A 230686-nucleotide genomic window follows, 5' to 3' on the forward strand; every position below is an offset into this window, starting at 1 on the left:
TGATCACGGCCAGGGCCATCTCGCATTCCGTGCAGCTGGTGTCGCGCTTCGATGAAGAAATTGCCGCAGGCGCGCAGACCACCCACGCGGCGGCCAGGGCAAGCATGCTGCAACTGTTCAAGCCGGGCATGCTGGGCGTGATCGCCGACGCGGGCTGCATGGTGGTCGTGGTGCTGACGCCGATTCCTCTGATGCACAAGGTCTCCATCATCGGCACGGTGTGGGTGCTGACGATCGCGCTGAGCGCCTGCGTGATGACGCCGGTCCTGCTTTCCTGGGTGCGCTACCCGCGCGGACATGCCCATCGCCTCGACCTCGGGCCCCTGCTCGATCGCATCCTGCGTGTCTGCGTGCGCAGCGCCACCACGCGCTGGCGCTATGGCGTGCTTGCCGGCGCGGTTGCCGTGTTTGGTGTCTCCGCCTGGTATGCCACCCGCATTCAGGTAGGGGACGCGCAACCCGGCTCGCCCATTCTCTGGCAAGACTCTGCATACAACCGCGATGCGGCGGCGATCAACCGGCAGTTCCAGGGCGCCGACCGGCTGTACGCGGTGTTCTCTGGCCACAAGCCCAATGCGGTGAAGGAACCCAATGTGCTCGCGAGCATGATTGGGCTGCAGCGCTACATGGCAGCCCAGCCGGAGATCGGCGGCAGCCTCTCGATCGCCGACGTCATCCCGATGGTCCGGCGCGTCCTGAACGAGAACAATCCGCGCTACCAGGAACTGGGCAGCACGGCACAGGAGAACGGCGAGCTGATGTATATGTTCGTCTCGGGCTCCGATCCGGGCGACATGGCGCGCTTCACCGATGTCCAGGCGCAAGACGCCTCGGTGACGTTCAACTTCCGCGACCACCAGGGCGAAAGCATCCGCACCGCCATGGCGCGGCTCAAGGCCTACGTCGATGCCCACCCGCTCGCCGAAGGCACATACCGCCTGGCGGGCGGCCTGGTTGGCGTGCTGGCGGCGGTCAACGAGGTCATTCTTGCCGGGCAGATCGAGAGCATCGCGCTCGCCTTGCTGGTGCTGGTGATCTGCTGCGCGGTCGCCTACCGCTCGATGACGGCCGGCATCTTCTTCATGGTGCCGGTGATCCTCTCCAACACCATCACCTTCAGCTACATGGCGTGGAAGGGCATCGGCATGAACCTGAGCACGCTGCCGGTGGCGGCGCTGGGCATCGGCCTCGGGGTGGACTACGCCTTCTACATCGTTGACGGCATCAAGGAAAAGCTCGGCGAGGGCAAGGACCTGCCCGCGGCCACCGTTGCGTCGTTGTACGGCGCCGGTCGCGGCGTGGTGGTGACCGCGCTCACGCTGACTGCCAGCGTGGTGCTCTGGTGCGCGTCCTCGCTGCGCTTCCAGGCGGATATGGGCGTGCTGATGGCGATCTGGCTGTTCGTATCGGCACTGAGCGCTCTGTTCATCATGCCGGCCATGGTGCTGGTATTCCGGCCCGCATTCATCGTCAAGACGGAGGAGAGCCAGGCGTCGCAGCACCCCGGCGTAGCCATGGGCACGGCGCACGAAGTCTAGAACCCGTTCTTGCGGGGAAGAGAACAAGAAGTAAAACATCAATGGAGGAGAGAATGAAAGTGAACGCTTGGTATGAACTTGGCATGAAGGCCGGAGCGGCAGGGCTGGCGCTGGCATTCCTGGCACCATCGACAGGTGCCGTCGCGGCGGAGCCGGAGGAGCCGGCCGCGGTCAGCGCGGACCGGCCGGCGGAGCGCGAGGGCGGCTCGGAGGACTACAGCTTCCACCTGGGCGGATACGCCCGCACCTGGGCGTCTTTCAATCTGCAGAATCCGCCGGAGACCAGCCGCAACGACAGATTCTCGCCATCCATGCTGCGTGGTTCGCTGCTGCTGGATGCCGACGCAAAGACCGGTCCGGTCTCCTGGAAAGTCGTCGGGCGGGCCGACGGGGAATACAAGACGCGGTACCTGAAGGACCTGGAACAGCTGAACCGGACCAATTCCCCCGGGGGCCCGGGCAGCCACCTGATGGACCAGTATGACCAGGCCGATCTGCGCGAGTACTACATGGATTTCTCGCCCGTAGACCGCGTGAATCTCCGCATCGGCAAGCAGCAGGTGGTCTGGGGAGAGACCGACTTCTTCCGCGCGCTCGACCTGGTCAACGGCTTCGATTACCGCTGGCGCTCCTTCCTGGAGCGCGAGGGCGATGAACTGCGCAAGCCGCTGTTCCTCCTCAAGGCCAAGGTGAATGTCCCGGAGGCGGATGGCAGCCTGCAGCTGCTGTTCCGCCCTGGCATCGACCGGAACCGCGACGTGGGCAACAGCTACGATCTGTATGGCGGCCGCTGGGCCGGCCAGCCATACAAGGGGGTGGACTTCCTCGCTCCCGGCGCGCTGAACTACAACTATCGCCAGCCGGGCGCCAATGTCAGCGACAAGACCGGTGGCGTCCGCTGGGAAGGCATCGCCGGGCCGGTCAACTACTCGCTGGCCTACCTGAAGACGTTCAGCAACGACCCGGTGGTGAACTCGGCCTTCGCGCCGTCGGGCCAGGCGCCAACCGGTGCGCTCGGCGACTTCATCTTTCCGAAGATCGACCTGTTCGGCGCTACCGTCAGCGGCTACGTCCCGGCCATCGATTCGGTGCTCAGCACGGAACTGGTCTACACGCGCAATGCGCCCTACAACGTAGGCACCAACTTCTTTGGCGGCGCCCTGCCGGGATTTGGCGGCATCATCAAGAAGGATCTGGTCACCGCCATGGTCCGGATGGACAAGAACCTGAACCTGACCAGGCTGCTGGGCACCAGCCGGCCGTCGTTCTTCTCGGTGCAGGTGTTCGACAAGTGGATCCAGAACTACAAGCGCTCGGATGACATCGTCAACATGGTGGGGTACGGCAGGGCGGCGAGCCAGCATTCGACCATCGCCACCGTCATCCTTGGCCTGAACTACAAGAACGACAAGATCAATCCCCAGCTGGCGGCCGGCGCATCGCTGCAGGGCGGCGGCGCCTTCCTGATCCCAAGCGTGGAGTTCGTTTATGGGGACCACTGGAGACTGGTCCTGGAGGCCGATCTCTTTTTCTCGAAGCACAAGCGGCAACCGGGCCAGATCGAAAACTCGACCGGTCTGTTCGGATCGTTTGCCGGCAATGATCAGTTCCTTGTTCGTCTGACACGACAGTTCTAAGTAGGAGACACACCATGAATCGCATCCAGAAGACGCTCGCGCTGTGCATGCTCGCGGCATTCAGCGCCGGCCCGGCGGCAACGCTGGCCGCGGAGCTACCCGCCGGCACCGTGATCGACAAGGCCAACATCGACAAGGTCAAGAGCGACACGTTCGATGGCCACACCATTGCGAGCCTGTTGACCGAGAAGCTCGAGTGGCAGATTCGCAATACCGGCCTGAAGATTCCGCTGGGCCACGCCAAGCCCGTACAGCTGGACCCTAAGTATCTCGAGGCCACCAAGAAGAATGCGGGCAAGGCGCAGTTCGACGAGAAGACGCGCGAGGTCACCGGTTGGGTGGCAGGCGTCCCGTTCCCCGACGTCAGCCAGAACGACCCGCACGCGGGCGACAAGCTGATCTGGAACTTCTACTACGCCTCGCCGGAGGGCGACGTCATCAACAACAAGGCGACCTTCCTGATGATCAACGGCGACAAAGGTTTGGAGTCGACGCAGGACTGGTTGTTCGAGCGGTACTACATGAAGGGCCGGATCAGCGGCGACAAGCCGGTGCTGGGCGATGGCGGCACCCTCAGCAAGACACTGTTCGTGGCGACGGCGCCGGAAGACATCAAGGGGGTGGGCACCTTTACCATCCGCTACGACAGTTCGAAGCTGGAGGACAGCTGGGCCTACATCAAATCGGCGCGGCGCACCCGTCGCTTGTCTGGCGGGGCATGGATGGACCCGGTTGGTGGTCTCGACATGCTGAACGACGATATCTATGTATGGAATGCCCGACCCTCCTGGTATCCGAAGATCAAGGTGGTGGGCCGGCGCTGGATTCTGGCGATTTCGGATGCGAAGCTTGGCTACACGCCGTCAAAGAAGGGCACACCGGAGGAGTGGGCGACGGTGGACCTGAAGAACGCGCCGTACTGGAACCCGGCACAGACCTGGCAGCCGCGTGAGGTCTGGGTCATTGAAGGCACGCCCCCGACGGAACACCCCTACGGCAAGAAGGTGGTCTACATGGACGTGAACTATCCGCGCGTCTATATGGGCGAAGCCTATGACAAGAAGGGCGAGTTCTGGAAGTTCATCAACTTCCATATGACGCCGTCGGTGGGTGAGGACGGCACGAAGTACTCGTCTTCGATCCAGGGGGACATCATCGACTTCAAGGCGCGTCACGCTTCCATCTTCCTGTTCCGCAACTACAAGCTCAACGAGGCGAAGATCAAGGAAAGCGACATGACCTATAGCGCGCTGGAATCGATCGCCAAGTAACACTGGCAAGGTGTCCACCGGCGTGCGCGGGGGGTGGACACCCTTGCACTGCATACGAGGAGCATGCCGCCCATCCTCCAAGGGAATAACGACGCTAACCTGGCAGGGTCTGGTACCTGCAGGATCACGATGATGCTCGGGAAAGCCATTCGCAGAGGTAAGCGCCACGTATTCGAAATCACTGATAGTGATTGCCAGATAGTAGCGTCCTATTTTCACTGTCAAGGGTATTTGCGCGCTAACGTTACATTCATCGACGGTGTGCAGTGATGGATCAAAACAATACTTTTTGGAGGGGCCGAATGAATAGGCGGGAAAGCTCAAACTCGCGTGTATCGCGGCGGGATTTTCTGCGTGCTGGCGGGGCTGGTGTCACGGCTACCACGCTTGGAGTGCTCACGCTGGGCGCTGATATGCGTCGGCTGCTGTTCATTGGGATAGGCAGGCAGACGGCGTCGTGGTCGGCGGTGGGGCCTCGGGAGCGGTAGCGGCACTGACGGCTCATCAAAACGGCAGCCGGGTATTGATGCTTGAGAAGTCACCGGTGTTCGGTGGGACATCCGCGAAATCAGCGGGTATGTTCTGGATCGCCAATAACTTTCATATGCGAGAGAAAGGGTTGGAAGATCCAAAGCCAGACTTCATTGCTTATTGTATATGAACAGATCGACGACGAAATGGCGAGGCGGCGCGCCCGCCGTGGCCCGAGCAGGCGGTCGTGGCACGCCAGCAGGCGCGCTCCCGATAGCCGCCGGCTCACCGCGGGCGGTGCGCCACTTCCGGCCAATCCCGACCGTTGCCGCGTCCGTGCGGCCGCCAGAACGTTCGCTATTGCTTCGATAGTTTTTATTTTTTGTATATATTTGTTTTGTATACATATGATCCAGATCGGATTCGGTTCGCCCCAACAGGGTGACCGGCCGAGATCAACAACAACTGGAGGAAGACACATGCAGCGACTCCGTCAATGGGCCGGGCGCGAAGCGGCCTCGCCCGTTGCAGTGCCCGCCACGCTCGATGGCGAATTCGACATCGTGGTCGTCGGCGCGGGTGGGGGCGGTCTGCCCGCCGCGTTATTCGCGTGCTGGCTCGGAAACTCGGTGGCGCTCGTCGAAAAGGCCGATATCGTCGGCGGTACCGCGCGCAAGGCCGCGTTCTGGTACTGGGTGCCCAACAACCGTCCGATGCGTGAAGCCGGCCTCGTCGACGACAAGGCCGACTGTCTGCGTTATATGGCGCGCCTGGCTCGTCCCGAACGCTATGACGCCGCCGCGCCGTTTCTGGGCCTCGAGCAGTGGGAATACGAAGCGTTCGAAGCCATCTACGACAGCGCATCCCCTGCGGCCGAACTGCTGCAGGAGCGCGGCGCGTTACGCTACCGGCATTGCGCGGACGTGACCGACTACTGGGCGGAGTTGCCGGAAAACCGGGCGCCCCGCGGACGCGTGCTGCTGCCGGCGGACGCCTGTGAATCGATGTCGGATGGCGGCAAGGTCGCTGTCGAATCGATGCATGCGGCGGCGTTGCGCGACGGCGTGACGGTGATGACCGGCACGCGCGTGCAACGCGTGATGCGGAACGACGACGGCGCGGTGGTCGGCATTCAAGGCACGCGCTCAACCGGCGAGACGATCACGCTGGGCGCGCGGAAGGCGGTGATTTTCGCGACCGGCGGCTTCACGCACGACCCCGTACAGCGCGCCAATTTCCTCCACGCACCGTTCGTCGGCGGATGCGCGGCGCGCTCGAACGAAGGCGATTTCATCAGAATCGCCAGCGCGTTGGGGACGCAGTTGCGCAACATGAACTACGCATGGATGTGTCCCGTTGCACTGGAGCACGTGGCGGCCGGCGGCGACGATTTCACCGGCACGTTTTCGGTCGGCGGCGATTCGATGCTATGGGTGAACAAGCACGGACATCGCGTCGTGAACGAAAAGCTGGCTTACAACGAAATCGCGCAGACATTCTTCGAGTGGGATGCGCAGAAGGCGGAGTATCCGAATTTCGTGCAGATCGCGATCTGGGATCAGCGCAGTCAGGATCATTCGGCCAGCAGCGAGTACGGGCGGTTGATTCGTCCGAGCGCCAACGAAGCGTTCGAGCTGCGTGGCGAGACGCTGGACGAGCTTGTCGACGCGATCGATCGCCGCTTGCAGAAATACACGCACCTCACCGGAAACGCCCGGCTGTCCATCGAATTTGGCGCCAATCTGCGCGCGTCGATCGCGCGCTTCAATGCATTCGCGCACGTCGGCAAGGACAGCGACTTCAAGCGCGGCGAGCGCCTCGTCGAGCGCATGTTCAATGGCCCGACCGGTGAGCCGCTGGATAACGGCAACCCGACGATGTACCCGCTCTCGGACACGGGGCCCTACTACGCCGCATTGGTGGCCGGCGGCACGCTGGACACGAAGGGGGGGCCGCTGACCAATGCCAGCGCGCAGGTCCTGAACGATGTCGGCGAGCCGATTCCCGGCCTGTACGGCGTGGGCAACTGCATCGCCTCCGCCTCCGCGCGCGCCTACTGGGCGGGCGGCGGCACGCTGGGACCGATCATCGCGTTCGCGTGGCGCGCGGCCCACGCGGCGCACGACGAAGCCATCAAGCAGACCGCGCCTGCCGAAGCCGCCCTCGGCTGAGCGCGAGCCCGAATGGACACCTTCAAGCCGTTCATATGACCCCGTCGCAGCGGCATTTGCTATCCGTTGCGCGTTTCAAGGAGACAACCATGCAGATCCAGTCGATGACTGATGAGCAACGCAAGGCCGTGGCACTCGAATACTTCAAGCGCATGGATCGCGGCGACGAGATCCTGAGCCTCTTTGACGAGCATGCCCAAGTCTATTTCCCGAAGTGGGGGATCGCCAGCGGCCGCGTCGAGATCGCCAGGCTGTTCGACGACCTGCTCGGCATTCTTGCCGAAATCGGCCATGACATGACGTATGCCAATTTCATCCAGCAGGGCGATCTCGTCGTGGTCGAAGCGACCTCGCACGGCCGGCTCAAAAGCGGCGAAACGTGGCGCGCGGGCACCTCCCACGCGGGACGCTGGTGCGATGTGTTCGAAATCCGCGACTTCAAGATCCAGCGGTGTCACATCTATCTCGACCCGGACTATGCCGGCGCCGATACGGCGCGCTATCCGTGGCTCGCGAGGGACACCGCGCGCCGCTACTGATGCACGCACGGGTTCGGTGTTTTCACTTCACACGAAAAATCATGGACCAAGGGCAGCCTTGGCCTGCACGGCAGGGCTGCAAGCGTTGTTCGCCAGGACGGTGGTGGGGCGGTCGTTCCGTGCCGTTTCCGATGACCGCGAGGTTGCCGAGCTGATGGGGCTGGAGGCCCGGAAGGTGTACGCGCTGGCCACGGCGCTGGCCTTTGTGCTGGTGGCGGTGGCCGGTGTCCTCCAGGCCATGCGCACCACGGTGTCGCCCAGCGATGGCCTGCTGTTGCTGCTGTTTGCGTTCGAGGCGGTGATCATCGGCGGCATGGGCTCGTTCTGGGGCACGCTGCTCGGCGCGCTGTTGGCACGCTGGTGTTCTTCCTACTCAACAAGCTATTCAGCGACTGGGGCACCTGGTATCTGATGGGCCTTGGCCTGCTGGCCATTGTCGTCACGTTGTTCTTCAAGCAAGGGCTGTGGGGTTACGTACAGCAGCGATATGGCTGGGTACTTTTTCCGACGCGGCGCGAGCTGCGCAGTAGTGGACCCGATTGAGGCAACAATGTTCCTTACGCGGATTTCCCTTATCATTGGTCTTCTTTTGATTGGCTGGATCGTACTCATGCCGTGCCTGACATCGAAGGCAGTCTTGCGGCTGCGACACGCGAGTTTGCCTGCTTCACCGTGATCTGCGGCATCTACGCGGTGAGTTTCTGGCTGCGGTCTATCCTGAAAGCAGACGGCGTCACGGACACCATGCAGATCGGCCTGTATTCGATGATCGGCGGCTTCCTCAGCCCGGCCATCACGGCAGCTCGCAGGCAGGCCTGCTGGTGATGGTGGCGCTGCTGGTGGCCGGAGTGGCCGTTCTGGTGGCCAACCGGATGCCTTCGCCCCGAGGCGCGGTCTAGCCGGCCTGAGGCGCGCCATGCAATGCACGGAGAGAACCTTGGCAACACGGATCCTGCTCGCCGGCTTCCAGCACGAAACCAATACCTTTGCGCCGTCAAAGGCCACCTATGCCAGCTTCGAGCGCGGCGAGGGCTTCCCGGCGATGGTGCGCGGGGCCGACGTCCTGTCGCTGGGTGACGTCAACATTCCCGCCGGCGGCTTCATCGCCGCCGCCGAGCGGCGCGGCTGGGCGCTGCTGCCGGTGATCTGGACCGGCGCCAGCCCGTCCGCGCATGTGACCGAGGACGCGTTCGAGCGGATTGCCGGCGAGATCGTGGCAGCCACGCGCGCCGGCGGCTTCGATGCGGTCTACCTTGACCTGCATGGCGCGATGGTGGCCGAGCATACCGACGACGGCGAGGGCACCTTGCTTGCGCGCATCCGTGCCGTGGTGGGGCCGGCGGTGCCGGTGGTCGCGTCGCTGGACCTCCATGCCAATGTCACGCAGGCCATGCTCAATGCCGCCGACGCGCTGGTGGCCTATCGCACCTATCCGCACGTGGACATGGCCGAGACCGGCGAGCGGGCCGCGGCATTGCTGCAGCGCTTGCTGGAGGGCAGGGGACCGCTGCATCACGCGGTCCGCCGGCTGCCCTTCCTGATCCCGATCAACGGCATGTGCACGATGCTGGAGCCTGCCAGCGCCATGTATTCGCTGTTGGCGCAGCGGGAAGGCGGCGCGGTCGTGTCGCTCTCGTTCGCGCCGGGCTTTCCGGCGGCCGACTTCCCGGAGTGCGGGCCGGTGATCTGGGGCTACGGGGAAGATGCCGGCGCGGTCGATGCGGCGGTGCAGGCCTTGTACGACAGGATGCTGGCGGACGAGCCGGCCTGGGAGGTCCCGTTCCTCTCGCCGGACGAAGCCGTGCTTGAGGCCATGCGGCTGGCCGAGGGCGCGACGCGCCCGGTGGTCATTGCCGACACCCAGGACAACCCCGGCGCCGGAGGCGATTCGAATACCACCGGCATGCTGCGCGCATTGCTGCGCCACGGCGCGCGGCACGCGGCCATCGGGCTGATCTGGGACCCCGCCGTGGCGGCGGAGGCGCACCGCGCCGGGGTGGGTGCCACCATCGACGTCGCCCTCGGTGGCGTATCCGGCGTGCCCGGCGACGAGCCGCTGCGGGGGCGCTTTGAGGTGCTGAAGCTGTCCGATGGCGTGTGCCGCTACGGCGGGCCGATGATGAACGGCATGCTGGCCGATGTGGGGCCCGTCGCGCTGCTGCGTATCGACGATGTCCTGGTGGTCGTCAGTGCCGGCAAGGCCCAGATGCTGGATCGCAACCTGTTCCGCGTGGGCGGGGTGGAGCCCGAGGCGATGAAGATCCTCGTCAACAAGAGCTCGGTGCACTTCCGCGCCGATTTCCAGGGCATCGCGCATGCCGTGCTGGTGGCCAAGGCGCCCGGCCCGATGACAGCCGATCCGGCGGACCTGCCCTGGACCAGGCTGGCACCCGGCATCCGTCTCAAGCCGATGGGCAAGCCCTTTCAAGGCTAGTACCGGACCGGCGGCGGTGCGACCCGGCCGGTCCGGGGTGCCGCCGTCAGTTGAAGACGTCCTGCCGGTACCTGCCCGCGCTGACCAGTTCCGCCAGCCAGTCCGACGCCGCCTCCGGGCTCATCCCCCCTTGCTCCGCGCCGATCCGCAGCAGCACTTGCCTGACCGCGGGCGCCATGTGGCGGCCGTCGCCGCAGACGTAGACGATTGCGCTTTCGCCCAGCCGGGCCCAGACATCGGCCCGGCGCTGCCACAGCAGGTCCTGCACGTAGCGCGGCTCGCCATCGACGACGGAACAGGCCAGGTGCACCTGCGCCACGCCCTGTGCGCGCCAGCGCTCCACGTCGTCGCAGTACAGCCAGTCGTGCGAGGGGTGGCGGCATCCGTAGTACAGCTGCACCGGGACCACCGCCTCTCCGGCCGCCTGTTGTGCTGCCCGTTCCTCAAGGAAACCGCGGAACGGTGCAATGCCCGTGCCGGGGCCGATCAGGATCATGGGCGTGGCCGGGTCGGCCGCGGGCGCGAAAGCGGGATTGGGCGTGCGGATGGCGCCCGCCACCATGGCGCCGGGCGCCAGGCCTTGCAGCCAGGTGGAAGCCACGCCGCGGAAGAGCCCACGGCCCGACAGCGCCGGGGACCAGACCGTGCCGACGGTGATGGTCGCCACGTCGGGCGAGACCAGCGGCGACGAGGCAATGGAATAGAACCTGGGCCGCATCGGCACGGTGCAGGCCAGCAGGCCGGCCAGGTCCAGTTCGATGGCGGGGAAGCGGTCCAGCACGTCGGCCAGCCCGAGCCGGCGCGTTGCCACCTGTGTGGCGTACCCGGTCTCGGCCTCGTCTGAGGCCAGTTGCTGCAGCGCCTGCCGCGTCACCGGGCAGCGTGCATGCTGCGACAGCAGGCGCAAGGTCTGCCGCGACACCACGTCCTGCAGCTCAACGAAATGCGTCAGCAGCTGGCGCACGGACAGCGCCTCGCCCAGCGGCAGGCCGCGCGCGGACCCGCCGGGTGTGGACAGCGTGACGATGGCGTCCGGGTCGATGTCGATCCGCTCGCACAGGGTGGTGACGATTTCGGGCTGGTTCTGCGGATAGACAGCCAGGTGGTCGCCCGTGGCGTAGCGCACGCCGTCGGGCAGCTTGAGCCGGATATCGCGCGTGGACGTCCGTGGCGCCTCGCGCGCAAAGTCCCACAGGCCGGCTGGATCGTTCACCAGCTCGGTGTTCGCCAGCACCGTGAAGCCCTGGGTGTTCGCCGGCAGCGTGGACGCGCGGATCTCGGCGACGTCTTTCACCTGCACGCGGACCGACGGCGTGCCGTGGGCCGGACCGCCCGCGCCGTCACCGGCCTGCAACGCCTGCCAGAGCAGGGCCAGCCAGCGTTCCGCGGCCTGGTCGAAGTCGCCGTTGCCATCGGCCTCGCCGCGCGGCAGCAGCGGCGTGGCGCCGGCCTGGGTGAAGAAGGCATAGACCCGGCGCGGGAAGGCCTGGTAGGTCGGCCACTGCGAGTTGCCGCAGCCCAGCACGGCCACGCGCAGGCCTTGCGCGCGGTAGCCACTTGCAGTGCCGCTGTCCAGCAGCGCCTCGAAGCGCCGCGCCGAGTCCGGCGCGCGCCCGTTGTAGGTGGCGGCGATGACGACGGCCAGGCCGGTGGTCGGCAGCGTATCGGCCACCTCGTCGAGGTCGCGCAAGGACGCATCAAAGCCCGCTGCCACTGCGCCGGCATGCACCTGCTCGGCCAGTTCGCGCGCGGTGCCCAGGCTGGATCCGCACAGGACGGCAAGCGGCCTGCCGCCGCCCAGCACCTCGGGGCCCGCTTGCGCTGCCTGCATGGTCGCGGTAGCCGGCGCCGCGGCGATCCGCTCATGGGGCCGCCGCCGGCGGGCGCGCACCGTGAGACCGTCCGGCTTGATCGTCAGCGTCTCCTTGATGCGGAACTGATAGTCGTGCGCGTCGGTGAACTGGAAATTGCGCAGCATCAGCGCCAGGGCCAGCTTGGCCTCGGTCAGCGCAAACTGGCGGCCGATGCATGCGCGCTCCCCGTTGCCGAAAGGCATGTACGCATGGCGCGGCAACTGTGCCTCCCGCTCCGGCAGGAAACGGTCGATGTCAAAGCGTTCCGGGTCGGCCCACACCTTGGGGTCCCGGTGCAGCGCCGTCAGCACCACCGACAGGCGCCGGTCCTTGCGGATCAGGTAGCGGCCGCCCAGCAGCGTATCTTCAAACGGCGCCACGGCAAAGGCTGGCGCCGTGGGCCACAGGCGCAGCGTTTCCTTCAGCACACGGTCCAGTACCGGCAGCCGCGCCAGGTCGGCGTAGACCGGTGCCGCGTCACCGGGCAACACGGCATCCACCTCTGCGTAGGCCTGCGCCATCACGCCCGGGTTGCGCAGCAGTTCATACAGCGCGAAGGTGAGCAGCCCGCTGGTGGTTTCGTGGCCCGCAATCAGAAAGGTGATCACCTGGTTGCGGATGTTCTCGTCGTCCAGCCGCTGGTCGGTGTCCGGATCCCGCGCTTCCAGCATCAGGCCGAGCAGGTCGTTCTTCGTGCCGTGGCCCGGGCCTGCGGCGCCGTCCGCGCGCCGCCGGCGGATCACGTCATCGACCAGGTCGCGCATGAAGCGGGTGTCCTGGTCGAACTTCCGGTGCGCCGCGTGCATGAAGCGGTCCTGCAGGGCAAAGCGCGTCAGCTTGCCCATTGCCTCTTCCAGCGCCCCGACCATGGCTTCGATAAACGGGTGCAGGTCCGCGCTGGCGAACGATTCAAAGTCGTAGCCGAAGCCGGACAGCGCGATGGTATCGAGCGTCAGCCGGGTCATGTCGTCCGCCACGGCAATATCCGCATTCGGGCCCTGCCGGTCCCATTTGTCGACCAGCCGGTTGGCCACGCGCAGCATGACGTCAAAGTAGCCCTTCATCGCGCGCTGGCTGAACGCCGGCATCAGGATGCGGTGCGCCTTGCCCCAGTTGGCTTCGTCGGAGTGCGCGGTGAACAGGCCATCGCCGGCCATGCCGCGCAGGTATGACAGCGGCGGGCCGATGTACTTGCGAAAGCGCGTGGCGTCGCACACCTCACTGGCAAGTGCCACCGACGTCACGAACGGCACGCGCCGCCCGGCAAAATTCAGCTCGAAGATGCCGTCGTGGTGGCGGCTGCGCGCCAGCAGGTGCTGGCCAAGCGCGCCGGGTTTGATCTGCAGCAGGTTGCCCACCAGCGGCAAGCCGGGATCGACCGGGATCGGTTCGCGCGCAGTGCCGGCAGGGGAGGGGGATGGCGTGTCAGCAGCCTGCTCGGCGCTTGACAACTCAATTGGCGGGGGCATGGCGGGGCAGTGTCTCCTGAACGGTTCCCGCACGCGATTTGCCACGTGCGTCCATTTCATTTAACGTAGACATCTGTCTACCGGCGCAAGCGTAGACAACTGTAGACACGGTGTCAACGCAGCGTGTCGGCCAAAAACCGAGCCCCACTACTAGAACCGCAGTCATGGAAGCCATTGCCGACGGCAAACGCCGCCTGATCGACGCCGCGCTGCGGCTGGCCGCGGCCAAGCGCAGCTTCGCCGCGCTCAGCCTGCGCGAGATCGCGCGCGAGGCCGGCCTCAACCCCAACACGTTCTACCGTCATTTCAGCGACATGGAAGACCTGGCCATCACCGCCATGGCCGAGGTAGGCGCCGAGCTGCGGCCGATGCTGCGTGCCATCCGCTGGGCCGCCGCCCGCAACAATCCGGGGGAGGTGGCCAGCCGGGCCTGCGATGCCCTGTTCCGGTATGCCCAGCATCACCGGGATGCTTTCCTGGTCGGCGCGTGCGGCATCACCGGCCCGCAGCCCGCGCTGCGCGTTGCCATCCGCGCGGTGCTGGACGACATCGCCGCCGAGATGGCGGAAGACATCGAGCGGCTGGGGCTGTGTCCCAAGCTGTCACGCCCGGTGGTGGACGACGTCTGCGCGTGCATCGTCTCCTATCTCTTCCAGCAGTGCATCGACTATATCGAGGCCGATGCCGCGGGCCGGCGCAAGCTGATGGCAAGGTCGGTGCAGTTCTGCTGCTGGCTGTTGCAGGGGGCGGCGGGGCCGAATGCGCAAGGGGCAGGCGGTGCGGGCAGGGAGCGCAAGGCATCGGTGGCCGCGTAGCGCTATGTGCCGAGACGCCCAAAATGACGAACCGCAGCCGAAGCTGCGGTTCTTGGTTGCTGCGGCGCATTAACCCGCTCAGGCCTCGTCGTGTGCCCGCAGCGGCAGGCTCTCGGGCCAGTCCTCCGGACGGAGCTTCTCCGTTGCCTGATCCAGCTCCGCTTTCAGCATCGCCAGCAGGCAATAGGCGCCATGGCACGTCTCCGAGCGTTCGCTTTGTAATTCCAGCAGCGACAAGATGCAGCCCATGCCTGCGCTGATGCGCGCAAGCGAATCGATGCAGGCTACGGGAATGGCGGTCAACACGGTGTCTTGTTTCGATGTGGCGCGGTCCTGCATTGCGAACTCCTTTGAAAGGTTGGAAGACCTGCCTGATGCAAGTGAAGGGTGGCGGACCTGGCAGCGGGGGTAGCAATACCGGTCCGCCAAAGGAGTAACCCGGCCAGCCTAGCGGCTGCCCCGTCCGGCCCGCCATTGAGTGAGTGGCGTGCACGCGCGAACTTGGCCGCATGAACGGCCATCCTTGACAGAAGGAACGGGTTGCTACGCCCAATCACCGTTGTTTCGGTGATGGGTCTAGTGTTCCCGTTGCCGTCGCGCCTGACGATCAGAGGATTCGCAATTTTCTTCATCGAATCGCCGTCTGCGAATCCGCCGCTCGTCGTTCTCCACCGAGACATCTGCATGTAAGCGCACAAGAAATCGTTCGATGAGTCCCCCCGCCAGCTATCTCGGCGGACAAAAAAAACGCCAACCCGTCATGGGTTGGCGTTTTGCTTGGGGGGGACTGGTATCAGAACTGGTTCATGGTGTTGTCTTTACCCGCCGCCTTCAGGGCCGCTTCGCCGCTGAAATACTCCTTGTGGTCGTCGCCGATGTCCGAGCCGGACATGTTCTGGTGCTTGACGCAGGCGATGCCCTGACGGATTTCCTTGCGCTGCACGCCAGCCACATAACCCAGCATGCCCTGGTCGCCGAAGTATTCCTTGGCCAGGTTGTCGGTCGACAGTGCGGCGGTGTGGTAGGTCGGCAGCGTAATCAGGTGGTGGAAGATACCGGCTTCGCGCGACGCGTCGGCCTGGAAGGTCCGGATCTTTTCGTCGGCGAGCTTCGCCAGTTCGGTCTGGTCGTATTCAACGCTCATCAGCTGGGCGCGATCGTATGCCGACACATCCTTGCCCGCGGCCTTCATCGCGTCATACGCCTGCTGGCGGAAATTCAGGGTCCAGTTGAACGACGGGCTGTTGTTGTACACCAGCTTGGCGTTCGGAATGACCTTGCGAATCTCGCTGACCATGCCGCCGATCTGGGCGATATGCGGCTTTTCGGTTTCGATCCACAGCAGGTCGGCGCCGTTTTGCAGGGCCGTGACGCAATCCAGCACGCAGCGCGCTTCGCCCGTGCCGGCGCGGAACTGGAACAGGTTGCTGGGCAGGCGCTTGGGACGCAGCAGCTTGCCGTCGCGCTTGATGATGACGTCACCGTTGCCCAGTTGGTCGGCCGACAGTTCCTCGCAATCGAGGAAGGAATTGTACTGGTCGCCCAGGTCGCCCGGCGTGTTGGTCACGGCGATCTGCTTGGTCAGGCCGGCACCCAGCGAGTCAGTACGGGCCACGATGACGCCGTCGTCCACGCCCAGTTCCAGGAAGGCGTAGCGGATGGCGCGGATCTTGGCCAGGAAGTCCTCGTGCGGCACGGTGACCTTGCCGTCCTGGTGGCCGCACTGCTTCTCGTCGGACACCTGGTTTTCGATCTGAATGCAGCACGCGCCCGCTTCAATGAACTGCTTGGCCAGCAGGTAGGTTGCTTCGGCGTTGCCGAAACCCGCGTCGATGTCCGCGATGATGGGCACGACGTGGGTGACGTGGTTGTCGATCTTTGCCTGGATGGCGGCCTTGGCAGGGCCTTGGGCAGCGTCCAGCTCGCGGAACAGGCCGCCCAGTTCACGGGCGTCGGCCTGGCGCAGGAAGGTGTACAGCTCGCGGATCAGCGCGCTGACCGAGGTCTTCTCGTGCATCGACTGGTCCGGCAGCGGGCCGAACTCGGAGCGCAGCGCGGCCACCATCCAGCCGGACAGGTAGAGGTAGCGGCGCTCGGTGCTGTTGAAGTGCTTCTTGATGGAGATCATCTTCTGCTGGCCGATGAAGCCGTGCCAGCAACCCAGCGACTGGGTGTACTTGGACGAGTCGGCATCGTAGGCGGCCATGTCGGCGCGCATGATCTTGGCGGTGTACTTGGCGATGTCCAGGCCCGTTTTGAACTTGTTCTGGGCACGCATGCGAGCGGCGTACTCGGGGTTGATGGCATTCCATGCGCTGCCGTGGTTCTCTTTCAAACCAGCAACTGCCTTGATGTCGTCTTGATACTGGGCCATGGGAATTTCCTAAGAAGAAAGCGCGATTGACGAAATGGTTGCGTGTGCCGCTACGGATGTCGAAGCAAGCAGCGTGGACTCATTGTATGGCCGTTTTGACGCGTCGCGGCCAAGTCTTATATAAGACATAAGAGTTAGCTTATCCTTATTTTTCAATGAGATAGGATGCAAATTTCGCGATGTGGAATGAATTTTTAAGGGGCGAAAACATAGCGCAGGGAAAACTCGGAGTGAATTCCGCAATGTGAAACGCGCTTTCAGCTGTCGGAGGCAAAGGCAAGTTGCAGTGCAGGCTTCTGGCCTGTCAGCCTCCCTTTGGTCCATGGTACGTGACGCGTTTGGTCGGGAGGGGTGGTTTCCATGATGGTCTCCTTTCAGGTGAAGGGAAACCAGTCTGCGCCACTGCAGGTGGTCGCTGATCGACCCGTCTCTGCCGTTCGGCCCGACAATGCTCCAAGGTCGGCGATCGCACGTACCACGGCCATCAAGTCCGCCGACGGGAGATAACACACTGAGTCAGCGGCGTGCCACGAGCGCTAAAGCGCGTGATTCCCCGACCGCCGCGTTGGCTGGCCGGGAAGGCCAGTAAAATGGCAGGCCGCCCTGTCTGACATCGAGGTGACTAATGGACATTGCTCCTCCCGTTACGCTGGAAGAATGGAATGCGGCCGGTGCTGACTATTTGCCTGGTCTTCTTGGCATGTGCTTTGCCAAAGTGGAGCCAGACGAGGTAGTGGCGACGCTTGAAATACGTCGTGCCTTGGGAGCCTGGAATGGCTACTTGCATGCGGGAACGGTAGTCTCGCTCGCGGATACATGCTGCGGCTACGGAACCGTGCGAAGCTTGCCGTCAGGGGCCAGCGGGTTCACCACCGTGGAACTCAAGAGCAACATGCTTGGAACGGCCCGCGATGGCATTGTGATTTGCACCGCGCGACCCATCCACAAAGGACGCACCACTCAGGTCTGGGATGCTGAGGTCCGTCGCGGGGGCGACAATGCCCTGATCGCTAGTTTTCGCAACACGCAATTGATCCTTTGGCCTAGAGAGTAATTGTTGCGGCTTGGCCGTTCAGCATGCAGCGGGAATGACGGGGAGAAGCAGGAATGACGCGTACTCCTCGCCCGTGTGAACGGTGGTCTGACCGGCGAATCGGTCAGGCCTGCGGTCGTCGGGGTGATCATGCAGCAGCACCGACGAGCCGCGCATCGACTTGCCATAGATCTGCGGATAGGGTCCGGGCAGGTCGTGCTCGAAGTCCGAGCTGCCCACGGTCAGCACCAGCCGGTAGCCCTTCGGAAAGACGAAGCACATGGGCCAGATCTCGACCTGCAGCGCGTAGATCTCGTTCGGTTCGAGAAGTTGGATCTCCTGGTGCATGTGCACGGGCTGATACGGCCTGGAGGCTTGAGGATCCAGCTTTCGGTGCGACGCTCTGAGCCAGCCTTGCGCGAGGGGTGCATTGGGTTCGACCGCCCCCAGGATCAGGTGCTCCTTGCCGTCCGGAGCGTAAGCCCGCAGTGTCAGGAACAGATCCGCATCGCGGGCCGTCGTGGAGATCCAGAGCGTGGCAGACAGCGGGCCGGTCACCTCGGTTTCGCGCTCGAGGGGTGCAGTGCTGAAGCTTACCTTGCCTGCCATGCCGTCAAACGAGAAGTGGGAAGCTGTCCCGCTCGGCTCCGATCGCAGGCTCTGTGCGCCGGCGTCCAGATACATGGGCGTCCATGCGGTGCGCGCCAACGGCCATTCATGCTCGTCGCGCTCCACAAAACGATCCACGTGGCGCACCTGCATCTTGATCGGCGGCTGCCGATCCCAGCCGTTGTCCTCGTCCTTGAGGAAGCGGTCGAAAAACCGCTTCTGGAGCGCCACGCCGTAGTCCGTATAGAATTCCGTCCAATGCTCGAGCCCGTGCAACTCGAGCCACTTATGCTTCGAGCCGGCTCCCAGGTAGCCCTGTACATTGCCGCGCAGGTGCAGGCCATGGCCACCCCAGTTGCCGCAGGAAAGCACGGGCACCTCGATCGCCCCCAGATCTGCACGGCGGCCGTCGAAGTAGCTATCAGTGATAAGCTCGGCGCTCAACTGCGTCGCGTTGATGTCGACGCGATTGGCGAGCAGTTCTCCGTCGCTGAGCTCTGCCGGTCCGGAGATCGGCAACCCGTTGTGAGGGTTCACACCCCCGCGCCGCCCCAGGCCGTGCTGCACGTTTTCCACCTGCTTCGGATACCAGGCCACCATGAACGTGTTGAGGATGCCGCCGTGCCGGCAGGCGTCGCGATAGTAGTCGGAGAACCCCTCGAACGGGCAGATCGCGGCCAGATGCGGAGGGCGTTTCGCTGCCACCAGCCATTGCGTGGCGCCGTAATAGGAAACACCGGCCAGGCCGATCTTCCCGTTGCTCCACGGTTGTTTCGCTGCCCATTCAATGCAATCGTGGAAGTCCTGCGCCTCGCGCGGGGAGAAGCAATCGATGACGCCCGGCGATCGGCCAGCGCCGCGCGAGTCCACGCGAATGCAGATGTAACCCAACGGCACCCATCTCTCCGGATCCGCGGTTTCCCAGTTCGCGTACTTGCCGCTGCTGCCCTTCAGAACTTCCGGGTGCTTAGTCGTGAGCGATTGCCATTGTGCGGGGAATCCCACCTGGAACGGCAGTCCCTTGGCGTATGGTCCGTACGACATCAACACGGGGTAGCGTCCTTCCTGTGTCGGACGAAAGACGTCGGCCCGAACCACCAATCCATCGTCCATGGGGATTTCAACATCCCACTCGATTTGCATGGCTGTCTCCTGATCGGTTTATCTTGTAAGCGGCTAAAACTTGTGGCGCATGCCCAGCGCAAAGCTGGTGCCGCTGCCTTTTCCGGTAACCTTGTCGAACATCGTCACAGCGTATACGTCCGTGCGTTTCGACAGGGCATAGTCATAACCACCGGCAAGTCCGTGACGCCGATAGTCCGCCATGACATCGCTACGTACGCGTGACGACACCGCGGAGGCCAGGATCTTTCCACTGCCGACGGGAATGTGTGCACCCACCTGCAGCGTCTCGGTCCTTGTCGCTGCACCGCTGGTGCTTGTATGGGCATACTCGGTCAGCAGCTTGATGGCCTTGAAGTCATAGGACAATCCCCCGACCATCGCTGTCTGCGCCCAGCTTCCCGCAGGAAGTCCGGGACCGAGCCGAGTTCTCTGGATGGCAAAACTCGCCGATAATGGCCCGCGATCATAGAGCAGCATGCCGACAGCATTGTTCTGCGAATTCGTGCCCGGCTGCTCGCCAAGGCTATACAAGCCCCGGAACGAAATCCCCGCGAATTCCGGTGAGTAGTAGCCGATCGCGTTATTCCACGCGGTATCGCCGGCAATGTATCGGCCCTGCTGGGGCGTCCACAGGACGTTCTGGAGAGGCGAAAACTTCGTCGACCCGGAAAACGCATCGAAGAGCGCGGTCGCCAGGAACGTCGGATTTGCTAGCCGCCCGAGACGCACTTCGCCAAAGCCGCTCTCCAGACCGACGTAGGCATTTCGGGAAAAGAGGCCATCCGTGGGAGCGCGCCCATTGGCACCCGTGTCCATTTGGAAGAATCCCTCGAGGCGGTAGTTCGCCTTAAGACCGGCTCCCAGATCTTCGCTTCCTGTCATGCCCCAGAATGACGTCTGCAGACCTCCACTCTCCACGCCCGTTGCAGAACGCTGTCCACTGAGATGGGTAACGCCGACATATGCGTCCGCGAGTCCATATAGCTGTGCGTTGGTCGCGTAGGACGCGCAAGGCAGCGCAAAGAGTGCCAGCGCATACAATTTTGCTATCGACTGCGCCCTCCGTGAGCCGCCCGGCTCGCCACCTGCCTTGTCATAGACGGCACAGCTTGCTTGTCGTTCCTTGTACAAGATTGATCTCCTCCGTTTTATTGACTTCGATCACCTCAAATGAACAGCGTGGTCTTGGCGCATGAGCAGCCTCACTGACGGGGGCGGTCGTCCTTTTCTACGGCATTGCGAGTGCCCGTATTCGCCGGAGGCAGCTGAGCGCGAGGCCCCACTCACCACGGCATCGCAGCCCATCATCGGCGGGGAGCGGCGCGCGCGGCGGGGCACTAGTGGGTTGGAGACCGTCAGGCGGACGCAGGGGCCGGCAGCACGGTCCCATAGTTGACGCCGAAGCCGATCCGCGCATAGTCATCGCGCTCGCACCAGCCACGGAACACGACGGTATCGCCATCCTCAAGGAAGCCGCGTTGTTCGCCGTCGCCGATATCTACCGGTTGCGTCCCGGATACTGTGAGTTCGATCAGCGCACCCGCCTCGCCGGGGGCAGGGCCCGAGATCGTGCCGCTGCCCAGCAGGTCGCCGCACTGTAGGTTGCAACCGCCCATGGTGTGGTGGGCAATCATCTGGCTCAGCGTCCAGTACTGATGTCGGAAGCTGGTATGGGTCAGCGTGCGCGGTTGCCGGCCCTGTGTTAGCTGGCGCGCGCTGAGTATCGAGACCTCCAGTTGGATGTCGAAGGCGCCGGCCGCGGCATTGTCCGCCGAGCGAAGGTAGTCGAGCGGTTGCGGGCGCCCTGGGGCGCGCGTCCAGCCCGTGCGGTAAGGCAGCAGGGCTTCCAGCGTGACGATCCAGGGCGACAATGTGGTGGCGAAGTTCTTGGCCAGGAAAGGTCCTAACGGTTGCATCTCCCAGGCCTGAATGTCGCGCGCGGACCAATCGTTGAGCAGGCACAGGCCGAAGATGTGCTGCTGCGCCTTTGCCAGAGGGATGGACGTACCACGTGCATTGCCGATGCCAATCACCGCGCCCACTTCCAGTTCGTAGTCCAGACGCTGGCAAGATCCATACACAGGTGCGCTGCCCGGATCGGCGCGGTACTGCCCCATCGGCCGGTAGACCTGCTGGCCACTGACGCCGATGGAAGACACCCGGCCGTGATACGCGATCGGCAGCCAGTCAAAGTTGGGGTTCACCTCCAGCCCGAACTGGCGACAGCAATTCACGGCGTGATCGAGCGAAGTATAGAAATCCGTGTAGTCGCCGATGCGTACCGGTACCGCAAACTCGGCCGCCGCCTGCGGCACCAGCGTTTCCCGTACTCGCCTCTCATGCGCACTGCCAGCCTCCAGCAGCGCAAAGATTCCGTGGCGCAATGCCCGCCAGGCGCTCGGACCCAGTTCCAGCAGCGCATTCAGCGTCGGCGCCACGGCAGCCTGCAGGGCCTCGGCGGCCAGGTCTTGCAGGCAGGCCCTGCCATGCAACGCGGCCAGGTCGACGATCTGGTCGCCGATCGCTACGCCGCCACGCCAGGCCTCGGCGCTGCCTTGCCGACGGAATATGCAGAGCGGGAGGTTCTGCAACGGGAAGTCGGAGCCGGGCGCATTGGCCTGTGTCAGCCAACTGCGGCGAGCGACATCATGCGTGTGGTTCAGTTCCATGGCGTTGTCACGCGGCGTTGAGCGCGTCGTCGAAGATGGCCACAGCGCGCGTCCAGCCAGCGGAGGCACCTCGGATCTTGTGCGGGAAGCAGGAGATGTAGAAGCCATCCGGCGGCAGGGCCTCGAGGTTGTGCAGCTTCTCCAGGTGGCAATAGCCAATGTTGCGGCCCGCCTTGTGGCCTTCCCAGATCAAGGAGGCGTCGTGCGTCTGCGCATACCTCTTTGCCGTATGCACGAACGGCGCATCCCAGCTCCATGCGTCGGTGCCGGTCAGGCGTACGCCACGCTCAAGCAAGTACATGGTGGCGTCGAGTCCCATGCCGCAGCCGGAGGCGACGTAGTCAGGCTGGCCGTAGCGCTTGCCCGCTCGCGTGTTGACCACCACGATCTCCAGCGGCTTGAGCGCGTGCCCGATACGGGCGAGTTCCGCCTCGACGTCGTCGGCGGTGACCACATAGCCGTCGTCCAGACCGGTGAAGTCTAGCTTCACGCCCGGCTGGAAGCACCACTCCAGTGGTACCTCGTCAATGGTGATGGCGCGCTCGCGCTGCCCCAAGGTCTCATTCATGGAGCTGTGGAAGTGATAGGGAGCATCTAGGTGGGTGCCATTGTGCGTACTGAGCTGGACGCGCTCGATCGCCCAGCCCTCACTATCTGGCAGGTCGGATGGCTTCAATCCCGGGAAGAATGCCGTGACCTGCTCGGCGGTGGAACGATGCGACAGGTACTCGATCTGGGGGCCATAGCCGGGAGGGTCGGAAACGACATCGTTTTCCAGGTAGATCGAGAGATCGACGAAGCGGCGTGTCATGGTGACAAGTCCTTTGCGCAGATACGTGAAATGGGGGGCGAGCTCAACGGGCATCGAGGGACGGTTCGGCGCCCGGCACCTTGCGCGCGTGGGCGCCGGTGTCCTGCTCGGCAATTTCACGTGGCAGCAGGGCAACCACGATCGCGGATAGCAGGAACAAGCCGCCGCACAGCGCGATACCAGGGGCAAAGCCGAACGCAGTCGCTGCCCAACCCAGCGCCAGCGGAGCAAAGGCGGAGACGCCACGGACCCCGCCCAGGCCGAGGCCTGAGAGGAAGCGCAGGAAGAGGATCTGGCGCCAGTCGGTGGCGCCGGAAACAGCCATCGTGAGCGCGCCGAAAGTCACCAGCGACAGTAGCAGCGCCGTGCGGCGGCCCATGGTATCCGCCAGCCTCCCCATCACCACGCTGCTCAGCCCGATGCCGAGCAGCGTGGCCGTGACCAGCAAGCCGGCCTGCGCCTGTGTGATGTGAAGGGACGTGGTAATGGCCGGCATGGCGAGGGCAAGGATGATGATGTCCACCGCGTCGAACATATAGCTCAGGAAGCAGCCGATAAGCACGCGCCACTTCAGCGAGGCAGGATTGGGGGGCATGATGGGTCTCCTGATTTGGCGCCCCCTGGCCGAAGCAGGTGACGCACCCGTTTTACACTGACTGTACGATCGTTCAGTATGGTACGGGGCGGACTGTACGCTCGTACAGTCAAACGTTGCACTGGGGTAAACGCGGATGCGAATGTGGCAAAGTGAGGTTCGCTACAATGACGCGACTATATGGAGGCAGCATGGAAGGCAGGGCAGCGCGGAAGTCGGCGGTCGGGGCGCGGGGCAGGGCGCGGGAAGACGCGCAGGGGCTGCCGATCCCGGAAGCGAGCAAGCGCGAACGCGTGCTCGAGGCAGCGGAGCGGCTCTTTGCCGAGGGCGGCTTTGACGGTGTGTCGATGCGTGATATCGCGGCGGCCGCGGACGTTGGCTTGCCGCTGATCGTTTATCACTTCGAGACCAAACGAAATCTGTACCGCGCGCTCTTTGAACGGCGCAAGACGCTGTTCGAGGCCCGGCTGGCGGCGCTACACGAACCCCTGATCGCCGGCGAGGATCCGGTGGAGCACATCGTGCGTGCGTTCGTGCAGCCAGTCATGCGGATCCAGGACACGGAGGCCGGCATTGCCTACGCCAAGCTCGTCGCACGCGAGGCATCGGATCCAAGAGAAGCTGAGCGAGGCATCGTTGCGGACTACTTCGACCCCTTTGCCCTTGAATTTGTCAAGGCGATCCGAAAGACCCTGCCAGGCAACGGAGCCAGCTATGCGCACTGGGCCTATCTGTTTGCGGTGGGGGCGCTGGTAATGAGCGTGTTCGACAGCCGCATCGAGCGCGTCTCCGGCGGCAAGGTCAAGGCCGGCGACACGCGACGCAAGTCCGAGTACCTGGTGACCTTCATCGCAGCGGGCATTCGCGCCGGGGCCGACCGGACGTCATCGAGGGGTTCCTGAGAGTCATCCTTATGACGCAATTCGCCTAGAGTACAGGTGGGGGTCCCTTCGGACCTCGAACTAACGTAGCCTTCTGTCGCCGTTATTGGGTCGGGCGCTGCAAATGGCTCCTGTCCTGACGTTCAAGCTGATCATCCTGTACCTCGTTGCGATCTGGCCAAGCGACCGACAAGGCAGGGAACGCCTGAGATGATGGTTACGAGTCAAGTGACGGTTACGAAGCTTCAGGAGGTAATGGATATGACTGCCACAAGGATTGAGATGTGCGACCAAGATGGCGACGGGGTATTGACCATTCGAGATGACGGCGCCGCATTTTCAGGCGTCGCGCTTGAGCTTTCGAATCTTTTCGGTGAAGACGTGGTCGCGGATCTTGACAAGCACCAGTTGCTCAAATGGTGCGAGATGGTCGCGGCCCACCTTCGCAACCAAGGCGTTTTGCCAAGCGAATGCGCTACGGAGCACTACGTCAACAAGACTAGCCAAAGCCGGACGAAAGAGCAGCCGGGCGTCGAGGAACTTTTGCAGTCGGCGGCATCTTGACTCTGACGAATGTGAGACGCTGCTGCTGGCAGCAGGGCGTTTTTTCGTTGGCGCTTTGCTTGACCATCCCCACCAGCCAGCGATTCCCGTCTATCTCCAGGCCTGGCGAGACCGCCAGGTGATTGACATATCCACCGCTATCAGTGCGATGCATGATGGCCTGTCGGCCGACGCATGACCTGAATTTCCGGCCCGGTACGGGATTCGCAGGAACTTGCTACATTGCTGACTGCCGGCGCAAACGGCCCCACGCTGCTGCCCCGCTCACCGCAAACCGACAGGCCTCGGAGACATCGAATGCACACAGGACTTCAACTTCGTTCGCAAATCAAGAGCAGCGGTGAACTCGAGCTGTCGCTAGACAGCATCGACACACCGCACCCTGGCCCGGATGAAGTGCTCATCCGCATTGAAGCCTCTCCCCTCAACCCGTCCGATCTCGGCCTGCTGTTCGGTGCGGCCGACATGAGCACGGCCAGGGCCAGCGGCACGGCCGGGCGCCCCATCGTCACCGCGCGCGTTCCGGAAGGCGCGATGCGCAGCATGGCGGGCCGCCTGGATGCGTCCATGCCGGTTGGCAATGAGGGCGCGGGCGTGGTCGTCGAGGCAGGCTCGTCCCCTGCGGCGCAAGCCTTGATGGGCAAGACCGTGGCTGCCATCGGCGGCGCGATGTACTCGCAGTACCGCTGCATTCCCGCGGACCAGTGCCTGGTCCTGCCCGAAGGCGCCACGCCTGCTGACGGCGCGTCGTCATTCGTCAACCCGCTCACCGCGCTGGGCATGGTCGAGACCATGCGGCGCGAAGGACATAGCGCCCTGGTGCACACCGCCGCGGCCTCCAACCTGGGCCAGATGCTCAATCAAATCTGTCTCAAGGATGGCGTCAAGCTGGTGAACATCGTGCGCAAGCAAGAGCAGGCGGACCTGCTCAAGGCACAAGGCGCGGTCCACGTCTGCAACACCGCGTCGCCCACGTTCATGCAGGACCTCACCGAGGCACTCGTCGCCACTGGCGCAACGATCGCGTTCGACGCCACGGGCGGCGGCAAGCTTGGCGGCCAGATCCTCACCTGCATGGAAGCGGCGTTGAACAGGACGGCCCGCGAATACAGTCGCTATGGCTCGGCCACCCACAAGCAGGTCTACCTCTACGGCGGCCTGGATACAAGCCCGACCGAGTTCAACCGCAACTTCGGCATGGCGTGGGGCATGGGCGGCTGGCTGCTGTTTTCGTTCCTGCAGAAGATCGGGCGCGAGCGGGCCAACGCGCTGAAGCAACGCGTGGTGGCGGAGCTGAAGACCACCTTTGCCAGCCACTACTCGAAAGAGATCTCGCTGGCCGAGGTGCTGGACCTGGACGTGATCGCCGTCTACAACAAGCGCGCGACTGGGGAGAAGTACCTGATCAACCCGAACAAGGGCCTGGCCGGATAAATCACCCCGGGGGCGTGCCGGGGGCTGCGTATCAGGCTGTGCATGCCGCCCGGGTCGTCAGCACGATCTTGCCGATATGGGTGCCCGAATCCATTAGCGCATGCGCGCCGCGCGCATCGTCGAGATCGAAGGTCCGATACATCAAGGGCTTCACCGCACCGCGCCGCATGTGCGGAAACACTGATCGCTCGAGATCCTCGATCAACGCCGCCTTTTCCTCGTGTGTGCGCGAGCGCAGCGTCGAGCCAATGTGCGTGAGGCGCTTCGCCAGCATTGGGACCAGGTCGAGTGACTGCGCCGGTCCCTTGATCACGCCGATCTGGACGATGCGGCCATTCATCGCAGCCGCGGCGTAATTTCGCGCGACGTAATCGCCGGCAATGATGTCGACGACCACATCGACGCCACGCCCGCCCGTCGCGCGCATGACCGCCTCGACGAAATCCTCGTTGCGGTAATCCACTGCGACATCTGCGCCAAGCGCAATGCTCGCGTCACGCTGCGCGTCGGAGCCGACCGTCGTGATGATCTTCGATGCGCCGAACGCCTTTGCGAGCATCGTCGCCGTGGTGCCAATCCCGGATGCGCCGCCGTGGATCAGCACGCTTTCGCCTGCCACGAAATTGCCGCGCTGGAACAGGTTCAGCCATACCGTCAGAAAGGTCTCAGGCATCGCAGCCGCCTCGACCATTGAGAGACCTTCCGGGATCGCAAGTGTGTTGCTCTCATGCGCGACTGCGTACTCCGCATAGCCGCCACCCGGGACCAGCGCGCAGACACGATCGCCGACCGCGAACCGGGTCACGTCACGGCCGACGGACACGATCTCGCCCGCGACTTCGAGCCCGGGGATGTCCGACGCGCCCGGCGGCGGATCGTACAACCCCTTGCGCTGCATGACATCGGGACCATTTACGCCGGCCGCGTGGATGCGGATCAGGACTTCGTCGGCAGCCGGCGCGGGAACAGGCCGCTGCACGGGCGCAAGGACATCGGGGCCGCCCGGCCGCGTGATGCCGATTGCGGTCATCGCCGCGGGAATGGTATGCGTTGTATGTGTCACGACTTCATCCTTTCAACATGCCGGATGCACTGCGGATTCGAGGCATTTGCCAAATCGCCGCATCGGTTGAAGGAAGTGTAGGGGCGCCGCAGGTACTTGACACGCAGCGATTCTCCGACCCTATGATGCAAATTTGCATCATGCGGGAGGCGACATGAACTGGGACGACGCACGCGTCTTCGTTGCACTCTATCGGGAAAGGACCTTGCGGGCCGCCGCACGCGCGCTCGACATCGACCAGGCGACGGTAGGCCGCAGGCTTGCCGTGCTCGAGCACGCGCTCGGCGCGACGCTGTTCTTGCGCACATCGAATGGCTATGAACTCACGCCAGTCGGCAGGATCGCGATCCGCGCGGCCGAGGCGATGGAGCAGTCGGCGCACGATCTGGTGCGCCACACGCAAGGCATGGACAAGCGCCTTGCCGGCGAGGTGAAGCTCTCGACGACTGACGCGCTTGCGCAGGAATACGTGGTGCCGGCGATCGAGCGCCTGCATGCAAAGCACCCGGACGTATCGGTGGTGCTCGACACGACCACCCATGTGCTCAATCTCGCGAAGCGTGAAGCAGACATCGCGATCCGGACCGTCAAGCCGCGAAATCCGGATCTGCTCGCGCGCCGCCTTGCGCGTTGGGAGGTGGGGCTGTTCGCGTCGCCAGACTATATGCGGCACCATGGCGAACCGGTGCCGGGGGAGCGATTCGCAGGACACGATCTCGTCGTCTACCAGCCGTATTTCGCCAAGGCGCGCGCGCCGTCGTTCGTCGGCGAACCGCTGACGGACGGTCGCATCGTCGCACGGCTAAACACGAATCTGACGCTGCGCGCGGCGCTCAAGGCCGGACTCGGGATCAGCGAGATACCCGTGCCGATGGGCGAACGCGACGGGCTCGTGCGGATCTGGCCAGACCGCTCGAACGACGCGTCATATGAGATATGGCTGGTCACGCATCAGGATCTGCGGCACACCGCGCGCATACGCGTGACGATCGACGAGATCGTCTTTGCGTTCGGCCGATAGTTCCTGATGCGCCGCTCTTGGCGATGGCGGTTATAGCGTCTTCCTCCTGAACTGGTGGAAAACGGGCGCCGTGCGATGCGCGTCCAGAGCCAAGCCATGCCATCGCGTTCCAAGGCGTGAGCGTTGTCCGTTAGCGCGGCCAGGCCTGCGAGCCGGCGCCGCGGCAAGTCAGGGACGTCGGCCTTCAGCGAGTGGTCAGGCGTCCGTGTGCCCTTGGCGCCGTAGGACGACATGCGTGGCCTTTTCCGACGCTACGGATTCAACGCATTCGTATCCCAGAGCCCGCAAGTCAACCCCTTCGAACAGCGATTCTCCCCGGCCGAGCAGGACCGGCGCGATAGCAATGTGCAGTTCATCAACGAGGCCAGCGCGAAGATACTGCTGGATTGTGCCCGGCCCGCCGCCGATCCGCACGTCCATTCCGGCAGCGGCCTCGCGCGCACGGTCGAGCGCTTCTCGGATGCCTCCTGTTATGAAGTGGAACGTCGTGCCGCCTTCCATCTCGATGGGGGGGCGAGCATGATGGGTCAAGATGAAGACTGGAACGTGATACGGTGGATTATCTCCCCACCAGCCTTTCCAGTTTGTGTCCGGCCAGTCCCCGCGAATGGGTCCGAACATGTTCCTCCCAAGAATCCAGGCTCCAATATTCTGAAAGCCACGGGCGGCGAAATCATCGTCAACCCCGGTCGTACCGCCGTCCTTGCCGAACAAGGCCCGCTGGAACGTACGTGTCGGGACTAGCCACTGGTGCAGTTCCGCCCCGCCAACGCCGAGCGGATTGTTGATGTCCTGATTCGGACCTGCTCCGTATCCGTCGAGCGAGATGGTGAAGCCCGCAACGCGAACTCGTGTCATCGTTTGCCTCCGTTTAGACGCCTGACAGGTAATCAACGGACGCCGGCGCCCGGACATGCTTATTAGGCAGTATGACTCCCCTGGGGGCAAGAGGGCTGGCCCACCGGCCAGGATCAGTGCAACAATGAGGCCGTCGGCGCACCTTGCGACGCATCCTCGGCCATGGAGGCGGACATGCTGGAAGTCGGGAAATCAAGAACTGTGGCAGCGGTGGGCAGGATTCCTGAGTCCATGCGGGCGCTGTTACGTGCATCGGCGGCCCTCGTGAGCGTCTGGTTCGCAGTGGCTTCGGCGCAGGCGCAGTCTCCGTTATTCGAGACGTTTGCCGTTCCCGCAGGCAGTGCGCCGCACGACGTCGCGCCGGCGCCCGACGGCACCGTGTGGTACACCGCGCAGGCACAGGGCGCGGCCGGAAGATTGGACCCGCGCAGCGGCAAGGCCGCCAGGGTGCAGCTCGGCGCCGGGTCGGCGCCGCACGGCGTGATCGTCGGTCCCGATGGGGCGGCGTGGATCACTGACGGCGGCCAGAATGCGATCGTGCGCGTCGACCCGAAGACACTTGCCGTGACACGCTTCCCGCTACCGAAGGACCGGCCGAACGCCAATCTGAATACAGCGGTCTTCGACAAGCAAGGGCACCTGTGGTTCACGGGGCAAAGCGGCATCTACGGCGAGCTCGACCCGGCGCGCGCCAGCATGCGCGTTTTCGATGCGCCGCGCGGGCCCGGCCCCTACGGCATCTGCGTGAGCCCGGACGGCAGCCTGTACTTCGCGTCGCTGGCCGGCAGCTATCTCGGCCGTATCGATCCCGCCAGCGGCGCGGCGCAGGTCATCGAGCCACCGACGCCAGGTCAGGGTGCGCGACGCGTATGGGCCGATTCGAAAGGGCGCATCTGGGTCAGCGAGTGGACCGCCGGGAAAGTCGGTGTGTTCGACCCGGCAACGCATCAATGGCGCGAATGGCGCCTGCCCGGCCACGACCCGCATGCGTATGCGATATTTGTCGACGACCAGGACATCGTTTGGCTTAGCGAATGGAGCGCCAACGCGCTGGTGCGCTTCGACCCGCGCACCGAGCGATTCGAAGTGCTCACGCTACCGCGCCTGCACGCGAATGTACGCCAGATGATGGGCCGCCCGGGAGAAGTCTGGCTGTCCGAGTCCGGCACCGACCATCTGCTGCGCTACCGGTCTGGCGCGGCCAATGCCAGCCGCAATTGAGCGCACTGCCACCTGGAAGCCCGAATCGTTGGGGGACTGATGCCATGCTTTGGCCAAGCTTCAGGCGACCGCACCTGGCGGCGCATGGCGTGCCAGGAACCGATCCAATTGGCCGGCGAATGCCTTGCTATCCTGTTGGGTGTACGGTGCCGGACCGCCGGTATCGACTCCTGAGCCGCGGAGCTGGTCCATCACCTCACGCATGGTCAGGCGCTCCTGGATATTCTCACGGGTAAACCAGCTTCCTCGTGGGTCGAGCACACAGGCGCCCTTGTCGAGGGCAGCGGCGGCAAGCGGTATGTCCGCCGTAATCACGAGGTCACCATTGCTGACCAGCTCGACGATGCGCTCATCGGCGGCGTCGAAACCCGCCGGCACTTGCAGTGCCTTGATAAAGCGGGAAGGCGGCGTGCGCAAATACTGGTTCGCCACCAGTGTGACGCACACTTCGACACGCTGCGCGGCCCGATACAACATTTCCTTGATGACAACCGGGCAGGCGTCTGCGTCAACCAGTACTTGCATCGCGGTATTCCAAATTAGGGGGAAACGCTCATATTACTGCCTGCACGCGACTTATTGAGGACGCCGACAAGATGGAGGGGCTATTGGAACAGAAAGGCACGGCGCTTGCGGGCACAGTTGACCTCGGTGACCTGACAGTCAATCGAGTGGCGATCATTCCACGGAAGGCGACGAAATTGCCAGTTCGATATTCCCACCAGTCCGTCCAGTCTGAAGCGGACCCTCGCGAGAGCCTCGCCGAGGTCAGCTGCTGGCCGACGGCGACGGCCGTCGCCAGAACCCTCAGGGGCCGTACCCTTGCGGTGCCGGCGGCGGGGAGTAGGGCTTGTAGTTGGCAGGCGGCGTCGCGGGCGGCGCCACAAGCATCTGGCCGTAGGCCGGGACCCGGTGTCCGCTGGCGTACATACACTGAATGTAGGCAGCGTCGTATTGGTACTGCGCGCTGTATTCTGAGTCGCTCAAAGTGCTGGCACCGCCCGCCGAACTGCTCACCGCCGCCGTGTCGGAGGCTTGATGCGGGCTCACGCCGCCAACCCTGCCCAGCGCGAACTGGCGGCAGTTGCGGTCGTCACCGAGAAACTGGTCGAACGTCTTGTTACTGCCCGGGAGCACCATCACACTGGGGCCCGACGGCATTGCAGTACAGGCGCCCACAACGAGCGCGGCCGACATCAGGAGGGGAATGCAACGCGGCTTCATCAGTACCTCTGCATTACGGTGATGGCTGGGCCGGCTCCGTTTGCCAGCCACCCGGGCAGTTCTTGATATACGGGTAGTAGCCGCTGGGCTGGTCGCAGCGGTACCACCACGCGTTCGCCGAGGCATCGACCGACCCATCGCCTTGCTCGATGTATTGCGCCGCGGGCGCGTAGTAACCGGCGTAGGAATCGCGGTATGGCCAGCCGTAGTATGGATATCCCCACCAGCCCGGCCAGCCGCCGCCTACCAGGAATGCCACGTGCGCGCGCCCATGGTGAAAACCATCATGGTGAAAACCGTCATGGTGGAAGCCATCGTGACCGTGAAAGCCGCCGCCGTGAAAGCCGCCGCCGTGGAAGCCGCCGCCGTGCATGCCACCGCCGCCACCATGACCACCGCCACGACCGCCGGCCAGCGTCGGGCCGCCGATGGCCATGGCCGCCCCTGCTACTAATGCCAGGGCGATCTTGCAAAGCCTGCGCCCGTTCATGATGTGTTCCCCGTCTTGATACCAGATTGACGCATCCGGCGCCGGCCATGGAGGCCCGGAAATTTTGGGGCGTGACGGCTCACCGGCAAGGCCCCCGGGCGCGCCTGGCCTGAGCGGACTCTGTGCTGCTATCTTAGTAAACGGCTGACAGGTCGGGTTTATTCCATCGGCTAGTCCCCGACTTCCTGTCAGGCTTTCATGACATATCGGCAGACGATGAAGTATCTCGAAGGAGTCTTCCGCGCTGACCCGCAGTTGAATATTCGGCGCAGGATGTGAGATCGGAAGGCCGGGACGGCGGGGCAAGGGGCATGCGTGGCGCGCGTTCTTTCTATATGTGAAAGGCCCTAGTTCTTTCCCGCGCCCCCTACATTCGGGAAAACATGCTCGGCTTCGGCGAAGCGGCTGCGCAGGTAGGCGATCGTTGAGGGCGGCCGGCAACACGACTCGGCGAGCAAGGTGGCCCCCAGCGTCCAGATTGACAGTGCGTGCACAGTGAAATCCACATCGCCTAAGCGCGAATCGGCGCTCCAGCGCGGATGCAAGTAGTACACGCCGCGCGTCATCCGGGTTTTCCAGGCCAGATCCGTCATTCCCGCTTCATAGGCGGAGGCCACAACGGCTTCAAGTGATGCAATGTAAGCTGGCTTCGGGCCGGCGGGGGTGTCGATGACAAGATCCAGGCCGGCCTGCAATCCCGTGCTCTTCGACGGTACGCTGGCGGCCATGATGTCTCTTGCGAACCGGTCGTGAATGTAGCGGTACGTAGCGTAGAGCAGGTCATTCTTCGATCGGAAGTGGTAGCCCACCAGTGAGGTCGCCACACCGGCTGCTTTCGCCGCGTTCCGGTAAGTCAGTTCTCCGGGCCCGTCGCCCGCCAGTATCCTGGCGCTTGCGGCGAGGATGTCCTGAAGCGCGCGAGGCGCCTTGCCAGTGCCAGACTTCGCGCTTTCTTCCTGCGACTGCTGCAACGCCTGTGCTGCGCAGAGATTGAACCACGCCGGGCAGCGCGGCTGCGCCCGCCCGATCGCTACCTCGAGACCATGCGTCACCAACTCGGCATTCAGGAGCGGGAGTAACGGATTCTGGCGGCAACCCAGCGACGCCAGTTCAATGCCCGTCAAGAATTCAAGCAGGAATCTGGATGCCTTTCTCGGGGCTGGTGTGATGTCCCGCAGCGCACGTGCGAGGAGTGCGCGGCTGCGCGCGGCCCAGGTCCTCGCCGTCCGGCGCCCGCCAGTCGTTCCGCCCCGGCCGATGCCGATCAGAGCCGAGATTCTCGCCAGCGTGCGCTCGCTGTTTGCGCCGCACGCGTCGGCAATGAGCCCCTGGGCGAGACCGAGCGCAGCTTCAACATTTGGCACGCCCGCTTGCCTGACAGCGGCATCCAACTGCGCCAGTCTCGACATGTCTCGCTTGATGGCTTCGTCGTAGATGGCGGCCAGCAGGCACGCTCTGGTTGGAAAGTAGTGCTGCACGGTGGTCGGCGAGACCTCTGCAAGCTGGGCCAGAGACCTCACCGTGATGGCAACCTCGCCGGACGTACCGAGTATCGCGGTTCCTGTCGAAATCAGGTGGGCCAGGTTGTCCTTTTCCAGCAAGTCCGCCAAGTAGTGCTCCTGTTTTGTAGACGCCGCGAACTGGCTGGGCTCGGCCTCGCACCGATGTGCGAGGGCCTGCCTGCGCTGTCCTCAATTTGCCGATCCGAAGTTTATAGCCCTGAACACCGACCAAGTACCGTTGGTGTTGCCCTCAGTGCACAACAAGATACTCAAAATTAATTGGTACAACTGTATATTTTAAGCAATTCGCATGCTCATAAATACATGAAATAAAAGAAAAAAACTCGAAAAAGTGGTGGGGATTCGGCTTGGTACGACTGTAACAACAGCGTCATGATCCCGCGACAGAATACGCGCCAGCCGATGGCAGGCTTCCGGCAGCTCAAGAGAACGAGCCTGCTTTGAAAGCAAGCAGCCGGGGCAACGGTTGTCATTTCAGGTGATCCGTGCTGGCTCGCCTTCCGGGCATCGATCGTCAAACGGGTCGACCCTAATTGTTCAAGGAATACTCTTCATGTCACTGGATCGTCGAACTTTCCTGAAGCTGAGCGGATACTTCACCGTTTCCGCCGCCGGCACCCTCATGGGGGCTTGTGGCGGCGGCGAGGAGCAGCGAGCCGTCTCCGCCATGCCTGCTGGCACCTACAGCTATCCGCAAGGCATTGGTTCTGGTGACCCGCGCGCAGACAGCGTCGTGCTCTGGACGCGCGTGGCCGGCGGGTCTTCCGGTGCTGACGTCTCGGTACGCGTGCAGCTATCGGAGCGCGCGGATTTCGCGCAGCTCCTGATGGATGTGCCGGTTGTCGTCAGCCAGAGTTTTGACTCCACGGTGCGCCACAAAGTCGTGGGCTTGCAACCCTATCGCTACTACTATTACCGGTTCATCGCCGGCAACGATGTCAGCCCGACCGGCCGCACGAAGACGGCGCCGCTGACAGGAACGGACGGTGAGCCGCAGCAAGTCAGGTTTGCCGTTCTCAATTGCCAATCCTGGACCGCGAACCATTGGGAAGCCATGCGGCTGATCACGGAAGAGGACGATCTTGACTTCGTGGTGAACCTTGGTGACTACATCTACGACCTGACCTCCGCCTCGGGGCGGGTAGAAGCGGCGCATCCCCCCCTGAAGCTGCCGGATGGCTTCAGTTTCCCCCTGCCGGGCGCCCCGAATTATCGGCTGACGACCGCAGTCACGTTGGCGGACTATCGATACCTCTACCAGACCTATCGCAGCGATCCTCGGCTGCAGAAGCTGCATGCCCGCTTTCCGATGATCTCGATCTGGGACGATCACGAGTTCGCGGACGACTGCTGGCTCGACCATGAAACCTATACGGGTTCCGAGGAAGCCCAGCCGCAACGACGCCGTGACGCCACGCAAGCCTGGTTCGAGTACATGGCAGTCGATATCAACGACGTGCAGTACGATCCGTCGTCGTCATCGTTCCAGAATATCCGCCTCAATCGTGCTTTTTCGTTTGGCAGCGTGATGGATCTTGTTATTACTGATCAGCGCTTGTTTCGAGAGGATCACCCCGTCCCCGAGGGGGCGGTGCCGCCTCCCACCAATTTCCTGGCGAAGGGCTCGCGGTACCTGATCGACAAAGCAACCCTCGACTACTACGATGCAAAGCTCACAGCGGCGACAGGCAGTCCGCCGAGCATTCTTGGCACTGCGCAAACGGCCTGGCTAAAAGACGCCCTGCTGAACTCCACCGCGACCTGGAAGGTATGGGGCAGTGAAGTCACGTTCCTGAAGCTCAACGTGCAACTGCCCAACACGGGGCCGCAGGGGGGCGAGCGGGAAGTCGTCGTCTACGGCGATAGCTGGGAAGGTTATCCCTTGCATAAGAAGGACATCACGAAGTTCATTCGTGCTAACGGGATTAGCAATGTGGTGTCGGTCTCGGGCGACATTCACGCCTTTATGGCGGGCACCGTGATGGACGACCAGGATGCGCCCGGCCCGTCTCCTGTGATGACCGATTTCGTCAGTGCAGGCATCAGCTCCGCGACGATGTATAGCCTCCTGAAGACAATGTTCGTACAGGCAGAACCAGCGATGGCGCCGCTGGTCCAGCAAAAGCAGGCGGACGGCACCATGAAGAATATCTGGGATGCGACGGCCAGGCAGTACAACCCGGAACTAGCTTATACCGACTTCGACGCAATTGGCTATGTGAGTGTCACGGTGACGAAGGACAAGTGGAGTGCTGTGCTGAACAAGGTGAACCAGGTCACCCAGCCAGGCGTTCTGCCGTCGCCGATCCTCCAGTCACGCACACGCCTCGATCTGCCGGCCGGAAGTTTTGCAATCCAGGTCACTCCGTTGTAAAGGGCGGCGTCCACGCTATGAAGGCGCCAGCAGGCGCCTTCACGGTTTTCGCCAGGCATCTGCCTTCGTCAGGTGAATCTGGAGCATTCGTCCGGAGTACCTGCATGGCACTCGCCACGAACAGGGAATCCCGGACGGGGAGGGCGTTGAATTGTGATCGTGCACAAGCTGACCAGGCTGACGCATCGTCAACTGGTTTCGATGGGAATACCGTCGCTGGTCACAGCTTCGATGTTCGTCCCTTTCTCGTTCCTGATCCAGCCGTTCTACGCTGACACGCTAGGCTTGGGCCTGGTGGCGGTCGGACAGATCATCATGTTCGGCCGCATCTTCGATGTTCTGATCGACCCGCTGGTGGGCTGGATGAGTGACCACACCCGAACGCGGTGGGGGCGCAGGCGACCATGGATGCTTGCAAGCGTGCCGGTGCTTGTGGCGGGGATCTGGCTTCTTTTCTCGCCCGCGCGTCCGGTGACGCCTGTGTACCTGCTGGGCGCCCTCATGGTCTTCTATGTGGGTGTGACCGCATTCCTGATTCCGTACCACGCGTGGGGGGCGGAGATCTCGGCCGATTATCACGAGCGTTCACGCATTGTTGCTGTCAAGATGTGGATGGTCGCAGCGGGCGTACCCCTGACCGCGCTCATTCCCAGCCTGCTCGAACGGGTACTTCACTGGGACATCGCCGGACAACTCCAGGCTCTGAGCCTGCTGTACGTGGTGATGACGCCGCTGACAGTCGCGTGCCTGCTTGCGAACGTTCCCGAGGTCGGCGCCGCTCCGCCACGGAAGCCGCGCGGCCTGGTCGCCGCCCTGAAGCACTATGGATACTGGCTGCGCCAGCCCGACTCCATGCGCTTGGGCGCGTTGAATTCCCTGATTGCCTGTTCGGAAGCGGCCAACACCGGGCTCTACGTCTTCTTCGTGACTTATTCGCTCCGGCTGGATCGGTGGGCCACCAGCTTGCTGCTCGTGCAAACTGCCGTCGGGCTGGTGTCTATTCCCCTGTGGCTTGCGATGACCAGAAAGCAGGGTAAGTCCAAGGCGCTGCGCACCGTGCTGGTCGTCGACACGGTCGTCCCCCTGATGGCGCTGCTGATTCCTGCCGGGCACCTGGCGCCGCTATTGGGCTTCGTGGTGGCGCGGGGACTGACCTGGGGGGCCGAATACATGATTCTGCGCTCCCTGCTGGCCGACCAGATCTATCGCCACGCGATGCAAACGGGGGATGACAGCGCAGGTGCGTCCTATGCGGTGTTTCAACTTACGCAAAAAATCGCGGGAGCCGTGGCGGTCGGCCTGATCTACGGGGGGCTGGCCTGGCTCGGCTTTGATCCTGCGCATGGGCACCTCGACGCAGATGGTCTGGTACGTAGCGCGTTTGCGGTGCTGCCAGCGGCGTTGAGCGGCGTGTCGCTGCTGCTGTCCGCCGGGCTTGAGCCAGGCGTGCAGGCACCGACGACGGCGTCGAGGAAGTAGAGAAGCGCTCTCGGTCAAGCTGAATTCGGCCGACTTCCAGCGCGGCGGCATCAGCGCCGCCGATGATGCGAAGCGGGTGTTCGAGTGCTCAATCCGCTCAACATCGACCTGATCGCAAACAGCTAGTTTGGACCCGTCTTTCTGCTCCAGAGCCTATGACACTGGCTTGGGCTCTCTGAGGAGCTACCCAAGTATCTTGCCCCTTGCCGGCCTCCCCGCGTGGCCCCCATGGCGCCGGCAGCAAACGGCACGCCAACTTGCCAGTTCATGCGCGCGGCGACGGCAGTTGCGTGCTTGCCCTTGCGCGCTCGACAAATTCGAAGACGAGCATGCCGGCGACCATGGCGGCCACGAAGCCGATGGCCTTCGGATAGCCCGCACCCAGGGCCACCAATGCGGGGCCCGGGCAAAAGCCCGCCAGGCCCCAGCCGATGCCGAACGTGGCGCTGCCCAGCACCAGCCGCAGCGTTATGTTCGCGCTTGCCGGCAATTGCATCGGCAAGCCGAGGAGCGAGCGCTTGCGGCGCCTGGCAATGAGGAAGGCGAGCGAGCCCAAGGCAATCGCGCCGCCCATCACGAAAGCCAGGGACGGGTCCCAGGTGCCTGCAAGGTCAAGAAAGCCCAGCACCTTGGCCGGGTTGGCCATGCCGGAGACCATCAGGCCAATGCCGAACAGCAGGCCCGCGAGGAGTGCAGTCATGGCGGTCATCTCAACCTCCAATCAGGTGCCGTTGGACCAGAACTGTCAGGAATCCGGTCGCCATGAACGTCAGCGTGGCGACCAGCGAGCGGATGGAGCCGCGCGAGATGCCGCACACGCCGTGGCCGCTGGTGCAGCCGCTGGCGTAGCGGGTGCCAAGGCCTACCAGGAAACCGGCGGCCAGGATTTCACCCCAGCCCGCCTGGATATCCGCAACGGCGGGCATGCCCAACAGGCCCGCAACAAGAGGGGCGCCGACCAGACCGGCGAGGAAGGCCAGGCGCCAGGCCATGTCGTGGCGCGGCAGGCTCAGCAGGCCGCCGAAGATGCCACTGATGCCGGCGATGCGGCCGTTGAACAGCACCAGGACGGCTGCCGCCGCGCCGATGATGAGACCACCGGCCAGTGACAGGCCGGGCGTGAAGTTGGCGAGGTCAATCAGCATGTCCGGTCCTTGGGGTTGGCGCAGAACTGTTCATAGAGGACCGTCATGACGGCCAGCGCCTGGGGGCTCGCTACCGAATAGAAGATGTTCTTGCCGTCACGGCGCGTCGTCACCAGGCTTTGCTCGCGTAGCACGCCGAGCTGTTGAGACAGCGTTGGCTGGCGGATGCCGAGCTGTTCCTCCAGTTCGCCGACAGACAGCTCGCCTTGGGACAGGCGGCACATCAGCAGCAGGCGGTCCGGATTGGCCAGCACCTTGAGCAGCGCACAGGCGTTTGTCGCAGCGGCTTGCATCGTGGCGAGGTCGATCGTTGCGTGGGCCTGGTCCATGGGTCATCCAGCACTTTGCTTAACTATATTATATAAAACGATATAATGTATGTCAATAGAATGTTTGGCACCCAAGGAGGCAAGCAACCGAAGGAACTGCACGGCGCGAAGGCGGCTGTGCTCGCCCCGGCGGTGCGCAATGCAAAACTGTGCTTCCCTGGCAGGCGCCTGTTTGTACGTACCGGGGGGCACCCGGGAAATCTAATCTGGTGACACCGCAACGATCCGAACCCCGACCCACACGCAGCACGGGCCGGCCGGACTGCCCCCGTCGTTACAGGACACCACGCCAATGAGCTCCCCGAAACCTGAAGCAGGCCACATCGCCCCCTATACCCACCCCGCCGCCGGCTGGGGTGCGTTGAAGTACGTCGCCATCAACCTGATCAAGGAGAAGGTCGCCGGTGGCAAGTACAAGATGCTGTTCAGGCAGAACCAGGCGGATGGCTTTGACTGCCCCGGCTGTGCATGGCCGGACCGGCAGCACGCCTCCACTTTTGAGTTCTGCGAGAACGGCGTCAAGGCCGTGGCCGCAGAGTCCACCAGCATGCGCGTGACGCCCGAATTCTTTGCGCAGCACACGGTCACGTCGCTGATGGCGCAGACGGATTTCGAACTGGAACAGCACGGGCGGCTGACCCACCCCATGGTCTACGACCCACAGACCGACAAGTACCGCGAGATCGCCTGGGACGAGGCCTTTGCGCTGGTCGCGCGCCACCTGCGCGCGCTGCCGGACCCGAACCAGGCCGTGTTCTATACCTCGGGCCGTGCCAGCAACGAGGCCGCGTTCCTGTACCAGCTGTTCGTGCGGGCCTATGGCACCAACAACTTCCCGGACTGCTCGAACATGTGCCACGAGGCCACCAGCCGGGGCTTGCCGCAGACGATCGGCGTGGGCAAGGCCACCGTGGTGCTGGACGACTTCGAGCATGCCGATACCATCCTGCTGTTCGGCCACAATGCGGCCACCAACCATCCGCGCATGCTGGGCGAGCTGCGCGAGTGCGCGCGGCGCGGTGCCACCATTGTGTCGATCAATCCGCTGCGTGAACGCGGGGTCGAGCGCTTTACCAGCCCGCAGCATCCGGTTGAAATGCTGACCGGCTCCAGCACAAAGATTGCCTCGATGTTCGTGCAGCCCAAGCTGGGCGGTGACTTTGCGTTGATCAAGGGCATGGCCAAGCGGCTGGTCGAACTGGACGGCGAGGCCATCCGGCATGGCAGCGAGCGCCTGATCGACGTGGACTTCGTGCGCGAGCACACCACTGGCTTCGACGGCTTTGTCGAGGACCTGCGCGCGCAAAGCTGGGCCGACATCATCGCCGAGTCGGGCGTTTCGCAGGAGGATATCGATGCGCTGACCCAGGTCTATGCCCGTGGCAAGCGTGTGATGGCCTGCTGGGGCATGGGGCTGACGCAGCACAAGCATTCGGTGCCGACGGTGCAGATCCTGTCCAACCTGATGATGATGCGCGGGAACATCGGCCGCCCCGGCGCCGGGCTGCTGCCGGTGCGCGGGCATTCGAACGTGCAGGGCGACCGCACGGTGGGCATCGAGGAAAAACCCGAGCAAGCCTTTCTGGACCGCCTGCAGGCCGCCTTCGGCTTCGAGCCGCCGCGCCAGCATGGGTATGACGTGGTCCACACCATCTCGGCGATGCTCGAGGGCAAGGTCAAGGTCTTTGTCGGCCTGGGCGGCAATTTCTCCACCGCCACGCCGGACACGCCGCGCACGTTCGACGCGCTGCGCCAGTGTGACCTGACCGTGAACATCGCCACCAAGCTCAACCGCAGCCACCTGGTGCACGGCAAGGCGTCGCTGATCCTGCCCACGCTTGGCCGCACCGAGATCGACCGGCAGGACGGCGTGGCGCAGGGCGTGACCGTCGAGGACTCGGTCTGCATGGTCCATATCTCATTTGGCATGAACGCGCCGGCGTCGCCGCACCTGTTGTCGGAGATCGCCATCGTTGCGCGCATGGCGGCTGCAACGCTCGGCTCGGAGAAGATCGACTGGCTCTGGTATGCGCAGGACTATGCCCGCATCCGCGATGCCATCGAGCAGGTGATCGATGGCTTTGAGAGCTACAACGAGCGCGTCGCGGTGCCGGGCGGGTTCCACCTGACGCCCGCGGCATGCAACCGGGTCTGGCATACGCCGTCGGGCAAGGCGCAGTTCCTGGTCAACCGGATCGACAAGGACACCCCCATCAACCGTGCCCGCCAGCAGTATGGCGACAAGCTGATGGTGATGATGACGACGCGCTCGCACGACCAGTACAACACCACCATCTATGGCCTGGACGACCGCTACCGCGGGGTCTTCGGCCTGCGCCGGGTGGTCTTCATCAATCCGGCCGACCTGGCGCGGCTTGGGCTGAAGGCCGGGCAGCACGTGGACATCACCAGTGTCTGGGACGACGGCGTGCAGCGCCATGTCGAGGACTTCGTGCTGGTCGAGTACGACATTCCGCAAGGCTGCCTGGGCGCGTACTACCCCGAGACCAATCCCCTGGTGCCCCTGGAAAGCACCGGCGATGGCTGCGGCACGCCCACGTCGAAGTCGGTGCCCGTATTGTTGAGCCCGTCCCGTCGCCAGCCCGCGGCGGCGTGCTGATCCTGCGCTGCTGCGGCATCTGTTCTTTTGCGAGAGACCCCCATGGAATGCACCGGACTGGTTGAGCACTCAGGCTATGAAGCACGCAGCATCGTGCGGCACAAACACCGCGTGGCGCAGCCGGCCACGGACAATGTGGCGGAAGAAGTCCCGGTGGCGCTGGTGTACAACGGCATCTCGCACGCCGTGATGATGGCCACGCCGCTGGACCTGGAGGCCTTCGCGGTCGGCTTCTCGCTGACCGAGGGCATCGTCGGGCGCAATGCGGAGATCCACGACCTGGAAGTGCGCGTGCACCAGTACGGCGCCGAGGTGCAGATGGAGATCAGCGAGCACGCCTTTGCCGCCATGCGTGCCCGCCGGCGGGCGCTGGCGGGGCGTACTGGCTGTGGCGTCTGCGGCATCGAGAGCATCGAACTGCTCGACCTGCGGCCCGCGCGCATGCCCGAGCCGGCCACCCGGCTGACGCCGTCGCGCGAGATGATCGAGCGCGCCGTGGCGGCGCTGCCGTCGCACCAGCCGCTGATGCAGGCCACCGGGGGTGTCCACGCCGCGGCGTGGTGTGATGCGGGTGGCGAGATCCTGCATGTGTTCGAGGATGTGGGCCGCCACAACGGCCTGGACAAGCTGATCGGCCACCTGGCAATGCAGCGCGTGGCGATGGACGACGGCTTCGTGCTGCTGTCCAGCCGCGCCAGCTATGAACTGGTGCGCAAAGTGGCGCGCATGCATATCCAGATGCTGGCGACGATCTCGGCGCCGACCTCGCTGGCGATCCGCATCGCCGAGCAGGCCGGTCTGCGCCTGCTCAGTTTCTGCCGTCAGGGCGGGTATGTCGATTACACCGGCGGCAACCATGCGCAAGCCGCAGGCGCGATACCGGGAGGCGCAACATGCTGAACTTCGACGAGGCCCAGGCTCGGCCGACGGCGAACTGATCTGCCGTGGCGTCAACATGAGGCCGGGCAACTCCAAATTGTGCCGCTGCCGTACTATGATCTTCATCGTTGGCTTGGCTGACGGAGCCCGGTGAAGGGCTGGCTCAGTGCCCGGCCGGGCGGAAGCGACATGGCGAGCAGGGGGCGCAGCGTGAAACTCTATGAAAAACTGGCTGCGGATATCGAGGCATTGGTGCAACAGGGGGTACTGCTGCCCGGCGAGCGGATTCCGTCGGTGCGGCAGACCAGCCAGCACCACCGCATGAGCATTACCACGGTGATCCGGGCCTACGTCATGCTGGAGAGCCGCGGCATCATCGAAAGCCGGCCGCAGTCCGGCTATTTCGTGCGCGCGCGGCCGGGCGAGCCCGTGTTCGAACTGCGGCCGTCCAGGCCCAGTGCCAAGCCCTCGGCGGTGGATGTCAGCGCCCTGGTGCTTTCCACGCTGCGTTCGATCCGCTCCGATGACGCCGTGCCGCTCGGTTCGCCCTATCCGGACCCTTCGCTGTTTCCGTGGCAACGCATCAACCAGTACGCCAACAATATCGCGCGCCGCTATGCCAGGTGGACCATGCTGGACGACCTGCCGCCCGGCAGCCCCGAGCTGATCCGGCAGATCTCGCGCCGCTACCTGGAAAACGGCTACGCCATCGATCCGAACGAGGTGATCGTCACCATCGGCGCGACCGAGGCCATCAACCTCTGCCTGCAGGCGGTGGCCAAGCCCGGCGACACCATCGCGGTGGAATCACCGACCTACTACGCCATGCTCCATGCCATCGAACGGCTGGGCATGCGCGCCATCGAGGTCGCGACCGATCCGGCGGAGGGCATCGACATCGGCGCGCTGGCGCGGCTGATCGACGAAAAGGGCGTGGCCGCCTGCATGGTGATGCCCAACTTCCAGAACCCGCTCGGCTTCCAGATGCCCGACGAGAAGAAGCGCGCGCTGGTGGCCATGTTGACCGCGAAGGACATCCCCGTCATTGAGAACGACGTCTACGGCGAGCTCTATTACGGCGAGGCCCATCCCAGTTCATTGAAGGCTTATGACAAGGCCGGCATCGTGCTGCATTGCTCGTCCTTCTCCAAGACGCTCACCAATGCCTACCGCATCGGCTGGGCGCTGCCGGGCCGCTACCGCGGAGCGGTGGAGCGGCTCAAGTTCCTCAACACACTGACCACGCCCGCCATCCCGCAACTGGCGATTGCCGAGTTCCTGAAGAACGACGGCTACGACTTCCACCTGCGGCGGGTGCGCAAGGCCTATGCGCAGCAGGCCAGCATCATGGCCGCCGCGGTGCGCAGGTTCTTCCCGGACGGCACCACCACGTCGCGGCCGGCGGGGGGCTATGTGCTGTGGGTGCAGCTGCCAGAGGGCATCGACGCGATGGAGATGTACCACGCCGCGCTGGAGCACCGCATCACCGTTGCGCCGGGGCATATGTTTGCGCCCGGGGCCACTTACCGCCATTGCATCCGGCTGAACTACAGCGGGGAATGGTCGCCCGGCATCGAGTCCGCCGTGCAGACGCTGGGCAAGATCGCGCAGCATCTGCTGGCACGCAGCCGCGCGCCGGGCGAGGAAGAGCACTAGATGGAAAACGCTGATATCGATCCCGCTATCGTCGCGGCGCTCCAGGTCCTGTGGCAGGCTGGGCGAGAGGGTGGCAGCAGCCCCTGGTCGCTCGCCAAGCTGGCGAAGCGGTCGCAACTGCCGATGAGCGTGCTGCGGCGTGTGCTGACGCAGCTGCAGGCCGCCGGTCTGGCCGACGTGGCGATCGACGAGGAAGGCCGCGGTCACGCGAGCCTGACGCCGGCCGGCGCGGAGCTTGCCGCGCAGGCTTTCCCGAATCCTGACTGAGTGGCCGGCAGCCGCGCCCGCGGCTCAGCCCCCAACCAGCGACATGCGCACCGTCGGGTACTGCCGCTTGCGGCTGGCCAGCCGTTCCGCGCGCAACTCTGAGTAGCGGTCGCCGCGGGACTGCCACGCTTGCCGGACCGCATCCGCCACGGCGTCGTCCGGGCGGGCGGCGCCCAGGTGATGGCGCAGGTCGACCGAGCTGGTGGCGAACAGGCACAGGTGGAGCCGGCCATCGACCGAAACGCGCGCGCGGGTGCAATCGCCGCAGAACGGGTGCGACACACTGGAGATAAACCCCAGCTTCAGGCTGCCGTCGGCCAGCAGGTAGTTGCTGGCGGTCTCGCCGTCGCGCCTGGCGAGCGGCAGCAGCGCATGGGCGCGTTCGACCAGGCCGCGGATCTCGTCGGAGGGGACGACGCGCGAGTGTGACCACCCGCTCGGGCCTTCCACATCCATATACTCGATAAAGCGCAGCACCACGCCGCTGCCGCGGAAGTGTTCCACCAGCGGCAGCACCTGCGCGTCGTTGGTGCCGCGCTCGACCACGCAGTTGACCTTGACCGGTGCCAGGCCCGCGGCGCAGGCCGCGTCGATGCCCTCCAGCACGCGGCCGACCGGGAAATCCACATCGTTCATGGCGCGGAAGATGCCGTCATCCAGGCTGTCGAGGCTGACCGTGACCCGGCCCAGGCCCGCGTCGCGCAGCGAGCGCGCCTTGCGGGCCAGCAGGCTGCCGTTGGTGGTCATGGCCACTTCCACCTGGCCGCCGTCAAGGGTGCGCAGCGCGGCAATGCGTTCGACCAGGGACTCGATGCCCTTGCGCAGCAGCGGCTCGCCCCCGGTCAGGCGCACCTTCTCCACGCCCAGGCTGACAAAGGCGCGCACGATGCGCAGCAGTTCGGCATCGGAAAGGCGTTGCCCGGGGGACAGGAACGGATAGTCGCGCCCGAAACGCTCCTTGGGCATGCAATAGGTGCAGCGGAAGTTGCACTGGTCGATCACTGACAGGCGCAGGTCGCGCAGCGGACGGCCCAGCTGGTCGCGGCAGGCGGACGATGCCTGGTCCGGCTCGGGCGTTTCAAAACCGCGGGCGGCGGGCACTTCTTGCACAAGCGCTGCTTGCATGGCGAATCTCCCTGGGGCAATGGGGTCGGGCATGGCGCATCCCATGTCGTCCATGGTAGGGACCGATGGCCGCCCGGCAGGCGCACACATCGGCAGGCGCGCAAGCAGAACAGTTCGGCCAACGTCCTCTCGGCCTCATTCGCGCGGCGCCCGGATGCGGACCGTGGCGGTCTGTCCGGCGATCAGGTGTACCCCGGCCGGCACTTGGTCCAGCGCGACGCGCACCGGTATGCGCTGCGCCAGGCGCACCCAGTTGAAGGTCGGGCTGACGCTGGGGAGCAGGTTCGGCCCGACGGCGCGGTCCTGGTCCTCGATGCCGGGCGCAATGCTCTGCACATGTCCGCGCAAGGGGGTGCGCTGGCCCATGATGTGCACTTCGGCGGCGCTGCCGACGCGGATCGCGGGCAGCTTGGTTTCCTCGAAATAGCCCTCCACGTATTGCGAGCCGCTGGCCACCACCGACAGGCCCGGCTTGCCGCGGGTGGCAAAGTCGCCGGCGCGCGGCAGGCGGTCGCTGACATGGCCGTCGACCGGGCTGGTCACGCGGCAGCGGGCCAGGTTCAGCCTGGCCACGTCCACCGCGGCATCGGCTTCGTCGACGCGCGCCTGCGCCGCGGCCGCGTTCGCCGCCTGGCGCCGGCCCAGTGCCAGCGCGGCGCGCGCCGACGCGGCCTCGGCCTGCGCCTGTTTCAGGGCCAGGCTGAAGCGGTCCTGGTCCACCACAAACAGGACCTGGCCGCGTTGTACCCGGGCGTTGTCGCCGACGAGCACGGCCGTGACCAGGCCGGACACATCCGGCGCGACCCGGATCACTTCCGCGCGCACATGGCCGTCGCGGGTCCAGGGTGCCTCGGTGTAGTACTGCCACAAATGCCAGGCGGTCAGCGCCGCGGCGACCACGGCCGCGAGGGTCACCGCAACGGGGCCGAGCAGCGCAAGCTTGCGAATCATGATGGGGCCTGCCAGACGAGCGCGACGATCGCGCCCAGCACGAGGATATAAAGCGAGAAATTGAACAAGGACCGGTGCCACACGATGCGGTAGAAGCCGATCCGGGCGAGCACGGCGCGCACGCCGGCGGTGACGGCGAACGCCGCCAGCATCCACGCCAAGGTGGCTGGCACGAATACGCCGTACAGGTCGAACTCAGTGGCGTGCATGGGGCCTTCCTTCTGTAGGCGGATACAGGGCCAGCCGCAAGGTGGCCAGCGCCGCCAGCGCGGCGCGCGGGCTGCCGTAAGCCGTTGTTGTCAGCGCCGCGAAGGCCGCGTCGATCTGCGCGGCCAGCGCCGGCGCGGGCGTGCTGGCATGGCCGGCGCGCGCGCACTGGCGGTAGTGGCGCGCCACGCCTGCCAGCACGCGCTCCACCGCACGGCGGCGCGGCGCAGGCAGTCCGGCCGGGGCGCGCCGCAGCGCGAGCGCGGCGGATTCGACCAGGAAGTCGGCAACGGCTCTGTCCGCCTGCCTGCTGCTGGCATTGTTGCGGCGGGTCAGCGGCGGCCACTGGCGCAGCAGCCGGTCCAGCATGCGGCCGCGCAGCCGGGCGCTGTTGACCGGCGCACGCGGGTGCGCGGCCAGCGCGATGGCATCCCAGTTGGCCCTGGCGAGCCGGTACGCCACCAGCTGCTGGCCGAACGGCTGCATCAGGACGGCCCACAAGGCCGCGAAGACCAGCGCAGCCAGGCTCGCCAGGCTGCTGTTGAAGATGTCGGCGAAACTGGCGGCAGTCAGATGCTGCGGGCCCGGGAATGACGCCGCCGTGACCGCCAGCAGGACGCCGAACAGCGCATTGCGCGGCTGCGTCGTCATGGCGCCGATGACCAGGTAGGGGCCGAACATCAGCGCGGCAAGCGAGCCAAAGTCATGCGCCAGCTGCAGCACCACGAACTGGTAGTACCAGGACAGCAGCGCACAGGCGATGCTCCACGCGATCACCCGGCCGGCCATCAGCCGCGGCTCCGCGGTGGTGGCGATAAAGCAGCTGGCAAGCGCGGCCAGGCCGACCGCGCCGGCGCCGTCGAGCCAGCCTGACGCCATCCACAGCAGCCCGGCGACAAAGGTGGCCGAGCCGGCGGTGGCGCCGCGAAACAACAGCTGCGCGTGATCATGGTGCCGGGACTGGCCGGCGGGTTCCACCCGGTAGCGCAGCGCGGCCGGGCCGCTCCCGCCCTGGCGCAGGCTGGCCTGCAGCAGGCGGCAGTCTTGCCAGAGATCGCCGAGTTCATCGAGGTAGGTGCAGGTGGCCGCGATCAGCCGCGCATGCCAGTCCGTGGCTGCGCCCGGCGTGGTGCCTGCCGGGTACCAGGACGGCCTGGGCCGGGACGCACCTGCGTCGCCTGCGATCCACGCCAGCGTGGCACGCAGGCGCTGCGCGACGGCATCGGGCATGCCCTCCGGATGCCGTTGCAAGGCGCTGGCGGCGTCGGCAAGCGCCAGTACCAGCGGCAGCACGGCCGTCATGCGCTGGTGCAGCGCACGCGCGCGCCGCAGGGTCTGCGCGCCGCAGGCTTCATAGCCCAGCTGGGCCAGCTGGGTTTCAATTGCCTGGATATCGGCCGCCAGCAGGCTGAAGCTGTCATGGCGCTGGCCCGCGCTGGCACCGGCGGCCAGCACATCCGCGATCCAGCGCGAGGCGTGGTCCAGCCACGCCGACGCGCGCGCGGCCAGCGCCGGCGTGGTGCGGGCGGGAAAGACCACCGCGCTGACCACGCTGGCGCAGACGATGCCGATGACGATCTCCTCGATGCGGGTGAGCGCCACGTCGAAGACCGTTGCCGGATGGGCGACCGTCGGCAACGCCACGATCGGGAGCGTGTAGGCGGCCAGCAGGCAGATATAGTTGCGCGGCGCCGGTTCCAGCAGGGACAGGTAAAGCAGGGTGCCGGTCCAGCACGCAATCGCGGCCATCAGCAGCACGGGCTCGTCGACCAGCCAGGGCACCAGCGCCACCGCGCACACGGCGCCCAGCAGCGTGCCGATGACGCGATAAGTGCCCTTGGCATGGGTGGCGCCGGCCAGCGGGCTGGACACCAGGTAGACGGTAGCCATGGCCCAGTAGGGCCGCGGCAGGCCCAGCGCCAGCGCCACGTAGAGCGCCAGCATCGCCGCGCCGAACACTTTCAGCGAATGGAGCCACGGCGCAAGATCCGGCGCGCCCGCCCAGGCTGCCGCGAGCGTGTCGGCCACGCTGGCGTTGCGCGCGCGCAGCGCGGGGTGGGGGAGCGGGTTGGAGGACGGCATGGCTTCAGTTGGCAAGGCCCGCTGCGCGCATCAGCAGCTTCATCAGGCTGGCGCAGACGAAGACCGTGCCGACGCCCGCCAGCCACAAAGCCAGCAGCCAGCCCAGGCGGGCCGCCAGCGTTGAATGCAGGATCCTGGACATCAGTGATACCCCTCCCCGCGCTTGACCTTGCCGCGGAACACGTAATAGGACCAGGCCGTGTAGGCCAGGATGATCGGCACGATAAACAGCGTGCCGACCAGCGCGAAGCCCTGGCTTTGCGGCGGCGACGACGCATCGACGATCGAGATCGACGGCGGGATGATGTTGGGCCAGATGCTGATGGCCAGCCCGGTATAGCCCATGAAGATCATCAGCAGCGCGTACAGGAACGGCGACACGTTGGGGTGGTTGCGCAGGGCGCGGTAGATGCCAAAGGCCGAGAGCAGCACCAGCAGCGGCACCGGCAGGAAGAAGAACAGGTTGGGCAGCGCGAACCAGCGTTGCGCGATCTCCGGATGGGTCAGCGGCGTCCACACGCTGACCGCGGCGACCATCGCCAGCATCACGCCGGTCAGCACATTGGTCACGCGCAGCATGGTCCATTGCAGCCGGCCCTCGGTCTTCATGATGAGCCACGTAACCCCGAGGAAGGCGTAGGTGATCACCACGCCCACGCCGCAGAAGACCGGGAACGGCGCCAGCCAGTCGAGCGCGCCGCCGGTGAAGGTGGTGCCTTCCATGGCGATGCCGTCGATATAGGCGCCCAGCGTCACGCCCTGGAAGAAGGCCGCGACCACCGAGCCCCACGTGAACGCGGCGTCCCACCAGGGGCGGCTGCGGTCGCTCGCCTTGAAGCGGAACTCGAAGGCCACGCCGCGGAAGATCAGCCCCATCAGCATGAACATCAGCGGCAGGTAGAACGCAGTGAGCAGCACCGAGTAGGCCAGCGGGAAGGCGCACAGCAGCGCCGCGCCTCCCAGCACCAGCCAGGTTTCGTTGCCGTCCCAGACCGGTGCCACCGTATTCATCATGACGTCGCGGTCATGACGGTCGCCGACGAAGGGGAAGAGAATGCCGATGCCAAGATCGAATCCGTCCATGATGACGTACATCATCACGCCGAAGAAAATCAGGGCGGCCCAGATAACGGGAAGGTTGATACCCATGTCGATCACCTGTTCAGGATTCGCGGCGGCCGTGGCGGGCCATCGCGTGGGGTGCGCAAGCCGCGGCGATGGCGGCGGGAACGACGCTGCCGGGGCCGTACGACGGCTGGTCGTGCGGATGCGCATCAGGGACGGGGCCGGCGCTGGCCAGTTTGAGCATGTAGCGGATGCCCACGCCGAAGCAGACGAAATAGATCACCACGAACAGCGCCAGCGACAGCGCCACCGGGCCAGCCGCATGCGCGGAAACGGCGTCATGGGTACGCAGCAGTCCATAGACCACCCATGGCTGCCGGCCGATCTCGGTGGTCATCCAGCCAGCCAGCAGCGCGATCAGGCCGGCGGGACCCATCAGCACGGCAAGGCGCAGGAATGCCCTGGACCGGTACAGCGCGCCGTTGCGGCGCAGCACCCATCCCAGCAGGCCGAACAGGATCATCGCCACGCCCAGGCCAACCATGACGCGGAAGGTGAAGAACAACACCGTGGCATTGGGGCGGTCCCCCCTGGGGAAGTCCTTCAGGCCGCGGATCTGGCCGTCAAGGCTGTGCGTCAGGATCAGGCTGCCCAGGCGCGGTATCTCGACGGCATAGCGGGTTTCCTCGCGCGCCATGTCGGGGATGCCGAAGACGATCAGCGGGAAGCCGCTTTTGTCATCCCTTGCGGCGGTGTCCCAGTGCCCTTCCATCGCCGCGATCTTGGCGGGCTGGTGCTCCAGCGTGTTCAGGCCGTGGGCGTCGCCCACCATCGCCTGGATGGGCGCCGCGATCAGCACCATCCACAGGGCCATCGACAGCATCTTGCGGGCGGCCGGCACGGCGCGCTCGTGCAGCAGTTGCCAGGCCGAGGAAGCGGCCACAAACAGCGCCGTGGACAGCAGCGCGGCGATGACCATGTGCGCAAGGCGGTAGGGGAACGAAGGGTTGAAGATCACCTCGAGCCAGTCGGTCGGCACCACCTTGCCGGCAACGATGACGTAGCCGGCGGGCGTATGCATCCAGCTGTTGGACGCCAGGATCCAGGTGGAGGAAATCATGGTGCCGAGCGCCACCATCACCGTGGCAAAGAAATGCAGCCCCGGCCCGACGCGGTTCCAGCCGAACAGCATCACGCCAAGGAAGCCCGCTTCGAGGAAAAAGGCGGTCAGCACCTCGTAGGTCAGCAGCGGTCCCGTGATGCCCCCCGCAAACTGCGAGAAGCCGGACCAGTTGGTGCCGAACTCATAGGCCATGACCAGGCCGGAAACGACCCCCATGCCGAAGTTCAGGGCGAAGATCTTGATCCAGAACTGGTACAGGGTCCTGTATATCGTGTCCTGGGTGTAGAGCCAGCGTGCTTCCAGGAACGCCAGGAAACATGCCAGCCCGATCGTGATGGCGGGAAATAGGATGTGGAAGGAAACCGTGAATCCGAACTGGATCCGGGCGAGTTCCAGGGCTGTGAGTCCGTGCATCGATGTGCTCTCCGTGGGGTTGCCGCCGGCACGACGGCGTGTCGCGCGACACTACGGACAAGCGTAAGGATTACAGCCTGCCCGCTAGGGATACAGTTTTTGTGGAACTGTTCAAGCTCAGTTGTTCAGCGGGCAAGTTAGCTGGGCAGATAATGCAATTCAGGTAACGATTCAACCACTACTGTCATTCCCGCGCAGGCGGGAATCCAGCGTCTTCAAGAGTCACTGGGTTCCCGCCTTCGCGGTAACGACGGTGGCTCAACTGATGGGTATTCGCGCCGGCCAGGCACCTTGCGACACCAGCACAGATGGCGCTAACGAGCAGGATCACAGTCATGGTTGGCTCCCGCCGCATCGACGATCCAGGGCTCGCTGCAAGGACGGATCGTGATGCAGCGGGCAGCCGGAGCGGGCGCTCAACTGAACAGCTTCATGGCCTTGCCGAGGGTCGACCAGATGCCCGCGCCCAGCGGGATCAGCACATAGGCCCAGAACGCGAGCAGCAACAGCGACTTGCCGAAAGTTCGGTCGTCTTGCATGGTGGTGTCTCCGGTGTATTGGTATCGGAAGCGGGGGGGGCGCTCTCAGGCTGCTCTGGCCACTTCGCGCAGGTGGTGGCGCTCATGCACCGGCCGGATCAGCAGGTTGCACACGAAGCCCACTACCAGCAGGCCGGCCATGATGTGCAGGGTGTCGACATAGACCTCCGGCCTGGGCACGCCCATGGCCAGCTTGTGCTCGCGGATATAGTTGACCAGCGCCGGCCCGGCAATGCCGGCGGCGGCCCAGGCCGTCAGCAGGCGGCCGTGGATGCCGCCGACATAGGCCGTGCCGAACATGTCGGCCAGGTAGGCGGGAATGGTGCTGAAGCCGCCGCCATACATGGTGAGAATCAGGAAGTAGCAGACCACGAACAAGGCCACGTTGCCGGACGCGCCGACGGCCGGGACGGCCATGTACAGCGCGGCACCGAAGGCGAAGAAGATGGCATAGGTCAGCTTGCGGCCGAAGTAGTCGCTGGCGGAGCTCCACAGGAAGCGCCCCGTCATGTTGCCGATGCTGAGCAGCCCCACGAAGCCCGCGGCGGCCGCCGCCGTGATGCTGCCCTTGAAGATTTCCTGGATCATCACCGCAGCCTGGCCCAGCACGCCGATGCCGGCGGTGATGTTCAGGAACAGGATCAGCCAGAGCAGGTAGAACTGCGGCGTCTTCAGCGCCTGGTCGATATGCACGTGGGCGTGCGTGACCATCTTGCGGGCCTTGGTGGTGGGAACGTAGCCCGGGGGCGCCCAGCCTGGGGCCGGGATGCGGATGGCCAGTGCGCCGATCGACATCGAGATGAAGTAGACCACGCCCATGACCAGGAAGGTCTGTGCCACGCCCGCACTGGTGGCGCTCTTGAAGGCGTTCATCAGCGCGACCGACAGCGGCGCGCCGATCATCGCGCCGCCGCCGAAGCCCATGATCGCCATCCCGGTCGCCATGCCGCGGCGGTCCGGGAACCAGCGGATCAGCGTGGAGACCGGCGACACATAGCCCAGCCCCAGCCCGATTCCGCCCAGCACGCCGTAGCCCAGGTACAGCAGCCAGATCTGGTGCAGCCAGATGCCCAGCGCCGACACCAGGAAGCCGCCGCCGAAGCAGCACGCCGCCGTGAACATGGTGCGGCGCGGCCCGACCTTCTCCAGCCATTTGCCGGCGAAGGCGGCCGAGATGCCAAGGAAGAAGATCGCCAGCGAGAACACCCAGCCCAGCGTGGTCAGTTGCCAGTCGCCCGGCGCCGGCTGCGTGACGCCGAGGATGCGGGTCAGCGGCTCGTTGAAGACCGAGAAGGCATAGGCCTGGCCGATGCACAGGTGCACCGCCAGCGCCGCGGGCGGCACCATCCAGCGGTTGAAGCCCGGGCGGGCGATGATGGCCTCCTTCGAGAAGGGCGACGGGCGCGGCGCTGGCCGGGACGGCGGCGCCTGCCGGGACCGCTGTTGCGTGGATTGCGAGGGCGTCTGCGCTTGCGCGGGGTATGACATGAAGTTGTCTCCTACCTGGAAGTGGCAGCCTCTTTTGCGCGTGGTGCGATGGGCTGGAGCGCCTCGTTCAGCAAGAGCTGTGCCCAGGGCGCCCCCCCTTTGCCCTCAACGGATTGCGCGGCGCGGCCCGCGCACCGGGACGCGGCCTTGGACAAAATGTCCGGGCGGCGGCCCCTTGCCCGGGCCAAAATGTCCATGCGCGGCAGCGCGGCAGCGCGGCTGCGGGCGGCTCGGTTTAACTCCCAATACAGCCGCTGAGCCGACTGTCGCTAGACTCTCCTTCTGCCCCGGCAATAACCAAAGTGATGAGCGAACGACACAGCAACCCGGCCGAAGCCGACAACTGGCAGCGCCGCGCCATCCTGGTGGTGGACGACGAGGCCGGCATGCGCTCGTTCCTGTCCCGCGCGCTGGCAGGCAAGGTCGACAGCGTGGTGACCGCCGACAGCGCCGAAGCCGGCGCGGCGCTGCTGGAGCAACGCCATTTCGACCTGATCCTGCTGGACGTGGCGCTGCCCGGTGCCAGCGGGGTGGAATGGCTCAAGGCTCTGCGCGCGGCAGGCAACCCCGCCGATGTGATCCTGATGACCGCCTTCGCGGACATGGACACGGCCATTGCCGCGCTGCGCTCGGGCGCGGCGGACTTTATCGTCAAGCCGTTCCGCGTCGACCAGATGTTCAATGCCATCCGGCGCTGCTTCGACCGGACGCGGCTGGCGCGCGAGAACTACCTGCTGCGCCGCGAGCTGGACAAGTACACCGTCCAGAAGCACGTCATCGGTGACTCGGATGCGATCAAGAAGGTGATGGCGCTGGTGGCGCGGGTGGCGCCGATGCCGTCGACCGTGCTGGTGACGGGCGAGTCCGGCACCGGCAAGGAAGTGGTGGCGCGCGAGCTGCACCGCCTGAGCGGACGTCAGGGCCAGTTCGTGCCGCTGAACTGCGGCGCGATGGCGCCCGAGATCATCGAAAGCGAACTGTTCGGCCACGCCAGGGGCGCCTTTACCGGCGCGGCCGGGGCGCGGCATGGGCTGTTCCTCTATGCCGACGGCGGCACGCTGTTCCTGGACGAGGTCTCGGAACTGCCGCTGCCGATGCAGGCCAAGCTGTTGCGGGTGATCGAGGACCGGCGCATCCGGCCGCTCGGCACCGAGCGCGAGATCGCCGTCGACGTGCGCATCGTCGCGGCCTGCAACCGCAATCTTGCCAGCGAGGTCGCTGCCGGGCGTTTCCGCCAGGACCTGTACTACCGGCTCGACGTGGTGTCCGTCGCGATCCCGCCCTTGCGCACGCGGCCGGAAGACATCGTGCCGCTGGCCGAGCACTTCTCGGAGCAGTTGTCCGCCCAGCTTGGCCTGCCCCCGGTGCCGCTGTCGCCCTCATTGGTCCGGCTGCTCAAGGGCTACGACTGGCCAGGCAATGCGCGCGAACTGCGCAACCTGGTGGAGCGGGCGCTGATCCTGGGCGAATACCCGGTGGAGTTGCTGGCGCAGCAGGTGGATCCGGCGCAGGCTGGCCTGGCGGAAGAGGCCCGTGAGGACGGGGCCACGCCGGCCGACGACGCCGCGCTGCTGGAGGCGGTGGAGCGGCGGCACATCCTGCAGGTGCTCGCGGCGGAGGGCGGCAACCGGGTGGAAGCAGCGCGCCGGCTGGGCATCTCGCGCCGCACGCTGGACCGGAAATGCCTGCAGTGGGGCCTGCGTCCTTGAGCCCGGCTGCGCTGCTGCGCCGCTATCGCGCCTCGCTGCGTGCCAAGCTTGTGTCCATCGTGGTCGCGCCCCTGCTGGTGGCGCTGGTTGCGCTGCTGCTGATCACGGGGGTGTGGGGCAATCGCGCGTTCCAGGCATTGCTGGCGTACAAGGTCAACAGCGACCTGCTGGTCGCCCACGAGTACTTCGAGCATATGGTGGGCGGCGTGGAAGACCGGGTCCTGCTGGAGGCGAGGTCATATGCGCTGGTGGACGGACTTGGCCGCCGCGGCGCCATGCCCGGCATCCTGGCCGACGCGCGGCGCACGCATGGGCTCGATTTCCTGCAGTTGCTGGATCCGCAAGGGCGGCTTCTTGCCGCCGCGCCGGCCGGCGCGGCAGGGTCGGACCATGCCGCCTGGCGCGTGGTGGCTAGCGCCGCGGCCGGCCGCGCAGACGCCGCCACGGACGCATGGTCCGCCACGCAACTGGCCGCCGTTTCCGGCGAGCTTGCCCGACGCGCACAGGTTGCGCTACGCCCCACCGCCAATGCGGCAGCGACCGACAGGACACAGGAAAGCCGCGGCATGGTGATGCACGCAGCCGCACCGGTGTTCAATGAAGCAGGAACGCTGGTGGCGATCCTGCATGGCGGCACGCTGCTGAACAACAACCTCGGCTTCATCGACACGATCAACGCGCTGGTCTACCAGCCGGAATCCCTGCCTCTTGGCAGCGAGGGCACGGCAACCCTGTTCCTGGACGACACGCGCATTGCCACCAATGTGCGGCTGTTCCATGGCGAGCGGGCGCTGGGCACGCGGGTCTCGCGCGAGGTGCGCGACAAGGTGCTGCTGCGTGGCGAGAAGTGGCTGGACCTGGCGTTCGTGGTCAGCGACTGGTACATGAGCGCGTATGAGCCGATCGCGGACAGCCGCGGCCAGCGTATCGGCATGCTGTATGTTGGCTATCTTGCCAGGCCCATCGGCCAGGTGAAGAACCTGGCTTTTGGGGTGCTGGTGGGCCTGTTCCTGCTGCTGGGCGTGGCGGGGTCGTTGCTGGCCTTGCTCTGGGCCAGACGCGTGTTCACGCCCATGACGCGGATGGTCGGCACCATGCAAGCGCTGAAGGCGGGCGATGCCGATGCGCGCGTGGGCCCGGTGCGCAGCGCTGACGAGCTGGGCCAGCTCGCCAGCCAGTTCGACCAACTGCTGTCGGCGCTGCGGCAGCGCAATGACCAGCTCAGGGAGTGGGCGGACTCGCTCGATCGCAAGGTGGCAGAGCGCACGCGCGAGCTGGAAGACGCAAACGCCGAGCTGCGCGCCACTCGGCAGCAGCTGATTACGTCGGAGAAGCTCGCTGTCGCAGGACATCTTACGGCGGGCGTAGCACATGAGATCAACAATCCGATCGCGGTAATCCAGGGCAACCTGGACGTGGCCCGCGACATCCTTGGCCCGGCTGCCGAGCCCGTCCGGCACGAGCTGAAGCTGATCGACGAGCAGGTGCGGCGTATCCACCTGCTGACCAACCGGCTGCTGCAATTCGTCCGGCCAGAGGCATACGCCGGCAATACGGAGCGCCTGGACGCGGGCGAGGTCGCGGCAGGCTGCGTCGACCTGGTCCAGCACATGCTGCGGGGCGCGGCGATCCGGGTCGAACTGGACTGCCGGGCGACCCGGCAAGTGCAAATCAGCCGCAGCGAGCTGCAGCAGGTCGTGGTCAACCTGCTGACCAATGCCATCCACGCCATGCCGCAAGGCGGTACGCTGACGATTGCCACGCGGGACTGGGATAGGCAGGGCGTGACGCTGCATGTGCGCGACACCGGCCAGGGCATCCGGGAGCAAGACCTGCCCAACCTGTTCAATCCGTTCTTCACCACCAGGAAACAGATGGGAACCGGCCTGGGCCTGTCCATCAGTTATGCGCTGGTGGAACGCTATGGCGGCCGCATCACCGTGGACAGCACGCCGGGGCAGGGTGCGGAGTTTATCGTGTGGCTGCGTGAGGACGGTGGGCCGGGGCAGTCAGCCGGCGCATGAACACATGCGAAGCCATCCGCGGAGGAAGTCAAACGGCTGACAGGTACGAATCAGCCCTTCGTAGAACCGAAAAGCGGACCCGTCAGGCCACGCGCCGCCCAGGCATCAGCCCCCCATATTCCTTCCCCAAAAACTGCGCCGTGTGCTCCAGCAGATAGGCGCGGCAGCTCTCGCTGGCCGGTGACAAACGCTTGCTGGACATGTGCGCGACATGCCAGATGCGCTCGATCGGCGTGCCGGCCACGTCCAGCAGCGCGATCTCGCCGGTGCGCAGCTCCAGCCCCAGCGTGTGCAGCGACAACAGGCTGATGCCCATGCCGGCCATCACGGCCTGCTTGATGGTCTCGTTGCTGCCCAGGGTGATCACCTTGGCCGGCGTGAACAGGTGGTCCCGGAACATATACTCCGCCACGGTTCGGGTGCCGGAACCCGGCTCGCGCAGCAGGACGGTCTCGTGACGCAGTTCCTGCAGGTCGAATCCCTTTGCGTCGTGCAGGGGGTGACGCGGCGAGGCCACCAGCACGTGCGGATGCGCGGCGATCGGTTCGGACACGGCGTCCAGTTCGCGCGGCGGGCGGCCCATCAGCGCGAGGTCGATGGCGTTGTCCTGCAGCAGTTGCAGCAACGTCTCGCGGTTGCCTTCGGCGATGCGCAGGTCCACGCCCGGGTGCAGCGCGGTAAAGCCGGCGAGCAGCTTGGGCGCGAAGTACTTGGCCGTGCTGATCAGCCCGATCGTGATCGAACCTTGCTCGACGTCCTTGACCGCCTGCAAGCCTTCCTCGGCGTCCTTGACCTCGCCGAGGATTCGGGAGGCATGGTGCAGCAGGCGGTCGCCGGGCTCGGTCAGCGTGAGCTGCCCCTTGATCCGTTCGAACAACGCCAGCCCGACCACCGATTCGAGCTGCTTGACCTGCATCGAGACCGCTGGCTGGGTCAGGTGCAGTTCCTCGGCTGCGCGCACGAAGCTGGCGTGCCTGGCCACGGTGACAAAGATCTGCAACTGGCGAAGGGTGAGGGCGCGCAGGAAGGACATGGGCAGTGGGGGCATTGCGTTCGGATAACACATCCACCCCTACCGTCATTCCCGCGCAGGAATCACGGTGGCTTAACTGACCGGCGTTGAGCTGAAGGGGCAGCCTTCGTAATCCCGGCGATGTGCATTTTTGTCCGCACTTAAGGGATTGCTTATACAGGCACTAAGAATATCTGAATTTACCTTATGTGGGTGAGCTTATATCTTTTCATCAACGCAGTTACACGCCGCTCAACCACGCAAGGAGACAAGCATGAACGCACCTGAACCGGTCCAAGCCAAGCCGCGCAAGCGCTATGACGCCGGCGTCATGAAGTACAAGGAAATGGGGTACTGGGACGCGGACTACGAGCCCAAGGACACCGACCTGCTGGCCCTGTTCCGCATCACGCCGCAGGACGGCGTGGATCCGGTCGAGGCCGCCGCCGCGGTGGCCGGTGAATCGTCCACCGCCACCTGGACGGTGGTGTGGACCGACCGCCTGACGGCCTGCGACATGTACCGCGCCAAGGCTTACCGGGTCGATCCGGTGCCCAACAACCCCGAGCAGTTCTTCTGCTACGTGGCCTATGACCTGTCGCTGTTCGAGGAAGGCTCGATCGCCAACCTGACCGCGTCGGTCATCGGCAACGTCTTCAGCTTCAAGCCGATCAAGGCCGCGCGCCTGGAAGACATGCGCTTCCCGGTGGCCTATGTGAAGACCTTCGCTGGCCCGTCCACCGGCATCATCGTCGAGCGCGAGCGCCTGGACAAGTTCGGCCGTCCGCTGCTGGGCGCCACCACCAAGCCCAAGCTGGGCCTGTCGGGCCGCAACTACGGCCGCGTGGTGTACGAGGGCCTGAAGGGCGGGCTGGACTTCATGAAGGATGACGAGAACATCAACTCGCAGCCCTTCATGCACTGGCGCGACCGCTTCCTGTTCGTGATGGACGCCGTCAACAAGGCCTCGGCCGCCACCGGCGAGGTCAAGGGCAGCTACCTCAACGTGACCGCCGGCACCATGGAAGAGATGTACCGGCGCGCCGAGTTCGCCAAGTCGCTGGGCTCGGTCATCATCATGATCGACCTGATCGTCGGCTGGACCTGTATCCAGTCGATGAGCAACTGGTGCCGCCAGAACGACATGATCCTGCACCTGCACCGCGCGGGCCATGGCACCTACACCCGGCAGAAGAACCACGGCGTGTCGTTCCGCGTGATTGCCAAATGGCTGCGCCTGGCCGGCGTCGACCATATGCACACCGGCACCGCGGTGGGCAAGCTGGAAGGCGATCCGCTGACCGTGCAGGGCTACTACAACGTCTGCCGCGACGCCTACACCCATACCGACCTGACCCGCGGCCTGTTCTTTGACCAGGACTGGGCTTCGCTGCGCAAGGTGATGCCGGTGGCCTCGGGCGGCATCCACGCCGGCCAGATGCACCAGCTGATCCACCTCTTTGGCGACGACGTGGTGCTGCAGTTCGGCGGCGGCACCATCGGCCACCCGCAAGGGATCCAGGCGGGTGCCACGGCCAACCGCGTGGCGCTGGAAGCGATGGTGCTGGCGCGCAATGAAGGCCGCGACATCCTCAACGAAGGGCCGGAGATCCTGCGCGAGGCCGCGCGCTGGTGCGGACCGCTGCGGGCCGCGCTCGATACCTGGGGCGACATCAGCTTCAACTACACGCCGACCGACACCTCGGACTTCGTGCCCACCGCGTCGGTGGCCTGAGCCTGACTACGCCACCAAAGCACGTAGAGCGAACCCAAAGAACGAGAGGACATCATGCGTATTACTCAAGGCACTTTCTCCTTCCTGCCCGAACTCACCGACGCGCAGATCACCAGCCAGCTTGAATACTGCCTGAACAAGGGCTGGGCGGTCGGCATCGAGTACACCGACGACCCGCATCCGCGCAATACTTACTGGGAGATGTTCGGCCTGCCGATGTTCGACCTGCGCGATGCCGCCGGCATCCTGCTGGAGATCAACAACGCGCGCGCCACCTTCCCCGACCATTACATCCGCGTCACGGCTTTCGATTCGACGCATACGGTGGAGTCCGTGGTGATGTCGTTCATCGTCAATCGTCCTGCCGACGAGCCCGGCTTCCGCCTGGTGCGCCAGGAAGAACCCGGCCGCACCATGCGCTACTCGATCGAGAGCTACGCCGTGCAGGCACGCCCCGAGGGCAGCCGCTACTGAGCGGCACCGGCTGAACCGCCGCGCGGCGCCGCCGCCGGCAATTTCCTGATCGTGCAATCCCACGGCCGCGCCGCCGCAAGGCTGCGCGCCGGGGGAGTTGCGCCTCGAATCTATCGAGCCGAATGCTCGAATGATCCTCACGGAGCCTGCCATGTCCGCACCTGAAACGACCGCACCGCTGCAGCCGCCAGTTGCTCAGGCCGCATCGCTGGCCGAGTCTCTGGCCAGCTCGGGCATCACCGAGCTGCTGGCCCAGCTTGACCGCGAACTGATCGGGCTCAAGCCGGTGAAAGCGCGCATCCGCGATATCGCCGCCTTGCTGCTGGTGGACAAGCTGCGCGCCGCGCGCGGCTTCAGCGCCGGCGCGCCCAGCCTGCATATGTGCTTCACCGGCAATCCCGGCACCGGCAAGACCACGGTGGCCATGCGCATGGCGCAGATCCTGCACCAGCTCGGCTACGTGCGGCGCGGCCACCTGGTGGCGGTGACGCGCGACGACCTGGTCGGCCAGTATATCGGCCATACCGCGCCCAAGACCAAGGAGATCCTGAAGAAGGCCATGGGCGGGGTGCTCTTCATCGACGAGGCCTACTACCTCTACCGCCCGGAGAACGAGCGCGACTACGGCCAGGAGGCCATCGAGATCCTGCTGCAGGTGATGGAGAACAACCGCGAAGACCTGGTGGTGATCCTGGCCGGCTACAAGGACCGCATGGACCGCTTCTTCGAGTCCAACCCGGGCATGTCCTCGCGCGTTGCCCACCATATCGATTTCCCTGACTACCAGCTCGAGGAGCTGCGCCAGATCGCCGACCTGATGCTGGCCGAGATGCAGTACCGCTTCGACGACCAGAGCCGGGCCGTGTTCGCCGACTACCTGGCCCGGCGCATGGCGCAGCCGCATTTCGCCAATGCCCGCAGCGTGCGCAATGCGCTGGACCGCGCGCGGCTGCGCCATGCCTCGCGGCTGCTGGACGACGCCGGCACGGTGGTCGACGACCATACCCTGACCACGATCACGGCGGGCGACCTGCTTTCCAGCCGCGTGTTTTCGAAGGCTGGACCGGATGCGCCGGCCCCGGCCAAGGAGTAAGCCATGCAAGCCCTGATCTTCGATGTCGACGGCACCCTCGCCGATACCGAAAGCGCCCACCTGCAAGCCTTCAATGCCGCCTTTGCCGAGGTCGGCCTGGACTGGCACTGGGACGCGCCGCTCTACACGCGCCTGCTCAAGGTGGCCGGCGGCAAGGAGCGCCTGATGCACTACTGGCGCATGGTCGACCCGGAAGAGGCCCGCGGCTGCAAGGTGAAGGAAACCATCGACGCCGTGCACGCCATCAAGACCCGCCACTATGCCGAGCGTGTGGGGGCGGGCGGCCTGCCGCTGCGCCCGGGCATTGCCCGCCTGATCGCAGAGGCCGGCGAGGCCGGCCTCCCGCTCGCGATTGCCACCACCACCACGCCGGCCAACCTCGACGCGCTGCTGCAGGCGCCGCTTGGCGCGGACTGGCGCCGGCGCTTTGCCGCCATCGGCGATGCCGGCACCACGGCCATCAAGAAGCCGGCGCCCGATGTCTACCTGGCCGTGCTGGAGCGGCTCGGCCTGCAGGGCGGTGATTGCCTGGCGATCGAGGACTCGGAGAACGGCTTGCGCGCCGCCCGCGCGGCCGGCATCCCCACGGTGGTCACGCCCACCGCGTTCAGTGCGCACGACTCGTTCGAGGGCGCGCTGCTGGTGCTGCCGCATCTTGGCGATCCCGGCGAACCCATGCCCCAGCACGTGCCCGGCGCGGCGCACCGCTGGGCCGATCTTGCCGCACTGCGCGCCTGGCACCACGGCACGCTGATCGAGGCGACCTGACATGCATGCCAAGGAACCCAACACCGGCCACGGCGGCCAGCGCGCCATCCGCCTGGCGCCATCGATCCTGTCGGCCGATTTCGCGCGCCTGGGCGAAGAGGTGTGCGCGATCGAGGCCGGCGGCGCGGACCTGGTGCACTTCGATGTGATGGACAACCACTATGTGCCCAACCTGACCATCGGCCCGCTGGTGTGCGAGGCGATCCGGCCACTGGTCTCCATTCCCATCGACGTGCACCTGATGGTGGAGCCGGTCGACGCGCTGATCCCGCTGTTCGCCAGGGCCGGCGCCAACCTCATCAGCTTCCATCCGGAGGCGAGCCGCCATGTGGACCGCACCATCGGCCTGATCCGCGACCACGGCTGCAAGGCCGGCCTGGTGCTGAACCCGGCCACGCCGCTGAGCTGGCTGGACCACACGCTGGACAAGCTCGACCTGGTGCTGCTGATGAGCGTGAACCCGGGCTTCGGCGGCCAGGCCTTCATTCCGGGCGTGCTGGACAAGGTGCGCCAGGCGCGCGCGCGCATCGACCGGCAGGTGGACGCCGGCGGGCGGCCGGTCTGGCTGGAAATCGACGGCGGCGTCAAGGCCGACAACATCGCCGGGATTGCCCGCGCGGGCGCCGACACCTTCGTGGCCGGCAGCGCCGTGTTCGGCGCGCCGGATGCCGGCGGCGGCTACCGGAGCATCCTGCGCCGCCTGCGCGAGGCCGCCACCATCACGTAGGCCTTCCGCACCGGCACTACACAAGAACACATAGCCAATCCAGAGGAGACCTGTCATGCCTGAAGTCCAAAGGATGACCCTGACGCAGTTCCTGATCGAGGAACGCCGCCGCTATCCGGAAGCCAGCGGCGGCTTCAACGGCCTGATTCTCAACGTCGCCATGGCCTGCAAGGAAATTGCACGCGCGGTGGCCTTCGGCGCGCTGGGGGGCTTGCACGGCAAGGCCAGCGCGCAGGGTGGCGAAGAGGGGGCCGTCAACGTACAAGGCGAAATCCAGCAGAAGCTGGACGTGTTGAGCAATACCACCTTCCTGCGCGTCAACGAGTGGGGCGGATACCTGGCCGGCATGGCGTCGGAGGAGATGGAGGCGCCTTACCAGATCCCGGGACACTACCCGCGCGGCAAGTACCTGCTGGTGTTCGATCCGCTCGACGGCTCGTCCAACATCGACGTCAATGTCTCGGTGGGCAGCATCTTCTCGGTGCTGCGCGCCCCTGACGGCTCCGGCACCGTCACCGAGCAGGACTTCCTGCAGCCTGGCACAGCCCAGGTGGCGGCCGGCTACGCGCTCTACGGTCCTACCACCATGCTGGTGCTGACTGTCGGCAACGGGGTCAATGGCTTTACCCTCGATCCCAATCTGGGGGAATTCTTTCTCACCCACCCCAACCTGCGGGTGCCGGCCGATACCCAGGAATTCGCGATCAATGCCTCGAACAGCCGCTTCTGGGAAGCGCCGGTGCAGCGCTATATCTCCGAGTGCATGGCCGGCAAGAGCGGGCCGCGCGGCAAGGATTTCAACATGCGCTGGATCGCGTCGATGGTGGCCGAGGCGCACCGCATCCTGATGCGCGGCGGCGTCTTCATGTACCCGCGCGACACCAGGGATCCCGCCAGGCCGGGCCGCCTGCGCCTGCTGTACGAGGCCAACCCGATCGCCTTCCTGATGGAGCAGGCCGGCGGGCGCGCCAGCACGGGCCGGCAGACGTTGATGTCGGTGGCGCCGGGCGCGCTGCACCAGCGCATCGGCGTGATCTTCGGCTCGCGCCATGAAGTGGAGCGGATCGAGGGCTACCACACCAACCAGACCGACCCCGACCTTCCGAGTCCCCTGTTCAACGAGCGCAGCCTGTTCCGCGCGTCTGCCTGAGGTGCCTGGCCATGTCAGAACGTTATCCCATTATCGCCATCACCGGGTCCTCGGGCGCCGGTACTACGTCGGTGACCCGTACCTTCGAGAACATCTTCCGCCGCGAGGGTGTGAAGTCGGTGGTGATCGAAGGCGACAGCTTCCACCGCTTCGACCGCGCCGAGATGAAGGTCAAGATGGCCGAGGCCGAGCGCACCGGCAATATGAACTTCAGCCACTTCGGCGCGGAGAACAACCTGTTCGGCGAGCTGGAGAACCTGTTCCGCACCTATGCGGAGTCCGGCACGGGCATGCACCGGCACTACCTGCACAGCCCGGAGGAGGCGGCGCCGTTCGGGCAGGAGCCCGGCACCTTCACTCAGTGGGAGCCGTTGCCCGCCGATACCGATCTGCTGTTCTACGAGGGTTTGCACGGCGGCGTGGTCACGGACGAGGTCAATGTTGCCCAGTACCCCAACCTGCTGATCGGTGTGGTGCCCGTCATCAACCTGGAATGGATCCAGAAGCTGTGGCGCGACAAGAAGCAGCGCGGCTACTCGACCGAGGCCGTGACCGACACCATCCTGCGCCGCATGCCTGACTACGTGAACTACATCTGCCCGCAGTTCTCGCGCACGCATGTGAATTTCCAGCGGGTGCCGTGCGTGGACACGTCCAACCCCTTTATCTCGCGCGAAATCCCCGCGCCCGATGAAAGCATGGTGGTGATCCGTTTTGCCAACCCGAAGGGGATCGACTTCCAGTACCTGCTGAGCATGATCCACGATTCCTTCATGTCGCGCGCGAACACCATCGTGGTGCCCGGCGGCAAGATGGAACTGGCCATGCAGCTGATCTTCACGCCCTTCGTGCTGCGCATGATGGAGCGCCGCAAGCGCGCAGCGCTGTAATGCCCCGTCACCTACTGATGCTTCCGAGAATCACGACGACGCATCTTGCTTGTCGTCCCCGCGCAGGCGGGGACCCAGTGTCTTTAGGACGCTGGATTCGCGCCTGCGCGGGAATGACAGTAGTGGTTTTTGCGCTGTCGCGATTTAAGGAAAGCTCAATAGAACACCGTCTTGTGAGGATCCATTAGATGAACGCCCCCGAACGCATCGATTCCGCGGCGCGCTGCGCCAACGCACTGCGCTTCCTGGCCGCCGACGCGGTGGAGCAGGCCAGGTCCGGCCACCCCGGCGCACCCATGGGCATGGCCGAGATGGCCGAAGCCCTGTGGCGGCGCCACCTGCGCCACAACCCGGCCAACCCGGCCTGGCCCGACCGTGACCGCTTTGTGCTGTCCAACGGCCATGCTTCCATGCTGCAGTACGCGCTGCTGCACCTGACCGGCTACGACCTGCCGATGTCGCAGCTGCGCCAGTTCCGCCAGCTGCACGCGGCCACGCCCGGGCATCCGGAGCTTGGCGTGACGCCGGGCGTGGAGACCACCACCGGGCCGCTGGGGCAGGGCCTGGCCAATGCCGTCGGCATGGCGCTGGCGGAGAAGCTGCTGGCCGCCACCTTCAACCGGCCCGGTTTCGACGTCGTCGACCACCACACCTATGTCTTCCTCGGCGATGGCTGCCTGATGGAAGGGCTCAGCCACGAAGCCTGCTCGCTGGCGGGCACGCTCGGGCTGGGCAAGCTGATCTGCCTGTACGACGACAACGGCATCTCCATCGACGGCAACGTTGCTGGCTGGTTCGGCGACGACACGCCGAAGCGCTTTGCCGCATACGGCTGGCATGTGATCGCCGTTGACGGGCACGATGTGCAGGCCATCGACGCCGCGCTGCACGAGGCCAAAGGCGAGCGCGAGCGGCCTACGCTGATCTGCTGCCGCACCGTGATCGGCAAGGGCGCGCCGGCCAAGGCCGGCGGGCACGATGTGCATGGCGCACCGCTGGGCGCGCCGGAGATCGCCGCCATGCGCGCGGCGCTGGGCTGGGAAGCCGAGCCCTTCACCGTGCCGGCGGATGTGGCTGACGCCTGGGACGCGCGCGCGCAGGGCGCTGCGCGCGAGGCCGAATGGGAAGCGCGCTTCGCTGGCTATTGCGCCGCGCACCCCGAGCTGGCCGAGGAATTCCTGCGCCGTGCCAATGGCTGCTTGCCGGAAGGCTTCGATGCGGAACTGATGGCGTTGCTGGACGCGCCTTCGCCGCTGCAGGGCAAGATCGCCACGCGCAAGGCATCTCAGCTCTGCCTGGAGGCGCTCACGCCCGCCTTGCCCGAGCTGCTGGGCGGCTCGGCCGACCTGACCGGCTCCAACCTGACCAATGTCAAGGCGTCGGTCTGGGTCAATCATGCCGGGCATGGCAACTACGTGAGCTATGGCGTGCGCGAGTTCGGCATGGCCGCCGTCATGAACGGCATTGCGCTGCATGGCGGGCTGATCCCCTACGGCGGCACCTTCATGACCTTCTCGGACTATTCGCGCAATGCCATCCGCATGGCGGCGCTGATGCGCCTGCGCGTGGTGCACGTGCTGACGCATGACTCGATCGGGCTTGGCGAGGACGGTCCCACCCACCAGCCAGTGGAACACGCCGCCAGCCTGCGGCTGATCCCCAACAACCAGGTCTGGCGCCCCTGCGACGGCGCCGAGACCGCGTATGCGTGGCTGGCCGCGCTGCAGCGTGAGCATGGCCCGACCTGCCTGGTGCTGTCGCGGCAGGCGCTGATGCCGTTCGAGCGCGGTGCGGCCCAGCGCGCGGATATCGCGCGTGGCGGCTATGTGCTGCGCGATGTGCCGGCGCCTCGCGTGGTGCTGATCGCCACGGGCTCCGAGGTGGAAATCGCCATGCGCGCGGCGCTGGACCTGGCGGACGGCGGCATCGCCGCGCGCGTGGTGTCCATGCCCTGCGTCGAGTTGTTCTACGCGCAGGACGCGGCGTACCGGGACAGCGTGCTGCCGCCAGGCTTGCCGCGCATCAGCGTGGAGGCCGGCGCCACCTGGTACTGGCGGGGCGTGGTGGGCGAGCAGGGCCTGGCGCTGGGCATCGACACCTTCGGCGAATCCGCGCCGGCCGAGGCGCTGTACCAGCACTTCGGCCTGACCCCGGCGCATGTCGCGGCCGCCGCGCGCGCGCTGCTGGAGGACGCGTGATGGCTACCGTATCCATGCCCTGCACCGCGGTGCTGATCGACCTGGACGGCACGCTGGTCGACAGCGCGCCCGACATTGTCGAGGCCGCCAACCGCATGCTGGCCGACCTCGGCAGCCCGGCACTGCCGTTCGGCACCGTGGCCGGCTTCATCGGCCGTGGCGTGCCCAACCTGGTGCGGCGTGTGCTGGAGACCGCGCAGCTCGCGCCAAGGCTGGACGCCGCCGACGCCGAGGCGATGTTCCACCGCCACTATGCCGAGACCAACGGCCGCCTCGGCTCAGTGTTCCCGGGCGTGGAGGCCGGACTGGCCGCGCTCCAGCGGCAGGGTTACCGGCTTGCCTGCGTCACCAACAAGCCGCGCGCGCTGGCGGTGCCGCTGTTGGCGCTGACCGGGTTGTCGCAATACCTGGAAGTGCTGGTGGCGGGCGACTCGATTGCGCAGATGAAGCCCGACCCCGAACCATTGCGGCATGCCTGCAACCTGCTCGAGGTCGATCCGGCGCACGGCGTGCTGGTGGGGGATTCGGCCGTGGACGTGGCGGCGGCGCGCGCGGCCGGCATCCCGGTCTGCCTGGTGCGCTATGGCTACGCCGGCCCCGGCGGGCCCGCGGCGCTGGGCGCTGACGCGCTGGTCGATTCGCTGGAGGCGCTGCCGGCGCTGCTGACCCTGGCGCGGCTGGCACCAGCCGCCTGATATTGCGCCGGCGCGACCGGCAAGGATACCAAGACAAGTAAAGGAGACAGCATGACTATCAAGGTTGCCATCAACGGCTACGGGCGCATCGGGCGCAATGTGTTGCGCGCCCACTATGAAGGCGGCAAGCGGCACGATATCGAGATCGTCGCCATCAACGACCTCGGCAACGCCGCCACCAACGCCCACCTGACTCAGTACGACACCGTCCACGGCCGCTTCCCGGGCGAGGTCTCGGTGGACGGCGATGCCTTGCGCGTCAACGGGGACCGGATCCGCGTGCTGGCGCAGCGCAACCCGGCCGAGCTGCCGTGGGGGGAACTGGGCGTGGACGTGGTGATGGAGTGCACGGGGCTCTTCACCAGCAAGGAAAAGGCCTCGGCCCACCTGAAGGGCGGTGCGAAGAAGGTGATCATCTCCGCCCCCGGCGGCAAGGACGTGGACGCCACCATCGTCTATGGCGTCAACCATGGCGTGCTGAAGGCGGCCGACACGGTGATCTCCAATGCCTCGTGCACCACCAACTGCCTGGCGCCGCTGGTCAAGCCGCTGCACGAGAAGCTGGGCCTGGTGAACGGCCTGATGACCACGGTGCATTCCTATACCAACGACCAGGTGCTGACCGACGTCTACCACGAGGACCTGCGCCGGGCGCGCTCGGCCACCATGTCGATGATCCCGACCAGGACCGGCGCCGCCGCCGCGGTCGGGCTGGTGATGCCTGAGCTGGACGGCCGGCTGGACGGCTTTGCCGTGCGCGTGCCGACCATCAACGTGTCGCTGGTCGACCTGTCCTTCGTGGCGGCGCGGCCGACCACCGTTGAGGAAGTGAACGGCATCCTCAAGGCAGCCGCCGAAGGCGAGCTCAAGGGCATCCTGGACTACAACACCGCGCCGCTGGTCTCGGTGGACTTCAACCACAACCCGGCTTCGTCCACCTTCGACACCACCCTGACCAAGGTCAACGGCACGCTGGTCAAGGTGTCGGCCTGGTATGACAACGAATGGGGCTTCTCCAACCGCATGCTGGATACCGCGGTGGCGCTGGCCCATGCACGCTAGCAGGTTGCCATGATGAGCCTATCCCATGCTGCGGTCCCGCACACGAATCCCCCGGCGGCGCACACGCTGGCCGCACTGCTCGCCGCTGGCGGGCTGGCCGGCAAGCGTGTCTTTATCCGCGCCGACCTCAACGTCCCGCAGGATGCCGCGGGCGATATCACCGACGACACCCGCATCCGTGCTTCCGTGCCTGCCATCGCGGCCTGCCTGCAGGCGGGCGCTGCGGTGATGGTCACCTCGCACCTGGGCCGGCCGCAGGAGGGGACGCCCGACCCGCGCCACAGCCTGGCCCCGGTGGGCCGCCGCCTGTCGGAACTGCTGGGCCGCCAGGTGCCGCTTTTGTCCGGCTGGACCGAGGGCGGCTTCCAGGTGCCGCCCGGGCAGGTGGTGCTGCTGGAAAACTGCCGCATGAACACGGGCGAGAAGAAGAACAGCGACGAGCTGGCGCAGAAGATGGCTGCGCTGTGCGATATCTACGTGAACGACGCATTCGGCACCGCCCACCGCGCCGAAGCCACCACCCACGGCATTGCCAAATACGCCCCGATCGCCTGCGCCGGCCCGCTGCTGGCCGCCGAGATCGACGCGCTGGGCAAGGCGCTGGGCCAGCCCGCGCGCCCGCTGGTGGCGATCGTGGCCGGCTCCAAGGTCTCGACCAAGCTGACCATCCTGAAGTCGCTGGCCGACAAGGTCGACAACCTGATCGTCGGCGGCGGCATTGCCAATACCTTCATGCTGGCCGCCGGCCTGAAGATCGGCAAGTCGCTGGCTGAAGCCGACCTGGCCGGCGATGCCAAGGCCATCATCGACATCATGGCCGCCCGCGGCGCCTCGGTGCCGATTCCGGTCGACGTGGTGTGCGCGAAGGAATTCAGCGCCAGCGCCGCGGCCACGGTCAAGGACGTCAAGGACGTGGCCGACGACGACATGATCCTGGACCTCGGCCCCAGGACTGCCGCCATGCTGGCCGAGCAGTTGAAAGCCGCCGGCACCACCGTCTGGAACGGCCCGGTGGGCGTGTTCGAGTTCGACCAGTTCGGCAACGGCACCAGGGTGCTGGCCCAGGCCATCGCTGAATCGAAGGCATTCTCGATCGCCGGCGGCGGCGACACGCTGGCCGCGATCGCCAAGTACGGCATTGCCGACCGCGTGGGCTATATCTCCACCGGCGGCGGCGCGTTCCTGGAATTCCTGGAGGGCAAGACGCTGCCCGCGCTGGCCGTGCTGGCGCAGCGCGCCGCCACCTGAACCCGACCTCACCGTTTCTGCATCACGTAAAGGAGCTTCACCATGGCACTCATTTCCTTGCGCCAGATTTTGGACCATGCGGGAGAGTTCGGCTACGGCGTGCCGGCTTTCAACGTCAACAACCTGGAACAGATCCACGCCATCATGGAAGCGGCCGAGGAAACCGACAGCCCGGTCATCCTGCAGGCCTCGGCCGGCGCCCGCAAGTACGCCGGCGAGGCCTACCTGCGGCATATGGTGCTGGCCGCGGCCGAGACCCATCCGGACATCCCCATCGTGCTGCACCAGGACCACGGCTCCAGCCCGGCGATCTGCCAGGCGTCGATCCGCTCCGGCTTCACCAGCGTGATGATGGACGGCTCGCTGCGCGAAGACATGAAGACCCCGTCGGACTACGACTACAACGTCGACGTCACGCGGCGCGTGTGCGAGATGGCGCATGCGATCGGCGTGTCGGTGGAGGGCGAACTGGGCTGCCTGGGCTCGCTCGAAACCGGCCAGGCCGGCGAAGAGGACGGCGTGGGCGCGGCGGGCACGCTGTCGCACGACATGATGCTGACCGACCCGGCTCAGGCGCGCGACTTCGTGGCCCGTACCGGCGTGGATGCGCTGGCCATTGCCATCGGCACCAGCCACGGCGCCTACAAGTTCTCGCGCAAGCCCACCGGCGACATCCTGGCGATGGACCGCATCCGCGAGATCCACGAGCAGATTCCGGACACCCACCTGGTCATGCACGGCTCCAGCTCGGTGCCGCAGGAATGGCTGGAGATCATCCGCCAGTACGGCGGCGACATCAAGGAGACCTACGGCGTGCCGGTCGAGGAGATCCTGCGCGGCATCAGGATGGGGGTGCGCAAGGTGAATATCGACACCGATATCCGCCTGGCCATGACCGGGGCCATCCGCAAGTCCCTGGCTGAAGACCGCAGCGAGTTCGACCCGCGCAAGGCACTGTTGGCGGCCAAGAAGGGGGCGAGGAGCGTGGTGAAGCTGCGCTTCGAGGCCTTCGGCTGCGCCGGACAGGCTTCGCGGATCAAGCCGGTGGCGATGGAGAAGCTGGCCCAGCGCTACCGCTAGTCCATTGAATCATTGAAATGGCAGGCACCGACCAATTTCAGTGATTCAGTGGACTACGTGGCGATGTGCATCGCCCGACCTTGCGGCGCCGGCGCGGCTGAGCCCGCACCAGGATTGGGATTGTCTCGGGCACTCGCGCCCGCACTCGCACCAGAGCCGTGCAGGTCCTCCGGCGCAAGTGCCCCGGAAGACAGGCATACAGTCGTGTCACACCCAGGCATGGGAGTTGCATGGCTGCTTGCCATCAGGTCAATGGCGGCTTGGTGCCGGTCCCAGCCGTCGGTGAAGCGGCGGACCGGGACACGTGGACAACGGCGTCCGCATCCGGGGCAGCAGCATGGGCTGCTGCCCCGGATGCGGACGCTTTTTATTTTGATCTCACCGTTCAAAGGAATGCGCGATGGCCTATTTAGCTCCTGCCGAGTTTGTCGGCAAGATGGTCGATGCTGGTGAATCCAAGCTCTTGATGTCCACCCGGGACACCCTCATCCGGTCCTACATGGCTGGCGCAATCCTGGCGTTGTCTGCCGCGTTCGCGGTCAGCGTCAACGTCAATACCGGCAATCCCCTGATCGGATCATTGCTGTTCCCGGTGGGGTTCTGCATGCTCTACCTGCTGGGATTTGACCTGTTGACCGGTGTCTTCACGCTGGCTCCGCTCGCCGTACTCGACAGGCGTCCAGGGGCCACTTGGGGCGGCGTGATTCGCAACTGGGGGCTCGTCTTCTGCGGCAATTTCGCCGGCGCACTCACCGTGGCAGTATTCATGGCCATCATCTTTACCTTTGGCTTCACCGAGGCCCCGAACGTGATCGGCCAGAAGATAGGCAGCATTGGTGAGAGCCGCACCCTTGGCTACGCCGCCCACGGCGCGGCGGGCATGCTGACCCTCTTCATCCGCGCCGTCATGTGCAACTGGATGGTGTCCACCGGCGTCGTGGCAGCCATGATGTCCACCTCGGTTTCGGGCAAGGTCATTGCCATGTGGATGCCCATCCTGGTGTTCTTCTACATGGGATTCGAACACTCCGTGGTGAACATGTTCCTCTTCCCCTCCGGCCTGATGCTCGGCGGCAAGTTCACGCTGATGGACTACCTGCTCTGGAATGAACTTCCTACCGTGCTCGGCAACATCGTCGGTGGCCTGACGTTCGTCGGCGCGGCGCTGTACTCCACCCACTACAAGACCGCACCGAAACGCGTCCTGGCTTGAAATGAGCATCTTGCGCGTCTCAGTCGGCCAGTGTTCGCAAGCCGGGCGCAAGCGCGTCAACCAGGATTTTCATGGCGCGGCGCTGCCTGCCGAGCCGCGGCTCAGCACCAAGGGCATCGCCGTTGCGCTGGCCGACGGCATCGGCAGTAGCGCGGTCAGCCAGGTGGCCAGTGCCGCCGCCGTGCACGGCTTCCTGGACGACTACTATTGCACCGCCGAAACATGGACCGTGCGGCGGTCGGCACAACGCGTGCTGGCGGCACTCAATTCCTGGCTGCACGCGCAGACCCAGCGCAGCGATGCGCGCTTCGACAAGGACCGCGGCTACATCTGTACCTTCAGCGCCTTGATCTTCAAGGGGCGGGAGGTACACCTGCTTCATATAGGCGACTCGCGCATCTACCGGCTGCATCCGCAGGCCTGGGAACAACTCTCGGAAGACCATCGCATCCGCGTGTCTTCGGTCGAGTCTTACCTGGGCCGGGCGCTCGGTGTTGGGCCCACCGTCGAGATCGACTACCGCAGCTGGCGAGCCGAAGCCGGCGAGGTTTACATCCTTGCCACTGACGGCGCCTATGAATACCTTGACAGCGTCGCCGTGCACCAGGCCCTTGCAGCGCATGCCGATGACCTTGACGCCGCCTCGGCAATGCTGGTGTCTGTCGCGCTGGCGCGGGGCAGCGAGGATAACGTCACTGTCCAGCTGGTGCGCGTGGACGAGTTGCCGGACCTCGACACGCAGGACCTGCATACCGAACGCCGGTGCCTGGCCCTGCCACCTCCGTTGCAGCCGCGCATGCACTTCGATGGCTATCTCATTGTGCGCGAGCTGTATGCGAGTTCACGCAGCCATGTGCACCTGGCAGTGGACCAGCGCAGCGGCCGTCATGTTGCGCTGAAAACGCCATCCGTCGGTTTGCGCGAGGATCCGGACTACCTTGACCGCTTTCTCCTGGAGGAGTGGGTGGCACGCAGGATCGATAACGCACATGTGCTCAAGCCTCATGCAGCCGACCGTCCGCGACAGTATCTGCATGTTGCGATGGAATACATTGACGGACATACGCTGGCGCAATGGATGACAGACTACCCGGCCCCGGATCTGGACACCGTGCGCCGGATCGTGGGACAAGTCGCCAAAGGGCTGCAGGCCTTCCATCACCGGGAAATGCTGCACCAGGACTTGCGGCCGGAGAACGTGATGATAGACCGCGCGGGCACGGTCAGGATCATCGACTTTGCGGCAGTGCATGTGGCGGGCCTGGCCGAAGGCACGCGCACCCCATACGCGCAGGCGCCGGTCGGCGAATTGCAGTATGCCGCTCCGGAGTATTTCCTTGGGCTGGGTGGCAGTCCTGCGTCCGACCTGTTCTCGCTGGCAGTGATCACGTACCAGATGCTGACCGGGCAATTGCCCTATGGCCTGCAGGTAACACGCCTGCGCACTCCCCGTGATCTTCGGAGCCTGCGCTATATCCCTGTGCGCGAGCGGCGGCCAGAATTGCCCCCGTGGATCGACGGTGTGCTGCGCAGAGCCTTGCATCCGTGCGGGCGCAAGCGGCACGAAGCGCTGTCCGAGTTCATTCAAGACCTGCACACCCCCGCACGTCAATACCAAAGCCGCCGTCCGATCCCGCTTCTTGAACGCAATCCAGTGCGCTTCTGGCAGTCACTGACGCTGCTGCTGGCGCTCTCGGTCATGTTGCTGCTGGGCTTGCGGCTCACAGGGCATTGAGCGCGCATTGGCGCCGCAATTCCCGAATGCGGCCTCATCCCGGCAGAGCGAAGGGATTGAACCCGGTGCGTTGATAGCCCTCCGCCGTCACGGCATCGTCCAGGGCCAGGGTGGCCAGGTCGTCGGCCACGGCCTCGGCTTGCGGGTCGCGTTCCAGTGAGATGACCTTCAGATAACCGTGGCATACGCCGCAGCTTTCGGCGCGCACCGTGGCTTCGGCGGTGTCCAAGCTGAGGTAATCAAGGTCAGAGGCCTCGCCGCAATTGGTGCATTTCGCCCGCACCATGTGCCACGCGCTCTCGCAGAGCGCGCAATGCAGATAGCGCATGCCCTGGCGATCGCCGGTCAGGATCAGGCTTGCCACGGGGGCGGTGCCACAGACCGGGCAAGACGCGTGCTCGGCCGGGCCGCTGACGGGCACGGGAGCCGCCCGCGCGGCGCTGGCACATTGCAGCGATAGCGATGCCCACAGGAAGGGCGCGATTGCGGCCGGAACCGCGTCAAAGCGACCTTCGGCCAGCGCCCGGGCGGCGCCAAGGCGCGCATCCGCAGGCAGGTCGCGCAGCGCCGCAAGATGTGGGGCGACCGTCGCCGGAGCATCGTGTGCAAGCCGCTCAAGCATGCGGTCAAGCAGGGGACCCCAATGCCCCGCCTGAGGGATGGCCGTGGCGTCGGTAGCGCCGGACCCACCTGCCGCGGGCAGGAGCGACGCCTGCACCTCGGCCACGCGGGCGGCCAGGCGCAGGTAATCGGCAAGGTCGTGCCCTTCGGCCAGCGCGCGCAAACGCGCGGCGCGGCGGCTGTACAGACCCGCAAGGTCTGGCTGGATCACCGGCATGAAATGGCGGGAGGCCTGGTCCGATTGCGGTGCTCCCGGCGTGGTCGGATGCTGGCTCATGCCTCGTTCCCCTTCGCTTTCGACTCTTTTGCCTTCAGTTCGCCATACCAGCGGTCATGGTGCTGCCTGGCCCAGGCACGCGAGACGTAGCCCGTCACCATGCCCGTGATCGAGCCGCGGACCCAGATCGCCAGGTAGATATGGCCCACGATCAGCAGGATCAAGCCGATCCCCGCGACGGAATGGGCCAGGATCGCCAGGCGGAGCACGGGAATCGGGAAGTATTCGGCGAAATAGGCGCGCCACATGATCAACCCGGACAGCAGCAGGGCCAGTATCGAAGCCATGATGAGCCAGAACAGCACCTTCTGGCCGGCGTTGTACTTGCCGATCTGCAGCGGTTCGCCGACATGCCGGTTCAGGAGCACCTCCCTGGCGCGGCGGAACCAGATCGCGTCGGTGCGCGCGGGCATGTTGTAGCCCACGAAGCGCGCGAACATGTAGCAAAGCCCCGCGAACACCGCGATCCCGAGGAACGGGTGGAGCAGCCGCGCCATCTGCGGCGTGCCAAGGAAGCCGCTCATCCAGCTCACCGTCGGGAAGAACCATGAGATTCCCGACGCCGCCGCGAGAAAGAAGCAGAACACGATCGCCCAGTGACACAGCCGCTCGGCGAATTTCGTGCGCAGGATCATGTCGTTGTTGGTCGCCATTTCCGGTCTCCGCTTATGCCGTGCCGTCAGTCGGGGCGTCGTGATCGTCAGTTTCAGTGGTGTTGGGGCCGACCGCCATGAAATGCGCCGCCATGCCCACGACCGCCGCCGCGCCAACGACGGCGGTGGTGGGTTTCAAGACATCCTTCCAGCCCGAGACGACCGAGCTGATCCCCGGTTCCTTCGGCAAGCCCGCGTAGCGCTTCGGGTCGTCGGCATGTTGCAGCACATACATCACGTGGGTGCCGCCGACCCCCGCCGGGTCATACAGGCCGGCCTTGGCATAGCCACGCTCGTTCAGCTCGGCCACGCGCTCGGCGGCCAGGGACTGCATCTCCGCCTTCGAGCCGAAGGCGATGGCGCCGGTCGGGCAGGTCTTGACGCAGGCAGGCTCCTGCCCGACCGAGACGCGGTCCGAGCACAGCGTGCACTTGTAGGCCTTGTTGTCCTTCTTGGAAATGCGCGGCACGTCGAAGGGGCAGCCCGCGACGCAATAGCCGCAGCCGATGCACAGGTCGGACTGGAAGTCGACGATGCCGTTTGCATACTGCACGATGGCGCCGGGCGCCGGGCAGGCTTTCAGGCAGCCGGGATCCTCGCAATGCATGCAGCCGTCCTTGCGGATCAGCCATTCCAGCTTGCCCGCCTGGTCCTCATGCTCGGTAAAGCGCATCAGGGTCCAGGTGTTGGGCGACAGGTCGCGCGGATTGTCGTAGACGCCGACATTCTCCTGCACGTCGCCGCGCAGGTCGTTCCATTCGTTGCAGGCGACCTGGCACGCCTTGCAGCCGATGCAGGTCGACACGTCGATCAGCTTGGCCACTTCCATCTGATGGTCGCGGATGCGAGGGGCCGGTGTCAGCTCCGACGAGGCCGAGCGGCGGATGATGTTCTGTGAGTTCATGCCTGTGCTCCGGCTACTTTTTCAATGTTCACGAGGAATGCCTTGAATTCCGGCGTTTGCGAATTGGCGTCGCCAACGCCTGGCGCAAGCGTGTTGGCGAGATAGCCCTTGCGGGTCGCCCCCTCGAAGCCCCAATGGCAGGGGATGCCGATCTGCTCGACCGTTTGCCCGGCCACGTGGAGCGTGCGCAGGCGCTTGGTCACCACGGCCTTGGCGGTGATGTAGCCGCGCCTGGTCGTGATCTTCACCGTGTCGCCATGAGCGATGCCCTTGTCCGCGGCCAGCTTCTCGCCGATCTCGACGAATTGCTCGGGCTGGAGCATGGCGTTCAGATGCGAGTGCTTGGTCCAGTGGCGGAACAGTTCCGTGATCGAATAGGTCGTGGCGACATAGGGGAACTCGGTGCGGTGGCCCATGCGCTGCGCATCGTTCTGGAAGATGCGGGCGGTCGGGTTGTGGGTGATCTTTTCGTGCAGCGGGTTTTTCGCGATCGGGCTCTCGACCGGCTCGTAATGCTCGGGGAAGGGGCCGTCGATCATGCCGCCGACCGAGAACAGGCGCCCCACGCCTTCGGGCAGCATGATGAAGGGTCCGACAGGCGTGCCGGGCGCCGCATTGAGCGGAAAGTCGGGTACGTCAGCGCCCACCCATTTCTCGCCGTTCCAGTGCAGGATCTTGCGCTTGGGGTCCCAGGGGTTCCCCATCTCGTCCATCGAGGCGCGGTTGTAGAGGATGCGCCGGTTCGCGGGCCAGGACCAGGCCCAGCCCGGCGTGTTGCCCAGGCCCGTGTCGGTGTTGTCGCGCCTGGCCATCTGGTTGCCCGCCTCGGTCCAGGAGCCGGTGAAGATCCAGCAGTAGCTTGAGGTCGTGCCGTCGTCGCGCAGTTGCGCGAACGAATCCAGCAACTGGCCCTTGCGCAGGATCTTCTTCCCGGTCTCGTCGAACACGTCTGCCAGCGCGTAGCCGTTGGCCTCCTTGGCCATTTCCTCGGGATGGGGGCTGTAGGGATCGTGATAGGTCTCCTCGTCCCAGGTCATGTGCAACACCTGTTCAGGGCAGGCGCCGCCTTCCTTTTCGTAGAGCCGCCGCAGCTCCATCATGATGCCGCCGAGGATGGCCGGATCATGCCGCGCCTCGCCCGGCGGCTGCTGGCCGGCGTAGTGCCATTGCAGCCAGCGGCCCGAATTTACGACCGTGCCGTCTTCCTCGGCAAAGCAGCTCGCCGGCAGCCGGAAGACCTCGGTCATGATCTCTTCGGTCTTGACGTCGTTGAACTTGCCTTCGTTGCGCCAGAAGTTCGAGGTCTCGGTCACCAGCGGGTCGATGACCACGAGGAACTTCAGCTTCGACAGCGCGGCCGAGGACTTGTTCTTGTCAGGCATTGCTGCCAGCGGGTTGAATCCCTGGACGACATAGCCGTTGACCTTGCCTTCGTACATCAGGTCGAAGTACGCCAGCATGTCGTAGCTGCGGTCCCACTTTGGCAGCAGGTCAAAGGCCCAGTTGTTTTCCGCCGTGGCATGCTTGCCAAACAGGTTCTTCTGCAGCGAGACGAAGAACTTGGGCAGGTTCTTCCAGTAGTTCACCTGGTCGGGCAGCACGGATTTGGGCGTGGCATCGGCCAGGTATTGCTTCAGCGTCTGCTGCCTGTCGGTGGGCAGGTCCATGTAGCCCGGCAGCCGCAACGACAGCAGGCCAAGGTCGGTATAGCCCTGGATATTGGAATGTCCGCGCAGCGCATTCACGCCGCCGCCGGACATGCCGACATTGCCCAGCAGCAGCTGGATCATCGCCGCGCCGCGGATGATCTGCGCGCCGCCGGTGTGGTGCGTCCAGCCGAGCGCGTAAAGCCAGGTCAGCGTCTTGTCCTTCGCCGAGCACGAGCCGACGATCTCGGCGATCTGCAGGAAGTCGGCCTGCCTGACGCCGGTGATCTCCTCGACCTTCTCCGGCGTGTAGCGCGAGACGTGCTGCTTCAGCAGGCTCAGCACGCAGCGCGGGTGGCGCATCGAGGGATCGCGTTTCGCGTTGCCCCGCTCGTCGAGTTCATAGTTCCAGGAGGATTTGTCATAGGCGAGTTTCTCGGGATTGAAGCCCGAGAACAGTCCTTCGTCGAATCCGAAATCCTCGCGCACGATCAGCGACGCGTTGGTGTAGGCGCGCACATAGTCATGCTGGATCTTGTCATGCTGCAGAAGCCAGTTAACCATGCCCATCATGAAGGCCGTGTCAGAGCCCGCCCGGATCGGCGAGAAGATATCGGCAACCGAGGCGGTGCGGTTGAAGCGCGGATCGATGACGATGACTTTGGCCTTGTTCCTGATCTTGGCCTCGATCACCCATTTGAAGCCGACCGGATGGGCTTCGGCCGGATTGCCGCCCATGACGATGACGACATTGGCATTCTTGATGTCCACCCAGTGGTTCGTCATCGCGCCGCGGCCGAAGGACGGCCCCAGCGCAGAGACCGTTGGCCCGTGGCACAGGCGCGCCTGGCAGTCCAGCGCCAGCATGCCGAGTGAACGGGCAAACTTGAAGTCGAGAACCCCGGTTTCGTTGGAGGCCGCCGACGAGGCGAGCATGCCCGAGCTCAGCCAGCGGTTCACCAGCTGGCCCTTGTCGTTGCGCGCGATGAAGTTCTTGTCGCGGTCGTCCTTCAGCAGGCGGGCAATGCGCCTGGTCGCATCGTCCCAACTGATGCGCACCCACTCCTTCGACCCCGGCGCGCGGTATTCCGGATACAGCAGCCGGTTTTTCGAATGGACGATGTCCAGCAACCCCGCCCCTTTGGGGCAGAGCGATCCACGGCTGACGGGATGATCGGGATCCCCCTCGATGTGGAAAATGCGGGGCTTCGCGTTCCTGGCGCCGTCACCCAGCGAATACATCAAAAGCCCGCACCCGACCGAGCAATAGGTGCAATTGTTGCGCGTCTCTTTCGCACGCAGCAGCTTGTAGGGGCGCACGCCGGCCGGAGCCTGTGCCCGGGCTGTACCCATGCCCAGGGCCGAAGCCGTAACGGCAACCGACCCCACCCCAAGAATCTTGAGGAACTGGCGACGTCCGATATTGGTGGTGTAGGTCATCGTGGTCTCATCGTCATGTCTTCTTCCGCCCATCCTGGCTAGCAGGGTTGGGGGTCTCCGTTATTTTTTTGAATGTCTGACAAGGTTTGCTGACGCGTGTGCCGAAGCTTCTACGCACGGAGTTCCGCGGTTGAAGTGAGAGCCACCTTGAACTGGCTCGTCCCCCGGGGTCGGCGTATGGATCGCCTCCAGGCGTTGGGAAGCGTCACAGCGGCCCGGAGAATCACCGGCAAGACCAGCACCTTTCGCCCAAAGATATCCGCCTGGCCCCTTAAGGTAAATTCAGCGATTCTTTGCCCGCCCATAAGTCATCCATTAAGTGACGGCTTTCTGGCGAAGGTGAGCAGATTCAGCAGGTGTCGAGGGTCCAGGACGGACAGATTGACCCGCCAGTCGGGCTTGCGCGCGGACATCTTGTCCATCAGGGGCGCGCTTCGCGCGACGACGCAGGCTATCCGGTTGCAGATGGATAGCGTAAAGGCACCGATTGCACTGCTTGGGACCAATCAGCCTGACGGCTTCGATTGTGCGGGGTGTGCGTGGCCGGAGACCCGTCCGCGTTCAGCGGACAACCGGTTTCAACAAGGCCTTCCGGCGCTGGCAGGGTGTGGCGCACGGCACCCTGCGGGCCGGCCAGCGCCGCCGGCCGCGGCTCACGTTGCACCGTGACTGACCGGCGGCGCGTTCTCCCGCCTTCAGAGCAGTTTGCAGGCCTCGTCGAATTCCAGGCGAGGGCTGCGCGGAAACAGCTTGGCAGGGTCGCCATAGCCCAGATTGCACAGGAAGTTCGATTTCACATGGCTGTCCGGGAAATGTTCGAGCTGGAAGGCATTCTCCTTCGGGTCCGCGGGAAAAAATTCGTGATCGACCTTGGCATTGTCGAAGCCGGACATCGGCCCGCAGTCGAGCCCCAGCGAGCGGGCGGCAATCATGAAATACGCGCCCTGCAGGGAACTGTTCCGCCGCGCGGTAGTGAGCGCTAGTTCCGGCGTGTCGGCGAACCATGAGCGTGCGTCCGCATGCGGAAACAGCTTGGGCAGAAGTTCATAGAACTTGACGTCATAGGCGATGATGGCGGTGACCGGCGCGGCCATGGTCTTCTCCGCATTGCCCGGCGCCAGCGCGGGCAACAGGCGCTGCTTGGCCTCGGGAGTACGCAGGAACAGGATGCGCGCGGGAGAGCAGTTGGCGCTGGTCGGCCCCCATTTCATCAAGTCATAGAGCTGGCGCAGGGTCTCGTCGCTCACGGGCTGGTTCAGCCATGCGTTGTGCGTGCGTGCCTCGCGAAAGATCAGATCCATGCCGTCCTCGCTCAAGCGCTTGTTCATGGTTATCTCCTTGTCATGGGATGGGACACGCGGCTGCCCCGCCGGTCGCCGCGTCTGTCTAGCATAGGCAACGCAGGTCGCCGCCGCGCCGCGGGCAGGGTCTCCGGTGTCCGATAAGCCACTCTGGTGAGCCGGGCGCGTGGTTGTCGTGAAGGGTTAAGTTCGAGACATCCAATGTAAAGCGGGAAGTGGTGCGAGGCCAGATGATTCACGCGTTGGGCACCGCCGTGCCGAAGATGGTGCTGCAAACGGGGTTCTAAAGCTTTCTCATCTGGTTCGACATTCCCAATATTCACATTCAACTTGGATATCCATCATCATGAACTTCCTTGACGGCCACCTGTATCCGGAAAACCAGCAGCCTCTGATCATCACAGCCGCTCCCTATGCGCCGGGCTGGATCCCCTCAGACTTCCCGGAAGATATCCCTGTGACGATGGAGGAGCAGATCCAGAAGGCGGTGGATTGCTACGAAGCCGGTGCCACCGTGCTGCATCTGCATGTGCGCGAACCCGACGGCAGGGGCAGCAAGCGCCTGTCCATGTTCAATGAGCTGATCGCCGGGGTGCGTGCCCGCGTGCCGGAAATGGTTATCCAGGTGGGTGGCTCCATCAGCTTCGCGCCGGAAGAAGGCCAGGCCGCCAAATGGCTTAGCGATGACACGCGGCATATGCTGGCCGAACTCGATCCGAAGCCCGACCAGGTGACGGTGACCGTCAACACCACGCAGATGAATGTGACGGAGCATGCTGGCCTGGATGACTTCAAGGGCGTGTCGCGGGGATTCCCGCACCTCTATTCCACCTACAAGGACATGATCGTGCCCTCGAATCCCAGCTGGGTCGAGGAGCACATCCGGCGCCTGACAGCCGCCGGAATCCAGAGTGAGTTCCAGTGCTACAACATCAACAGCTTTGAAACGATCGAGCGGATGATTCGCCGCGGCGTCTACAAGGGGCCACTGGTGATGAACTGGGTGGCGATCAGCGGCGGCATGGATCAGGCCAACATTTACAACCTGGCCAACTTCCTGCGTGCCGCGCCCGATGGCGCGGTGATCACGGTGGAGAGTTCGGTGCTGAATGTGCTGCCCGTGAATATGATCGGCATCGCTCTGGGCCTGCATGTGCGGTGCGGCATCGAGGACGTACTCTGGAACCAGACCCGCACCGGAAAGATGTCCTCCGTCGAGCAGATCAAGCAACTGGTGCGTATCGCCGGCGAATTTGGCCGCCCCATCGCGACGGCGCAACAGGCACGAGAGATCATGCAGATCGGGGTCTTCTACGACACAGCGGACGAGACGCTTCAGAAGAATGGCTTCGCGCCCAATCGTAACGGTGGCAACCAGGGCTTCCTGCGCAAGCCGGTTTAACGCCTTTGGCGGGGGTGCCGATCGGCGCGGCGATGAGGGTCCGCGCTGTCAGGCAACCTTGCCGATGACAGGAATCACACCGAAGGCCACGGTGGCCAGCATCATGACCCCGGCCGCGGACAGCGCCCAGAGCAGCGTATAGCGCTGGTGGTCGCCAAACTCGACCTCGGCCAGGCCAACCAGCAGATACGTCGACGCGACCAGGGGGCTCAGCAGGTGAACCTGCTGCCCGATCAGCGACGCGCGCCCGATCTCCGCCGCCCCGATGCCATACACCGCGGCGGCCTTGGCCAGGATCGGCAGGATGCCGAAGTAGAACGCGTCGTTCGAGACAAAGAACGTGAACGGAATGCTGAGTACCCCGGTCACCATGGCCATGTAAGGGCCCATCCAGTCCGGCACGGCGCTGATGACGCTGTTTGCGATCGCGTCGACCATCCTGGTGCCCGACAGGATGCCGACGAAGATGCCGGCGGCGAAGATCAGCGAGACCACCGGCACGACGTTGGCGGCATGTGCGCTGATCCGCTCCTTCTGTTCGTGCAGGCTCGGGTAGTTGACCATCAGCGCGATCGCGGCTGCGACGATGAACAGGGCAGGCAGCGGGAAGGTGCCGAGAATCAGCAGCACCATCAGCCCGATGGTCAGCAGGAAGTTGAACCACAGCAGCTTCGGCCTGGCGATCTGCGGATCGCCGGCGTGAACTTCCGGCGCGGCATGGCCGTCATGAGCGAACCCGGCCGCCATCATGGCGATGGTGCCCAGCCGGTTGCGTTCGCGGCGGCCAAGCAGGAAGGCCACGAACAGGCCCCACATGCCGGTGACGATCATCGGCAGGATCATCGGCACGAACAGCGCGCCCACGTCCACGCCCAGCGCGCTGGCGGCACGCGCGGTCGGGCCGCCCCAGGGCAGGATATTCATCAGCCCGCCCGCCATCATGATCACGCAGGCCAGCACAAGCCGGCTGATGCCCAGCCGCTTGTAGAGCGGCAGCATCGCGGCGCAGGTGATCATATAGGTGGTCGAGCCGTCGCCGTCGAGCGACACCAGCACGGCCAGCACGAAGGTGCCCATGATGATCTTGACCGGATCGCCGCCCACCACCTTCAGGATCGCGCGCACCACCGGATCGAACAGGCCGGCATCGATCATCACGCCGAAATACAGGATGGCGAACATCAGCATCACGCCGGTCGGCGCCAGCTTCTTGACGCCGTCGAGCATCATCGGGCCGAGTTCCGGGCCGAAACCCCCGACCGCGCCGAACGCAATCGGGACGAGGATCAGCGCCACCATGGCGGAGAGCCGCTTGGTCATGATCAGTGCCATGAACACGATCACCATCGAATAGGCGAGCAGGGTCAACATCTTCTTCTGTATCTCTTTGCCGCCCTGTTGCGTGGAGCGCTTGGGGGCGGGTATGTGTGCGTCCGTCTGGCACACGAGGTCAGGGCCGAGGCCGGTCCCGCCGGCACGTCAGCGCATGCCGGCTATGGAATGACCGCGGAGGAGGGGCCGTCTTGTGCGCTGGCCCGCATGCGGGCCGCGCGGGTGTGGGTCAGCTGGCGGCAGCGATGCGCTTCACTACCGCGTCCGCAAACTGCAGCGTGGAGGCCGTGCCGCGGAGGTCGCCGGTCTTCACCTGGTCCTGGCCGAGGGTCAGCTCGATGGCCGAGCGCAGCCGCGTGGCCAGGTCCTGGCGGCCCACGTGGTCGAGCATCAGGCCGGCGGCCAGCATCAGCGAGATCGGGTTGGCAATGCCCTTGCCGGCGATGTCGGGCGCCGAGCCATGCACCGCCTCGAAGATCGCTGCCTGGTCGCCGATGTTGGCGCCCGGCGCCATGCCAAGCCCGCCGACCAGGCCGGCGATCTGGTCCGACAGGATGTCGCCGAACAGGTTGGTACAGAGCAGCATGTCGAACCGCCACGGGTTGAGCACAAGCTGCATGGCGCAGGCATCGACGATGATGTCGTCCATGTCCACGCGGCCGGCATAGTCCGTGGCAACTTCGCGCGCCGCTTCCAGGAAAATGCCGGTGAGCGCCTTCAGGATATTGGCCTTGTGCACCACCGTAATCTTCTTGCGGCCGTTCCTGACGGCGTACTCGAAGGCAAAGCGGGCAATGCGCCGGCAGGCGTCGCGCGTGTTGGTGCCGGTGGACACCGCCACCGCATGCGGGTCGTCGCCGACCGGAATGTAGTAGTCGTGCGCCACATAGAAGCCGCCCACGTTCTCGCGCACCAGCACCAGGTCGATATCCTCGAAGCGGCCCGGCACCAGGGTGCGGGCCGGGCGCACGTTGGCATAGAGGTTGAACGCCTCGCGCAGGCGCACATTGACCGAGCGGAAGCCGCCGCCCACCGGCGTGGTCAGGGGCCCCTTCAGGGCCAGGCCGGTGCGGCGGATGCTGTCCAGCGTGTCTTCCGGCATGGGGTCGCCGCTGTACTCGACGCCGGCCATCCCCGCGCGCCGGAGATCCCAGGCAAACGGGGCGCCAAGCGCATCCAGCACCCTGACGGTGGCGTCCACCACTTCGGGGCCGATGCCGTCGCCGGGGATCAGCGTGGCCGGGATCTGTTCGCGTGCACCGTTTTCCATTTGCTTTCCTGTCGTGAAGTGAGCGTTTCGCTGGCCGGCCACTGCGCTTCCGGCATTAGTCGCCGATCCGGCTGGCAAGGGGGCAGATTCTAGGGGGGAAGGCTGTCAGCAAACTGTCAATATGCCTGCTGAAGCACTGGGGTTTACACGGAGAAGCGATGAAGTCTTGCCGCTCGCGGCGATTCCGGTGCCGGATGTTTCTGCCCATGCCACTGGCGGCATGTGGGGCCATCCGTTGCTCCGGTTCCCGCCACTTCTTTGGTACGCTGATGGTGTACGTGCCGCTGTCAAAACTGCATGCGTCGTAAGCTTGAGTGACCTTTGCACTCCACCGGCTGGCAGCGGCCAAAGGAGTGATCATGCAAGAGTTGACTTTTCGCGCCCTGCTGTACCGCTACTTTTTCTTCAGCTGGCTGTTCCGGGACACCAGCCGGGGCAACCGTGCCGAACGGGCCCTGGCCTGGCACTTCAACAAGGCGCGCGCGCACTGGCTGCTGACGTACATGCGGCGCTGGCTCTGGTGCGGTGTCTTCTTCTATGGGTTGGGCAGCGTGATGGAGCTGGTGCTGTCCGCGCCTGCGCTGTCCGCGCTCTTCTACGTGCCCGGCGCGCTCTGCGTGCCGGTCAATGTTGTCATCGGGGTGCTCTGGGTCGGTCTGAAGACGCTGCCCGGGCCGCTGTGAGCGGCTTTTCGCCGCATGCGCCACCGGCCACCTGACGTGGGTGGTATCAGCCGGCCGATGCGCGATCTAACCTAGCCACACATGCCTTCCCGGCCAGGGACGGGCAGCACAGACAACCGGCACGACAGCCGGGGCTAAGGAGACACCACCCATGACCACTACAGTGTCCGCGCGCCGGCCCGCGGCGGAATACCGTGCCACCGTTTTCGCCGAGCGCGAGACCCTGGTCGAGCATCGCCCGGACGGCACTCTGGTGCTGCGCAGCGCGGCACCGCAACCTGAACTGGCACAGCGCGGCCTGCCGGATTTCGTGGCGTACTGGGCAGAGCGCCGCCCGGCCGTCGCCGCCTTCTGCGAGCGCGATGGCAATGGGGACTGGCGCGCGATCACCTGGGCGGAACTATGGCGCCAGGTGCAGACGGTGGGGGCCCGCCTGCTGGAACTCGGGCTGGGGCCTGAGCGGCCGCTGATGCTGCTGTCCGGCAATTCGATCGAGCAGGCCGTGCTGCTGCTGGCCGCAGAATACGTGGGCGTGCCGACCGCGCCGGTGTCGCCGGCATATTCGCTGGTCAGCAAGGATTTCATTCGCCTCCGGGGTGTGGCGGAACTGACGCCTCCTGCGGCGCTGTTCGTGCAGGACGGCAAAGCGTTCGCGCCAGCGCTGGCGGCATTGTCCCTGCCGGGGACGCCGGTGATCGCGGCAGGCAACGCCGGCGACGGGCAACTGCCCTGGGCTGCGCTGGCACACGCTGAACCCACCGCGGGCCGCCGCGCGGCGGCCAGGGCGGCGAACCTTGCGGTGCGCGACGCCGACCTCGGGCGGGTGCTGTTCACTTCCGGTTCAACCGGCGTCCCCAAGGGCGTGGCCATTTCCCATGGCAGCCTCCATGCCGTGGCGGCCTACTTCTACGACACCTATCAGGGCCTGCTGCAGCGCCAGCCGGTGTTCCTTGACTGGCTGCCCTGGCACCACGGGCTTGGCGGCATCCTCAACCTGAGCCGCGCCGTCACGCTTGGCGCCACGCACTACATCGACGACGGCCGGCCGCTGCCGGGCCAGTTTGCGCGCACGGTGCGGAACCTGCGTGAGGTGTCGCCGACGATATTCTCCAGCGTGCCCGCCGCCTGGGCCATGCTGGCCACCGAGATCGAACGCGATCCCGAACTGGCGCGCAGCCTGTTTGCCAATGTCGTGAACTTTGCCTACGGCGGCGCCAGCCTGCCGCGCGACGTGTGGGACCGCATCCACCGCGCCGCCGAAGCCACTGTCGGCGAGCGCATCACGTTCTGTTCGGGCCTGGCCTGCACCGAAACCAGCGGCATGGGCATCTACTGCGGCTGGCCCACGGAAGGTACCGGCAACGTTGGCGTGCCGATGCCGGGCGCCGAGGTCAAGCTGGTGCCGCTGGAAGGGGGCGATGGCCGCTACGAAATCCGCATGCGCGGATCGTTCCTGTTCAGCGGCTACATCAATCGTCCCGACCTGACCGCCGCCGCCTTCGACGACGAGGGCTACTTCTGCCTGGGCGATGCCGTGCGCCTCGCCGATCCCGGGGATCCGGCCAGGGGCGTTCGCTTTGCCGGGCGGGTGGTGGAGGACTTCAAGCTGGTCAACGGCACCTGGGTACGGGTCGGCGCGGTCCGGCTGGGGCTGGTCGAACAGTGCGCGCCGCTGCTCAACGATGCCGTGATCTGCGGCCATGACCAGCACTACGTGGCCGCGCTGGCCTGGCCGAACATTGCCGCCTGCCGCGCGCTGCACCCCGAACTGGCCGAGCTGGAGGCACCGGCGCTGGTGTGCCATCCCCGTGTCGTCGATGCCATCCGCGAACGCCTGCGCGCCACCGGCGGCGCGAGCCTCAGCGTCAAGCGCGTGCTGCTGATGGCCGAGCCGCCATCGATCGACGCCAATGAGATTGCCGACAAGGGCTACGTCAACCAGGCCGCGACCCGCGCGCGCCGCGCCGGCCTGGTCGACGAACTATTCCGGGCCGAGCCTGCGGCGCATGTGGCCTGTGCCGGCTAGTCTTACTGTGTCAGTATTGACGTTTCCGAAATTCACGACAACGCTTCTTGCTTGTCGTTCCCGCGCAGGCGGGAACCCAGTGACTTCAAAGACGCTGGATTCCCGCCTGCGCGGGAATGACTGTGGTTGTTTTTGCACTGTCGCGAATTAGGGAAAGCTCATTAGTTTAAGCTCCTGCGCAAAACGGGCATCGATGAAGTCGTTGGGCGATGTAGGCGGCAATGCGCCAGCGCAGAGTAGTAATGGAGTCAGGCACGTGTCGCTGTGTGCGCTGGGGAGCCGCACGGCACGTAAGCCGCGGGTAAGGCAGACTGCCCCTGGCCGAGCTACTGGGCGTCAATCACTATTCACCGTCGCACTATCCAGCCGGACCGAGGTACCACGGCTCGTGACGGTGTTAGGTCTATTGCCGCTCGCCGCGCTCGCCGCAGCGGCCGCGTCGGCGCCACCGGCAGCTCGCGCGTCTGTGGTTGGCGCGACAAATGAAAGCGCCAAAGCAGCTAAGAGCGAAGTGGTTTTCACAGTGACCTCCTATTCAAACGATTTGGACGCAACTCTCAGCGCTTGATGCCTACCGACCAGCCCACTGAGTACAAGCCAAAAAGCTCGATGCTCCCCCGGTCGGTGGAAAGCGTGTTTCCTCCGACTGGCAACCATAGAGAACCTGCTCCCCGAGACAGTGGTCGGCAGATTTCACGATTTATAGTCAATAAATTCAGTGCGTTTGCACACGCTCCCCGACTAAAAGGGACGTGTCTTAGCCGTGTTGCTGGCGCCGTCGAGTTCGTCTGCTGCTGCCCAGATTTGATCCTTGGTGATTGTCATGTCCGTCCCATGTGCGCTCAATTTCGACATCATCTCGCGATATCTGCATGGCACCGGCAAACTTCGCCCACGGCGGCTGTTGGCGTTGTACGCCGCAATCGATATCGGCGCACGCCGAAACCGGCGGGTCACGCGGGTAAAAGGCGATTGCATTACGCTCTTTGATGGGCGTCGATGCGGGCGCACGCAATGCGATACAGTGGTGGACCCCACTGCCGGAGGCCGGATTTCCATCGGCTCGAAGTAAATTTCCGGACTTCCTAAAGCCATGCGAATTTCACCGCTCGTCTGCTATGGTTAACAGGCCTTCCCGGTGCAGGCGCCAGCGTAGTGTCCCGTGCGGCCGAACGACGGTATGCGACACAATGGGAGTCAAGGAGAACCACATGAATCCCGGCAAGCTGATCGTGGCGGCCGCGTTTGCGGCCGCAGCCTGTGCCGTGATGGCGCAGCCCGAAACCCGCGTGGATGTCGTGTCGGGCATGGGCGCGTCCAAGACCACCGGCACGGTCAAGGCCACCGCCACGGTGGTCGCCATCGATGCCGCCACGCGCACCGTTTCGCTCAAGAACAAGCACGGCAAGATCACCGACGTACAGGTCGGCGAGGACGTGCGCAATTTCGAGCAGCTGCGCGTGGGCGACAGGGTCACCGTCGAATACACGCAGGCCTTGTCGGTGAGCCTGACCAGGCAGAGCGGCATGCGCTCCAGCACCGAACGCGAGATCTCGGACCGGGCCGCTCCTGGCGGCAAGCCGGGCGGCATGGTCGGGCGCGAAGTGATGGTCACCGCCGATGTGGTGGCGGTCAACGCCAAGACCGGCATGGTAACGCTCAAGGGGCCAAGGGGCAGGATGGTGGACGTGCATGTCGGGGATCCGAAGCAACTGAAGGCGGTTCGCCCCGGTGAGCAAGTGCAGGCCGTCTACACCGAAGCCCTTGCCGTTTCCGTTACGCCCAGGAAAGCCCGCTGAGCGGTCTGTTCCTACATCACCCGCCCGAACCACCACAGCGACAGCAGCCCCGCACAGGCCGCCAGCAGCGCGCCCAGCGCGGCGAACAGCGCGGTGATCTCGACCTGGCTGCGCTTGTCGAACGCCAGCCTGGCGTTGAGCGCCCGGTACACCTTCTTCAGCCCGGCGGCATCCTCGAGCCGAAAGTATTCGGCCCCGGTTGCCTCGGCGACTTGTTTCAGGACCTTTTCGTCCAGCCTGACGCGCGCCGACCAGCCGTCGGCAGACAGCACCACGCCTTCGGTGGTGCCGACACCCACGGTGTAGATGCGCACGCCGTGCGCGGCGGCAAGTTCCGCCGCCTGGATCGCGGCGGGCCCGGCGTTGCTTTCGCCGTCGGAGAACAAGACGATGGCACCGGAAGCATAGGAGCCGGGCGCCACGGCGTCGTCGTCGGGAGAAGCCAGCCCGCCAGGCGCGTTGCCGGATGGCCGTGATTTCCGGGACGGCGCGGTGTCGTCGTTCATGAGGCGCTCGGCGTCGGCGCTTGCCTGTGGCAGCAGTGTCGTGAGCGCGATGAGCAGGCCGTTGCCCAGGGCGGTGCCGCCTTGCGGCTGCAGACGGTCGATGGCCGTGGCCACGGCTTCCCTGGCGCGGCTGGGGGCCTGCGCCACGGCGGCGGTGCCGGCCACCGCGACCACCCCGACACTGACCCCGGCTGGCTGGGCGTCCAGCAGGACTTTGGCCGCCTGCTGGGCGGCGCGCAGCCGGCTGGGTTTGACGTCCTGCGCCCGCATGCTGCCGGACAGGTCCAGGACCAGGATCACGGTCTCGATGCGCGAGGGCAGCATCATCACCGCCTGGGGACGGGCGATGGCGACGGTCAACGCGCTCAGCGCCAGCAGGGTCAGCGCGGGTGCCACATGGCGGCGCCAGGGCGCGCCGCCACGGATGGCAAGGCCGGCGGTCTTCAGGGCGGGGTAGTGCACGGGCGCGCGCCGGCGGCGCCGGTCCAGCCAGACATAAGCGGCAACCAGTACCAGGACGAAGGCGAACAGCCACAGCATGCCGGGCCACAGGAAGCTGAACACGGGCAACCGGCTCACCGCATCGGTCATGCCGCCCCCTTTACGACGCCCGCCACATTTGGCTCCCTGGGTGCTCCCTGCCGGCGGCGGCGCTCGTGGGCAAAGTGCAGCAGCGCCAGGTCCAGGCGGGCGTAGGTCGACAGCGTCAGGCACTCCACGCCGGCCCGCGCGAAGGCCAGGCGCAGCTCGGCCTCGCGCGCTTGAGCGGCTGCGGCAAAGCGCTTGCGGAAGGCCGGGTCGTGCGTGTCGACAAACATCTGCTCGCCGGATTCGGCATCCTGCAGCACGACCAGTCCCAGGTCGGGCAAGGCCGTCTCCAGGGGATCGACCAGCCGCACGGCGACGACTTCATGGCGCCGGGCCAGCATGCCCAGCGATGCCTGCCAGCCCGGGGCGCTGATGAAGTCCGAGACCACGAACATCACCGAGCGCCGCTTCGCGACAGCCCGCGCGCGTTCCAGCAGGTCGCGCAAGCGTGTGTCGCCGGGGGATGCGGCGGGCGTGGCCTGCATGCGGTGGAGCAGGTGCAGCAGCTGGCGACGCCCCGAGCGCGCCGGCACCACCGACGCCGCCACGTCTGTTGCCCCGCCGTAGAGCACGGCGCCGACGCGGTTGCCGTAGCGCGTCAGCAGCAGGGCCATGACGGTGGTGAAGTCGCTCAGCAGGTCGCGCTTGCGCACGCTGCCGGAGCCGAAGTCGATCGATCCGCTCAGGTCCAGCAGGAACCAGACCGAGATGTCGCGGTCTTCCTGGTACTCACGCACGTGGGGCGTCTGCAGCCGCGCAGTCACGTTCCAGTCGATATGCCGCACGTCGTCGCCAGGGTGGTATTCGCGCAGGTCGGCAAGGTCCAGCCCGAAGCCGCGGAACAGCGTGCGGTAGTCGCCCTGCAGCAGGCCGTCGAGGCGGCGGACCACGGTCCATTCCAGCCGGCGCAGCAAGGCATCGGCCTGGCTTGCGCCGACGCTGGCAGGCGCACCGGCGGGTGCGGCCGCGTCCGGGCCGCGCCCGCGCCTAGTCCGCAGCCGCCCGAACATGGGATTCCAGCGGCCGCTCGGGGGCCGGCAGGGCCTGCGTGATGCGGGTGATGAGCTGGTCGGCGGTCACGCCATCGGACATGGCCTCGTAAGAGAGCGACAGGCGGTGGCGCAAGACATCGGGGACGAGGTCGGTCACGTCTTCGGGCAGGGCATAGTCCCGGCCGCGCAGGAAGGCCAGGGCGCGTGCGCCCTCGATCAGGCCGATGGTGGCGCGCGGGCTGGCGCCGAAGGCTATGTAGCGGTCCAGATCGGCCAGGCCGTGGGCTCCCGGTTTGCGGGTGGCCGCCACCACGCGCACCGCGTACTGCACCAGGCTCGGATCCACGTAGACCTTGCGACATTCCTCCTGCAGGCTGGTCAGGTGTTCGGGCGTGGCGATCGGGCTGACGCTGATGCGCGGGCCGGTGACGCGGTTGACGATGACGACTTCTTCCTCCTCGCTGGGATATCCCACCAGTACCTTCATCATGAAGCGGTCGACCTGCGCCTCGGGCAAGGGGTAAGTGCCTTCGGTTTCGATCGGGTTCTGCGTGGCCATGACCAGGAAGGGCGCGGGCACCCGATGGGTTTCGCCGGCGATGGTGACCTGCTGCTCCTGCATGACTTCCAGCAGGGCGCTCTGCACCTTGGCCGGCGCACGGTTGATCTCGTCGGCCAGCAGCAGGTTGGCGAAAACCGGCCCGCGCACGGTGGAGAACTCGCCCGTGCCCTGGTTGTACATGCGGGTGCCGATCAGGTCGGCCGGCAGCAGGTCCGGCGTGAACTGGATGCGCTTGAAGGAGCCGCTCATGGTCCTGGCCAGCGTGTTGACGGTCAGGGTCTTGGCCAGCCCCGGCACGCCTTCCACCAGCAGGTGGCCGCCGGCAAGGATGGCCACCAGCACCCGTTCGAGAAAGTGGTCCTGCCCCACCACCACGCGCTTCACCTCATACAGCAGGCGTTCCATCAGGTCGGCGCTGTCGGCAGCGCCCCGGGCTTGGTCGTTCATAGGCCCCCGCGTCTAGAAAGGAGAAGATCCGATGGCGATGCCGGCGTTTTCGATCGTGGTGGCAAAGCCAATGCCGATGAAGGTGCCGGCGTTGCCGGGGTTGAGGATGGCGGTGACGATTCCCACCACCTCGCCGTCCAGGTTCACCAGCGGCCCGCCCGAGTTGCCTGGATTGACGGCGGCGTCGAACTGGATGAGCTTGTCCAGGCGCAGCTTGTGGTCTGGCGAGACGAACTCGCGGTCGAGTCCGGATACCACGCCGGCGGACACCGACGGGCCGATCCCGAACGGGAAGCCGACCGCGATGACTTCGGTACCCGGCGCGAGATCCCGGCTGGAACCGAGCGTCGCCGCGGGCAGGTCGTCGGGAATGGACCTGGCCTGGAGGACGGCGAGGTCCTTCTCGGGGATCGCCTGCAGCACCGAGGCCTCGGACGTCTGCCCGTCGTGGAAGGTAAGTTCCAGGCGCCGGGCGCCGGCGATGACGTGGTAGCTGGTGAGGATGACGCCGCGCTCGGTCACGACCACGCCCGATCCGATGTGCAGGGGTTCTGACTTGCCTTCGGGGCGCTCGCCTGAGGCGAGCTCGTCGCGCGGTGTGGATGGGGACGGCGCGGACGATTCAGGTGGCGTGGCAGGGACATCGCGCCTGGCCTGGGGGGAGGAGGCCGCCTCCGACACTTTCCCGGCTGACGGAAAACTCCGAATCTCCACCACCGATTCGCGTACCGCCTCTGCCGCCCTGGCCGTGCGCGATGGCAGGCGCTTGCTCTCCAGCGTGTGCAGCACCGCCGAGTCGATGTCTCGTTGCGTAAGCATGCGCTGCCTGGGCTGCAGCAGCCAGGCGGAACCCACGGCTACCGTGACCATCACTGCGACGGCTGCCGAGACCCATCCGTAGATCGTCGCCCGTTTCATCGCCGCCCCCGAGGTCCCGTCCCGCCTTGGAAAATACAGTACCATCCTCTTACCCACGCGCCAAGGAGCAGGGGATGCAGTTTCTCTGGCCGCAAATGCTCTGGCTGCTGCTGGTGCTCCCGGTGCTGGCAGCCGCCTACCTGTATCTGCTCGCGCGGCGCAAGAAGGGCGCGGTGCTTTATGCAAGCCTTGCATTGCCGCGCGCCGCCCTGGGCCCGCGCCAACGGCTGCGGCGCCACATCCCGCCCTTGCTGTTCCTGCTTGCGCTGGCCGCGGCCCTGCTGGCCTGTGCCCGCCCCAGCGCAACCGTTACCCTGCCGGCCGACACCGTCACGCTGGTGCTGGCCATGGACGTCTCCCGCAGCATGGAGGCCACCGACGTGGCCCCGACCCGCATCAGCGCCGCCCAGCAGGCCGCCCGCGACCTGATCGTGGGGCTGCCGGCCAGCGTGCGGCTGGGCATCGTGTCCTTCGCCGCGACGGCGGCCGTGGTGCTGCCGCCCACCGACAACCGCCAGGACATGCTCGACGCGATCGAGCGCTTCCAGCTCCAGCGCGGCACGGCGACCGGCAGCGGACTGTTCCAGGCACTGGCCGTGCTGTTTCCCGACGCCGGGATCGATCTGGAGGTGATCCTGTTCGGCAGCGCGTCGGACCGCTCCGGTCGTGGCGCATCGCTTGACGAGGCCGCCGCGGCCGACGCCGCCCGCAGAAAACGCGAGCAGGAGCAGCCGGCGGCACAGCCCGGCGCCTACCGGCACGGCGCCGTGATCTTGCTCAGCGATGGCCGGCGCACCACCGGCCCGGACCCCATCGAGGCTGCGCGCATGGCCGCCCAGCGTGGTGTGCGCGTCTATACCGTAGGCTTCGGTTCGCCCCAGGGGGCCGCTGCGATGGAGCCAAGCCTGTCTTTCTTCATGCAGCTTGATGAGCCCGCCTTGCGCGCGGTCGCGACGATCACGGGCGGCGAGTACTTCCAGGCAGGGTCGGCTGCCGACCTGAGCCAGGTGTATCGGCAGCTCAGCGCCCGCTTTGCGCTCGAGCGCAGGGAAACCGAGGTGGGGGCGTTGTTTGCCGCGGCCTCTGTGTTGCTGCTGGCGGTGGCGTGCGGGCTTTCGATGTTGTGGTTCCGGCGGTGAATATGGGGTTGATGCGCGGTCGACGTCACGCAGCTGGCGCGGACATGGTCCAGGTCGGCAAGGGAGGAGTCATGCAAGGAATCCATGACAAGGTATGAGCTGCAATGCTTGACGGCATCGTCAGCAATAAGGCCGTGTATCTGGCATTGGAAATCCAGGCAGACGGCCAACGCGATGTGCTGGATCTGTGGGGCGAGCAGACCGAAGACGTCAAGTTCTGGCTCAAGGTCTTCAATGAACTCAAAAATCGAGGCTGCCAGGACATCCTGATCGCGGTAGTCGACGATCGTGAACGGTACTAGTGGTTTCCCTGCCTTGCAATAGTCATTGCAGGCACCTACCATTTTGCAAATGGTAGCGGTACCATTTAGCTAGCTGATGCAAATGAGAAGTTTTGAGCATGCCCACTTGCGCTTGCCGTTGAGGCCCTCCGGGAACCCGAGGCGAGGCATCTGTCGACGCATTGCTCGGGACAGTAAGGTCTGAGATGCAGTCTTTCCAATGTGTACTACCTGCCAATGCGGCATTGGGCGAATGCCCTCGCTGGGACGAGCGGCGCGGATTGCTATGGTGGGTCGATATCCTCGCTCCCGCCCTGCACTGTTTCGATCCCGACTCCGGGGAGGATCGCGCAATGGTGATGCCCGAGCATATCGGCTGCTTCGCGCTAACCGACGATGGGGGGTTCGTGGCCGGCATGCGGAGTGGCATCTGGCTTCTCGACGCCGACGGTCGCCCTTTGAAAAAGCTTTGCGCCAATCCCGAAAATGCTCGCACCAGCCGGTTTAACGATGGTCGTTGTGATGGGGCGGGGCGCTTCTGGGCGGGCACTATTGATGAACCCCGAGCGGATGGGAATGCCGCACTCTATCGCTTCGACAATCACACACTGACGTCGGTTGACCAGGGCTTTCTGACGTCGAACGGCCTGGCGTTCAGCCCCGACCAGCGCTGGCTCTATCACTCCGATACACCGCGCTTTACCGTCTATCGGCGCGCGTTTGATGTTAGGACCGGTAAAGTCGGCCCCCGTGAGGAATGGCTGAGCCTGTCGCCGTCTGCAGAGGACCGCGGCCGCCCCGACGGCGCGGCAGTGGATGCCGAGGGGCATTATTGGAGCGCCCTGTACGAGGGAGGGCGTGTCATCCGCGTCGCACCCGACGGACGGATCGTTGCGGAGTTCCCACTGCCGGCGCGTTGTCCGACCATGTGCGCGTTCGGCGGTCCAGGGTTGCGCACTTTGTATGTGACCACCGCCCGACACGGCCGACCGGCTACCGAACTCGAGGCACTGCCGGAGTCCGGTGGTCTCTTTGCCTTGCGCGTGCCGGTGCCTGGCCTGCCCGAGCCCCGCAGCTTGCTGCGAACCGCCCTCTGAAACCCGGCGCCAAGACACCGACCACACCCGACTGGAAATTGATCCTTATGCTTGAACTTGAAGACCCCGACCTGCTGCGCCAGCAAGCCTATATCGATGGCGTGTGGTGCGACGCCGACAGTGGCGCAACCCTTGACGTGACAGATCCGGCTACTGGCGAGCGGGTCAGCACCGTGCCTGCCATGGGCGCCGCTGAAACACGGCGTGCTATTGCCGCTGCCGAGAAGGCCTTCCTGGCTTGGCGCGCTACCACCGCAAAGCACCGTGCACAGGTGCTGCGCAAATGGCATGACCTGATGCTGGAGCACCAGGAGGACTTGGCTCGGATTATGACCGCTGAGCAAGGCAAGCCGCTCGCCGAAGCACGAGGCGAGATTGCCTTTGCGGCGAGCTTTGTCGAATGGTTCGCCGAACAGGCCCGGCGCATCGACGGCGATGTGATCGTGCCGCCTGCGCAGGACCGACGCCTGCTGGTCATTAAGCAGCCGGTCGGTGTGTGTGCCGCCATTACGCCGTGGAACTTTCCTGCCGCCATGATCACGCGCAAGGCCGCGCCGGCTCTTGCCGCTGGCTGCACAATGGTGCTCAAGCCTGCAGCGCAGACGCCTTTTACCGCGCTTGCGCTGGCCGTGCTGGCTGAGCGTGCCGGCTTGCCGGCAGGCTGCCTGGCGGTGGTGACCGGGGCGGCGGAATTGATCGCGGGCGAGATGTCGGACAATCCGTCGGTGCGAAAGCTGACTTTCACCGGCTCCACGGCGATTGGCGCAAAGCTGATGGCCGCCGGCGCCAAGAACATCCAGAAGCTGTCTCTCGAACTGGGCGGCAACGCGCCGTTCATCGTCTTTGAGGACGCCGACCTGGACGCCGCGGTCGAGGGCGCGCTGATCTCAAAGTACCGCAACGCCGGCCAGACCTGTGTCTGCGCTAACCGGCTCTACGTGCAGGCGTCCGTGCATGATGCTTTCGTCGAGAAGCTGTGTGCCCGCGTGGCGCAGCTTAAGGTTGGCCGTGGCACCGATACCGGCGTGCAGATTGGCCCGCTGATCGATGCCCGTGCGCTCGCCAAAACCGAAGCGCTGTTCGAAGACGCAGTCGCTCATGGCGCGCAGGTGAAACTCGGCGGTGGTCGAGTTGCTATGCCGGGGATGGCCGACCAATTCTTCGCGCCCGCGGTACTTACCGAGATTTCCCCCGAGATGCGAGTCGTGCGGGAGGAGATCTTTGGCCCCATTGCTCCAGTGATCCGCTTTGACAGTGAGGCAGACGTGATTCGCCTCGCCAACGATACGGAGTTCGGGCTCGCAAGCTATTTCTACAGTCGCGACCTGGCCCGCGTGTGGCGCGTGGCCGAGGCACTGGAATTCGGCATGGTGGGCATCAATACTGGGCTGATCTCGACTGCGGAAGCCCCGTTCGGCGGGGTCAAGCAGTCCGGCCTGGGGCGCGAGGGCTCGAAGTACGGCATCGACGAGTACCTCGAGATCAAGTACCTGTGCATGGGCTTGTACTGAGCCTGCAACGCCTGCCCGGCGGCTTCCAGCCGCCGGCTGCGGCCCGCCCAAGCGGAGTGCCGCGGTATCAATGACCCAAAAATTCAAGTAGAGATATGGAGACGGATCTTTTTACACTCGGCAGCTTCGTGTTCTTTACGGCGCTGGTGGGGGTCGTGTCCTGGCGCATCACGCGCCATGCCAAAGACGTTGGTGCGCACGGCTATTTCATGGCTAGCGGCGGACTCTCGGGGTGGTTCATCGCCGGATCGATGATGCTGACGAACTTGTCCGTCGAACAGCTCGTCGGGCTCAACGGGGACGCTTACAAGCACAATCTCTCAGCCATGGCTTGGGAATGCACGGCTGCCGTGTCGACCGTGGCGCTTGCATTGTTCTTCCTTCCTCGTTACCTGCGCGGGGGCTTCACTACATTGCCGCAGTTCTTGGAGGAGCGCTATGACGCCAGTACGCGCCGAATCGTCAGTGCGTTGTTCATCATCGGCTATACGCTCGTAGTGAACCCATCGGGCCTGTACCTCGGTGCAATCACGTTCAATCAAATTTTTGGTGTTCAACAACTGCTGGGGATTTCCTATCCCGCTGCGATTTCCGTCCTTGTGATGGCCAGCGGTGTAATCGGCGCGCTGTACGCGGTGTTCGGTGGGCTGCGCGGCGTGGCTGTGTCGGACACGATCAACGGCATTGGTCTGCTGGTGGCTGGGCTGATGATCCCTTTGTTGGGCTTGCTCGCCCTCGGTCACGGCAGCATGCAAGCCGGGCTCGAGCATGTGCTGACAAATTCACCGGAGAAACTCGACGCTATCGGCGGAGCTCATGACAGCGTACCGTTTGGCACGATCTTCACCGGCATGATTTTCGCAAACTTGTTCTATTGGTGCACTAACCAGTCTATCGTACAGCGCACAATGGCGGCGAGTAGCCTCGCGGAAGGTCAGAAGGGTGTTTTATTGTCTGGCCTGCTCAAGCTGTTGGTGCCGCTGATTATGCTGGTGCCGGGTGTGATTGCCTACCATCTCTATAGCGCTGATCCTCTGTCGCGACCGGACCTGGCCTATCCGAGGCTGGTCTCCGACCTCCTGCCGTTCTGGGCCAAGGGCTTCTTCGTCGCGGTGCTTTTCGGCACGGTGATGAGCCACTTCAACGCTGTGGTCAACAGCGCTGCGACGCTAGTGGCGTTTGACTTCTATAAGCCAATGCGCCCACAAGCGGATGACGCTGCGCTGATCCGCGTGGGCAAGCGTGTGAGTGTGGCAATTGCGCTGATTTCGCTGCTGATTGCGCCGCTGTTGATCTACGCTCCGGACGGCATCTATGCCGTAATGCGGCGCTTCACCGGATTCTTCAATATCCCGATCATCGCTGTCGTGTTGGTGGGATTCTTTACGCGCGATATCAATGCCCGTCCGGCCAAGATAGTGTTGATCTCGCATGTGCTGATCTACACGCTGCTGGTCTTCGTGCTCAACGTGGACAAGCAATACGGTATCCACTTTATTCACCTGATGGGTACATTGTTCGTCATGGAAGTGGCGTTGATGCTCGTATTGCGCAAGCGCTGCGCGCGCACCACGCCATACGCTGCCGCGCTGCGCGAACATGCCGACATCACCCCGTGGCCCTATGCACGCAGCATGAGTGTGCTGTTGGTGGCGTTGCTCGTCAGTGTCTACCTCACCTTTTCGCGCTTTGGCATCGCCGGAGGGCAGGGTCCGTCCTCCGGGTATCCAGTCGCTATGGCGATGGTATGGGCAGCCGCGCTGTTCTTGGCCTGGCGTCTGACATCTCATAAGACCCGTGCGCAGCGGTCAATGGCCGCTGGCGTCCCGAGGCTCTAAACACGCCGGCCAATCAATCAATCTCACCGAGACCACGATGGAATTCGTCACCGACCAACATTCCTGGGCGCTACGCCATGCCGGCCGCATCATCATCGAGCACAGCCATGCCAATCCTTGTTGCTATGTCGGACATGGCACTGGCTCCGTGGAGATGTATCGCGGCAACTTCGACATTTCGGACTATGTCGAAGAACGTGTGCCGCTGCGGTTCGCCTCGGTGCGGGCGGAGGGGGGTACGGCCCGCATCGCGCTATCGCGGACTGAGGGGGACAAGCCGGAACTCGTGCTGAATGTAAGCGCCGACGACGACGGTGCGCAAATTGCCTTCGCGCAAGCTGCGCCCACGATCAATCGCGTGTGGTGGCGCGTCGCCGCGCAATCGGACGAGTATATCTGGGGCTGTGGCGAGCAGATGTCATACTTCGACTTGCGGGGGCGCGCTTTCCCCTTGTGGACGTCAGAACCCGGCGTGGGGCGCGACAAATCCACCTACCTGACGTGGCAGGCGGACGTGAGTGGAAAGTCTGGTGGCGACTACTACAACACTAACTATCCGCAACCGACCTTTATTTCCTCGGCGCGCTATTGCTTGCACGCGGAGACTACCGCCTACGCAAATTTCGACTTCCGCCACGAGACCTTTCACGAACTCCAGTTCTGGGCGGTTCCCGACCGCATCGAGTTGCTAGCTAGCGACAGTCTGCAGGAGCTCGTCGGGCGCATCTCCGCGCGGTTCGGTCGACAACCGATGTTACCGGACTGGGTATTCAACGGTGTGATCCTCGGCCTTAAGAATGGTCGTGAGCACGCACAACGCATTCTCGACCTGAGTCGCGAGCGCGGCGTGCAAGTGTCGGCACTATGGTGCGAGGACTGGGTGGGGCTGCGACAGACGTCCTTCGGCAAGCGACTGTTCTGGGACTGGCGTTGGAACGAGACGCGCTATCCGCAGGCCCGCGACTGGGTCAGGTCTCTCAATGCCGATGGCGTGCGCTTCCTTGGCTATGTCAACCCCTACCTGTGTAACGACGGCACGCTTTACCAAGAGGCACTTGCAGCTGGCTATCTGGCGACCGATATGCAAGGCGCAGAGTACCTGGTCGACTTCGGCGAGTTCTGGTGTGGCGTGGTCGACTTCACCAACCCGGAAGCAGCGCGGTGGTTTGCAGAACGCGTCATCCGTCGCGAGATGTTGGAGGCCGGCCTGGATGGCTGGATGGCCGATTTCGGCGAATACCTCCCGACCGACGTGACTTTGTCGAACGGTGTGGACGCCATGCTGATGCACAACGCCTGGCCAACACTGTGGGCCAAGGTAAATGCGGATGCCATTGCCGGCGCGGGCCGGCGAGACGATGCGTTGTTCTTCATGCGCGCAGGCTTTACGGGCGTGCAGGCCCACTGTCCCTTACTGTGGGCAGGCGACCAATCGGTCGACTTCTCTCGCCACGACGGCTTGCAGACAGTGATCTGTGGCGCGTTGTCGTCGGGACTGCTCGGTAACGCCTATCATCACAGCGATATCGGCGGCTATACCAGTCTGTTCGGCAATTGCCGTACGCCAGAGCTATTCCAGCGTTGGGCCGAGATGGCTGCGTTCACACCGGTCATGCGCACACATGAGGGCAATCGTCCGGACGAGAACTTCCAGTTCTGGCAGGACGATGGCGTCCTGGCCCATTTTGCCCGCATGACGCGCATCTATGTTGCGCTGGCTCCCTATGTGCGAGGGCTGTGCCAGCAGGCGGCTGAGCGAGGGCTGCCGTTGCAGCGCCCGTTGTTCCTCCACTTCGAAGCGGATCGCCAGACCTACGCTATCCAGGACCAGTACCTGTATGGGGAGGATTTGCTGGTCGCTCCGGTGCATGAGGCCGGACGCGATAGCTGGACCCCTTACTTACCTGCCGGCGCGCGCTGGATCCATTTGTGGAGCGATCAAAGTTACGAGGGAGGAGCGCGCGTGACGGTGGCCGCACCGTTGGGCCAGCCGCCCGTATTCGTGCGTGAGGGATCGCCGGCACAGGCACAGTTGCTCGCGCTTGCGCAATGCTGAGGTCGGAATGAGCGTCTGGCAACATGGCCTGTTTCTCTTGTGCGTTGGCCTGGCCACGTTCACGCAGAACCTGACTGGCTTTGCATTTGGTCTGGTGCTGCTTGGGCTCGTTGCGCAGTTTCATCTGGTTCCGCTGACGGTTGCGGCCAACGTAGTGACGGTGATGGTGCTCGTCAATGCTGCGATGGTGGTGCGCCGTTGGCCGCGCTTACCATCGCCGTTGCCGATTGCGATCCTCCTCAGCAGTCTGGTTGGTGTGGCGACCGGCGTCTGGCTGCTGTCCTTGCTGAGCGACCACGCTATGAACGAGCTACGGGTGGGGCTTGGTCTGGCCATCTTGGTGTGCAGCTCGTTGCTGATACTAAAGGAGCATAGGCGGGAGCGCATCTCGACCTCTGCATCCTTTGCGTTGTTTGGCTGGCTGTCGGGAGTGATGGGTGGCCTATTCGCAAGTGCGGGGCCGCCAATGGTCTTCCATATGTACCGACAGCCGCTCAAGCGTGAGGTAATTCAGGAGACGCTTGTCTTGCTGTTTGCGGTCAATGCAGTTTTGCGCTTGCTGCTGGTAGCGGCGCACGACAGCTTCGACATGCCTTCGGCTCGGCTAAGCCTCGAAGCATTGCCCGTCGTCCTGGGACTCACCTGGATGGCCCGGCGATACCCTCCACGATGGTCGCCGGCCAGTGTGCGCCGCGTTGTGTTTGTACTGTTACTGGTTGCTGGCGGCTGCCTGGTGGTGCCAACGCTGATGACGCTGGTGCGTTCATTGCAAGGAGTTTTCGCGTGAAGAGCACGCACCGTTACGTTATGGCGCTGGATCAGGGCACGACGAGTTCGCGCGCTATCCTCTTCGACCGGCAAGGCACGCCGGTCGCTTCGGCGCAGAAGGAATTCCAGCAGTACTATCCGCAGCCTGGCTGGGTAGAGCATGATCCCTGGGAGCTGTGGCAATCGCAGCTGGCGGTTGCGCACGAGGTCATGCGCCGCGCGGACGTTAGCGCCACGCAGATTGCGACGATTGGCATTGCCAACCAGCGCGAGACGACCGTGTTGTGGGAGCGGGCCACCGGCGCGCCACTAGCGCCCGCGATCGTCTGGCAGGACCGACGCACCGCCGCGCAATGCGAGCGGCTCGCGGCGCAGGGGGCCAGCACGATGCTCCAGCGCCGCACCGGCTTACGCCTGGACCCTTATTTCTCCGCAACAAAGCTGGCGTGGCTACTTGACAGCATACCGGGTGCACGCAATAGAGCGGCACGCGGCGAACTTGCCTTCGGCACGATCGACACCTGGCTGGTCTGGCACCTCAGCGGTGGCAGGCGGCACGTGAGCGATGTCTCCAACGCCGCACGCACCGCACTCCTCAATCTCGACACCTTGTGCTGGGATGACGAGTTGCTGGAACTATTCGGCATTCCTCGCAGCGTGCTGCCGGAACTGGTGCCTTCCAGCGCGGCAGTGGCCGAGACGGAAGCCTCGCTGTTCGGCACGGCGGTGGCAGTCACGGGCATCGCCGGGGATCAACAGGCTGCCACGTTCGGCCAGGCCTGCCTCGCGCCCGGTTTGGCGAAGAACACATACGGCACAGGCTTGTTTCTGCTGATGAATACTGGCAGTTCGCCCGTAACGTCCCGCCATCGACTTCTCACCACGCTCGGCTGGCAGTTCGGCGCGAAGCCGACCTATGCGCTCGAGGGGTCGGTCTTCATGGGGGGAGCGACGCTGCAATGGCTGCGCGACGGCCTTGGCATTGTGCAGACGGTGTCCGAGGTCGAGGCGCTTGCCGCGCAGTGTCCGAGTAGCGACGGCGTAACGCTGGTCCCCGCCTTTGCGGGCCTGGGTGCGCCGTACTGGGACCCTCACGCGCGCGGCACATTGCTGGGCATGACACGTGGCACTGGGCGTGTGCACATCGCCCGTGCAGCGCTTGATGCGATCGCGCTGCAGACCGTTGATGTGCTTGGAGCAATGGAAGCGGATGCTGGCATATCTGTGCGCGAGCTACGCGTCGATGGTGGAGCTTCCCGCTGCGACTTACTGATGCAGATCCAGGCAGATGTACTAGGTAAGCCTGTTGTGCGCCCGCACGTAACCGAGACGACCGCACTAGGTGCGGCCTACCTGGCCGGGCTGCAGGTAGGTTTCTGGTCCGGTTTGGACGAAATCGCCCAGCAGTGGCGCGCCGAGCGTCGCTTCGAGCCATCGATTTCCGACGGCGAACGCACCTCGCGCGTGGACAACTGGCGGCGGGCCGTTGAGCGCGCGCGCGCTTGGGACCTGTCGGACACAACCCCAACCAACGTGGAATAACATGTCAGGCAGGAATCCCCCGGAACGGGCCGATATCTTTCGTGAAATTGAGCACACCCCGCTGTGGGACATGGTGGTTATCGGCGGTGGTGCGACCGGCCTCGGCACCGCGGTCGACGCGGCCGCCCGCGGCTATCGCACCTTGCTAGTCGAGGCCCGCGACTTCGCGAAGGGAACCTCGAGCAAAGCGACCAAGCTGGTGCACGGTGGCGTGCGTTATCTGGCGCAGGGCAACCTGCCGCTCGTGCGCGAAGCGCTGCGCGAGCGCGGCCTGCTTGCCCGCAACGCGCCGCACGTCGTTAGTACGTTGGGGTTCGTCGTGCCGGCCTATCGCTGGAGCGACAAGCCATTTTACGGCGCAGGCCTGAAGCTCTATGACTGGCTCGCCGGTTCACTGAACCTGGCCGGCAGCCGCAGTCTGAGCGCGGCTGAGACGCGCGCCGAGGTGCCAACCCTGGTAGACCGTATAGAAGGCCGCCCGTTGCGCGGCGGCACGCTTTATTTTGATGGTCAGTTTGACGACGCACGCCTCGCAATCAGCCTGATGCGCACCGTGTTCGACCTTGGCGGGTTGGCGCTGAACTATGCCGAGGTCAAGGGCATTACTACGGACCCACAAGGCGGACCGGCGTGGGTGACGGTGGAGGACAGGGAGAGTGGCAACCAACTGCCGGTCCGGGCACGGTGCGTAATCAATGCCACAGGAGTATGGGTTGATGCCATCCGTGCAATGGCCGAGCCAGATACAAAGCCGATCGTCGCCCCTAGCCAGGGCGTGCACCTCACGTTGCCGGGGCACTTCCTGCCCAGTCGGCATGCCGTTCTAGTGCCGAAGACTGTTGACGGCCGCGTCCTGTTCATGGTGCCGTGGCACGGACAAACCATTGTTGGCACCACCGATACGCCCCGCAGCGACTTGCCGACGGAGCCACGTGCCAGCGAGGAGGAAATCGACTTTATTCTGAGCACGGCCGCGCGCTATCTGGACCGGCCGGTGACCAGGGCCGATGTGAAGAGCGTCTGGGCGGGCCTGCGTCCATTGGTCAAGGCCGACCGCGGCGCGCATACGGCCACGCTGTCGCGTGAGCACACCATCGAATGCCACCCGGGTCGAGTGATTACCGTGACCGGCGGCAAATGGACCACCTACCGGCGCATGGCTGAGGAAGTCGTGGATGTGGCTATCGCGCGAGATATGTTGCCATCGGCGCCATGCCGGACCTATCACATGCGGCTGCACGGTGCAGCACCTGTCGCAGTGTCGAGGGAGATGCAAGGCGTCGTTGCGTGCCCCGGATACTATGGCACGGATGGGGCGATTGTCGGGCGCTTGCCTGGCGCCAGGCGGGAACTGGACAATGCCAGCGGTCTGACGGAGGCGCAAGTGCGGTTCGCAGCGCGCGCCGAGTTGGCGCGTGGGGTGGAGGATGTGCTGGCGCGTCGCAACCGTGCGCTCTTCCTCAATGCGGAGGCGGCAAGCCGCGCTGCGCCGGAAGTAGCGCGGATCCTGGCAGAGGAGTTGGGGCGCGACGAGGCGTGGGCCACGCGCGAAGCGGAAACCTTCGCTCGCTATGCGCGGGACTGGCAATTAGCCTGATCAGGTGCTTTCGCGTTCAATCAGCTCGTAGGGCAGTACGTTGTCGCGCTGCACTGTATCCGCCGGGATCTCGCCATCCTCGGCGCGCAGTAGTTCAAGCACGCGCTGAGCGGCAACGCAGCCAATGTCATAGCGCGGTGGGCGGATCGTCGTCAGGCTGGGAACCAGCTTGTCGGCGATCGACAAGTCACCAAAGCCCATCACCGCACATTCCCGGGGTATCTCAATCTTCTCACGCAAGCAGTACAGAAGCGCTCCGGCGGCCAGGTTGTCATTGGCGAAAATAATTGCCTCGGCCGGCCAGCGGCCACGTAGCAGCGACTGGAACGCCAACTTGCCGGCTTCGAGCGGCGCGAGTGGAGGAGACTTGAACGTCGTCGGGGTCAAGCCTAACTCGCTCATCGCGATGTCGTAGCCATTGGCGCGCTCGATAGCGCGAAAATCCTCCAGTTGCCCGGTGTGCACGAAGGCAATGCGCCGATAACCGCGCTCATACAGGTAACGTGTGGAGTCCTTGCCCACATCAATGTGAGAAAACCCTACCTGAATGTGCTCGGACGATGGTTTGTGGTCCCACGTTTGCACTACCGGGATACCGGACTTGGCAAGCAGTTGGTTGGTGCCGCGGGTGTGCCGGTGACCGGTGAGGATGAGCGCGGCCGGCGACCAGCCGATGAAGGCCCGCACGGCCTCTTCTTCTTCGTCCCCTGAGTAGTTGCTCGACGCCAGCAGTAACTGGTAGCCATGCGGGCGGAGTGTATCGGTGACGCCCTGCACGGTCTCGGCAAACACCCCACCAGAGATGTTTGGGATCACCATGCCAACGGACTTCCCGCGGGCTGAAGCCAATCCGCCGGCGAAAACATTGGCCACATACCCGGTCTGCTCGATGGCGGCAGCAATGCGCATTTGCGCCTCCTGGGCCACCAGGTCACGCTGACTAAAGTAACGGGAAACTGTCATTGGTGAGACGCCAGCAAGTTCGGCGACCTCGCGCAGTTTGACGCGGCCTGAGCCGCGGCGTTTGCGAGTGGGCTGGGTCATAAGATCAGGGTAATCCTTAGGCGAGCGAGGTTGACTCGATGAGAGCGGTAACACATACTAAATCATGGTAGCGGTAACATGTAATGGCCGTAGCACCTGCCGGCGCCGCTTGTCGGCAGCGCTGCGGCTCAGCACCTCGAATGCAGGCATCAAGTGGATAAACAACGCAAACGACTAGAAGAACTGCGCAGCCAGCGCTGGCTCGCTCCCGATGACATGCGCTCATTCGCACATCGGCAGCGCCTACAGCAGATGGGTTTGCGGCGGGACGAATTCATGTCGCGGCCGGTGATTGCGATCATCAACACCTGGAGCGATCTTTCACCATGCCACGCGCACCTGCGCGAGCGCGCGGAGGCAGTCAAGCGCGGCATTCTGTTCGCGGGAGGGATGCCGTTTGAACTGCCCGCGATGTCGCTGGGCGAGGTGATGGTCAAGCCCACGACGATGCTTTACCGAAACTTCCTCGCGATGGAAGTTGAGGAATTGCTGCGCTCGCTGCCGATCGACGGCGCGGTGTTGATGGGGGGCTGCGACAAGACCACGCCGGGCTTGCTGATGGGCGCGCTGAGCGCAGACCTGCCGTGCATCTTCGTGCCGGCCGGTCCAATGCTCAATGACCGTCATCGTGGCACGGCGGTAGGTGCGGGTACACATACCAAGAAGTTCTGGGACGAGTACCAAGCCGGCAATATCGACCAGGCCGAGTGGATCGGGCTTGAAGCACGCATGACACGTGCCCCCGGCACTTGCAACACGATGGGCACTGCTAGCACCATGACTTCAATCGCTGAGGCGATGGGCTTCATGCTGCCGGGCGCGTCGAGCATTCCGGCGATGGACTCCGCGCATACGCGGATGGCGTCGGCCAGCGGCGAGCGCATCGTGCAGATGGTATGGGAGGACTTCCGCCCGAGCACCTTCTTCAATGCCGCCGCGGTGCGCAACGGCATCGTCACATATATGGCGTTAGGCGGGTCCACCAATGCAGCTATCCACCTGATCGCCATTGCCGGCCGCGGCGGCGTTTCGCTGAAGCTTGATGACATCGGCCGCCAGGGTGCAGGTGTGCCGGTGTTGGCCAATGTTTTTCCATCCGGCAACCGCCTGATGGAGGACTTCTACTATGCCGGCGGGGTGCCCGCGCTGTTGCGGCAAATAGAAGGGCATTTGGCGCTGGATTGCCGCACCGTCAACGGGCGGACATTGGGCGAGAACCTGCGCGATGCGCAGTGCACGGATACAGAAACTGTCCGCTCGCCAGACAACCCGGTTACCGAGGGCCGAGCGCTGGCGGTGCTGCACGGCAATCTGGCGCCGTCAGGTGCGGTCATCAAGCCGAGTGCCGCGAGTGCGAAGTTCCTCAAGCACACAGGACCGGCCTTGGTGTTCGATTCTATCGTCGAAATGAACGCGCGCATCCATGATCCCGCCCTTGAGGTCGACGAGAACACCGTGCTTGTGCTGCGCAACGGGGGACCGATAGGCGCGCCAGGCATGCCGGAGTGGGGCAATCTGCCAATCCCGAGAAAGTTGCTTGAAGCCGGCGTGCGCGACATGGTGCGCATCTCGGATGCGCGCATGAGCGGTACCCATTATGGTACATGCGTACTGCACGTTGCGCCCGAGGCCGCGGCGGGCGGGCCACTCGCACTGATCCGCACCGGAGACCTGGTCGAGCTGGACGTGGAGGCGGGACGGATCGCCATGCTGGTGACCGAGGAGGAGATTGCCAGGCGACGCGCCGCCTGGCAGCCGACGCCGGCTACGCGCAAGCGCGGTTACACAAAGATCTTTCTGGAGCACGTCCGGCAAGCGGACGAAGGCTGCGATTTCGATTTCCTGATGGGACGGGAGACGCCCGTCGAACCCTCGATCTATTAAGGGGAGAACAGACAAATGCAAAACAATGATCCGGCAGCTAACGCATTCAGGGCCAGACTGGCGACGGGCCAAGTTCCAATCGGCACGTGGTTGATGTCGGGGGCCTCCAGCACTGCCGAGGCTCTGGGGTATGCGGGCTTCGACTGGCTGGTGATCGATATGGAGCACGTTCCGGTCGAGTTTCGCGATACCTTGCAGCTGCTGCAAGCGGTCGATTGTAGTGGGGCGATTCCGGTGGTGCGGTTGGCTGCGAATGATCCGGTTCTAGCTAAACGGGCACTCGATATGGGCGCGCGCACGCTGATGTTCCCGTTCGTGCAGGACGCTGAAGAAGCGCGTCGTGCGGTGTCGTCGGTCAAATACCCCCCACAGGGCATGCGCGGCTATGCGGCCATGCATCGGGGGAGCCGGTATGGAACTTGGTCCCGGTACGGCACGCAGGCAAACGATGCCACCGTCTGCATTGTGCAACTGGAAACACCCGAGGCAGTTTCACGGCTGGAGGAAATTGCTGCGGTGCCTGGCGTTGACGCGCTGTTTATTGGCCCGGGCGACCTCTCGGCTGCGCTCGGAAACATTGGGAATATCGGGCACGCGGAGGTTCAAAAAATGATTCGGGACGCGGCCCGGCGCGCACGTGCCGCAGGGGTGCCCATCGGCATCGTCGGCCCTACGCCTGAAATGGTCTCCACGTTCATCGACGCCGGCTATCACTTCGTCGCCGTCGCCTCGGACATGGGCATGATGATGCGGCAGGCCAGCGCGTTCCTTGCCGCATTCAACCGACAGTCGTCAGGACCCGCAAACGCCGGACCGTACTGAGCGGCCACGCTGCCAAGAATTAGCGACCCGTTTCGCGTGAAGTGGGCAAGGAGACAAGAATGGCCACGGTAACCTTCGACAAGGTGGTTAAGGCGTATGACAACGGGGTGACAGTCCTGCACGACATTAACCTCGATGTCAAGAATGGTGAGTTTGTCGTGTTTGTTGGGCCGTCTGGCTGCGGCAAGTCAACGCTAATGCGCATGCTGGCGGGCCTGGAGACTGTCACGCGGGGGCAGATCGCAATTGACGGGCAGCGCGTGGATGACTTGGCGCCCCGTGAGCGAGAAATCGCCATGGTGTTCCAAGACTACGCACTGTATCCGCACAAGACAGTGTTCGAGAATATGGCGTTCGGCCTGCGGCTGCGCAAGACGCCCAAGGCCGAAATCGAGAAACGCGTGAATCAGGCGGCGGAGATTCTCCAGATCGGGCACCTGCTTGACCGGAAGCCTCGCAACCTGTCTGGCGGACAGCGCCAGCGTGTGGCTATGGGGCGAGCCATCGTGCGCAACGCCAAGGTATTTCTGTTCGACGAGCCGCTTTCCAACCTGGACGCCAAGCTGCGCAATGAGATGCGGGTGGAGATCAAGAAGTTGCACCGTCGCTTAGGCGCGACCATGATCTACGTCACCCATGACCAGGTAGAGGCCATGACGCTTGCCGATCGCATCGCGGTGTTGTCAGGCGGTTATGTGGTCCAGTATGGCACACCCGACGACATCTACAACGCGCCGCGCACCACTTTCGTTGCGGGCTTCACCGGCTCACCCCCGATGAATCTGCTGCAGCTACGGGTGGACGGTAAGCGCGCGCGCGCGGAGGGCATCGAGGTACCCGTGCCCGACGAAGTGCTCAGTCGCCTTGATGCGGCCGCGGGGCAGCAGATTACCTTCGGCGTGCGTCCTGAGTGCGTGTTTCATGGGGACCAGGGCGAATCTCTCCCAGGCGAAACGTGCACGTTGAAGGCGCGCGTGGTCGTGACCGAGCCGCTCGGAGCGGAAACGCTCTGCACCTTTGACGTCGGCGGGCAGTCGGTGGTTGCCAGACTGGCCGCGGATGCCCGGTTCGAACCCGGCGCGGCGGCGACGCTCCGTATCTCGCTGGCGAAGTCGCACTGGTTTGACGCTAGCACCGGCAACGCACTGCAACAGCGCCGGGCAGCGTAAGACCGTCGCTCGACGGGACAAGAACACACGAAATCAAGAAACAAGGAGACCGGAATGCACAAGAACATTGCCATGGCGGCGATCGCCATCGCCTGCGTGCTGGCTGCGGCAGGCGCACAGGCCGATACCACACTGCGCGTGTTTGCCGGTGGCTCCGGCCAGCGCCCGGACCTGGTGCGCAAGGCGCTCGATGCGTTCGAACAGAGCAATCCAGGCGTGAAAGTAGCGATGGAAACTGGCGGAGCCACCTCGGAACAGCAACGCCAGTACCTCTCGACGCTGCTTAACGCGAAGGACCAGTCGCTGGACGTGTTCATGATCGATATCGTCAATCCGGCACAGTACTTGAACGCCGGATGGATTGCACCGCTGGACGCTTATGTCGGTCCGGCTGCGGATGCGATGAAGGCCTACTTGCCAGTCTACGCCAAGGCTAACGTTGTCGGCGGAAAGGTGGCTGCGCTGCCGGGCTTTGCCGACGGCATGTTCATGTACTACCGCAAGGATCTGCTGGAGAAATATAAGCTGCCCGAGCCGAAGACCTGGGATGAACTGGCCAAGTCTGCGCGCCTGGTGATGGACAAGGAGCGGAATCCTTCGCTGCAGGGCCTGTCGATTCAGGGTGCGCCGGCAGAGGGCGCGGTGTGTACATTCCTGCTGCCTTACTGGAGCCAGGGCAAGGAACTCACCGACGCTGCTGGCAAGCTTACCCTGGACAAGGGCGCAGCGACCGCCGGCATGAAGGTGTGGCTTGACATGATGGACGCCGGCGTGATCAAGAAGAATGTCGCCGAAGTCAAGACGGCAGACACCGTCAACGAATTCAAAGCCGGCCAAGTGCTGTTCGCGGTCAACTGGGGCTTTGCCTGGAACCACTTCGAGTCCGCGGCCGACTCGGCCGTGAAAGGCAAGGTTGGCGTGATGCCGCTTCCGGCAGTGACTGGCGGTCAGCGCACGACTTGCGTCGGCGGCTGGCAATGGGCGGTGTCGGCGTTCTCCACGCACAAGTCCGAAGCCGCCAAGCTGATCCGCTACTTGTCTTCGCCCCCAGTGGCCAAGCTGCTCGCGGTACAGGGCTCGCTGCTGCCCGTTTTCCCGGCTACCTATCAGGATGCCGAGGTGCTCGCTAAGAACCCTTGGTTCAAGTCTGCAGGTGACATTCTGGCGCAGACGGGCCGCGCGCGCCCAGTCACCCCGCGCTATAGCGAGGTGTCGGACGCCATCCGTACTAATACCTCGGCCATGCTGGGACGTTCCATGCCGATCGCCGATGGTGTCAACCAGATAGAAGGTAAGCTGCGGCGCGTGCTGCGGTAAGACGGGAGACTCACATGAGCATCGCTACGTCCGCGCAAGATCGCTTCGCCCCGGCCCGGCGATCGCGCCGCTGGCTGGATCCCTCGGACCGGCAACTGGCAGCGCTCCTGCTGGCGCCCACCGGCATGCTGCTCGCCTTGATCGTCGTCTATCCGATTGGCAAGCTGATCTACAACAGCCTGTTCGAGATTCGCCTGTCGGGCGGTGCGTTGGAGGCGTTCGTTGGGCTGCGTAACTATGCGGACGCGCTGGAAGATCCCGAGGTCTGGAATGCCACCAAGAACACGCTGCTGATCGCCCTGATTACAGTGCCGGGCGCTTTCCTGATTGGCCTGCCACTCGCCATGCTAGCCAACCTGCCGTTCCGCATGCGCTGGCCGATCCGGCTGGCGCTGCTACTGCCGTGGGCGCTGCCGCTGGCGTTCTCGGGGCTGATCTTTGCGTGGTTCTTCAATACTGACTACGGCATTGTCAACGATCTGTTGCGCCGCCTTGGCTTCCAGCCAGTGGCCTTCCTACTCAGCCCGGGGTGGGCCTTTGCGGCGGTCTGTGTGACGACTATCTGGAAGACGTCATCGTTTGTGGCGCTCATCCTGCTGGCCGGATTGCAGACGATTCCGCGCTCGCTGTATGAAGCGGCCGAGGTGGATGGCGCGAGCAAGCTGCAGCAGTTCTTCCACATTACCTTGCCCATGTTGGTGCCGTCCATCGTAGTGGCAATGATTTTCCGGACCATCACCGCACTACAGACTTTCGATATTCCATTCACCATGGTGCGCGGCGGCCCTGGCAACAGTACCACCACGCTAGCGATGCTGATTAATACCACGACTATTGATTACCTCGACGTGGGCTACGGCTCGGCCCAGGCCGTAATCATGTTCCTGATCTCGCTGGTGGTCAGCATCGTGTATCTCAAATTTGTGCGCGGAGAGGCCAAATGAAAACGTTCCAAGTCATATTTGGCGGCGCCCGGCTACGCTGGATCGCTGGCGCGCTGGTCGTGGTCAATGGCTTCTTTCCGGCGCTTTGGATCCTGCTGACCTCGCTCAAGGCAGAACCGGAACTGGTGCAAAAGCCGATCACGTACCTGCCGGCTGTGCCTACCCTGACCAACTATGTACATGCCTTCACAGACCAGCCACTGTTGCTGTTCCTGTTTAACAGTTTCGTTGTTTCACTCTGCTCGACAGTACTCGCGGTGCTGATCTCGGCCGGTGCGGCCTACGCGATTGCCCGGCTGGAGCTGCGCTGGCGCGGCCTGATACTGTCGGCAATTATTGCTTCGTCGATGTTCCCACTAGTGACGCTGCTGGTGCCGATTTTCCAGATCATGCGTGGCCTGGGCCTGCTCAATACTTATGCAGCGTTGATTCTGCCCTATACGGTGCTGAGTTTGCCGGTGTGTACCCTGGTGCTGGTGAGTTTCTTCCAGGCTATCCCGCGCGACTTGGAAAGCGCCGCCATGCTCGATGGCTGCACCCGAGTGGGGGCTCTTTGCCGCATCGTACTTCCGCTCTCCGGTCCGGGGGTCTTTACTGCCGCCATTCTGGCTTTTGTTAACGCCTGGGATGAGTTTCTGTTGGCGCTGTCACTGAATTCGGCACCCGGATTCCGTACGCTTCCCGTGGGCATCACGCTGTATCAAGGCGAATACGCTTTTCCGTGGCCGCTGATTTCCGCGGCGCTGGTGGTAGCCATTGTGCCCGTGGCGGTGTTGATGGCGGTATTCCAGAAACGCGTGATTGGCGGGCTGACGGCGGGAGGGCTGAAGGGATGAGCCAGTTCAGGCAGGCACTGGAAGCGCCGCTGGCTGCCATCGAGCTGTTACATGGCGACTGGCGCGTGCAGCTCTGCGCCGGGCTTGGCGGCGCGCTCACCGGTGTCTGGTGGCGTGGCCGGGCAGTATTGCGTGATTGCGGGCGGGAGGCGTTGGCCGAGCACAACGTGCGGCGTTCCGCCTGCTATCCGCTGGTGCCGTACTCCAATCGGATCGGCTATGGCGCGTTCGACTGGGAAGGGCGTCAGCACCGGTTGCGCCTCAACTTCGCGGACGAGCCGCATGCGATCCACGGCTTCGGTTGGCAGCGCGCGTGGCGGGTCGCGCTACTTGAGGCGGCGTATGCAGTGTTGGTCCTGGATCATAGTCCTGACGCCGACTGGCCTTTCGCCTGCTCTGTCACGCAGCGCATCGCGCTGAGAGACGATGGTCTCCATCTCGAGCTGACGTTGGTCAATCGCGATTCAAGAGCGGCTCCGGGCGGACTAGGTTGGCACCCGTACTTTCCGCTGACACCGCAAACGCGGCTCCAAACCGGCTGGAATGCCGTGCTAGTCACCGGGGATGACAGGCTGCCGCGCACCACGGAGCCAGTACCGGACCGATGGCGTTTTGACGCGCCACGCTCGCTGGAGAACCTGGGCGTCGATCATTGTTTTACCGGTTGGCGGGGCGAGGCCACGATCTTCGAAGCGGACTATCGACTTCGCGTCATGGCCGAAGGAACGCCCGCTGCGGTGCTATTCCGGCCACCAGGCGAGGCATTCTTTGCGCTGGAGCCGGTTAGCCATTCGAACGACGCTCTGCACTTTGATAAGCCATCCGACACTGTGCCCATGCGCACGCTCGCGCCGGGCGAAACGATGACGTGCAAGCTGCGACTGGAGGCATTGATGGCAGAGCACGGGGAATAGTGCCGCAAGGCATGGGGAACAGATGCAAACGCGTTGTCAGATTGATGACGGGAAAGGAAAGTTCATGACAATGGCTATTTATCCGAGCCTCGCACAAAAGGTTGTATTCGTGTCCGGCGGGGCTTCCGGTATTGGCGCGGCACTGGTCGACGCCTTTGTGCAACAAGGCGCTCGCGTTGCCTTCTGCGATCTTGACGAGGGGGGCGGTGCGGCATTATGCGCGCGCTACGCCGAAGCGGCGCGGCCTTGGTTCAAGCGCTGCGACGTGCGCGACGTGGGCGCGTTTCAACAGGTGCTGGCCGATGCCGCTGCAGCGCTCGGACCGATTCGCGTACTGGTGAACAATGCGGGGCGGGATGACCGACACAGCCTTCAGGAACTCACGCCGGAACGATGGAACGACATCCTAGCCGTCAACCTGACCCATCACGTGTTTGCTGCGCAGCATGTCGCGCCGGGCATGGCAGCGGCGGGTGGCGGTTCCATCATCAATCTCGGGTCGATCTCCTGGCTGCGCGGACGACCAAACCTGGTGGGATATACCGCGTCGAAGGCGGCCATCAGCGGCATTTCGCGCACGCTTGCGCGCGAGTTGGGTGAGGACAACATCCGCGTAAACGCTTTGCTGCCTGGCGCCGTGTTGACCGAACGACAGCAGGCGCTCTGGCGCGATCAAGAGGCCGACAAGCGTTTCATAGCGCTGCAGTGCCTGAAGTTTCGCGTTGAACCGTCACATATCGCAGACATGGCGCTGTTTTTGGCGTCCGACCAGGCCGCCGCTGTGACAGGCCAAAGCATCATTGTCGATGCGGGGCTGGCGCAGGTTTCCGTTGTGGGTTGAGGTCACGTAGCGCAGCCACGATCGGGTGTATTGATAACAGAGCCTATCCACATTGCGGAGCGGCGAATCATCGAAAAATGACGATAGCGCTACCATGTGGCGCTGAGCACAAGAGCAGTACGCAATAGCCATCCGACGGCAACCAAGAGGAGGAGCGGAGCAAATGAAAAATAGGGGTATCTCGGCTAACAGCGGTCGCAAAGGCCTTCGCGGGGCAGCATGGGGAGGCGCGTGCCTCGCGATGCTGTTCGCCAGCGCGGCACAAGCGCAGTCGTCACTGACAATCTACGGCATCGTCGACTCGTCATTGCAATATGTGAAATTCGATCGTCCCGTGTCGCCAAGCTTGCAGGCCGCTAGCGGCAACTTGCAGGCATCCCGGTTTGGCTTTCGAGGTAGTGAGGACCTTGGCGGTGGCTACAAAGCCAACTTCCAGTTGGAGGCAGGCTTCAATACCTATACCGGGGTAGCCGGCGGCTCCACTCTATGGAATCGCGGCTCCGCCGTGGGACTGTCCACACCATATGGCAGCATGGACTTTGGCTACATGTACTTGCCTATTTATTGGGCGTTCCTGGGTTCGGATGTATCTACCTATGGCTTGTCGAATCCTGCAGCTATTATGAGCCTCGAGCATACGGTCACACTCGGCAGGTCTGGAACTGGTGGCTTCTACCCAAATGCCCTGCGCTATCGCACGCCGAACATGGGCGGATTGACGGCCGAACTAGGTTATTCGTTCGGCGCCGAGAAGGTCGGCAATCAATCCCAAGATGGTCGTAATGTGGGTTTCAGCACCCAGTATACAAAGGGTCCGCTGTATCTGGCCTACGGGGTCAACCGCTACCAGTACTACCTCACGCCGACGACGCCAGATGCATCCTCCCAGATTACACAGGTGGTGTCCGGTACCTACGACCTTGGCAAAGTTGTCATTGGCGGCAACTATCTCTATACGAAACGTACCGACGCTACCAATTTCTTTGCTTCGGCGGAAATGCTGAATGCCAAGATTCCCCTGGGCTTCGGAGACATCAATATTGGCGCGGCCCGGCGCATCGAGAACGGCGGCGCGCGTGCAATGGCGTACGACATCGGATACGTGCACTATCTGTCCAAGCGCACACAGCTTTACACATACGGCGCATACATCTCGAATAATTCGAAATCGACTCAGGGCTTTGCTCTGCTAGGCCCAAGCTTTGCGTCCGTACAGCCGGGATTCAAACCATGGGCGTTCACCGCAGGTCTGCGCACTTCGTTCTAACAATGGGCGTATTCAGGTAGTTCCATCACTATGGTGCCCCAAGGCGTGCAAACCTGCCGTCCTTGGGCGCTCCGTGGGGCAGGTGAGTAGCCTCGGGGTGAAACTCCCCGGCGCTACTCACCCGCCCGCAGTGCCACACACCATTTGATGTTAATGCTGCACTGGGGTTGCGCCTGCAATTGCTTCGCATGCCGCAGTGCCACGGCGAAATGTTTGACCCTGTCAAAGTGCTTGCAATGATCGCATGATGGCTAACGGGTTGGACCGGGACGAGGAGACGCTGCTCTGCCGAGGTGGAGCAACCTCGGTCTTCGGGATAGAGCGCTACCAGCTCAATTCGCGGACGTGGCAGGCGGGTCTTACTGGGGCGGTGGTGCAGCAGTGTCTCGCTGTACCAATGAGACGGGCAGTTCTGTCCGACCCGGCTCAACGCCTTCCTGTAGCCAGCGAAGCAGTGCTTGCGCGGTCTTCCTGCCTAGCAGGCCGCTTTCCAATGCAATTGTCGTCAATGGAGGGGTGACCTCTGCAGATATCGGCAGGTCGTCGCAACCGACGATCGAAAGCTCTTTCGGCACCCGAAGTCCCAGTGCCATCGCTTCGAACAGGCAGCCGAGGGCCAGTACATCATTGCCGCAGAAGATTGCCGTGGGCCGCGTCGGCGCATGCTCAAGAACAGTTCGCAAGCCGGTGCGGCCGCCCGCGAACGTGTAGGGCTGCTCGCACGAGGAACCTCGAGGCAGTTCGACGCGCAGAGCCCGCAAGGTGTTCACGAAGCCCTCAGTGCGCAGTCTGGCGCGGTCGTTGTGCGATGCAATGCCCGAGATCATGCCGAACCGGCGGTGGCCGAGGTCAAACAGGTAGCGTGCCGCTTGAGCGCCGATCTCGAAGTTGTCGAAGCCGACGCACGGATACTGGTTCGAGAGCGACCACGTGAGGATGGTTCGCGTGCCGGACTGGCGCAGGATCGAGAGCGTTTCGGGGGCGTGGTCGGCGCCGACCAGCACCATGGCGTCGACGGCTCGTTCCGATAGCGCGCGGACGACATTGATCTCGGTGTCAGGGTTGTAGTTGTGGGAGCCTAGCAGTAGCTGGTATTCGTTCGCGCCTAGCACCTCCTGCATGCCCTGGATCGCATGCGAGAAAATCGCGTTATCGAGCGTCGGCACCACTGCGGCGACCGTGCGGGAGCGGCCGGACGCGAGGGTCCGGGCCGAGGCATCCGGAACGTAGCCGAGCGCCTCGACGGCGTTGCGCACGCGCACGAGCGTCTTCTCGCGCACGAGGGAGGGCGACGAGAGCGCCCGCGACACGGTCGCCATCGACACCCCGGCCAGCTTCGCTACGTCTTCAAGTCTCGTTCGCCGCACTTTCCAGTCCCCAAACCAAGTAGTGACATTGTCTCCGATCTTGTGCTGTCCGGATTACCGGTGCGAGCGTGGCGCGGTATATGACGTCGTCTGCTTTCCTCGGGAAAAACCCTTCCTTGCAGTCCCGTGCCGAGCAACTATTCTTTGTATGAAAGCGCTTTCATTTGTGGGCGATGATGACGATATAAGTGAAGGAATCGCCGATTCGTCTAAAAATGATAGCGCTTACATTGTATCGCCACTCACAAGGACCAGCATAGATGATCACGTACCTGAAGAAAGCAGAGAAGACGCCGCAGACCGAAACGGCCACCGCGCAGAAAGTGGTGACCGAAATGCTCGCAGAGATCCAGGCGCGCGGCGAGGGCGCGGTGCGCCAATACGCAAAGCAGCTCGACGGATGGGGTGGCGACATCCTGCTGACCGAGGATCAGATCCGCCAGCAGATCCGCGACGTGCCGCAATCGGTGCGCTCCGATATCGATTTTGCCATCCGCCAAGTGCGTGATTTCGCGCTGGCACAGCGCGAGTCGCTGCGGGAGTTCTCGGTCGAGCTGCATCCGGGTGTGACGGCGGGCCAGCGCGTGATCCCGGTCAACGTGGTCGGCTGCTACGCGCCGGCCGGCCGTTATGCGCACATCGCATCGGCCTATATGGGTGTGGCGACGGCCAAGGCGGCCGGCGTGAAGACCGTGGTGGCGTGTTCGAGCCCGTTCCGGGGCCAGGGCATCCACCCGCACGTGCTCTACGCCTTCCAGGCAGCCGGCGCCGACTTGATCATGACGCTCGGCGGCGTGCAGGCCATCGCGTCGATGGCCTACGGCCTCTTCACGGGCAAACCGGCTGATGTGGTGGTCGGCCCGGGCAACAAGTTCGTGGCGGAGGCCAAGCGGACCCTCTACGGGCAGGTCGGCATCGATGTGTTCGCGGGGCCATCGGAAGTCGCCGTCATCGCCGACGACAGCGCCGACCCGGCCATCGTCGCGAGCGATCTCGTCGGGCAGGCCGAGCACGGCCACGAGTCGCCGGCGTGGCTCTTCACCACGTCGCGCGCGCTGGCCGACCAGGTCATCGCGCTGGTGCCGGAACTGATTGCCAAGCTGCCTCCGACCGCGCGCGACGCCGCCACCGCCGCCTGGCGCGACTACGGTGAGGTGATTGTCTGCGACAGCCGTGAGGAAGTGGTCGACGTGTCCGATCGCTATGCATCCGAGCACCTCGAAGTCCACAACGAAGACCTCGACTGGTGGCTTGCCAATCTGACTTGCTACGGCTCGCTGTTCCTCGGCGAGGAGACCACGGTGGCGTTCGGCGACAAGACCAGCGGGCCCAACCACGTGCTGCCGACCAAGGGCGCGGCGCGCTACTCGGGCGGCCTGTCGGTCCACAAGTTCATGAAGACGCTGACGTGGCAGCAGATGACGCGCGCGGCCACCCGCCAGATCGGCCAGGTGACGGCGCGCATCTCGCGCCTCGAAGGCATGGAGGCGCACGCCCGCACCGCCGACGACCGTATGGCGAAGTACTTTCCAAACGCCCGCTTCGAGATGGGCGCTCCGGTGGAGGTGTGACAATGGCGCGTCTGCAAAATGTGCCCGCGCGGCCGGTGCCCGACCTGTCCGGACGGCAGGCGCTGGTGACCGGCGGCAGTTCCGGCATCGGCGAGGCCATCGCCGTGGCGCTGGGCCAGGCCGGGGCGAGAGTGGTGCTGGCGGCACGTCGCCAGTCCCAGCTCGATGCGGCGGCCTCGCGGCTCGACGCGATGGGCATAGCGGTCGACACGCAGGTGTTCGACGTGTCCAACCTCGACGCCGTCCCGGCCGCCGCCGCTGAATTGCAGCGCCGCCGCGGGACCGTCGACATCCTCGTGAACGCCGCCGGCATGAACCTGCGTGAGCCTTTCGCCGATGTCACTCCGGCATCGTGGCGATTGCAACTCGACACCCACCTCGGCGCGCCGTTCTTCCTCACGCAGGCGCTGGCGCCGGCCATGCAGGCGCAGGGCTGGGGGCGCATACTCAATATCGCGTCGCTGCAGTCGTACCGGGCCTTCGCCAACAGTGCGCCCTACGGTGCGGCGAAGGGCGGCATCGTCCAACTCACGCGCGCGATTGCCGAGGCATGGTCTCGCCATGGGATCACCTGCAATGCCATCGGCCCGGGCTTCTTCCCGACCGCGCTGACCGGCCCCGTGTTCGCGGACGCCGCACTCGCCGAGTACCACGCCGGCCGCACCTGCATTGGCCGCAATGGGGAACTCGCGGACCTGCACGGACTGGCCGCCTTCTTGGCCAGCGACATGGCCGCGTACATCACCGGGCAGACCTTCATGGTGGACGGCGGGTACACGTCGAGATGACCGCGGCGCCATGAACCGAAGATGATCCAAGACGGCAGGGCGAACCACATTGCCCCTGCCTCGTACCGAAGAGCAGAGCGCGATACGCGCCGCTACGGGACCAGTCCCTACAGGAGACAAGCATGACGATGCAGATATCCGGCCAGCAGTCAGGCCACAGGCTGAGGAAGGTCGTGACGTCAAGCACGATAGGCGCAATGGTGGAGTGGTATGACTTCTTTCTGTACGGTGTGGTCGCCGGCCTCGTGTTCAACAAGCTGTACTTTCCGTCGACCGACCCCGTCGTCGGCACGCTGCTGGCCTACACCACCTTTGCGGCGGGCTTCGTCGCCCGCCCGCTCGGCGGCGTAATCTTCGGCCACTTCGGCGACACCCTCGGCCGCAAGCGCATGCTCGTGCTGACGCTGATGATCATGGGCATCGCCACGACGGCCATCGGCCTGATTCCGACCTACGGCCAGATCGGCATCTGGGCGCCGATCTTGCTGCTCGTGTGCCGGATCGCGCAAGGCATCGGCCTGGGCGGCGAGTGGGGCGGAGCGGTGCTGATGACGTTCGAGAGCGCGCCAGCTAACCGTCGCGGCTTCTTCGCGAGCCTGCCGCAAACCGGCATGTCGCTCGGTCTCGTGCTGGCGAGCGGCGTGATCGCCCTGCTGTCGCTGCTGCTGTCGGACAAGGACTTTCTGGCATGGGGCTGGCGTGTCGGCTTCCTGCTGAGTGCCGTGATGGTGATCATCGGCTCCTACATGCGCTCGAACGTCGAGGAATCGCCAGAGTTCGAGGCGGCGCAGCGCACCCAGAAAGCTGCGCCTGGCCTGCCGTTCCTTGCCATGCTGCGCCAATATCCCCGCGTGGTACTGGCTTGCATGGGGGCGCGTTTCATCGACGGTGTCTTCTTCAACGTGTTTGGGGTGTTCTCGCTGGCCTACCTGACCCAGACGCTTAAGCTCTCACGCAACGATGCCCTGCTCGGCGTGCTGATCGGCGCTGGCGTCATGACGTTTTTCATCCCGTTGTGGGGCGCCGTCTCCGACCGCGTCGGTCGGCCGCTCGTCTACGGTACCGGCGCGCTGCTGGCGGGGCTGTCGGCTTTCCCGGCCTTCTGGCTGATGCAGCATTCCGGCGGCAACGTGCTGCTGGTGTGGACGGCGATCATCATCCCGTTCGGCATCTTCCACGCCGCCGTGTTCGGCACCATGTCATCGATGTTCTCCGAAGTGTTCGACCCGAGCGTGCGCTATACCGGCATCTCCTTCGTCTACCAGTTCGCCGGCGTGTTCGCGGGCGGCCTGACCCCGATCATCGCCACCTGGCTCAGTGCAAAGGCCGGCGGTGAGCCCTGGTATCTGTGCGGCTACGTGCTGGCGATCGGCATCCTCAGTGCCGTTTGCACGATGTGGATCGCGTTTCGTTCGGGCCACGCGGGCCGCAGAGAGCTAGCTCCGTCCAAGGCCAGCGCCTAACCTTCCCCCACCCCCAACCGATTCCGGATGGCCAGGCCATGAAAGCAATCGTCTATACCGAACCTAACGCCGTCGCCGTCCTTGAGCGCGACATGCCGGCTCTGGCGCCTGGCGAGATCCTGCTGCGCATCGACGCGAGCGGCATCTGCGGCTCCGACCTGCATGCGTATCACGGCCACGATCCGCGCCGCAAGCCGGGCCTCGTGCTGGGCCACGAGTTCGCGGGTACGGTGGTCGCCGCGTCCGACGAGGCCCTGATGCCGGTGGGGCAGCGCGTCACGGCCAATCCGCTTGTGACCTGCGGGCATTGTGACTACTGTCTCCAGGGACGCGACAACTTGTGCGAGTACCGGGGCATGATCGGCATGAGCCGGCCTGGCGCATTGTCCGAGTACCTCGCGATTCCGATCCGCTGCGCCATTCCAATTCCGGACTCGCTGGCCAGCGTTCGCGCGGCGCTAACCGAGCCCGCAGCCACCGCGCTGCATGCCGTCAACCTGACCATGAGCGCGATGGCGCGGCCGCTACCTGAGGCGCGCGTGCTGGTCATCGGCGGCGGGGCCATCGGCATGCTGAGCGCCGCCCTGGTGACGTCGTACGGCTGCCGGCGTGTCTGCGTGGCAGAGACCAACGCGCTGCGGCGGGCCTCCGTGTCGCGGCATCTTGGCTGCGAAGTGGTGGACCCGCTGGCCAGTCCGCCACCGGAGTCGGCTTACGATGTCGTGATCGACGCCGTAGGCGCTGCGCCCACGCGGAACATGGCCATTGCGGCGGCGCGGCCCGGGGGCGTCGTCATGCATATCGGCTTGCAGGCTTGGTCCAGCGAGATCGACATGCGCAAGCTGACCCTAGCCGAGCTGACGTTGCTGGGCACCTACACTTACACGATGGCCGACATGCGCGCGACCGTCCACGCCCTCGAGAACGGCAGCTTTGGCTCGCTCGAATGGGTGGAGACACGCGCGCTTGCCGATGGCCCCGCCGCCTTTGCGGACCTCGCCGCCGGCCGCGTAGCGGCCGGGAAGGTCGTGCTGATCCCCGACCCCGCCTGACCCCGCCCGACCCCGCCTGACCCCGCCTGACCCCGCCTGACCCCGCCTGGGCACATCCAAGCCCGTGCCGCAGACGTCAGCAAATTCATATATATGAGTTGGTTGACATGGATGATTTATCGACCTAAGATGATTTCATCGACGACCCACACAGAGGAGACAAAAATGATCCACGTAGTGCTTCATGACGCCAAGGACACCGTTGCGGTGGCTGTGGTGGAAGGGATCGAGCCGGGCACCGAACTGAACGCCTGGATCATGGATGAGGACAAGATCGTGACCGTGACGGCGCTGCAGCCTATTCCCATTGGTCACAAGGTCGCCCTGCGCGACATGGACCTGAACGAGACGGTCTACAAGTACGGCGTCGACATCGGCAAGGTCGTTGCTCCGATCAAGGCCGGCGAGCACGCCCACGTCCACAACATCAAGACCAAGCGCTGGTAAGTCTCACGAGCCGCGCCAGTCTCAATTTTCCTGACTTCCCCATCCAAGCATCCGAGGACCCCGTCATGTCCGTGATCGACCAAAACACCACCTTCTGGGGCTACCGCCGTGACAACGGTCGCGTTGGCGTCCGCAACCACGTGATCATCCTGCCGCTGGACGACTTGTCCAACGCCGCCGCCGAGGCCGTCGCCGTCGCCATCAAGGGCACCATGGCGATCCCCCACCCGTATGGCCGCCTGCAGTTCGGTCCGGACCTGGACCTGCACTTCCGCACGCTGATCGGCGCGGGCAGCAATCCGAACGTTGCCGCGGTCGTTGTGATCGGCATCGAGGACGGCTGGACCAAGAAGGTCGTCGACGGCATCGCCAAGACCGGCAAGCCGGTGGTCGGCTTCGGCATCGAGGGCCACGGCGACCACGACACCATCATGCGTGCCTCGAAGGCGGCCAGGGAGTTCGTGCAGTACGCCACCGCGCTGCACCGCGTGGAATGCCCGATCAACGAGTTGTGGGTGTCGACCAAGTGCGGCGAGTCGGACACTACCTCCGGCTGCGGCGCCAATCCGACCGTCGGCAACGCCTTTGACAAGCTCCACCCGCTGGGCACCACGCTGGTGTTCGGGGAGACCTCGGAACTGACCGGCGGCGAGCATATCGTCGCGCAACGCTGCGCCAACGACGACGTGCGCCACCAGTTCATGGCGATGTTCGAGCGCTACCAGGGCATGATCGACCGCTGGAAGACTTCCGACCTTTCCGAGTCGCAGCCGACCAAGGGCAACATCGCCGGCGGCCTGACCACCATTGAGGAAAAGGCGCTGGGCAATATCCAGAAGATCGGCAAGAAGTGCACCGTCGACGGCGTGCTGGACAAGGCCGAGGAGCCGACCCATCCGGGCCTGTGGTTCATGGATTCCTCTTCCGCCGCCGCTGAGATGGTGACCCTGTGCGCCGCCGCCGGCTACGTCGTCCATTTCTTCCCGACCGGCCAGGGTAACGTGATCGGAAACCCGATCGTCCCCGTCATCAAGCTGTGTGCCAACCCGCGCACCGTGCGCCTGATGCGCGAACACATGGATGTCGATTGCTCCGGCCTGCTGCAGCGTGAGCAGACGCTCGACCAGACCGGCGACAAGCTCCTGGAATGCATGCTCGCGACCGTCAACGGCCGCTGGACTGCAGCCGAGGCGCTCGGCCACCGTGAGTTCGTGCTGACCCGCATCCACGAGTCGGCATGATGAAACGCATCTGCATCAGCGAGTTCATGGACCCCGTCGCGGTGCAGGCGCTGACCCCCGGCTTCGACCTGCGGTACGAGCCGGCCTGGGTGGACCGCCGCGACGATCTGCTTGAAGTCCTCGACGGGGCGCACGCGCTGATCGTGCGCAACCGGACGCAGGTCGACGCCGGACTGCTGGCAAGCGCACCCGCGCTGCGGGTGGTCGGGCGGCTCGGCGTCGGGCTCGACAATATCGATGTCGACGCCTGCCGCCAGCGTGGCATTCGGGTCATTCCCGCCGCGGGCGCCAATGCCCGCTCGGTCGCCGAGTATGTGGTGACGACAGCAGCCGTGCTGTTGCGCGGTGGCTATCTATCCAGTGCCGAGGTGGCCGCTGGCAAGTGGCCGCGCCCGAAGCTGTCGGAGGGCCGGGAAGCGCTGGGCAAGACGCTCGGCCTGGTCGGCTTCGGCGACATCGGCCGGCAGGCGGCCGCGCTGGCGCGGGCCTTCGGCATGGAGGTGATCGCCCACGATCCGATGCTGCCGGCCGGCCATCCGGTCTGGGCCGCCACCGGCGTGCGCTGCGTGTCGCTCGACGCGCTGCTTGCGCAGTCCGATGCGGTCAGTCTGCACGTACCGCTGGTCGACGCCACCCGCAACCTGATCGACGTTGCGCGCCTCGCGTCGATGAAGTCTGGCGCGGTGCTGATCAATACCGCGCGCGGCGGCGTGGTCGACGAGGCAGCCCTCGCGGACGCGCTGCGCGCGGAACACCTCGGCGGCGCCGCACTCGACGTGTTCGCCAGAGAGCCGTTGCCGGCTGACAGCCCGCTCGCCGGCGCGCCTAACCTGATTCTGACGCCCCATATCGGTGGCGTTACCCGCGAGGCTAACGCTCGCGTTTCGATGATGATCGCCCGTGAGGTACGACAGTCGCTGGAGGAACTCGCATGAACCATGTGCCGTCGGATGAACTGGAGCGTGTGGCGGCAGCGGCCCTGCGGCGGGCCGGTGCCAGTGACCGGCAGGCGCAGGCGACGGCTGCAGCGCTGGTGCGGGCCGACGCAGCGGGGCTGCCGTCGCATGGCGTGTCGCGCGTTCCCATGTATGTGGCGCATCTGCAGCATGATCGGGTCGATGGCAACGCTGAGCCTGTTGCGCACAGTACGCGCGCCAGCTCGGTATTGGTCGATGCCCGTTGCGGCTTCGCCTTCGCCGCGTGCGACCTTGCCATCGCCGAGGCCATGGAGCGCGCGCGGCAAGCCGGCGTAGGCGTGGCTGCGGTCGCCAACAGCCACCACTTCGGCGCTGCCGCGCTGCCGCTGGAGGCTGTGGCGCGCGCCGGCATGATCGGCATTGCCATGGGCAATTCGCCCGCCGCCATGCCAGCCTGGGGCGGCAAGCGACCGCTGTTCGGCACCAACCCCATTGCGGCGGTGTTCCCGCGACAGGGCCGGGCGCCGGTAGTGATCGACCTGTCCCTGTCCGAGATCGCGCGCGGCAAGATCATGGTCGCGGCAAAGCAGGGCAAGCCAATCCCGCTGGGATGGGCGCTCGACGATGCCGGACGGCCGACCACCGACGCCCAGGCCGCGCTGCGCGGGTCGATGTTGCCGGCCGGCGGCGTCAAGGGCGCGATGCTGGCGCTGATGGTAGAACTGCTGGTGACCTCGCTGGCTGGCGCGCAGTTCGGGGCCGAGGCCGATTCATTCTTCAGCGACTCGGGCAACCGCCCGCGCATCGGCCAGCTGTTTCTGGTACTGGACCCAGGCGCCTTCGCCGGCTCGCAGGTCTACGCGGACCGCGTGGAAGCCCTGCTTGCGGCCATGCTGGACGACGAGGGCACGCGCGTGCCGGGCGCCCGGCGCGAAACGGCCCAGGCCGAGGCGGCCGCGCGCGGCGTTGAAGTGCCCGACGCATTGTGGCGCGAACTGCAATCCCTCGCGGGCGAGGAGGCTGGCGCCCGGCAGTAATTCCCTCACAACGGACCCACGCAAGATGGGCCGACGACAACTACCGGAGACTAAACATGGATCGACGCATGATTTGCGGCGCGCGCAGGTACCTGACCGGCGCGCTACTGGCATGTTCGGCTGTATCGGCCCTGATCGGACTGGTGCCATTGCCCGCCGCCGCGCAGGGCGTGGGCGATGCCTCGGCGGCGGACTATCCGAACAAGCCTATCCGGTATGTCGTGCCCTTCGCGGCCGGCGGCCTGACCGACATCATGGCCCGCCTGGTCGGCCACCAGCTCTCGGAGGCGTGGAAGAAGCCCATCGTCGTGGATAACAAGCCAGGGGGCAACGCCAACATCGGCGCCGAGCAGGTCGCCAAGGCGCCGCCGGATGGCTACACCTGGCTGGCCGTCACGCTGACCCACGCATCCAACGTGACCCTGTTCCCCAAGCTGCCGTTCAGCCTGCAGAAGGACCTGGTGCCGGTGGCGCGCATCGCGTCGTCGCCGATGGTGGTGGTGGTGCCGGCGAACTCGCCGATCAAGTCGATGAAGGATCTGGCGGCGGCCGCGCAGAAGTCGACGCTGAACGCGGGCTCGAGCGGCAACGGCACGCCGCCGCACCTGACGCTCGCGCTGTTCGAGAGCCAGACCAGGACCAACCTGACCCATGTGCCGTACAAGGGTGGCGCGCCGTCCATGACCGATCTGATCGGCGGCCAGATTGACGTGGTCTTTTCCAACTTCCCGGAATCCCTCGCCTACGTGAAGGCCGGCAAGCTGCGCGCGCTGGCGGTCACGACGCGCGAGCGCCATCCCCTGCTGCCTGACGTACCCACCGTCGCCGAGGCCGGCTATCCGGACCTGATCGTCGAGAACTGGACCGGTCTGATGATGCCAGCCGGCACGCCGCGCCCGATCGTCGACAAAGTGGCGCACTCGGTGGCACGCATGCTCGGATCCGACGCGGTGCGCGGGCGGATCGTCTCGGCGGGCTTCACACCGGCTGCACAGGGCGGCACGCCGTTTGCCGACTACTTCAGCGGCGAAGTGACACGCTGGGCGCGGCTGATCGAAGAGAAACACATCCGGGTCGAATAGCATCGGTTTGCTGCAGGCCGCCAGGAGCGGCAGGCCCCGTGGCCACGGGCTTTGATGGGGTGCCGACCGGCTTTATTGATGTTTTCAGAATTCACGACAGCTTTGGCTTGCCGTCGTCCCGCGCAGGCGGGGACCCAGTGGCTTTATCCCCGAAGGGGACGTGAAGGCGCTGGATTCCCGCCTGCGCGGGAATGACGGTGGTTGTTTTCATGTTGTCGCTAATTAGGGAAGGCTCAATAGTATGATTAGTCTTATCTATATGAGTTAGTCATGGATCGGCCGGCCGCCCCGCAGGCGGCGTTGCAAAGGACATTTAACGTGGGTTCCAGATTTGATGCCGGCGCTGCCATTGGCGGCGTGCTGTACAAGGACGTCAAGCACGCCATCCTTGCAGCCCTTGCCGAGGGCGAGTGGAAGCCAGGCGAAGCCATTCCCCCGGAGCGCAAGCTGATCGAGCGGTTCGGGGTTTCGATCGGCACGCTGCGCAAGGCCATCGACGAACTGGTCGCGGAGAACATCATGATCCGCCACCAGGGGCGTGGGACGTATGTCGCGACGCATCGGCAGGCGGATCATTTCTTCCGTTACTTTCGTATCGTCCGCCAGGACGGGTACCGCGAGTATCCGACGGTGCGGCTGGCCAGGTTCCGCCGTGCCAGGGCAGACAAAGAGGAAGCGGCTGCACTGGAGCTGTCGATCGGCGATGCCGTGTTCCGGTTCACCAATGTGCTCGCGCTGGAAGGGCGGCCGGTCATGATCGACGCCATCACGGTGCCGGCCGAACGCTTCAAGGGGCTGACAGAGAAGCAGTTGCGCGAGCGGCCGAACACGCTCTACAACTTTTACCAGGACGCCTTCGGCGTCAATATCATTCGGACGGAAGAGCGGCTGCGCGCGGCACTGGCCGACGAGGATGACCACGAACTGCTTGGCGTTCCCGTCGGCAGCGCCCTGCTGAAGATCCTGCGGGTTGCGTCGTCGTATCAGGATGAGCGCATCGAGTATCGCGTATCCCGGCTCGATACTGCCGACTACGAGTTCGCGCTTTCACAGCCGTGATGGCAGCGCCCCGATCGCTGGCGATGCCACCGCGCGGGGCCGGCAGCCTTCATGCTGCGCCCAGGCGTTGCGCATTTGCCATCGCACGGCCGTGGATCGGTGCGAGGATCTCCTGCATCAGGTTTGTCGCCAGGCCGGCCAACTGCAGCGGGTTGCCGGGAAACCAGGCCGCCAGGTGCAGAAGCTCTGCCTGGCGCTCGAACCATTGCGCCGCGGAACGGCTGGACGCCAGCGTTGCCGCGGCTGCGGATGTTGCCCAGAGGTGATCGCTGGTGTCCTTTGCGAGGGTCATGGTCAGGTTCAACCATCCAGATCCCATCGCCAGCAGCGATTCGGATGCGGCCTCGCTCTTTTCCACGCTCATCAGGCTGAATTCGCGCCGGTCTTGCTCGTCAGGCGCGGGACCGGCGATCGCCATGCGCGTGGTGCGAACGCTGACGACATGTATCGATGCCTGGAGCAGTTCACATATTTCACTGAAGAGGCGCGACGAGTTGGCGGAAACGTCGATGACAGGCTGCGAGGGGGCGGAGGAGGGCAAAGGGCTTTTCCTTGGGCGTTCGCTTGATACGGACACCTGGTAAACATTGGGTCAGATGGGAGGCGTGTACCGCCGGAATCTCTTTCGAGTCAGGCAGCGCCAAGCGGGCTGCACTCGACTGAGGGGCCGGGCAGGCGCTATGTCTCGCCGAAGCAGCATATGAGCAAGGATAGGTGCTTATATGTTGCGCTGCAACATTTCTTTTGGATAATTCAGCCTCCCTGATGTGACGGCACAAGCAACCTCAGCTCCCGCAGGCGTGAATCAGGAATTCCCGCAGCGCATCGGCTGGCTTGTCCAGCTTGCGCCCGGGCTGCCACAGCATGCCGACCTCCATGTCCGGCACGGCATTGGCTATCGGCCTGGCCTCGATCTGCTTGCCTTCCAGGGACCAGGGCCGATACACCATGTCGGACAGCACGGTGACGCCGAAGCCATGCGCCACCAGCCCGCGCAGCGCCTCCATCGAGCCGGTCCGGAACACGACGTTGGGTGTGAGCCGGTGGCTGCGCCAGTAGCGCAGGGTGGAGTCCTCGGCCTCGTCCACAGTGATGAGCAGATACGGATAGGCCGCGATATCGCGCAGCGAAGGCCGCTCCACGGCCAGCAGCGGATGGCTGGCCGAGGTCCATAGCTGTCGCCGGGAACGTATCAGCGTATGGCGCTGGAAGCGCTGGGGCCGCTCCAGGTTGGACAGCAGCGCGATACCCAGTTCGATTTCTCCCGCGAGTACGGCCCGCTCGATGTCGGGCCGGTCCATGTCGAGCAGATCCAGTTCGATGTCCGGATAGTTGGTGCGAAAGCGCGCCAGCAGCCCCGGCAGGAAGTAGCCCAGCACCGTGTACGAGGCGGCCAGGCGCACGCTGCCCTGCAACCCGTGCACCTGGAAGCGCGGCTCGCGCAGCGCATCCTCGACCGAATCCAGGATCTGGCGGGCATGCTGGAAGAAGAGGTGGCCTTCCGCCGTCAGCGTCACCCCGTGGGGCCGGCGCTCAAACAGGCGCACGGCCAGGCGCTGTTCCAGCGCCAGTACGGCGTTGGTGATGGCCGACTGGGAGACATGTTCCGCAGTCGCGGCCATCGAGAATTGCCCCGTCTCCGCAGCTGCGACGAAATAGCGGAATTGCCTGAGCGTGACTTCCTTGGCCAGTCTTTCCGAGCCTTCGCGCGCCTTGAACATGGTGGTCTCCGAGGTATCCGTTTCGCAGATATCAGGTGTTGGAATTCATGATTTTACGATGACGGCACGGATTTCTAAACTGCTCCGAATACAAGAGAACAAGCACGGAGACTGACATCGTGAATGCCCCGCTGAACCCCGCCCTGCTCGAAACCCTGGCCAGCGCCAGCCTGGACGACAAGTACACCCTGGAGAAGGGCCGCGTCTACCTGAGCGGCGTGCAGGCGCTGGTGCGCCTGCCGATGCTGCAGAAGGCGCGCGACCGCGCCGCCGGCCTGAACACCGCCGGGTTTATCTCGGGCTACCGCGGCTCGCCGCTGGGCGGCGTGGACCAGGCGCTGTGGAAGGCCAAGCAGCACCTGGCGGCCAGCGACGTGGTGTTCCAGCCCGGCGTCAACGAGGACCTGGCCGCGACCGCGGTCTGGGGCAGCCAGCAGGTCAACCTGTTTCCCGGCGCCACGCGCGATGGCGTGTTCTCGATGTGGTATGGCAAGGGGCCGGGCGTGGACCGGTCCATCGACGTGCTGAAACACGCCAATTCGGCCGGCTCGTCGCGCCATGGCGGCGTGCTGCTGCTGGCCGGCGACGACCATGCCGCCAAGTCCTCCACGGTGGCGCACCAGTCGGAGCACGTGCTGCAGGCTGCCGGCATCCCGGTGCTGTATCCCGCCAATGTGCAGGAGTACCTCGACTACGGCCTGCATGGCTGGGCCATGAGCCGCTATTCCGGATTATGGGTGGCGATGAAGTGCGTCACCGACGTGGTGGAGTCGACCGCCTCGGTCGAGATCGACCCCGACCGCGTGCAGATCAAGCTGCCGGAGGACTTTGTCGTGCCGCAGGGCGGACTCAATATCCGCTGGCCCGATTCCCCGCTGGAGCAGGAAGCGCGGCTGCTTGACCACAAGTGGTATGCGGCGCTGGCCTATGTGCGGGCCAACCGGCTCAACCGCGTCGTGCTCGATTCGCCGAACGCGCGCTTCGGCATCATGACCGCCGGCAAGGCTTACCTGGACGTGCGCCAGGCGCTGACCGACCTCGGCCTGGACGATGACACCTGCGCCCGCATCGGCATCCGCGTCTACAAGGTGGGTTGCGTGTGGCCGCTGGAGGCGCATGGCGCCCGCGAGTTCGCCGCCGGCCTGGAAGAGATCCTGGTGGTGGAAGAGAAGCGCCAGATCCTCGAATACGCGCTCAAGGAAGAGCTGTACAACTGGCGCGAGGATGTGCGGCCAAAGGTGTTCGGCAAGTTTGACCAGCGCGGCAACGATGGCGGCGAGTGGTCGGTGCCGCGTGGCAACTGGCTGCTGCCGGCGCACTATGAACTATCGCCGGCGCTGATCGCCAAGGCCATCGCCCGGCGGCTGGAACGCCTGGACCTGCCGGAAGCGGTGCGAGCGCGCATTGCCGCGCGCGTGGCGCTGATCGAGGCCAAGGAGCGTGAGGCCGCGCAGCCCCGCATTGTGGTGGAGCGCAAGCCCTGGTTCTGCTCGGGCTGCCCGCACAATACCTCCACGCGCGTGCCGGAAGGCTCGCGTGCGCTGGCCGGCATCGGGTGCCACTACATGACCTTGTGGATGGACCGCAATACCGACACCTTCAGCCAGATGGGGGGCGAAGGGGTGGCATGGACCGGCCAGATGCATTTCACCGGTGACAAGCACGTGTTTGCCAACCTCGGCGACGGCACGTATTTTCACTCGGGACTGTTGGCCATCCGCGCATCGATCGCGGCCAAAGCCAATATCACCTACAAGATCCTGTTCAACGACGCCGTGGCGATGACCGGCGGGCAGCCCTTCGACGGCGTGCTGACGGTGCCGCAGATTGCGCACCAGGTGCTGGCCGAGGGCGCGAAGAAGCTGGTGGTCGTCACCGACGAGCCCGAGAAGTATGGCGATGGCGCGATGCTGCCATCGGGCGTGACCGTGTTCCATCGCGACCAGCTCGATGCCGTGCAGGTGGAGCTGCGCGATACCGAGGGCGTCACCATCCTGATCTACGACCAGACCTGCGCGACCGAGAAGCGCCGCCGCCGCAAGCGCGGCACCTATCCTGACCCCGCCAGGCGCGCCTTCATCAACGACGCGGTCTGCGAGGGCTGCGGCGATTGCTCGGCCAAGTCCAACTGCCTGTCGGTGGAGCCGCTGGAGACCGAACTCGGGACCAAGCGCAGGATCAACCAGTCGTCGTGCAACAAGGACTTCTCCTGCGTCAACGGCTTCTGCCCCAGCTTTGTCACCGCCGAGGGCGCGCAGGTGCGCAAGCCCGCGGCGGCGGGTGGCAAGGGCACCGGGGCCGACTTCGAATCCCTGCCGTTGCCGCGCTTGCCGGCCCTTGACCGGCCGTATGGTGTGCTGGTCACCGGCGTGGGCGGCACGGGCGTGGTCACCATTGGCGGCCTGCTCGGCATGGCATCGCACCTCGAACGCAAGGGCGTGACCGTGCTCGACATGGCCGGCCTGGCGCAAAAGGGCGGGGCGGTGATCAGCCACGTGCAGATCGCGCCGGGCCCGGACGACCTGCATGCGACCCGCATCGCCACGGGCGAGGCACGCCTGGTGATCGGGGGCGACGCCATTGTCTCGGCCTCGGCCGAAGTGTTGTCGAAGGTCCGGCACGGCCTGACCGCCGCCGTGGTCAACAGCGCCAATACGCCCACCGCGGAATTCATCAAGAACCCGAAGTGGAAGTTCCCCGGTGCCAGCGCGGAGCAGGACCTGCGCGCCAGCGTGGGCGATGCCTGCGCGTTCTTCGACGCCAGCGCCTGGGCGGTGACCCTGCTGGCCGACGCCATCTACTCCAACCCGCTGCTGCTGGGCTTTGCGTGGCAGAAGGGCTGGATCCCGCTGCGGCGTGAAAGCCTGCTGCGCGCGATCGAACTCAATGGGGTATCGATCGAGAAGAACCGGCTGGCGTTCGAGTGGGGACGGTATATCGCGCACCATGGCGAGGCTGCGGTCAAGGCGACCCTGCCGAACGCTTCGGCCGCTCCGACCGCACAGGTCGTGTCGATGCCGCAGACGCTCGACACCCTGATCCGCAAGCGCGAGGCGATGCTGGCCGACTACCAGAACGCCGCGTACGCCGCCCGTTATCGCGAGGCCGTCGAGCGCATCCGCGCCGCGGAGCAGCAACTGGGCATCGAACGCAAGCTGCCGCTGACCGAGGCCGTGGCCCGCAACCTGGCCAAGCTGATGGCCTACAAGGATGAGTACGAGGTGGCCCGCCTCTACACCGATCCCGCCTTCCTGGACAAGCTGCGCGCCCAGTTCGAGGGCGAGCCCGGCCGCGACTACCAGCTCAGTTTCTGGCTGGCGCCGCCGTCGCTGGCGAAGACCGATGACAAGGGCCTCCTGGTCAAGCGCCGCTTTGGCCCGCGCACCATGACGGCATTCCGGCTGCTGGCGCGCCTGAAGGGTTTGCGTGGCACCGCGTTCGATGTGTTCGGCAAGACTGCCGAGCGCCGCGCCGAGCGGGCGCTGGTCAACGAGTATCTGGCCATGATCGGCGAATTCGCCGGTTCACTGAGCGCGGACAACGTCGACACCGCGCTGGCCCTTGCCGTGCTGCCAGAGGATATCCGGGGCTACGGCCACGTGAAGGAGGCCAGCATGCACGCGGCAGCTGTTCGGCGGGAGGCATTGCTGGCGCAGTATCGCGGCGCTGCACGGCGGGCTGCGGCTTGAGAGGCGCCGGCTCGCGGAAGGCGCGAGCCGGCGAAGTGGCACGCGCTGGGTGTTATGCCGTTCAGTAGCACGGAAACCCTGGCGCGGGCGGCCACGCTTTCTTCCTAGTAAGGTATGGTGCCGGGGCTCTGGACGCCGGCGTTCTCGTCAACGATGTACTGGTAGAGGCCTGCGTTGCCGCCATTCCACCAGTTGGTCATGTCAAAGGCCGTTGCGTCGTCCAGCCGCTGGACATGGACGCCATAAATGGTCAATGGCTTGCCGCTCGCGCAGACTGCGGGCGAAGTCAGCGGCCTCAGGAAATGCACAGCGCTGCTGGATTTGGTGGATAGGTTGGTCACACGCTGTGCAATGAAACGGTCCGAAATCCTCTGGATCTCCAACGCGGTCTCGACATCAAGCCCAATTCCTCTGGCGGCCGACGGGGTCCTCAGGATTCCCCCCTCGCAGCCCGAGCCGGACCATGGAGCGATGCTCCTTGACACGAACGTGACCAGCCTGCCCATGCGGTCGCGCGAGTCGAAGTGCGGGTCGACAAACGTATTGGCCAGCGCAGTAACGTTCAGAAAACTGCGGCCGGACAGCGGTGTCGGGTCAAGGGTCATGTATTGGTTGTACGGATTGCTCAGCGCCTGCGTCGACGTGACCGTCCCATTCAGGGCCGAGAAAATGAACTCGCCCATGACATTGGCCCCGGCGCTGGTCCCGCCAACAGGAACATTCTTCTGCATGAGCGCGGCAATAGTGGCGTTAAGCTTCGTACCTTTCCAGAGACTGACGTATTTGCTCTGATCGCCGCCGGCAATCCACAATGCATTCGCGCTGCCGACTACCGCATTCACAAACGGGTCGTTTGCCCCGTCCTGATTGGTAATAATCAGCGTTTCCGCCGCAGTCAGGCCGAGATACGCGCCGCCGACAAAGCCGTCCACTGCGGGAATATTGGTCGCGTTCTTCTTGTCGCTGAAGTAGAAGTAAGGATCATACGCATCGGTACCGCTGGCGCGAATGACAACGAAGCGCCCGCCGGTGGCTTGCGTAATGCCCGCCTGCTGAATCATCCAGCGATAGGCTTCATCGACATCGGGCCCGCCACCCATGATGACCACCGGCTGCACCGCCTGTGGCCGAGGTGCGGGGAGATCCCGCACCGGGACGGGATTGCCAGTCGCGAAGTACTGCGTGCCGGTCGCAAAGTAGCTGTAGGAGGGAGGGGGGGGAGTGTTGTCGCCTGCCAACGCAGGAGGCACCAATCCCCCAAGTACCAGGCTGATGCTGAGACAGGCGAGCGCATAGTGCGCGGCCATCCTGCAACGCCGTGCGAATTTCGTAAGGAGTTCCATGACGTGACGCCCCCTGCCGCTATTTTGTTGATGCAACCCGGTTGTGAGCAAAGCGCGACGTGCCAGGGCCGTGCGAGGCTTGGCAGAAGTCGTGCCGCCAGGCAACAGATTCCGGTTGCAGGACTCGCAGGCGTTCCGTTATAGACGCTGGCGCAAAAAAACACCAGCCTGCCTTGGGGCAGGTGGGGGAGGTAGTGTGGCAGAAAGAACGAAGGGCCCCGGCCGCATTATCGGATATTCGACCAGTGGCAGGCATCCGCGGCGGCTTGGCGCTTTGGCGTGCCGGCCGGCCGGGCTTCCAGCGTTGGTCGTTCCAGCACCACCAGCGTTTTAGCTGGCACTGGCGCAAGGTAATCAGATGTCGAAGTAGAGTTGGAATTCCCAGGGGTGTGGCCGCAACTTCAAAGTATCGATCTCGCGGGTGCGCTTGTAATCAATCCAGGTCCTGATCAGGTCTTCAGTGAAGACATCCCCTTTTCGCAGGAACGCTGAGTCGGATTCCAGCGCGCGAAGCGATTCTTCGAGGGAACCCGGAACTTGCCGGATGCTGGCGGCTTCCTCCGGTGGCAGTTCATAGATGTTCTTGTCGAGCGGGGCGCCGGGATCCGTCTGGTTTTCAATGCCGTCAAGGCCGGCGAGCAGCATTGCCGAGAAGGCAAGGTAGGCATTGGCGGACGGGTCAGGACAGCGGAATTCAACGCGCCTGGCGCCCGGGGAGTCCGAAACCATTGGAATCCGGGCTGCGGCGGATCGGTTGCGCTGCGACATGGCCAGATTGACAGGCGCCTCGTATCCGGGCACCAGCCGCTTGTAGGAGTTTGTGCTCGGCGCGCAGAAAGCCATCAGCGCGGGGGCGTGGCTGAGCAAGCCGCCAATGTACCAACGGCACAGCTGGGACGTCTGCGCCCAGCCGTTCGCGTCATAGAAGAGGTTCTCGGCGTCGCGCCAGAGGCTCTGGTGGCAATGCATGCCGCTTGCGTTGTCGGCAAACAGGGGCTTGGGCATGAAGGTGGCGACCTTGCCGTGGCGGCGCGCAACGTTCTTGCAGATGTACTTGTACATCATCACGTTGTCCGCCATGCGCGTCAGTGGCGCAAAGCGCATGTCGATTTCATTCTGGCCCGCCGTGGCGACCTCATGGTGATGCACCTCGACCTGGATGCCGGCCTGCATCAGTGCGAGTACGATTTCGGAGCGGATGTCCTGCAGCGTATCGCTTGGCGGCACGGGAAAGTACCCGCCCTTGTAGCGCTGCTTGTAGCCAAGATTGCCGCCGCCATAGGCGCCTTCGTCGCGGCCCGAGGTCCATTCGCCTTCGGCGGATTCGACGTGGTAGTAGCACGAGTGCTGGTCCTGCCCGAAGCGAATGGAATCGAAAATGAAGAACTCCAGTTCGGGGCCAACGTAGCAAACCGTGGCAAGGCCGGATTGCCGGAGGTACTCCTCCGCCTTTCGTGCGATGTAGCGCGGATCGCGAGAATAGGGCTGGTGCAGGACAGGGTCCAGCACGTCGCAGATCAGCGCCAGCGTCGGTGCTGTGCAAAACGGATCGATGAAGGCCGTGGCCGGGTCAGGCCTGACCAGCATGTCGGATTCGTGAATTTCCTGGAACCCGCGAATGGAAGACCCGTCGAAGCCGATCCCGGCCGAGAACAGATCGTCGTTGACTTCCGGCAGCGTGATCGAGAAGTGCTGCCACACGCCGGGCAGGTCGGTGAACCTGAGGTCAACGACCTGGATTGCGTGCGTCCGGATCAGGTCGATGACTTCAGCGGGGTTTTGCGGCGGCGCAACGTGATAGCTGCCGGGTTCTATTGAGACCATGCTCATGGCCGCCTCCCTCGTCTGCCCGCAGCATAGTCCAACATTAGCCGGTCAATTTCCGAATGGAAAGTGCCTCCCCAGCCCAGTGGAGCGTTGCAATACATTCAGATGCGATGTCCGCCCGCCTCAGTGGTGCATGCCGCCACCATGAAAGCCGCCGTGCGAACCGCCCCCACCCTGGAATCCCCGGTGGAAGCCGCCATGGAAGCCACCGTGAACGATCACTCCCGACCTGCGGAAGAACACCCGGTGCATAGGGTGGAAGCGATGGAAGCGGTCGACGAAGATCACGCCGGCACCGAAGCCCACGCCGACCGGCGCCCAGTACCAGGGATCGTAGTAATAGGCCGGGGGTGCATAGGTGACCACTCCGCTGGCGCTGTCAACCAATTGCCAGGTCCCGTCCGGCTGCAGGCAGGCCACGCCGGAGATATCCTGCAGCACCCCGCCGATCTCGGCCTGTCCAACCACCTGCTGGCAAGGCGTCGACTCCAGTTCCTCGGCCGGCGCCGCTGCGCCAAGGCTGAGGCCCGCGAACACTGTTGCCACGGCCGCAAAAGCCTTGCCCATGATGGTTACTCCGTCCTCAACGTCCCGACGTATGCGCCCTCGCGGATCTCCTGGCACGTCGGTTTGCCTGCTGGCCCGCGCCGGGCATTCGCTGCCATGGCGGTCCTGCATGTAGTAAACGGATCTGAGGCACGTTTTATTCCATGTGGCGACGTGGCCGCGGGCTTCACTGCCATGCCTGCGGATTGCCGCCCAGGCTGCTGCAGACGTCAAGCGCGATGTCGCGCAGGCGCGGCTCGCTGCGTTGGCCAGAAAGTGCGTAACCGGCACCCGCACTGGCCCAGTAGAATGTGCGCCGATCCTCCTGGCGCAGCAGGCGGAAAGAGGCGCGCTGCGGCGCGGCCGCGGTGATGTACAGCGTGAGACGCTCGCCCGCCTGGTTCTGATACATCATCTGCGCCGCCGGACCGGCCGCGCCCGGCAACAGCCGCCCGCCCATCAGCGTGTAGCCGTACTCGTCCAGCCCTGGGATGGTCAGCGTGCGCCCCAGGCGGCGCGACAGCCATGCCACCAGATGCGCCTGGTCGGTTGCGGCCACTTCCACCGGATGGCGCTGCTCCGGCGCGTAGACCGCATAGGCGAGGTCGGCATGGCGGGCGAAATCCCTGGGAGAAGCACCTCGCGCTGCTCCAGCGGCAGGCGATAGAGCGCGCGCTGCACTTCGAGCAGCAACAGCCCGTCGACCTCCACGGCTGGCGCTCCCAGCCGCTGCCACAGCGGGGCATCGGCATCCAGTGCCAGCTCGCGGCGCTTGCGCAGCTGGTCGATATAGAGGTGGCGCAAGATGGTCATTAACCAGGCGCGCGTATTACTATGGGCGCGCAGCAGCGAGGTGCGCCCCAGCGCGCGCTCGACCGTGTCCTGCACCAGGTCGTCCGCCCATGCGCCATCGCCCGTCAGCGCGCGCGCATAACGGCGCAAGTGCGGCAGGCAGACGGCGAGGTCGTCGCGCAAGCTCACCGGGATGCGTTCTCCTCGAGGTCGACCTCGCCAGGACGTATCAGTAGCCGCCGCGATATCCGCCGCCCGTGCCCTGGCTGCTGCGACCCCGGGATTGAGCCGCACTGCCGGAGGGATCCATGCCACTGTCGGTGGAGCACGCGGCCACTGCCATTGCGGCAAGCAGCAGGCCTGAAATCAGACGGAGCACTTTCATTTCGGTCTCCAGGGGGCAAGCCGTGCAAGCAGCAAAATTTCGCCTCGAAAGCGACGCCAGGCACCCGCGCCTTGCTGCCGGCGCGATCCTGTCAATGCAGTAAACGCTTCGCGGCGGCGATTTATTCCGCGCAGCTTGCCTTGCGCATGGACTGCGCAAGTTCGCCATACCCCCGCGCCTCCAGGGTGTCGGCGGCACCGATGCGATCCCGCGACTCCTTGTTCTGGCCGAGCTTGACCTTGCCCACCAGCGACGTGAGGGCGATCTCGATGCCGACGATATTGCGCAGCATGCCGTCGATGAACTCTGGCGCGGAGTCCCCCATCTTCCAGGGCTTCGGTTCGGCCGCCTCGTACCGCCGTGTCAGGCGTGCAACGAGTCGGCGAACGAAGCGCTCCTCGTCATGCACGGTGATCGTGCCGTGCGCGTGTACCACCTCGTAGTTCCAGGTCGGCACCTGGCGGTGCGTCTCATGCTTGCTCGGGTACCAGCTGGGCGAGACATAGGCCTCGGCGCCGCGAAAGACGACCATGACCGGCGTGCCCGTGGGGCAACGCTGCCAGAGCGGGTTGGCGCGCGCCACGTGGGCAGTGAGCACGCCGTGTGGTCCCACGTCGGCGTCGAACTCGAACGGGATGTGGTCGGCATCCAGTCCGGCGCTGCCTTGCGTGACCAGCATCCCCAGCGGGTGCTCGCGGATGATGCGGCCGAGTTCCTCGGGCCGGTTTTCAGCAAAGTGGGCAGGAATGTACATCGTGCGGAATCGGAAGCGGTGGTATGTTCGATACTCTCGCCCACAACTGGCACAATTGGAAGGTCCAGTTTTCAGGATTCTTTATGGGCCAGTCACGCCAGCCAGCCGGTAACCGTCCCGGCGCCACGGGGGCGGGGCGCCGCATCTACGACCTGCTGCGCGCCCAGATCGCGGACGGCACGCTGCCACCGGGCGCGCGGGCGCCTTCCACGCGAGCCCTGGCATCCGAGTTGGGGGTGTCGCGTACCACCGTCACCGCCGCCTACGAACAACTCGCGGCCGAGGGCTTCCTCGTCACGGCCATGGGGCGGGTGGCCCGAATCGCCAGCCCGTTGGTGGCGCCCGCACCAGCCGGGCTGGCCGCAGGCCGACGCGCCAGGTCTGCCCCAACCCTGTCCGAGTTCGGGCGCCGCGTGGCAGGGCTCGAGATGCCTGCACCGCCGCAGGCTGAACCGGTTCGCTTCGACTTCCTGTATGGGGCGGTAGCTTCCCGGGACTTTCCAACCCTGGCCTGGCGGCGTGCCTGCCAGGCCGAACTGCTGCATCAGCAAGACAGCCTGTCCTATGCCCCGCCCGAAGGCGAGGCATCGCTGCGACGCGCCCTCCAGGGCTATCTGCGGCGTGCCCGGGGACTTGCCTGCGAGGCTGAGCAGATCCTGGTGGTGCATGGCTCGCAGCAGGCCATCGACCTGTGCGCGCGGCTGCTGCTGGATGCCGGCGATGCCTTTGCCTTCGAAGACCCTGGCTACCTGATGGCAAGGCTCTGCTTCGAAGCCACCGGCGCCAGATGCGTGGCCACGCCGGTGGACGGGCTTGGCCTGGATACCGCCAGCCTTCCCAAGGACGATCGTGTCCGCCTGGTGTACGTGACGCCGTCGCACCAGTTCCCGCTGGGAGGCGTGCTGCCAATCGGCCGTCGTCTGGACCTGCTGCAATGGGCCCGGCGCCACGACACCTGGATCATCGAGGACGACTACGACGGCGAGTTCCGATACGGCCAGCGCCCGATCGACACGCTGCGCTCGATCGACACCGACGGCCGCGTGATCTACGTGGGCACCTTCTCCAAGGCGCTGTCCCCGCAACTGCGGCTCGGCTACCTGGTGCTGCCGCCTGAGCTGGTGCCGGTGTTCAGGCAGACCAAGCGGCTGACCGACCGGCATGCACCCGTGCTGGAGCAGCGCGCGCTGGCGTCGCTGATCGAAAGCGGTGCCTACGAGCGCCATGTGCGCCGCATGCGCCGGGAAAACGAGCGGCGCCGGGCGGCTTTGCTGGATGGCGTTGCGCGCTACCTGCCAGGGGATGCCGAGGTCAGCGGTACGGCGGCGGGGCTGCATGTTGTGCTGTGGTTGCCGTCGCTGCGGCCCCGGGATGAGGTAGCGTTGGTGGCTGCTGCGCGCAGGGAAGGTGTGGGGGTGTACCCGGTATCGCCGTTGTTTGCGGGGGCACAGGCGCATGGCCGGTCTCGGCCGGCCGGGTTGGTGCTGGGGTATGCGAGTTTGACGGTGGAGCAGATTCGGCAGGGGACGCGGATTTTGGGGGCTGTGATGGCGGTGAAGATGGCGAGAGATTGACCAGGGGTCCATACTTCATCCCTCGCCTCCGCGGAAAGGGGAAGAAATGGACCGCCGGGAATTCATCAGGGCCACTTTGGTACTACTGCCGTCGACGGCAACGGGCGCCGACCAGATCAGCGATGCGCTCGATGGCACTTGGTTGGTTGTCGTCGACGGCGAGAAAAGAGAGCGACTGCTTCGAATTGTGGGAGCCTCTGCGGAGGCGGGGAAGATCCAGGTGGGTGATGTCAGGTATGGCTGGGTCGATGCCAAGTCGCTGTGGCGGGTCACTGAATTTGACGGGCGAGTCACCGGCAACAGATTGCAGATTTCTTTCGTCACGATTGCCGGCTCGCGAATCGCAGTATCTCTGCGGTCAGGCGAGGACAGCCTCGAAGGGACATTTGATGGCGCAAACGGAAAGCATGCCGCCATTCGGATGACGCGACTTTCTGCTGAAGAGGTCGTTGCGATGGCGTCCAACGTCATGCCCGGTGCAGGAGGAGTCGGGCGCTATCCGTCGTCTGGCCCGCTGCATGTCGTGGCAAGGTCACGCATCAGTCTGGTCTACCTTGGGGCAGTCAACTGCGTGGCATGCCGTGGCTACAAGGCAGAGTACTTTGGCTCCATGGACAAGATGCGGAAGTCGTTGCCGGAATTTGACCAGATCGAGTACGCCGAGATCAGCCTCGGCGGGTTTAACTCCAACGTCCGGAGCAGGGATCTTCCTGAGCACCTCGCCTGGGCGGCTGGGGACCGGCCTGACGGGAAACCGATTCTTCGCGCTCGCGGGACTCCGGCATTCTTTGCTGCAGTCGATAAGGAAATCTGGGCGCAAGGCCATGGTGTCGCGGGCCTCGAGAGCATTGTGATTCCACAAATCAAATTGGCGGTCGCGGAAAGATCTCGGTTGGCCCGCTAGATCTGGGGCTTTGCACGTCCGTCCGTCGACCCAGGCGAACGGAAAGGCCGACAAATGGCAGCGCCCCCCTCAACGCCGCTGCGCCAGCCAGATCCCCGCCGCGATCGCCGCCAGCCCGGCAGCGTGATACCACCGCGGCCAGTCGCCCAGCAGCACCGTGGACAGCAGCGCCGCGAACACCGGCGTCAGCGTGATGAAGAACACCGGCAATTGCGCGCCCGCGCGGGCGATGGCGCGGTCCCAGGCAAAGTAGGCGAGCAGCGACGGGATGGTTGCCACATAGAGCAGGATGGCCGCGACCTTGCCGCTCCATTGCAGGGGCTGGTCCAGTGTCATCAGCTCCCATGCCGTCACCGGCGCGCTCGCCAGCACGCCGGTGACGATCTGCGCGAACAGCAGCACGGGCAGGGGCAGGGCGGGGCGCTGCTTGCGCAGCAGCCACGTATAGGCGCTCCAGGAGATGGTGGCCGCGAGCATGAACAGGTCGCCGGGCACAAGGTCCAGCTGGGCGAGCCGGCTGAGTTCGCCGCGCACCAGGACGAAGGTCACACCCACCATGCACAGCAGCGCGCCGGCGACGTGCCATGGCTTCACCCGTTCGCCGAAGCAGAGGGTGCCGATCACGATCAGAAACAGCGGCGTGGACGCGCCAATCAGCGTCACGTTGATCGGCGTCGAGGTGGTCAGCGCCAGGTACTGCAGGGCGTTATAGCTGGCAATCGACAGCATGCCCATGGCGGTGATCACGCCGGCGTGCCGGCGCAGTGCCGCGCGGTGCGCGATCACGCCGCGCCAGGCAAAGGGGGCCAGCAGCATGCCGGCCAGCAGCCAGCGCACCCAGTTCAGGGTGACGGGCGGCACCGTGCCGGCAGCGAGGCGGCCCACGATGGCATTGCCGGCCCAGCTCAGCGGCGGGAAGGTAAGCAGGAACAGGGTCGTCCAGTCGATGCGTCCAGTGCTGTTGCTGCTTGCGGGCATGGGGTGGGGTGCGCTTGAGGAATGCGCATTATCCGCCATTGCGGCGATGGGCAATGAACTTGCGGCCCCCCGCTATCGGGGCAGGCCGGTCACCTGCCCGACCTGCCTGCCCTCGCAAGCGGCAGCGTCTCAAGGCGCCCGGTTACCGCGTCGCGAATTGCCCGCGGCGCATCCAGCTCATCCAGCATGCGCGGCCAGTTGGCCTGCGCCAGGGCTACGGCTTCCTTGACGGCGGCGGTGGCGATGCGGCGCGGCACGCCGGCCTTCTCCGCGATCGACTCATACGTTGCCAAGGTCTCTTCGCGCTGCAACTTGTCGATGGCGACGTTCTGGCCGTACGTCGCGAAACCGGGCAGCGCGGCCACGCAGACGATGTCGTACGCCGGCGATAGTTCCGGCAAGACCCCGTTGTGGTAGATCACCGAGAAGTTCTTCAGGTGCGCGTCGCTGTTGCCGATCAGCGTGTTGACCGCCTGGCGCAGGAAGAACTGCCGGACATGGTCGACCCCGCTTGGGCTCAGCCGGTACAGGGTGGCAACGAGTTGAACATAACCTTCGATGCTGGCGTACTTCCTTGCCGGCATCCGGCCCAGCATCTGGCACCCGTCTTCGGCATGCACACGCCCGGCCGGGGTGCGGTCGAAGCGGTCGACCGCCAGGTAGTGCAGGTTCTCGCCCAGGGATTCGGCGAGCCCTTCTACCTCGATGGTCGAAACCGGCAAGACCCGCGTCGCCGCAACATGCACGCCGGCAGCGGCCGCGAGCTGCATGGAAATCGATTCGTTGAATACCTGCGAGTCATCGTTCCTGGCAGGCAGCTTGGCGATGATGTCGGACAGCCTGCCTCTGGTCGGCAGGGTGTAGCGCTTGCCGTCCTGCACCGTCGACAGGGCCAGCTTGTTCTGCACGCCGGACACCGACGCGGCCCCTTGCGTGGCGCCCTCGACCACGGCGATCTCCAGGTTGTCGGCGCCGCCGGTCACGCCATAGGCCCGGGCATACGCGGGCAGGGCGCTGACGTCCGCCGGCCTGATGACAACGGCCCCCGGCAGGTCGTTGCCGGCCGATGCCAGGATGCCGAAGTCGTCCTTGTCTTCGGGATTGCTGCGCGTGACCTCCAGCCGCTTGCGCAGTTCGCCTTCGGGCAGCAGGCCGGCAAAGTAGGGCGGCAGCTCATGGCCGGTGCTGTAGATCGCGGGATGGAAGGGGTTGTCCAGCACCTCGGCGGTGGCCTTGCGGCCGGCTTCAGTCGGGACCGTGATCGACAGGCTCAGCGTGGGGCGGTCCGTGTCGCCCCGGAATGCCTCGGCCGGCACGAACCGGACATTGCCGCCGGCCTCGCACAGGTAGCCGCACAGCCGGTCGTATAACCGGACCTCAAGGAAGCGGGGATGGAGTTCGTAGCTCATTCCTTGTCCAGGAAGACGTCGAGTGCGCCGCGGGCGCTGCGGTCAGGCCCGCTGCCTTTGCCTTCCAGGACTTGCCTGACTTCCTGGGCACGCTCGTTCGGTACCAGGACCCATTGCGCGTCCAGGGCTGCCGCCAGGGCTTCAAGGGTCGAGGCGCGGCTGTCCTTCTTTCCGAGCAGGATTGCCGACAGGTTCTGGGTGGCCATGCCCAATACCCGTCCGATGTCGATCAAGGTCTTGCCTCTGGCTTCACGCAACTGACGGCATTGGGAAACTAATGACATAGCATTATTTTATTGGTGTCTGCATGCTTTAACATGATACATCCTCGCAGCGATGGTGAGGGATTATTCATTCGATAGTAGCTTTGTTGATAAGAAGTAATGCTACAGAATGAATCGCTCATGCAAACACTGCCCTGGGACGAAGCGGATGGGAATCTTGGAGCGGTTTGACTGACCGCCGGCCCCACTCTCCGGTGTCCCTCGAGCCACCCCTCACCACAACCTCTTGCGCTGGCACCAGATACTGTATAAATATACAGTTATCGTAAACATCCTAGATCCTCGCCGTCCCTGGCGAGCGATGTCAACTTCACATGACTGCGCAATCGCACGCAGCCCCGCCCATGGCGGCGGAGGGTCTTCTTTTCCCTGCGCCGGCGCCTGCCTCGCCCGCCCCGGCCTCGCGCCAGCAGGCGCTGTCGGCGCTCGAGCAGCGCTATCCCGGGCTGTGGCGGGCCGGCCAGCTGGGCCGTGCCGGCAGCGCGGCGGTATGTCCGACCGGGTATGAGGCGCTGTCGGCGGAGCTGCCCGGCGGCGGCTGGCCGGCGGGCGCGCTGACGGAGTTGCTGACGGCGCAGGGCGGCGCGGGCGAGTTGCGCCTGCTGCTGCCGGCGCTGCGGGCGCTGGCCGGGGCGGGGCGCCGCATTGCGCTGGTGGCGCCGCCTTACCTGCCCAATGCCATGGGGCTGGCCGCGGCCGGGCTGCCGGCGCGCCAGCTCTACTGGATGCGGCCCGCGGCCGGATCGGCCAAGGCCGCGCAGCAGGCCGACATGCTGTGGGCGGCCGAGCAGGTGCTGCGCAGCCAGGCCTTCGGCGGCGTGCTGGTGTGGCTGCCCGCGGCCCGCCCTGAGGCGCTGCGGCGGCTGCAGGTGCTGGCGCAGGCTGGCGACGCGGTGGTATGGGCGCTGCGTCCGGCCACGGCGCTGCGCGAGTCGTCGCCGGCGGTGCTGCGGCTGCTGCTGGCGCCGCTGCCCGGCAATGTGCTGTCGATCGCCTTCCACAAGCGGCGCGGGTCGGTGCGGGACACGCCGTTGCTGCTGCGCCTGGACGGGATGGCGGCGGCCACGCGCGCGGCCGCCTGGCCTGTTCCGGCAGGCGCACCTGCTTTTTCTGAATCGTCTTCTCAGTCTTCTTCCGATGCCGTACTGGATCGCGGTGCACCTGCCGCGCCTGCCCCTGGACGCCCTGCAGCCCAACTGGCCTGAACTGGCGCCCGCCGTGAGCCCGCCTGCCGCCACCGCCACGCTGCACCATGCGCTGCCGGTGGCGGTGATGGCGCGCGAGCAGGTGGTGCTGGCCAACGGCCCGGCGATGCAGCTCGGCGTGCGCTACGGCATGCGCCGCGGCGGCGTGCAGGCGCTGTCGGCCGATATCGTGCAGTTGGAGCGCGACCTGGCCGCGGAAGCTTCGTTGATGGAGGCGGTGGCGCTGGCGCTGCTGAATTTCACGCCGGGCGTGACCGTCGACGAGGAATCGGAGTCGGCCACGGTGATGCTGGATGTCACCGCCAGCCTGCGCCTGTTTGGCGGCCACCGCGCGCTGTGCCGCGCGGTGCGTGCCTGCGTGCGCCAGCTTGGCACCTTTGCCCAGGTGGGTTCCGGCCCGACCGCGCACGGCGCCGCATGGCTGGCGCGCCAGCCGCTGCGGCGCACGCGGCGCGGCGTGGTGCGGCCGGGGCGCCGCGCGGTGGGCATGGCGCGCCTGCACCGGCTGCTGGACCGCCTGCCGGTGGAGGCGCTGCATACGCTGGCCGATCCGGCCTGGCTGGACGGCATCGGCTGCCGCACGCTGGGCGAGGTGCGGCGCCTGCCGCGCGCGGGCCTGACGCGCCGGCTGGGCCCGGCGCTGCTGGCGCGGCTGGACCAGGCCTATGGCGAGGCGCCGGCGCGCTTCGCCTGGTTTGTGGCGCCGCCCGCGTTTGCGCAGCGCATGGACCTGCCGGGCCGCATCGAATCCGCCGAGGGCGTGCTGGCCGGCGCGCAGCGCCTGCTGCTGGCGCTGGCGGGCTGGCTGGCGGTGCAGCAGGCCGGCGTCACGCGCTGTGTGCTGGTGCTGGAGCATGAGCGCTACCGGCGCGGCGTGGATACCGACGGCACCGAGGTGCCGGTGGGCCTGGCCCAGCCCAGCCGCGACCCCGCGCACCTGTCGCGGCTGCTGCGCGAGAAGCTCGACAAGCTCAACTTCCACGCCCCGGTGACCGGGCTGGCGTTGCGGGTGGAGGCGATGGCCGCATGCGTGCCGCAAAGCGATGCGCTGTTCCCCGAGCCCGGCGGCACGCCGGAGGACCTGGGCCGCCTGCTCGATACGCTGATGGCGCGGCTGGGCCGAGACAACGTGCTGCAGCCGCGGCCGCTGCCTGACCACCGGCCCGAGCGCGCCAACCGCTGGTGCCCGGTCGACGAGCCCGGCGGCAACAAGGCCGCCAGCCTGCCGGGCCCGCAGCCCGAGCGTCCGCTGTGGCTGCTGCCGCAACCGCTGCCGCTGCCGATGCAGCGCCACCGGCCCTGCCACGGCGGCCCGCTGGCGCTGCTGAGCCGGCCCGAGCGCATCGAGGCCGGCTGGTGGGACGGCGCGCTGGCCACGCGCGACTACTTTATCGCCGAGCGCGCCGACGGCCTGCGCTGCTGGATCTTCCGCGAACGTCCGGGCCATGGCGCGCAGGACGATGGCGGCGAGTACCGCTGGTTCCTGCATGGGTTGTTCGCATGAGCGCGCCGTCCTTGCCTGCTTCCTTGCCTGCCTCGTTGCCGGGTTTGCTGCCGGCGTTGCCGGATTACGTGGAGCTGCACTGCATCTCCAACTTCACCTTCCTGACCGGCGCCTCGCACCCGGGCGAGCTGATCGAGCGCGCCTTCCGCCTGGGCTACAGCGGGCTGGCGCTGACCGATGAATGCTCGGTGGCCGGCACCGCGCGCGCGCACGATGCCATCGAAACGCTGCGCAAGCGCCTGCACGATGCGGTGGCGCGTAGCGCGGCACGCGGAGAGGAGGGCGTGGATGAGCCGCTGCTGGACCATGGCGAAGAGTCTGACGCCGGCGATGACGATCCCCACGCGCACGCCAGCCGCCACCAGCGGCTGCAGGCGCTGGCTCGCGCCGCCGACGCCTTCTCGCTGCTGATCGGCAGCCGCTTCAGCCTGACGCCTGCGGATGGTTCAGAGCACCCGCCGCTGCGGCTGGTGCTGATCGCCCAGCACCGCGAGGGCTTCGGCAACCTGAGCGAGCTGATCACGCTGGGCCGGCGGCGCGCGCAGAAGGGCACATACCGGCTGCATCCCGAAGATTTGTCCGCGCCCGCCGCTGACGAAGCGCACCTGCGCGGCATGCCCGGCTGCGTGGCGCTGCTGCTGCCCGACTATTGCGCCGATCCTGATTTGTTGCGTGAGCAGGCCGTGTGGTGCCGCGAAGTCTTCGGCGAGCGCGCCTGGATCGCACTGGAACAGCTGCAAGGCCATGCCGATGCGCTGCACCGCGCGCGCCTGGAAGCGGTATCGGCACAGACCGGCGTGCCGCTGGCGGCGGCCGGCGCGGTCACCATGCACGTGCGCTCGCGCAAGCCGCTGTCCGACGTGCTGGCCGCGATCCGGCTGGGCCAGCCGCTGGCCGAATGCGGCATGGCGCTGGCGCCCAATGCCGAGCAGCACCTGCGCATGCGCCAGGTGCTGTCGCGCCTGTACCCGCGCGAGGCGCTGGCGCAGACGCTGAAGATTGCCGGGTCGTGCGATTTCTCGCTGGGGATGCTGCGCTATGAGTATCCCGAGGAACTGGTGCCGGCCGGCGAGACGCCGATCTCTTACCTGCGCAAGGAAGTTGAGCGCGGCAAGCGCGAGCGCTTTCCCAACGGTCTGAAGCCGGAGTGGGAGAAACAGCTGGAAGAAGAGCTGCAACTGATCGAGGAAAAGCATTACGAGCCTTTCTTTCTCACCGTGCACGACATCGTGCGCTTTGCACGCGGGGAAGGCATCCTGTGCCAGGGGCGCGGCTCGGCTGCCAATTCGCTGGTGTGCTTCTGCCTGTATGTGACCGAGGTCAGCCCCGAGCAGGCCAACCTGCTGTTCGGCCGCTTCCTGTCGCGCGAGCGCGATGAGCCGCCCGATATCGACGTGGACTTCGAGCACCAGCGGCGCGAAGAGGTCATCCAGTACATCTACGAAAAATACGGCCGCCACCGCGCCGCGCTGGCGGCGTCGCTGATCACCTACCGCTCGCGCAGCGCCTTGCGCGACGTGGGCCGCGCGCTGGGCATCGACGCCAGCGTGGTGGAGCAGGTGGTCAAGGGCCAGGCGTGGTGGGACGGCGGCCACGGCTTTGTCGAGAAGATCGCCCGCTACGGGCTCGATCCCGATTCGCCGGCGGTGCAGCAGTGGGCCAGCCTGACCGCGCAGCTGCGCGGCTTTCCACGCCACCTGTCGCAGCATGTGGGCGGTTTCGTGATCGCGCGGCACAAGCTGTCGCGGCTGGTCCCGATCGAGAACGCGGCCATGGCCGACCGCAGCGTGATCCAGTGGGACAAGGACGACCTGGAGTCGCTGGGCCTGCTCAAGGTCGATGTGCTGGCGCTGGGCATGCTGTCGGCGATCCGGCGCGCGCTGCAGATGATCCCCAACCCGGATGCGCAACGCGCGGGGCTGCCGGCGCGCATGGAAGACATCCCCAAGGAAGACCCGGCCACCTACGACATGATCTGCAAGGCCGAGACCATCGGCGTGTTCCAGATCGAATCGCGCGCGCAGCAATCGATGCTGCCGCGGCTGCAGCCGCGCAAGTACTACGACCTGGTGGTGGAGGTTGCCATCGTGCGGCCCGGGCCGATCCAGGGCGGCATGGTGCACCCCTACCTGAAGCGGCGCGAGGCCTTCCGCCGCACGCAGAAGCCGCCGGTCTACTTCAACAAGGTGATCGAGAAAGTGCTGGGCCGCACGCTGGGCGTGCCCATCTTCCAGGAACAGGTGATGCAGCTGGCCATCGATGCGGCGGGCTTTTCACCGGGGCAGGCCGACCAGCTGCGCCGCTCGATGGCGGCGTGGCGGCGGCGCGGCGACCTGCGCCAGCACCAGGACGCGCTGGTGCGCGCGCTGACCGGCAACGGCTACCCGGAATCCTTCGCGCTGGCGATCTGCAAGCAGATCGAGGGGTTTGGCGAGTACGGCTTCCCGGAAAGCCACGCGGCCAGTTTTGCCAAGCTGGTCTATATCAGCGCCTGGCTCAAGTGCCACCATCCGGCCGCGTTCCTGTGCGCGCTGCTGAACAGCCAGCCGATGGGGTTCTATTCGCCATCGCAGCTGGTGCAGGACGCCTGCCGCAATGATGTGCAGGTATTGCCGGTGGATGTCACCATCAGCCGCTGGGACAGCACGCTGGAGCACGCGGGGCAGATCGATGTCGCTGACGCGCAGGCCCGCACCCGGCCGCAGCATCCGCGCGTGCGCCTGGGCCTGGGCCGCGTCAAGGGCATGCGTGAACCCGCCGCGCTGCGCATCGAGGCCGCGCGCGCCCAGCGTCCGTTCGACAGTGTCGAGGACCTGGCGCTGCGCGCCGGCCTGGACCGGCACGACATCGACGTGCTGGCCGCGGCCGATGCGCTGACGGCACTGGCCGGCAACCGCCGCCAGGCCCGCTGGCAGGCCCGCGCCGCCGCCTCACATGCAGCACACCGCGACCTGCTGTACGAAGCGCCACCCGCCGAAGCCGCGCTGGCGCTGCCCGCGCCCCGGCTCGGCGAGGACGTGGCGGCGGACTACGCCAGCCTGGGCCTGTCGCTCAAGTCGCACCCGCTGGCGCTGCTGCGGCACAAGCTGGCGGCGATGCGCTTTGCCACCGCCAGCCAGCTCGCGCGCTGCGCCAACGGCCGCCGCGTGCGCGCCTGCGGCATCGTCACCGTGCGCCAGCGCCCGGCCACGGCCAGCGGCACCATCTTTGCGACCATCGAGGACGAGACCGGCTCCATCAACCTGATCCTGTGGCCCGACCTGATCGAGCGCCAGCGCAAGGAGGTGCTGGGCGCCACGCTGCTGGGCGTGGTCGGCACCTGGCAGCGCCAGGGCGACGTGCGCCACCTGGTGGCCAAGGAACTGGTGGATTTAAGCCCGCTGCTGGGGCGGTTGATGGTGGGGAGCCGGGATTTTCATTGAGACCGACAGCGGACAGTCAGGAGCAAGGCGGTTCCCGTACGCGCTTAGTTCATCGCCAGGCTGCCCGCCTGCAGTTGCTGCTCGGCTGAGAGCTTGCGGATGGCCTGATTCAGGATCGCGGTGGTGCTGTTGATGGCCGCCCCCAGGCCGGAGATTTCCTGTTGCAGGGCCGCGATGCGGACGCGCTTCTGGTCGGGGGTGCCGGTGGTGGCATTCTTCACTGCCTCCAGCTCCTGCAGCTTGCGTTCCAGCTGCGCACGCAGCTCGCGCAGGCGCTTGATCGCATCCTTGGCCTGGTCGGGCAGGCCGCTGCTGTCGACGTCGCTGTTGTCGCGCACCGCCGGCGCCTGGCCGCCTCCGGCAAGGGCATGCCCCGGTGCCGAGATATGGATCTCGGTGCTGGATGCAGGCTGCGCCCGGATACCGGGGGCATCGCCGGCGGCCGCTGTCGGCGTTGCCGCCGTGACTGCCGGGTCGTCAATGGAAACGGCTGCCGCTGTGTTCGCGGCAAACGGCTCGATCATCGTCACGGTCGTACTTCTCCTGGTCTGCCGGCCCGTGGCAACGCGCACTATGGAATTGGCCGGTTCCTTGCGGATATCGGCAGTTTCTGGTCGGGACTTGAGTTGCCGCAGGGCGAGCGGCCGCCCAGGCCCGCAGGCCCTCTGTACGTTCCCGTACTGCAATCCCGCACGTGTGGGCGTACGCTGAATTATTATCAAATGAACAGGCGCATGCAGGGCGCCGGCAGCATTACCGCTCAAGTCCGCCGATCCCATGGAGTCATCGTGAATATCATCACCAGCGCTGGCCCGCTCATTTCGTTGATCGCAGGAATTCTGATTCTTGTCATGCCGCGGCTGCTGAACTACATCGTCGCCATTTACCTTATTGTCATCGGCCTGCTCGGTCTGTTTGGCGGACATGTGCGCTGAATAGGGCGCCGTCAACCCCGCCCGACCTCCGTCGGATTGTGCTACAGCAGTGGCTGGACAACCTCCTCCGGAATGCCATGCGCGCGCAGTCGCCTCGAAGATCGTGGCCGCGCTCGGCTGCGCGGCGGCGTGCCATTCAGGCAAAGTTGACGAAAGACTGTTATCGGACTATATTCGGTCTACCCATGCCATTCACGGGAGCCTCCGATGCGGATCGCCGGTCACGTCAAGCCGATCAGCTATCTCAAGAGTGAAGCCGCGCAGATCGTTAAGGACCTCACTGAATCCGGTGAACCATTGATCATCACCCAAAACGGCGAAGCCAAGCTCGTTGTCCAAGACGTGCGCAGCTACGAATCCGACCGGCAGACATTGGCCCTGCTGAAGATTCTGGCGCTTGGGCAAAAGCAGATCGAGCAGGGAAAGCTTGCCGACATCGATGATGTGTTCGCAGAACTGGACGAACTGGACCGCCAAGAGAAGCGGCGCTGATGGCCTCCAAATTGCTGAAGGCGAAGCTTCTCGACAGCGGTAAAGCCGAACTGAAGCGGGTGCGCCGCTACGTCGTCGACGCCTTTGGCATGACCATCTGGGAAGACTCATATGCTCAGATCCAGGCGTCCATCACTCGCATCCGGGAGTTTCCGGAATGCGGTCACATTGTCGATGAACTCAGTGGGCTAACCGCGAACAGATTCCGGGAAGTGCATTGTGGAAAGATTCGAATTATCTATGAAGTCAGGCACGACATCATTTATGTGCACTTGATCATAGATCAGCGTCGAGATTTAACTGCCCTGCTGCAGAAAATCATCCTGCAGATATGAGAGAGACGACCAGCGTCGCGATCTCTTGCATAGATGATTTTCCCTGAGTCGAAGGCTCATCGCTACAGAATGGCGAGCCTCTTTCTTTCGCCCGGCCAATCACCTTGAGTTGGGCCGGTAGAGTTCGAATCGCTGCCCCAAACTATCCAAATGCCAGCAAATGCCAGGCAAGCAACAGCAAGGCATCCGCGAGCGAGAGCACCGTCGTGCGCGAATCGAACGCCGTTGAAAAAAAGATGATCGGATTGCTGCTACGACCCGGATCAGGTCGTGCACAAGACCAATCGGTTGACCGTTCTGGGTCGAATCTAGGGATAGAAGACTTCACCACGGTTCAGCATGTTCACGAACTCCTCGATTTTACGCGCCCGGGTTTCTGGCTTTTTGGCATTCTGTACGCGAAACAGGATGGCATAGCGATTGCGGCTATTCAGTGTTGCAAAAAACTTCCTGGCTCTCGGATTTGCATCCAAGGCTAGTTGCAGGTCGTCCGGCACTATCGAGTGACTTGCTGACGTGTAAGCTGCCTCCCAGCGGCCGTCCTCCTTGGCTCTTTCGATCTGCACCATGCCAGGCGGGCGCATTCTGCCTGCCGCGATCAGTGCGTCAGCCCTGTCCTTGTTGAGCTTTGACCAGATGCTTTTTGCAGAGCGTGGAGTAAAGCGTTGCAACCAGTATTTGTCGCTCTCGGCCTGTTTTTTACCATCAATCCAGCCATAGCAGAGTGCCCCTTCCAGCGCCTGTTCGTAGGTTACGGTTGGCTGCTCGGCCCCCTTTTTTGCCAGGCGCAGCCATGCTCCGGTCGACGTGCTGCCGTTTTGCGCTAACCAGCTTTCCCATTCGATCTGGCTGATAAACGTCAGAGGGGTTTCAGTCATGTCACTATGGCGAACAGTTGAGTTCTAAGCGGGGGGCTTTGTCCGCAGTCTAGCAGCGTTTATTCGGACCTCAGCGTCCGGTTCGGCCGAAGGCCGGTCGCACAGTAGCCACTCCCCGTCCGGCGTCCACATAAGCGCTTCCCTAAAGCCTGGCGCGGCACGACGTTTCATTTTCGGTACATACTCGTTTTGACGGATTTCCTAATACTTACGCATTGGCTGCCTGGCACGCGCCGGTATTCCACTACAGTGGGGCTTGACAGCATTTTTTGGAGCCTCGGGTAGCGCCGCCGCGGTGCCTGCCGGAATCTCCGGCAACTAGCTTGCATGGTCGGCAATGCCTTGTCCCGCAAGGCTTAACGGGAAGCCTGCAGCCCCTGGGCGACACTACTCCGTAACTAGTTCCTTGCGCTCCGTATTATCCTGTCCGCCAGTGGCGCAGTGCGTTTTAATCGCGCCGCAGGGCCTTACCCCGCATATACGCAGCTCATCCATAGAGCCGATTTTCCATTCCAATTCCGCCAGCTAGATTGACCTCATCGTTGCACTTGCAAAAGCCATCGAAGTTCAAGTGCTCAGACACAAGCGAGGGGGCATCCATGAAACGCATCCACATGAAGCTGGCGGCCTTGCCGCTTGCTTGCCTGGTCTTCACGGTCGGCGGCTGTGGAGGAGGCGGGGGCGATTCGGCGCCAGCCAACGCTGCCGCAACTACCACAGCTCCAGGAACGGGAACGGGAACGGGAACGGGGACGGGGACGGGGACGGGGACGGCAACGGGGACGGGAACCGGGACGTCAACACCAACCTCACCCACGACGCCAACGCAGACCGCGGCCGGCAGCGCCTTGCTGTCGGGGACCGCCGATCCGGGGCCCGATGTCGGTAAAGACGGGGACTACTACCTGAATACGGTGACCTGGATGATGTTCGGGCCCAAGGCAAACGGCGTCTGGCCAGCAGGGGTTTCGCTGGCAGGACCGGCGGGCACCAAGGGCAACTCAGGGGCGACCGGCAATACCGGCGCGGCGGGGAACACCATCCTGTCCGGCTCGGGCGATCCAACCGCTGGCGTCGGCAACAATGGCGACTACTACATCAACACATCCACCTCGACCCTGTTTGGGCCCAAGGCGGACGGCACGTGGCCGCCGGGCGTACCCCTGGGCAGTGGCTCGCTCACCACCGGTGGCGGCGCCGTCCTGTCGGGCGCGGGAGCGCCCGCCAACAGTGTGGGCAACAATGGCGACTTCTACCTCGACACCAACACGTGGACGTTATATGGACCCAAGGCCAATGACGTGTGGCCGGCCGGGGTTTCGCTGGTCGGCCAGTCGGCCGGCGGCACCAGCGGCACCAGCGGCACCAGCGGCACCAGCGGCACCAGCGGCACCAGTGGCACCAGTGGCACCAGTGGCACCAGTGGCACCAGTGGCACAGGCGCCAGCATTGGGGGCAGTGGTGCTCACATGCTGACCGGTAGTGGTGCGCCGACCGATGACATCGGCGTCGACGGCGATTTCTATTTCGACACCGCGACTTCGACGCTGTACGGGCCCAAGCAGGGGGGCAAGTGGCCGACTTCGGGTGTGACCATGACCACGGGCACTGTCTACAACGGCAACTTCAACGTGCCGGACACGCTCAGCCGCGGCCACTATGTCATGACCGGGGCCGGTGGGGCGGTTGCCTTGCCGTCGGACTTCGGCGTCGCCATTCCCTGCGATTGCACCCGTGTCACGCTTACTGCCACCACACTCGGGAAGGTGAAGGGATCGCTCGACGTTTCGGTGCAGAAGGTGACCGGATCCGGCGCTTCAGCGACCATCACGCCGATCAGCCAGCTGAGCTGCAAGATCACCAACGGCCTGCAGAACTGTTCGAAGACGGTCCCGTCAGGGACCGTCAACCACAACGACAAGCTGCAGGTCCAGGTCGACAACAACCAGGCCACCGACTGGGGCGGTCTCGCCGTCAACCTTGCCTGCGCCATGTGAGCCGATTGACAGGGAGGCGGGAAAGGGGCGACGTACCGCGGATCGAGCAGAGCCGTTCCGAAACGACGGGGCGACAAGATTCCGGGTGTTTTGTCTCTTTCAGGGGGGGGGCGCTCAGTGCAGGACCTGCCGAGCGCCCCCGCCCGAACGCGGCATCGCTTTTTTCCTCTCACTCCCCGCGCGCCAGATCATCCGCGCATCCGCAACAGATCAGCAAAAGAGACCAGCTTGCGTTTCTCATTGGCAAGCATCTTTCGTTTGGGCGCCGGGCGGGTTGGCTGGCCGCGCTCGAACTTGGCGGCGGCGCGTGCGTCTTCCCGCGCGTAGGTCTGCGCGGTCTTGGCTTCCACCTTCAGGCGTTCAGCTTCCAGCCGCGCAGCAGTGCGTTCCTCTCGGGCAACCTCTTGCGCGGCCGCCATGATTTCGGCTTTTAGCAGATCGCGCCTTTGCCTGGCAGCGGCACGGGCCGCCTGCAATTGCTCTTTCTTCTGTCGCAGCCAGTCTTTCCCGTTGACCGGTGCAGGCCTGGCCTCTGGCGGCACGCTCAGGCGCAACGCGCTGCTGATTGCATTTCTCTCAGTCCGCAGCGTGCGCCGCGTTTCCTGCTTCGCATCACTCACGCTGCATCACTCTCCAAGCATCACACCGGTGAGGCCCATGCATCACCAGTTGAAGTCCATGAACTCATGGCGCCAACCTTACCATAGGACTTCATCTCGGGCCCGGATGCGGCCAGGCACCGGCATACCGCGGCGACCGGCGCCCTGGCGACGCTTTAGCCGGCCAGCTCGCGGTGCAGCGCCAGATATTCCTGCGCCAGCTTGTGGCGCGGATCCAGGTGGATCATGGGGGTAGCGTGCTGGTGCGATTCCCGGATCTTCACCGACGACGAGAGCCGCGATTCAAGCACCGGCAGGCCCTCGCTTACCAGTTCTTCGACCAGTTTCGTCGGCAAGCTGGCGCGCGGCTGGAACTGGTTGATCACAATGCCCTCGACCTGCAGCCCGTCGTTGTGGTCCTGCTGGATTTCCTTCACATTGTCGAGCAGCGTGTAAAGGGCCCGGCGCGAAAAGTCATCGCAATCGAACGGGATCAGGCAGCGCTCCACGGCGATCAGTGCGGACCGGGTATAAAAATTCAGGGCTGGTGGCGTGTCAATGTAGATGGCGTCATAAACAGCATCCAGTTCAAGCAGGGCGTCGCGCAGCTTGTAGATCTTGTAGCGGGATTCCAGCTTGCCATGCAGAGCGTCCAGGTCAGGATGCGCCGGCATCACATCCAGGTTCTCAAACGGCGTCGGGCGGACAAAGGACGTAACGTCCACCGGCCTGAAATTGTAGGTCAGGGACGTCTCGAAGAAGTTCGCCGCGGTCGGACCTGCCTCTCCTGCCTGCGCACCCATCAGGTACTGGGTCGAGTTGCCTTGCGCATCCAGGTCAACGACCAGGGTGCGCAAGCCTTCGCTGGCGCTGATCGCCGCGAGATTGCATACGATAGTCGACTTGCCGACCCCACCCTTCTGATTGAATACGACGCGCCGCATTTGCCCCTCTGGAGAAGATCGTTTCGAGGGGGAAAAGCATACCTTAGCGAGGCGGTGCTTGGTAGCAGCCGGCCGGAAGTCGTGGCTCGACCGTGGGATCACCTGCCCTGGTCGCGTATCGTCGCCGACCAGGCGATGCTCGCCGCTTGCTAGTGCCTCTACACAGCTTGGGTCTTTTGTTGACATATTTGCCTTAGGCAAATAATAATGTGCCTTAGGCAAACAAAATGGGCTCATTTATGTCGACATCCACAGTTCAGGAGCGCGCAATAGCCGTCCGCAGTTTCAATCGCTTCTACACGCGCCAGATCGGCGTGCTTCACGAACACCTTCTGGAAAGCGATTTTTCGCTGACCGAGGTTCGCATTCTTTATGAACTGGCGCATCGCGCGGGACTCACGACTTCGGACCTGTGCCGGGAGTTGGGCCTCAATGCAGGGTATCTGAGCCGGGTTATCTCGGGGTTTGAGAAGAAAGGACTGGTCGCCAAGACGCGTTCGACAACGGACGCGCGCGTTGCCCAGTTGGATCTGACGGAAAAAGGGCGTGCGACGTTTGAACCTCTGAGCGACGCATCGCAGCGCGAAGTCGTTGCCATGCTCGAACGCATGCCGGAGTCCGCACAGTATCAGCTGGTCGAGTCAATGGAACAAATCCAGACGCTTCTTAGCGATCCGGAGCCGGGCTACATACTGCGTGACCCACAGCCGGGCGACATGGGCTGGATTGTCCACCGTCAGGCGATTCTGTACGCGCAGGAATTCGGCTGGAATGCAGAATTCGAGGCACTGGTGGCCGACATCGTGGCCAGGTTCGTGCGGGAGTTCGATCCCAAGTCGGAACGATGCTGGATCGCGGAGAAGCAAGGAAAGGCGGTCGGTTCAGTATTTGTCGTCCGACAGGATGAAACGACTGCCAAGTTACGCTTGCTCGCCGTTGAAGCCAGTGCGCGTGGCCTGGGTATCGGCCGTCGTCTGGTGGACGAATGCCTTCGCTTTGCTCGCCTCGCCGGCTACAAGAGGATGATGTTGTGGACCAACAGCGTGCTTGCCGATGCTCGCAACATCTATGAAAAGGCCGGGTTCGAGTTGATCGAAGAGGAGCCGCATCACAGCTTCGGGAAAGATCTGGTCGGACAAATCTGGGCGCGTGACCTGTGAGCGATCCGTACTGGTCGGCGCTGCGATGGTCTCCCCGCGATTTGTCTCCAGCCACGCATCACCGGTAATGCTCGCGATCCAGGCCCTTGGGCCGGTGCCAGCGGGCGCGTTCGAACTGTCCATCGCGCGTCAGTTTCCGTCGTGGCAGCTGCTGGCGTCTATTGCACTCGTCGTTGCGGGGCCTATCGCGGCACTGCGAGAGACGGAGCCGCGCAGATTGCGCGTCTCCTGCCTTCGTGACGCTGCCCAGCAGCTTTGCCGCAGCTGCTGTAATGACCTGGCGTCAACCCGAGCTATGCAGCCACCTAGCGGCCATTCTGGAAGTCATGTCCCGCGCGACTGCCGGAAAGCAAGGCGCTGGCGGTAGTTGGACCCAATACCGCGCAATTGCATCAGGCGCCTGCAGCGTTCATTCTCTCTCGCAATCTCGCAATCTCGCAATCTCGCAATCTCGCAATCTCGCAATCTCGCCAATTGCGCGGTCGTACTCGTGCGGATCATCTCCACCGCTTGGGCTGCGCCCACACTCATGTCGCCGTTTTGCCAAAAGATGTCGTAACCAGGTTATCCATCGGGCTGGCGTCTCTCTTATAGTCGGGTGGCAGGCCAAGTTCGTGGCGATACCACGCCTGATGAACTCGCGACAACCGGGAGGCATCTGTTGCACTGGCCCGCCTGAACACGAGCGTCGATGTTTCAATGAGGTTCTTCGGCCTGATCTGACCGGCGCCCACAACGACCGCCTGCTCATCGAGGCCGCCGGCGCTTGCCGCTGGTCACGGGGTTGGCCAGGATGTCTTTCAGTTGGCGCTGCGGACGGACCAGGCGCTCATCGGCGGGCTGGCCGAGGCGAGCGCGGGTATACGCACACGTCCTTCGGCCGCCGTTACCCGGCCTGTCATAGCAGTGGCCGCTGGGGCCCGGACCGCAAGAGGTTGCTAGCGCAGCGCAAGGTGGCGTTAGTCATCTACGGCAAGGTGACGGACCGCCTGTACTACGCGGCGGTTAATGCTCGGCAGTGACGCAGTTGGCTTCACACCGCAGTGGATGTTCCAAAACACGTAAACAAGAAGGCAAGAAGGAGGAGATATGACTGGCAGGGGATGGTTGGGGCTCGTAGCCCTGGGGGTAAGCGGCGCCGCATCGGCGCAGACCAGCAGCGTGAACCTGTACGGTGTGATCGACGTTGGCGTCGAATACGCCACGCATGTGAATGCCGCCGGCAACAACCTGTTCAGCATGACCACTGGCAACCTCGCCGGATCGCGCTGGGGGCTCCGGGGTATCGAGGATCTCGGCGGCGGGCTGCAGGGCATCTTCGTTCTCGAAAGCGGATTCGCCACCGACACCGGCACCTCGTCGCAGGGCGGGCGACTGTTTGGGCGCAATGCCTTCGTCGGTCTGAAGGATGCGCAGCTGGGACAGCTCACGCTCGGGCGCCACGTCAACACGCTCTGGGAGTTCACCGTCGAGCTCGACCCGATGGGCATCGCCACCCGCTACAGCCTGATCGCGCACGACCAGTGGCTGGGCGGGCGCGCGGACAATTCGGTCAAGTACACGGGCAACTTCGGGCCGGTGGATGTCAAGGCGTTGTACAGCTTCGGTTACAACGCGACGACTGCAGGCGCCGGCGAAGTGCCGGGCAACAGCAAGGTCGGACGCGAAATGGGCGCGACGCTGGGCTACACCAACGGCCCGCTGCGGATCGCCACGACCTACGACATCATCTACGGCCGGAGCGTCGCCACGCAGAGCGATCGCGAGCAGCGCGCGCTCGTCGCCGCCAGCTACGATTTCGCCAAGGCGAAGGCCTACCTCGGCTACCGCTGGTATGACGGCAGGCTCGGGCAGCAATCGAGCGGCAGCAACCTGTGGTGGGCCGGCGTGAAGGTGCCGGTGACGCCGGCACTGGCGATGACCGGGTCGGTCTACTACCAGGATTTCAAGGGAACGAACGCCGATCCGATGTCCTTCGTGCTGGCCGCCGACTATGGCTTGTCGAAGCGAACCTTCCTCTACACCGTGCTGTCGTATGCGTGGAACCGGCATGGCTCCGCGCTCGGCGTCACAGGCATCAACGGCGGGACGCTGCCCACCGGCAATACGCTGGATCTTGGCTCGACCGCGGTGACCCAGGGCAAGAATCAGATCGGCGTGGTCACTGGGATCCGCCACATTTTCTAAGAGTTCGAGCGAACTCGACCGTTCGGTGGCTTGCCTGCCATGATTCCGCGTCTGAGGCAAGTCCGCCGGGAGACCATCACCAGCTGACCCTTGTCATGCCGCCTGCCACGGGCGCCGCGCGGTGCGAACGGGAACTGGCGGCCATCGAACTATCCATCGCGTCAGTTTCTGTCGTGGCAACTGCTGCTGTCTACTGCACTCGTCGTTGCGGGGCTTCTCAAGCGGCCTCCCCCAAGTTGTTGCATGTCGCTTTCGTGACAACCGGTCTCGAAATGACACTCGATGGTCGACCAGCCGGCTGATAGCTTCGCGTTGTAAGGCGCATCGCGAGGCCGTCAATTCTCAGTTCCGTAGAGCGGCCATGACAGTTGCAGCAGCCGCTTCAATGCTTTCAGCTTGTCGTTCTGGTCCAGTGAGCTTCGCCTTCTTGCCGGGCGGTCGGCCGGATTTGCGTGGTGTCCCACCAGTGCTTGGCACGGCTAGAGAGCGCCGGTTGTCCTGCTTCTCCTACACATACTGCGCCATCTGCAGCACGTGCCCGAGCCGCTTGTTATCGACGATCGCCCCTTGATACACCCCCGACAGTCGGTCGTAGATGGCGTAGGGAAGGGCAGTGCCATTCGCCCGCGGCTCGACACCAGTCCCGACGGGCCTTCCTGCCGGTAGCGCTCCAGCAATCGTAGAAGCTGGCGGCCCCAAGGATATCGGCCTTTGTCAATTTCGAGCTACGGGATATCCCTATATATCGTTGATTTGCATGGATAAAAGGGGCGCTATGGCTGGCGCATGTCGCTTTCGTGACAAACGGTGTCGATCCCGTGGTAACGGGAAAGCGCATACCGCGTCTATCTTTGTAACCAAAGCAGCCAACACGATAAACAAGGCCCCATGAGGGCCAGGAGACATAGTGGAAACCCTTGCTTTCATTCTGGGCAACTTGGCGAGCATCGCCACGATGACGGTCCAGCATCTTGAGATCGTCGGCGTGGGTGTCGGTTTCGCGATCCTGACCGGCGTGCCGCTCGGCATTGCGATCACCCTCAACGAGCGCGTCGCCAAAATCGTCCTGTACGTCGCGTCGATCATCATGACGATCCCGTCCGTGGCGCTGTTCGGCCTCATGATTCCGGTGCTGTCCGTGATCGGGCAGGGAATCGGCTTCCTGCCGACGGTGATCGCGCTTTTCCTCTACTCGCAATTGCCGATCGTGCGCAATACCTACACTGCCATCACCAATATCGACCCCGCGCTGCGCGAGGCGGCCCGCGGCATGGGCATGACCACCGGCGAGCGGTTGCGCAGGGTCGAACTCCCGATCGCGCTGCCCATCATCATGGCCGGCGTGCGCATGGCGGTGGTCATCAACGTCGGCGTCGCGGCGATCGCGGCGTACATCGGCGCCGGTGGCCTGGGCAAGCTGATCAGCCGGGGCATCTCGCAATCGGACCCGCGCCAGTTAATCGCCGGCGCCATCCTGGTGAGCGTGCTGGCCATCGCCGCCGACTTCGGCCTGGCCTGGGTGCAGCGGCGCCTGACGCCAAAGGGGCTGCGCAGCCCTTCCCGCGTCGCCGGTCTCGCGCTGCGGCTTGGCGCCCTGGCGGGCTTTCGCAAACATCCACGACACGCGCAATAATCATGATCAAGCTCTCTAACGTTACCAAGCGCTATGACGGCGCGAGCGGCCCGGTGGTCGACGGCATCAACATGGAAGTGGGTGCCGGCGAAATCTGCGTGCTGCTGGGGCCCTCGGGCTGCGGCAAGACAACGACGCTGAAGACGATCAATCGGCTGATCCAGCCTACGTCCGGCAAGATCTACCTCGAAGGCCGTGATACCGACGAATTCGATGTGGTCGAGTTGCGCCGTCGCATCGGCTACGTGATCCAGCAGATCGGGCTGTTTCCGAACATGACGGTCGAAGAGAACATCTGCGTGGTGCCGCACCTGCTCGGCTGGGACAAGGCCAAGGCGCGCCGGCGGGCCGCGGAGCTGCTCGAGATCGTCGCGCTCGATCCGGCGATCTACCTGACGCGCTACCCGAAGGACCTGTCGGGCGGCCAGGCGCAGCGCGTCGGCGTAGCGCGCGCGCTCGCGACTGACCCGGCTGTCATGCTGATGGACGAACCATTCGGCGCGATTGACCCGATCAACCGGGAAATGATCCAGGATGAGTTTCTCCGCATCCAGCAGCAGGTCAAGAAGACCATCATCTTCGTCAGCCACGACATCGACGAGGCGGTGAAGATGGCCGACAAGATCGCGATATTCCGCGCCGGCCGGATCGAGCAGTTCGATACGCCCGACAACATCCTCGCACGCCCGGCCAGTCCATTCATCGCCGGCTTCGTCGGCGCCGACCGTGCGCTCAAGCGCCTGCGCCTGATCCGCGCCGGCGATGCGCTGTCGGCGCGAAAGTGCGCCGTGCGGGTTGGCGACAGCAGCGCGCGCGCCAAGGCGGTGATGGCCGAGCACGGCGTCGAGCAGATCGTGCTGCTCGATGCCGCCGACAAGCCGCAAGGCTATTTCACGGCAGCGCAGCTGCAGGCGGTCGAGGGCGCGCTGAGCGCGGCCCACGCCATGCCGGTGCGCAGTACCGCGAATCCGGACGATGACCTGCGCGCGGTGGTCTCCTCGATGTTTGCGAGCGGCGCCTCGTGGTTGCCCACCGTCGATGACGATGGCCGCTTCGTCGGCTATGTCAGCCAGGCCCATATCGTCGACCTGCTGCGCGTGCCCACGGGAGAGCAGGCATGAAAGTCGAACGGCATCTTGGCACGGCCACGCGGATCGGAGCCGCGCTCGGCCTGGCGCTCGCGCTGTCGTGTACCGGGGCTCGCGCGGACAGTTGGTGGTCCGGCCTCGCCCAGTATCGCAGCGACGTCGTGTACCAGTCGATCCAGTTGATGACCATGGTCGCGATTGCCGGGGTCCTCGCGATCGCCGTGGCAGTGCCGGCCGGCATCTACCTGAGCCGGCCGTCACAGCGGCGCGGTGCGGTCGCGGTCATGCAGTTGCTCAACGTCGGCCAGGCGATTCCGAAACTCGCCTTGCTCGCGTTGGCGATGAGCGTGCTGGGCATCGGCGCCGTGCCGGCGATCTTCGGCCTGTGGGTGGCCACGCTGCTGCCGATTGCACTGAACACTTACGAGGGGTTGCGCGCGGTGCCGCGGCCACTGATCGAGGCGGCCACGGGCATGGGCATGACGCCGGCGCAGATCCTGTGGCGCGTCGAGCTGCCCAACGCCCTGTACGTGATCTTCGCGGGCATCCGCACGGCCCTGGCGATTACCGTCGGGACGGCGCCGCTGGCCTTCCTGATCGGTGGCGGCGGACTCGGTGAGCTGATCTTCACCGGCATCGACCTCAACGATTTCACCATGTTGCTGGCTGGCGCCATTCCGACGGCGCTGCTGGCAATCCTGACCGACGCGTTGGTGGGGCAACTGCAGCGCCGGCTCGTCTCGCGCGGCGTCACTCCGCAACGCTGAACCATCGCCCGTTCTCATTCATTGATCGAGGAGACCATGAAACATTCCATCTTTGGGCGCGCGCTCGCGCTGATCTGTGCAATGTCGGCAGCATTTTGGATGACCCCTGCGTCGGCCGCGCCGATCGTGGTTGGCGGCAAAAATATTACCGAACAGCAGTTGATGGCGGAGATGACCACGCAGCTGCTGGAAGCGAAGGGCTTCACGGTGACCAAGAAGGACGGCATGGGCAGCGCGGTGCTGCGCCAGGCGCAGGAAAACGGCCAGATCGACGTGTACTGGGAGTACACCGGCACGTCGCTGATTACCTACAACAAGGTGACCGAACGCCTCAGTCCAGCGGAAACCTATCGGAAGGTCAAGGAGCTCGATGCCGCCAAGGGGCTGGTGTGGCTGAATCCTTCGAAAGCGAACAACACCTACGCCTTTGCGATGAATCCCGACGAAGCGAAAAAGCTCGGCATTGTGACCCTGAGCGATCTCGCCAAGGCGGTCCGCGACGGCAAGAAGCTCACGTTCGCGTGTAATTCGGAATTCTATGCGCGCCCCGATGGCCTGCGTCCGCTCGAGAAGACCTATGGCTTTGAATTCAACCGCGACCAGATCAAGCGGATGGACACGGGCCTGACCTATCAGGCCCTCAAGGACCGGCAGGTGGACATCGCGCTGGTGTTCGCTACCGATGGCCGCGTGCCGGCCCTCAATTTTGTGGTTCTGAAGGACGACAAGGGATTCTTCCCGGACTACGCGCTCACGCCGGTGATCAGGAAGGCCGTGCTCGACGCCAACCCGTCGCTCGGGCCGATCCTGAATGCACTGTCGGCCAAGCTCGATGTGCCCACGATGGCCCGCCTGAATGCAAGCGTCGACGTGTCGAAAAAGTCCTTCAGCGACGTTGCCCGCGACTTCCTGAAACAGGCCGGCCTGCTCTGATGCCCGACGAGCACGCTTACGCAGGCAACGCGAGAGATCGGAAATGCACTCGATGACCAGAAATGAACCGCAGCAAAACCGGATCAAGGTGGCCGCCGCACAAATCGACGGCGCGTACGGCGATGTCGACATCAACCTTGCGAGGCATCTTGACTATGTGGAGCAGGCACGCGCCAGTGGCGTTTCCCTGTTGGTCTTCCCTGAGCTCTCACTATGCGGCCACAGTGCCGGCAAGGACACCCTGCGGCTCGCCATGACCGCCGACGACCCGGCGATCGCCGCGCTCGCTCAAGCCAGTACGGACCTGCATACCGTGTTCGGGTTCATCGAAGAGGCTCCTGCCGGACAGTTCTACAACAGCACGGCGACCGTGTCGAATGGCGGGATTGTCGGCATACACCGCAAAGCGCAGCTCGCGACCTACGGCAAGCTTCGGGATGGCCAGTACTTCGCCGCCGGCACGGCGCTCGAGAGCTTCCCTTTGAATGATCGGTGGCAGGTGGCGACGCCGATTTGCGCCGATCTGTGGAACCCGGCGCTCGTGCATACGCTCGCCTGCGATGGCGTTACGCTGATTGCGGCATCGATCAGTTCGGCTCGCGAAGCGGTCGGCGAAGGCTTCGACAATCCCAATGGCTGGGACGTCAACCTGCGCTTCTACGCGCTGACCTACGGCGTGGGCATCGTCATGGCCAATCGCGTCGGCACCGAAGGCATGATGACGTTCTGGGGAGGCTCGCGCATTCTTGACCCGTTCGGCAAGATCGTGGCGCTCGGCTCGGAGACGGAAGAGGGCCTCGTCATCGGTGCGCTGGACTATGCGTCGATCCGTCAGGCGCGGTTCTTGTTGCCGACCGTGCGCGACGCACGGGCGTTCGCGCTGCGCCAGCGCACTAGCCGGCGCGACCTCGCCACCCAACCCGACTGAGACATGACAATGCGAGACTTTCTGCTTGATGACGCCGATCGCGCGTTTCGGGGCGAGGTGCGCGATTTCCTGCAGCGCGAACTGGCCCCGCGAGCGAATGACATTGAAGAGCGGCAGGACTGGTCTGCCGTGAAGCACGTGGTGCGCTCGCTGGGCGAGGCCGGCTACCTGCGGCTGATGTTTCCCGATCTGTACCGAGGTGATCTCGCAAAGCCGGGCCTCACCCATGCAACGGTGCTCTCGGAGGAGGCCGCATACATCAACTACGCATTTGAAACGACCATAGCGACCGCACTGAGTTGCGCCTACCCACTGCACCGCCATGCGGGGGAGCGACTGCGCGAAACCTATCTGGCGCCGATTCTGGATGGCACCGCGATTGGTGCGATCTGCGTGACGGAAACCAATGTCGGCAGCGATTCCGCCGGCATGGAAACGCGGATCGACTTCGATGCGAAGACCAATGAATGGGTCGTCAACGGCTTCAAGCGCTATATCTCGAACGCCTCGGTTGCCGATGTGTACATCGTGTATGGCATCGCGACCGATGCCGACCCGGCTCAAGCGGGCATGACGGCCGTCGCAGTCCCGGCGACCGCTCCCGGCGTCCGCTTCCCACGTAACTATACGTTCATGGGACGGCGCGGTTGTATCGTGGGCGAAGTCGAATTCAACGACTGCCGCGTACCGGCCGATCACCTTCTCGGCGAGCGCGGGGGCGGCTTTCGCATCATGCGCGGCATGTTCAATTTCGAGCGGGCAATCCTTGGCGGCTCAGGCCTCGGGGTCGCGCGCAGTGCGTTCGACATAGCCACGACGCACGCGCAGCGGCGCAAGTCGTTTGGGCAGATGCTGGGCTGCAAACAGTTGATCTGGGACAAGATCGCGCAAATGAGTTGGCGCATCGACGCGGCCGAACTCCTTACCTATCGGGCCACCAAGATGTACGACGCCGGGATCGACGGCAAGGCCCTCATGAAGGAGGCGGCCATGGCCAAGCTGGTGGCGACCGAGACCGCGAATTTCTGCGCGAACGAAACGGTGCAGATCCTGGGCGGCGATGGCCTTACCAAGGAGTACGGCCGTGCCGAGCAACTCTATCGCGATGCCCGTGCGCTCACGATTGTCGGCGGCACGTCCGAGGTCGCCAAATACCTGATTGCCAGCCGCGACCTCCCGGATATCCGGATCAATCTTTAGAGAGTTTCATCCCGTCCCATGCTTACCATCACGTCACTGTTTGAAAACACTGTCGCAAAGTATCCTGAGCGACTAGCGCTCGTTTGCGGCGACACCACCCTTACCTATGCGGCATGGGGTCTGCGTGTCAGGCGCTTTGCCCAGGCGCTGTTCAACCTCGGCGTGCGGCCGATGGACCGGGTTGCCATTCTGCAAAAGACGTCCGATGCGACGCCGACGGCCTATATGGCGTGCCAGTTGCTCGGTGCGATCGCCGTGCCCATGAACTACCGCCTGTCGGCCAACGAGGCCGCGTTCATCCTGCGCGATGCAGGCGCACGCATCGTGATTTACGACGAATCGATGTTGCCCGTCATCGGCAAGATCGAGCTCGCACTGCCGGAGCTGCGCACCTTCGCCGGCGTGTGTGGGGCTCCAGCCGACGCGGTTTGCCTGCCGAAGCATCACCATGTTTTCGAGTCGCTGATCGACGGTATCGAGTCGCTCGACGCGCCGCTGCCCCGCGTAAAGCCGGACGACATCTCGGCGCTCGTCTATACGTCTGGCACGACCGGCCGCCCCAAGGGCGCGATTCACACGCACGGTAACGACGTCGCGATCGCGACCAACTGCGTGATGGAATACAGCCTGACGAGCGAAGACGCCGCATTGCATATCGCGCCGCTGTATCACGTGGGCGGCATGCAGGCTTATTTCGTGCCCCACATGATGGTGGGCGCCGCGAACATAATCTTGCCGCGCTACGAACCGCTGGCCACGCTCGAGGCGATCGCCAGCCATCACATCACGACGCTGTTCGCGGTGCCGACGCAAATCCAGGATATGTTGTTCCATCCTGACTTTGCCTCGATCGACGTCAGCAGCCTGCACATGATCACGACGGGCGGCGCGGCCATTCCGGCTGCAACCATGCAGCGCGTGATCGAGGAGTTCTGCCCCAATATCTTCAACGGCTATGGCATGACGGAGGCGAGCCTGACGTTGCTGCTGCATCCGCGCGACGCCGTGGCCTATCTCGGCTCGTGTGGCAAGCCGACGCTGATCAGCACCTGTTGCGTCGTCAAGCAAGATCCGGAGCGAACCGTGTCGCCGGCCGAGACCGTGCCCACCGGCGAGGTCGGCCAGCTCCTCGTGAAGGGTCCGCAACTGGCTGCCGGCTACTGGAACAATCCGGTCGAGACGGACAAGAAATTCAAGGGCGGCTGGTTGTATACGGGCGACCTCTTCAGCGTCGACGAAGCCGGGTATTTTCACTTCCATGGCCGCGCCGACGACATGATCGTGTCGGGTGGGGAAAACATCTATCCGCGCGAGGTCGAGGAAGTCCTGTATCACTGTCCCGGTGTGCAGGAGGCTGCGGTGATCGGGGTACCTGATCCGAAGTGGGGCCAGGCGGTCACCGCGTTTGTGGTGCGCAGCGACGCGCATCTCACCGAAGAGGCCGTCGTCGCGTTCTGCAAGGCGAGCGACGACCTCGCCCCCTACAAGCGTCCGAAAAAGGTGTTCTTCGTCGATCAACTGCCGTTGAACCCGAGCGGCAAGGTGCTGCGGCACGAGCTGGCCGGTGCAGTTTATCAACGCCTGACGACAGGAGCCTCGCAATGAACGACGCAGTGCGGTATGAGCTGGACGAAACGATCGTCACGCTGACCCTGAACCGACCAGCCACGCGCAACGCGCTGACGGAGATGGAGGTCGTCGACGCACTGGTGGACAGCCTCGAGCGTGCGCAGGCGGACGCCACCGTGCGGGCGATCATCCTGACGGGCGAGGGGACCGCCTTTTCGTCGGGCGGTAACATCAAGCATATGCGCGACGACGAGGGCACATTTGCAGGCGGCTCGGCACAGATCCGCGAGAACTATCGGCGCGGCATCCAGCGCATTCCCAGGGCATTCCATGAACTTGACGTGCCTTGCATCGCCGCGATCAACGGCCCGGCGCATGGGGCCGGCTGCGATCTTGCCCTGATGTGCGATATTCGCATTGCCGCCGCGAGTGCGGTGTTCGCCGAAAGCTTCGCCAAGGTCGGCATCATCCCCGGCGACGGAGGCGCCTGGCTGCTGCCCCGCGCGATAGGGCTGTCGCGTGCCTGTGAAATGATCTTCACCGGCACGCCGATCGACGCGCAGTGCGCACACGAGTTGGGACTGGTGTCGCGGATCGTGCCGGACAATGAATTGATGGATGCGGCGCGCACGCTCGCCCGGGCAATTGCCAGCAATCCGCCCGGTGTGCTGCGGATGTCGAAGCGGCTCATCAGGGAAGGCCAACGCATGGATCTGCCTAGCCTGCTGGAGCTCTCGGCTGCGTTCCAGGGCATCGCCCACCGCACCGCCGACCACCGCGAGGCCCTCGCCGCGACGTTCGAGCGGCGGCCAGCCCATTTCACCGGAGACTGACCCATGCGCACCCTCCCGATTCCGTTCATCCATCATCTGACGTTCGGCGATTTGCCCCAGGACGTCGTCGAGCAGGGCAGACTGTGCCTGCTCGATCTGCTGGGTGTCGCGCTGGCCGGCCGAACCGCCACGTTATCGCGTATCGCGAGCGACCACGCGGTCGAATTCTTCGCAGCTGGCAAGCTGCGCTCGCGCATTCTCTTCGACGGGCGAGTAGCCAGTCCCGTCGGCGCAGGCCTTGCGGGCGCAATGACGATCGACAGCTGCGACGGTCACGATGGCCACGCCGAGACGAAAGGACACGTCGGTGTCACGGTGCTCCCGGCGCTGCTTGCGCTGGCGGAGCAGCGGCCCGATATGAGCGGTCGCGAGTTCCTCACGAATCTCGTGCTGGGGTATGAGATCGGCACGCGCGCGGGCATTGCGCTGCATGCAAGCGCCTGCGACTATCACACGTCGGGTGCGTGGAACGCGCTGGCTGCGGCCTCGCTGGTTGCGCGTGTGCTGGAACTCGATCCGCAACAGACGCGTGAGGCACTCGGCATTGCCGAATACCATGGGCCGCGCAGCCAGATGATGCGCTGCATCGACCATCCGACGATGGTCAAGGACGGCTCGGGCTGGGGATGCATGGCAGGGCTCAGCGCCGGGTTTCTTGCCCAGCAGGGCTTCACTGGCGCGCCGGCGCTTACCGTCGAGCAGCCCGAGGCGCAGGAGTACTGGAGTGATCTCGGCCAGCGCTGGCGCATCATGGAGCAGTACTTCAAGCCGCAACCGGTATGCCGCTGGGCGCATCCGGCCATCGACGCGGCGCTGGCGCTCAAGCAGCGGTACGGTTTTGCGAGCGAGGCGATTCGCGCCGTGCGCGTCGCAACTTTCCATCATGCCACGCGGCTCGCGCAGGCGCGGCCCGCGACCACCGAGCAAGCGCAATACAGTTTGCTGTTTTCGGTAGCCGTGGCGCTGAAGTACGGCAGGGTCAGTTTTGATGCGATCGAGGGCGCGGGCCTCAAGGATGCCGAAGTGCTGCGACTCAGTCACCTGATACGCACGCAGGAGCGGGGCGAATTCACCTCCCGCTTTCCCAAGGAGCGCATGGCCGACGTGAGCGTGGAACTGCACGACGGCCGCGTCCTTACCTCGGGGCCGACCCAGGCACGCGGCGATCCCGACCTCCCGTTCGGCGCGGCAGCGATCCGACAGAAGTTCCGTCAGCTCGCCGAAGGCGCCTGCGTCGCACGGCAGGCAAAGGATCTCGAGAGCCGCATCGACGACCTGGGCTCGAGTGACGCCCCGATCGCGCCATTACTCGATCTGGTGCTTGGCGAGATCCGGGTGTAATTTTCTGGATCGATGTGCGCGCCCATCGCTGCCCAGGCGACGAGGACGCGCGCGAACAGCCTGCACACAGCCTCCCCCCCGTGAAAGATCCGCGCTTGCCCATGGCCCTGTCAGAAAGCGATCTAGGCGATCCGACGACCCAGCGCATGGGATTCTTTCTCGTGCCGCATTTCTCGATGATGGCGCTCAGTTCGGCGACAGAGCCTCTGCGCGCGGCCAACCGGATTTCCGGCAAGCCGCTCTACAGCTGGCACCTGATCAGCGCGGACGGCGAACCGGTATCCTCGAGTTCCGGCTTTTCCCTCTTGCCGGAGTTTGCGATGACATCGTCGTCCGAGTTCAGCCATCTTTTTGTGGTGGCCAGCATCGGCGTCGACGATTATCGCAACGCGCAAGTGTTCGACTTCCTGAGGCGATACGCCGCGTCAGGCCGCCCGCTGGGCGGAATCAGCCTCGGCACGATGATCCTCGCGCGCGCCGGTCTGCTCGACAAGCGGCGCTGCACGATCCATTGGGAAGCCCTGCGGGCGTTTGCCGACGAGTTTCCGTCGATCGTGGTGACCCGTGACCTGTACTGTGTTGACGGCAATCGCTTGACCTGTGCGGGCGGCACGGCAGCGATGGACCTCATGCTCGATCTCATCGCGCATCAGCATAGCCGTCGACTCGCGGCCGAAGTGGCGGACAATTTCCTGCACGCGCGCATGCGCGGCTCCGAGGAAAGCCAGAAAATGGCGATCCAGTGGCGGTACGGCATCGACGACCGACGCATCGTCCACGCTATTACGTTGATGGAACAGAACATTGAGCGGCCGATCCCAATCACGACCATCGCTTCGCTGACGGGCATATCCCCCCGCCAGTTCGAACGGTTATGGCTGAAGCATTTAAAGGTGGGGCCCTCGCAATTCTATTTGGAACTGCGACTAAAGGCGGCACAAAAACTACTTCACGAATCGACGTATCCGCTACTCGACATCGCCATGCGCTGCGGATTCACTGGCGCGTCTCATCTTGGCCGGTGCTACCGGAAGTTTTTCAACCGCACACCCGGCCAGGAACGCAACGCGAAAGAGCGGCTGTAGCGCGGGGTAGTGCGCACGGGTGGTATGCAGCATCTCTATCTTGGTCAACAGGGTGGGTGTGATCGCGGATGTTGCGCTCGACGCTGGCACTCAACTCGCACCAGAACCTGGCGCGCGCAATTCTTGCGGACTGACGTGTCCGACAATGGCGGAGTTGGCGCACGTCGCATTTGTGACAAACAATGCCGATCCCATGTTAAGCAAGAAAATCACCTTCCGTCTAACCTGTAACCGAAGCAGCCAGCACCATAAACATGGCTCGTACAGGGCTCCAGGCAATCTAAATCAATCATGATCGACCGGAAATTCATCGGAACCAAGTTGCCGAAAGCGGTGCTCGAGATCGAGAAGGGCAGGCTGCGGTTTTTCGCGAAGGCGATCGGCGAGACCGATCCGGTCTACACCGACGAGACCGCGGCGAAGGCTGCCGGATACCCTTCGTTGCTGGCGCCACCGACATTCATCTATGCCGCGGAGCTCGATGCCGGCACGGTGGAGCCGGCAATGAAGGCGTTGGGTATCGACCTCGCGCGTACCCTGCACGGCGAGCAGCATTTCTCGTATCACAGCCCGATCTGCGCCGGAGACACGATCACGGTCGAGTCGAAGATCACTGACATCTATGACAAGAAGAACGGTGCGCTCGAGTTCGTCATCAGGAAATCGGTCGTCACCAACCAGCACGGGAAGCTGGTCGCGGAAATGCGCCACGTTCTCGTCGTTCGCCATTGAGGAATAACGCCATGGCTGAACTCTCCTTTGCCAGCGTAAGGGTCGGCGACACGCTGCCGCCGCTGACAGTGCCCGCGCTCGACCGGACGACGCTGGCCTTGTTCGCCGGGGCCTCGGGCGATCATTTTCCCTACCACATCGACACCGACGCTGCCCGCAAGGCCGGGATGGCCGATGTGATCGGCCATGGGATGCTGTCAATGGCGTATCTCGGGCGCCTCATCATCCGCTGGGTGCCGCAGGCCGCGCTACGCCGGCTCGATGTGCGTTTCGTCCGCATCACGCATCTCGGCAACGTGATCACTTGCACCGGCATGATCATGGAGAAGGAGGAACGGGACGGCGAGAAGCTCGTCCGCGTCGAGATCCAGGCCGCGGATCAATTCGGTGAGGTCAAGACGGCAGGCGAAGCATTGCTTGCGCTGCCCTGAACACTCGATAGGACATCACATGAAAGCGATGCTATGTAAGGAATTTGGCCCGATCGAACGGCTCGTGCTCGAGGACGTGCCATCACCGGTGGCCGGCAAGGGGCAGATCGTGATCAGCGTCCAGGCGGCTGGCGTGAATTTTCCGGACGCGCTGCTCGTGCAGGGGAAATATCAGCTGCGGCCTCCACTTCCGTTCGCGCCCGGCAACGAATTCGCGGGCCTTGTCAAGGAAGTCGGCGAAGGCGTTGCGCACCTTCGCCCCGGCGATGCCGTGATCGGACTCGCGGCGCATGGCGGCTACGCGCAGGAGGCGCTGGTCGACAGCGCGGCGGTTTTCCCGCTGCCTGCGGGCACCGACCCGGTAGTCGCGGCGGCATCGTTGACGGTATACGGGACCGCGCTGCACGCGCTCAAGGATCGTGCGCAAATCAAGGCCGGTGAAACGCTGCTCGTGCTCGGCGCCGCCGGTGGTGTCGGGCTCGCCGCAGTGGAGATCGGCAAGCTGCTCGGCGCGAGGGTGATAGCCGCCGCTTCGTCTGACCAAAAGCTCGACGTGTGCCGGAGCCGCGGCGCCGACAGCGTCATCAACTACGCCCGCGAGGACCTGAAGGAGCGCGTACGCGCGCTGACCGACGGTCGCGGTGCGGATGTCGTGTGCGACCCTGTCGGCGGCGACTACACCGAGCCGGCGCTGCGCAGCGTAGCGTGGAACGGCCGCTTCCTCGTCGTCGGCTTCGCCGCAGGCGAGATCCCGCGCATTGCGCTTAATCTGCCGCTGCTCAAAGGCTACGCGGTCGTCGGCGTATTCTGCAGCGAGTTTTCCCGCCGCGAGCCGGCGCGCTACCGCGAGAATATCGACCAGTTGCTCGACTGGGTCGCCACCGGAAAGCTGACGCCGCTCATTGGTGGGCGTTATCCGTTGGCGCGTGCAGTCGATGCCTTGCGCGCGTTGCTGCGGCGCGAGGTCACGGGCAAGGTGGTGCTTCTACCTTGAGCCTTCCTCGCAACCCGCTGCGTTTGTCGGGTCATGTCCACCGATCTGCAGCGGTTGGGCCACGGGGATGGTGGACTTGGTCAGCATCGCCCTAGTCAGGACACGCATGCGCAGTGAAACATCGATACACGACGCGCAACCGGGTTCGGACGGCACGCAACCCGATGGCGGCAGCGTCGCCCAGGGAATCGCATCCGCCATCCTCAGCTTGCTGATCGGCTACGCGGTACTGATCACCGGCAATGGCTTGCTCGGCACGCTGATCTCCCTGCGGATGGTACACAGTGGCGTTCCACCGGTCGTGCTTGGGATTGTCCAGTCGTCGTACTACGTCGGTTTTATGCTGGGCGCGATATTGTGCGGCTCCTTGATCGCTCGCGTTGGGCACCATCGCGCCTTCGTGGTTTTTGCTGCGGTGGCGACTTGCAGCGCACTCAGCTATGCCCTCATCACGGCGCCTTTCTTCTGGATCTGCCTGCGCTTTACCACAGGGTTTTGCCTGGTCGGCGTCTTCACGGTGATGGAGAGCTGGCTGCATGCCTCGGCGGGCAACGCGACGCGGGCGCGCGTCTTCTCCGCGTATCTGATTACCACTTATCTCGGCGTGGGAACCGGCCAGTTCCTGATCAATCTCGCGGATCCGTCCGGATTCCAGCTTTTCACGCTTGTCGGCGGCCTGTTTGCGGCATCACTGATACCCGTCACCCTTGCCAGTAGCCACGGCGCCACACACAGCGCGCACGGTGGGGATGGGAGGTGCGAAGCCGGGCGGCATGGTCTGCGCACGGTCTTGCGGTCGGCCCCGCTGGGCTTGTGGGGTGCCCTCGCGGCGGGCTTGCTCAACAGCGCGTTTTACTCGATGCACCCGGTGTTCATGCGAAGTGTTGGCTATTCGGTTGCGAGCGTGTCCCATTTTATGGGGATTGCCCTGGTTGCGGCGCTTCTTCCACAATGGCCGATCGCGCGGCTCTCGGACCGCTTTGATCGTCGAATCGTTCTTCTGGCCGTGTCGCTGCTGTCGGCCCTCTGCAGTTTGATGCTCCTGCTGTTCCGCGCTAGCGGACCGCTCGCAATACTCTCCTACGTCTACGTGAGCCTCATCTTCACCATTTATGGCATCGTGATTTCGCATGTCAACGACTTCATCCCACCTTTGCAACGCGTTGCGGTCAGTGCAGGGTTGCTGCTGATTTTTTCCGTCGGCGGCATCGCCGGCCCGACCCTCGCGTCGCTCGCGATGGCAATGACCGGTCCAGCGGGTCCATATCTGTTCACGATGATCGTGACATCGACGCTGGCGCTGCTCACACTGCGCAGTTTCGCGGTTCAACGCATGCCGCATCACGACCGGTAGGCGGGCTTGCCCCGCTTGCTGATTGCCAACCACTGATCGGCGGCGTTGCCGTGCAATCGGCCGTCCTGCACGACTCACAATAATACTTCCGTGCAAACGGGTTGGTCAGGCACTATTCGATGCCAGGCAGCCAGTCCATGAAGGCCTCCGCCACGGAATTTGATGGCTTGTTCAACGGGCGCAAGAGAAAGTGTCCTTGCTGGATATCGAGCGCTTCAGAAAATGGGCAAGCCACGGCCTGGCGCTTGACGGACCAGGCGACAAAGGTCTCAAGCGTCAACGCCAGCCCGGCCCCAGAAGCTGCAAGCTCGAGCGCGACAATCGAATTGTCGGCCCAGATCGCCGGGCATTTTTCCAGATTGTGAACGTCCTGAGCGGCAGCCCAACGGCTCCAATTGTCTTGCCGCGACAACACATGGATGAGCCGATGCCTTTTGATGTCTTCCGGCCTTTTCAGCGCATTCTCGCCATGCAACAGTTCCGGTGAGCATGCAACCAGGGCGCGTTCCCGCGTGAGCCGCTTCGACCGCATTTCATGCCAGTTTCCACTTCCCAGGCGTATGAAAAGATCCGCGGATTCGAGACTGGGATCGTCCCATATGGTGCAGTTGACGGTCACGTTCACGTTCGGATGCTGGGCGCAAAACTGCTGAATGTGCTGCGCGAGCCAACACGAACCGAAGGCCACGGGGGACGATATCACCAGATTTTGCGTACGGGCTCTGCCCACCAGGCCAACGGTTGCGGCAGCAAGATATTGGATCGAGGCCTGGACCGCAGGCAGGTAAGCCTGCCCGACCTCGGTCAAGACAATGCCGCGCGGCAATCGCTGAAACAGTGGCTTGCCGATAAAGTGCTCCAGCGCGCGTATCTGTTGACTGACAGATGCCTGGGTGCAATTCAATTCATCGGCGGCCTGGGTGAAGCTCAGATGGCGGGCAGCGGCTTCGAACGTGCGAAGATAGTTCAAGGGGGGAAGGCGAAACATCGTCAGCCTCGTACAAAGCGCATCGCCAAGCGTGCGGTGACTCAACCTCAGGCGGGGGCCTGACGGTCGAACCGATATCGTACCGTGCCTTTCAGTCATCTATCCATGTGACCGCAATGCGGTACGTATGCCCGGTGTCGCGCCGCCAATGGTGAACTGCACTCAAATTCTGGCGATCGTCCCCCCATCGACTCGAATCGCAGACCCCGTGATATAAGATGCCCGTTCGCTTGCTGAGTCCGGGATCCAAATCGCAATCCTGTTTATCAATGGCTTGTTATGCCAAAGCGGGAGTTCTTCGTGATGTAGTGGGAATTCGAGTCCCACATGACCGCTGCGCGCTGTGTGATGCAAATATCAGCGTTGCCGTTGTCCGAGACGCTCGAGATTCAACGAGCCCTCATGCTTGCACTTGGCTTGTAGAAACGATTGCCGAGTTCTTCAAGCGTGCCAAGGCATTCGTCGAACGAAGGGGCGCCGCGCAACCCATTCTTGATGGCTGTGCGGGTTGCGAAAAGGTTGTTGAGGAATACGGCATCTTCGTCGTCGGCATCGTCTGGCACCAGAACAGCAACGATGGCGACCCAGTTTTCTCTTGCGCCGTCGGGAAATGGAAGATCCCGGAAAGACTCCACCAACGCCTTGGACACGCCCATTTGGGCGGCGCCGTAGGTCAACTTCGTGTGGAACTCGCTGGTACAAGGCCGCTTATTTACGAACAGGGTAATTGGGCGGGCAATCATCCCAGGTTTGACGACCACAGTGAATGGCATCTGGCCCGGTTGCCCGCGACCCATCGTATTGGCGAAGGCTGTCCCCAACGGCCCCATCTTGTCGCCAAGTACAACATTCACATGGGCACGGTTGTGATCGTTACCGCTTGCGGCTTCGCCGATCATCATCGTTAACGTTCCTCCGGTTGGCAATGCTGTAAGTGTAGTGTGGCAGCCGACGAGCGACACGAAAAGAAATTCGCCCGAGTGGCCATAAATTTCTTATGAGGCTGGACGGGGCTGCTCTTGCCCATCGTCGGCGCTGCAAACCTGCAGCATTCGTCATAAAAAAAATGTGGGGGAGGGGATCAAATTCGCTTCTTGCCGAAGATTGCACCGGTGGCAATACTGAGGGGCAGCAAATACACGGGCAGTACACGTTCGGAAGGACCTGCGACGCAGCCATTACGGACTGCTCATGCAACTGCTTTCCTCAAGTCCGCGTTTACGTCCTGCTTAACCAATCGACGACTTCAGCAAGGAACGCGCGTGACTGTCCAGGCGCCAGCCGGAAAACTGACGCCTTATGTCGATGACACTTAATAGGCCGCACGGGAGCTGCGACGATGCCAATCTTTATGTATGAAGACCTTGTCGACCAGGTAACTGGCGGCTTTCTGAAAGGAGGCTTCAGGCAGCGAGAGGCCAGAATCATTGCCAATCACCTGGTCGATGCAGAAAGCAAAGGAGTGTTCTCTCACGGCCTAGTACGCGTTCCGTCTTACATGAAGCTCGCACGAATGGGGGAAATCAACACGAATGCGACGCCATCGGTTACGCGCAGCGCGGGGGCGGTCAGCGTCGTGGACGGAGGCGGTGGGCTGGGGATTGCGGCGTTCGAATATGCACTGGATCTTGCGATGGACGGAATTCGCCGGCATGGGTGCTTCGCCGCGGCGATCGTGAATTGCGGGCATACCGGTCGTTTGGGAGCGTATGCTGAACGGGCAGCTCGCAATGGGTATATGGCCATCACCATGGGTGGAGGGGGCAATGGCAAGGATTGGAGCAAGGTCGTGCCGTTCGGAGGCGCCAAGCCGGTCATGAGCACCAATCCGTACGCGCTATCCATGGCGAGCCGAAAATATGGACCGGTTTACGTGGATTTCGCCACCTCCGCCGTTGCCGAAGGCAAGGTCAAAATCAACCGGGTGAAGAAGCAGAACTTGCCCGCCGGAAGCATTGTCGATAAGGATGGGAAACCTTCCAACAATCCTGAGGATTTTTTCTCAGGCGGCGCATTGCTGCCCGCCGCAGGCCCCAAGGGTTCGGGCATGGCCATCATCGCGGAACTGGTCGGGTGCGCGATGCTCGCCGAGCCCAAGGAATTCAACTGGTTGCTGGTTCTCCTGGATATAGCGGCATTCGGCAACAGGAATTACGATCGGGCAGCGGACACGTTTCTTGATCGCGTCAAAGACACCCCGGTGGCGGAGGGATTCACAGAAGTACTGCTTCCCGGCGAGATGGAAACGAGGAGCAATCGATCTTGCGAACAGCAGGGCATTCACGTTACCGACGAAATATGGTCGATTGTGGCGCCGGAGTTGTAGCCCGGCTCGCTTCCCGGGGCAATAGCAGCGAGCTGCTGCAGAGACGATTGGTGGCGGCGTCAGAATTCGTAGTTGACCGACAGGTCGAAGACCCCGTTGGTCGCTTTGCGCGTGATCGGGCTGTTCGCAGCCTTGCCGGCCAGTTGCGAGATCGCGACGTCGCTGGTGGCAAACCAGTGCTTGGTGAAATACCACACCGCGCTGGCGCCGAAGCCGTAAGACTTGATGCCGCCGCGCGCATGGTAGGCGGGCCGCCCGGCCCGGGCCTGCGAGTCGCTGACGCCATACCAGGCGTTCATGTAGCGCGAGTCCGCCAGCGTCACGGTGGGGCCGGCGAACCAGAAGAACTTCTCGGAGCTGCCGGGTAGCGGCATATAGGCGCCGATGTCGCCAACCCAGCCGTCGGTGCCGCCCAGGCTGCGGCGCGCGTCGATGCGCAGCACCAGCGGGAATTCCTTCGAGACCGCGTATTCCGCGAACAGCTTGCCTTCCGGCGCCGGGTTGATATTGCCCATGCCGTCCAGGATCGGGGAATTTTCCTCTGCGCGCCGCCCAAGGTTATAGGACAAGGCGATCCCGGCGCGCCAGTTCTTGCCCCGCAGCAGGTTCACGCCCAGCCCTTCGCCGATCGAGGCAAACGCCAGGTCACGGTAGCGGATATCGACGCTTGGGCCGGCGATGAAGATGTAGTCGGAGGAGCCATCGTAGCGCGGCCGCACCATGCCCGCGCCACCCAGCCGCACCTGCCAGACCGGAATCTCCTCCTCAAACAGCTTTTCCAGGGGGATGCCCGCGGAGAACTGCCATTCGGCCAGCGGCGCCGGCGTCTGGGCGCTGGCCAGGCCAGGGGCCAGGATGGCGCCGGCGGCCAGCAGCAGGGTCATGCGCGACGGCGGGCGCTTGGAGTAAAGCTCGGGCACGGTTGTCTCCACGCCCGGGTGGCGGGCAGTCAGTTTGGGGGGCGCGGGGCCCGTGGCGACATTTTTTCATTGGATGGCGGGGCGCGCAACCCGTGCGGGCAAAAGAAAAGCGGCGCCTGATGGCGCCGCTTAATCCTGCTGAACACGTTCGGTTGCCGGTTTGTTGTCTCCCCTCTCCTGCAAGCGGGAGAGGGGAGCAAGACACTCAGCCCTTCAGCACACTTCCGATGGCCTTGGCCACGATCCCCACATTGCGCTCGTTCAGCCCGGCCACGCACATGCGGCCCGAACGCAGCAGGTACACGCCGTGCTGCTCGCGCAGGCGCTCAGCCTGGTCGGCGGTGAGGCCGGTGTAGGTGAACATGCCGCGCTGGGTCAGGTAGCGCGACAGAGCCTCGCCGCTGATATGGTCGCGCAGGTGGTGGTGGATCGCTTCGCGCATGCGCGCGATGCGGCTGCACATCTGGGCCAGTTCTTCTTCCCACAACTGGCGCAGCTCGGGCGTGGTCAGCACCTTGGACACTACGCGCGCGCCGTGCGTGGGCGGGTTGCTGTAGTTGGCGCGCACCGCGCCGGTCAGCTGGCCCAGCACGTTGGCGGCTTCGCCGGCGGTGTTGCAGAACACGCTCAGGCCGCCGCAGCGCTCGCCGTACAGCGAGAAGTTCTTCGAGAACGAGTTGGCCACCAGGCAGGGCACGTCCTGCGCCACCAGCTCGCGGATGGCGAAGGCGTCGTCTTCCAGGCCGGCGCCGAAGCCCTGGTAGGCCATGTCGACAAACGGCAGCAGTTGATTGGCCTTGAGCAGCGCGATCAGCTGGCGCCACTGGTCCTGGTTCAGGTCCACGCCGGTCGGGTTGTGGCAGCAGGCGTGCAGCAGCACGATGCTGCGCGCGGGGATGGTGCGCAGCGCGTCCATCATCGCGTCGAACTTCAGGCCGCCGGTGGCGTCGTCGTAGTACGGATAGGTGTTGACGGTGAAGCCGGCGCGCTCGAACACCACGCGGTGGTTTTCCCAGCTGGGGTCGCTGATCCACACCTGCGACTGCGGGTAGTAGCGCTTGAGGAAGTCGGCGCCAACGCGCAGCGCGCCGGAGCCGCCCAGCGTCTGCAACGTGGCGATGCGGCCGGCGGCGCGCGCCGGCGAGTCTTCGCCGAACACCAGTGCCTGCACCGCGTTGCGGTAGGCCACCAGGCCCGACATCGGCAGGTAGGGGCGCGGGCCCATGTCGGCCAGCAGCGCGGCCTCGGCCTTTGCCACGGCCTGCATCACCGGCAGGCGGCCCTCGTCGTCAAAATAGATGCCGATGCTCAGGTTGACCTTGTCGGTGCGCGGGTCGCGCTGGAAGTCCTCGTTGAGCGAGAGGATCGGATCGCCGGGAAATGCCTCGATGTGTGCAAACATGGGATGCGATGGAATTGGGTCGGGGGGCAGCTGCCGCGGCGCGGGGGCGTCGCGCAGCCTGAATTCTAACCGGCGGCGCCCGCAGCCTGCAGGCGCCGCCTTTGCCGCATCAGCGCAGCTGCTGGGCGGCCACGCCGCCTTGCAGGGCGGTGCCGGCCTTCTTCTGGCGCACCAGGTAGCTCACGCCGAGCACTACCAGCCATACCGGGATCAGGTACACCGAGAGGCGCAGGCCGGGTGTCAGGTACATCACCACCAGGATGCCGGCGAGGAATACCAGGCACAGGTAGTTGGTGAGGGGATAGCCCCAGCTCTGGAACTTCGTGGCCTCGCCAGCGCGGCGCTTGTCGGCGCGGAACTTCAGGTGGATCAGGCTGATCATCGCCCAGTTGATGATGAGCGCCGACACCACCAGGCCCATCAGCAGCTCAAAGGCCTTGCCGGGCATGAAGTAGTTGATCACCACGCAAGCCGCGGTGGCTACGGCCGACAGCGCCAGCGCCGTCAGCGGGATGCCGCGCTGGTTGACCTTGAGCAGTGCCTTGGGGGCATTGCCCTGCTGGGCCAGGCCGTACAGCATGCGGCTGTTGCAGTACACGCCGCTGTTGTAGACCGACAGCGCTGCGGTCAGCACCACCACGTTCAGCACGTTGGCCACCCAGTTGCTGTTCAGCGCGTGGAAGATCAGCACGAACGGGCTGCCGCCGGTGACCACGTTCTCCCACGGGTACAGCGACAGCAGCACTGCCAGCGCGCCCACGTAGAAGATCAGGATGCGGTAGATCACCTGGTTGGTGGCCTTGGGGATGGTCTTCTCGGGCGAGTCGGCCTCGGCCGCGGTAATGCCCACCAGCTCCAGGCCGCCGAACGAGAACATGATCACCGCCATGGCCATCACCAGGCCGCCCATCCCGTTCGGGAAGAAGCCGCCGTGCTGCCACAGGTTGGCCACGCTGGCTTGCGGGCCGGCGTTGCCGGACATCAGCAGGTAGCCGCCGAAACCGATCATGCCGATGATGGCCGCGACCTTGATGATCGAGAACCAGAACTCCATCTCGCCGAAGGACTTCACGCTCGACAGGTTGATCGCGTTGATGACCACGAAGAAGGTCAGCGCAGAGATCCAGGTCGGGATCTCGGGCCACCAGTACTGCACGTAGATGCCGACGGCCGAAAGCTCGGCCATGCTCACCAGAATGTACAGCACCCAGTAGTTCCAGCCCGACAGGAAGCCGGCGAAGTGGCCGCAGTATTTGTCGGCAAAGTAGCTGAACGAGCCCGCCACGGGCTCATCCACCACCATCTCGCCGAGCTGGCGCATGATGAAGAAGGCCACGATGCCGGCGATCGCGTAGCCCAGCAGGACCGAGGGTCCCGCCATCTTGATGGTCTGGGCGATGCCCAGGAAAAGCCCGGTGCCGATGGCGCCACCGAGGGCGATCAGCTGGATGTGCCGGTTCTTCAGCCCGCGCTTGAGCGTGCCGTCATTGTTGCTGGAATGCATGCAGTTGTTTCCTCTACCCATTCTCATGGAATGCGGGCCCGCGTCTCTGGCTTTTGTCGGAGTCGGACGCTTGGGCCTGGGGGACGTCACCTGCCGCGCGGCAGGGTGTTGCCGCGGGCGGTGTGCTTTTCCGGAGCCGGCTGCGCCTGTCAAAGGCAGCCGGTCAGGGAGGGCCGATGCCGGTCAGGCGTCGACCTTGAGCGTGCCGCGTTCGATCTGGTCGCGTTCCAGCGACTCGAACAGTGCCTTGAAGTTGCCTTCGCCGAAGCCTTCGTCGCCGCGGCGCTGGATGAACTCGAAGAACACCGGCCCGAGCGCGGTCTTGGAGAAGATCTGCAGCAGCAGTCGGGGCTTGCCGCCTTCCGTGGTGCCGTCCAGCAGGATGCCGCGCGACTTCAGTTGCTCGACGGGCTGGCCGTGGCCGGGCAGGCGCGTCTCCAGCGCCTCGTAGTAGTAGTCGTTCGGCGCGGTCATCAGCGGCACGCCTGCCAGTTGCAGGCGGTCGATGACCTCGATCAGGTTGTCGGTCAGGAAGGCGATGTGCTGGATGCCTTCGCCGTTGAAGGCCATCAGGAACTCTTCGATCTGGCCGGCGCCCTTGGACGATTCCTCGTTCAGCGGAATGCGGATCTTGCCATCCGGCGCGGTCATGGCCTTGGAGGTCAGGCCAGTGTATTCGCCCTGGATGTCGAAGTAGCGGATTTCGCGGAAGTTGAACAGTTTTTCGTAGAAGTTGGCCCAATAAGCCATGCGGCCACGGTAGACGTTGTGGGTCAGGTGGTCGATCAGCTTGAGGCCGTGGCCGACCGGGTGGCGGTCGACGCCCTCGATGAACTCGAAGTCGATGTCATAGATCGACTTGCCTTCCTCGAAGCGGTCGATCAGGTACAACGGGGCGCCGCCGATGCCCTTGATCGCGGGCAGGCGCAGTTCCATCGGGCCGGTCGGGATCTCCACCGGCTGGGCGCCCAGTTCCAGCGCGCGGGCGTAGGCCTTGTGCGAATCCTTGACGCGGAAAGCCATGCCGCAGGCGCTCGGGCCATGCTCGGCGGCAAAGTAGGCGGCGTGGCTGTGCGGCTCGCGGTTGACGATGAAGTTCACGTCGCCCTGGCGGTACAGCACCACGTCCTTGGAGCGGTGCTTTGCCACCAGCGTGAAGCCCATCTGCTCGAACAGCGGCTCAAGCACGTTGGGGGTGGGCGAGGCGAATTCCACGAATTCGAAGCCCATCAGCTGCATCGGGTTGTCAAACAGGTCGGCCATGGCTTACTCAGTAAGAACTAGAAGGGGCGGGAAATAATATTGTGGCAGCAGCACTTGCTTATGAGGTCGGGCCGGTGCTACCCGGCTCGGCACAAACCTGCGACAGGACAGGCCTGTAGTGCGCTTGCTTGGGATGCAGTGTATATTCCTGACGACAAAATTGGATTTCGTAAAACAGGCAGGGAAACCCTAGATTATGAAATCGAATTGCTTGAATCGCTGAGATGAGGAAATCAAAGTGCAATCGATCGAACTGGACCGTACCGATCGCCGCTTGCTGGGGGTGTTGCAGGAGCAGGGGCGGGCTTCCAACCTGGAACTGGCCGAGGCGATCGCGCTGTCACCGGCGCAGACTTTGCGCCGCCACCGACGCCTGGAAGAGGCCGGGCTGGTCAAGCGCTATGAAGCACGGCTGGACGCGGCCGCACTGGGCTTCGGCGTGGTCGCCTTTATCCATGTGACGATGGAACGCGGCCATATTCGCGACCTGTCCAACTTCAAGCGCCTGGTGGCGGAACTGGCGCAGATCCAGGAATGCTTCTCCGTGACCGGTGATATCGACTACGTGCTCAAGGTGGTCGCCAAGGACCTGAAATCCTTGTCCGACTTCCTGCTCGACACGCTGATGCGGATTCCGGGCGTCAGCGGCGTGAAGTCCAGCGTGTGCCTGGATGAGATCAAGTGCACCAGCGCGGTGCCGATGGAAGGCTGAAGCCGGCGGTTCAGTCCGGCTGCGCGTCGCGCCGGTCGCACTGGACATTCATGGCGCGGCACACGGCGCACCAGGATGGCCGCGAGCCGGGCGTGACGCCGCAGTGAGTGCCCTGATCGGGCAGGTTGCCGGACTCAGGCGCACTGCGCGCCGCCAGCCCCGCCACTGGCACGGCCACCGTTTGCGGCTGGACCCCGCCGGCGCAGGCCTGCGAGACCGCGGCATCGAGCGCCTGCAGGCCAACCGGCTTGACGATCACGGCGTTCATGCCCGCAGCCAGGGCCGCGGCGTGGTCGCCGGTGACGGCGCTGGCCGTGCAGCCGATGATCGGTACGCGGCCGTGCGCGTCTGCGCGGGCCCGCACGGCGCGCGTGAAATCCAGGCCGTCCATGACCGGCATGGCGCAGTCGCAGACGATCACGTCGAAACTGCCACGGTCCAGACTGGCCAGCGCCTCGCGCCCGTCGCAGGCGGTGCTCACGCGGTGGCCCAGGTGTTCCAGCTGGCGCTGCAGCAGCAGCCGGTTGGGCGCGTGGTCGTCGATCACCAGGATGCAGGCCTGGCGCCGCGCGCAGCCGGCCATGGGCAAGGGCGCCGCCGGTTCCGCCGGCTCTGCCGCGACGGCAACCGTCAGCGGCAGTGACACCACCACGCGCGTGCCCCGGCCAGGCTGGCTGGTCAGCGTGATCTGGCCACCCATTGCGCTGGCCAGGCGCCGGCAGATCGCCAGGCCCAGGCCAGTGCCGCCCGCCCGCGGGTGCGAGCGCCCGTGCACCTGCTCGAACGGTTCGAACAACCGCGCCTGGGCCGCGGCAGGGATGCCGATGCCGGTGTCGGAGACGGTCAGCATGACTTGCTGTTTGCCGTCGTGGGGCGCTTGCGCGTCGAGCCTGACGTGGATCGTGCCGGTGTCCGTAAAGCGCACCGCATTGGACACCAGGTTGGCCAGGATCTGCCGGAATCGCAGCGCGTCGACCTGATGCAACGGTACGAGCGCGGCGCCGATGCCGCTGGTCAGGGGCAGGCCTTTCTGTGCGGCCACCGGGCCGAAGATCAGCAGGGTGTCCTTGACCAGCCCTGACAGCGATGCAGGCGCCGGGTGGATGCTGAATTTGCCCGCCTCCAGCTTGGACAGGTCCAGGATGTCGTCGATCAGTGCCAGCAGGCCCAGCGCCGACTTGTGCGCGGTGACCAGTTGCAGGCGCTGCTCCTCCGACAGCTGGCAACGCGCCAGCGTCAGCTCCAGCATGCCGGTGATGGCATTCATCGGGGTGCGGATCTCATGGCTGACCGACGCCAGGAAGGTGGACTTGGCGCGGTTGGCGGCTTCGGCTTCGGCCTTGGCGTGTGCCAGTTCGGCCAGCATGTCATGGCGCTCGGTCAGGTCCACACAGCCGCCGGCCAGGCCCTTGACGCTGCCATCGGCGCCGCGCAGCGGTGTCAGCCAGTTCAGCACATGGTGAATGCGCCCGCCCAGGCGCAGGCACCTGTCCTTGAGCAGCGGCTCGCCGTCTTCGATTACCTTGCGGTAGTCGCGCGCCACTTCCGCCATGTCCACGGCAACGGGGTGGGCCTGCAGGGTGGCGTCCAGCGGCTGCCCGCGCAGTGTGTCGCGCGTGGCGCCCAGCAGTTCTTCATAGCTGCGGTTGCAGGTGATGAGGCGCAGCGAGGCGTCGCGCAGGTAGACCGGCTGGGGAATGCCGTCGAGCAAGGCCGACTGGATCGCGACGCTGTCCTTCAGCGCATTTTCAGCGGCCCGGCGACGGCGTACCTCGCGGTACAGGGCAAGGATCCAGATCAGCAGGCATGGCGTGACGCAGCAGAACAGGGCGGTGGACCAGCCCAGCAGCCGCATATGCGGCTGGTGCCTTGCTGGCGTTGCCAGCGCCATCCCCGGCGCCCACGCGGGGATCTCCAGCACCGGTTGCGCCGGCGGGGATGGGCTTGCACCGGACGTTTGCGCTGCTGCCGCCAGCGGCCCGGCGCAGGCGCAGACCGACAGGCCAGCGCACCACGCTGCGGCGCACGTCAGCCGCCAGCCGCGCGCCGCGCGGCGCCGCGCCCGGACGATCCAGCCGGCCGGTGCTTGCGGCGTGGCAGGCAGGGCCGAACTGTCAGCAGCGCGATGCGGGGGCGTGGTGGCCAAAGCCGATGTGGCGGGGGAGTGTGGGTGGAACGGCAAGCGGGTTGGCAAAGAAAGTGAAGTGTCTTCACTCTAGGCGCGCGGCCTCGTCAGCTCATTAAGACGAATCTGAAATTGAGGGGGAAATTTCGGAATCACGTCCGCCCGACGCCTTTCACGTCACATATCGGACACAATCTTGGTGGTGTTTTAATCGCGGCCTGCCCCTGTGGCGCCCCAGGGGGAGCGGAAGCGGGCGCCCCCATGGCTGCAACCGGATCGCGCTCATGTCACCGAAAAGCCTTGATCGCTGACTTCGCGGGATGGCGTTCCTGGGTGTGACGGCGGCGTTATGATCTGGCATGCCCGCCGTGGATCACGTGACTGCCGGTCTGCCATGGGTATGGCCGGGTTATCAGAAGAAACGAATCGTCCCTCGGAAATTTCTGGTGCCGTCCGGCGCAATTGCTGAGCACAATGATGTGCTCAGTCGCCCGGACATCGAGGCGCTTTGCTATGGAGTTCAAGCTGTGCCCACAATCCTGATCGTCGATGACCACCCACCCGTGCGGGTAGTACTCAAGACGCACCTGTCCCAGGTGCTGGGCGTGACCCACGTGCTGGAGGCCGACAATGGCCAGGCCGCCATCGAGATCGTGCGCCAATACACTCCCGACGTGGTGATCCTGGATCTGGATATCCCCAAGATCAATGGGCTGGACGTGATTCCCCGCCTCAAGGCCAGTCATCCGGCGGTGCGCATCCTGGTCATTTCCGGCCAGGACCAGAACACATTCGCTCCGCGCGCGCGCCAGGCCGGCGCCCATGGCTTTGTCAGCAAGACACAGGAACTGGCCGAGATCGTCCGGTGCGCCGAATCCGTGCTGGCCGGCTATACGGTGATGCCGGAGATCGGCCACGGAAAATCCGGGGATGCCGGGGAAGCCGAGCGCCTGGCCACGCTTTCCGACAAGGAACTGGTGGTGATGCAGATGCTTGCCAAGGGCATGTCCAACAAGGAAATCGGCGAAGTCCTGTTTATTTCCAACAAGACAGTCAGCACGCACAAGACCCGGGTCATGGAAAAGCTGGGGGCGAGATCGATCGTCGATGTCATCGATTTTGCACGGCGCAACCATATTGCGGTCGGGTAGTGGCGAGGCTGCCAATGAGCTGTCCATGAATGGCGCGCTGTTGCTTGCCGTTCCCGGTGACACGCATTGGGTAGACAGTGTCGCCCGGATCCTGCGCGACCTCGGCTTTGCGGTGCAGACGGGCATGCCCGTGCCGTCTGCCACCGCGGACATTGGCCTGGTGATTGCCGATGCCGGCACCGGAATTCCCGACACCCTGCTGGGCGCATGGCGCGGCGCCGCCGTCTGCGCCCTGGTGCTGGCGCCAGGGGCGGTGCACGCGCGCGCTTGCAGCGAGGCCGGAGTGGCTTGCCTGCGCGAACCAGTGACTGAAGCCGCTATCCTTGGCCTGCTGGCCAGCCAGCACTATCTTGCACTCACCGTGCGCGAGGCCGCGGGTGTCGCGCAGGCCATCGCCGCGCAGACTTTCGGCAATCCAGCGTTTGCCGCGGAGCTGGTGCAGGCCCTGATGAGCTCGACCCGGATCGACCTGGCGCAATTGCAGGCGGCAGCGGATGACCTGGCTATGGTGCGAGGCATCGCCCACCGGCTCAAAGCTTCCGCGCACTACGTCGGCTGCCATGCGCTGCGGCTGATGGCGCAGCGGCTGGAACACGCTGCCCGCGACGGCGACGCCGCCACCGCCACAGCGCTGGTGGCGATCGTGGAGCCGACAATGGTGCGGCTGCTCGGCCTGCTTGCCACCCTGCCGGCAGCGGAATGATCGACAGGCTGCCGTCGAAAAAATACCGGGCAGGGATTACACCGAATTGGCGCAATGCCTTCGGTTGATTATTCTGGAATCCATGTCGGCACCAATTTTCAATATCCGGGAATAAGCGGTGCCGATTAATTTGAGACGGAACTGATTCAAGGCGGGGTTAATGTGGCGCGGATACTGGCGGCGCCGCATGCGGCCGGATTTTCAATTCCGGGGGCTGCCGGTATTTTCCGGGAAGGGAGGCGGGGGGCGTGGCCCAGGTCATGGCGTCAATGCCGGATTCGGCGTTCTATTTCCACCTGGCCGCGGTGGCATTGCTGCTGCTGGGGCTGGCCGCGTTTCGCGCGGTCTGTTACGTGATGGCAGCCGCCGACGGGCGCAAGACCCGTGCCCGGCGCATGGCCCTGGTCAGTGCCGGGCGGCTGCTGGCCCTCGGCGGCATCTGGACCGCCATCGTCTATGGCCACGGTGCCTCGGAGCGGGCCGGCGCGCACAACTGCCGCCGTTTGCCCGCGGTGGATGCGGCCGCCCGCTACGCGGCGGAATATTGCTACCTGGGCCGTGAACGGGTGCTGTTGCGCATCTACGGGCCGGAGCGCGACCGCCTGCTGGCCCATCGTACCTTCACCAGCACCGGGCCGGTGCAGTTCAGCTGGGACGGCCAGGCCGTGGTGTTCGATCCCGCAGCACCGGGCAGGAAAGGGCGCCTGGCGTTGCCGCCGACGCTAGCCGACCGGTTGCTGGCGCGGTTGCCTTGACACTAACGCGGCGCCGCGTGCATGCGCGCCAGCGCGGCGTCCAGCCCGTCGGGGGCCGGCAGTCGCGCGATCAGCCAGCGTACTGCTTCGGACAAAGCCCGGCCGTCGTAGCCGGACGCAAAACTGTGCAGGGTGGCGCCGTGCAGGAAGCAACGCAGCGCCAGCCATTCAGGTTGCGGCGGGGTGTCCGGCGGCTCGCCGAACAGCATCTGCGGCACTGCCGCCAGCGGCGCGTGCACGGCCGTGGCCAGGCGGGTATCTCCGCGCGTTGCCATCCAGACTTCCAGGATGGCCAACGATACATGCCGCTGCGGGCGGCTCGCCAGGATATGCAGCATCAGGTGCAGACGCAGCGAAGGGCCAAGCGGGCCCAGTGCGGCCAGGCGGGCCGCTTCGCGTTCCAGCAGCCAGGTCAGCATCGCCGGCAGCAGGTCATAGCGCCCTTCGGGGAAATGATGCCGCAATGAGCCGCGGCTGCTGCCGGCGAGCTCGCAGACGCGGGCTTCCGAAAAGGCTGCGTAGCCTTGCTCGATGAGCAGGGTCGCGGCGGCGTCGATCAGGGACTGGCGGGTGCTGGCGCTGCGTTCGGCTTGGGTGGGCATGTGACGGATTGTAGCAATGCTGGGCCGGCGGTTTGCTGCGCCCGCCGCACCGCCATGCGGCGATCCATTCCATTCCGTTCCGAGCCGAGTTGCAGTTGCGATGGACCGCAAGCTCTGCGCCGAGCGGCGTCAGTGGGGCGCAGCCGCCGGGATATCGGCGCTGCAGCTGGGTGCCGCTTCGTCGTGCGAATGCGGTGCCAGCGCGCTCGGTATGTGCTGGCTGTCCAGGCCCTTGCCTTGCAGCCACTGCGCGGTCATGGCCGCGGCGCGGTCGATCAGTTCGCCGCATTTGGAATAGTCGTAAGGCGAGATATCGAGCGGGCACAGCGGCGGCACCACGCTGATCTGCGCGCGGTCGGCGAAGTGCTGCAGGTCGTTCACCAGCTGGCGCGCGACCAGCAACGAGAGCGCGTTGAACGCATGCTCCAGTGCGCCGCGCGGCGGACGCCGCTCGGCGCAGGTGAAGCCCGCAGGCAACACGATCACGCGCGTGGCGCCCAGCCCGATCGCGGTGGATACCGGGGTGTTGTTGGCCACGCCGCCGTCGATCAGCGTGCGGCCTTCGAATTGCACCGGGGGAAACACGCCGGGGATGGCCGCGCTGGCCAGCACCGCATCGACGATGCTGCCGCTGGACAGCAGCACTTCGTCGCCGCTTTGCATGTCGGTGGCCACCACATGCAGCGGCAGTTCCGCCGCCTCCAGCCGCCGCGGCCCGAAGTGCTGGGCCAGCAGACCGCGCAGCCCCGCCGCCTCTACCAGGTGGCCGCGGTTGCCGCCGAACATGCTCCACACGCTGCGCCAGCTCCACGGCAGGATGTCCGAGCGCCGGATGCCGCGCCACAGCGTGTCGAGCCGGCCGGCGCCGGCCACGCCCGGATTGCAGGCAAAGTAGGCGCCGTTGATGGCGCCGGCCGAGGCGCCGATCACGATATCGGGCATCACGCCCCACGCCACCAGTTCGCGCAGCATGCCGACCTGGATGGCGCCCAGGCTGCCGCCGCCGGCAAATACAAAGGCTGTCTTGTCCATGGCTGCGCCGGTCTCCTTTTCCTGTCTGCTGTCCTGAGCAAAGGATAGGCGACATCCACGCCGGCGGGCAGGGCGGCGGCAGGGGCCTTGGCGCGCGGGCGGGCGGGGCATCCCCGTTATCACGCAGACGTGATAGACCCGGCCAGCGCTTGTCCGGCCTGCCTTGGTTGTCCCGCGCAAAAGCATATGCGAAAGCATTCGTTCTGTGATGCGTGACGCGTTCTTAGGATGACGCCTTTCCCGAGCCATCCCACTGAAGCGAGACAGGCGTATGACAACAAGCAGAGCAGCGTCCCTTCGAACCTCTCACGCCCCCAGGCGCCGGCTGCTGGCCGCCGCGTGCCTGGGCGTGCTGACGCTGGCCGCTGGCTGCGGCAGCGACGACAACCCCCCGGCCAGTGCCGGCGAGCCTTCGACGATCCAGCCAACGACGCCGCCGCAGGCGGCACGGCGCCCCAACATCCTGTTCATCATGGCCGATGACCTCGGCTATTCGGACCTGGGCGCCTTTGGCAGCGAGATCCGCACGCCCAACCTGGACAAGCTGGTGCGCGACGGCCGGCTGCTGGCCAACCACCACACCGCGGCGGTGTGCGCGGTCACGCGTTCGATGATCATCTCCGGCACCGACCACCACCTGGTCGGGCAGGGCACCATGGCCAACACCGACGCCAACTACATCGACGAGAACGGCAAGCCCATTCCCGGCTATGAGGGGTACCTGAACGACCGCGCGCTGTCGATCGCGCAGCTGCTCAAGGATGGCGGCTACCACACCTATATGGCCGGCAAGTGGCACCTGGGCAGCGGCCTGCCCAATGCCACCAACCAGGGCACGGCGGTGGGCACCACGGCACCGGGCCAGACGCCGGTCTCGTGGGGCTTCGAGAAGAGCTATGCACTGCTGGGCGGCGGCGGCGACCACTTCGGCCGCAACGGCGCCACGGCCTATGTGGAAGACGCCCACTACGTCACGCCCAACACCACCAATTTCTATTCGACGGACTTCTATACCAGCACGATCCTGCGCTACATCGATTCCAGCACGGGCAGGAATGCCGACGGCAAGCCGTTCTTCGCCTACTTGACCTACCAGGCCCCGCACTCGCCGCTGCAGGCAGCGGCGGCCTACCTCGACCGCTACAAGGGCGTGTACGACGCTGGCTATGAGCCCATCCGCGCCGCACGGCTGGCGCGCCAGAAGGCGCTGGGCCTGATCCCCGCCGACTTCACGCCCAACCCCGGCCGCGACGAGACGCAGGCGGTCACGCCGGCCACGCCCAACTGGGGCACGGCGCAGGCCAGCTATGTGTCGGCCACGCGCAGCGCGGCGCAGGGCGGCGTGGATACGCGCGTGATGAACGCGAACAAGAAGTGGGACAACCTGAGCGCGGACGAGAGGAAGGCGCAGGCCCGTTACATGGAAATCTACGCGGCCATGGTCGAGAACCTGGACGACAACATCGGCCGCGTGGTGCAGCACCTGAAGGACATCGGCGAATACGACAACACGGTGATCGTGTTCCAGTCCGACAACGGACCGGAGGCCAGCTACTACGAATTCGGCGGCAACTACGACCAGTCGTACAACCTGCGCAATGCCGATCCCGCCGTGTTCCCCACGCTGGGCACGCCTGACTATAAGGGCCGCGCCAACCTGGACTACGGCCAGCGCTGGGCCGAAGTCAGCGCCACGCCGTTCAAGCTGTGGAAGTCGTTCCCGTCCGAGGGCGGCCACTCGGTGCCGACCATCGTCAAGCTGCCGGGCGCGGCACCGGTGGCGTCGCAGCCGAAGGTGGCGGCCTTCACGCATGTGGTCGACCTGGCGCCGACCTTCCTGGAACTGGCCGGCATCAGCGCGCCATCGACGCCTGCCGCACCGCTGTACGACAGCAAGGGCGTGAACCGCAATGCCGGCAAGGTGGTGTACGACGGCCGCAATGTCTATCCGATCACCGGGGTATCGCTGTTGCCGGCGCTGCAGGGCAAGGCCGAGGCCACCGGCCGCACCACCTTTGCCGAAGAGCTGTACGGCCGCACCTATGTCTACAGCGACAACTGGAAGGCAATGTGGATCGAGCCGCCGTTCGGACCGGCGCATGGCGAATGGACGCTGTACGACATCCGCGCGGACCGTGGCGAAACCAACGACCTGGCGGCGCAGCGGCCTGACGTGCTGGCAGACCTGAAGGCGAGGTGGAGCGACTATGCGGCCAGGGTGGGTGCGGTGCTGCCCAAGGTGCCGGGAATGATCTACTGACCGGGGCAGGCATGAAGCTCAAGGCAAAGTCCTGGCGCGTGCCGGCGATGACCGCGGTCGCTGCGCTGGCCTTTGCCGGCGGGCTGGCGGCGACGCTGGCGGTACCGGCCGGCGGCACGGCGCATCGCGCGCAACTCGGCACGCCGCAGCAGTGCGCGGCGTATGCCGGGCTGCCGCAAGGCTGGGGCCAGTCGCGCACTGCCGGCATGGTGCGTGTGGCCGGTGGCGAGTTCGTGCCGGGCACGACGCTGGGCTATCCCGACGAACGCCCGGCGGGCAAGGTCCGCGTGCGCCCGTTCTGGATCGACCAGACCGAGGTCACGGTGGCGCAGTTTGCCGCCTTCGTCCAGGCCACCGGCTATGTCACCGATGCCGAGCGCCAGGGCGCCGCCGTGGTCTTCCATCAGCCCACTGACGCCGAGTTGCGCGCGCGCCCGTATGCATGGTGGTCGATGGCGCGCGGCGCCGACTGGCGTCATCCGCAAGGCCGCGCGGCGGGGCAGGAAGCGGGCGGCGACGGCTGGCAGGCACGTGCCAGCCAGCCGGTCACGCTGGTGACCCAGGCCGATGCGCTGGCCTACGCGCGCTGGCTCGGGCGCGAGCTGCCGACCGAGGATGAATGGGAGTTCGCAGCCAAGGCCGGCCGCAGCGATGCCGCGCTGGAAACCGCGCCGCAAACGGCTGACGGCACGCCCACGGCCAACTACTGGCAGGGCGTGTTTCCGGTGCTGAACACTTCGCGCGACGGCTTTGCCGGGCTGGCGCCGGTGGGGTGCTATGCGCCGAACGGCTTCGCGCTGTACGACATGATCGCCAACGCCTGGGAATGGACCGCCGACCCCTACACCGGGCCGCGGCAGTCGCATGCCAATGGCGATACCGCGGCGGTTGCCGGCAGGCAGCGGGCGGCACGCAGTGCCGTCATCAAGGGCGGCTCGTTCCTGTGCGCGCCGGACTTCTGCGTGCGCTACCGGGCGTCGGCGCGCGAACCGGCCGAGAGCGACCTGCCCGCGTCGCATATCGGCTTCAGGACGGTGTTGCGCGATGGTTGATCGACGACGGATTTTGCTGGCTGGCCTGGCGCTGATGGCGCTGGCAAGCGCAGCCGAGGGGCAGGGGGCGCGCATCGTGCGGATCGGCGTGGCGCGCGATGCCGATGCCGAACTGCTGGCCGCGGCGCAAGCCACCGGGCTGAGAAATGGGGTGCGTATCGAGTCAGTGCGCTTTGCTGATGGCGCGCAGGCCGGCGCCGCGCTTGTGGCCGGGCGCATCGATGCCAGCATCGCGCAGCATGCGCCGGCGCTGGCGCGCGTGCACGCCAGCGGGCGCAGCGCGCTGGTTGCGGTCGCCCATACCGTGACCTACCCCATGGGGCTCTACTCGCGAAATGCGGACCGGCTGGCGGCGTTGCCTGCGGGTGCCAGCGTGGCGTTGCCTGCCGATGCCGAAGGGCAGGGCCGCGCCTTGCTGCTGCTGCATCACCATGGGCTGATCCGGCTGGATACGTCGGCAGGGCTGCAACCGCGGCTCGCCGACATCCGTGCCAACCCGCGCCGGCTGAAGTTTCAGTCCCTGGCGCAGGCGCGGCTGGCACCGGCGCTTGCCAACACCGCGTTGGTGGCGATGCCGTTCGATGCGGCGGCCGCTGCGGGCCTGGCGCCCGCGCGCGACGCCATCGGCATGGAGGACGCGCGCGTGCCGTTTGCCAATGTGCTGGCCGTGCGTGCACAGGACCGCGAGGCGCCGTGGGTGGCCGCCACCGTGCGCAGTCTGCACGCCGATACGGTAAAGGGCTTCATCCTGACTCGCTTCAACGATTCGGTGCGGCGGCCATGGTGATGGCACAGGACACCGGCGCGGCGGTGGCGTCGTTCCACTGCAGGGCCTGCGGCAAGTGCTGCAACTCGTGCAAGGCGCGTTTTCGATCGTCAATTACGCAATTAACCGCCAGGAATTTACCCCGCTCGCCTGCCTTGGCTAGTAGCGGCATGGCCGGGATTGCGCAGGGGCGTGGCTTAGTCGAGAAACTCGTCCACGGAGATGCCGAGTTGCCCGGCCATGTGTTCGACCAGGCCTTGCAGCTTCGCCACCTTGTCGGTCAGGGCCTGTTGCCCGGCGCGCAGCTGTTCGATTTCGCCCGGCGAAGCCGTGGCGCCGTCCGTCGCGCGCACGGAATCCTCGTCAGCCGCTGCGGCGCTGACTTCGCCACTGAGCAGGTGCATCCAGCGGTTTTCGCGCGCGCCCGGGGCGCGAGGCAGCCGGACCACAAAGGGCGGTGCGTGGCTGGCCAGTTCGTCAAGGAACGCTTCCACCGACGAGATATCGGCAAAGCCGTGCAGGCGCGCGGTGTTCAGGCGCAACTCCGCGGCGGTTTGCGGGCCGCGCAGCAGCAGCATGGCCAGCAGCGCGACAGACTGTTTGGGCACGGCCAGCACGCGCTGCATATTGTGCTCGAAGCGCGGCACGCGGCTGCTGCTGCCTTCAAAGACCAGGCTCAGGCCCTTGAGGCCGTCGATGGCCTCCATGATCTCGGCCTCGCTGACGTTCATCACCGGGGCGCGGGCGGTCTTCTGGTTGCAGCCCGAGGCCAGCGCATTGAGCGACAGCGGGTAGGTATCGGGCACGGTGTGCTGTTTCTCGACCAGCACGCCGAGCACGCGGCCTTCCGCAGGGGTCAGGGGGCGTAGCGCCGGACGGGCGCGACGGTCGCCAGGCTCGCTGGCGTCGGAATCAGGGTAGGAATGCATCAAGGCTTGTTGTTTGCTGACGGGGGCGGCGGATGCCGCCACGCCGAGGCGCTCATTCAATCCCAAGCCGGCACATTCCGCAACTGCGCCGTGCGGTCCTCGCATTCTGCGCGCCACTGTCTACTATCGATAGGCCGCACGGCGGCAACCGGAAAAGTCAGCCAGGGGCGCACGGGTCCAGACGGGGAGCGAGCATGGCGATTTCGCAGGACATGGCATCGGAAGCGGACAGCGGCCCGGAGGCTGGCGGCGGCCTGGAGGCGCCATATTCCACGCTGGAGTCACGTTCACACCAGATGTTCCCGCGGCTCAGCGCCGACGACATGCAGCGTGTGCGGCGCTTTGGCACGCCGCAGAGCTGGCGCGCGGGCGAGAAGCTCTTTGCCATCGGCGACACCGGCCGGGGCATGTATCTGATCATCAGCGGCAGCGTGCGCCTGATACGGCGCGACGGCCTGGGGCGCGAGCACCAGATCACTGAGCAAGGGCCAGGCCACTTCCTGGCCGAGGTCGGCACGCTCAGCGGCCGCCCGGCGCTGGTCGACGGCGTGGCCGTGACCGATACCCAGGGCTATGCGGTCACACCGGAGCGGCTGCGCGCCCTGCTGGTGGCCGAGGCCGAGCTGGGCGAGCGCATCATGCGCGCGCTGATCCTGCGCCGCGTGGGGCTGATCGAGTTCGGCAGCGGGCCGGTGCTGGTCGGCCACGGCACCGAGCCGCAACTGGTGGCCCTGCAAGCCTTCCTGCGGCGCAACGGCTACCCGCATACGGTCATCGATATCGACGCGGAACGCGACTGCTCATTGCTGCTCGACTACGCCAGCGCGCCCGCCAGCGACTTCCCGCTGGTGATCTGTGCCGACGGCCGCGTGCTGCGCGCGCCGGACGAAGGGCAGCTGGCTTCGTGCCTGGGGCTGTTGCCGGAGTTCGATCCGCACCACATCTATGACGTGGTGGTGGTCGGGGCCGGACCGGCGGGGCTGGCCACGGCCGTCTATGCCGCGTCCGAAGGCTTGTCGATTGCGGTGTTCGATTGCCGCTCGCCGGGTGGGCAGGCCGGCGCAAGCGCTCGGATCGAGAACTACCTTGGCTTCCCGACCGGCATCTCAGGCCAGGCCCTGGCCGGGCGTGCGTTCGTGCAGGCGCTGAAGTTCGGTGCGCATATCGCCATCCCGCTGGAGGTCAAGGCATTGCATTGCGGCGCGGACCCGATCCGGCTGGAGCTGACCGATGGCCGCATGATCCCGACCCACACCGTGGTGATCGCCACCGGCGCGCAGTACCGGCGCCCGGACATCGCCGCGCTGGAGCACTTTGAAGGGCGCGGCGTCTACTACTGGGCCTCGCCGGTGGAGGCCAAGCTGTGCAAGAACGAGCCGGCGATGCTGGTGGGCGGCGGCAATTCGGCCGGGCAGGCGGCGGTCTTCCTGGCCTCGCACGCGGCGCACGTGCATATGCTGGTGCGGGGGCCGGGGCTGGCGGCCACCATGTCGCGCTACCTGATCGACCGCATCGGTTCGCTGCCCAATATCACGCTGCACGCGCACGCGCAGATCAGCGCGCTGGCGGGCGAAGGGTGGCTCAGTTCGGTGTGCTACGAGTGCCGGGAAGAGAGTCCGGCCCCCGTCACGCTGGACGTGCGGCACCTGTTCCTGTTTATCGGCGCCGATCCCAATGCGGCGTGGCTGCGCACCTGCAAAGTGGAAGTCGACGACAAGGGCTTCGTGCGCACCGGCGGGGGCTCGCTGGGCTGTGCGTCCGCGGTGCCGTATCCGCTGCAGACCAGCGTGCCGGGCGTGTTTGCCATTGGCGACGTGCGGGCGGGCTCGACCAAGCGCGTCGCCGCGGCGGTGGGTGAGGGCGCGGCGGTGGTGGCGCAGATCCACGACTACCTGGCGCGGGTTCAGGCCGCCGTGGCGCGCTGAGCGCCGAGCCGCTCAGGCCTGTGCCTCGCGCTCCAGCAATTCGCGCTTGCGCGCCACGCCCCAGCGGTAGCCGGACAGGTTGCCGTCGCTGCGTACCACGCGATGGCAGGGGATGGCCACTGCCAGGTGGTTGGCCGCGCAGGCCTGCGCCACCGCGCGCACGGCACGCGGCGCGCCGATGCGGGCCGCGATCTCGGCATAGCTGGCGGTGCTGCCCGCAGGGATCTCCCGCAGGGCCTGCCACACGCGCTGCTGGAACGCGGTGCCGCGCACATCTAGCGGCAGCGCCAGGCCGATCGAAGGCGCTTCGATAAAGCCCACCACCTGCGCCACCAGTTGCTCGAACTGTGCATCGCCGCCGATCAGGTTGGCGCGCGGGAACTGGTCCTGCAGGTTCTGCAGCAACGTTTGCGGATCGTCGCCCAGCAGGATCGCGCAGACGCCGCGCTCGCTTTGCGCCACCAGGATCGCGCCCAGCGAGCACTGGCCAATGGCAAAGCGGATATCGGTGTCGGCCCCGCCCGCGCGGTAGCGTGACGGGGTCATGCCCAGCACCGCGTCCGAGGTCTCGTAGAAGCGGCTGTTGGAGCCGAAGCCGGCGTCGTAGATCGCCTCGGTCACCGACTCGCTTGTGCCCAGTTGCTGGCGCAGCTTCCTGGCGCGGTGCGCGGCGGCGTAGGCGCGCGGCGTCACGCCGGTGGCGGCCTTGAACAGGCGATGGAAGTGATAGGGGCTGACGCCCGCCGCGCTGGCCAGTTCCGGCAGCGTGGGCAGGGTGTCGGCAGTCTCGATGCGGCGGCAGGCATCGGCCACGATGGCCGCGTGCTGGGCCGCCAGCGCCGGCGCCGCGGCACGGCGGCTGGGCCGGTAGCCGGCGGCCTCGGCCGCTGCGGCGTTGTCGAAAAACTCGACATTGGCCGGATGCGGCAGGCGCGACGGGCTGCTCGGCAGGCAGTACACGCCGGTGGTCTTGACCGCATAGACAAAGGCACCGTCGGCGCCCGGATCGCGCGCCAGCACGCGGGCCCAGCGCGGGTCGCGCTCGATGGCGCTGGCTTCCGGCTGCGGTGTGTTTCGCGTCATGGATCGGGTCATGGGATGCCTCACGTGGCGTCGTGGAAGATGATGCCCAGCGTGTATCGCTGGCCCGCGTGCAGCCGGCTGACGCCATGCCTCAAGTTCACGCGGTGGCTGCCGCGACTGCCGGGCACCGGGCGCTGGCTGACCGCGAATACCACCGCGTCGCCCTGGTGCAGCGTCACCACCTCGGCCCGCGACTGCATGCGCGGCCGCTGCTCGGTCATCACGAACTCCCCGCCGGTAAAGTCGCGGCCTGGCTCGGACAGCAGGATGGCAACCTGCAGCGGGAACACGTGCGCGCCGTACAGGTCCTGGTGCAGGCAGTTGTAGTCGCCGGGGCCGTAGCGCAGCAGCAGGGGCGTCGGGCGCAACTGGCCGGCGTCGTGGCAGCGGGCAAGATAGTCGGCATGCGCGGCGGGGTAGCGCACGTCGATGCCCATGGCGGCGTTCCAGCGATTGGCCACCGGCACCAGGTGCGGGTACAGCGCCGTGCGCAATGCAGCCACGGCGCCGGGAAGGGGATAGCGGAAGTACTTGTACTCTCCCTGGCCGAAGCCGTGCCGGCGCATCTCGATGCGCGAGCGGAACAGCGCGTCCTCGGCATAGCCGGCAGCGATCGCGTCGCATTCGGCCGCGGACAGCAGGCCCCGGATCGCGGCGCAGCCGTAATCGTCGAGATCGCGTGCCACAGCGGCCCAGTCGGTGCCATCGACGCGGGTGGCGATATCGGTTCCGGACCCATCTTGTCGCGCCGTGCCGCGCGCCGGCGGTGTCGGCCTGCGCGGCCCTGCCACGGCCATTTCCGGACGTTGTATCTGGCTGATGCTCACTGCGAATCTCCTGTCTCTCGCTTGCATGGTGCCAACTTTAGGCCGTGCGCGTGCGCCTCACACTCCGGGTCTTGCTTTTGAATTCTGCCCGCCATCCTGCCTTGACAAGACAGGTCTGTCTACAAATAATGAGACAGGTCTGTATCATCATGAGCAGGCTGTTCTTGCCCGACCCCACCCGTTTCCAGCAAAGGAGCACCCGCATGTCCGCACAAGCCGAAATCCGTCCGCCGCTGCCCCCGTTCACCCACGAAACCGCTGCCGCCAAGGTCCGTGCCGCCGAGGACGGCTGGAACCGCCGCGATCCCGAGCGCGTGGCGCTGGCCTATACCGTCGACAGCGCCTGGCGCAACCGCGCGGAGTTCGTCAATGGCCGCGCCGGTATCGTCGCCTTCCTGCAGCGCAAGTGGCAGATGGAGCTGGATTACCGCTTGATCAAGGAGTTATGGGCGCACGATGGCAACCGCATCGCGGTGCGCTTTGCCTATGAATGGCACGACGATTCCGGCAACTGGTACCGGTCTTACGGGAACGAGAACTGGGAGTTCGACGAGGCGGGGCTGATGCGCAGGCGCCTTGCGTGCATCAATGATGCGCCGATCAGGGCGGCGGACCGCAAGTTCCACTGGACACTGGGCCGGCGCCCGGATGCGCATCCGGGGTTGAGTGAGCTGGGGTTGTAAGGTTTTTGGGTGGCGGTACGGCGATGTTCGCTGGCTACCGCAAGCCAGCTCCCTCTCCCGCCTGCGGGAGAGGGTTGGGGTGAGGGCGGGGGTATCGACGAAGTGCGGGCTGATGGTATGCCAGCGCCTGCCCTCACCCCCTGCCCCTTGTATGTTTCCAACAGCCCGATGCGAAGGCCTCCTGGACTGTCTGGTGGACAAAGCTTCACTGATAAGTTATAGGGCTGTGTCTTCGCTCTCCCGCAGGCGGGGAGCAAACAAGCGGTCGAGGGACACGCTGAAATCCTCGTTACTGCATCTTCTCCAGGTTCCCGATCCGCACCAGCATCTCCGTGAACATCTGCATATCCAGGTTCAGGTCGGCCACTTCCTTGTACTCGCGCGCATTATGCGCGGTGTACTTCTTGCCCGGCATGGCCGGACCGAAGTTGATGGCATTGGGCATCAGCTTGGCGGTGGTGCTGCCGGCCGTGGAAACCGGCCTGGCTTCCAGCCCGGTGGTATCGCCAAAGATGTTCAGCAGCGTGGACAGCCACGCGCCCTTGGGGTCGCGCGCCATCCAGTTGCCCTGGTCGTACTTGATCTCGACCGGGCCATGGGTGGCGGCCCAGCCGAAAATGCGCTTGGTGATCTTGCCGCCCAGCTCGTCGGGCGTGCGGCCGCGCGGCATGCGCACGTTGGTGACCACGTCGACATATTCGCCGCGCTCGCGCACCAGCGTGGGCGACATGGTCAGCGGGCCCATGAACGGGTCGCGGTAGGCCACCTCCATCCTGGTGCCCAGGTAGTCCAGCCCGTACAGGTCGTTCAGGTAGCGGACCGCATGCAGGTAGTGGTTCTCCACAAACTTCACGCCGCTGGCCTGCAGGAACAGCGCCAGCCGCGGCAGCGGGTTGACCCCTTCCTCGGGGCGGGATCCATGGGCCGAGGCGCCGGTGACCTTGACTTCGACGTCGTTGCCGTCGCGCTTCACGTCGACCGAGAACTTCCCGCGCGGCGTGTAGCGGCGCAGGAATTCCGTGCGCGCATGTTCCAGCGCGGCAGCCAACGCCGCAGGGTCGCCGCCCGCGATGCGCGCGGTGGCGGTTTCAGGGATGGCGTTGGCCGAAGCCGCGCCGCGCATGGCGACGATGGCCGGTCCCTTGTAGCCGGCCTTGCCTTGCGCGCTCTTGTCGTCCGCCGCCTTGATGCCGAACGAGACCGTCAGCGTGCCGGAGCCTTTCTCGGCGACCACGGCCGGATATTTGCTGTCGAGCACCACGTTGTACTCTGGCAGCGTGGTGTGCTGGCGGTAGTACTTCATGCCGTCGCCTCCGGTTTCCTCGGTGGTTTCGATCATCAGCCGGATGGTGCGCTCCAGCGGCACGCCGCTTTCCTTGACGGTTTTCATCGCATACATGACCGCTGCGATCGAGCCCTTGTCGTCGATGGTGCCGCGTCCGTACAGGATGTCGCCCACACGCGCCATGCGGAACGGATCAAGCCTGGTGCCGTCGTCCAGCACCCACTCCTCGGCCACGGCCGGCACCACGTCGGCGTGGGTCAGGATGCCGAAGGTGTCCTTGCCGCCGCCGGCCAGCGTCACTTCAAAGACCCGGTTGTCGACATTGCGGTAGGCCAGCCCGAAATCGCGCGCCATGGCCTCGATCATCTTGCCGAATTCGATGATGGCGGGGTTCTCGTGCTGCGGGATCTTTTCGTCGCGCACGGTGCGCAGCGCTACCATCTTGCCGATGGCGTCGATCACCGCGGTCTCGTTGTGCACACGGTTGTAGACACCCAGCAGCCGGGCGATGTTGACCAGGTTGTCGCCTGACAGCGGCGTCCTGGACTGCCACGCGGCCACCGCCGGCGCGACCGCGGGTTCGGCCTTGCCCGCGGCGGCCATAAAGGCCTGCAGGTCGGCCTGGGCAGCAGTTCTGGTGCCGCTGGTCAGCGCTTCCAGCGCCGGCTTCTTCAGGGTTTGCGCTTGCACCGGCTGGGCCAGCACCAGAGTTATCGCGAGCATCGGTGCCCACCGATACAGGGACGGCAGGCGGCAGTGTCGGGTCATTGCGGACAAAACGGAGTCTGAGAGGATGCCGCATGATAGGGCACTCCCCGCGGCTTTCCCGAAAAAAATGCTGTTGCGTCCGCGCGGAAGCCGCCCTGTCACGATGATAGGCGATGCCTATCCTCCATTGATAGTTTCAGGCAATCATCGCAGTTAAAACGATGAATTGTACAAATCACATCCTGGTCGACAGAATGGGGCCTTCGCTGCAACCCGCAGCCGAAACCAACTCGATCCAGACCAAGGAGTGAACTGATGCTGCAATCCCGTGAAGGCCAACGCGTTCCCAATGTCGCTTTCCGCGTGCGTGAAGACAACGAGTGGAAGACCATCACTACCGGCGAGCTGTTCAACGGCAAGACCGTGGTCGTGTTCTCGCTGCCGGGCGCCTTCACGCCGACCTGCTCCTCGACCCACCTGCCGCGCTACAACGAGCTGGCGCCGGTGTTCGCCAGGCACGGCGTCGATGACATCCTGTGCGTGTCGGTCAACGACACCTTCGTGATGAACGAATGGGCCAAGGACCAGGAGTCCGCGAACATCACCATGATCCCCGACGGCAATGGTGAATTTACCGAAGGCATGGGCATGCTGGTGGACAAGACCGACCTGGGCTTCGGCAAGCGCAGCTGGCGCTATGCGATGCTGGTCAAGGACGGCGTGGTGCAGAAGATGTTCATCGAGCCGGACGAGCCGGGCGACCCGTTCAAAGTGTCCGACGCCGACACCATGCTGGCCCACATCGCCCCGAATGCGCGCAAGCCGGACCAGGTGGTGGTGTTCTCCAAGGTCGGCTGCTCGTTCTGCGCCAAGGCCAAGCAGCTGCTGGACGACAACGGCTTCGACTACATCGACGTGCCGCTGGACAACAAGGTGCGCGGCAAGGTGCTGGGCGCCGTGTCGGGCGAGATGACTGCACCGCAGGTCTTCATCAACGGCAAGCTCATCGGCGGCACCGAGGCCCTGCAGCAGTACCTGGGCAACTAAGCCAGATCTCTTTTTCCCCATCCGGGGACCGGCAGTCGCCGGACCCGATGGCGCCCCCTTGCCCGCAAACCAGCGCGCGGGGCGCCATCCAGCCCGCTGACTGACACCAGTCTGACGCTTCAGAAGACAAAGGAACCGACCGCCATGACCACCATCCAGACCGACGTCGCCGTGATCGGCGCAGGCACCGCCGGCCTTGCCGCCTACCGCGCCGCGATTGCCGCGGGCAAGCGCGCCGTGATCATTGAAGGCGGCCCCTATGGCACCACCTGTGCCCGCGTGGGCTGCATGCCCTCCAAGCTGCTGATCGCCGCCGCCGAGGCCGCGCATGAACTGCGCCACACCGCGCCGTTCGGCGTGCACGTGGATGGCCAGATCCGCATCGACGGCCGCGAGGTGATGGCCCGCGTGCGCAGCGAGCGCGACCGCTTTGTCGGCTTCGTGGTGCGCGGCGTGGAGAACATCCCCGAAGCCGACCGCATCCGCGGCTATGCCCGCTTTATCGACAACACCACGCTGGAAGTGGACGGGCACACCACCGTGCGCGCCAGCCGCGTGGTCATCGCCACCGGCTCCACGCCGACGCTGCCGCCGCCGTTCCAGGTGTTCGGCGACCGTTTGATCGTCAATGACGATGTGTTCTCGTGGCAGGACCTGCCCGCCAGCGTGGTGGTGTTCGGCCCCGGCGTGATCGGGCTGGAACTGGGCCAGGCCCTGTCGCGCCTGGGTGTGCGGGTGCGCGTGTTCGGCGTCAGCGGCTCGCTCGGGCCGCTGACCGACCCGGTGATCCGTGCCTATGCGGCCAGGACCTTCAACGACGAGTTCTATCTCGACCCGGATGCCAGGGTGACTGACATGGGCCGCGACGGCGACCAGGCGGTGGTGACCTACCTCGACCGCGAAGGCCGCAGCGTGACCGAGCGCTTCGACTACGCGCTGGCTGCCACCGGCCGCACGCCCAATGTGCGCGGCCTGGGCCTTGAGAACACCGGCCTGCCGCTGGATGCGCGCGGCGTGCCGCTGTTCGATGCGCAGACGCTCCGGTGCGGCAATGCGCCGGTCTTCATCGCCGGCGACGCCAACAACATCCTGCCGCTGCTGCATGAAGCCGCCGACGAAGGCAAGGCCGCCGGCGAGAACGCCGCAAGCTATCCGCAGGTGAAGCCGCTGGCGCGCCGCGCGCCGATCGCGGTGGTGTTCACGGACCCGCAGATCGCGATCGTCGGCCAGCGCTTCGCCGACCTTGCCGAAGGCACCTTCGTGACCGGCGAGGTCAGTTTCGAGGACCAGGGCCGCAGCCGGGTGATGCTGAAGCACCGCGGGCTGATGCACGTCTATGCCGACAAGACTACGGGCCGCTTCCTCGGTGCCGAATGGACCGGCCCGCGTGCCGAGAACATCGCCCATCTGCTGGCGTGGTCATACCAGCAGGGCCTGACCATCGCGCAGCTGCTGGCGATGCCGTTCTACCACCCGGTGGTGGAAGAGGGCCTGCGCACCGCGCTGCGCGACGCGGCGGCAAAGCTGGACGCCTGAGCGGGCATCGTTTGCTAGACAGATCTGTCTGTCATAGTATCGGCCTGTAGGGGCCGGGCGGCGCGAGGGCGCTCCCGGCCGCGCCCGTTACCGACTCTTCCGCTACATGGCCACGCCTTCCGCCCGCGACCGCATCCTCGACACCGCTGCCCGCCTGTTCTACCAGGAAGGCTACCGCGCCACCGGCATCGACAGGATCATTGCCGAATCCGGCGTGGCCAAGATGTCGCTTTACCGCCATTTCGCTTCCAAGAACGCGCTGATCTCGGCGTTCCTGGCGCGCCGGCATGACGAATGGATGGCGTGGTTCCGGCAAGACGTGGAAACCCGTCTGGCGGTGCGCCCGCACCTGGACGTGATCGCCGACACGCTGGCGGAGTGGTTCGGCCGCGACTTTCGCGGCTGCGCCTTTATCAACGTGGTGGCCGAGGCGGGCGGGGACACGCGCGCGGCGGAGCAGGCGGCGGCCCACAAGGCCGAACTGGAGGGGTTCATCGCCGAGATTGCCACGCGCCTCGGCCTGGAGCAGCCGCAAGCCGTGGCCGGGGAAGCGATGCTGTGCATCGAAGGCATGATTGTGCGCTACCAGATGCGGCCGGATGCGGCGGTGGTCGAGGCGGGGCGGCGGTTGCTGGGGCGGCTGCAGGGCTAGCCGCTTAGCCGCGGTGACGGTCCAGAAATGCCTGCGTGCCTTCCCGGGCTCCCGCTGATGCCGCGGCCACGCGGAATTGCGCCGCCTCGATGGCCAGCCCTTCGTCGATGGGCACGTTGATACCGCGCGTGACGGCGCGCAGCGACGCTGTCACGGCAACTGCCGAATGTTGCGCGATGCGGTCCGCCAGCGCCAGGCAAGCCGGCAGCAACCCGTCGGCGGGCACGACCCGATTGACCAGTCCGATGTGCTCGGCCGTGGCTGCGTCGATGGCGTCGCCAGTCAGGATCATGGCGTTGGCGCGCTTGCGGCCGACATGGCGTGGCAGCCGCTGGGTGCCGCCGAAGGTGGGCGCAAAGCCCAGCCGGATCTCGGGTTTGGCAAAGGTGGCATGGTCCGCCGCGAGCGCCAGGCTGCAGGCCTCCACGATTTCACAGCCGCCGCCAAACGCCAGGCCGTTGACCGCGGCGATCACGGGCTTCGGGAAGTTCTCCAGCTGGCGCGTCAGCGCCTGGCCGCGTCCAAGGAACTCGCGCAGGGCGCGCTCAGGCGAAGCGGCGATATCCGGCGCAAAGCCGGCAATGTCCGCCCCCGCGCTGAAGGCTCTACCCTTGCCGGTCAGGATCACGCAACGGACGGTGTCATCCGCCTCGCATGCCTGCAGGTGCGCGGCCAGGGCGTCGATCAGTGCGTAGCTGAGCGCGTTGAGCTTTTCAGGGCGGTTCAGTACCAGCAGGGCATGCTGGCCCATGCGTTCGGTTTCGATCAGTGCGGTCATGCGTTGGCTTCCAGTGGTTGCGTTGAACACGGTGGCAGGGTGGCGACGGCTTGCGCCGTGCCGGACAAGACGATCCAGGCCGGCTTGCCGCACAGCGCGGAGACAAAGCAGGTGAGCGGCTCGGCGGCGCTCAGGCGAGCGCGCGGTCCCAGTACGAAGTCGCCACCGGTGCGGTCCCGATCGTGGCCCGGTTTTAAGGGTGCCTGGGTAACCCACGCCAGCCCTTGCACGCAACGCAGTTGATCGCCGGCTGCAAGCCGGAAGGCGATGGGCGCGCGGCCCTCGATGCGCCAGCGGCGAAATGGCTTCATGGCGGTCTCCTCGAAGCGCCTGACGCAATCGCCAGGCCATGACATCATTGTTGCCGCACGCCGGCCGTGGTGGCCGGAAGTGTTTTCAACCCGGGTATTCCTCGCCGTCATGCCACTTCTGAGTCCTGCTTCTGCCAACGCCCTGCGCGCGGTCTCGCTCGAGGCCCTTCGCGGTTTTGAATGCAGCGCGCGCACGCTGAGCTTCACGGCGGCCGCGCAGGAACTCTGCCTGACGCAGTCCGCCGTCAGCAAGCAGGTAAAGAGCCTGGAAGATGTGCTGGGCGTCGCGCTGTTCCTGCGCGGCGGCAAGGGGCTGAGCCTGACCGCGGAGGGCCGCCAGCTCTACGATGCCACGCGTGCGGCATTGGGCCAGCTGGGCGACGCCGTGGATCGCGTGCTGGTCGCCAGCCGGGTCTCGATCGCGGTGACAACCACGCCATCGTTTGCCTCGCTCTGGCTGGTGCCCAAGCTGGCGCGCTTCCAGGCGCTGGCGCCCGACATCGACGTGCGGGTGGATGCGTCGGAGGCCTACGCCAACCTGGAGCGCGAGGGCTTCGACCTGGCCATCCGGCTTGCCGCGCCTGTTGCTAATGAGGTTCCGCTGCTGCAGGAGCGCCTGATGCTGGTTGCGGCACCGGCGCTGGCCGCGCGCATCGCCACCGCCGCAGATCTCGTGTCGGCGCCGCTGCTGGTGTTTCATGACCCGGCCGGGCGCTTTCCCTGGATGTCATGGAGCGAATGGCTGGCGCGCCTGCAACTGGCGCATTCGCCGCGACAGCCGTGCCTGTACTTCTCGCAGTATGAGCACGTGCTGAATGCCGCGGCGCAGGGTGCGGGTGTGGCGATCGGGCGCACGCCGCTGGTATTGCCGCTGCTAGCCAGCGGCAAGCTGGCGGTGGTACTGCCCGCGCACGTGGAGTACGGCATGACGTACCGCATTGTCGAGGCGCCGTCAGCGCGGCCCGGCGTGCGACGCTTCCGGGAATGGCTGGAAGCGGAACTGGCAGCAGAGGTTCTGGGATAACGGCCGGTTCGTCAGCTTGGCCGTCCGGTATCGTCCGAAACTTCCGGTGCGCCTTCGTCCGGCTTAGCGCCGAGGCAGCATCCGGCGCGACTTCGCATAGTCGCGCAGTGCGTCGTTCATCAGCGTTTGCCAGCCGCTGCCGGTTGCCTTGTAGGCCTCCAGTACATCGGGATCGATCCGCAGCGTCTGGTTGACCTTGCGCTCGCCAGCCGGCTTAGCCGGCCTGCCACGGTGTTTCACCAGCGCATCCGCTTTTTCTTTTCCGATGACCTGCTCGAGGACCTCGCGCGCCGGGCGCATCCGTTTGATTTGCTCTGTCGGCAACGACACCGCATCGGGGTCTGCGGCAATGCCGCGCGCAATGGCGGCATCCTCCGCGGGCGTGGGCATGGTGAGGTCAGATTTCCTGTTCATAGTCTCGCACCTCTCGGGAGTTGGCTTTACGCAGGCTGATTACCCGCAGCGTGTCTCCGCGTATGGTGAAAACCAGGCAGTACAAGCGCGGACCAATCGGACCATATGCGATGTAGCGGGTTTCGCCATACGGCTTGCGGTCATCGATCTTCAGCAGGGCGCGACCAAAGTCCATCAACCCCGCGGCGGCCAGTGACAACCCGTGATGACGCTGGTTGATAGCGTCCTTTGCCAAGTCAAACTCGATTTCCATTCGGATTTACTGTAGCAGCAAAAAATATGTTCGGGCAACATTTTTATGCTACAGCGTTAAAACTAAACCTGGCGTAATAGAAAAGCGGAAATCCAATCACTCTGTAGCGGCGCGTCCAGACGCGCGAAGCCAGCTTAGTCCGCATCAGGAATCGGCGCTCCCTGCACTTTGGGCGCCGGTTCGGCCTGCATGGCCACCGCCGGCAAGAGCTTCAGGAAGGTGCGCGCGACTTCCGGGTCGCGGCAGGCGAGCCAGTCGTCCCATTGTTCGCGCGGCACGATGACCACCGACCGCTTTTCGTCGCCAGGCTTGTGGAAGCGCTGCATCACCGCGTGCTGGCCGGAGTTGACGGTCAGCATGGTGAAGGACAGTGCCTGGTCCGGCCAGGCGCGCCACAGGCCGGCGATGCCGAAGGCAGGCTCGCCGGGCACCCAGACGCGCCAGCGCACCGGCTTGCCGGGCGGGCCGCCGGGCACTGACGCTTCGGGATAGGCAAACTCATAGAACGCGGTGGCGGGTACCAGGCATAGCTGGCCCTGGCGCCAGTAGCGCGCAAAGGCCGGGCGCTCGCCCACGGTTTCGCTGCGGGCATTGGTGGTGTCGTAGCGCCGTGCGCCGGATGGAATGCGCAGGCGCGGCACCATGCCGAACGAGGCCAGGTCGGCGCTGCGTGCGCCGTCGTCCCTGGCGCGCACGATCGGCGCGGCGTAGTCGGGATAGGTCTCGGCCTTGTACACGCCCGGCGGCGGCTCCACGCCGAAGATTTCGCGCAGGATGCGGCGCTGGACCGGAGCGTAGTTGGTGCACATGCGCAGTCTCCTGACGGTGATGCCGGTATCGTCGGCGGCGCGCGGGTCCGCGTCAAGGGTGCACCAGGGGAGTCTCAGGACTCACGGCAGGGATGGCAAAAACCGTCAGCCGCAGTGGCGGAATCGGTTATTGCCTGCGCCACGGGGCCTGGCGCACACTCTTGCGGCAGCCGTTGCGCGGCACCGCGCACTGGCCACCTACTACAAGGCACAAGCCGGAATACTGGAGACACCATGCGCGACTACGCCCAAGCCTTCGACGGATTTTCCTATGACGATGCCGTGGCACGGCAACTGCACGGCAGCCCGGAGGCGATGAACGCCTGCGTCGAATGCTGCGACCGGCATGCCCAGCCCGGCCGCATCGCGCTGTACTGGGAAGGGCGCGACGGCAATGCGCGCAGCTGGACCTTTGCCGAACTGCAGACGCTGTCCGCGCAGTTCGCCGGCTTCCTGAAGGCGCAGGGCGTGCAGCCCGGTGACCGCGTCGCGGGTCTGCTGCCGCGCAACGCGGCCCTGCTGGTGACGATCCTGGGCACCTGGCGCGCCGGCGCCGTGTACCAGCCGCTGTTCACCGCCTTCGGCCCCAAGGCCATCGAGCACCGGCTCAATGCCTCCGGCGCCAGGGTGGTGGTCACCGATACCGTCAACCGTTCGAAGCTGGACGAGGTGGCTGACTGTCCCGCCATCGTCACGGTGGCCGGCGGCCAGGGCGACACGGCAAGTCACGGCGTGGCGCAGGGCGACTTCAGCTTCTGGGCCGAACTGGCGCGCCAGCCGGCATCGTTCGAGCCGGTGATGCGCCGCGGCGACGACCCCTTCCTGATGATGTTCACCTCCGGCACCACCGGCCCGGCCAAGCCGCTGCTGGTGCCGCTCAAGGCCATCGCTGCGTTTGCCGGATATATGCGCGACGCAGTCGACCTGCGTGATGAGGACGCATTCTGGAACCTGGCCGATCCGGGCTGGGCCTACGGCCTGTACTACGCGGTCACCGGCCCGCTGTCGCTGGGCCATGCCACCACCTTCTACGATGGGCCGTTCAGCGTCGACAGCACCTGCCGCATGATTCGCAAGTACGGCATCACCAACCTGGCCGGGTCGCCCACGGCATACCGGCTGCTGATCGCGGCGGGCGAGGCCGTCTCAGGCCCGCTGCGCGGGCAGTTGCGCGCCGTCAGCAGCGCAGGTGAGCCGCTCAACCCGGAAGTGATCCGCTGGTTCGCCAGCGAACTGGGCGTCACCATCCACGACCATTATGGCCAGACCGAACTGGGCATGGTGCTGTGCAATCACCATGCGCTGGCGCATCCGGTGCGCATGGGCGCGGCCGGCTTTGCCAGCCCGGGGCACCGCGTGGTGGTGGTCGATGACGAACAGCGCGAGCTGCCGCCCGGCCAGCCGGGCACGCTGGCGCTGGACCTGAAGCGTTCGCCGATGTGCTGGTTCGGGGGCTATCACGGCACGCCCACCAGCGCGTTTGCCGGCGGCTATTACCTGACCGGCGATTCCGCCGAACTGAACGACGACGGCAGCATCAGCTTTATCGGCCGCGCCGACGATGTCATCACCACCTCAGGCTACCGCGTGGGCCCGTTCGACGTGGAAAGCGCGCTGATCGAGCATCCGGCCGTGGTCGAGGCCGCGGTGATCGGCAAGCCCGACCCCGAGCGCACCGAGCTGATCAAGGCCTTTGTGGTGCTGGACCCGCAGTACAGCGGCTCGCCGGAGCTGGCTGAGACGTTGCGCCTGCACGTGCGCAACCGCCTGGCCGCCCACGCCTACCCGCGCGAGATCGAATTCGTCGCAGAACTGCCCAAGACCCCCAGCGGCAAGGTCCAGCGTTTCATCCTGCGCAATCAGGAAGTGGCCCGCGCGCGAGAGGCGGCCGCCACCTGAGCCGGGTTCCCGGGCTGAACCAGCGGCGGACCGCTTCCTATAATGAGGAAGCGGTTGCCAGGGGCCCCGGGGGTGAAGGAGGCTGCTGCGCCGCCCCAGGCGCGCCTGCAGGCGGGCGCGCACCCTCCATCTCCAGACCAATCCGGCGAGGCGAACAAAATGCAGACTAGCGAAGCGGTGCTGACGCAGGCGCGCGCGGCCTTGGCGCATGTGCCTTATCAAGGTCATGTCCTCCATCCCACCATCCAGTTGCGGCTCTCCGACGGCGCGCTGATCCTGGAAGGCGAGGTGGCCGATATTGTCGACAAGACCCGGGCCGCGGCGACATTGCGGCGCGTGGACGGCGTGACCAACGTGATTGATCATCTGCGCGTGGCCGACGGCGGCATGCAGATTGGTGACGGCGAACTGCGCGACGCGGTGTGCGAGCGCCTGCTCAATGCCGTCGATTTCCGCAATTGCAAGATCTGCGCGCGCGTCAAGGGCAAGCCCGAGGCCATGCGCGAGGCCGTGGGAGAACGCAGCGGCTGGATCGAAGTCGAAGCGCACGACGGCGTGGTGACGCTGTGGGGGCAGGTGATCAGCCTGTCGCACATGCGCCTGGCCGGGGTGCTGGCGTGGTGGTCGCGCGGCTGCCGCTGCGTGGTCAATGAGCTGGTGGTGGCGCCGGCCGAGGCCGACCGCGACGATGAAATCACCGAGGCGCTGATGCTGGTGCTGGAGACCGATCCCTTTGTCGATGCCGGCCAGGTCAGCGTGCATACCGAGAACCGCGTGGTGACGCTGGAGGGCTGCGTCAGCAACGAGAACACGCGCCGCCAGGCCGAGCGCGACGCGTGGTATGTGCAGGGCGTGGAGGACGTGGTCAACCACATCTCGCTGCGCACCTGAGCGGCACCCGGCGGCTATGCGCGCGCGCCGCGCTGGGCCGCGGTGTCTTCCATGCGCCAGTAGCGCCGCCGCGCCCGCAGCGCAAAGCGGGCGCGGTAGTCTGACATCGACATCCCCGCGGTGCGCTGGAACAGCCGGCGCAACGCGGCGGCGTCGCTGTAGCCGCAGGCTTCGGCAATCGCATGCGTGCCGTGCAGCGTGACCTCCAGCAGCATGCGGGCGCGTTCCACGCGCAGCGTGTGCAGGTAGTCCAGCGGTGTCATGCCGGTGACCTGGCCGAAATGCCGCAGCAGTGTGCGTTCGCTGACCGCCGCCGCCTGCGCTACCGCGGCCAGCTTGTAGGGCTCGGACACATGGTCCTGCAGCCATTGGATGGCCCGATACACCGGGCTGTCCGCGGTGCGGCCGAGCCAGCGTTGCGAAACCAGTGCCGGCACGCTGCGCTGGCGCTCGGGCTGGAACAGCATCAGCCGCGACGCCGCCTGCGCCAGGTCCGGGTCATGCAGGTGGCCCAGCACGCGCAGCATGAATTCCACCTGCAGGGCTGGCGCGACGCATGAGAATACCTGCCGGTGCACGCTCATGGCGTTGTCGCTGCCGAGGTCGCAATGCGGATACTGGCGCATCATCCAGCTCTGGAGCATCCACGGCGCGCCCACCCTTGCACCATCCAGCAGCCCCAGCTGCAGCGGAAACACCATCCCCGACGAACACGCCGCGATCCAGCCGCCAGCCTGGGCATGGCGTTCCACCAGGCGCAGCGCCGCGGCGTTGCGCTGCACGATCTCGCCAAGCTGTGGCGCGCTGTTGGCCAGCAGGGCCGGGACCACCAGCAGCGTGCGGCTGTCTGCGGCGCGCGTGCGCCGGGTAGATGACACGAGTCCGGGCAGGGCCGTTGCCAGCGTGCGGCCGTTGGCGCCGCACAGCTGCCAGCTCAGCGTGGGCGCGGCGTCGGGACGCTGCAGGCTGGCCACGCCGGCCACCGTGCGCAGCACGTCGAGCGCGGTGAACAAACTGCCCGGCATGGCTTCCGGCAGCCATAGCAGGCGGACATTCAGCGGGGCGTTCTGTGAGGGCGGCGCGATGGTGGTCTGCATGCCTGGGGGCGTAGTCAGGTGCGTGGGGCGATGGAGGCGGCAGGATGCCGTGGCGGGATCGGCATCCGGATTGGCGATATTGATCCTCCCCTTTGTTTCTGGCAAGGACTAGGATCGTGCAGTTGTGCCGCGGCGCCGCCAGTGGGCCACGGCATGGCCCCCACAAAACCAGACCGAGGAGATTTCATGCCGTTTTCCGTTCGCCACGTTGCCCTTGCCGCTGCCCTGACGCTTGCCGGGGCCGGCACCCTGGCCAGTGCCGCCCAGCCCGATGCCGCGCTGCTGTCCGCCGCGCAGGCGGCCCAACCCGCAGTGGTGCAGTCGCTCAAGGAGATGGTGTCGATCGAATCCGGCAGCGCCAATGCGAAGGGGCTGGCGCAGATGGCCGGCTATACCGAGAAGCGCTTGCAGGCGCTGGGCGCAAAGGTCGAACGTCTGCCGGTGTCCAAGGGCCCGGGCACCATGGTCAAGGCCACCTTCACCGGCACCGGCAAGCGCCGCGTCATGCTGATTGCCCATATGGACACCGTGTACCCGGACCACACGCTCGCCACGCAGCCGATCCGCGAAGAAGGCAACCGTCTCTACGGCCCGGGCATTGCCGATGACAAGGGCGGCATCGCCGTCATCCTGCATGCGCTTGAGATCCTGAAGAACCAGGGCTGGCGCGACTACGCGCAGATCACGGTGCTGTTCAACCCGGACGAAGAAGTCGGCTCGGTCGGCTCCGGCGAAACCATTGCCGCGCTGGCCGCGCAGCACGACGTGGTGCTGTCGTGCGAGCCCACCGGGGCAAAGGATGTGGTCAAGGCCGAGTCGCTGCTGCTGGGCGCCTCCGGCACCGCCACTGCCACCATGCAGGTCAAGGGCCGGGCCGCCCACGCCGGCGCCACGCCGGAGCGCGGCCGCAATGCGCTGCTCGAACTCGCCCACCAGCTGCAGCAGACACGTGACACCGCCAGCCTGGTGCCGGGCTCGCAGCTGAACTGGACCCAGGCGCAGGCCGGCGCGGCCCGCAACCAGATCCCGGAAAGCGCTGTCGCCTACGGCGACGTGCGCACCACTGCGGCCGGTGCCGCCGAAAAGCTGAAGGTGGCGCTGCAGGACAAGGTCAAGTCCGGCCAGCTGGTGCCGGATACGCAGACCACGGTGACGATGGAAGAAGGGCGCCCGCCGTTCGTGGCAGACGCGCGCGGGCGCGCCCTGGCCAAGCGCGCGCAGGAGATCTACGCCGAGCTGGACGGCCGCACGCTGGCGCTGGCCGAAAGCACCGGCGGCGCCACCGACGCCAGCTATGCGGCGCGCTCCGGCAAGCCCGCGGTGGTGGAAAGCTTCGGGCTGGCCGGCTTCGGCTATCACGCCCGCGATGAGTACATCGAGCTCGATTCGATCGTGCCGCGCCTGTACCTGATGACCCGCATCCTGCAGGATATCGGGCGCAATTGAGCGGCGAGACAAGGGGTGCCGCCAGGCTTGCGTTGCCAGCGGCCCCCATCCGGCAAGCCTGCTACAGTGTCGTGGCTGCCCGCATGCGGCGGCCATGACAAAAGAGACATGGCAGGGGAGACGGAGATGAATCGCAAAGGCTTGCTCGACGCGGCCATGGCGCTGGAGGACCTGGCGGCGGGCAACACGCCCGCGGCCGCGCAGGTGGCGGCGGGGGCCGCCGCCCTGGAGAAGATCCACGCCGACTTTCCGGGTTGGCGCGATGTGGGCGACGCGCTGTTCGGCCTGAAGGCGCTCGCCGGCGGCAGCGGCATGGCGCTGGACGTCAAGGGGCGCCAGCGTGCTGCCCGGCTGGCCGACGTGGTGCGCAGCCTGATCGACCAGATCTGAGGGCGCGTTCGCAACTACCTCACGAAGCCGCCACCACCCCGCAAGCGATCCGGCCGCCCGAATTCCCGGTGGGCTGCGTCTTGTAGTCGTCCGGGTCCTTGTGCACCACCACGGCACGTCCGATCACGCCGTTGGCACCCGTGCCAACGGTCACGTCCGGCAGCAGCATGCTGACGCGCACGTTGCCGCTGGCATCTGCGGTCAGGTTGTTCATGTCGCCGGCGTGATGGTCGGGCATGGTCATCTGACCGTGCGGCTTGCCGGTCGGGTTGAAATGGCCGCCGGCGCTCATCGCGTCAGGCGCGGAGCAGTCGCCCTTCTCATGGACGTGGAAGCCGTGCACGGAGTTTGGCGGCAGGCCCGTCATGGCGACGGTCATCATCACGCCGCCAGGCTGCTGCTGGAAGGTCACGGTGCCCGCAGTGTCGGTGCCGCTCTTGGGCTGGAGCTTTGCCGTCGCCCCGGCGCCTGCGCCGGTGCTGGTGCTGGTGCTGGTGCTGGTGCTGGTGCTGGGCGCGGCGGTTGCGCTGGCTGCGGACGAGGAGGTCATGCCGGAGCCGGCGCAGCCGGCCAGTGCAACAGTCGCGGCAATGCACGCCGCCAGGGGGGGAAGCACTTGTTTCATCGGAATCCTCTTCTTGTCGTGATTTCGGAAGAAACAGTATAGAACGGCGGGCGTTGAACCGATTTCCGGTTTTGTCCTACCTGCCGCAGAGGACAGGCAGCGCTGGCCGATCGCGCCGGGTCAGGCCGCGACGGCCAGCTGCTGCTGTGCCGCACCAAAATGCGGATGGCGCGAGAACAGCTCCGCGGCCCAGTTGACGAACACCCGCACCTTGGCCGACAGGTGCCGGTTCTGCGGATACATCGCCGAGATCGGCAGCTCATCGGTCTGCCAGTCGGGCAGGATCTCCACCAGCCGGCCGCTGGCCACATAGGGCTCCGCCATCGCGCGCGAAATCCGGGACACGCCGTGGCCTTCCAGCGTACAGCCCAGGTAGATGTCGGCGTCGTTGGTGGAAATGGCAGAGGGCAGCAACACCTCGCTGCGCTCCATGCCGCGCGCCATCGGCCAGGGCATTTCGCGGCCGGTGCGGTTGGACAGGTAATTGACGGCCTTGTGCTGCGCCAGCTCGGCCAGGTCGCGCGGGGTGCCGAAGCGGTTCAGGTAGATCGGCGAGGCATAGAACGCCAGCTTCACGTTGCCGATGCGGCGGGCCACCATGGCCTCATCCAGCGGCACGCCCACGCGCAGCACCACGTCCACGCCCTCCTGCAGCAGGTCGATCGGCTTGCCGTTGATGGTCAGTTCCAGCTTCAGGTCCGGATAGGCCTGGAGGAATTCATGCAGGTGGGGAACCAGCACCAGCTGCGCCAGCACGGAGGTGGTGTCGACCGACAGCGTGCCGCGCGGCGAGTTGTTCTGGCGCGTCAGCGACTGCTCGGCCTCGTCGACATCGGCCAGGATGCGCACGCAGCGTTCGTAGTACGCCGCGCCGTCGTTGGTCACGCTGATGCGGCGCGTGGTCCGGTGCAGCAGCTTGACGCCCAGGTGGGTTTCCAGGTTCTGGATCAGGCGGGTCAGCGTTGCCTTGGGCAGGTCCATCGATTCCGCGGCGCGCGCAAAGCTGCCGACGTCCACGACCCGGGTGAATGCCTGCATTGATACGAGACGGTCCATGATGAGGTTCCGACGATAGATCCGAACGGCGTGCCGCCCGCACTCGTGGCGCGCGCGGCCATCCTGGTTGTTGTTGCGGGGAATCTGCCGGCTGGCTGGCACTGGGACGGCGCGCTGGCTGGGCGCGGGTTCCGGCATGGCTTTGTCTGGGTGTCCGGCGCCGCGGGAATCTCCCCGCTCCGGACCGGCCGAGACGCGGAGTGAATCACAAAACGCAAGACCCTGTCACGCGTGGGGATTCCCCCTTCCGCAGGCATGACAGGGGTTGTTTGCGATTATTCCAATCCCGGAACAGTGCATTGGCGATCGCTCGCTTTATCCCATCCTCGTCAATCACCATAATTCGTTCCATCGCAACACTCAAGCGCATTGTTTCCGTCGTGCGCCGATGCCATGTCCCAGAAGCCAGGCCAACGCCCGGATGCATCCAGCGCCGCCACTGCCTCCACGGCAGCCGGTCAGGGGCTGGCACGCGTGGCCGAGCATACGGTGACCAGCGACGGGCGCGAGATCCTGGTGCGGGTGTGCTATCCGGCGGGATATCCGGCGCCGGGCGCCGAGGGCGCGGCCCTGTTGCCCTGGCTGGTGTACCTGCATGCCGGGGGCTTCGTGGAAGGCGGCGTGGAACACGCCTGCCAGCTGGTGCAGGGCCTGGCCAACACGGTGCCGGCGGTGGTGGTAACGCCGGCGTATTCGCTGGCGCCGGACCATCCGTTCCCGGCGGCGCCCGAGGACGCCCACAGCACGGTGCAGTGGGTGCTGCGCAATGCCCGGCGCCTGAAGCTGGACCGGACCCGCTTTGCGCTGGTTGGCGAGGAAGCCGGGGGCAACCTGGCGATCGCGCTGGCGCAGATGCTGCGCGACCGCGGCACCGCGCAGCCGCGCGGGCAATGGCTGATCCGCCCGGTGACGGACCCGTGCCTGCAGCATGCCTCTTGCGCGGGGTTTGGCGGCGGGCAGGTGCCGATGGAAACCCTGAAGCGCCTGGCCGACAACTATCGCGACTACCTGCCGACGCCGGCGGATACGGTGCATCCGTATGCCGCCCCGGCGCTGGCCTCGCGCCTGGCCGGGCTGCCGCCCACGCTGGTCCAGGTGGCTGAATACGACGCGCTGCGTGCCGAAGGCGAAGCCTTCGCCGGGCGCCTGAGCAAGGCCGGCGTGCCGGCCCAGGCCATGATCATGCCCGGCGCCTGTGGCGACGGCGTGGAAGAGGCCCATGACAGCTGTCAGGCATGGGTCGACGAAGGTGCGCGGTTCCTGCGGCGATGTCTGGCCGCGGACGACGATGCCTCATCCGTGACTGAACGCCGCGCTGGTGCCAAGACCAGCCGGCCTGGAGCCAAGCCCGCCGGCTGAGCCGCTCCAGAAAACCGCCAGCCGGCTCTGTTTCGGCCAGAGCCAGGACCTCCGCCATGCACGGGCGGTCCTAAGTCCGACCATCAGTTTGGCCATGGTTCCGGCCCGCCCACGCGGACCGGCAGGCGGCGTTCGGCCATTTGCTTTTCCGGTTGAAGAAAACCCGATCCAGGAGTTTGAGAAATGCAGCAGCAGAAACGACGTACCCTGATTGCCCTCGCCATCGTCGTGGTGCTGGGCGCCGGCGTGGCCGGTTCGATCCTGCGCCCCTGGCACAGCGGCGAAGCCCACGCCAACACGCCGCCGCCCGCGCCCGCGATCGAGGTTGCCGCGGTGGTGGGCCAGACCATCACCGAGTGGGATGAATTCTCCGGCAGGCTCGAAGCCGTGGAGCGGGTCGAGATACGCCCGCGCGTCGGCGGCACCATCGACGCTGTGCACTTCCGCGAAGGCGCGCTGGTGAAGAAGGGGGATCCGCTCTTCACCATCGACCCGCGCCCGTATGCGGCGGAAGTTGCCCGCGCCGAAGCGGACCTGGCCGCGGCGCAGGTGCGCGCCGCCCACGCCCAGAGCGAGCAGGCACGCGCCCAGCGGCTGCTGGACGACAACGCGATCTCGCGGCGCGAGTTCGACGAGCGCATCCATTCCGCCCGCGAAACCAGTGCCAACGTGCGCGCCGCCCAGGCGCAGCTGGAAACCGCGCGCCTGAATCTGGCCTACACCCGCATCACCGCGCCGGTGGCCGGGCGCGTGTCGCGCGCCGAGATCACCGTGGGCAACCTGGTGGCGCCGGGCGCGACCTCGCCGGCGCTGACCACGGTGGTGTCGGTGTCGCCGGTCTATGCCAGCTTCGAGATCGACGAGCAGAGCTACCTGCGCTACACCGCGCCGGGTGCCGGCGGCGGCCAGGCCAACCTGCCGGTCTACCTGGGCCTGGCCAATGAGGACGGCAATCCGCACGAAGGCAAGATCCAGTCGGTCGACAACCGCCTGGACCCGCGCAGCGGCACCATCCGCGTGCGGGCGGTGTTCCAGAACGAAGACGGGCGCCTGTTGCCGGGCCTGTACGCCAAGGTCAAGCTGGGCGGCGGCGCGCCGCACGCGGCGGTGCTGGTCAATGACCGCGCCGTCGGCACCGACCAGGGCAAGAAGTTCGTGCTGGTGGTCGACCGCGCCAACAAGCTGGTCTACCGCGAAGTGGAACTGGGGCCCAACCATGATGGCTTGCGTGTCATCCGCAAGGGCCTGAAGCCGGGCGAGAACATCGTCGTCAATGGCCTGCAGCGTGTGCGCCCGGGCGACACGGTCCAGCCCAGGGCGGTGGCCATGGCCTTCCGCAGCGAGCTGGAGCCGCGCGCCGTGGCGCCCGACCGCAAGCAGGCCGCCAGCGAGAGGGGCGAGGCTGCAGTGAAGCCGGTGAGCTGAGTCGTGCGAGCCGATGGTTTGCTCCCCTCTCCCGCTTGCGGGAGAGGGGCAGGGGGTGAGGGCAGGAGCGTCAACGGCTGAGGCCCGTGGGTTAAAACCGTTGGCTTCGTTTGTTGTGGTTCCTTGCTAGACCACCCCTCACCCCGGCCCTCTCCCCTTGAGGGGAGAGGGAGAACACCTTGCTTAGGCTAGTTCGGGCGGCTTTGGTGCACCCCTAGTTTTTATCGCTTCCCAAGCAGTTGATGGTGTCCGCCATGGCGGGCCGCCAGGGGAGCGTTTTTGCAGAGACCAAGATGAATCTCTCTAAATTCTTTATCGACCGCCCCATCTTCGCGGGGGTGCTGTCGGTGCTGATCTTCCTGATTGGCGCCATCTCGATGTTCAAGCTGCCGATCTCGGAGTACCCGGAAGTGGTGCCGCCGTCGGTGGTGGTGCGCGCGCAGTATCCGGGCGCCAACCCCAAGGTGATTGCCGAGACGGTGGCCTCGCCGCTGGAAGAGCAGATCAACGGCGTCGAGAACATGCTGTACATGTCTTCGCAGGCCAACAGCGACGGCCTGCTCACGCTGACCGTGACCTTCAAGCTGGGCACCGACCCGGACAAGGCCCAGCAGCTGGTGCAGAACCGCGTCTCGCAAGCCGAGCCGCGCCTGCCGGAAGACGTGCGCCGCCTGGGCATCACCACGGTCAAGAGCTCGCCGGACCTGACCATGGTGGTCCACCTGGTCTCGCCCAACGACCGCTATGACATGACCTACCTGCGCAACTACGCGGTGATCAACGTCAAGGACCGGCTGGCGCGCCTGCAGGGCGTGGGCCAGGTGCAGCTGTTCGGCTCGGGCGACTACGCCATGCGCGTGTGGCTCAACCCCGACAAGATGGCCGAGCGCCAGCTTGCCACCAGCGACGTGATCAAGGCCATCCGCGAGCAGAACGTGCAGGTGGCGGCCGGCGTGATCGGCCAGTCGCCGGCGCTGCCGGGTGCTGACCTGCAACTGTCGGTCAATGCGCAGGGCCGCCTGAGCACGGTGGAAGAGTTCGGCGATATCGTCGTGCGCACTTCCGCCGACGGTGCCGTCACCTACCTGAAGGACGTTGCCCGCATCGAGCTGGGCGCGTCGGAATACGCGCTGCGCTCGCTGCTGAACAACAAGCCCGCGGTGGCCATCCCCATCTTCCAGGCGCCGGGCTCCAACGCCATCCAGATCTCGGATGACGTGCGCAAGACCATGGAAGAGCTCAAGCAGAATTTCCCGGACGGCATCGACTACAGCATCGTCTATGACCCCACGCAGTTCGTGCGCCACTCGATCGAGGCGGTGACGCATACGCTGTTCGAGGCCATCGCGCTGGTGGTGCTGGTGGTGATCCTGTTCCTGCAGACCTGGCGTGCGTCGATCATCCCGCTGCTGGCGGTGCCGGTGTCGATCGTCGGCACTTTCGGGCTGATGCATGTGTTCGGCTTCTCGATCAACGCGCTGTCGCTGTTCGGGCTGGTGCTGGCGATCGGCATCGTGGTCGATGACGCGATCGTGGTGGTGGAAAACGTCGAGCGCAATATCGAGGAGGGGCTGTCACCGAAGGAGGCGACCTACAAGGCCATGCGCGAAGTCAGCGGCCCGATCATCGCCATCGCGCTGACCTTGATCGCCGTGTTTGTGCCGCTGGCCTTCATGACCGGCCTGACCGGGCAGTTCTACAAGCAGTTTGCGCTGACGATCTCGATCTCGACCATCATCTCGGCGTTCAACTCGCTGACGCTGTCGCCGGCGCTGTCGGCCCTGCTGCTGCGCGGCCATGATGCGCCCAAGGACTGGCTGTCGCGCTGGATGGACCGCGTGCTCGGCGGTTTCTTCAAGCGCTTCAACCGCTTCTTCGGCCGCAGCGCCGAGAACTATGGCCGCGGCGTGAAGGGTGTGATCCGCCGCAAGGGCTCGGTATTCGGGGTCTACGCGGTGATGCTGGTGCTGACCTGGGGCGTGTTCCAGCTAGTGCCCAAGGGCTTCGTGCCGGCCCAGGACAAGCAGTACCTGGTGAGCTTTGCCAAGTTGCCGGACGGCGCCACGCTGGACCGCACTGAGGACGTGATCCGCAAGATGAGCGAGATCGCGCTCAAGCATCCGGGCGTGGAATCCGCGGTGGCCTTCCCGGGCCTGTCGATCAACGGCTTCACCAACAGCCCGAGCGCCGGCATCGTGTTCGCCACGCTCAAGCCGTTCGAGGAGCGCAAGACCAAGGAACTGTCCGGCGCGGCGATCGCGGCCGACCTGAACCAGAAGTACGCGGCTATCCAGGATGCCTTTATCGCGGTGTTCCCGCCGCCGCCCGTGCAGGGCCTGGGCACCATCGGCGGCTTCAAGCTGATGATCGAGGACCGTGCCGCGCTGGGCTATGACGCGCTGTTCGAGGCCACCAATGCGTTTGCCAACAAGGCACGCGCCACGCCCGAGCTGACCGGCATCTTCAGCAACTACCAGGTCAACGTGCCGCAGCTCGACGTCAAGCTGGACCGGGTCAAGGCCAAGCAACTGGGCGTGCCGGTGACCGAGGTGTTCGATACGCTGCAGACCTACCTGGGCTCTGCCTATGTCAACGACTTCAACAAGTTCGGCCGGACCTACCAGGTCAAGGTGCAGGCAGACGCGCAGTTCCGCGCCCATGCCGAGGACATCCTGCAGCTGAAGACGCGCAACGCCGCCGGCGACATGGTGCCGCTGTCGTCGCTCGTGCAGGTCAAGCAAGGCTTCGGTCCCGACAGTGTGGTGCGCTACAACGGTTTTACCGCCGCCGACATGAACGGCGGGCCCGCGCCCGGGTTCTCGTCGGGCCAGGCTCAGGCCGCAGCCGAGCGCATTGCCGCCGAGACCCTGCCCAAGGGCATGAAGTTCGAATGGACCGAGCTGACCTACCAGGACATCCTTGCCGGCAATGCGGGTGTGTGGATCTTCCCGCTGTGCGTGCTGCTGGTGTTCCTGGTGCTGGCGGCGCAGTATGAAAGCCTGACGCTGCCGCTGGCCGTGATCCTGATCGTGCCGATGAGCCTGCTGGCGGCGATGACCGGGGTGTGGCTCACGCGTGGCGACAACAACATCTTCACGCAGATCGGCTTTATCGTGCTGGTCGGGTTGTCGGCGAAGAACGCGATCCTGATCGTGGAGTTCGCGCGCGAGCTGGAGCATCACGGCCGCACCGTGGTGCAGGCCGCGATTGAAGCCAGCCGCCTGCGCCTGCGCCCGATCCTGATGACCTCGTTCGCGTTCATCATGGGCGTGGTGCCGCTGGTGATCTCCACCGGCGCCGGCGCCGAGATGCGCCATGCCATGGGCGTGGCGGTGTTCGCGGGCATGCTCGGCGTGACCTTCTTCGGGCTGTTCCTGACGCCCGTGTTCTATGTGGCGCTGCGCCTGCTGGCCACGCGCGGCCAGCGCCGCGCGGCTGCGCAGGAGCAAAGCGCGCAACTGACTGCATCGGCTGAATAATGGTGATGAACATGAATGCCCCTGCATTTTCGACAACATATTGGTTGCCTAAACTGGCGACACTGGCTGCAGCACTAGTCCTGGCGGGCTGCTCGCTGGCCCCGACCTACAAGGTGCCGGAAACCGCCACCGTGCCGGCCTTCAAGGAAGCCGAGGCGGCCCAGGCCGAAGGCGCGCAATGGAAGACCGCGACGCCGGCCGAAGGCCAGCCTCGCGGCGACTGGTGGAAGATCTTTGGCGACGCCGAGCTGGACCGCCTGATCGACGCGGCTGGCAGCTCCAACCAGGACCTGGCAATTGCAGCGGCCCGCCTGAAGCAGGCACGCGCCTTCACCGGCGCAACCGAGGCGGACCTCTACCCGCAGCTGAGCGTGGGGCTGGACCCGACGCGCAGCCAGCCGTCGGCGGCCTCGCAGGGCCTGCCCGACGGCACGCGGGTCGCGCCGCAGACCGTGCTGAAGGCGCGCGCCTTCGCCAGCTATGAGCTGGACCTGTTCGGCCGCGTCGCATCCAGCGTCAATGCCGCGCGGGCTGACGGCGAGGCGGCGGAAGACCTGTACCGCTCGGTGCAGCTGGCGCTGCAGGCCGACGTGGCGCAGGCGTACTTCGCGCTGCGCACGCTGGACAGCGAGCGCGACCTGCTCAACGCCACCATCAAGCTGCGCGAGGATGCGCTGGCGCTGCTGAAGAAGCGCTATGACGCCGGTGAAACCACCGACCTCGATCCGGCCCGGGCTGAAGCCGAACTCGGCACCGCGCGCGCCGACCTGGCCGGCATCGAGCGCCGCCGCGCCAGCCAGGAGCATGCGCTGGCGGTGCTGACCGGCGTGCCGCCGGCGGCGTTCTCGCTGCCGGCGCGCCCGCTGGACGCCGCGCCGGTCGCGGTCCCGGCGGGGCTGCCGTCCGAGTTGCTGGAGCGCCGCCCCGACATCGCCGCGGCGGAGCGGCAGATGGCCGCGGCCAACGCGCGCATCGGCGTGGCCAAGGCGGCGTTCTACCCGCGCATCACGCTGAGCGGGCTGCTTGGCTTTGAGTCGGCGGATCTGTCGAACCTGTTCAAGTGGTCGTCGCGCACCTGGGCGCTGGGACCGCTGATCGGTTCCACCATCGCACAGACGGTGTTCGACGGCGGCCGCAACCGCGCCAACCTTGCCGGCGCCCGCGCCGCGCATGAGGAAACCGTGGCCAGCTACCGGCAGACCGTGCTGGTGGCCTTCCGCGAGGTGGAAGACAGCCTGGCGGACGTGCGCTGGCTCAGCCAGCAGGCCGGCGCGCTGGACAGCGCACTCGGCGGCGCCCGGCGCGCCGCGCGGATCTCGCGCAGCCGCTATGACGCCGGCGCGGTCGATTACCTGACGGTGATCGATGCCGACCGCACCGTGCTGCAGTCGCAGCGCGACGCCAACCAGGTGGCCGGCCTGCGCGCGGCCGCAACGGTGTCGCTGGTGCGCCGGCTGGGCGGTGGCTGGGGCCCGTTGCCGGAGACGGTGGCGGCCGTGCCGGCGCCGCCAGCCGGGGGCGCGCCGGCCTCGCAGGCACGCTAGGCGCGGGCGGGACTGGCGCGATGCTTCCCAGTCACTACACTGGAAGCATCGCGCCATGCGTACAGGGAGCACGGGTGCGCCCCGGATGCGTCCTGTCCCGCCGCCATGCTTGTTCGACACAGGAAACCGTTCTGGGGACTGATCTTCGCCGCGATCACCGTCGGCATGCTGCTGGCGCCGCTGCCCTGGTCCGAGCGCACCGCCATCCATGACGAGGTGGTGATCGCCCGGCCGCAGTCCCAGGTCTTCGACTACGTGTCCACGCCGCTGCACTGGCCCAAATGGCATCCGGCCTCGCTCGCGGTGGCGGGGGCGACCGATCATCCGCTGGGACAGGGCGAGCGCGTGACCGAGACCTTCATGATCGCGCAGCGCGGTGGCGCGGTGGTCTGGACCGTCATCGAAAGCCAGCGTCCGCGCACGTGGTCGATCGAAGGCGTGGCCGAAGGGCGCCGGGTCGGCACCATCACTTACCGGCTTACGCCCGCCATGACGCCGTCGCTGACCCCCACAGCCGAACGTACGCGCATTGAGCGGGAGTTCCGCTACCGGTCGCCCACGCTGCTCTTCGCGCTGATCAACCGCCTGATGCTGCGCGCGCAAGTCCAGGCCGAATCCACCGAAGCCGTGCGCCGGCTCAAGGCGCTGCTGGAGGCGCCTGCCGCCGCCATTGCCTTGCGTGGCGGGGCGATCCGGCCTAAGTTGGAGCCATCCCACAGTGCGTCCAGCGAGGCCCGTATGCCGTTCCAGCTGCAATCGACCGCATTCGCCCCGGGTGGCGAGATCCCCGCGGAGCACACCTGCGAAGGCGCCGATATCTCCCCGCCGCTTGCCTGGACCGGGCTGCCGCCCGGCACGGCCAGCTTGGCGCTGATCGTCGACGATCCCGATGCGCCGGACCCCGCCGCGCCCAGAATGACCTGGGTCCACTGGCTGCTCTACAACCTGCCGGCCCATGCGGAGGCCCTGCCGGCGGACATCGCCAAGGCCGGGCTGCCCGCCGGCACGCGTGGCGGGCTGAACGACTGGCACCGCACCGGCTATGGCGGCCCATGCCCGCCGATCGGCAGGCATCGCTACTTCTTCAAGCTGTATGCACTGGACGTGGCGCTGCCGGACCTCGGCAAGCCCGACAAGGCGGCGCTGGAGCGGGCGATGAAGGGACACGTGCTGGCCAACGCGGAACTGGTCGGCACTTACCAGAAGCTGCAGCGGTAGGCAGGGCTGCCGGAGGTCACGACATGTCGCACCGAATGCCGCGCATCGATGCCGGCGGGCTGTCATGGCGGCTGGCGGCGGCCGCGGCCCTGTTGCTGCTGGCCTGGGCCGGCCCGCTGCGCGCCCAGCCCCATGAGTCCGGGCCGATCACCGTCGGTGGTTCGGCGCAGGTGCAGGGGCCGCTGACCGTGCATGGCAAGCTGGTTGTCGCCGGCAACGTCTTCGCCAGCGGCCCGCTCACCGCGGCGTACTTCACCGGACCAGCCAAAGCGCGGGGGTTGCCATATGGCAGTGGCTATCTCAAGGTCTTCAATGGCCCGGTGACGGTGCATGGCGACATGGTGGTCCAGGGCGACCTGACCGTGGCCGGGCCGCTGACCGTCGACGGTCCCATCGCCGCCAGCGGCGGCATCGATGCCGACGGCCCGATGCGCGAGCGCGAGCACGGCCGCTGAAGCCAGACCTGAGGCTCAGCTGAGGCCCTTTTCCCGCCTGTGCGGCACAATACCGGCTTTGCAATTCTTGCATCGACCGGAGACACCGCATGGCAAAGCAGGGCGCACTGGGCCTGAAAGGGATCGCATTGTTCGAGGCTGCCAAGGGCCTGCTCGTGATCGTTGCCGGCCTGGGCCTGGCAGCGCTGCTGCACCGCGACGCCCAGGCGCTGGCGGAGGCCGTCATCCAGCGCCTGCACGTCAATCCGGCCAGCCGCTATCCCACCATCTTCCTGTCGCTGCTCCAGCATCCGGGCAACGGGCGCCTGTGGGCCATCGGCGGTTCGGCGGCGGTCTATGTGCTGATGCGATTTGCCGAAGCGTACGGGCTGTGGCGCGGCCTGGCATGGGGCAACTGGATCGGCGTGTGGTCCGGCGGGATCTATATCCCGCTGGAACTGTACGAGGCCTTTGTCCACCCCAGCTGGCTCCATGGCGGGCTGGCGGCGGCCAACCTGCTGGTGGTGCTTTACCTCGCGCGCGGGCTGGTGGCGAAGTCGACCACCAACGGATCATGATCTGAAGAACGATAAGGGCCGGGCGCATAGTAGGCCGCCGCCGCCGGCGCGCCCGGTGCCGGGGCGTAGGAGAAGGCCCCGGGCTCGTCGGCATTGATATGCCACGCATGAACGGCCACCACATGCCGGGCCGCGGCGGCATCGGCAAGAACGTGGTCGAGATACCCGGCCTGGCCGTTGTAGACATAGCTGTAGGCCTGCCGTCCGGCAAACTGCGCGAGCATGTCGGCATAGCCGCGGCGCGCCAGCACGCGCAAGGGGTCTTCCATCGCGTAGCTGTTCAGGTCGCCGATCACCAGTACGCCTGCGCCGGATACGCCCGTCGGCGCGGCGCCCAGCCATTCGGCCAGCGCCTCGGCCGCCTGCACGCGCGCGGGGTTCCAGCAACCCTGGCCATCGCCCTGATCGGCCTGCGCCCCGGCGGCCTCCGTACAGTTCTTGGACTTGAAATGGTTCACCACGATCGTGACAGGCGTGCCGCCGGCCGTTGCGCGGAAAGTGCCGGCCAAGGGCTGGCGGCTGCGCTCGCTCAGCCACGTGGTGGCCGCGCGGCCAGCGGGCACGGCGGTGCTGGCGTTGTACAGCAGCCCGACCGCGATGGCATCCCTGCCAAGGGCCGGTGTGCCGGGATCGAGCACGCGCCAGTCGGGCCCCAGCCGTGAGGCCAGCTGGCGGATCGCGCTGTACTGGCCGTAGCCGTTGTTTTCCACCTCCATCACGCCGATCACGTCGGCGTCCAGTCCACGCAGCGCTGCGACCAGCTTGGCTTGCTGGCGTGCCAGCGCTTCAGCGTTCTGCGCGCCGCGGTTGCCTGAAGCCCCGAAGCCGCCGCCCTGGCCGTCGCCGTTGAAGTAGTTCTGCAGGTTGAAGGCGGCCACGCGCAGCGCGGTGGCCGGATGGCGCGGCGGCGCACCGCGGCGCGGGTTGGTGGCCTGGAACACCGGCGCACTCGCACCGGGCACCGGCTGCAGGCGCCACTGCCCGTGGCGTTTCTCCAGCACCCCTTGCACGCCGGTGACCGTGTCGCCTGCACGCACCGGATTGTCCGCAGCCAGCTGCGGGGGCGGGTAGGGCACCACGGCGGGATACTGGCGCGTAGAGCCATCATCGAGCAGCAGCCGGTTGCGCGCATTGGCGGCGGCCGCTTGCAGCGCGGCCGTGCCGGGCATCGCCATTTGCGTGGGCGCGATCGGGCGGCCTTCGCTCAGCGTCAGCGTGCCATACCGGCCCAGTTCATGCGTATCGGCGACCGTCAGCGTCTGCGGCAGGCGCAGCAACATGCCTTCACGCGCGGCCAGGTCGGATTCGCCGGCCACCGGCAAGGTCAACGTCTGCGGCGTCACCGTCAAGCCGCGCGCGCAGACCGCCAGCACGCCTGACAGGGCCAGCTGCGTTTGCCCGAATTTCTCTTCGACCATTCCGGACACGCGCACCCTGTCGCCGGCGCGTGCCGTGGTGCGCGGCGCATAGACGAACAGGCCTTCGGAGACGCCGGGCCGGTGCAGGCGCTGCGCGTCCGCGGTCTGCAGGAAGAAGCCGCGCAGCCCGCCGTCGCCGCTGAAATCCGCGGTGACGATCGCTTCTACCTCCACCACGCGGCCCGCGAGCGGCGACGCCCCGGCGCTGCCCTGGATCTCGGCGATCGGTGTCGCGGGCGTGCCGCATGGCTGCGATGCCGCACGCGCGCCTGGCAGGGCGGCTGCCAGGCAGGTCAAGGCAAGGGCCGGCAATATGGCACGGACAGGGTGGCGCTGATGCAGGGGCAATCGCATGGCGTGATCGGCGTGTAGTGGCAGGGTGGACCATGCTAACCGCCGCGTGTAACGGAATGCTTGCAGCAGGCATGTGGCGCCGCGATCGTGCTAAGGTAGCAGACACCCGCCGGTGCGCCGGCATCTACTCCACTGGTAAAACCGCCATGATCAAGGAAATCGCACAAATCACCATCAAGCCCGGCATGGACAAGCAGTTCGAGCAGGGCGTGAGCCAGGCCACGCCGCTGTTCCTGCGCTCGCGCGGCTGCCACGGCGTGCAGCTGTTCCGCTCGATCGAGCAGCCGGAACACTACACGCTGGTGGTCGAATGGGAGACCGTGGAAGACCACATGGTCCATTTCCGCGAATCGGCCGAGTTCCAGCAATGGCGCGCGCTGGTTGGCGAGACCTTTGCCGCGCCGCCGAACGTGCATCACGTAGCCAAGGTCCTGTAAGCGCGCGCCATGAGCACCCGGCCGGAACGTCCCCGCCATTTCTCGATGCTGCGCGAGCTGCAGCTGGCCGATGTCTTCACGCTGGGCAACGCGGCCTGCGGCATGGGGTCGGTGTTCTTCGCCATGTTCTTCGTGGCCGACCGGCAGCTGTCGCATTTCTTCACGGCAGCGGCACTGGCGCCGCTGGCCTTTATCTTCGATGTGCTCGACGGCCGCATCGCGCGCTGGCGCCATGCGCATTCGGCGCTGGGGCGCGAGCTGGATTCGCTGGCCGACGTGATCTCGTTCGGCGTCGGGCCGGCCACGCTGGCCTTTGCCGCCGGCACGCGCGGCGGCTGGGACCTGATCGTGCTGATCTACTTTGTCTGCTGTGGCGTGAGCCGGCTGGCGCGCTTCAATGTCACCGCCGAATCGCTGGCGGCGGACAGCGACAGTGGCAAGGTGGCGTACTTCGAAGGCACGCCGATCCCGACCAGCGTGCTGCTGACCGCGGTGCTGGCATGGTGCGCCTGGCAGGGCCAGCTGGGCGGAGAACTGCCGGGCGGCGCGTGGGTGCTGGGCCCCGCGGTGCTGCATCCGCTGGTGCTGCTGTTCGCGCTGTCGGGCACGCTGATGGTCAGCAAGACGCTGCGCATTCCGAAGTTCTGACGGGCCAGCGCAAGCAGCGCCGGCGGTCAGGCTGCCGGCAAAGGCAGCATGCCGCTGGCTTGCTCCTCTCTCCCGCGTGCGGTAGACGGGCAGGGATACACCGGTCGTGGGTGAATTCAGGTTCTTCGAACTCTGTCTTTCTTATTTTTGAAGATAAAAATAAGAATCGCCTGATTTATTTTTCGACGGCACCGTTCTTACTATCCATGTTGCGTTGCAGTGCCGTCACTCGACGAACGCTGCAGCGATAGTGTGCCGCGAGACGCAACGTATTCAGCCACTGGTTCCTTTCGGCATGCAAGCGTTCAACTCCACGGAGTGCTTAGCATGGGTAGCCGATTACCGTTTTCCTTCCGTACCGTTACCGTATCCGGCGATGGGTTGCCGGAACTCCTGGGACAGCCGCTGCTGGTATTTTCCAGGCTGTCCGGCACCGAGGGCATCAATTCGCTGTTCGAGTATGAGCTCGAACTCAAGACGCCGGACGACCGCAACGTCCTGTATGGCCCGGCGGGCGATTTCGACCTCGAAGCCATGCAAGGCAAGGAGCTGACCGTCAGCATCGAACTGGACGGCTCCGGCAGCGGCCTGGAAGGCGGCTTTGGCAGGGGCAAGCGCGAGATTACCGGCATCGTCACCGACGTGCGCGGCCCTTACCACGAAAACGAACGCATTCTCTACCGCCTGACCCTGCGCCCCTGGCTTTGGCTCGGCACGCTCACCTGCACCTTCAAGCGGTTCCAGAACATGAATGTCCTGGAAATCGTGGAAGCGGTGCTTAGCCAATATACCTTTCCGGTCGAGCGCCGGCTTTCACTGATCGAGTATCCCAGGCGCGAGTATCAATTGCAGCCCGGCGAGACCGACTACCAGTTCGTGCGCCGGCTGCTCGCAGAGTGGGGCCTGAATTTCCATTGGGAGCACACGAACGGCCATCACCGCATGGTGCTGACGGATGGCAATGGCGCCTTCCAGAACATCCCCAGCCCCGCCTACCACACCATCAACTGGTATCCCTCCTCGGACCGGGTCGACGAAGAACACCTTCACCAATTCGAGGTACGCGATCGCCTGATTTCGGGCGCATGGGCGCACGGGGATTACGACTACAACCAGCCCCGCGCCGACCTGAATGTCTCTGCCGACGACCCCCGCGACACCAGCCATGCCAGCTATGAGCTGTACAGCTGGCCGGGCGATTACGTTCAGCCCAAGACCGGCAATGACGCCCGCAAGGAAGGCGACATGCTGGCGCGCATCAACATGGAACGCCTGCGGCAACACGGCGTGCGGGTGCGCGGCCA

203 protein-coding genes and 3 pseudogenes (2 of these 206 only partly in view) are annotated in these 230686 nt (G+C 65.3%); 126 read left to right on the forward strand and 80 right to left on the reverse strand.

The genetic code is table 11. From position 1 onward, the window contains the following. The 10 genes and pseudogenes from ACREYQ_RS22255 to ACREYQ_RS22300 all read left to right on the forward strand — a co-directional run. Positions 1–1538, forward strand: the 3' portion of a protein-coding gene (locus ACREYQ_RS22255; RefSeq protein WP_432262324.1) for an efflux RND transporter permease subunit. It extends 853 nt beyond the left edge of the window; the window shows 1538 of its 2391 coding nt (coding positions 854–2391); the start codon falls outside the window, past its left edge; it ends in the stop codon at positions 1536–1538. Between the two features lie 53 nt (positions 1539–1591). Next, a complete protein-coding gene (locus ACREYQ_RS22260; protein WP_432262325.1) occupies positions 1592–3175 on the forward strand; it encodes a DUF1302 family protein in 1584 nt (527 codons plus the stop codon). A 14-nt stretch (positions 3176–3189) separates the two neighbouring features. Further along, entirely contained in the window at positions 3190–4446 is a 1257-nt protein-coding gene (locus tag ACREYQ_RS22265; RefSeq protein WP_432262326.1) for a DUF1329 domain-containing protein, read from the forward strand. 302 nt (positions 4447–4748) lie between these two features. After that, a complete protein-coding gene (locus ACREYQ_RS22270; RefSeq protein ID WP_432262327.1) occupies positions 4749–4934 on the forward strand; it encodes a twin-arginine translocation signal domain-containing protein in 186 nt (61 codons plus the stop codon). Further along, positions 4904–5107, forward strand: coding sequence for an FAD-dependent oxidoreductase (locus ACREYQ_RS22275; protein ID WP_432262328.1), 204 nt, complete (start codon positions 4904–4906; stop codon positions 5105–5107). The genes ACREYQ_RS22270 and ACREYQ_RS22275 overlap by 31 nt, the downstream gene beginning before the upstream one ends. A gap of 289 nt (positions 5108–5396) precedes the next feature. Continuing rightward, complete coding sequence (locus ACREYQ_RS22280) at positions 5397–7088, forward strand: FAD-dependent oxidoreductase (protein ID WP_432262329.1); 1692 nt, start codon at positions 5397–5399, stop codon at positions 7086–7088. A gap of 89 nt (positions 7089–7177) precedes the next feature. Further along, the gene (locus tag ACREYQ_RS22285) at positions 7178–7627 is read left to right on the forward strand and encodes a nuclear transport factor 2 family protein (protein ID WP_432262330.1); all 450 of its coding nucleotides are present in this window, start codon (positions 7178–7180) and stop codon (positions 7625–7627) included. Continuing rightward, positions 7566–8039: an ABC transporter permease subunit gene (locus ACREYQ_RS22290; RefSeq protein ID WP_432262331.1), complete on the forward strand. Its 474-nt coding sequence runs from the start codon at positions 7566–7568 to the stop codon at positions 8037–8039. Before ACREYQ_RS22285 ends, ACREYQ_RS22290 begins: the two co-directional genes overlap by 62 nt. 245 nt (positions 8040–8284) lie before the next feature. Next, positions 8285–8526 (forward strand): annotated as a pseudogene (locus ACREYQ_RS22295) (MFS transporter); the annotation flags it as partial. A gap of 38 nt (positions 8527–8564) precedes the next feature. After that, a complete protein-coding gene (locus tag ACREYQ_RS22300) occupies positions 8565–10061 on the forward strand; it encodes a M81 family metallopeptidase (protein ID WP_432262332.1) in 1497 nt (498 codons plus the stop codon). A 46-nt stretch (positions 10062–10107) separates the two neighbouring features. On the opposite strand, the gene ACREYQ_RS22305 is transcribed toward ACREYQ_RS22300, so the two are convergent. Beyond that, entirely contained in the window at positions 10108–13383 is a 3276-nt protein-coding gene (locus tag ACREYQ_RS22305) for a bifunctional cytochrome P450/NADPH--P450 reductase (RefSeq protein ID WP_432262333.1), read from the reverse strand. Positions 13384–13547: 164 nt separating this feature from the next. Between ACREYQ_RS22305 and ACREYQ_RS22310 the strand changes: the two genes are divergently transcribed. Then, positions 13548–14198: a TetR family transcriptional regulator gene (locus tag ACREYQ_RS22310; RefSeq protein ID WP_432262334.1), complete on the forward strand. Its 651-nt coding sequence runs from the start codon at positions 13548–13550 to the stop codon at positions 14196–14198. Positions 14199–14276: 78 nt separating this feature from the next. On the opposite strand, the gene ACREYQ_RS22315 is transcribed toward ACREYQ_RS22310, so the two are convergent. Continuing rightward, positions 14277–14537, reverse strand: a complete 261-nt coding sequence (locus tag ACREYQ_RS22315) for a hypothetical protein (protein ID WP_432262335.1) — start codon at positions 14535–14537, stop codon at positions 14277–14279. Positions 14538–14991: 454 nt separating this feature from the next. After that, positions 14992–16572, reverse strand: a complete 1581-nt coding sequence (locus ACREYQ_RS22320; RefSeq protein WP_432262188.1) for an isocitrate lyase — start codon at positions 16570–16572, stop codon at positions 14992–14994. A 625-nt stretch (positions 16573–17197) separates the two neighbouring features. Between ACREYQ_RS22320 and ACREYQ_RS22325 the strand changes: the two genes are divergently transcribed. Then, positions 17198–17626 (forward strand): PaaI family thioesterase, encoded by a 429-nt coding sequence (locus ACREYQ_RS22325; protein ID WP_432262336.1) that lies wholly within the window; start codon positions 17198–17200, stop codon positions 17624–17626. A gap of 18 nt (positions 17627–17644) precedes the next feature. Here the strand turns inward: ACREYQ_RS22325 and ACREYQ_RS22330 are convergent, their stop codons facing one another. The 5 genes from ACREYQ_RS22330 to ACREYQ_RS22350 all read right to left on the reverse strand — a co-directional run bounded on the left by ACREYQ_RS22330 (position 17645) and on the right by ACREYQ_RS22350 (position 23414). After that, positions 17645–19357: a CocE/NonD family hydrolase gene (locus tag ACREYQ_RS22330; protein WP_432262337.1), complete on the reverse strand. Its 1713-nt coding sequence runs from the start codon at positions 19355–19357 to the stop codon at positions 17645–17647. Between the two features lie 33 nt (positions 19358–19390). Next, positions 19391–20470, reverse strand: coding sequence for a porin (locus ACREYQ_RS22335; protein WP_432262338.1), 1080 nt, complete (start codon positions 20468–20470; stop codon positions 19391–19393). A 224-nt stretch (positions 20471–20694) separates the two neighbouring features. Continuing rightward, positions 20695–22008 carry a fumarylacetoacetase gene (gene fahA, locus ACREYQ_RS22340; protein WP_432262339.1) on the reverse strand — a complete coding sequence of 438 codons (1314 nt, stop codon included), beginning with the start codon at positions 22006–22008 and terminating at the stop codon, positions 20695–20697. Between the two features lie 7 nt (positions 22009–22015). After that, positions 22016–22819 carry a cyclase family protein gene (locus ACREYQ_RS22345; RefSeq protein ID WP_432262340.1) on the reverse strand — a complete coding sequence of 268 codons (804 nt, stop codon included), beginning with the start codon at positions 22817–22819 and terminating at the stop codon, positions 22016–22018. Between the two features lie 43 nt (positions 22820–22862). Then, the gene (locus tag ACREYQ_RS22350) at positions 22863–23414 is read right to left on the reverse strand and encodes an MFS transporter (protein ID WP_432262341.1); all 552 of its coding nucleotides are present in this window, start codon (positions 23412–23414) and stop codon (positions 22863–22865) included. A 191-nt stretch (positions 23415–23605) separates the two neighbouring features. Here ACREYQ_RS22350 and ACREYQ_RS22355 point away from each other — a divergent pair, with 191 nt between their 5' ends. From ACREYQ_RS22355 to ACREYQ_RS22365, 3 genes are all read left to right on the forward strand, one after another. Continuing rightward, positions 23606–24316, forward strand: a complete 711-nt coding sequence (locus tag ACREYQ_RS22355; protein WP_432262342.1) for a TetR/AcrR family transcriptional regulator — start codon at positions 23606–23608, stop codon at positions 24314–24316. Between the two features lie 234 nt (positions 24317–24550). Continuing rightward, positions 24551–24859, forward strand: coding sequence for a hypothetical protein (locus tag ACREYQ_RS22360; protein WP_432262343.1), 309 nt, complete (start codon positions 24551–24553; stop codon positions 24857–24859). A 297-nt stretch (positions 24860–25156) separates the two neighbouring features. Further along, entirely contained in the window at positions 25157–26293 is a 1137-nt protein-coding gene (locus ACREYQ_RS22365; protein WP_432262344.1) for a zinc-binding dehydrogenase, read from the forward strand. Between the two features lie 31 nt (positions 26294–26324). Here the strand turns inward: ACREYQ_RS22365 and ACREYQ_RS22370 are convergent, their stop codons facing one another. Next, the gene (locus tag ACREYQ_RS22370) at positions 26325–27323 is read right to left on the reverse strand and encodes an NAD(P)H-quinone oxidoreductase (RefSeq protein ID WP_432262624.1); all 999 of its coding nucleotides are present in this window, start codon (positions 27321–27323) and stop codon (positions 26325–26327) included. 187 nt (positions 27324–27510) lie between these two features. On the opposite strand from ACREYQ_RS22370, the gene ACREYQ_RS22375 reads away from it, so the two are divergent. Then, entirely contained in the window at positions 27511–28377 is an 867-nt protein-coding gene (locus tag ACREYQ_RS22375) for a LysR family transcriptional regulator (protein ID WP_432262345.1), read from the forward strand. Between the two features lie 195 nt (positions 28378–28572). Here the strand turns inward: ACREYQ_RS22375 and ACREYQ_RS22380 are convergent, their stop codons facing one another. Continuing rightward, complete coding sequence (locus ACREYQ_RS22380; protein ID WP_432262346.1) at positions 28573–29235, reverse strand: dihydrofolate reductase family protein; 663 nt, start codon at positions 29233–29235, stop codon at positions 28573–28575. 231 nt (positions 29236–29466) lie between these two features. Here ACREYQ_RS22380 and ACREYQ_RS22385 point away from each other — a divergent pair, with 231 nt between their 5' ends. Next, positions 29467–30456 carry a Vgb family protein gene (locus ACREYQ_RS22385; RefSeq protein WP_432262625.1) on the forward strand — a complete coding sequence of 330 codons (990 nt, stop codon included), beginning with the start codon at positions 29467–29469 and terminating at the stop codon, positions 30454–30456. Between the two features lie 60 nt (positions 30457–30516). Here ACREYQ_RS22385 and ACREYQ_RS22390 read toward each other — a convergent pair whose 3' ends face one another. The 3 genes from ACREYQ_RS22390 to ACREYQ_RS22400 all read right to left on the reverse strand — a co-directional run bounded on the left by ACREYQ_RS22390 (position 30517) and on the right by ACREYQ_RS22400 (position 31939). Further along, the gene (locus ACREYQ_RS22390) at positions 30517–30981 is read right to left on the reverse strand and encodes a YaiI/YqxD family protein (RefSeq protein WP_432262347.1); all 465 of its coding nucleotides are present in this window, start codon (positions 30979–30981) and stop codon (positions 30517–30519) included. A 282-nt stretch (positions 30982–31263) separates the two neighbouring features. Continuing rightward, positions 31264–31680 carry a glycine zipper family protein gene (locus ACREYQ_RS22395; protein WP_432262348.1) on the reverse strand — a complete coding sequence of 139 codons (417 nt, stop codon included), beginning with the start codon at positions 31678–31680 and terminating at the stop codon, positions 31264–31266. Between the two features lie 13 nt (positions 31681–31693). Then, on the reverse strand, positions 31694–31939 hold the full coding sequence (locus tag ACREYQ_RS22400) for a hypothetical protein (RefSeq protein ID WP_432262349.1): 246 nt from the start codon (positions 31937–31939) through the stop codon (positions 31694–31696). Positions 31940–31966: 27 nt separating this feature from the next. Between ACREYQ_RS22400 and ACREYQ_RS22405 the strand changes: the two genes are divergently transcribed. Continuing rightward, positions 31967–32134 (forward strand): hypothetical protein, encoded by a 168-nt coding sequence (locus tag ACREYQ_RS22405; RefSeq protein ID WP_432262350.1) that lies wholly within the window; start codon positions 31967–31969, stop codon positions 32132–32134. A gap of 383 nt (positions 32135–32517) precedes the next feature. On the opposite strand, the gene ACREYQ_RS22410 is transcribed toward ACREYQ_RS22405, so the two are convergent. Then, positions 32518–33780 (reverse strand): TetR family transcriptional regulator, encoded by a 1263-nt coding sequence (locus ACREYQ_RS22410; protein ID WP_432262351.1) that lies wholly within the window; start codon positions 33778–33780, stop codon positions 32518–32520. Positions 33781–34246: 466 nt separating this feature from the next. Between ACREYQ_RS22410 and ACREYQ_RS22415 the strand changes: the two genes are divergently transcribed. Together ACREYQ_RS22415 and ACREYQ_RS22420 are read left to right on the forward strand one after the other, a co-directional pair. Beyond that, complete coding sequence (locus ACREYQ_RS22415) at positions 34247–36067, forward strand: alkaline phosphatase D family protein (protein ID WP_432262352.1); 1821 nt, start codon at positions 34247–34249, stop codon at positions 36065–36067. A 159-nt stretch (positions 36068–36226) separates the two neighbouring features. Further along, the gene (locus tag ACREYQ_RS22420; RefSeq protein ID WP_432262353.1) at positions 36227–37546 is read left to right on the forward strand and encodes an MFS transporter; all 1320 of its coding nucleotides are present in this window, start codon (positions 36227–36229) and stop codon (positions 37544–37546) included. A gap of 265 nt (positions 37547–37811) precedes the next feature. On the opposite strand, the gene ACREYQ_RS22425 is transcribed toward ACREYQ_RS22420, so the two are convergent. Genes ACREYQ_RS22425 through ACREYQ_RS22435 form a run of 3 tightly spaced genes read right to left on the reverse strand, consistent with a single transcriptional unit; the run spans position 37812 to position 39020 of the window. Further along, positions 37812–38255: a DUF6691 family protein gene (locus ACREYQ_RS22425; protein ID WP_432262354.1), complete on the reverse strand. Its 444-nt coding sequence runs from the start codon at positions 38253–38255 to the stop codon at positions 37812–37814. Position 38256: 1 nt separating this feature from the next. Further along, positions 38257–38691: a YeeE/YedE family protein gene (locus ACREYQ_RS22430; protein WP_432262355.1), complete on the reverse strand. Its 435-nt coding sequence runs from the start codon at positions 38689–38691 to the stop codon at positions 38257–38259. Then, positions 38685–39020: a metalloregulator ArsR/SmtB family transcription factor gene (locus tag ACREYQ_RS22435; protein ID WP_432262356.1), complete on the reverse strand. Its 336-nt coding sequence runs from the start codon at positions 39018–39020 to the stop codon at positions 38685–38687. The genes ACREYQ_RS22430 and ACREYQ_RS22435 overlap by 7 nt, the downstream gene beginning before the upstream one ends. Positions 39021–39312: 292 nt before the next feature. On the opposite strand from ACREYQ_RS22435, the gene ACREYQ_RS22440 reads away from it, so the two are divergent. The 4 genes from ACREYQ_RS22440 (at position 39313) to ACREYQ_RS22455 (ending at position 44442) form a co-directional block, all read left to right on the forward strand. Continuing rightward, entirely contained in the window at positions 39313–41640 is a 2328-nt protein-coding gene (locus ACREYQ_RS22440) for an FdhF/YdeP family oxidoreductase (protein WP_432262357.1), read from the forward strand. A gap of 42 nt (positions 41641–41682) precedes the next feature. Then, positions 41683–42540, forward strand: a complete 858-nt coding sequence (gene fdhD / locus ACREYQ_RS22445) for a formate dehydrogenase accessory sulfurtransferase FdhD (RefSeq protein ID WP_432262358.1) — start codon at positions 41683–41685, stop codon at positions 42538–42540. 189 nt (positions 42541–42729) lie between these two features. After that, complete coding sequence (locus ACREYQ_RS22450; protein ID WP_432262359.1) at positions 42730–44175, forward strand: PLP-dependent aminotransferase family protein; 1446 nt, start codon at positions 42730–42732, stop codon at positions 44173–44175. Continuing rightward, positions 44176–44442 (forward strand): transcriptional regulator, encoded by a 267-nt coding sequence (locus ACREYQ_RS22455; protein ID WP_432262360.1) that lies wholly within the window; start codon positions 44176–44178, stop codon positions 44440–44442. A gap of 24 nt (positions 44443–44466) precedes the next feature. Here ACREYQ_RS22455 and moaA read toward each other — a convergent pair whose 3' ends face one another. The 9 genes from moaA to ACREYQ_RS22500 all read right to left on the reverse strand — a co-directional run bounded on the left by moaA (position 44467) and on the right by ACREYQ_RS22500 (position 53436). Beyond that, a complete protein-coding gene (gene moaA / locus ACREYQ_RS22460; protein WP_432262361.1) occupies positions 44467–45567 on the reverse strand; it encodes a GTP 3',8-cyclase MoaA in 1101 nt (366 codons plus the stop codon). 135 nt (positions 45568–45702) lie between these two features. Further along, positions 45703–46518: a biotin/lipoyl-binding protein gene (locus ACREYQ_RS22465; protein WP_432262362.1), complete on the reverse strand. Its 816-nt coding sequence runs from the start codon at positions 46516–46518 to the stop codon at positions 45703–45705. Then, entirely contained in the window at positions 46515–46727 is a 213-nt protein-coding gene (locus tag ACREYQ_RS22470) for a DUF1656 domain-containing protein (RefSeq protein WP_432262363.1), read from the reverse strand. Before ACREYQ_RS22470 ends, ACREYQ_RS22465 begins: the two co-directional genes overlap by 4 nt. Beyond that, positions 46714–48807 carry an FUSC family protein gene (locus tag ACREYQ_RS22475; RefSeq protein ID WP_432262626.1) on the reverse strand — a complete coding sequence of 698 codons (2094 nt, stop codon included), beginning with the start codon at positions 48805–48807 and terminating at the stop codon, positions 46714–46716. The genes ACREYQ_RS22470 and ACREYQ_RS22475 overlap by 14 nt, the downstream gene beginning before the upstream one ends. A 4-nt stretch (positions 48808–48811) precedes the next feature. Further along, positions 48812–48949, reverse strand: a complete 138-nt coding sequence (locus tag ACREYQ_RS22480; RefSeq protein WP_432262364.1) for a DUF2474 family protein — start codon at positions 48947–48949, stop codon at positions 48812–48814. Next, entirely contained in the window at positions 48949–49956 is a 1008-nt protein-coding gene (gene cydB / locus ACREYQ_RS22485) for a cytochrome d ubiquinol oxidase subunit II (RefSeq protein WP_432262365.1), read from the reverse strand. Before cydB ends, ACREYQ_RS22480 begins: the two co-directional genes overlap by 1 nt. A 13-nt stretch (positions 49957–49969) precedes the next feature. After that, entirely contained in the window at positions 49970–51409 is a 1440-nt protein-coding gene (locus ACREYQ_RS22490; RefSeq protein WP_432262366.1) for a cytochrome ubiquinol oxidase subunit I, read from the reverse strand. 416 nt (positions 51410–51825) lie between these two features. Continuing rightward, on the reverse strand, positions 51826–51948 hold the full coding sequence (locus tag ACREYQ_RS22495; protein WP_432262367.1) for an MFS transporter small subunit: 123 nt from the start codon (positions 51946–51948) through the stop codon (positions 51826–51828). Positions 51949–51993: 45 nt separating this feature from the next. Next, the gene (locus ACREYQ_RS22500) at positions 51994–53436 is read right to left on the reverse strand and encodes an L-lactate MFS transporter (RefSeq protein ID WP_432262368.1); all 1443 of its coding nucleotides are present in this window, start codon (positions 53434–53436) and stop codon (positions 51994–51996) included. Between the two features lie 305 nt (positions 53437–53741). On the opposite strand from ACREYQ_RS22500, the gene ACREYQ_RS22505 reads away from it, so the two are divergent. Together ACREYQ_RS22505 and ACREYQ_RS22510 are read left to right on the forward strand one after the other, a co-directional pair. Next, complete coding sequence (locus ACREYQ_RS22505) at positions 53742–55145, forward strand: sigma-54-dependent transcriptional regulator (RefSeq protein WP_432262369.1); 1404 nt, start codon at positions 53742–53744, stop codon at positions 55143–55145. After that, the gene (locus ACREYQ_RS22510; protein WP_432262370.1) at positions 55118–57169 is read left to right on the forward strand and encodes a sensor histidine kinase; all 2052 of its coding nucleotides are present in this window, start codon (positions 55118–55120) and stop codon (positions 57167–57169) included. The genes ACREYQ_RS22505 and ACREYQ_RS22510 overlap by 28 nt, the downstream gene beginning before the upstream one ends. 82 nt (positions 57170–57251) lie before the next feature. On the opposite strand, the gene ACREYQ_RS22515 is transcribed toward ACREYQ_RS22510, so the two are convergent. Continuing rightward, positions 57252–58202, reverse strand: coding sequence for a LysR family transcriptional regulator (locus tag ACREYQ_RS22515; protein WP_432262627.1), 951 nt, complete (start codon positions 58200–58202; stop codon positions 57252–57254). A 253-nt stretch (positions 58203–58455) separates the two neighbouring features. Between ACREYQ_RS22515 and ACREYQ_RS22520 the strand changes: the two genes are divergently transcribed. From ACREYQ_RS22520 to ACREYQ_RS22585, 14 genes are all read left to right on the forward strand, one after another. After that, complete coding sequence (locus ACREYQ_RS22520; protein WP_432262371.1) at positions 58456–59916, forward strand: form I ribulose bisphosphate carboxylase large subunit; 1461 nt, start codon at positions 58456–58458, stop codon at positions 59914–59916. A gap of 54 nt (positions 59917–59970) precedes the next feature. Then, positions 59971–60390 carry a ribulose bisphosphate carboxylase small subunit gene (locus ACREYQ_RS22525; RefSeq protein WP_432262372.1) on the forward strand — a complete coding sequence of 140 codons (420 nt, stop codon included), beginning with the start codon at positions 59971–59973 and terminating at the stop codon, positions 60388–60390. Between the two features lie 151 nt (positions 60391–60541). Further along, entirely contained in the window at positions 60542–61483 is a 942-nt protein-coding gene (cbbX, locus tag ACREYQ_RS22530) for a CbbX protein (RefSeq protein WP_432262373.1), read from the forward strand. 3 nt (positions 61484–61486) lie between these two features. After that, entirely contained in the window at positions 61487–62251 is a 765-nt protein-coding gene (locus tag ACREYQ_RS22535) for an HAD family hydrolase (RefSeq protein WP_432262374.1), read from the forward strand. Position 62252: 1 nt separating this feature from the next. Beyond that, complete coding sequence (gene rpe, locus ACREYQ_RS22540; protein ID WP_432262375.1) at positions 62253–62978, forward strand: ribulose-phosphate 3-epimerase; 726 nt, start codon at positions 62253–62255, stop codon at positions 62976–62978. 55 nt (positions 62979–63033) lie between these two features. Continuing rightward, positions 63034–64128 (forward strand): class 1 fructose-bisphosphatase, encoded by a 1095-nt coding sequence (locus ACREYQ_RS22545; protein WP_432262376.1) that lies wholly within the window; start codon positions 63034–63036, stop codon positions 64126–64128. 11 nt (positions 64129–64139) lie between these two features. Continuing rightward, positions 64140–65018, forward strand: coding sequence for a phosphoribulokinase (locus tag ACREYQ_RS22550; protein ID WP_432262377.1), 879 nt, complete (start codon positions 64140–64142; stop codon positions 65016–65018). Positions 65019–65206: 188 nt separating this feature from the next. Further along, positions 65207–67216: a transketolase gene (gene tkt, locus ACREYQ_RS22555; RefSeq protein ID WP_432262378.1), complete on the forward strand. Its 2010-nt coding sequence runs from the start codon at positions 65207–65209 to the stop codon at positions 67214–67216. Further along, positions 67216–67911 (forward strand): phosphoglycolate phosphatase, encoded by a 696-nt coding sequence (gene gph / locus ACREYQ_RS22560; RefSeq protein WP_432262379.1) that lies wholly within the window; start codon positions 67216–67218, stop codon positions 67909–67911. Before tkt ends, gph begins: the two co-directional genes overlap by 1 nt. Before the next feature lie 51 nt (positions 67912–67962). Further along, positions 67963–68973, forward strand: coding sequence for a type I glyceraldehyde-3-phosphate dehydrogenase (gap, locus tag ACREYQ_RS22565; protein ID WP_432262380.1), 1011 nt, complete (start codon positions 67963–67965; stop codon positions 68971–68973). Positions 68974–68982: 9 nt separating this feature from the next. Continuing rightward, on the forward strand, positions 68983–70221 hold the full coding sequence (locus ACREYQ_RS22570) for a phosphoglycerate kinase (RefSeq protein WP_432262381.1): 1239 nt from the start codon (positions 68983–68985) through the stop codon (positions 70219–70221). A 42-nt stretch (positions 70222–70263) separates the two neighbouring features. After that, positions 70264–71301: a class II fructose-bisphosphate aldolase gene (fba, locus tag ACREYQ_RS22575; protein ID WP_432262382.1), complete on the forward strand. Its 1038-nt coding sequence runs from the start codon at positions 70264–70266 to the stop codon at positions 71299–71301. A gap of 400 nt (positions 71302–71701) precedes the next feature. Next, positions 71702–72514, forward strand: a complete 813-nt coding sequence (locus ACREYQ_RS22580; RefSeq protein ID WP_432262383.1) for a formate/nitrite transporter family protein — start codon at positions 71702–71704, stop codon at positions 72512–72514. Between the two features lies 1 nt (position 72515). Then, a complete protein-coding gene (locus ACREYQ_RS22585) occupies positions 72516–74249 on the forward strand; it encodes a protein kinase domain-containing protein (RefSeq protein ID WP_432262384.1) in 1734 nt (577 codons plus the stop codon). 34 nt (positions 74250–74283) lie between these two features. On the opposite strand, the gene fdhE is transcribed toward ACREYQ_RS22585, so the two are convergent. From fdhE to ACREYQ_RS22610, 5 genes are all read right to left on the reverse strand, one after another. After that, on the reverse strand, positions 74284–75147 hold the full coding sequence (gene fdhE / locus ACREYQ_RS22590; protein WP_432262385.1) for a formate dehydrogenase accessory protein FdhE: 864 nt from the start codon (positions 75145–75147) through the stop codon (positions 74284–74286). Beyond that, positions 75144–75800 carry a formate dehydrogenase subunit gamma gene (locus tag ACREYQ_RS22595; RefSeq protein ID WP_432262386.1) on the reverse strand — a complete coding sequence of 219 codons (657 nt, stop codon included), beginning with the start codon at positions 75798–75800 and terminating at the stop codon, positions 75144–75146. The genes fdhE and ACREYQ_RS22595 overlap by 4 nt, the downstream gene beginning before the upstream one ends. Before the next feature lie 13 nt (positions 75801–75813). Further along, positions 75814–76704 carry a formate dehydrogenase subunit beta gene (gene fdxH, locus ACREYQ_RS22600; RefSeq protein WP_432262387.1) on the reverse strand — a complete coding sequence of 297 codons (891 nt, stop codon included), beginning with the start codon at positions 76702–76704 and terminating at the stop codon, positions 75814–75816. Then, entirely contained in the window at positions 76701–79790 is a 3090-nt protein-coding gene (fdnG, locus tag ACREYQ_RS22605) for a formate dehydrogenase-N subunit alpha (protein WP_432262388.1), read from the reverse strand. The genes fdxH and fdnG overlap by 4 nt, the downstream gene beginning before the upstream one ends. Before the next feature lie 695 nt (positions 79791–80485). Next, on the reverse strand, positions 80486–81118 hold the full coding sequence (locus ACREYQ_RS22610) for a malonic semialdehyde reductase (RefSeq protein WP_432262389.1): 633 nt from the start codon (positions 81116–81118) through the stop codon (positions 80486–80488). 319 nt (positions 81119–81437) lie between these two features. On the opposite strand from ACREYQ_RS22610, the gene ACREYQ_RS22615 reads away from it, so the two are divergent. Then, entirely contained in the window at positions 81438–82493 is a 1056-nt protein-coding gene (locus tag ACREYQ_RS22615) for a 3-keto-5-aminohexanoate cleavage protein (RefSeq protein ID WP_432262390.1), read from the forward strand. Between the two features lie 48 nt (positions 82494–82541). On the opposite strand, the gene ACREYQ_RS22620 is transcribed toward ACREYQ_RS22615, so the two are convergent. Together ACREYQ_RS22620 and ACREYQ_RS22625 are read right to left on the reverse strand one after the other, a co-directional pair. Beyond that, the gene (locus tag ACREYQ_RS22620; protein ID WP_432262391.1) at positions 82542–83864 is read right to left on the reverse strand and encodes a CitMHS family transporter; all 1323 of its coding nucleotides are present in this window, start codon (positions 83862–83864) and stop codon (positions 82542–82544) included. A 190-nt stretch (positions 83865–84054) separates the two neighbouring features. Next, complete coding sequence (locus tag ACREYQ_RS22625; RefSeq protein WP_432262392.1) at positions 84055–85095, reverse strand: isocitrate/isopropylmalate dehydrogenase family protein; 1041 nt, start codon at positions 85093–85095, stop codon at positions 84055–84057. A 359-nt stretch (positions 85096–85454) separates the two neighbouring features. Here ACREYQ_RS22625 and ACREYQ_RS22630 point away from each other — a divergent pair, with 359 nt between their 5' ends. The 3 genes from ACREYQ_RS22630 to ACREYQ_RS22640 all read left to right on the forward strand — a co-directional run bounded on the left by ACREYQ_RS22630 (position 85455) and on the right by ACREYQ_RS22640 (position 89603). Continuing rightward, positions 85455–85778, forward strand: a complete 324-nt coding sequence (locus ACREYQ_RS22630) for a hypothetical protein (RefSeq protein WP_432262393.1) — start codon at positions 85455–85457, stop codon at positions 85776–85778. Positions 85779–85929: 151 nt separating this feature from the next. Then, positions 85930–87804 carry a feruloyl-CoA synthase gene (locus ACREYQ_RS22635; RefSeq protein WP_432262394.1) on the forward strand — a complete coding sequence of 625 codons (1875 nt, stop codon included), beginning with the start codon at positions 85930–85932 and terminating at the stop codon, positions 87802–87804. A 1211-nt stretch (positions 87805–89015) separates the two neighbouring features. Then, positions 89016–89603 carry a hypothetical protein gene (locus ACREYQ_RS22640; protein ID WP_432262395.1) on the forward strand — a complete coding sequence of 196 codons (588 nt, stop codon included), beginning with the start codon at positions 89016–89018 and terminating at the stop codon, positions 89601–89603. 11 nt (positions 89604–89614) lie between these two features. Here ACREYQ_RS22640 and ACREYQ_RS22645 read toward each other — a convergent pair whose 3' ends face one another. Genes ACREYQ_RS22645 through ACREYQ_RS22660 form a run of 4 tightly spaced genes read right to left on the reverse strand, consistent with a single transcriptional unit; the run spans position 89615 to position 93616 of the window. Further along, positions 89615–90700 (reverse strand): VWA domain-containing protein, encoded by a 1086-nt coding sequence (locus ACREYQ_RS22645; RefSeq protein ID WP_432262396.1) that lies wholly within the window; start codon positions 90698–90700, stop codon positions 89615–89617. Next, positions 90697–91707, reverse strand: a complete 1011-nt coding sequence (locus ACREYQ_RS22650; RefSeq protein WP_432262397.1) for a DUF58 domain-containing protein — start codon at positions 91705–91707, stop codon at positions 90697–90699. Before ACREYQ_RS22650 ends, ACREYQ_RS22645 begins: the two co-directional genes overlap by 4 nt. Next, on the reverse strand, positions 91685–92698 hold the full coding sequence (locus ACREYQ_RS22655) for an AAA family ATPase (protein ID WP_432262398.1): 1014 nt from the start codon (positions 92696–92698) through the stop codon (positions 91685–91687). Before ACREYQ_RS22655 ends, ACREYQ_RS22650 begins: the two co-directional genes overlap by 23 nt. A gap of 12 nt (positions 92699–92710) precedes the next feature. After that, on the reverse strand, positions 92711–93616 hold the full coding sequence (locus ACREYQ_RS22660; protein WP_432262399.1) for a S1C family serine protease: 906 nt from the start codon (positions 93614–93616) through the stop codon (positions 92711–92713). A gap of 74 nt (positions 93617–93690) precedes the next feature. Between ACREYQ_RS22660 and ACREYQ_RS22665 the strand changes: the two genes are divergently transcribed. The 9 genes and pseudogenes from ACREYQ_RS22665 to ACREYQ_RS22705 all read left to right on the forward strand — a co-directional run bounded on the left by ACREYQ_RS22665 (position 93691) and on the right by ACREYQ_RS22705 (position 105445). Next, entirely contained in the window at positions 93691–94755 is a 1065-nt protein-coding gene (locus tag ACREYQ_RS22665; protein ID WP_432262400.1) for a VWA domain-containing protein, read from the forward strand. Between the two features lie 110 nt (positions 94756–94865). After that, positions 94866–95039 (forward strand): annotated as a pseudogene (locus ACREYQ_RS22670) (transposase); the annotation flags it as partial. Positions 95040–95242: 203 nt separating this feature from the next. Continuing rightward, complete coding sequence (locus ACREYQ_RS22675; RefSeq protein WP_432262401.1) at positions 95243–96133, forward strand: SMP-30/gluconolactonase/LRE family protein; 891 nt, start codon at positions 95243–95245, stop codon at positions 96131–96133. A 47-nt stretch (positions 96134–96180) separates the two neighbouring features. Further along, complete coding sequence (locus ACREYQ_RS22680; RefSeq protein ID WP_432262402.1) at positions 96181–97644, forward strand: NAD-dependent succinate-semialdehyde dehydrogenase; 1464 nt, start codon at positions 96181–96183, stop codon at positions 97642–97644. 95 nt (positions 97645–97739) lie between these two features. Then, positions 97740–99482, forward strand: a complete 1743-nt coding sequence (locus tag ACREYQ_RS22685) for a solute:sodium symporter family transporter (RefSeq protein WP_432262403.1) — start codon at positions 97740–97742, stop codon at positions 99480–99482. Between the two features lie 37 nt (positions 99483–99519). Then, positions 99520–101538 carry an alpha-glucosidase gene (locus ACREYQ_RS22690; RefSeq protein ID WP_432262404.1) on the forward strand — a complete coding sequence of 673 codons (2019 nt, stop codon included), beginning with the start codon at positions 99520–99522 and terminating at the stop codon, positions 101536–101538. A gap of 7 nt (positions 101539–101545) precedes the next feature. Beyond that, complete coding sequence (locus tag ACREYQ_RS22695) at positions 101546–102325, forward strand: TSUP family transporter (protein ID WP_432262405.1); 780 nt, start codon at positions 101546–101548, stop codon at positions 102323–102325. A gap of 20 nt (positions 102326–102345) precedes the next feature. After that, positions 102346–103848, forward strand: coding sequence for a glycerol kinase GlpK (gene glpK, locus ACREYQ_RS22700; protein ID WP_432262628.1), 1503 nt, complete (start codon positions 102346–102348; stop codon positions 103846–103848). Between the two features lies 1 nt (position 103849). After that, positions 103850–105445: a glycerol-3-phosphate dehydrogenase/oxidase gene (locus tag ACREYQ_RS22705; RefSeq protein WP_432262406.1), complete on the forward strand. Its 1596-nt coding sequence runs from the start codon at positions 103850–103852 to the stop codon at positions 105443–105445. On the opposite strand, the gene ACREYQ_RS22710 is transcribed toward ACREYQ_RS22705, so the two are convergent. Further along, positions 105446–106489 (reverse strand): LacI family DNA-binding transcriptional regulator, encoded by a 1044-nt coding sequence (locus tag ACREYQ_RS22710; RefSeq protein ID WP_432262407.1) that lies wholly within the window; start codon positions 106487–106489, stop codon positions 105446–105448. It abuts the gene before it with no gap. Between the two features lie 216 nt (positions 106490–106705). Between ACREYQ_RS22710 and ACREYQ_RS22715 the strand changes: the two genes are divergently transcribed. The 9 genes from ACREYQ_RS22715 to ACREYQ_RS22755 all read left to right on the forward strand — a co-directional run bounded on the left by ACREYQ_RS22715 (position 106706) and on the right by ACREYQ_RS22755 (position 116483). Continuing rightward, entirely contained in the window at positions 106706–108373 is a 1668-nt protein-coding gene (locus ACREYQ_RS22715; RefSeq protein ID WP_432262629.1) for an IlvD/Edd family dehydratase, read from the forward strand. A 15-nt stretch (positions 108374–108388) separates the two neighbouring features. Next, the gene (locus ACREYQ_RS22720; protein WP_432262408.1) at positions 108389–109195 is read left to right on the forward strand and encodes an HpcH/HpaI aldolase family protein; all 807 of its coding nucleotides are present in this window, start codon (positions 108389–108391) and stop codon (positions 109193–109195) included. 59 nt (positions 109196–109254) lie between these two features. Then, complete coding sequence (locus tag ACREYQ_RS22725) at positions 109255–110364, forward strand: ABC transporter ATP-binding protein (protein ID WP_432262409.1); 1110 nt, start codon at positions 109255–109257, stop codon at positions 110362–110364. A gap of 72 nt (positions 110365–110436) precedes the next feature. After that, positions 110437–111681: an ABC transporter substrate-binding protein gene (locus tag ACREYQ_RS22730; protein ID WP_432262410.1), complete on the forward strand. Its 1245-nt coding sequence runs from the start codon at positions 110437–110439 to the stop codon at positions 111679–111681. A 14-nt stretch (positions 111682–111695) separates the two neighbouring features. Continuing rightward, a complete protein-coding gene (locus tag ACREYQ_RS22735; protein ID WP_432262411.1) occupies positions 111696–112625 on the forward strand; it encodes a carbohydrate ABC transporter permease in 930 nt (309 codons plus the stop codon). Continuing rightward, complete coding sequence (locus ACREYQ_RS22740; RefSeq protein ID WP_432262412.1) at positions 112622–113461, forward strand: carbohydrate ABC transporter permease; 840 nt, start codon at positions 112622–112624, stop codon at positions 113459–113461. The genes ACREYQ_RS22735 and ACREYQ_RS22740 overlap by 4 nt, the downstream gene beginning before the upstream one ends. Then, positions 113458–114375 (forward strand): aldose 1-epimerase, encoded by a 918-nt coding sequence (locus ACREYQ_RS22745; RefSeq protein WP_432262413.1) that lies wholly within the window; start codon positions 113458–113460, stop codon positions 114373–114375. The genes ACREYQ_RS22740 and ACREYQ_RS22745 overlap by 4 nt, the downstream gene beginning before the upstream one ends. A gap of 64 nt (positions 114376–114439) precedes the next feature. Further along, positions 114440–115216 (forward strand): SDR family NAD(P)-dependent oxidoreductase, encoded by a 777-nt coding sequence (locus ACREYQ_RS22750; protein ID WP_432262414.1) that lies wholly within the window; start codon positions 114440–114442, stop codon positions 115214–115216. A gap of 241 nt (positions 115217–115457) precedes the next feature. After that, positions 115458–116483, forward strand: coding sequence for a porin (locus ACREYQ_RS22755; protein ID WP_432262415.1), 1026 nt, complete (start codon positions 115458–115460; stop codon positions 116481–116483). Positions 116484–116842: 359 nt separating this feature from the next. Here ACREYQ_RS22755 and ACREYQ_RS22760 read toward each other — a convergent pair whose 3' ends face one another. Beyond that, a complete protein-coding gene (locus ACREYQ_RS22760) occupies positions 116843–117802 on the reverse strand; it encodes a LacI family DNA-binding transcriptional regulator (protein ID WP_432262416.1) in 960 nt (319 codons plus the stop codon). Between the two features lie 308 nt (positions 117803–118110). Here ACREYQ_RS22760 and hisD point away from each other — a divergent pair, with 308 nt between their 5' ends. The 10 genes from hisD (at position 118111) to ACREYQ_RS22810 (ending at position 128507) form a co-directional block, all read left to right on the forward strand. Further along, positions 118111–119421 (forward strand): histidinol dehydrogenase, encoded by a 1311-nt coding sequence (gene hisD / locus ACREYQ_RS22765; protein WP_432262417.1) that lies wholly within the window; start codon positions 118111–118113, stop codon positions 119419–119421. Positions 119422–119423: 2 nt separating this feature from the next. Beyond that, on the forward strand, positions 119424–120209 hold the full coding sequence (gene hpsO, locus ACREYQ_RS22770) for a (S)-sulfopropanediol 2-dehydrogenase HpsO (RefSeq protein ID WP_432262418.1): 786 nt from the start codon (positions 119424–119426) through the stop codon (positions 120207–120209). Between the two features lie 128 nt (positions 120210–120337). Then, positions 120338–121672 carry an MFS transporter gene (locus ACREYQ_RS22775; RefSeq protein WP_432262630.1) on the forward strand — a complete coding sequence of 445 codons (1335 nt, stop codon included), beginning with the start codon at positions 120338–120340 and terminating at the stop codon, positions 121670–121672. 38 nt (positions 121673–121710) lie between these two features. Beyond that, positions 121711–122724 (forward strand): galactitol-1-phosphate 5-dehydrogenase, encoded by a 1014-nt coding sequence (locus tag ACREYQ_RS22780; RefSeq protein WP_432262419.1) that lies wholly within the window; start codon positions 121711–121713, stop codon positions 122722–122724. A 165-nt stretch (positions 122725–122889) separates the two neighbouring features. Next, entirely contained in the window at positions 122890–123171 is a 282-nt protein-coding gene (locus tag ACREYQ_RS22785; RefSeq protein ID WP_432262420.1) for a UxaA family hydrolase, read from the forward strand. A 65-nt stretch (positions 123172–123236) separates the two neighbouring features. After that, entirely contained in the window at positions 123237–124412 is a 1176-nt protein-coding gene (locus tag ACREYQ_RS22790; protein ID WP_432262421.1) for a UxaA family hydrolase, read from the forward strand. Beyond that, positions 124412–125347: a hydroxyacid dehydrogenase gene (locus ACREYQ_RS22795; RefSeq protein ID WP_432262631.1), complete on the forward strand. Its 936-nt coding sequence runs from the start codon at positions 124412–124414 to the stop codon at positions 125345–125347. Before ACREYQ_RS22790 ends, ACREYQ_RS22795 begins: the two co-directional genes overlap by 1 nt. Beyond that, positions 125344–126366 carry an Ldh family oxidoreductase gene (locus tag ACREYQ_RS22800; RefSeq protein ID WP_432262422.1) on the forward strand — a complete coding sequence of 341 codons (1023 nt, stop codon included), beginning with the start codon at positions 125344–125346 and terminating at the stop codon, positions 126364–126366. Before ACREYQ_RS22795 ends, ACREYQ_RS22800 begins: the two co-directional genes overlap by 4 nt. Before the next feature lie 56 nt (positions 126367–126422). Next, complete coding sequence (locus tag ACREYQ_RS22805; protein ID WP_432262423.1) at positions 126423–127448, forward strand: Bug family tripartite tricarboxylate transporter substrate binding protein; 1026 nt, start codon at positions 126423–126425, stop codon at positions 127446–127448. Between the two features lie 318 nt (positions 127449–127766). Beyond that, on the forward strand, positions 127767–128507 hold the full coding sequence (locus ACREYQ_RS22810) for a GntR family transcriptional regulator (RefSeq protein ID WP_432262632.1): 741 nt from the start codon (positions 127767–127769) through the stop codon (positions 128505–128507). 49 nt (positions 128508–128556) lie between these two features. Here ACREYQ_RS22810 and ACREYQ_RS22815 read toward each other — a convergent pair whose 3' ends face one another. Together ACREYQ_RS22815 and ACREYQ_RS22820 are read right to left on the reverse strand one after the other, a co-directional pair. Next, on the reverse strand, positions 128557–129048 hold the full coding sequence (locus ACREYQ_RS22815) for a polyhydroxyalkanoate granule-associated phasin (RefSeq protein ID WP_432262424.1): 492 nt from the start codon (positions 129046–129048) through the stop codon (positions 128557–128559). 244 nt (positions 129049–129292) lie between these two features. Next, the gene (locus ACREYQ_RS22820) at positions 129293–130228 is read right to left on the reverse strand and encodes a LysR family transcriptional regulator (RefSeq protein ID WP_432262425.1); all 936 of its coding nucleotides are present in this window, start codon (positions 130226–130228) and stop codon (positions 129293–129295) included. Between the two features lie 119 nt (positions 130229–130347). Here ACREYQ_RS22820 and ACREYQ_RS22825 point away from each other — a divergent pair, with 119 nt between their 5' ends. After that, positions 130348–133917 carry an indolepyruvate ferredoxin oxidoreductase family protein gene (locus ACREYQ_RS22825; protein ID WP_432262426.1) on the forward strand — a complete coding sequence of 1190 codons (3570 nt, stop codon included), beginning with the start codon at positions 130348–130350 and terminating at the stop codon, positions 133915–133917. A 104-nt stretch (positions 133918–134021) separates the two neighbouring features. Here the strand turns inward: ACREYQ_RS22825 and ACREYQ_RS22830 are convergent, their stop codons facing one another. The 7 genes from ACREYQ_RS22830 to ACREYQ_RS22860 all read right to left on the reverse strand — a co-directional run bounded on the left by ACREYQ_RS22830 (position 134022) and on the right by ACREYQ_RS22860 (position 139564). After that, positions 134022–135260 carry a cyanophycinase gene (locus ACREYQ_RS22830; protein WP_432262427.1) on the reverse strand — a complete coding sequence of 413 codons (1239 nt, stop codon included), beginning with the start codon at positions 135258–135260 and terminating at the stop codon, positions 134022–134024. 354 nt (positions 135261–135614) lie between these two features. Next, the gene (gene glnA, locus ACREYQ_RS22835) at positions 135615–137090 is read right to left on the reverse strand and encodes a type I glutamate--ammonia ligase (RefSeq protein ID WP_432262428.1); all 1476 of its coding nucleotides are present in this window, start codon (positions 137088–137090) and stop codon (positions 135615–135617) included. 120 nt (positions 137091–137210) lie between these two features. Next, complete coding sequence (locus tag ACREYQ_RS22840) at positions 137211–137654, reverse strand: hypothetical protein (RefSeq protein ID WP_432262429.1); 444 nt, start codon at positions 137652–137654, stop codon at positions 137211–137213. 166 nt (positions 137655–137820) lie between these two features. Then, positions 137821–138165: an anti-sigma factor family protein gene (locus ACREYQ_RS22845; protein WP_432262430.1), complete on the reverse strand. Its 345-nt coding sequence runs from the start codon at positions 138163–138165 to the stop codon at positions 137821–137823. Further along, entirely contained in the window at positions 138129–138614 is a 486-nt protein-coding gene (locus tag ACREYQ_RS22850; protein ID WP_432262431.1) for a sigma factor, read from the reverse strand. The genes ACREYQ_RS22845 and ACREYQ_RS22850 overlap by 37 nt, the downstream gene beginning before the upstream one ends. A 40-nt stretch (positions 138615–138654) precedes the next feature. After that, positions 138655–138810 carry a hypothetical protein gene (locus ACREYQ_RS22855; RefSeq protein WP_432262432.1) on the reverse strand — a complete coding sequence of 52 codons (156 nt, stop codon included), beginning with the start codon at positions 138808–138810 and terminating at the stop codon, positions 138655–138657. 121 nt (positions 138811–138931) lie between these two features. Then, the gene (locus tag ACREYQ_RS22860) at positions 138932–139564 is read right to left on the reverse strand and encodes an FMN-binding negative transcriptional regulator (RefSeq protein ID WP_432262433.1); all 633 of its coding nucleotides are present in this window, start codon (positions 139562–139564) and stop codon (positions 138932–138934) included. An 83-nt stretch (positions 139565–139647) separates the two neighbouring features. On the opposite strand from ACREYQ_RS22860, the gene ACREYQ_RS22865 reads away from it, so the two are divergent. Continuing rightward, entirely contained in the window at positions 139648–141138 is a 1491-nt protein-coding gene (locus ACREYQ_RS22865) for a PLP-dependent aminotransferase family protein (protein WP_432262434.1), read from the forward strand. Positions 141139–141184: 46 nt separating this feature from the next. Then, positions 141185–142042, forward strand: a complete 858-nt coding sequence (locus ACREYQ_RS22870) for a hypothetical protein (protein ID WP_432262435.1) — start codon at positions 141185–141187, stop codon at positions 142040–142042. Positions 142043–142111: 69 nt separating this feature from the next. On the opposite strand, the gene ACREYQ_RS22875 is transcribed toward ACREYQ_RS22870, so the two are convergent. The 3 genes from ACREYQ_RS22875 to ACREYQ_RS22885 all read right to left on the reverse strand — a co-directional run bounded on the left by ACREYQ_RS22875 (position 142112) and on the right by ACREYQ_RS22885 (position 144713). Further along, complete coding sequence (locus ACREYQ_RS22875) at positions 142112–143020, reverse strand: DMT family transporter (RefSeq protein ID WP_432262436.1); 909 nt, start codon at positions 143018–143020, stop codon at positions 142112–142114. Positions 143021–143109: 89 nt separating this feature from the next. Further along, positions 143110–144429 (reverse strand): type II toxin-antitoxin system HipA family toxin, encoded by a 1320-nt coding sequence (locus tag ACREYQ_RS22880; protein WP_432262437.1) that lies wholly within the window; start codon positions 144427–144429, stop codon positions 143110–143112. Continuing rightward, positions 144426–144713 carry a helix-turn-helix domain-containing protein gene (locus ACREYQ_RS22885; protein ID WP_432262438.1) on the reverse strand — a complete coding sequence of 96 codons (288 nt, stop codon included), beginning with the start codon at positions 144711–144713 and terminating at the stop codon, positions 144426–144428. The genes ACREYQ_RS22880 and ACREYQ_RS22885 overlap by 4 nt, the downstream gene beginning before the upstream one ends. 314 nt (positions 144714–145027) lie before the next feature. Between ACREYQ_RS22885 and imuA the strand changes: the two genes are divergently transcribed. From imuA to ACREYQ_RS22900, 3 genes are read left to right on the forward strand one after another with little or no spacing between them, the layout of a single operon-like run. Continuing rightward, positions 145028–145918, forward strand: a complete 891-nt coding sequence (imuA, locus tag ACREYQ_RS22890; RefSeq protein ID WP_432262439.1) for a translesion DNA synthesis-associated protein ImuA — start codon at positions 145028–145030, stop codon at positions 145916–145918. Beyond that, positions 145851–147422, forward strand: a complete 1572-nt coding sequence (locus tag ACREYQ_RS22895) for a Y-family DNA polymerase (RefSeq protein WP_432262440.1) — start codon at positions 145851–145853, stop codon at positions 147420–147422. The genes imuA and ACREYQ_RS22895 overlap by 68 nt, the downstream gene beginning before the upstream one ends. Next, a complete protein-coding gene (locus tag ACREYQ_RS22900; RefSeq protein ID WP_432262441.1) occupies positions 147419–150844 on the forward strand; it encodes an error-prone DNA polymerase in 3426 nt (1141 codons plus the stop codon). Before ACREYQ_RS22895 ends, ACREYQ_RS22900 begins: the two co-directional genes overlap by 4 nt. Positions 150845–150888: 44 nt before the next feature. On the opposite strand, the gene ACREYQ_RS22905 is transcribed toward ACREYQ_RS22900, so the two are convergent. Then, complete coding sequence (locus ACREYQ_RS22905; RefSeq protein ID WP_432262633.1) at positions 150889–151368, reverse strand: hypothetical protein; 480 nt, start codon at positions 151366–151368, stop codon at positions 150889–150891. A 264-nt stretch (positions 151369–151632) separates the two neighbouring features. On the opposite strand from ACREYQ_RS22905, the gene ACREYQ_RS22910 reads away from it, so the two are divergent. The 3 genes from ACREYQ_RS22910 (at position 151633) to ACREYQ_RS22920 (ending at position 152606) form a co-directional block, all read left to right on the forward strand. Then, positions 151633–151779, forward strand: a complete 147-nt coding sequence (locus ACREYQ_RS22910) for a DUF3096 domain-containing protein (protein WP_432262442.1) — start codon at positions 151633–151635, stop codon at positions 151777–151779. Positions 151780–151986: 207 nt separating this feature from the next. Next, complete coding sequence (locus ACREYQ_RS22915) at positions 151987–152271, forward strand: type II toxin-antitoxin system Phd/YefM family antitoxin (protein WP_432262443.1); 285 nt, start codon at positions 151987–151989, stop codon at positions 152269–152271. Then, on the forward strand, positions 152271–152606 hold the full coding sequence (locus ACREYQ_RS22920; RefSeq protein ID WP_432262444.1) for a type II toxin-antitoxin system RelE/ParE family toxin: 336 nt from the start codon (positions 152271–152273) through the stop codon (positions 152604–152606). The genes ACREYQ_RS22915 and ACREYQ_RS22920 overlap by 1 nt, the downstream gene beginning before the upstream one ends. A 308-nt stretch (positions 152607–152914) precedes the next feature. Here ACREYQ_RS22920 and ACREYQ_RS22925 read toward each other — a convergent pair whose 3' ends face one another. Beyond that, positions 152915–153484: a YdeI/OmpD-associated family protein gene (locus ACREYQ_RS22925; protein WP_432262445.1), complete on the reverse strand. Its 570-nt coding sequence runs from the start codon at positions 153482–153484 to the stop codon at positions 152915–152917. Between the two features lie 599 nt (positions 153485–154083). Here ACREYQ_RS22925 and ACREYQ_RS22930 point away from each other — a divergent pair. Further along, positions 154084–155481 (forward strand): hypothetical protein, encoded by a 1398-nt coding sequence (locus tag ACREYQ_RS22930; RefSeq protein ID WP_432262446.1) that lies wholly within the window; start codon positions 154084–154086, stop codon positions 155479–155481. Between the two features lie 188 nt (positions 155482–155669). Here ACREYQ_RS22930 and ACREYQ_RS22935 read toward each other — a convergent pair whose 3' ends face one another. Continuing rightward, complete coding sequence (locus ACREYQ_RS22935; RefSeq protein ID WP_432262447.1) at positions 155670–156101, reverse strand: hypothetical protein; 432 nt, start codon at positions 156099–156101, stop codon at positions 155670–155672. A gap of 155 nt (positions 156102–156256) precedes the next feature. Beyond that, positions 156257–157024: a ParA family protein gene (locus ACREYQ_RS22940; RefSeq protein WP_432262634.1), complete on the reverse strand. Its 768-nt coding sequence runs from the start codon at positions 157022–157024 to the stop codon at positions 156257–156259. Positions 157025–157251: 227 nt separating this feature from the next. Here ACREYQ_RS22940 and ACREYQ_RS22945 point away from each other — a divergent pair, with 227 nt between their 5' ends. After that, the gene (locus tag ACREYQ_RS22945; RefSeq protein ID WP_432262448.1) at positions 157252–158184 is read left to right on the forward strand and encodes a bifunctional helix-turn-helix transcriptional regulator/GNAT family N-acetyltransferase; all 933 of its coding nucleotides are present in this window, start codon (positions 157252–157254) and stop codon (positions 158182–158184) included. 187 nt (positions 158185–158371) lie between these two features. Here the strand turns inward: ACREYQ_RS22945 and ACREYQ_RS22950 are convergent. Then, positions 158372–158613 (reverse strand): annotated as a pseudogene (locus ACREYQ_RS22950) (transposase); the annotation flags it as partial. Between the two features lie 660 nt (positions 158614–159273). Here ACREYQ_RS22950 and ACREYQ_RS22955 point away from each other — a divergent pair. The 15 genes from ACREYQ_RS22955 to ACREYQ_RS23025 all read left to right on the forward strand — a co-directional run bounded on the left by ACREYQ_RS22955 (position 159274) and on the right by ACREYQ_RS23025 (position 175259). Further along, on the forward strand, positions 159274–160371 hold the full coding sequence (locus tag ACREYQ_RS22955) for a porin (protein WP_432262449.1): 1098 nt from the start codon (positions 159274–159276) through the stop codon (positions 160369–160371). 907 nt (positions 160372–161278) lie between these two features. After that, positions 161279–162004 carry an ABC transporter permease gene (locus ACREYQ_RS22960; protein ID WP_432262450.1) on the forward strand — a complete coding sequence of 242 codons (726 nt, stop codon included), beginning with the start codon at positions 161279–161281 and terminating at the stop codon, positions 162002–162004. 2 nt (positions 162005–162006) lie between these two features. Next, positions 162007–163125, forward strand: coding sequence for an ABC transporter ATP-binding protein (locus tag ACREYQ_RS22965; protein ID WP_432262451.1), 1119 nt, complete (start codon positions 162007–162009; stop codon positions 163123–163125). Further along, the gene (locus tag ACREYQ_RS22970) at positions 163122–163859 is read left to right on the forward strand and encodes an ABC transporter permease (protein WP_432262452.1); all 738 of its coding nucleotides are present in this window, start codon (positions 163122–163124) and stop codon (positions 163857–163859) included. Before ACREYQ_RS22965 ends, ACREYQ_RS22970 begins: the two co-directional genes overlap by 4 nt. 36 nt (positions 163860–163895) lie before the next feature. Further along, on the forward strand, positions 163896–164792 hold the full coding sequence (locus ACREYQ_RS22975; RefSeq protein WP_432262453.1) for a glycine betaine ABC transporter substrate-binding protein: 897 nt from the start codon (positions 163896–163898) through the stop codon (positions 164790–164792). A gap of 52 nt (positions 164793–164844) precedes the next feature. Next, the gene (locus tag ACREYQ_RS22980) at positions 164845–165720 is read left to right on the forward strand and encodes a nitrilase-related carbon-nitrogen hydrolase (RefSeq protein WP_432262454.1); all 876 of its coding nucleotides are present in this window, start codon (positions 164845–164847) and stop codon (positions 165718–165720) included. Positions 165721–165729: 9 nt separating this feature from the next. Further along, positions 165730–166920 (forward strand): acyl-CoA dehydrogenase family protein, encoded by a 1191-nt coding sequence (locus ACREYQ_RS22985; protein WP_432262455.1) that lies wholly within the window; start codon positions 165730–165732, stop codon positions 166918–166920. 18 nt (positions 166921–166938) lie between these two features. Beyond that, the gene (locus ACREYQ_RS22990) at positions 166939–168525 is read left to right on the forward strand and encodes a class I adenylate-forming enzyme family protein (RefSeq protein WP_432262456.1); all 1587 of its coding nucleotides are present in this window, start codon (positions 166939–166941) and stop codon (positions 168523–168525) included. Then, positions 168522–169322, forward strand: a complete 801-nt coding sequence (locus ACREYQ_RS22995) for a crotonase/enoyl-CoA hydratase family protein (RefSeq protein ID WP_432262457.1) — start codon at positions 168522–168524, stop codon at positions 169320–169322. The genes ACREYQ_RS22990 and ACREYQ_RS22995 overlap by 4 nt, the downstream gene beginning before the upstream one ends. A gap of 3 nt (positions 169323–169325) precedes the next feature. Continuing rightward, complete coding sequence (locus ACREYQ_RS23000; protein WP_432262458.1) at positions 169326–170663, forward strand: MmgE/PrpD family protein; 1338 nt, start codon at positions 169326–169328, stop codon at positions 170661–170663. A gap of 101 nt (positions 170664–170764) precedes the next feature. Further along, positions 170765–171748: a GlxA family transcriptional regulator gene (locus ACREYQ_RS23005; RefSeq protein WP_432262459.1), complete on the forward strand. Its 984-nt coding sequence runs from the start codon at positions 170765–170767 to the stop codon at positions 171746–171748. 291 nt (positions 171749–172039) lie between these two features. Next, positions 172040–172480 (forward strand): MaoC family dehydratase N-terminal domain-containing protein, encoded by a 441-nt coding sequence (locus ACREYQ_RS23010; protein ID WP_432262460.1) that lies wholly within the window; start codon positions 172040–172042, stop codon positions 172478–172480. Between the two features lie 11 nt (positions 172481–172491). Further along, a complete protein-coding gene (locus ACREYQ_RS23015; protein WP_432262461.1) occupies positions 172492–172911 on the forward strand; it encodes a MaoC family dehydratase in 420 nt (139 codons plus the stop codon). Between the two features lie 19 nt (positions 172912–172930). Then, positions 172931–173905 carry an NADPH:quinone oxidoreductase family protein gene (locus tag ACREYQ_RS23020; RefSeq protein ID WP_432262462.1) on the forward strand — a complete coding sequence of 325 codons (975 nt, stop codon included), beginning with the start codon at positions 172931–172933 and terminating at the stop codon, positions 173903–173905. A 106-nt stretch (positions 173906–174011) separates the two neighbouring features. Further along, complete coding sequence (locus ACREYQ_RS23025) at positions 174012–175259, forward strand: MFS transporter (protein WP_432262463.1); 1248 nt, start codon at positions 174012–174014, stop codon at positions 175257–175259. Between the two features lie 112 nt (positions 175260–175371). On the opposite strand, the gene ACREYQ_RS23030 is transcribed toward ACREYQ_RS23025, so the two are convergent. Together ACREYQ_RS23030 and ACREYQ_RS23035 are read right to left on the reverse strand one after the other, a co-directional pair. After that, positions 175372–176247, reverse strand: coding sequence for a LysR substrate-binding domain-containing protein (locus ACREYQ_RS23030; RefSeq protein WP_432262464.1), 876 nt, complete (start codon positions 176245–176247; stop codon positions 175372–175374). A 389-nt stretch (positions 176248–176636) separates the two neighbouring features. After that, positions 176637–177149: a formaldehyde-activating enzyme gene (locus ACREYQ_RS23035; protein ID WP_432262465.1), complete on the reverse strand. Its 513-nt coding sequence runs from the start codon at positions 177147–177149 to the stop codon at positions 176637–176639. 437 nt (positions 177150–177586) lie between these two features. Here ACREYQ_RS23035 and ACREYQ_RS23040 point away from each other — a divergent pair, with 437 nt between their 5' ends. Beyond that, positions 177587–178573 (forward strand): Ldh family oxidoreductase, encoded by a 987-nt coding sequence (locus ACREYQ_RS23040; protein WP_432262466.1) that lies wholly within the window; start codon positions 177587–177589, stop codon positions 178571–178573. A gap of 59 nt (positions 178574–178632) precedes the next feature. Here ACREYQ_RS23040 and ACREYQ_RS23045 read toward each other — a convergent pair whose 3' ends face one another. The 4 genes from ACREYQ_RS23045 to hppD form a co-directional block, all read right to left on the reverse strand. After that, positions 178633–179457: a MipA/OmpV family protein gene (locus ACREYQ_RS23045; protein WP_432262635.1), complete on the reverse strand. Its 825-nt coding sequence runs from the start codon at positions 179455–179457 to the stop codon at positions 178633–178635. Positions 179458–179698: 241 nt separating this feature from the next. Continuing rightward, the gene (locus tag ACREYQ_RS23050) at positions 179699–180895 is read right to left on the reverse strand and encodes an amino acid aminotransferase (RefSeq protein WP_432262467.1); all 1197 of its coding nucleotides are present in this window, start codon (positions 180893–180895) and stop codon (positions 179699–179701) included. Positions 180896–181004: 109 nt separating this feature from the next. Further along, positions 181005–182399, reverse strand: a complete 1395-nt coding sequence (locus tag ACREYQ_RS23055; protein WP_432262468.1) for an amino acid permease — start codon at positions 182397–182399, stop codon at positions 181005–181007. 183 nt (positions 182400–182582) lie between these two features. Continuing rightward, positions 182583–183662: a 4-hydroxyphenylpyruvate dioxygenase gene (gene hppD / locus ACREYQ_RS23060; RefSeq protein ID WP_432262469.1), complete on the reverse strand. Its 1080-nt coding sequence runs from the start codon at positions 183660–183662 to the stop codon at positions 182583–182585. A 238-nt stretch (positions 183663–183900) separates the two neighbouring features. On the opposite strand from hppD, the gene ACREYQ_RS23065 reads away from it, so the two are divergent. Then, positions 183901–184374 carry an Lrp/AsnC family transcriptional regulator gene (locus ACREYQ_RS23065; protein ID WP_432262470.1) on the forward strand — a complete coding sequence of 158 codons (474 nt, stop codon included), beginning with the start codon at positions 183901–183903 and terminating at the stop codon, positions 184372–184374. Positions 184375–184384: 10 nt separating this feature from the next. On the opposite strand, the gene ACREYQ_RS23070 is transcribed toward ACREYQ_RS23065, so the two are convergent. After that, positions 184385–186520, reverse strand: coding sequence for an ATP-binding protein (locus ACREYQ_RS23070; RefSeq protein ID WP_432262471.1), 2136 nt, complete (start codon positions 186518–186520; stop codon positions 184385–184387). Between the two features lie 506 nt (positions 186521–187026). Between ACREYQ_RS23070 and ACREYQ_RS23075 the strand changes: the two genes are divergently transcribed. From ACREYQ_RS23075 to ACREYQ_RS23085, 3 genes are all read left to right on the forward strand, one after another. Beyond that, positions 187027–187650, forward strand: a complete 624-nt coding sequence (locus tag ACREYQ_RS23075) for a response regulator (RefSeq protein WP_432262636.1) — start codon at positions 187027–187029, stop codon at positions 187648–187650. A 25-nt stretch (positions 187651–187675) separates the two neighbouring features. After that, positions 187676–188353 carry an Hpt domain-containing protein gene (locus ACREYQ_RS23080; protein WP_432262472.1) on the forward strand — a complete coding sequence of 226 codons (678 nt, stop codon included), beginning with the start codon at positions 187676–187678 and terminating at the stop codon, positions 188351–188353. Between the two features lie 248 nt (positions 188354–188601). Then, positions 188602–189108 (forward strand): hypothetical protein, encoded by a 507-nt coding sequence (locus ACREYQ_RS23085; RefSeq protein ID WP_432262473.1) that lies wholly within the window; start codon positions 188602–188604, stop codon positions 189106–189108. 2 nt (positions 189109–189110) lie between these two features. Here ACREYQ_RS23085 and ACREYQ_RS23090 read toward each other — a convergent pair whose 3' ends face one another. Further along, positions 189111–189710, reverse strand: coding sequence for a TetR/AcrR family transcriptional regulator (locus ACREYQ_RS23090; protein WP_432262474.1), 600 nt, complete (start codon positions 189708–189710; stop codon positions 189111–189113). Positions 189711–189839: 129 nt separating this feature from the next. Beyond that, entirely contained in the window at positions 189840–190742 is a 903-nt protein-coding gene (locus ACREYQ_RS23095) for a patatin-like phospholipase family protein (RefSeq protein ID WP_432262475.1), read from the reverse strand. 271 nt (positions 190743–191013) lie between these two features. Here ACREYQ_RS23095 and ACREYQ_RS23100 point away from each other — a divergent pair, with 271 nt between their 5' ends. From ACREYQ_RS23100 to ACREYQ_RS23110, 3 genes are read left to right on the forward strand one after another with little or no spacing between them, the layout of a single operon-like run. Then, positions 191014–193002 carry an arylsulfatase gene (locus ACREYQ_RS23100; RefSeq protein ID WP_432262476.1) on the forward strand — a complete coding sequence of 663 codons (1989 nt, stop codon included), beginning with the start codon at positions 191014–191016 and terminating at the stop codon, positions 193000–193002. 11 nt (positions 193003–193013) lie between these two features. Beyond that, entirely contained in the window at positions 193014–194054 is a 1041-nt protein-coding gene (locus ACREYQ_RS23105) for a formylglycine-generating enzyme family protein (RefSeq protein WP_432262477.1), read from the forward strand. Next, a complete protein-coding gene (locus tag ACREYQ_RS23110) occupies positions 194047–194841 on the forward strand; it encodes a MetQ/NlpA family ABC transporter substrate-binding protein (protein WP_432262478.1) in 795 nt (264 codons plus the stop codon). The genes ACREYQ_RS23105 and ACREYQ_RS23110 overlap by 8 nt, the downstream gene beginning before the upstream one ends. On the opposite strand, the gene ACREYQ_RS23115 is transcribed toward ACREYQ_RS23110, so the two are convergent. Next, positions 194813–194992, reverse strand: coding sequence for a hypothetical protein (locus ACREYQ_RS23115; protein ID WP_432262479.1), 180 nt, complete (start codon positions 194990–194992; stop codon positions 194813–194815). The genes ACREYQ_RS23110 and ACREYQ_RS23115 overlap by 29 nt on opposite strands. A gap of 25 nt (positions 194993–195017) precedes the next feature. Beyond that, positions 195018–195749: a YceH family protein gene (locus ACREYQ_RS23120; RefSeq protein ID WP_432262480.1), complete on the reverse strand. Its 732-nt coding sequence runs from the start codon at positions 195747–195749 to the stop codon at positions 195018–195020. Between the two features lie 194 nt (positions 195750–195943). Here ACREYQ_RS23120 and ACREYQ_RS23125 point away from each other — a divergent pair, with 194 nt between their 5' ends. Continuing rightward, entirely contained in the window at positions 195944–197674 is a 1731-nt protein-coding gene (locus tag ACREYQ_RS23125) for an FAD-dependent oxidoreductase (RefSeq protein ID WP_432262481.1), read from the forward strand. Positions 197675–197686: 12 nt separating this feature from the next. Here the strand turns inward: ACREYQ_RS23125 and ada are convergent, their stop codons facing one another. Next, positions 197687–198757, reverse strand: coding sequence for a bifunctional DNA-binding transcriptional regulator/O6-methylguanine-DNA methyltransferase Ada (gene ada / locus ACREYQ_RS23130; protein ID WP_432262482.1), 1071 nt, complete (start codon positions 198755–198757; stop codon positions 197687–197689). A gap of 20 nt (positions 198758–198777) precedes the next feature. Further along, positions 198778–199584 carry a 2OG-Fe(II) oxygenase gene (locus ACREYQ_RS23135; RefSeq protein WP_432262483.1) on the reverse strand — a complete coding sequence of 269 codons (807 nt, stop codon included), beginning with the start codon at positions 199582–199584 and terminating at the stop codon, positions 198778–198780. A 203-nt stretch (positions 199585–199787) separates the two neighbouring features. Here ACREYQ_RS23135 and ACREYQ_RS23140 point away from each other — a divergent pair, with 203 nt between their 5' ends. Continuing rightward, positions 199788–200267 carry a DUF1348 family protein gene (locus tag ACREYQ_RS23140; RefSeq protein ID WP_432262484.1) on the forward strand — a complete coding sequence of 160 codons (480 nt, stop codon included), beginning with the start codon at positions 199788–199790 and terminating at the stop codon, positions 200265–200267. A gap of 289 nt (positions 200268–200556) precedes the next feature. Here ACREYQ_RS23140 and ACREYQ_RS23145 read toward each other — a convergent pair whose 3' ends face one another. After that, complete coding sequence (locus tag ACREYQ_RS23145) at positions 200557–202275, reverse strand: dipeptidase (protein WP_432262485.1); 1719 nt, start codon at positions 202273–202275, stop codon at positions 200557–200559. Positions 202276–202575: 300 nt separating this feature from the next. Here ACREYQ_RS23145 and ACREYQ_RS23150 point away from each other — a divergent pair, with 300 nt between their 5' ends. From ACREYQ_RS23150 to ACREYQ_RS23160, 3 genes are all read left to right on the forward strand, one after another. After that, the gene (locus ACREYQ_RS23150; protein WP_432262486.1) at positions 202576–203307 is read left to right on the forward strand and encodes a glutathione peroxidase; all 732 of its coding nucleotides are present in this window, start codon (positions 202576–202578) and stop codon (positions 203305–203307) included. Between the two features lie 144 nt (positions 203308–203451). Next, a complete protein-coding gene (locus ACREYQ_RS23155; protein WP_432262487.1) occupies positions 203452–204843 on the forward strand; it encodes a dihydrolipoyl dehydrogenase in 1392 nt (463 codons plus the stop codon). A 106-nt stretch (positions 204844–204949) separates the two neighbouring features. Next, positions 204950–205495 carry a TetR/AcrR family transcriptional regulator gene (locus ACREYQ_RS23160; protein ID WP_432262488.1) on the forward strand — a complete coding sequence of 182 codons (546 nt, stop codon included), beginning with the start codon at positions 204950–204952 and terminating at the stop codon, positions 205493–205495. 4 nt (positions 205496–205499) lie between these two features. Here the strand turns inward: ACREYQ_RS23160 and ACREYQ_RS23165 are convergent, their stop codons facing one another. Together ACREYQ_RS23165 and ACREYQ_RS23170 are read right to left on the reverse strand one after the other, a co-directional pair. Next, positions 205500–206273 carry a crotonase/enoyl-CoA hydratase family protein gene (locus tag ACREYQ_RS23165; RefSeq protein WP_432262489.1) on the reverse strand — a complete coding sequence of 258 codons (774 nt, stop codon included), beginning with the start codon at positions 206271–206273 and terminating at the stop codon, positions 205500–205502. Further along, on the reverse strand, positions 206270–206584 hold the full coding sequence (locus ACREYQ_RS23170; RefSeq protein WP_432262490.1) for a DUF2917 domain-containing protein: 315 nt from the start codon (positions 206582–206584) through the stop codon (positions 206270–206272). The genes ACREYQ_RS23165 and ACREYQ_RS23170 overlap by 4 nt, the downstream gene beginning before the upstream one ends. Between ACREYQ_RS23170 and ACREYQ_RS23175 the strand changes: the two genes are divergently transcribed. Beyond that, a complete protein-coding gene (locus ACREYQ_RS23175) occupies positions 206583–207608 on the forward strand; it encodes a LysR substrate-binding domain-containing protein (protein WP_432262491.1) in 1026 nt (341 codons plus the stop codon). The two genes, ACREYQ_RS23170 and ACREYQ_RS23175, sit on opposite strands and share 2 nt — an antisense overlap. Positions 207609–207671: 63 nt before the next feature. Here ACREYQ_RS23175 and ACREYQ_RS23180 read toward each other — a convergent pair whose 3' ends face one another. The 3 genes from ACREYQ_RS23180 to ACREYQ_RS23190 all read right to left on the reverse strand — a co-directional run bounded on the left by ACREYQ_RS23180 (position 207672) and on the right by ACREYQ_RS23190 (position 209084). Beyond that, complete coding sequence (locus ACREYQ_RS23180) at positions 207672–207998, reverse strand: BrnA antitoxin family protein (protein ID WP_432262492.1); 327 nt, start codon at positions 207996–207998, stop codon at positions 207672–207674. Between the two features lie 7 nt (positions 207999–208005). After that, positions 208006–208275: a BrnT family toxin gene (locus tag ACREYQ_RS23185; RefSeq protein ID WP_432262493.1), complete on the reverse strand. Its 270-nt coding sequence runs from the start codon at positions 208273–208275 to the stop codon at positions 208006–208008. Positions 208276–208409: 134 nt separating this feature from the next. Continuing rightward, positions 208410–209084: an SOS response-associated peptidase gene (locus tag ACREYQ_RS23190; RefSeq protein ID WP_432262494.1), complete on the reverse strand. Its 675-nt coding sequence runs from the start codon at positions 209082–209084 to the stop codon at positions 208410–208412. A 234-nt stretch (positions 209085–209318) separates the two neighbouring features. Here ACREYQ_RS23190 and ACREYQ_RS23195 point away from each other — a divergent pair, with 234 nt between their 5' ends. After that, a complete protein-coding gene (locus ACREYQ_RS23195; RefSeq protein ID WP_432262495.1) occupies positions 209319–210983 on the forward strand; it encodes an AMP-binding protein in 1665 nt (554 codons plus the stop codon). A 159-nt stretch (positions 210984–211142) separates the two neighbouring features. Next, positions 211143–211874, forward strand: a complete 732-nt coding sequence (locus tag ACREYQ_RS23200; protein ID WP_432262496.1) for a BON domain-containing protein — start codon at positions 211143–211145, stop codon at positions 211872–211874. Positions 211875–211888: 14 nt separating this feature from the next. Here the strand turns inward: ACREYQ_RS23200 and ACREYQ_RS23205 are convergent, their stop codons facing one another. Further along, entirely contained in the window at positions 211889–212971 is a 1083-nt protein-coding gene (locus ACREYQ_RS23205) for a GlxA family transcriptional regulator (protein WP_432262637.1), read from the reverse strand. A gap of 186 nt (positions 212972–213157) precedes the next feature. Here ACREYQ_RS23205 and ACREYQ_RS23210 point away from each other — a divergent pair, with 186 nt between their 5' ends. Then, a complete protein-coding gene (locus ACREYQ_RS23210) occupies positions 213158–214417 on the forward strand; it encodes a M20/M25/M40 family metallo-hydrolase (protein WP_432262497.1) in 1260 nt (419 codons plus the stop codon). A 126-nt stretch (positions 214418–214543) separates the two neighbouring features. Then, positions 214544–214807, forward strand: a complete 264-nt coding sequence (locus ACREYQ_RS23215) for a hypothetical protein (protein WP_432262498.1) — start codon at positions 214544–214546, stop codon at positions 214805–214807. Positions 214808–214826: 19 nt separating this feature from the next. Here ACREYQ_RS23215 and ACREYQ_RS23220 read toward each other — a convergent pair whose 3' ends face one another. Together ACREYQ_RS23220 and ACREYQ_RS23225 are read right to left on the reverse strand one after the other, a co-directional pair. Further along, positions 214827–215432, reverse strand: a complete 606-nt coding sequence (locus tag ACREYQ_RS23220) for a superoxide dismutase family protein (protein ID WP_432262499.1) — start codon at positions 215430–215432, stop codon at positions 214827–214829. Positions 215433–215552: 120 nt separating this feature from the next. Then, complete coding sequence (locus tag ACREYQ_RS23225; RefSeq protein WP_432262500.1) at positions 215553–216488, reverse strand: LysR family transcriptional regulator; 936 nt, start codon at positions 216486–216488, stop codon at positions 215553–215555. A gap of 393 nt (positions 216489–216881) precedes the next feature. Between ACREYQ_RS23225 and ACREYQ_RS23230 the strand changes: the two genes are divergently transcribed. The 7 genes from ACREYQ_RS23230 (at position 216882) to ACREYQ_RS23260 (ending at position 226525) form a co-directional block, all read left to right on the forward strand. Then, entirely contained in the window at positions 216882–217847 is a 966-nt protein-coding gene (locus tag ACREYQ_RS23230) for an alpha/beta hydrolase (protein ID WP_432262501.1), read from the forward strand. Between the two features lie 183 nt (positions 217848–218030). Next, a complete protein-coding gene (locus tag ACREYQ_RS23235; protein WP_432262502.1) occupies positions 218031–219272 on the forward strand; it encodes an efflux RND transporter periplasmic adaptor subunit in 1242 nt (413 codons plus the stop codon). A gap of 293 nt (positions 219273–219565) precedes the next feature. Beyond that, positions 219566–222751, forward strand: coding sequence for an efflux RND transporter permease subunit (locus ACREYQ_RS23240; RefSeq protein ID WP_432262503.1), 3186 nt, complete (start codon positions 219566–219568; stop codon positions 222749–222751). An 11-nt stretch (positions 222752–222762) separates the two neighbouring features. After that, on the forward strand, positions 222763–224295 hold the full coding sequence (locus ACREYQ_RS23245; RefSeq protein WP_432262504.1) for an efflux transporter outer membrane subunit: 1533 nt from the start codon (positions 222763–222765) through the stop codon (positions 224293–224295). 105 nt (positions 224296–224400) lie between these two features. Beyond that, positions 224401–225513, forward strand: a complete 1113-nt coding sequence (locus tag ACREYQ_RS23250; protein WP_432262505.1) for a YbhB/YbcL family Raf kinase inhibitor-like protein — start codon at positions 224401–224403, stop codon at positions 225511–225513. A 23-nt stretch (positions 225514–225536) separates the two neighbouring features. After that, positions 225537–225968: a hypothetical protein gene (locus ACREYQ_RS23255; RefSeq protein ID WP_432262506.1), complete on the forward strand. Its 432-nt coding sequence runs from the start codon at positions 225537–225539 to the stop codon at positions 225966–225968. 89 nt (positions 225969–226057) lie between these two features. Then, complete coding sequence (locus ACREYQ_RS23260; RefSeq protein WP_432262507.1) at positions 226058–226525, forward strand: DUF2127 domain-containing protein; 468 nt, start codon at positions 226058–226060, stop codon at positions 226523–226525. Here ACREYQ_RS23260 and ACREYQ_RS23265 read toward each other — a convergent pair. Next, a complete protein-coding gene (locus tag ACREYQ_RS23265) occupies positions 226477–228297 on the reverse strand; it encodes an ExeM/NucH family extracellular endonuclease (protein WP_432262508.1) in 1821 nt (606 codons plus the stop codon). The two genes, ACREYQ_RS23260 and ACREYQ_RS23265, sit on opposite strands and share 49 nt — an antisense overlap. A gap of 146 nt (positions 228298–228443) precedes the next feature. Here ACREYQ_RS23265 and ACREYQ_RS23270 point away from each other — a divergent pair, with 146 nt between their 5' ends. The 3 genes from ACREYQ_RS23270 to ACREYQ_RS23280 all read left to right on the forward strand — a co-directional run. After that, a complete protein-coding gene (locus ACREYQ_RS23270; protein ID WP_432262509.1) occupies positions 228444–228734 on the forward strand; it encodes an antibiotic biosynthesis monooxygenase family protein in 291 nt (96 codons plus the stop codon). A 9-nt stretch (positions 228735–228743) separates the two neighbouring features. After that, complete coding sequence (locus ACREYQ_RS23275) at positions 228744–229382, forward strand: CDP-alcohol phosphatidyltransferase family protein (protein WP_432262510.1); 639 nt, start codon at positions 228744–228746, stop codon at positions 229380–229382. A gap of 327 nt (positions 229383–229709) precedes the next feature. Beyond that, positions 229710–230686 carry the beginning of a type VI secretion system Vgr family protein gene (locus ACREYQ_RS23280; protein ID WP_432262511.1) on the forward strand. It continues 1474 nt past the right edge of the window, so the window shows 977 of its 2451 coding nt (coding positions 1–977); its start codon is at positions 229710–229712; its stop codon lies off the right edge, out of view.

The sequence above is a fragment of the Cupriavidus sp. TMH.W2 genome, assembly GCF_050847365.1.
Lineage (GTDB): Bacteria > Pseudomonadota > Gammaproteobacteria > Burkholderiales > Burkholderiaceae > Cupriavidus.

Coding starts and splice junctions, on each gene's coding strand:
- ACREYQ_RS22260 (WP_432262325.1), top strand. CDS start 1,592: ATGAAAGTGAACGCTTGGTATGAACTTGGCATGAAGGCCGGAGCGGCA.
- ACREYQ_RS22265 (WP_432262326.1), top strand. CDS start 3,190: ATGAATCGCATCCAGAAGACGCTCGCGCTGTGCATGCTCGCGGCATTC.
- ACREYQ_RS22270 (WP_432262327.1), top strand. CDS start 4,749: ATGAATAGGCGGGAAAGCTCAAACTCGCGTGTATCGCGGCGGGATTTT.
- ACREYQ_RS22280 (WP_432262329.1), top strand. CDS start 5,397: ATGCAGCGACTCCGTCAATGGGCCGGGCGCGAAGCGGCCTCGCCCGTT.
- ACREYQ_RS22285 (WP_432262330.1), top strand. CDS start 7,178: ATGCAGATCCAGTCGATGACTGATGAGCAACGCAAGGCCGTGGCACTC.
- ACREYQ_RS22290 (WP_432262331.1), top strand. CDS start 7,566: ATGCCGGCGCCGATACGGCGCGCTATCCGTGGCTCGCGAGGGACACCG.
- ACREYQ_RS22305 (WP_432262333.1), bottom strand. CDS start 13,383: ATGCCCCCGCCAATTGAGTTGTCAAGCGCCGAGCAGGCTGCTGACACG.
- ACREYQ_RS22310 (WP_432262334.1), top strand. CDS start 13,548: ATGGAAGCCATTGCCGACGGCAAACGCCGCCTGATCGACGCCGCGCTG.
- ACREYQ_RS22315 (WP_432262335.1), bottom strand. CDS start 14,537: ATGCAGGACCGCGCCACATCGAAACAAGACACCGTGTTGACCGCCATT.
- ACREYQ_RS22320 (WP_432262188.1), bottom strand. CDS start 16,572: ATGGCCCAGTATCAAGACGACATCAAGGCAGTTGCTGGTTTGAAAGAG.
- ACREYQ_RS22325 (WP_432262336.1), top strand. CDS start 17,198: ATGGACATTGCTCCTCCCGTTACGCTGGAAGAATGGAATGCGGCCGGT.
- ACREYQ_RS22330 (WP_432262337.1), bottom strand. CDS start 19,357: ATGCAAATCGAGTGGGATGTTGAAATCCCCATGGACGATGGATTGGTG.
- fahA (WP_432262339.1), bottom strand. CDS start 22,008: ATGGAACTGAACCACACGCATGATGTCGCTCGCCGCAGTTGGCTGACA.
- ACREYQ_RS22345 (WP_432262340.1), bottom strand. CDS start 22,819: ATGACACGCCGCTTCGTCGATCTCTCGATCTACCTGGAAAACGATGTC.
- ACREYQ_RS22350 (WP_432262341.1), bottom strand. CDS start 23,414: ATGCCCCCCAATCCTGCCTCGCTGAAGTGGCGCGTGCTTATCGGCTGC.
- ACREYQ_RS22355 (WP_432262342.1), top strand. CDS start 23,606: ATGGAAGGCAGGGCAGCGCGGAAGTCGGCGGTCGGGGCGCGGGGCAGG.
- ACREYQ_RS22360 (WP_432262343.1), top strand. CDS start 24,551: ATGGATATGACTGCCACAAGGATTGAGATGTGCGACCAAGATGGCGAC.
- ACREYQ_RS22365 (WP_432262344.1), top strand. CDS start 25,157: ATGCACACAGGACTTCAACTTCGTTCGCAAATCAAGAGCAGCGGTGAA.
- ACREYQ_RS22370 (WP_432262624.1), bottom strand. CDS start 27,323: ATGACCGCAATCGGCATCACGCGGCCGGGCGGCCCCGATGTCCTTGCG.
- ACREYQ_RS22375 (WP_432262345.1), top strand. CDS start 27,511: ATGAACTGGGACGACGCACGCGTCTTCGTTGCACTCTATCGGGAAAGG.
- ACREYQ_RS22380 (WP_432262346.1), bottom strand. CDS start 29,235: ATGACACGAGTTCGCGTTGCGGGCTTCACCATCTCGCTCGACGGATAC.
- ACREYQ_RS22385 (WP_432262625.1), top strand. CDS start 29,467: ATGCGGGCGCTGTTACGTGCATCGGCGGCCCTCGTGAGCGTCTGGTTC.
- ACREYQ_RS22390 (WP_432262347.1), bottom strand. CDS start 30,981: ATGCAAGTACTGGTTGACGCAGACGCCTGCCCGGTTGTCATCAAGGAA.
- ACREYQ_RS22395 (WP_432262348.1), bottom strand. CDS start 31,680: ATGAAGCCGCGTTGCATTCCCCTCCTGATGTCGGCCGCGCTCGTTGTG.
- ACREYQ_RS22405 (WP_432262350.1), top strand. CDS start 31,967: ATGGTGAAAACCGTCATGGTGGAAGCCATCGTGACCGTGAAAGCCGCC.
- ACREYQ_RS22415 (WP_432262352.1), top strand. CDS start 34,247: ATGTCACTGGATCGTCGAACTTTCCTGAAGCTGAGCGGATACTTCACC.
- ACREYQ_RS22425 (WP_432262354.1), bottom strand. CDS start 38,255: ATGACCGCCATGACTGCACTCCTCGCGGGCCTGCTGTTCGGCATTGGC.
- ACREYQ_RS22430 (WP_432262355.1), bottom strand. CDS start 38,691: ATGCTGATTGACCTCGCCAACTTCACGCCCGGCCTGTCACTGGCCGGT.
- ACREYQ_RS22435 (WP_432262356.1), bottom strand. CDS start 39,020: ATGGACCAGGCCCACGCAACGATCGACCTCGCCACGATGCAAGCCGCT.
- ACREYQ_RS22440 (WP_432262357.1), top strand. CDS start 39,313: ATGAGCTCCCCGAAACCTGAAGCAGGCCACATCGCCCCCTATACCCAC.
- fdhD (WP_432262358.1), top strand. CDS start 41,683: ATGGAATGCACCGGACTGGTTGAGCACTCAGGCTATGAAGCACGCAGC.
- ACREYQ_RS22455 (WP_432262360.1), top strand. CDS start 44,176: ATGGAAAACGCTGATATCGATCCCGCTATCGTCGCGGCGCTCCAGGTC.
- moaA (WP_432262361.1), bottom strand. CDS start 45,567: ATGCAAGCAGCGCTTGTGCAAGAAGTGCCCGCCGCCCGCGGTTTTGAA.
- ACREYQ_RS22465 (WP_432262362.1), bottom strand. CDS start 46,518: ATGATTCGCAAGCTTGCGCTGCTCGGCCCCGTTGCGGTGACCCTCGCG.
- ACREYQ_RS22470 (WP_432262363.1), bottom strand. CDS start 46,727: ATGCACGCCACTGAGTTCGACCTGTACGGCGTATTCGTGCCAGCCACC.
- ACREYQ_RS22475 (WP_432262626.1), bottom strand. CDS start 48,807: ATGCCGTCCTCCAACCCGCTCCCCCACCCCGCGCTGCGCGCGCGCAAC.
- ACREYQ_RS22480 (WP_432262364.1), bottom strand. CDS start 48,949: ATGTCCAGGATCCTGCATTCAACGCTGGCGGCCCGCCTGGGCTGGCTG.
- cydB (WP_432262365.1), bottom strand. CDS start 49,956: ATGGGTATCAACCTTCCCGTTATCTGGGCCGCCCTGATTTTCTTCGGC.
- ACREYQ_RS22490 (WP_432262366.1), bottom strand. CDS start 51,409: ATGCACGGACTCACAGCCCTGGAACTCGCCCGGATCCAGTTCGGATTC.
- ACREYQ_RS22495 (WP_432262367.1), bottom strand. CDS start 51,948: ATGCAAGACGACCGAACTTTCGGCAAGTCGCTGTTGCTGCTCGCGTTC.
- ACREYQ_RS22500 (WP_432262368.1), bottom strand. CDS start 53,436: ATGTCATACCCCGCGCAAGCGCAGACGCCCTCGCAATCCACGCAACAG.
- ACREYQ_RS22505 (WP_432262369.1), top strand. CDS start 53,742: ATGAGCGAACGACACAGCAACCCGGCCGAAGCCGACAACTGGCAGCGC.
- ACREYQ_RS22510 (WP_432262370.1), top strand. CDS start 55,118: ATGCCTGCAGTGGGGCCTGCGTCCTTGAGCCCGGCTGCGCTGCTGCGC.
- ACREYQ_RS22515 (WP_432262627.1), bottom strand. CDS start 58,202: ATGTCCTTCCTGCGCGCCCTCACCCTTCGCCAGTTGCAGATCTTTGTC.
- ACREYQ_RS22520 (WP_432262371.1), top strand. CDS start 58,456: ATGAACGCACCTGAACCGGTCCAAGCCAAGCCGCGCAAGCGCTATGAC.
- ACREYQ_RS22525 (WP_432262372.1), top strand. CDS start 59,971: ATGCGTATTACTCAAGGCACTTTCTCCTTCCTGCCCGAACTCACCGAC.
- cbbX (WP_432262373.1), top strand. CDS start 60,542: ATGTCCGCACCTGAAACGACCGCACCGCTGCAGCCGCCAGTTGCTCAG.
- ACREYQ_RS22535 (WP_432262374.1), top strand. CDS start 61,487: ATGCAAGCCCTGATCTTCGATGTCGACGGCACCCTCGCCGATACCGAA.
- rpe (WP_432262375.1), top strand. CDS start 62,253: ATGCATGCCAAGGAACCCAACACCGGCCACGGCGGCCAGCGCGCCATC.
- ACREYQ_RS22545 (WP_432262376.1), top strand. CDS start 63,034: ATGCCTGAAGTCCAAAGGATGACCCTGACGCAGTTCCTGATCGAGGAA.
- ACREYQ_RS22550 (WP_432262377.1), top strand. CDS start 64,140: ATGTCAGAACGTTATCCCATTATCGCCATCACCGGGTCCTCGGGCGCC.
- tkt (WP_432262378.1), top strand. CDS start 65,207: ATGAACGCCCCCGAACGCATCGATTCCGCGGCGCGCTGCGCCAACGCA.
- gph (WP_432262379.1), top strand. CDS start 67,216: ATGGCTACCGTATCCATGCCCTGCACCGCGGTGCTGATCGACCTGGAC.
- gap (WP_432262380.1), top strand. CDS start 67,963: ATGACTATCAAGGTTGCCATCAACGGCTACGGGCGCATCGGGCGCAAT.
- ACREYQ_RS22570 (WP_432262381.1), top strand. CDS start 68,983: ATGATGAGCCTATCCCATGCTGCGGTCCCGCACACGAATCCCCCGGCG.
- fba (WP_432262382.1), top strand. CDS start 70,264: ATGGCACTCATTTCCTTGCGCCAGATTTTGGACCATGCGGGAGAGTTC.
- ACREYQ_RS22580 (WP_432262383.1), top strand. CDS start 71,702: ATGGCCTATTTAGCTCCTGCCGAGTTTGTCGGCAAGATGGTCGATGCT.
- ACREYQ_RS22585 (WP_432262384.1), top strand. CDS start 72,516: ATGAGCATCTTGCGCGTCTCAGTCGGCCAGTGTTCGCAAGCCGGGCGC.
- fdhE (WP_432262385.1), bottom strand. CDS start 75,147: ATGAGCCAGCATCCGACCACGCCGGGAGCACCGCAATCGGACCAGGCC.
- ACREYQ_RS22595 (WP_432262386.1), bottom strand. CDS start 75,800: ATGGCGACCAACAACGACATGATCCTGCGCACGAAATTCGCCGAGCGG.
- fdxH (WP_432262387.1), bottom strand. CDS start 76,704: ATGAACTCACAGAACATCATCCGCCGCTCGGCCTCGTCGGAGCTGACA.
- fdnG (WP_432262388.1), bottom strand. CDS start 79,790: ATGACCTACACCACCAATATCGGACGTCGCCAGTTCCTCAAGATTCTT.
- ACREYQ_RS22610 (WP_432262389.1), bottom strand. CDS start 81,118: ATGAACAAGCGCTTGAGCGAGGACGGCATGGATCTGATCTTTCGCGAG.
- ACREYQ_RS22615 (WP_432262390.1), top strand. CDS start 81,438: ATGAACTTCCTTGACGGCCACCTGTATCCGGAAAACCAGCAGCCTCTG.
- ACREYQ_RS22620 (WP_432262391.1), bottom strand. CDS start 83,864: ATGTTGACCCTGCTCGCCTATTCGATGGTGATCGTGTTCATGGCACTG.
- ACREYQ_RS22625 (WP_432262392.1), bottom strand. CDS start 85,095: ATGGAAAACGGTGCACGCGAACAGATCCCGGCCACGCTGATCCCCGGC.
- ACREYQ_RS22630 (WP_432262393.1), top strand. CDS start 85,455: ATGCAAGAGTTGACTTTTCGCGCCCTGCTGTACCGCTACTTTTTCTTC.
- ACREYQ_RS22635 (WP_432262394.1), top strand. CDS start 85,930: ATGACCACTACAGTGTCCGCGCGCCGGCCCGCGGCGGAATACCGTGCC.
- ACREYQ_RS22640 (WP_432262395.1), top strand. CDS start 89,016: ATGAATCCCGGCAAGCTGATCGTGGCGGCCGCGTTTGCGGCCGCAGCC.
- ACREYQ_RS22645 (WP_432262396.1), bottom strand. CDS start 90,700: ATGACCGATGCGGTGAGCCGGTTGCCCGTGTTCAGCTTCCTGTGGCCC.
- ACREYQ_RS22650 (WP_432262397.1), bottom strand. CDS start 91,707: ATGTTCGGGCGGCTGCGGACTAGGCGCGGGCGCGGCCCGGACGCGGCC.
- ACREYQ_RS22655 (WP_432262398.1), bottom strand. CDS start 92,698: ATGAACGACCAAGCCCGGGGCGCTGCCGACAGCGCCGACCTGATGGAA.
- ACREYQ_RS22660 (WP_432262399.1), bottom strand. CDS start 93,616: ATGAAACGGGCGACGATCTACGGATGGGTCTCGGCAGCCGTCGCAGTG.
- ACREYQ_RS22665 (WP_432262400.1), top strand. CDS start 93,691: ATGCAGTTTCTCTGGCCGCAAATGCTCTGGCTGCTGCTGGTGCTCCCG.
- ACREYQ_RS22675 (WP_432262401.1), top strand. CDS start 95,243: ATGCAGTCTTTCCAATGTGTACTACCTGCCAATGCGGCATTGGGCGAA.
- ACREYQ_RS22680 (WP_432262402.1), top strand. CDS start 96,181: ATGCTTGAACTTGAAGACCCCGACCTGCTGCGCCAGCAAGCCTATATC.
- ACREYQ_RS22685 (WP_432262403.1), top strand. CDS start 97,740: ATGGAGACGGATCTTTTTACACTCGGCAGCTTCGTGTTCTTTACGGCG.
- ACREYQ_RS22690 (WP_432262404.1), top strand. CDS start 99,520: ATGGAATTCGTCACCGACCAACATTCCTGGGCGCTACGCCATGCCGGC.
- ACREYQ_RS22695 (WP_432262405.1), top strand. CDS start 101,546: ATGAGCGTCTGGCAACATGGCCTGTTTCTCTTGTGCGTTGGCCTGGCC.
- glpK (WP_432262628.1), top strand. CDS start 102,346: ATGGCGCTGGATCAGGGCACGACGAGTTCGCGCGCTATCCTCTTCGAC.
- ACREYQ_RS22705 (WP_432262406.1), top strand. CDS start 103,850: ATGTCAGGCAGGAATCCCCCGGAACGGGCCGATATCTTTCGTGAAATT.
- ACREYQ_RS22710 (WP_432262407.1), bottom strand. CDS start 106,489: ATGACCCAGCCCACTCGCAAACGCCGCGGCTCAGGCCGCGTCAAACTG.
- ACREYQ_RS22715 (WP_432262629.1), top strand. CDS start 106,706: ATGCGCTCATTCGCACATCGGCAGCGCCTACAGCAGATGGGTTTGCGG.
- ACREYQ_RS22720 (WP_432262408.1), top strand. CDS start 108,389: ATGCAAAACAATGATCCGGCAGCTAACGCATTCAGGGCCAGACTGGCG.
- ACREYQ_RS22725 (WP_432262409.1), top strand. CDS start 109,255: ATGGCCACGGTAACCTTCGACAAGGTGGTTAAGGCGTATGACAACGGG.
- ACREYQ_RS22730 (WP_432262410.1), top strand. CDS start 110,437: ATGGCGGCGATCGCCATCGCCTGCGTGCTGGCTGCGGCAGGCGCACAG.
- ACREYQ_RS22735 (WP_432262411.1), top strand. CDS start 111,696: ATGAGCATCGCTACGTCCGCGCAAGATCGCTTCGCCCCGGCCCGGCGA.
- ACREYQ_RS22740 (WP_432262412.1), top strand. CDS start 112,622: ATGAAAACGTTCCAAGTCATATTTGGCGGCGCCCGGCTACGCTGGATC.
- ACREYQ_RS22745 (WP_432262413.1), top strand. CDS start 113,458: ATGAGCCAGTTCAGGCAGGCACTGGAAGCGCCGCTGGCTGCCATCGAG.
- ACREYQ_RS22750 (WP_432262414.1), top strand. CDS start 114,440: ATGACAATGGCTATTTATCCGAGCCTCGCACAAAAGGTTGTATTCGTG.
- ACREYQ_RS22755 (WP_432262415.1), top strand. CDS start 115,458: ATGCTGTTCGCCAGCGCGGCACAAGCGCAGTCGTCACTGACAATCTAC.
- ACREYQ_RS22760 (WP_432262416.1), bottom strand. CDS start 117,802: ATGGCGACCGTGTCGCGGGCGCTCTCGTCGCCCTCCCTCGTGCGCGAG.
- hisD (WP_432262417.1), top strand. CDS start 118,111: ATGATCACGTACCTGAAGAAAGCAGAGAAGACGCCGCAGACCGAAACG.
- hpsO (WP_432262418.1), top strand. CDS start 119,424: ATGGCGCGTCTGCAAAATGTGCCCGCGCGGCCGGTGCCCGACCTGTCC.
- ACREYQ_RS22775 (WP_432262630.1), top strand. CDS start 120,338: ATGCAGATATCCGGCCAGCAGTCAGGCCACAGGCTGAGGAAGGTCGTG.
- ACREYQ_RS22780 (WP_432262419.1), top strand. CDS start 121,711: ATGAAAGCAATCGTCTATACCGAACCTAACGCCGTCGCCGTCCTTGAG.
- ACREYQ_RS22785 (WP_432262420.1), top strand. CDS start 122,890: ATGATCCACGTAGTGCTTCATGACGCCAAGGACACCGTTGCGGTGGCT.
- ACREYQ_RS22790 (WP_432262421.1), top strand. CDS start 123,237: ATGTCCGTGATCGACCAAAACACCACCTTCTGGGGCTACCGCCGTGAC.
- ACREYQ_RS22795 (WP_432262631.1), top strand. CDS start 124,412: ATGAAACGCATCTGCATCAGCGAGTTCATGGACCCCGTCGCGGTGCAG.
- ACREYQ_RS22800 (WP_432262422.1), top strand. CDS start 125,344: ATGAACCATGTGCCGTCGGATGAACTGGAGCGTGTGGCGGCAGCGGCC.
- ACREYQ_RS22805 (WP_432262423.1), top strand. CDS start 126,423: ATGGATCGACGCATGATTTGCGGCGCGCGCAGGTACCTGACCGGCGCG.
- ACREYQ_RS22820 (WP_432262425.1), bottom strand. CDS start 130,228: ATGTTCAAGGCGCGCGAAGGCTCGGAAAGACTGGCCAAGGAAGTCACG.
- ACREYQ_RS22830 (WP_432262427.1), bottom strand. CDS start 135,260: ATGGAACTCCTTACGAAATTCGCACGGCGTTGCAGGATGGCCGCGCAC.
- glnA (WP_432262428.1), bottom strand. CDS start 137,090: ATGAGCATGGTCTCAATAGAACCCGGCAGCTATCACGTTGCGCCGCCG.
- ACREYQ_RS22840 (WP_432262429.1), bottom strand. CDS start 137,654: ATGGGCAAGGCTTTTGCGGCCGTGGCAACAGTGTTCGCGGGCCTCAGC.
- ACREYQ_RS22855 (WP_432262432.1), bottom strand. CDS start 138,810: ATGAAAGTGCTCCGTCTGATTTCAGGCCTGCTGCTTGCCGCAATGGCA.
- ACREYQ_RS22860 (WP_432262433.1), bottom strand. CDS start 139,564: ATGTACATTCCTGCCCACTTTGCTGAAAACCGGCCCGAGGAACTCGGC.
- ACREYQ_RS22865 (WP_432262434.1), top strand. CDS start 139,648: ATGGGCCAGTCACGCCAGCCAGCCGGTAACCGTCCCGGCGCCACGGGG.
- ACREYQ_RS22870 (WP_432262435.1), top strand. CDS start 141,185: ATGGACCGCCGGGAATTCATCAGGGCCACTTTGGTACTACTGCCGTCG.
- ACREYQ_RS22875 (WP_432262436.1), bottom strand. CDS start 143,020: ATGCCCGCAAGCAGCAACAGCACTGGACGCATCGACTGGACGACCCTG.
- ACREYQ_RS22880 (WP_432262437.1), bottom strand. CDS start 144,429: ATGAGCTACGAACTCCATCCCCGCTTCCTTGAGGTCCGGTTATACGAC.
- ACREYQ_RS22885 (WP_432262438.1), bottom strand. CDS start 144,713: ATGTCATTAGTTTCCCAATGCCGTCAGTTGCGTGAAGCCAGAGGCAAG.
- imuA (WP_432262439.1), top strand. CDS start 145,028: ATGACTGCGCAATCGCACGCAGCCCCGCCCATGGCGGCGGAGGGTCTT.
- ACREYQ_RS22895 (WP_432262440.1), top strand. CDS start 145,851: ATGCCGTACTGGATCGCGGTGCACCTGCCGCGCCTGCCCCTGGACGCC.
- ACREYQ_RS22900 (WP_432262441.1), top strand. CDS start 147,419: ATGAGCGCGCCGTCCTTGCCTGCTTCCTTGCCTGCCTCGTTGCCGGGT.
- ACREYQ_RS22905 (WP_432262633.1), bottom strand. CDS start 151,368: ATGATCGAGCCGTTTGCCGCGAACACAGCGGCAGCCGTTTCCATTGAC.
- ACREYQ_RS22915 (WP_432262443.1), top strand. CDS start 151,987: ATGCGGATCGCCGGTCACGTCAAGCCGATCAGCTATCTCAAGAGTGAA.
- ACREYQ_RS22920 (WP_432262444.1), top strand. CDS start 152,271: ATGGCCTCCAAATTGCTGAAGGCGAAGCTTCTCGACAGCGGTAAAGCC.
- ACREYQ_RS22925 (WP_432262445.1), bottom strand. CDS start 153,484: ATGACTGAAACCCCTCTGACGTTTATCAGCCAGATCGAATGGGAAAGC.
- ACREYQ_RS22930 (WP_432262446.1), top strand. CDS start 154,084: ATGAAACGCATCCACATGAAGCTGGCGGCCTTGCCGCTTGCTTGCCTG.
- ACREYQ_RS22940 (WP_432262634.1), bottom strand. CDS start 157,024: ATGCGGCGCGTCGTATTCAATCAGAAGGGTGGGGTCGGCAAGTCGACT.
- ACREYQ_RS22945 (WP_432262448.1), top strand. CDS start 157,252: ATGGGCTCATTTATGTCGACATCCACAGTTCAGGAGCGCGCAATAGCC.
- ACREYQ_RS22955 (WP_432262449.1), top strand. CDS start 159,274: ATGACTGGCAGGGGATGGTTGGGGCTCGTAGCCCTGGGGGTAAGCGGC.
- ACREYQ_RS22965 (WP_432262451.1), top strand. CDS start 162,007: ATGATCAAGCTCTCTAACGTTACCAAGCGCTATGACGGCGCGAGCGGC.
- ACREYQ_RS22970 (WP_432262452.1), top strand. CDS start 163,122: ATGAAAGTCGAACGGCATCTTGGCACGGCCACGCGGATCGGAGCCGCG.
- ACREYQ_RS22975 (WP_432262453.1), top strand. CDS start 163,896: ATGAAACATTCCATCTTTGGGCGCGCGCTCGCGCTGATCTGTGCAATG.
- ACREYQ_RS22980 (WP_432262454.1), top strand. CDS start 164,845: ATGACCAGAAATGAACCGCAGCAAAACCGGATCAAGGTGGCCGCCGCA.
- ACREYQ_RS22985 (WP_432262455.1), top strand. CDS start 165,730: ATGCGAGACTTTCTGCTTGATGACGCCGATCGCGCGTTTCGGGGCGAG.
- ACREYQ_RS22990 (WP_432262456.1), top strand. CDS start 166,939: ATGCTTACCATCACGTCACTGTTTGAAAACACTGTCGCAAAGTATCCT.
- ACREYQ_RS22995 (WP_432262457.1), top strand. CDS start 168,522: ATGAACGACGCAGTGCGGTATGAGCTGGACGAAACGATCGTCACGCTG.
- ACREYQ_RS23000 (WP_432262458.1), top strand. CDS start 169,326: ATGCGCACCCTCCCGATTCCGTTCATCCATCATCTGACGTTCGGCGAT.
- ACREYQ_RS23005 (WP_432262459.1), top strand. CDS start 170,765: ATGGCCCTGTCAGAAAGCGATCTAGGCGATCCGACGACCCAGCGCATG.
- ACREYQ_RS23010 (WP_432262460.1), top strand. CDS start 172,040: ATGATCGACCGGAAATTCATCGGAACCAAGTTGCCGAAAGCGGTGCTC.
- ACREYQ_RS23015 (WP_432262461.1), top strand. CDS start 172,492: ATGGCTGAACTCTCCTTTGCCAGCGTAAGGGTCGGCGACACGCTGCCG.
- ACREYQ_RS23020 (WP_432262462.1), top strand. CDS start 172,931: ATGAAAGCGATGCTATGTAAGGAATTTGGCCCGATCGAACGGCTCGTG.
- ACREYQ_RS23025 (WP_432262463.1), top strand. CDS start 174,012: ATGCGCAGTGAAACATCGATACACGACGCGCAACCGGGTTCGGACGGC.
- ACREYQ_RS23030 (WP_432262464.1), bottom strand. CDS start 176,247: ATGTTTCGCCTTCCCCCCTTGAACTATCTTCGCACGTTCGAAGCCGCT.
- ACREYQ_RS23035 (WP_432262465.1), bottom strand. CDS start 177,149: ATGATGATCGGCGAAGCCGCAAGCGGTAACGATCACAACCGTGCCCAT.
- ACREYQ_RS23040 (WP_432262466.1), top strand. CDS start 177,587: ATGCCAATCTTTATGTATGAAGACCTTGTCGACCAGGTAACTGGCGGC.
- ACREYQ_RS23045 (WP_432262635.1), bottom strand. CDS start 179,457: ATGACCCTGCTGCTGGCCGCCGGCGCCATCCTGGCCCCTGGCCTGGCC.
- ACREYQ_RS23050 (WP_432262467.1), bottom strand. CDS start 180,895: ATGTTTGCACACATCGAGGCATTTCCCGGCGATCCGATCCTCTCGCTC.
- ACREYQ_RS23055 (WP_432262468.1), bottom strand. CDS start 182,399: ATGCATTCCAGCAACAATGACGGCACGCTCAAGCGCGGGCTGAAGAAC.
- hppD (WP_432262469.1), bottom strand. CDS start 183,662: ATGGCCGACCTGTTTGACAACCCGATGCAGCTGATGGGCTTCGAATTC.
- ACREYQ_RS23080 (WP_432262472.1), top strand. CDS start 187,676: ATGAATGGCGCGCTGTTGCTTGCCGTTCCCGGTGACACGCATTGGGTA.
- ACREYQ_RS23090 (WP_432262474.1), bottom strand. CDS start 189,710: ATGCCCACCCAAGCCGAACGCAGCGCCAGCACCCGCCAGTCCCTGATC.
- ACREYQ_RS23095 (WP_432262475.1), bottom strand. CDS start 190,742: ATGGACAAGACAGCCTTTGTATTTGCCGGCGGCGGCAGCCTGGGCGCC.
- ACREYQ_RS23100 (WP_432262476.1), top strand. CDS start 191,014: ATGACAACAAGCAGAGCAGCGTCCCTTCGAACCTCTCACGCCCCCAGG.
- ACREYQ_RS23105 (WP_432262477.1), top strand. CDS start 193,014: ATGAAGCTCAAGGCAAAGTCCTGGCGCGTGCCGGCGATGACCGCGGTC.
- ACREYQ_RS23110 (WP_432262478.1), top strand. CDS start 194,047: ATGGTTGATCGACGACGGATTTTGCTGGCTGGCCTGGCGCTGATGGCG.
- ACREYQ_RS23115 (WP_432262479.1), bottom strand. CDS start 194,992: ATGCCGCTACTAGCCAAGGCAGGCGAGCGGGGTAAATTCCTGGCGGTT.
- ACREYQ_RS23120 (WP_432262480.1), bottom strand. CDS start 195,749: ATGCATTCCTACCCTGATTCCGACGCCAGCGAGCCTGGCGACCGTCGC.
- ACREYQ_RS23125 (WP_432262481.1), top strand. CDS start 195,944: ATGGCGATTTCGCAGGACATGGCATCGGAAGCGGACAGCGGCCCGGAG.
- ada (WP_432262482.1), bottom strand. CDS start 198,757: ATGACGCGAAACACACCGCAGCCGGAAGCCAGCGCCATCGAGCGCGAC.
- ACREYQ_RS23140 (WP_432262484.1), top strand. CDS start 199,788: ATGTCCGCACAAGCCGAAATCCGTCCGCCGCTGCCCCCGTTCACCCAC.
- ACREYQ_RS23145 (WP_432262485.1), bottom strand. CDS start 202,275: ATGCTCGCGATAACTCTGGTGCTGGCCCAGCCGGTGCAAGCGCAAACC.
- ACREYQ_RS23150 (WP_432262486.1), top strand. CDS start 202,576: ATGCTGCAATCCCGTGAAGGCCAACGCGTTCCCAATGTCGCTTTCCGC.
- ACREYQ_RS23155 (WP_432262487.1), top strand. CDS start 203,452: ATGACCACCATCCAGACCGACGTCGCCGTGATCGGCGCAGGCACCGCC.
- ACREYQ_RS23160 (WP_432262488.1), top strand. CDS start 204,950: ATGGCCACGCCTTCCGCCCGCGACCGCATCCTCGACACCGCTGCCCGC.
- ACREYQ_RS23165 (WP_432262489.1), bottom strand. CDS start 206,273: ATGACCGCACTGATCGAAACCGAACGCATGGGCCAGCATGCCCTGCTG.
- ACREYQ_RS23175 (WP_432262491.1), top strand. CDS start 206,583: ATGGCGGTCTCCTCGAAGCGCCTGACGCAATCGCCAGGCCATGACATC.
- ACREYQ_RS23170 (WP_432262490.1), bottom strand. CDS start 206,584: ATGAAGCCATTTCGCCGCTGGCGCATCGAGGGCCGCGCGCCCATCGCC.
- ACREYQ_RS23180 (WP_432262492.1), bottom strand. CDS start 207,998: ATGCCCACGCCCGCGGAGGATGCCGCCATTGCGCGCGGCATTGCCGCA.
- ACREYQ_RS23185 (WP_432262493.1), bottom strand. CDS start 208,275: ATGGAAATCGAGTTTGACTTGGCAAAGGACGCTATCAACCAGCGTCAT.
- ACREYQ_RS23190 (WP_432262494.1), bottom strand. CDS start 209,084: ATGTGCACCAACTACGCTCCGGTCCAGCGCCGCATCCTGCGCGAAATC.
- ACREYQ_RS23195 (WP_432262495.1), top strand. CDS start 209,319: ATGCGCGACTACGCCCAAGCCTTCGACGGATTTTCCTATGACGATGCC.
- ACREYQ_RS23200 (WP_432262496.1), top strand. CDS start 211,143: ATGCAGACTAGCGAAGCGGTGCTGACGCAGGCGCGCGCGGCCTTGGCG.
- ACREYQ_RS23205 (WP_432262637.1), bottom strand. CDS start 212,971: ATGCAGACCACCATCGCGCCGCCCTCACAGAACGCCCCGCTGAATGTC.
- ACREYQ_RS23210 (WP_432262497.1), top strand. CDS start 213,158: ATGCCGTTTTCCGTTCGCCACGTTGCCCTTGCCGCTGCCCTGACGCTT.
- ACREYQ_RS23215 (WP_432262498.1), top strand. CDS start 214,544: ATGAATCGCAAAGGCTTGCTCGACGCGGCCATGGCGCTGGAGGACCTG.
- ACREYQ_RS23220 (WP_432262499.1), bottom strand. CDS start 215,432: ATGAAACAAGTGCTTCCCCCCCTGGCGGCGTGCATTGCCGCGACTGTT.
- ACREYQ_RS23225 (WP_432262500.1), bottom strand. CDS start 216,488: ATGGACCGTCTCGTATCAATGCAGGCATTCACCCGGGTCGTGGACGTC.
- ACREYQ_RS23230 (WP_432262501.1), top strand. CDS start 216,882: ATGTCCCAGAAGCCAGGCCAACGCCCGGATGCATCCAGCGCCGCCACT.
- ACREYQ_RS23235 (WP_432262502.1), top strand. CDS start 218,031: ATGCAGCAGCAGAAACGACGTACCCTGATTGCCCTCGCCATCGTCGTG.
- ACREYQ_RS23240 (WP_432262503.1), top strand. CDS start 219,566: ATGAATCTCTCTAAATTCTTTATCGACCGCCCCATCTTCGCGGGGGTG.
- ACREYQ_RS23245 (WP_432262504.1), top strand. CDS start 222,763: ATGAATGCCCCTGCATTTTCGACAACATATTGGTTGCCTAAACTGGCG.
- ACREYQ_RS23250 (WP_432262505.1), top strand. CDS start 224,401: ATGCTTGTTCGACACAGGAAACCGTTCTGGGGACTGATCTTCGCCGCG.
- ACREYQ_RS23255 (WP_432262506.1), top strand. CDS start 225,537: ATGTCGCACCGAATGCCGCGCATCGATGCCGGCGGGCTGTCATGGCGG.
- ACREYQ_RS23260 (WP_432262507.1), top strand. CDS start 226,058: ATGGCAAAGCAGGGCGCACTGGGCCTGAAAGGGATCGCATTGTTCGAG.
- ACREYQ_RS23265 (WP_432262508.1), bottom strand. CDS start 228,297: ATGCGATTGCCCCTGCATCAGCGCCACCCTGTCCGTGCCATATTGCCG.
- ACREYQ_RS23270 (WP_432262509.1), top strand. CDS start 228,444: ATGATCAAGGAAATCGCACAAATCACCATCAAGCCCGGCATGGACAAG.
- ACREYQ_RS23275 (WP_432262510.1), top strand. CDS start 228,744: ATGAGCACCCGGCCGGAACGTCCCCGCCATTTCTCGATGCTGCGCGAG.